Raw genomic sequence first — 230686 nt, forward strand, 5'->3', positions numbered from 1 at the left:
CCAGTCCTGATGGAGATTGCCGAAGAACATCAGGCGCAGCCGGTCGCACAGCGCGCCGACCGTCACGCGCAGCACGCGGTCGCCGGCCTGCACGCACCACGCGTCGAGCGGTTGCGCGACGTCGTGCGCGGGCCGCAGCCGTTCGAGCCATTCGGGCTTGCGCTCGCCGGCATGCGCGGCGAGTGCCGGGAAGATGCGCAGCAGATCGGCCTTGGTCGACAGCGCGAACAGTTCGTCGAGCGTCAGCGCAGGCGCCGGATCGACCCAGCCGAGTGCGACGAGCGGCGCGACCGCGTCGAGCGTGCAGCCGATTTCGTCGTAGACGAGCTTGCTGGCGCGGAAGTCGGACCCGTTGCGCATCAGCATCCGCACGAGCAGCGCGCGCGACGCCTGCGGCAGCGTCGCGAACTGCCGGACGAACGCGTGCTCGTGTGCGTCGAACAGGTCGTCGTAACGCGCGCCGAGCCAGGCCAGCGCGCGTTCGAAATTGGTCAGGTAGTAAAACGCCGGGGGCGTCGGCGATGCAGGCGTCACGGGGATCGATCACTGTACATTTGTACAGGTCGGAATCATATCAAATGTGACGGCAACTGCCGCACGCCCCGTCGGCGATCGGCTCCCCGGCCCCACTCAGAACTGGTAATTCACCGACATGTCGAACACGCCGTTGGTCTTCTGCTGCGTGATCGGGCTGTGCGCGGCGCGGCCGACGAGCTGCTCGAGCGCGCCGTCGATCGTGACGAACCAGTGCTTGTTCACGAACCAGGCCATCGTCACGCCCGCACCGACCGACTTGAGCCCGGCCCCCGATGAATAGGCCGGCAGCCCCGAGCGCGCGGCGGCGCCCTGGCTCACGCCGAACCAGCTGTTCATGTAGCGCGAATCGGCGAACGACACGGTCGGCCCCGCGAACCAGAAGAAATGCTCGTTGCTGCCGGGCATCGGCATGTACGCGGAGAAATCGCCGACCCAACCATTCGAGCCGCCGATGCTGCGCCGGATATCCGCGCGCAGTACGAGCGGAAACTCCTTCGAGATCACGTAATCGGCCGCCAGTTTCATCACCGGTGCCGCGTTGATGTTGTCGAGGCCGTTCAGGTGCTGGAGGTCGTCGGCCGAGCGGCGCCCGAGGTCGTAACCGACGGACAGGCTCACGCGCCAGTTCGGCCCGCGCAGCACGTTCGCGCCGAGCCCTTCGCCGGTCGACAGGAAGAACAGGTCGCGATAGCGGATATCGATCGTCGGGCCGCCCATCACGCGATAGCGGTCAGAGCCCGCATAGCGTGGCTGCAGCGTCATCGCGGCGCCCATGCTGATATCCCAGGTGGAGATGTTCGGCTCGTACAGCTTCTGGAGCGGCACGCCCGCCGAGTATTGCCACTCGCCGAGCGGTGAAGGCGTCTGGGCCGACGCGTCGCGGGCGCCGGCAGCGGCGAGCGCCGCGCAGGCCGACACCCCGGAAACGAACCGGCGTACGCCGGGTGACAACAAAGGGCGAGCAACAGTCATCAAGGTCCCCGTCGGTGGCGCGAAACGAACCTGAATTAAAGAAGCGCATTGCGCCTCTTCGGCTGCAGCGGCTGGCAGCCTGCGGCGCGAACGTAGCGTGCGCTGAATTAACGGACATCCTACGCGACCCACGCGCGGACGCAAAGCGCCCGCTGCGTGCGGGCACTTTGCCGTACGCGGGACAGTCCGGTGAAGCGGAGTGGAATCAGAATCGCTCGACGTGATAGTCGCCGGCCAGCGCGGCCGGGCTGCGCGTCGACATCATCCGCGAGAAGCCGTCGGCGAGCCGACCGAGCGCGAGCTGCTTCTGGCTCGCATCCCAGTGCGTGTAGGTGTCGTACGCGGCATCGTCGAACGACACGGTGACGGCGACCGGGCGGCCGCTGGCGCGAAAGCCGATCTGCAGCACGCCGCCCGGCAATTCCTCGATGTGATAGCGCAACGAGCGCGATTCGAAGTAGCGGCCCAGCACCTGAGCGATCGCGCGCTTGTCTGGCGATTGCACGTGAATGTCCATGAGGATCCTCCTTTTTTGAGTGTTCGCGCGGACGGTTGTGATGCACCGCCTCCCGGCATCCGGATCGGTGGCGGGTGCGACGGCGGGTCGCCCTGCGGCAGCCCGTCTGGCACGGGCGGATCGACGGGATCGTCGTGCCCGGGCGGCGGCGGGTCCGGGTCGACATCGGGCGTCGTCGGCTCGGGGCGGTGCATGGATGGCGTCTTCATGTCTCTCCTGCGCGACGGCGCGCGCATCTCGATGGCGCCGGCATCGCGCGCAAGCGGCGTGCCCGCTCCCGCGCGCCCGGTTGCCCGCTCCGGTCGGACGCTGTCGTGCGCTCAGTCGTCGTAGGCCGCCATCACCAGCCACATCGTGCGGCCTTCTGCGGTCAGCCGGGCCGCGAGCGCGAACCGGTCGGACGGCGTGCATTCCGCGACGAGCGCCCGCTGCGCGCGCTCGGGGCCGTCGTAGACGGTGTCGTTCAGTTCGCGTACCTCGTCCTTGCCGTCGAACATGCGCCGCTCGGGCCGATAGACCCGCGACTCGCGCTTCCACGTGTCGAAACGCTCGCGCAGGTGGGCGAAATCGCCGCCGCATACGTTCGCGTCGTAACGTATTCTTTCCCTGGATGCATTCATCACGATGTCCTCTCAACCACGCCGACGGCGCGCGTGACTGCGCAGCGTGCGGTTTCGCCAACGCGCAACCGTCGTGCCGACGGCCCGCGCAGGCATGGCGCTTGCGCCTCTATCCATGACCAAGGAGGTTCGACCATGACCGTTCACGCCCCCGGCCGCCACGACGCCGTGTCACCGGCTGCCGGACTGCTCTGGCTCGCCACGTCGCGTCCGCCGTCCAAAGACAAGACGGAGGAACGCATCGACGAGGGCCTCGAGGAGACGTTTCCGGCCAGCGACCCGCCCGCCGTGGGCGGCGCGACCCGTATCGATCCTGCCAAGCCATCCGGCAAGCACGAACGCCGCTCGCCGGACGTCCCTTCACCGCCCCGCGATCACGGCTGACGGCGGCAACCGGCCCGCGCTGCGCGGCGGCGCAGCCGCGTGCCGGAGCAATCTGGAGTTGATCTGATGAAACGCCTTGAACGTAGATGGCATGAAATCAGCGGCGCCGCCGGCGTTGCCGCGCTGGCGGCGATCGAAAGCGCGGTGGTGCTCGCGATCGTCGCGATGACGGGCATCGGCCACTGAGGTCCTGCCCCGCCCGCTCGCGGCTGTCGCCGTGGAAGATGTACAAGCGGGCTGGCAAATTTCTCCGTCGCCTGGCCGGCGCGGCCCGTTCACGCTAGTGGCGGGCTTGCGCTGGCCCCAGGCCCGGCGTGTGCGGCCCGTGCGCGGCACGCCATCTGCTCCCCGATAGTCTTGCTCACGAAGGAGACGTTCATGTATCGCGTCACCGAGATCATGTCGCGCGACGTGGTGTGCGTCGCGCCGACCGACACGATTCGCCACGCGGCCGAACTGATGCAGCGCTTCGATATCGGCGTGCTGCCCGTTTGCGACGGCGCCGAACTCGTCGCGATCGTGACCGACCGCGACCTCGCGGTGCGCGGACTGTCGCACGGCCATTCGTCCGATACGCCCGTGCAGGCGGTCGCGTCCCAACCCGTGCAGTGGTGCGTCGAGGACGACGGTGTCGGCGACGTCCAGCAGCGGATGGCCGACGTGCAGTTGCATCGAATGCCGGTGCTCGACCGCAACCGGCGGCTGGTCGGCATCGTGTCGCTCGGCGACATCGCGACGCGCGCCGGCGGCCCCGAGCGCGACGAGCTGGCCAATACGCTCGAGGACGTGTCACTGCCGCGCCGGCGCTGACCGGCGCCCGGGTGCCGCTTCGACCAGGAGGTGTTCGATGACAACGGACAGACCGTCGCGTGACGACACGCGCATCGTCGGCGGCAACCGCCGCACGGCCGGCGGCGGGCCGGGGCCCGACGTGATGGCCGCCCGCACGCTCGAAGGCGATCGCGTGCTGACGATGGACGGCGACGACATCGGCCAGGTCGCCGACATCATGCTCGACGTGCGCTCCGGCCGGATCGCGTATGCGGTCGTGTCGGCGGGCAACCCGCCCGGGAGCGGCGACAAGCTGCTCGCGGTGCCGTGGAACGTGCTCGTGCTCGACGTCGAGCGCCGCTGCTTCGTGTTGCCCGTCGCCACCGAACGCGTGCGCGAAGCCCCCGGCTTCGACCGGAAGCGCTGGCCCGCCATGGCCGATCCAGAATGGGCCGAGGCGCTGCATGCGTACTATGGCAGTTCGCCGTACTGGCTGATCGAGGAAGGTGAAACGGCGCTGGATGCTCCGCCGCATGAGGCGTCGCCGGGCGGCCCCGACGCCCCTGAAAGCCCTGACGGCGGCAAGCGGTAGCGCAATCGGCGCTCAGTGTGCGGCCGCCACCGTCTGCGCGAGTTGCCGGGCGGCGGCCAGGTGCGCCTTCAGCGTCGGCAACGCGTGGGCCGCGAACGCGCGAAGCTGCGGATCGCGGCCGTTCCGCGCCTCTGTTTCGTAGAGCCTGATCGCTTCTTCATGCGCGCGCGGGCCCGCCAGCGCGACATAGGCCGTATCGAACGCATGCCCTTCCTTGGTTCGCAACGCGGTCACGGCCGGATCGACGAGCATCCGCGACTGAACCGGTACGCCCTTGGTCGCGCCAAGCTCCCGCAATTCGCCGGCGAGCCGTCCATGATCGTCGACCATCCGGCGGGCGAACGCCTTCACGTTGGGGTTCGACGAGCGGTCGAGCGCGAGCTGGCCGGCCTGCCGCGCCACCTTGCCGATCATGCCGGCCTTGTCGATGAATTCGACATCGATACCGGTCGGCCGCTGGGTCATGCCGGCCTCGTCGGGCGTCGTGCCGGGGCGGATGACGCCTGGCGCGACCTGGGCCGACGAAGCGGGTAACGCCTGCGCATGGGCGAGTACGGCGATGGAGGCGCCGACGGTCGCGGCCAGCACGATCACCGCTGGCCGATGAAGTCGATTCGTTTTCATCCGGACCTCCGTGTGGCGCGACAGGGCGGCCCGGCCGCGCGGGTTGCCGTTGCGTCCGTCGCGCCGCCTCCCTTCGTCATGACCCGGCGAGCCGCCACGCCGGCTGCTACTGGCCGCGCCCTTTCCGATCGTGCGCGGCGTCCGGCGCGACATCGGCGATCACGCTCGCCAGCGTCGGCATGTCCACCGGCTTGCGCAGGTACGCGTCGAACCCGGCCGCCATCACGCGGTGCCGGTCGGCGTTGCCGGCGTGGGCCGTGACCGCGACGACGGGCAGATGCCCGCTGCTGCCCGGCAAATGACGGATACGGTCGAGCAGCCAGAAGCCGTCACCGTCCGGCATCGCGAGATCCGACAGCACGACGTTCGGCGCCTGCCGTTCCACCGCGTCGAGCGCGTCGTGCCCCGACTGCGCGGTCGACACCTGCGCGCCCATCGTTTCGAGGGCCGCGGCAAGGCTCGCGCGCGATGTCGCGTCGTCGTCGACGACGAGCACGCGCTGGCCGTCGAGCGTCACCGGGTCCGGCGTGTCCGCCGCGTGCAGCAGGTTGTCGGCCGGATCGTCGATGTCCCAGCCAGCCGGCAGCGTGACCGTGACGGTCGTCCCGCGCCCGGGGCCGGCGCTCGTCGCCACGACATCGCCGCCGTGCAGTTGCGCGATGTGGCGCACGATCGACAGGCCGAGCCCGAGGCCGCGCTCCGGCGACGCGAATGCGCGTTCGGGCCGGCTGAACGTCTCGAACAGGTGCGGCAGGTATTCCGGCGCAATGCCCTGCCCCGTATCGGCGACCGACAGCCGCACGCGCTCGCCTGCCCGGGCCAGCGACACGGCGATGCGCCCGCCCGGCGGCGTGAACTTGATCGCATTCGACAGCAGGTTCGACAGGAGCTGGCGCACGCGCTCGCGGTCCGCCGGAATCACGCAGGTCGGCATCGCGTAGTGGGTCGACAGCTCGAGCCCGCTCGCCTGGGCCGTCGCGTCGAGTTCACGCGTGGCATCGCGCACGATCCGCACGAGATCGACCGGCACGCGCTCGAGGCGCAACCGGCCGGTCGCGAGCGACGATGCATCGAGCAGGTCGGCCACCATGTGCGACAGCGACCGCGCGCTGCGATCGATCGCGTCGACGGCCTGTTGCGCGAGCCCCTGGCCGTCGACGTTGCGCAGCACCTCGACCCAGCCGTAGATCACGTTCAGCGGCGTGCGCAGTTCGTGTGACACCGTGGCCAGCAGTTCGTCCTTCAGCCGGTTCGACGTGTCCGCCTGGGCGCGTGCGTCGCGCGCGCCGCGCAGCGAGCGCAGGTTGCGCCGCTCGCCGCGGCGCCGTTCGTGCGCATCGCGCAGCGTCATCGACAGGCCCGTGCAGTTGCCCTGCGCATCGACCATCGGCGAGGCGGCGAAGGTCGCCCGAAAACGGCCGCCGTCGCGTCGCACGCACAGCACGTCGAGCGGACCGACCGGCGCGTGCAGGTTCGCGAACGACGCGGGCAACGGATGGCGCCGCAACCAGCGCGGCGCGATCATCGCGGCGACGTCGCGCCCGGCGGCCTGCGCCGCGTCGATGCCGAAGATCCGCCGCGCGGCCGGATTCCAGCTCGTGATCCGGCGTGCGGCATCGACCCCGACGATCGCGTCGGGCGAAGCGTCGACCACACGGCGCAGCAGGCGGTCGTCGGGTACCGGCACGCGTGCGGCCGGCGCCGGCTCGCGATGCGTCCCGCGGGCATCGGCGTCGCCGTCGTCATCGGGTTCGCGCAGACGATCGTTCGCGAGCAGCGGCTTCACGGCCATCACGAGCACGCACTCGACGAAGCTGATCGCGACGAATGCGCCGGCTTGCGTGAGCAGCTCGGCCAGCGGCGCATCACGCCACCACAGCGTGCCGATCACGGCCACGCTCAACGCGGCCGCGACCAGCCCGCCGCCGAACGACGTCAGCCATGCGGCAGCCGCAACGCCTGCATAAAAGGGCAGCGGCGCAAATGGCGCGTGCTCGCCGACGACGCGAACCGCCCACGCCTGCAGCGCGGACGCCAGCCCGACGGCCAGCACGATCCATGCACCCTGCCGTAACAGCTCACGTGTCAGGGTCCTCATTGCATCCTTGCCTCGCGCCGGCTCCGGTCGCACGGCGTCATGCCGGGGGGCGACCATCCGGCCTGCCGTCGAGCGTGCCGGGCGAGCCTGACGGGATTCGCAAGCTGCATGCCCGGCGCGGATCGCGGAAGGCTGCCTGCCTGACTCCCTGGCTGTCGGGCGTGCCGTATCGGGTTGAGCGCCAGCCGGTGTCGCGCGTCGCATCAACGCACGATGGTCACGACCAGTTTTTTCATCAAAATTCTGTAAAAAAGCACCGATACGACCCTGGATGGCACAGAAATGCCGCGATGCGCGTCAGGAATCGATGGCCTGTCTCTTCCGTCCCCGCCGCGCACATTGGAAATTTCTATTTTGCGGCACCTTCGTGGTCGTTTCGCTGTCGATGAAAATATTGCAATCAACGGAGCGCGTGGTGCCGATTTTCAAAACGGCCCCACCATGCCGATCCATGCCAATGGGAGAAACCGCAAACCGGTCGAAGCAACGTGCGGACGGCCGCCGGTTGTCCGGCGAGTCCACCGCGATGCGCACGCTGCTCGGCCGCATCGAGAAGATCGCCCCGACCCGCGCCAGCGTGATGATTGCCGGCGAAAGCGGGGTCGGCAAGGATATCGTCGCGCGCCGGCTGCACGACCTCAGTGCCCGGTGCGACGGCCCGTTCGTCCCCGTGAACTGCGGCGCGATTCCGCCCGATATCGCGGAATCGCAATTGTTCGGGCACGAGAAAGGCAGCTTCACGGGTGCAATCGCGCAGCGCGAAGGTTTCTTCGAAGCCGCGCGCGGCGGCACGCTGCTGCTCGACGAGATCGCGGAAATGCCCGCGCCATTGCAGGTGAAGTTGTTGCGGGCGATCGAATCGAACGTGATCGTCCGGGTGGGCGGCACCGAGCCGATTCCGCTCGACGTGCGCATCGTGTCGGCCACGCGCCACAACCCGGCCGAAGCCGTGCGCGACGGCCGGCTGCGCGAGGACCTGTTCTACCGTCTCGCCGCGTTTGCGCTGTACGTGCCGCCGCTGCGCCAGCGCGACAGCGACATCGAGACGATCGCACTGGAATTCGTCGACGCGCTCAACGCGCGGCACCATGCGCACAAGCGGCTGACCGACGCGGCGATCGCCGCGCTGCGCGCGTATTCGTGGCCCGGCAACGTCCGCGAGCTGCACAACACGATCGAGCGCGCGTACATCCTGGCGGACGAAGGCATCGACGTCACGCTGCCGAAGCCGGCGATGCCGCCCGAGCGCCTGTCGGAGAACACGATGGCGCTGCCGCTCGGCGCGACCTTGCACCATGCGCAGCAGCGCTTCATCGCGGCAACTTTGCGCCACTTCGACGGCAACAAGCCGCGCGCCGCGAAAGCGCTCGGGATCAGCCTGAAAACGCTCTACAACCGGCTCGCGCTGATGCGCGACAACGGCCACTCCTGAGCGGCGCGGCCGTCTTTCCCACGCGCCGCGTCAAGCGACCTTGAACCGCCCGACCGTGGTCGCCAGCGCGTTCGCCTGCGACTGCAGCGCGGTCGCGGCGGCGGTCGACTGTTCGACGAGCGCCGCGTTCTGCTGCACCATTTCGTCGAGTTGCGTGACCGCGCGATTCACTTCCTGGATGCCGCGCGTCTGCTCGTTCGCCGCGTGCGTGATCTCGGAGATGATCGTCGTCACGTTCGACACGTTGGACACGATCTCGCGCATCGTGTCGCCCGCCTGACGCACCTGCCCGGACCCGGCCGACACGCTCGCGACCGTCGATTCGACCAGCACCTTCACTTCGCGCGCGGCCTGCGCGCTGCGTTGCGCGAGGCTGCGCACTTCCTGCGCGACGACCGCGAAGCCACGGCCCTGCTCGCCCGCGCGCGCCGCTTCGACGGCCGCGTTCAGCGCGAGGATGTTGGTCTGGAACGCGATCCCGTCGATCACGCCGATGATGTCGCCGATGCGGCCCGAGGCTTCCTCGATCTTCTCCATCGTCGCGACGACGTCCGACACGACCACGCCGCCGTGCGACGCGATCCGCGACGCGGCCGCCGCACGTTCGTCGGCCTGGCCGGCGGCGGCGGCCGATTGACCCACCGTCGCGGTGATCTCTTCCATCGACGCAGCCGTTTCCTCGAGGCTCGCCGCCGCCGATTCGGTGCGCGACGACAGGTCCTGGTTGCCCGCCGCGATCTCGTTCGCGGCCGTGCGCACCGATTCGCTCGCGTCGCGGATCTGGCGCATCACGTCGTTCAGCTTGTCGACGAAGCTGTTGAACGAGCGGGCGATGTCGGCCACTTCGTCACGTCCGTCGGCCGGCAGGCGCTGCGTCAGGTCGCCGGCGCCCGAGCCAATCGCGGCCATGGCCTGGCGCACTTGCGACAGGCGACGGAATGCGGTCGCGGTGATCGCGCCGATGATCAGCGACGCCACGCCGACGATCACGAGCAGCGTGATCAGCGACGCGGTCAGCAGCGAGCGCATCCCGGCCGTCGCTTCGTTCTTGTCGAGCAGCACCAGCGCGTACCAGTCCGTGCCCGGCACGGGGCGCGCGCGCACCAGCTTCGCGTCGCCGCCGACCGTCACCTCGACGGGCGCGGCCGCGGCCGCGATCGTCGCGCCGTTCGTCGCGCCGAGTTCGGGCGACACGTCGGCGACCGGCTTCAGCGTGAGCTTCGGGTCCGGGTGGGCAACCACGTGGCCGTTGCTGTCGATCAACATCCCGAAGCTCGCGGGCGTCGGGTGGATCGTCTTCACGTTCGCGATCACGGTGTCCATCGAGACGTCCGCCGCGACGACGCCCTTCACCGCGCCGTCGCGCAGGATCGGCACCGCGAACGTGACGACGAGGTTGCCCGTGCCGGCGTCGACGTACGGCGGCGTGACGACCGGCTTGCCGGCCTGCGCGGCCTGCTTGTACCACGGGCGGCCGGTCGGATCGTAGTCGGGCGGAATGCCGGTCGGGTCGGAGAAGTGGAACGCCTTGTCGGCGTAGCCCGCGTAGACGTTCGTGAAACCGCCGGCCGTGGCCATCTGCTTGAACACCGGCAGCGGGTCGGTCGTCAGCGCGGCATCCTGCAGCGACGCGATCATCCGGCTCCGGGTGGCGACCCAGTCGGCGATCCCGACGACGTGGCCGCTGGCGACGGAGGTCAGGTTGCGGTCGATCGCGTCGTCGTTGTACGAGCGCGCGATGAAATAGTTGATGAGCGTGGTGGCGACCAGCGCGAATACGACGATGGCGACGCACGCGGCAAGGATGCGGGCGCGGATGGACGAGAGCATGGCAACGACTCGGTAAGGGAGCGCGAACGCCCGGTGGACGAATTCACCGGGTAAACGGCAATCGCGCCACTTACTTGAGGCCGCTGTGACAATTCAGTGAAACGTATGACAAAACGCAAGACCGGTTGTCAGCGAATCGTCAGGATGACCGTGCTGCGCGGCGCCGTGCGCCCACCGCCCGCGGACGCGACGACGGCATCGTCGATCCCGGGCACGGCGATCAAGAAGCGCGTTGGAACGGGCCCGGTTTGCTGCCGACCGACTCATGAATGTCGATCAGGATCCGGCCCGGGCCCTGCCCCCGGCCACGGATCATGTCACGTCCGCGGCATCAGCCGCGGCGCTCGCCCGTCACAGGCGATGGCTCGGACGCGGATCGGCGTCCGCGGGCGCATCGGCACGCGTGTCGTCGTGGAGATCGTCCTGCCGGCGCATCCGTTCGCGCAGGTGCCGGATCGCGAATACGTGGATGTAGTCGTGCACCCGCGCGTCGGACGACAGCGCGCGCACTTCGTCGTCGAGCATCGCACGCAACTGATCCGAACCGATTGCGCGCTGTTTGGCGGCTTCCTTGAGTGAATCGAGCAAACTGTCCTTGGACATCGACGGACTCCTGACGGTCGAGGAACGAAAAGAAGAAGGTACCGGAAGCTTAAAGACTGAACGGCGGCGCGGCGTGCGATGCACCGGCGCATGTTTGTGCGCGATCAACGGCACGTTGCGTGCCGCCGTGCCGATCCGTCCCCGAACCGGCCGCGCAAGATTCGCGGCGCAAACTGCCCGCGAACGAGACTGGAAGCCCTGCCACGCCACCCCGGGGCGCGGCACCGACTGACACAGGCCGACGATGGAACGCCGCCCGACGCCGATGCACTGGCCAAGTTAGACCGGCCGAAATCATGCGTCAAGCGATCCCCTCCGCGCGCGCCCCATTCGTCCGAACGAACGCGCCGGCGTGTCAGCGGATTCCTATAGGCGCCGCGCATTACCTGACAGCGACTTCAGCGCGCGCTGCTTGGCAGCGCACGGGCGCGACACGATACTGGTGACATGGACGAAACGTTCATACGGGTCATCGCTCAGCCGGCCGTCGAGCCGGCATGCGGGGCCTGGCGCAGGAGACCAACCATGGCACATCGCAACTTACCGGGCCGGGACGGCCAGCGGCGCGCGTCGGGCAAAGCGCGCGCCCTGCCCGCCCAGGCCGTGTCGGCGGGCAACCTTCCGTCCGACAATATCGACACCTTGCTTGCGCTGGCACGCGAGGCCGGATTGCTCGTCACGCTCGACGGGCAGATCGGCCGCGAAAAGTACCAGAGCGTCGCGGGCTCGGTGCTCGCGTTGCAACGGTTCGCCGCGGCACTCTGCGCGCGGGCCGCACCCGACGCGCCGGCCGATGCCGAGCCACGTCGCAAGGCGCGCCCCGGCTGGCCGCACGCGAACCGCCTGCGCAACCGCACGTGCAGCGCGTGCGCGCCGCTGCATGTCGGGCATCAGCGTCCGCGGGTGCGCCGCGCTCCCGGCCGACGGCACGACCTGCGGTCGATGCTTCGCTTCACCTGAGCATGCTGGCGTGCCGTTGCACGGCACGGGGGCCGTGCAACGGCTGAACATCTCACGACGTCGGCAGCGCCTGCCGCACGCCGCGCCTGTACTACAGCGAGCGGCGCACCTGGCGCGATCCTCACCGATCCGCATCGGCGCCACCGCGCGCCATCACGCGTCATGACGTGCCGCTCGACACGGCCGCAATGACGACGATTCCTGCGGGGAAGGCAATTCAGACGGGGCCAACTACAACACGAACGCGGAAAGCGGACGGGGTGACTTCCACCCCGTCCGTCCTCCAAGGCAACCGTGGCTGCCTACCCTCGTGCCAGAGAGTTCTCTGTCGGATGACGCGCCGTGCATCGCACGTCGCGGCTCCGGAAATTGATGTCACGGCTGTGAATGCACCGTCGATCGCGGCCATCAACACGCGTGTTGCAGCGTGGCTGCGCGGTACATGCACGACAGACCGGCCGTGTTGCCGGTTGTTCCGACAATGTCTCACGCGCGAGGCGCGCCGTTTCTGATGCAGGTCAAGCCAAGCCTGCTTCGATCGCGACACCGCGCGCTTTATTCGGTACCGCGCACGAGCAGCACCGGCACCTGGGCGAGATGCGCAATGCGGCGCGCCACGCTGCCGATCAGCCAGGCGGCGATGCCGCGCCTGCCATGCGTGCCGACCACCAGCAGTTCGGCACGCCAGTGCACGGCGTCGCGCATCAGCGCATGGGCCACGTCGTCGCTGGTCGGGCGGGTTTCGACGACACCGCGCTTGCTCGGGTTCCCGGTCGCATGGAACAGCGGACCGATCTTCGCGAGCGCATCCTCGCCCTCCGCGCGATAGGCATCCTCGAGCGCGCGCACCGGCACGATATCCGTCAGACGAACCGCGCGATCGATCACGTAGGCCGCGTACAGCAACGTCGTCGGCGTCGCGAAGCCGAGTCCGACGCGCACCGCGTGCAGCGACGGCTCGCTGCCGTCGACCGCGAACATCAGCCGCTGCAGGCCGCCGTCCGACGGCCGCACGTAGGCGGCCGGCACGATCAGCAGCGCGCAGCGCACGCGTGTCGTCAACGTGTCCGACATCGCGCCTTCGACGAGCCGCAGCAGCCCGTGATGCGGATTCGCGCCGACCATCAGCACGTCCGCGCGCCATGCCGACGTATCGCCCACCAACGCATCGGCCACCGAGCCGCCCGTCACCGACGTATCGATGATGGCCTGCTCGACCTCGACACCGCTGCCGGCGAACATTGCCGCGATCCGTTCGTTGATGGCGTGCGCCTCGCGCATCATGTCCTCGCGCGCGGACGTCAGCAGTGCGTCGATGCGCGGGATGTCGGGCAACACGAGGCGCGGGTTGTCGATGGCGCAGACGATCCGCAATCGCATGCCGGGGCGCAGCAGCGTGCGCGCATAGCGCGCGGCGGACAGCGATTCGGGCGTCGGATCGACGGCCAGCGCGATCCGCGCAAGCGTCGGGCTGGGCTGGGCAGGCTGCATGGCGAAGGCCTCCGTGCGTGCGCGTCGTCGCGGAACGACGACGGGAGCTTCGCGCGGAAGCGGCGCACGGCGGCCGGGCCACCGCCGCGGTCGCGGCGGTCACGGGGATCGGCGGGTTGCCACGCGAAACGCGGACAATCGATTCGTTCAGCATAGGTCGTCCGGCCCGCGCGTGCATGATCGCGATCAAGGGTCGCGCGGGCCCCTGCCCCTGCTGCTTACGACTTGGTCGGCACCGATGCCGCCGGACGGTTCGCGTAGAACAGCGCATACGTGACGCCGAGCAGCACGATCCATACGGGCCCGATCACGAGCGCGACGCGCGTGTCGGGCGTGAACGCCATCAGCACGACGACCAGCACGAGAAAGCCGAGCGCGACGAACGAACCGAGCGGATAGAACGGCACGCGGATCGGCAGGCGCGCGATCTTGTCGGCCGACAGCGTGCGGCGAAAGCGCATCTGCGCGATCAGGATCACGCACCACGTCCAGATCGCGCCGAACGTCGACACCGACGTGAGCCACGTGAACACGTGCTGCGGCGCGAGATAGTTGAGCAGCACGCCGATCAGCAGCAGCGCGACCGACACGATCACGCCGTACACCGGCACGCCGTTGCGATTGACCTGGCCGAGCTTGCTCGGCGCCTGGCCCTGCTGTGCGAGGTTGTAGAGCATCCGAGCGGTGCTGAACAGGCCGCTGTTGCACGACGACAGCGCCGCGGTCAGCACGACGAAGTTGATGATGCCGGCCGCCGCCGGGATGCCGAGCCGCGAGAACGTCATCACGAACGGGCTGCCCTGGGTGCCGATCTGGTCCCACGGATACAGCGACATGATCACGAACAGCGCACCGATGTAGAAAATCAGCACGCGCCAGAACACCGAGTTCACGGCCTTCGTCAGCGACTTCTCCGGGTTGCGCGCCTCGCCGGCAGTGAGGCCGAGCATCTCGACGCCGAGATACGCGAACATCACGATCGGCAACGCGGCGACCACGCCGTTGAGGCCGTTCGGCATGAAACCGCCGTGCGCCCACAGGTTCGACAGGCCGATCGCGACACCGCCGTTGCCGATGCCGAACGCGATCATCAACCCGCCGCCGATGATCATCAGCACGATCGTGACGATCTTGATCAGCGCGAACCAGAACTCGAATTCCCCGTACAGCTTGACCGCGATGAAGTTCACCGAGCCCATCGCCATGAGCGCCGCGAGCGCCCAGATCCAGTTCGGCACGGCGGGGAACCACATGTGCATGTAGACGCCGACCGCCGTGATTTCCGCCATGCAGGTGACGATCCACACGAACCAGTAGGTCCAGCCGGTCAGATAGCCGGCGAGCGGCCCGAGGTAGTCGCGTGCGTAGCGGCTGAACGCGCCGGCGACGGGATTGGCGATCGCCATCTCGCCGAGCGCGCGCATGATCAGGAAAATCGCGATGCCGCCCAGCAGGTAGGTCAGCAGGATGGCCGGGCCGGCGACGCGGATCGCGCTGGCCGAGCCGAGGAACAGGCCGACGCCGATCGTCGCGCCGAGCGCCATCAGGTTGATGTGCCGCTCTTCCAATCCTCTATGCAACTGGTCTTCTGGTTGTTTCAAGTCCGTCTCCTGGCAGCCGTGAACGAGCCGCCGTCATTGTCGATGTCAATGCGCGACCGTTCATGCCGATCCCGGCATGCCGAAAACGAAATAATCTCCGCTGGCGTTTTCTAAATTAGAAACGACACGGATATTGCGTCAATCCGATGGGAATCGCCGCGGATTATCCGTATGTTCCGGAACAATCCGGAAAACGGATCGGGCCTTTCACGGAATACGCCCGCGCGGCCCGTTCGACGCGGCTGTGCGCGTGACGGACGGCGACGGGATCAATCGCTTTCGGCGCGAACGAACACGCGTCGAAGGTGCGCGATCAGGCGCACGCAATATGCAGGCGGGATTATAGGGAGGATCAGCAGTTTCACGCCAGTCGATTTTCGGGAAAATCGCGGGGCGTGAAACTGGCAGTGGAATTCGAATGCGGGCGACTCCCGCGCTCGGATTTATTTCGACAGCGTCGCGCGCACCGTATATTCGCCTTCGATCGCACCGTGATCCGGCCGCACGAAATACCGCGACGCATCGAGATCGGCCGGCATCGGCTCGACCGGGTAGCCGTGCTTCTCCCACGCATCGAGGCCGCCCTTCAGCGCGCGGATGTTGTGGATCATCTTTTTGCGCTGCATCTTCGCGATCAGGCGCTTCGCGGTGGCCTCGTTCGGGCATACGCAATACACGACGATCGGCCGCTTCAGCATTTCAGGATCGAGCAGGTCCGGCGAATCGAGGTCGACCGGCACCGCGCCGGCGATCCGGTACGGTTCGCGCTCGCGGATCGCTTTCGGCCGCGCGTCGAAGATCAGCGGCGGCTCGTCCGACGTCATCATTTCGACGAGCTGCGGCGGCGAGATGCGCACCTGCGCGAGATAGCGGCGGAACTGCACGCGACGCACCCAGCGGTACAGCAGGAACGTGATGAAGATCGCGAGGAATGCATCGAGGATCGTGCCGCCACTCGCGCGCACCCACAGCACGAACTGGACGATCTGGTCGTGAATGGCCGCGCCGCCGACCAGCCAGAACGCGGCCCACAGCGATGCGCCGGCCAGGTCCCAGAACAGGAACACGCCGACGCCGATCGCGGTCGTGCCGAGCAGCGGTGCCGACACCAGGCCGAGGCCCGGCAGGAATTTGGACAGCACCAGCAGCGGCGCGCCGTATCTTTCGAATACGTTACGTGCGAAACGCAGCGTCGTGTCGAGCGACAGCGAGAAGCGCACGAGGCCGTTCAGCAGGCGCCGGCCGCGGGTGCGGCCCATGAAGAACCACAGCGAATCGGCCAGCATCGTCGCGCCGATCGCCGCCGCGAACATGCTGACCCAGGACGCCTGCCCCATTGCCGCCATCGTGCCGCCGAGAATCAGCATCGGCACGGCCGGCACCGGCACGCCGAGCTGCGTGATCAACACGCTCGCGAACACGGCCCACGGGCCGAGCGACGATGGAATAGCGATGGGAAAGTGCCACACGGCGGCGCTCCTGGAAGGCATGCAGCCGTGCGACGAGGGCCGTCGGCACCGCTGGGCAACGGCCGCCGCGGCACGCCCGCGGCCGACCCGATGCATCACGGCATTCTAAACGGGTTTGGCCGCGACCGCGCGGAACACGCACCATCGGCACGGGCTTCGCGCCCTTCCGTGACAGTCACATGTCCGTGCGCTGGGCAAGCTGCCCGACGTGTTCCGCGTAGTCGGGAAACGCGGCAGCCAGCGCGGCCGCGTCGGCCAGTTCGAATTCCGCGAACTCGAAGCCCGGCGCCACCGTGCAGCCGACGAGCGCGACATGCTCCGGCAACGCGCAGCGCGCGCCGAACCAGCTCCCTGCCCGCACGACCGCCTGGAACACGGTGCCCGGATGCGTGAGCGGGTTGCCGAGGCGGTGGATCGTCAGCCCGTCGCGCGCGTCGAGCACCCATACTTCGATCGGGTCGCCGGCGTAGAAATGCCAGACTTCGTCGGAGCGGATCCGGTGCCACGACGAATACGCGCCGTCGCACAACAGGTAGTAGATCGCAGTCGACGCGGCGCGTGGCGCGCCGTCGGCCGGACGCACGACCGAATCGGCCGCACGGTAGGTTTCGCGGAAATAGCCGCCTTCGGGATGCGGCTGCAGGTCGAACTGGCGAATCAGGTCGGTAGCGGAGATCGGCATGGCGGATGACGTCGGTGAAGTAAGGAACCGGGCACCCGGCGTACGGCCTCGCCTCGCTCATCGCGAACGCGGTCGCATAGCGCCGGATGCTGCTGCGTCGATCGCCGCGGCCATGCGCACGGCGAACAAGCGGACACCGGTCGATGCTGCCAGAACTGCATGTCGGGATGCAACCGCCGGCACGCGATTGCGCGCGTGGGGTACATCGGGTGTGCCGCCCTCGCGCGCCCGATGAGCCGCGACAGCCGCGCTCACACGCCGTGCGGCGGGCGTTTCCGTTTCATCACGCCGTCATCCGACGAATGCGCGAGACGGCCGCCACCCGCGACCGCCCGTGCGTCAACGTCGGTGCATCGCCGCGTGCGTCACGCAGCCGCCGAGGTGCCGGGCTCGCTATGCCGCACCAGCAGCACGGGCCGGTCGGCCGCGCGCAGCAGCGATTCGGCGACGCTGCCGAGCAGCAGCCGGCGCAGGCCATGCCGCCCGCTCGTGCCCATCACGATCAGGTCGGCATCGGCTTCGGCCGCCGTGCGCATCAGCACGGTGGCGACATCCTCGCCGTACGCGTCGAGCGCGCGCACGGTGCCCGATACATGCTGCTGCGCGAGCACTGCCTTCGCATCGTCGAGCACCGGCGTCACGGCATCGGTCGCGGCCGCATCGCCGTCGCGCGCGGCAGCGAAGCCCGCATCGACGTCGACGAGCTGCGGCCGGTGCTCGACGACATACGCGCAGGTCACTTCGCCGCCGGACGCCGCCGCGATCCGGATCGCCTCGTTCAGCGCGAGACGCGCGCTCGGGCTGCCGTCGAGCCCGACGAAAATCCGCTTGTACATGGTCCGTCCCTCCGACCGGGCACGCATCGCGCGTCGCGCGACGGCGGCCCGTTATCGCCACCCGGCCCGGTGCCGGGTGGTCTGCCGAACAGTCTGCCCCACGTGCCGACGCGCCCGTTGATGCGCGTCAAGCGCGGCCGGCGCGCCCGCTGCTTCACGCCGGTTGCCGCAATTTCTAGTGCCCCCATTACATAAAACGTGTAAATCGCGCACAATTTCATCTTGAAAATAGACGTTGCGTGCAGCCGGCGCGAGTTTTGCCCGGTTTTGCTGTGCCGCTCCCGGTGCCAGGGCGCGGCCCCTGACAACAGAATGCCAATCGAATGACCGCAAGTGGAACCCCGACGCGTGACGCCCGAGGGCCCACGCGCCTCCAGATCATGTTACGCCAGCCGCTCGCGGCTGGTGTCGTTGCACTGTGCGCCGGCGCCGTGCTGTCGCTCGGCGTCGCGCTGCTCGTGCGCGAGCAGTGGCAAGGCGCTGTCCATACGCGTTTCGAACGCCGCACGACGCATGTGACGGCCATGCTCCGCCACGAGCTGCAATCCGGCGCGGCCGTGCTCGAAGGCGCGCGCGGCGCGTTCAGCCTCGTCCCGGGCATGACGCCCGAACAATGGCGCCGGTATGCGGAGATGATCGACCTCGACAGCGGCCGCTCGCCGGTGCGCCAGATCGGCTATGCGCCGCTGCCGCCCGCGACGCGCACCGCCCTCGCCGGCGCGAAGCCGATGCCGGCCGGCACGCTCGCGACCGCCGCGCTCAGCGCACCGGCGTCGAATTCACCGGTCGTGCGCTTCGGCGCGTCCGATGCGGCGCCGCTCACGCGCGCGCTGCAGACCGGCGACGTCGCGCTCGGCGTCCACCCGGCCGACGACGACACGTCGCGCGATGCCCGCACCTTCACGCTGTTCCTGCCGGTTGCCGCGTCGCCGCGTGCGGCCGCCGCACTGCCCGGCCTGCGCGAAACCGGCGCCGACGGCGTGCTGTTCGCGGCGTTGAGCCCGCGGCGCCTGGTCGAGCGGGCGCTCGACGCGGAACGCGGGATCGACGTGTGGATCACCGCCGGCGGCGATCGGCGCGCGATCGTCAGCGTCGAAACGACGACCGACGAGGCGTCGGCATCGCCCGACCTGATGCGGCGCACCGACGAGCTGAATTTCGGCGGCACCGTACTGACGCTCGCGTATTCCGCGGACGGCCGCCCGAGCGCCACCGGCGCGCAACGCGCGGCCGGCACCGTGCTTGCCGCGGGGCTGATCGCGTCGATCGCATTCGCGGTGCTGATCCATGCGCTGCTTCGCGGCCGCATCGCGGTCGATTCGGGCGCGAGCAGCCGCGGCATCCTCAACGAGGCGCGGATGATGGGCATCATCCGTTCGTCGATGGAAGCGATCATCACGATCGACGAAAAGCAGACGGTCGTGATCTTCAATCCGATGGCCGAGCAGGTGTTCGGCGTATCCGCGATGGAGGCAATCGGTGCGCCGCTGTCGCGCTTCATCCCCGAGCGGTTCCGCGCCGCGCACGCCAAGCACGTCGACCAGTTCGGCGTGACGGGCGTGTCCGAGCGGCAGATGGGCCGCCAGCGGGTGCTGTTCGGGCTGCGCGCCAACGGCGAGGAATTCCCGATCGAGGCGTCGATCTCGCAGATCCGCGACGCGTCCGGCAAGCTCTATACGGTGATGCTGCGCGACATCACCGAGCGGCAGCGCGCCGAGAACGCGCTGAAGCAGTCGCGCGAGGAATTGCGCGAACTGTCCGCGAACCTGCAGAACGTGCGCGAGGAGGAAAAGACCCGCATCGCGCGCGAACTGCACGACGACCTCGGCCAGCAGCTCACCGCGCTGAAGATGGATCTGTCGGTGGTCGAACAGCAGCTGCGCGTGCCGGGTCGCACACACCCCGACGAAGACGTGCAGACGCACCTGCAGGGCATGCGGCGGCTGATCGACGCGACGGTCGCGTCGGTGCGGCGCATCGCGGCCGACCTGCGGCCCGTGATGCTCGACGATCTCGGCCTCGTGCCGGCGATCGAATGGCTTGCGAACGATTTCACGAACCGCTACGGAATCGATGTCGAACGGCACATCGAAACCGGCGGGCTCACGTTCACCAGCGCGGGCGCGACCACGTTGTTCCGGATCGTCCAGGAAGCGCTGACGAACGTCGCGCGCCACGCGGATGCGACGCGCGTCGCGCTGCGGCTCGACGTCGAGGAAGGCTTCTGCGTGTTGCGTGTCGCGGACAACGGCCGCGGCTCGGCGCCCGGCGGCCCGGCCCATGAAGACAAATCGTTCGGCCTGATCGGCATTCGCGAACGCGCCCACATGCTGGGCGGCAGCGTGACGATCGACACCGCGCTCGCGCGCGGTTTCTCGATCACCGTCGCGCTCCCGCTCAGTACCGTCCAACAGGAAACGCTCATCTCATGATCAAGGTGCTCATCGCCGACGACCATACGCTCGTACGCGACGGTCTGCGGCACATCCTCCAGAACGCCACCGGATTCGAGGTGGCCGGCGAAGCCTGCGACGGCCCGTCGACGATCGCGCTGGTGCGCGCCACGCCCGCGCAGGTGCTCGTGCTCGACCTGTCGATGCCGGGCCGCAACGGCGTCGAACTGATCAAGCAGATCAAGGACGAGAAGCCCGCGCTGCGCGTCCTCGTGCTGACCATGCACGCGGAGCAGCAATACGCTGTGCGCGCGTTCCGCGCCGGCGCGTCCGGGTATCTGACGAAGGAAAGCGCGAGCGCCGAGCTGGTCGGCGCGGTCACGAAGGTGGCGTCAGGCGGCGTCTACGTGAGCCTCGCGATGGCCGAGCAGTTCGCGCAGAGCCTGAACGAGCCGGCCGAGACGCTGCCGCACCAGCGGCTGTCCGACCGCGAATTCGACGTGTTCCGGCGGATCGCCGCCGGCCAGACGCTGACCGAGATCGCCAACGCGCTGTGCGTGAGCGCGAAGACGGTCAGCACGTACAAGACGCGGATCCTGGAAAAGATGCAGATGCCGCACGAAGCGGCGCTGGTGCGGTACGCGATGCGGCACAAGCTGCTCGACGAAACGGACGACGTGTAACGGACGACGTGTAACGGACGACGTCCGGCAGCGGCGGGATGGCAGGTGCCGCCGGCCGGGCGGCGCGCCCTGCTTACCCGCTCACTTCGCCGGCACGGGGCACGCGAGATCGCCTTCCTCGCAGGACAGATAGCCCTTCAGCGTTTCGGTGCGCAATTTCGTCAGATCGTCGAGGCAGGTCGACACGACCATCGGATACACGCTGCCGCCCTCGGCGTTCGCGCTGGAGAAGTTGCATTCGGCATCGCGGTACGCGATCCACGCACGCTGCGCATTCACGAGTTTGTCGGCAAGCGGCCGCGCGTCGCGCAGGCGTGCGGTGACGGCCTGGTACGTCCGGTTCAGCTCCCCGTCGGTTTTCTTGTACGCGCGATCGGCGCACGCCGTCATCGCCGCCTGATCCGTCGCGTCGGCACAATTCGCCTGCGCGTGGGCGAGGTTCGCCGCCAGCGCGAGCAAGCACAGCAGACCGGTCAAGACACGCATGGATGCTCCTTGTTGTTCGTTGAAGTCGTGGAAGCCGGTGCCGGGCTTGACGCGCTGACGCGCATCGGCCGCCGTCTCTCGTGGCGACACCGATCGCGATGCTAGCGTACGCGCGCCGGCTTGTCAGCCGGTGTCGCGGCCTGCGACGGCTTGCATATCGCCCCTGCGCACCTACACTTGAAAATCGATACGCCGCTTCAGGCCCGCGCTATCGCATCCATCCCGTCTCCGCTTCCGCGCATTCCTCAGCGCATTTCGCGTTCGCATCGCCGAGCGGGGTGACGATTCGTCTGCCAGCCTCCTCCCCCCAGCCCAACGTGCCTTCGCCGTCGCCCCCTGGAGGGAATCATGAGTTATCACCTTGAAGGCCGTCTGCTCGAGGTCTGCAACTGTCGCGTACTCTGCCCGTGCTGGATCGGCGAGGACCCCGATTTCGGCGTCTGCGACACGATCGTCGCGTGGCATGTCGACAAGGGCACCGTCGACGGCGTCGACGTGGGCGGCAACACGATCGCCGCCGTGTGCCGCGTGCCCGGCAACATCCTCGAAGGCAACTGGACGGCTGCGATCTACGTCAGCGACACGGCGTCCGAAGCGCAGGAGCAGGCGCTCCTCAAGGTCTACACGGGCCAGGCCGGCGGCCCGATCGCCGAACTCGCGAAACTGATCGGCACGGTCGTGTCGATCGAACGCGCGCCCATCACGTTCAATGTCGAGGGGGCTCGCGGCACGCTGTCGATCGGCACCGATTACCACGCGGAACTCGAGCCGTACCTCGGCCCGAGCGGCGCGCAGACGACGCTGACCGACACCGTGTTCTCGACGGTGCCCGGCGCGCCGGTGTTCGTCGGCAAGGCGCCCGTCTACCGGTCGAAGAATGCGGCGATCGGCATCGACGTCGACCTGAAGAATCACAACGCGCTGCAGAGCACGTTCCGGTTCGACGCGTGACGCGTGATCGCACGCCAACGGTCATGGCCGCGTCGCTGCACCGGCGCCTGTTTCCGCTCGTGCTCGCGAGTCTCGTCGCGTTCGCCTGGCTCACCCTGTGGGCGTGGACGCGCAGTCCTTACGGGCGGTACCTCGACCACGGCGACGGCGTGTTGGCCGAACCGTTCAGCACGCTTTGCCGCGCGCTGCCCGGTGGCGCGCTGTGGCTGCCGGCCGCGTTCACCGCGGCCGGCTGGACGCTGATGATCCTCGCGATGATGCTGCCGACGACGCTGTCGCTGTTCGACGCGTTCGCCCGCGTCGTCGCGAGCCGACCCGACCAGACGCGCCTGCTGGCGCTCGTCGGCATCGGCTACGTCGCCACGTGGAGCGGCTTCGGCCTCGTCGCGCATGGGCTGCACGGGCTGCTGCTGGCCGGTGTCGCGCGGGTGCCGGCGCTCGCGTGGCGCGGCTGGCTGATCGGCGCGGCCGTCTTCGCGCTCGCCGGCGCGTTCCAGTTCAGCGGACTGAAGACGCACTGCCTCGACCGGTGCCGCACGCCGTTCAGTTTCGTGATCAGCCGCTGGCGCGGCCGCACGCCGATGCGTCACGCATTTGCATTGGGCGTCAGCCACGGGCTCTTCTGCGTCGGCTGCTGCTGGGCGCTGATGCTGCTGATGTTCGTCGTCGGCGCCGGCAGTCTCGGCTGGATGCTGGCGCTCGCCGCGTTGATGGCCGTCGAGAAGAACGCGTCGTGGGGGCAGGCGCTCACCGCGCCGCTCGGCGCCGCGTTGTTCGGCGCGGCCGTGCTGATCGTCGCCGGCCACGCGTGAGGCCCACGATGCGACCGCCCGCCTCCGCCGTCGTGCCGCATGTCCGGCCGGGCGTGCGCGTCGTCGCGCTGACGTCGATCGCGATGCTCGCGTTCGCGTCGAATTCGCTGCTGTGCCGGCTCGCGCTGCAGGCCGGGCGGATCGACGCGGCCAGCTTCGGTAGCCTGCGCCTCGTATCGGGCGCGCTGATGCTCGCGATCGTCGCGCGTGCGGGGGCACGACGGCCTGCCCCGCCCGCCGACTGGCCGGCCGCGGCGATGCTGTTCGCGTACGTCACGTGCTTCTCGTTTGCGTATCTGACCGTCAGCGCGGCCACCGGCGCGCTGATCCTGTTCGGCGCGGTGCAACTGACGATGTTCGCGGCGGGATGGCATGCTGGCGAGCGGTTTGCCGCGACCGGCTGGGCCGGGTTCGGCGCGGCGCTCGGCGGGCTGGTCTATCTCGTGTCGCCCGGGCTCGCCGCGCCGACGCCGCGCGGCGCCGCGCTGATGACGGCAGCCGGCATCGCATGGGGTGTCTATTCGATCCGCGGCCGTCGGCCCGTCGATCCGGTCGCGGCCACTGCCGGCAACTTCCTGCGCGCCGCGCCGCTGGCACTCGCGCTGAGCGTCGCGCTCGCCGCCCGCCTGCACGTCACGCCGGCCGGCCTCGCGCTCGCCGCGCTTTCCGGTGCGCTGACGTCGGGCCTCGGCTACGTGGTCTGGTATGCCGCGCTGCGGCACCTCACGGCGATGCGCGCCGCGGCGGTTCAGTTGTCCGTCCCGCCCATCGCCGCGGGCGGCGCCGTGCTGCTCCTGTCCGAACAGCCAACCTGGCGGCTCGCACTCGCATCGGCTGCGATCCTCGGCGGCGTCGCGACCGTGCTCGCGACGCGGGCGCGGCGGGCGGGCAGCACGCGGTGATGTCCGTCAGGCGCGGCACCCCACCCATTCAAGCGGCCAAAATGCAAAACCCGCACACGGATACCGTGCACGGGTTTCGGATGAAACGGCACACCGGGCGCCCCTGCGGGCGCTGCCTGGCTTAGTGGCCGAAGAACACCGACGAACGGTCGGTTGCGGCCGGCACGACCACGCGCTGGCCCGATTGCGACGCAGCGGCGGGGTTCGAACCGTAGCCCGTAGCATCAGCTTGCGCGCCGGGGTTCTGCGCGGCGGCGATCTTTGCCTGTGCGGCCTGGATGTTTTCCGGGTAGTTCATCCAGTCGTTCGGGTTGTAGCCGGCCTTTTCGAGCTGGACCAGCTCGGCGCGCACTTGCGCGCGCGTCAGCGGCTGCTGGTTCGATTGGGCGAAGGAGACGACCGGTGCGGCCACCAGGGCGGCCAGTGCAACTGCCTTGATCAGCGATTTCATGATGCGTTACCTCCAGAATTGTTTTGTCAGGCGCTTCGGACTCGGGGTCGTTGCGCATGAGTAGAAGTCTAGGAGGCCACGCTATCAGGGTAAATACTTAAATCGCGAATTCACTGTTGACGGAAACCATACAATCGCCACGGAATACGCGGAATCGTCAGATGATTATCGGCATTCACGCACTGAATACCGTGGCACGGCGCCCCGTGCGTCCAGCCCTGCATCAGCGCCGCCGGTCGGTATCCGACGACGCCATCAACCGGTCGAACAGCAGCGCCTTGAGGCGGATCAGGTCGTCGGCGCCGGTCTCGCCGAACGCCGCGTGATGCAGCGTCAGCGCGGGCGCGGCCGGGTCGGCATGGACGGCCCGCACCGTGCCGTCGAGCGCCAGCAGCTCGACCCGGTCGCCCGCCGCGTACGGAAGCTGCACGCGCAAGGGTTCGCCGATGGCGGCGATCGGCCGGTCGACGGCAATCGACAGGCCGCTCAAGCTGATGTCGTGCACCATCCCGATGCCTTCCGCCCCCTCCGACCCACCCGTGCAACAGGCGGCGATCCGCACCGGCACGCGCGGCTCCGCGCGCGTGCGCAGCCGGTCGACGAAGCCGGGCGGCGACAGCACCAGGAACCGCGCGGCGCCCGCCGCCTGCACCGACTCGACCGTCGCGCCGAAACGCGACACCGCGGCACGACCGATCGCCACGGCCTCGATATCGTCGCCATGCGCGAAGTCGAGCGCGGCCGACGGCTGCGGCTCGACGAACAGCGCACCCGACGCGGCGCTGCCGATCAACCGGCAGCGCTGCAGCCCGCGGGTCGTGCCGACCCGGCGGCGGATGCCGATCGAAGCGCCGGCCGACAACCCCATCCGCGGCGCGTGAGGCACCGCGTCAGGCACGCGCGGCTCGGCCGCGGCTTCGGCGTCGTCGCGCCGTCGTACCGGCCGGAAATGGTCGAACAGGAAGGCATGCTGCGCGGCATCGCGCAGCGTCGTGCCGGCCGGCAGCAGCGCGGCGCCGTCGGCATCGTAGAGATCGAAGCCGAGCGGGACGCCGGCGGCGAGATCGTCGCGCGCGAGCGGGACGTAGTCGGTAGATAGCCTCATCGGGGAGGCGCGGAGCGACCGCGCGAGCTGTCATGACAACATGATTACGGCAGCATCGCGCGAGTTCTGAACGGCTCCGTTACTGCGACTGCGACTGCGATGCGCCGGTCGCGTCGGGCGCGGCCGGTACCGGCGCCTGGGACGGTGCGGTCGAAGGGGCGGCCGTCGGTGCGGCGCCGAGGCCCGCGCTGCCTCCGCCCGCCGCGCTCGCCCCCGCCGGCGGCTGCGCGGGCGGCGGTTGCGAGGCGCCCGCCGACAGCGCGGCGGCCGACGCGGCCACTTCGGACGCCGGCACCCATTCCTCGACGATGCCCCCGGATGCCGCTTCGGGCGCCGAGGCAGCCGAGGCGGCCGACGCCTCGTCGGTATCCGCCTCGGGCGCCGGCTCCACCCGCTGCGTCCTGACCGGTGCGGGCGCCTTCTTCGCGTCGGGCGGGAACCACGTATCGAACAGGTCCGTCGCGCGTTCGCGCAGCGACGCGAACCAGCCCGGCGACGGCTCGGTGTCGAATTTCGCCTTCGTATCGACGATCCGGGCGCGCTGCGCACGCTGGAAGAAATCGCCGACGATCGGCAGCGCACTGTGCGCGCCCTGCCCCCAGTAGTCGCTGCGCAGCGTCACGCGGCCGTCGTCGAAACCGACCCACGCGCCGGCGACGAGGCCGGGTTGCATCAGGATGAACCAGCCGTCCGCGTTGTCCTGCGTCGTGCCGGTCTTGCCGGCCACGTCGCCACGGATCCCGAAGCGCGTGCGGATGCTGCCGCCCGTGCCGCGCGTCACGACGTCGCGCATCACGCTGAGCAGCGTCTTGTCGGTTTCGGCGTCGAGCGCGCGCTCGGGCGGCGCCGGCGCGTATTCGGCGAGCACGTCGCCCTGGCGGTTCTCGATGCGCGTCACCATCTGCGGCTCGACATACAGCCCGCCGTTCGCGATCGTCGCGTACGACGCGACCATCTCCTTCAGCGTGACCGGGCTCGTGCCGAGCGCCAGCGACGGCACGCGTTCGAGCGGGCTCTCGCGCACGCCCATGTCGCGTGCGAGTCGGGCCACGGACGCCGGCCCGACCTTCTCCATCACCTGCGCGGTGATCCGGTTGCGCGACAGCGCGACCGCGTCGCGCAGCGTCATCGGCTTGCCGGTCGGCGGCACGTCGTCGTTCGGCCGCCAGATCTCGCCACCCTTCAACGGAATCTCGACCGGCTGGTCGATGAAGGTATCGTCCGGCTTCATCCCGTTCGCGAACGCGACGCCATAGACGAACGGCTTGAACGTCGAGCCCGGCTGGCGCCGCGCCTGCGCGACGTGGTCGAACGGCTCGCGGGTGAAGTCGCGGCTGCCGACCCACGCACGGATCTGCCCGTCGCGCGGATCGATCGCGAGGAAGCCGGCCTGCACGTCGGTCTTCGCCTTGCACAGCGCGCGCAGGAAGCCGCGGTCGGCCGCGAGCAGCTTCATCGCGGCCGCGTCGTCCTTGCCGGCGTCCTGCGCGGCCTTGTACTCGGGCGACTCGCGCATGAAGGTGCGGAACACCTCGTTGTCGGTGCCGCAGCCGTCGCGGCCGCTCCACGCGTTGTTCGCAATGCCCTGCAGCTGGTTGCCCTGCAGCGTGAGCGCCTGCGTCGCCATCTGCTGCAGCCGCGCGTCGATCGTCGTGCGCACGATCAGCCCGTCCGAGTAGATGTTGTAGTCGTTGCGGTCGGCCCACGCGATCAGCCATTTGCGCAGCTGCTGCGCGAAGTGCGGCGCCGGCCCCGGCGGCTCCTTCTGGCGCTCGAAGTCGATCCGCAACGGCCGGCGCTGCAGCTGCGCGAACTGCGCGGGCGACAGCTTGCCGTACTTCACCATCTGGCCGAGCACCGTGTTGCGCCGCTGCAGCGCGCGCTCCGGGTTCAGCACCGGGTTGTAGTAACTGTTGCCCTTCAGCATCCCGACCAGCGTCGCGCTGTCGAGCACGTCGAGCTCGTTGGCCGACTTGTCGAAATAGGTGCGCGCGGCCATCTCGACGCCGTACGCGTTGTACAGGAACGGCACCGTGTTCAGGTAGGTCTCGAGGATCTGGTCCTTGCTGTAGATCGCCTCGATCTTCAGCGCGGTGATCGCCTCCTTCACCTTGCGCGTGAGCGTCGGCGCACGGCCGATCTCGTCCGGATACAGGTTGCGCGCGAGCTGCTGCGTGATCGTCGAGCCGCCCTGGCGGCTGCCCGAGAACGTGTGGAGCGCGGCCGACGCCGTGCGCTTCCAGTCGAGGCCGTGGTGCTCGTAGAAGCGGTGATCCTCGGTCGCGATCAGCGCATCGACCATGTGCGGCGAGATCTGCTTGAGCGGCACCCACTCGCGGTTCGACGGCTTGAATTCGGCCAGCAGCTTGCCGTCGGCGGACAGCACCTGCGCGGGCTGGTCGACGCGCGCCTTGCGGATGTCGCCGATGCCCGGCGTGAACGGGATGAGCACGACCACGTACACCACGAACAGCGCCGGCACGGCGGCGCCGGCGAGCAACACGCCGCGGCGCGTCGGGTGACGGACATGGTGCCACGCGGTGGCGGCGAGAGGCTTGACCCGCGCGACGGCGGCAGCCGCGACGGGTTGGGCGCGCGCGACCCATCTGGCACAGAAGGCACGCACTGACGACACGTTTCGGCGATTCACTCGGGTGGAGCTCGGCTGAAAAGGGTGCATCGTACCAAACTCGCGCGGGCCGCCGGACGGCGATGGCCTGGCGGCGACCTACCCGGAGCGCCTGCGCGGGCGGTTCCCACGCAAAAAAGGCGCGCGCCCCGCAACGGGAACGACGCGCCAAGCCTGGTACGACAAACGGGTGGCCGCGCCGGGCGCGGCCGATCGGCGCGGCGACTCAGCGCACGAGAAAACCGTAGGTCAGCGGATCGCGCTCGTCGACGATCCAGTTAGCGAACCCGCAGATATGCGCGCTGCCTTCCACTTCCGGAATCACGGCCGGGATGTCGCCGACCGTCGTTTCGCGCAGCACGCGCCCCTTGAAGACCGTGCCGACGATCGATTCGTTGACGAGTGTGTCGCCGGCCGCGAGCAGCCCGCGCTGGTAGAGCTGCGCGACCCGGCCACCGGTGCCGGAACCCGTCGGCGAACGGTCGACCTCGCGATCCGCGAACACGCAGCAGTTCGCCTGCGTCGAGCCCGGGTGGCGCGGCGCATTCGCGATGATCGTGCCGTAGATGTGGTTGATTTCCGGGATCTCCGGATGCACGACCGGGTACTTCGCGTTCGCGGCGGCCTTCACTTCCGCGCCGAAGCGGATCAGCCGCTCCACCGCCGCTTCGCGCACCGGCAGGTCGAACGGCGCACCGTCGACGTAGAAATAGAACGCGCCGCCGTACGCGATGTCGCCGGTCACGGTGCCGAACGACGGCGTCTCGACCGACACGTCGCGCTGCCAGATGAACGACGGCACGTTGACGAAGCGCACCGGCCCCGCGTGCTCGCCGTCCCATTTGACGAACGCCTCGATGAAGCCGCACGGCGCGTCGATGCCGACCCGCGTTTCCGGCACCGTGCGCTGCACCCAGCCGAGCTCGACCGCCGCGGTCGACAGCGCGATCACGCCGTGCCCGCAATGATCGCTGTAGCCTTCGTTGTGCACGAAGATCACGCCGAAATCCGCGTTCGGCGACACGGGCTCGGTCAGGTAGCCGCCGTACATGTCGGCGTGGCCGCGCGGTTCGAACATCAGCGCGCGACGGATCTCGTCGGCGTTTTCCTTGAGCCACGCGCGGCGCTGGACGATCGTGTCGCCGGGCGCGCGCGGCAGCCCGCTCGTGACGATGCGGAACGCTTCGCCGCCGGTATGGACTTCGACGGTGGAAAGGGATCGGGAAATTTTCATGGGGGAATCGAAAGCGTTGAAACGAAGAACGGCGGCCGCGCCGCCGTCCGATGGCTGGCGGGCCGTTACTTCGCGTACGGTTCCGGCAGGCCGTTGCGGATCACGTAAACGGTGGTCGGCGCGCCCTTCAGGTCGCCGTTCGCGTCGAACGAATAGGTGCCCGCGACGCCCGTGTAGTTCGACTTCGCGAGCTGCGCGATCAGCTTCGCCTTGTCGGTGGTCGTGCCGGCCTTGACCATCGCGTCGGCGAGCAGCTTCATCCCGTCGTAGTAGTTCACGCCGTAGACCTGCGTATCGGTGTGATACGTGTCGTGGTACTTCTTCAGGAATTCGCGCCCGGCCGCCGTCTTCTCGAGCGCGACGCCGCCCTGCGCGCAGTAGACGATCGACGCCGCCTCGCCCGCGACCTTGCCCATGTCGGCCGAGCAGATGCCGTCGCCACCGAGCAGCTTCGCGCGCAGGCCGCGCTGCTTCATCTGCTTGGCCATCGGCGCGCCCTGTGCCGCATAGCCGCCGAGGAAGATCACGTCGGGGTTGCTGGCCTTGATCTTGGTGAGAATGCCGAGGAAATCGGTGGCCGACGAACTTGTGAATTCCTGGTCGACGATCTTGATGCCGTTCGCCTTCGCGACGTTCATGAACTGCTCGGCCACGCCCTGCCCGTACGCGGTGCGATCGTCGATCACGGCGGCGGTCTTCGCATTCAGCGTCTTCGCGGCGAAGGTCGCCATCGTGCCGCCGAGCTGCTCGTCGCTCGCGCCGATCCGGAAGATGTTCTTGAAACCCTGCTTCGTCAGTGCCGGGTTCGACGCGACCGGCAGCATCGGCACGCCGGCGCTCGAGTACACGCGCGAGGCGGGAATCGCGACGCCCGAGTTGTACGGCCCGAGCACCGCGACGACGCCCTTGTCGACGAGGTTCTGCGCAACCTGCACGCCGGCCTTCGGATCGGCCTGGTCGTCGTCGGAGACCAGTTTGAAGGTGACCGTCTTGCCGGCAACCTTGATGCCGGCCTTGTTGAGTTCGTCGACGGCCAGGCGCGCGCCGTTTTCATTGTCCTTGCCGTTCGCGGCCTGCGGGCCAGTCAGCGGCGCCGAATGGCCGATCGTGACGACTTCCTGCGCCTGCGCGGAAGTCAGCGCGCCGGCGGCGATGGCCACCGAGAGCGCGGTAACGAGATGTCGCATGATGTCTCCTGATTGGTTTTGTGTGAAACCAATGTAGGATACGCGTGGTCACCGCGCAAGCAATTTCAAAATAAGAACTGCGATTCTGGTCATTTTTCAGACCAGAACGAACCCGGCGCGGTCACTTCGGTGCGATGTCGCGCCGCACGCGGCGGATGTGCTGCTCGACATAGAACGCCGCCGCATCCGCGTCGCCGGACACGATCGCCTCGTAGATCAGCCGGTGTTCGGACACGTAGAGCCGGATCCGGCCCGCATCGTAGATGCCGTCGTCCTTCAGCCGCTTCCACAGCGGCTGGTCCATCGTCTTCGCGACTTCGTCCGCGATCTTCACGATCAGCGCGTCGCCGGTCATCAGCGCGAGTTGCCGGTGGAACAGCCGGTCGCTCTCGTTCCACAGCGCGCGCTGATGCGGATCGTCGACGTCGGTAATGGTTTCCATCTGGGCCAGATAGCGTTCGGCGCCCGGGTCGGCTCGGCCGTGCGCAGCCGCGAGGCGCGCGATCGCGGGCTCGAGGATCAGCCGCACGTCGAGCGTCGACGTCGGGCTGAAATCGGGCTCGGACGCCCGGTGGCTGTCGCCGCGCTGCGCGAGCACGTCGAGCGGCAACGCGACGACGTAGGTGCCCGAATTGCGCTTCGTGAACACGAGCCCTTCGTTCTGCAGTGCGCCGAGCGCCTCGCGCACGGCCGGCCGGCCGACCTGGAACAGCCCCGCGAGTTCGCGCTCGGACGGCAGCCGCGACTCGGCGGCATAGCGCCCCGCGCGAATTTCGTCGCGGATCTTCTCGGCCACCTGCTCGTAGATCTGCAGCGGCCTGAAACCGCCTTCGAGTGTGTCGGGACGCGCGGACATCATCGTATGGCTCCTGCCCGCTCGCGGGCGTGAATCGGGAATGGGTTCGCACTATACCGGAGCGCGCCGGCATCGAGGCCATGGCGGCCCTTCTGGACAGATATTAGAACCAAAAACGGCGAGGCGCTTTATTTTCTGGGTTGCGGGTGGGCCAGCAAGTGGTATAGATTCGATCCACACTGCCCTGTGTCACGGTATCCGGCAGCTCTTGGCGGGCGCGGCATGCGCCCGTCGTCCACGCTCACCGACGCATGCGACGTACACGATGACCGCTCTTTCCCCGATTCCCGTTTTCGACGCGGCCGACACGGCCGCGCTGCTCGACTACCCGGCGCTGCTCGCCACGCTCAGGCAGGCCGTCGCCGACTATGCGGCGGGCGAGATCGTCAGCCCCGAACGCCTGGTCGTGCCGCTGCAGGCGGGCGGCGTGATGCTGTCGATGCCGTCGAGCGCGCGCGACCTCGCGACCCACAAGCTCGTGAACGTGTGCCCGGGCAACGGCGCGCGCGGGCTGCCGACGATCCTCGGCCAGGTCACCGCCTACGACGCGACCACCGGCGAGATGCGCTTCGCGCTCGACGGCCCGACGGTCACCGGGCGCCGCACGGCGGCCATCACCGCGCTCGGCATCCAGGCGCTGCAGGGCGCCGCGCCGCGCGACATCCTGCTGATCGGCACCGGGAAGCAGGCGGCCAATCACGCGGAAGCGCTCGCCGCGATCTTTCCCGAGGCGCGCCTTCACGTGCGCGGCACAAGCGCCGACAGCACAGCGGCATTCTGTGCCGCGCACCGCGCGCAGGCGCCGCGCCTCGTGCCGCTCGACGGTGACGCGATTCCCGATGCGATCGACGTGGTCGTCACGCTGACGACGAGCCGCACGCCCGTCTATCGCGAAGCCGCGCGCGAAGGCCGGCTCGTGGTCGGCGTCGGCGCGTTTACCGCGGACGCGGCCGAGATCGACGCGAACACGGTGCGCGCCAGCCGGCTGGTCGTCGACGATCCGGCCGGCGCGCGTCACGAAGCCGGCGACCTGATCGTCGCGCAGGTCGACTGGCAGCACGTCGCATCGCTCGCCGACGTGCTGGGCGGCGCATTCGACCGCAACGGGCCGCTGCTGTTCAAGAGCGTCGGATGTGCGGCGTGGGATCTCGCCGCGTGCCGCACGGCGCGCGATGCGCTGGCTGCGCGCCAGGCCGGCTGACCCGCCAACCTCCCCCTTCAGCCGCGCTCGCGGCATCGCCCCCTCGGAGCCGCTCCGGCGATTTCCCGTACGCGTTGTAGGAATCGCCCTACAACGCGTCGCAGCGGCCTACATCAACTTCCAATTCGGCCGATTTCATTTTCGGCGGCGCAACACGATACTGCCGGCATGAATGCCAGCCCGTTACCCGCCGCGCTCCGGGTGTTTCTCGTCGATCACGCCGTCGCCGTCCGGCAGCGGATCGCGCTGCTCGTCGGCGCGATCCGCGGTGTCGCCGTCGTCGGCGAAGCGGAAGACGGCCAGGACGCGTGGACGCATATCCGCAGCAGCCAGGCGGACGTGGTGATCGTCGACCTGCGGCTGGCGGACGGCAGCGGCCTCGAGCTGATCGGGACGCTGTCGAAGGCCGCGCCGCGCATCGTCACCATCGTGCTGACGAATCACTCGGCACCGGCATTCAGAGAGGCATGCGCGTTGGCCGGAGCCGACTACTTCTTCGACAAGACCGTCGAATTCGACGCCGCATGCCAGGTCATCGAATCCCTGGCGCACGCTCGCGTGCACCACCCCTGACGAGCCGGAGTGACTCATGTCCACAGCCACCCCCTGCGCCGCCGACGTATCCATCGCGCCTCGGCCGACGATTCCGCTTCGCGCGGTCACGCGCGCCGACGCCGCCAAGCATCCCGCCGCACGCTGCTCGGTGTGCGCGATGCGCACGATGTGCCTGCCGCCGCACCTGACCGCAGCCGAATACGGCCGCCTCGACTCGATCATCTGCACGACCCGGCAGGTGCGCCAGGGCGACGCGCTGTTCCGCACCGACGATCCGTTCCAGAGCATCTATGCGGTGCGCGCGGGTTCGTTCAAGACGGTGATGATGCATCGCGACGGCCGCGAACACGTGACGGGCTTCCAGATTGCCGGCGAAACGCTCGGGATGGACGGCATCGGCGGCGGCCAGCATTGCTGCGACGCGATCGCGCTCGAGGACAGCGTCGTGTGCATCATCCCGTTCGGTGCGCTCGAAGCGGCGTGCCGCGAGATCAAGCCGATGCAGCACTTCCTCTACCAGATGCTGAGCAGCGAGATCGTCCGCGAATCGAGCCAGATGCTGCTGCTCGGCACGATGTCGGCCGAGCAACGCGTCGCGCATTTCCTGCTGAACCTGTCGTCGCGCTTCGAGGCGCGCGGCTATTCGGCAACGGAATTCAACCTGCGGATGACGCGCGAGGAAATCGGCTGCTATCTCGGGATGAAGCTCGAAACCGTGAGCCGGATGTTCTCGCGGTTCCATCGCGAAGCGCTGGTCGAAACGCGCGGCAAGCGCGTGCGCATCATCGACTCGCAAGCGCTCGCACGGGTCTGACAACCCGGAACCCAGGCTGCGCCTGACGGCACCGCGCGCGATGCATCATCGCACCGCGCGATCGGCCGCCGCGTTGCGCAGCCCCACCCTTGCACCGGCCGCCTGGCACGCGATCAGCGCCTGTTCGGCCTGCATGAACGCGCGGCGCAGCGCGTCGTCCAGGTTGCCGCCGACGCACGGCGGCAGCGGCCAGCGCGCCGTGTCGTGCATCACGAGGTCGAGTCGTACGTCGTACACGCGTGCGCCATCGGCGTCGGCGTCGGCGCTCGCTTCAATGGCGAGGTAACAGCCGCCGATCAGCGTGCGAAACCGTTCGAGCCGCACCAGCTGCGCGCCGGCTTCGGCTTCGACCGCGGCGGTCCCCGTGAATCCCAGGCAGGCGATCTGCATGCCCACGCCCATGTCGTGTCTCCTGACGGGGCCGCCCGCTCGTCGACCGCCTTGCATGTGCCGCCCGCACCGTAAGGCGGCGGCACGTGTTGCCCGTGGCACGGCGCGATTTCTGCGATCGCTGCCCGGCCGATAGTCTGCCCGCGCCGTCGCCGGCGCGGGTCCGTTCATACGTTGAAGGTCTGTGACGTCTTCATCTCGATCCAGGTCATGCCGGCCCGCAACCCTTCGATCATCGCCTCGCGCTCGGTCGGATACGCATGGCTGTGCTCGAACGTATGATGAAAACGCGCGGCGCCGGTGCCGTGCTCGACCGACACGCGGCAGCGGAATTCGCCCGATTCGCACGGGCGCGTCTCGACTTCGACGGACCAGTCGCGTTCGTGAATGTTGCCCTGCAGTGTCATGCGCCCTCCTGCGGTATCAGTCTCCGAGCCGGAAGTGGCCGCTGTGCAGCAGCACCGGCCGGCCGCCGATTTCCTCGAGCATGCGTCGTGCCATCGCCTCGATCGCCGACCGGTGCGCGTCGAATGCGGCCAGCAGGTCGCGTTCGAGCAGCGACGGCGCGCCGAAATGATCCTCCAGCGCCTCGGCCGTGACCGCGCACTGCACGCACCGTCCGTCGACCAGCGCCGAAAACGCCACGACCAGGTCGCGTGCGCAATATTCGGGTGGTTCCGGCGGGAAAACAATCTGCATCTGTCGGCCTGTCATCGTCGTGATGGCTCCATGACAAGAGCATAGTGGCGCGCGCGCCCGCACGCTTGACCCACGTCAACCGGTTCGCTGCACCGCACGATGACGGCGCGGCGGCGTGCCGGCGCGGCTGTGCGATGCAGCTACAAACGGCTTTCAGCCCGCGTCGGGCTCGATCGCCGCGCCGCGCTCCGCGAGCAGTTCGCGCAGCACGCTGCGGTGGCAATGGCGCTCGTCGTCGCAATAGCAGCCGATCGAAAACGCGGTGGTCGCCGACAGCGCCGCCAGCAGGTCGAGCACCTTCGGCGCATCGCCATGCGCCATCTCCGCACGGAAGTGACGCCGGAACGCGTTCCATTCGGCATCGGTTGCGGCGGCCTGCGCCTGCGCGACGAGTTCCGGGCTCGGCGACAGCGTCGGCAGCCATACATCATAGTAGTTGCGCGACGCGAATTCCGCCTTTGGCACGCCGCGCGGCGGCCGCCGCACCGTGCCGATCCGCAGGCCCTCGCCGGCCGCGCGCGGCGTGCCGAGCTGGATGATCCGGATGCCCATGTGCTTCCTTCCAAGTTGCGCTGGATGCCGTGATCGTACCGCCGTGCGTGCCCCCGCGTCAGCCGGGTGGCGCACCTTGCGGCCGCACAATGAAAAACCGGCTGCCCCCTTGCGGAGACAGCCGGTTCGGCCAGCCGCGTGGCGCGCCGCGCTCAGACGCCGCTCTTCAGCACCTTGCCGATGGCATCCGCGACGATGGCGACGTTCGAGTCGTTCAGGCCCGCGACGCACATCCGGCCCGAACGCAGGACGTACACGCCGTGCACTTCGCGCAGCGCGTCGACCTGCGATTCGGTCAGGCCCGTGTACGTGAACATCCCGCGCTGCTTCACGTAGCGCGTCAGTGCCTCGCCGCTGACGTGGTCGCGCAGGCCGTCATGGATCGACTGGCGCATCCGCGCGATGCGGCGGCACATCGCCGCCAGTTCCTCTTCCCACTGCTTGCGCAGCGCGGGCGTGCCGAGCACGGTTGCCACGACCTTCGCGCCGTAGGTTTGCGGGTTGCTGTAGTTCGAGCGCACCGCGCCGGCCAGCTGGCCGAGCACGCGGTCGGCCGCGGCGGCATCCTCGCAGACGACGCTCAGGCCGCCCACCCGCTCGCCGTACAGCGAGAAGTTCTTCGAGAACGAGTTCGCGACCAGCGCCGGCACGCCGCGGCGGGCCAGCTCGCGCACCGCGAACGCGTCCGCGTCGAGGCCCGCGCCGAAGCCCTGGTACGCCATGTCGACGAACGGCAGCAGCCCGCGCGCCTCGATCACGTCGATCAGCTTCTCCCACTGGCCTTCGTCGAGGTCGACACCGGTCGGGTTGTGGCAGCACGCGTGCAGCAGCACGATGCTGCGCGCCGGCAGCGCGTCGATCGCCGCGAGCATCGCGTCGAACTTCAGGCCGCCCGTCGCCTCGTCATAGTACGGATACGTGTTCACCGTGAAGCCGGCGCGCTCGAAGATGAAGCGGTGGTTTTCCCAGCTCGGATCGCTGAGCCACACCTGCGAATTCGGGAAATAACGCTTCAGGAAATCGGCGCCCACCTTCAGTGCGCCGGAGCCGCCGAGCGTCTGCAGCGTGGCGATGCGGCCAGCCGCGCGGGCCGGGTGATCGGCGCCGAACACGAGCGCCTGCACGGCGTCGCGATACGCGGCCAGGCCGACCATCGGCAGGTACGGCTTCGCGCCGCTGTCGCGCTGCAGCGCGGTTTCGGCTTCGCGCACGGCGCCCATCACCGGAATCCGGCCTTCGGCGTCGAAGTAGATGCCGATGCTCAGGTTGACCTTCTGGTCGCGCGGATCTTTCTGGAAGTTCTCGTTGAGCGTCAGGATCGGGTCGCCCGGGTACGCGTCGATGTGTTCGAACATGGCTTGAGTCGGTCTCGTTTGGAAGAATGGTCGGTCGTGGCCTGCGTCAGCGTGCGGATGCGCCGTCGTGCACCGCATAGCCTGCATTCTTCTGACGGAAGCGATACCCGACCGCGAGCACCGCGAGCCATACCGGGATCAGGTACACCGACAGACGGAGATCCGGCGTCAGGTACATCACGACGAGAATGCCGGCCATGAAAGCCAGGCACAGGTAATTCGTGAAAGGATAGCCCAGACTGCGGAAGGAAGTCTCCTCCCCGGCTGCGCGCTTCGCCTGGCGGAACTTCAGGTGGATCAGCGTGATCATCGCCCAGTTGATGATCAGCGCCGACACGACGAGGCCCATCAGCACCTCGAACGCCTTGCCCGGCATGAAGTAGTTGACCAGCACGCACACGCCGGTCGCGAGCGCCGACGCGCCGAGCGCGGCGAGCGGAATGCCGCGCTTGTTCACCGAGCACAGCACCTTCGGCGCATTGCCCTGCTTCGCGAGGCCGAACAGCATCCGGCTGTTGCTGTACACGCCGCTGTTGTAGACCGACAGCGCGGCCGTCAGCACGACCACGTTCAGCACGTTGGCCACCAGGTTGCTGCTCAGCGCGTGGAAGATCAGCACGAACGGGCTGCCGCCGGTGACGACCTTTTCCCATGGGTACAGCGACAGCAGCACGGCGAGCGCGCCGATGTAGAAAATCAGGATGCGATAGATCACCTGGTTCGTCGCGCGCGGAATGCTGCGCTTCGGATCGTCGGCCTCGGCCGCGGTGATGCCGATCAGCTCCAGCCCGCCGAACGAGAACATGATCGCGGCCATCGACATCACGAGCCCCGACACGCCGTTCGGGAAGAAGCCGCCGTGCTGCCACAGGTTCCGGACACTCGCCTCCGGCCCCGCATGGCCGCTCGCGAGCAGCCAGCCGCCGAAGCCGATCATGCCGACGATCGCGGCGACCTTGATGATCGAGAACCAGAATTCCGTCTCGCCGTACGACTTCACGCTGGCCAGGTTCAGCAGGTTGATCGCGACGAAGAAGACCAGCGCCGACACCCAGGTCGGCACGCCCGGCCACCAGTACTGCACGTAGATCCCGACGGCCGACAGCTCGGCCATGCTGACGAGGATGTACAGCACCCAGTAGTTCCAGCCCGACAGGAAACCGGTGAAGTGGCCGACGTACTTGTTGGCGAAGTAGCTGAACGAGCCGGCGACGGGCTCGTCGACGACCATCTCGCCGAGCTGGCGCATGATGAAGAACGCGACGATGCCGGCCACCGCGTAGCCGAGCAGCACCGACGGGCCCGCCATCTTGATCGTCTGCGCGATGCCGAGGAACAGCCCCGTGCCGAGCGCGCCGCCGAGCGCAATCAGCTGGATGTGCCGGTTCTTCAGCCCGCGCTTCAGGCCGTCGCTCTCGTTTCCAGAAACCATGTCTTCTCCACTCTGTCCGCGCCCGCCTGCAGCGGGGTGCGGCGCGCCTCGGTGTGCCGGGCGCTGTTTTGGTGTGCCGGGGCCGTTCGTGGAGCCGCCGGGTTGGGGACTGCAATCTTCGCGTGGCGGCGCCCGATTCGCGTCGGCGTGCCCGCCAGACCGGCCGCCGCCGCGCCCGCTTTGATGCGTTCGCACACGAAAATCCGGCGTCAGTTTAGCGTCGCGACGGCGAAATCGGGTTTCGTAACCCGTTCATGCAAACCCTACATTATGAGATAAGATTGCATCCAGGAGACAGATGAGGAAACAAAAATGCATGAACCGGTTCTGGATCGCCTCGATCGCCACTTGCTCGCGATCCTGCAGGAGAACGGCCGCGCGTCGAACCTCGACCTGGCGAAGGCCGTCGGCCTGTCGCCCGCGCAGACGTTGCGCCGCCACCGGCGGCTGGAGGAAATCGGTGCGATCCGTCGCTACGAAACCCGGCTGTGCCCCGACACGCTCGGTTTCGGCGTGACCGCTTTCGTGCACGTGACGATGGAGCGCGGGCATATCCGCGACCTGTCGAAGTTCCAGAAACTGGTGTCCGATCTAGCGCAGATCCAGGAATGCTTCTCGGTGACGGGCGACATCGACTACGTGTTGAAGGTCGTCGCGCACGATCTGAAAGGCTTGTCGCGGTTCCTGCTCGAGACGCTGATGCGCATTCCCGGCGTGAGCGGCGTGCATTCGAGCGTGTGCCTCGACGAGATCAAGTGCACGAGTGCGATGCCGGTCGAGGCGTAACGCCAGCGCGCCGGTTGCGATCAGCAATTGCGTGGAAAACGTGGTCGCTCCGTCCTTGCCCGATATCACGGATTAACAAGACGCTCATAGTCGCAAATTTCGCGAAAAATCGTACAAGTCCAATAGGCGACTTGTTTCCTATCGGCGATCGTCTTCGACTCCTTAATGCACCGAGGATCGACGATGCAAAAAACAGTAGCAGCGACAAGAGGCAGCGGTCCGGCCACCATCACGAACGGGGCGTAACCGATGCCGAATCCGCCCACGAAAGTCCGCACCAACAGCACGCCGCTCTCTGAAAAAACAGTACAGCTCAAAGCGCTGACGTTTCAACAGTTTTGGAACGCATATCCAAAGGAAGACCCATACGACGACCCGACTGGCGAATATCAAAATCAATGCGCGATCAGGATGAGCGTAACTTTCCACGCAATCGGCAGCAGCATGAAGTCGTTTTCTCAGAAGGTATTGAAACCTATGCCGGGAAAACAGACGCTCGGGCGCCTGGTCCTTAATGGCAAGGCAACTGCGACGCGCGCCTATGAGCTGGCTGAATGGTTAAAGCTTCGCCCATTCCTAGGCGTGGGAAAGCCGGAAAATATCACCGGACAGGATTGGCAGAACAAGATAAAGGGCCGCACCGGCATCATTTACTTCTTCGGCTACTGGCGACAGGAAGGAGATTCTGCTGACGCGTTGAGCGGCGGGCATATCGACCTGTGGAACAAAGACACCCTGACTCCCTCTGCCGTGTCGTTCTGGCGGTTTCGCATCGGTGTACCGAGCATGATCAACCCGCTCGATTATCTTCGGGGGCGACGCGGGAATTGGTATTCAGACCTGGCAGATTCGAAAGAAATTCTTTTCTGGGAAGTTAAATGAAACGACTGGCGATCGCCATTCTGGGACTCGCATGGGGCTTGCTCGTCACCTGGGCATCCCTTTATGCGTTCAGCCATATTCATTGGCCCGCTACACCGTCACGTTCGACTGGCTGTAACGACATGGAACACTGCGCACCTCACACAGTGTTCATCGTGGGTCTGCTTGCCCTGACCTTGTGGCCTTCGTTCGTCTTTGCCACGCTCAACGCCTTTGCTTACCGGCGCTGGTCGTCGCGCACCTGGGTGGTCGCGTTCCTTGCTGCCACGCTATTTGTCGTCCTTTTTCATCTTGCGAGCTACGCGGCACCAGCGCTAGGTTTCTTGCGTTAGGCGGAGACTACCGGGCGGCGCCGGTAACTTATGCACCGCCTCGGTCTCCGTCAACGACGACCTCCGCCAGCGATAGTTCGCTTTGCTACGACTGTCACGGTTCACCTCGCACTCGCTGTAGCCAGTGGCAACTGCGTCACCGCACCGCTTCAAACGCACTGATCAGCAACGCCCCCGCCGCGATTACCGCGCAACCGGCCGCCCGGCGCGGCGTCAGCCGCTCGCCGAGATACACGCGCGCGATCAGCGCCGCGAACACCACGCTCGTTTCGCGCAGCGCCGACACCGGCCCCATCGGCGCGCGATCCATCGCCCAGATCACGATGCCGTACGCGAGCGCCGCGAACACGCCGCCGCACGCGGCCTTCGCCGTTTCGCCGACCTCCTGCGTCAGCCGCAGCGGCCCCGCCCGCAGCCGGTAGTACGCGGCCATCATCGCGCCCGTCAGCACGAACATCCACGCTGTATAGCCGACCGTGTTGCCGCTTTCCCGCACGCCGATCCCGTCGACCACGCTGTAGGCCGCGATCGACACGCCGGTCGCGAACGCGGTCGGCAGCACCTGCATCATCCGGTGCGTGGCGCCGCGCCCGCGCTCCAGCCCGATCGCGAGGATGCCGGCGCAGATCAGCACGAGCCCCGCCTGCGCACCCAGGTTCAGCCGCTCGCCCGCGAACGCCGCTGCGCCGAGCGTGACGAGCAGCGGCGCGGTGCCGCGCGCGACCGGATACGCGACGCTCAGGTCGCCGTGCTCGTACGCGCGCACCAGCAGCAGCGTATAGACGACGTGCAGCACGGCCGACGCGACGACGTACGCCCAGCTCGCAGGCGTGATCAGCGCCGCGGCCGGCAGGAACAGCAGCGCGAACAGCCCGATCGCGATCTGCAGCACCGTGGCCGACCGGAGCCGATCGCCGCTGCTGCGGACGAGCGCATTCCACGACGCGTGCAGGAACGCTGCACATAGAACGGCAAACAGAACGGGGATCGGCACGCTGAATACTCGCTGACGGTCGGCCACGCGAAATCGTCGCCGCAGGGCGTTCATCGTAGGAATACGTCATCCAATTGTCAAAAAACGGGCGCCGCACCGCACCGTGCGTGCCCGCCCCGCGCGGCATCCGCGGCAAGCGGCCCACGCGCCGCGGGATGTGACACGAAGGTGGCATGCGGTCCACCCCTTTCCGTTCACTTTCGCATCGCATTCCGCCGTAATGAAATCGATACCGCAGCGCAATCGCGACGAAACCACTCCGTCCCCATATCTTCATACGGGACTGTTCCAATGCGCGTGCTCGCTCAAGAGCTCCGCGCCGGACCGACACGGCGACGGGGCCGCTCTCCACCATCGAAGACCTTACCTGGAGTTTCCCGATGTTCCGTCAAGCCTTGCTCGTCACCGCCTGCGCAGCCGCGGCGCTGGCGCTGTTCGCCTGCGGCGGCAGCGACGATCCCACGTCGACGCCCGCCGTGTCGTCGCAGGATGCGCTGCAGACCGCCACGCCGATCAAGCACGTCGTCGTGATCTACGGTGAAAACATCTCGTTCGACCACTACTTCGGCACCTACCCGAACGCGACGAACCCGTCGGGCGAACCGGCGTTCACCGCCAAGTCCGGCACGCCGACGCCCAACGGCCTGACGGGCACGCTGCTCACCGCGAACCCGAACTTCACGAACCCGGCCAACGGCACCGACGCGGCGAACCCGTTCCGCCTCGACCGCACGCAGGCCGCGACCGCCGACCAGAACCACGCGTACACGGCCGAGCAGCAGGCCGAGGACAACGGCCTCGCCGACCTGTTCCCGAAATACACCGGCAAGGGCTCGTCCGGCGGCGCCGGCGCGTTCGGCACGAAGGGCCAGGTGATGGGCTACTTCGACGGCAACACCGTGACCGCGCTGTGGAACTACGCGCAACGCTTCGCGATGAGCGACAACACGTTCACGACGGTCTACGGCCCGTCGACGCCGGGCGCGCTGAACGTCGTGTCGGGCCAGACCAACGGGATGCAGATCGTCAAGACGTCGAAGCAGCCGTCGACGCTTGCCGCCAGCTCGTACTACATCAATGACGGCCAGGGCGGCTTCACGATGATCAACGACGTCGACCCGGGCTTCGACGTGTGCTCGAGCACGACCGACCAGGCGATGATGACGGGCAAGAACATCGGCGACCTGCTGAACAGCGCGAAGATCACGTGGGGCGGCTTCATGGGCGGCTTCAACCTGTCGACGACGAACGGCAACGGCACCACGGGCTGCGCGCGCAGCACGGTCGCCACCGCCGTGAACGCCGCGACGGCCGACTACATCCCGCACCACAACTGGTTCCAGTACTACGCGTCGACCGCGAACCCGCAGCACACGCGCCCGAGCTCGGTCGCCGCGATCGGTTCGAGCCTCCAGGCGGACGGCAAGACCGCCGAACCCGCGAACCACCAGTACGACACGGACGACTTCTTCGCCGCCGTGAAGGCCGGCAACTTCCCGTCGGTCAGCTACCTGAAGGCGCCGGCCGCGCAGGACGGGCACGCCGGCTATTCGGATCCGCTCGACGAGCAGGCGTTCGTGACGAAGGTGGTCAACTTCCTGCAACAGCAGCCGGACTGGCAGAACACGGCCGTGATCGTCACCTATGACGACTCGGACGGCTGGTACGACCACGTGTACACGGCGCCGACGCACGCATCGTCGGACGCGGTCGACCAGGTCAACGGCAGCGGCAAGTGCGGCACGGGCGGCACCACCGGCGTGAACGGCGCGACCGTGAACGGCCGTTGCGGCCCGGGCGTGCGCATTCCGCTCGTCGTGATCTCGCCGTACGCGAAGCAGAACTACGTCGACCACACGATGCTCGACCAGGCGTCCGTCGTGCGCTTCATCGAGGACAACTGGCTCGGCGGCCAGCGCATCGGCGGCGGCTCGTTCGATGCGACGGCGGGCGACCTGCGCGCATTGTTCGACTTCACGTCGAAGCCGAACACGACGCCGCTGTACCTCGACCCGACGCTCGGCACCGTATTGAGCTCGGCGCCCGCGATCTGACCGGTACGTCGTGACCGCATGGCCGGCGCAGCACGCGCCGGCCGTTTCCGTTTAACGCGCCGCTTCGTGCGGCGCCCGATTTCCGACCGACAGCATGACTGCCCGCCCCGCGTTCCCGTCTCCCGACACCACCGGCCCCCGCGCGTCGCGCACGCCGTCCCGCCTCCTGCGCCGCACGGCGTTCGTGATCGGCGCCGCCGTGCTCGGCTACGGCGCGTTCGCGATCGCGTTCCCCGCGCAGGTGCCCGCGGCGATCGGCACCGTCGTCGCCGACTGGACGGGCGCGAACCCGCATCCGGTCGTGCTGCAGCGGCCCGCCGCGCAACCGCTGTCGGCGGTCGCGCAGCTCGGCCGCGCGCTGTTCGCCGATCCGTCGCTGTCCGCGTCGGGCAAGCAGTCGTGCGCGTCGTGCCACAGCCCGGATCATGCGTATGGCCCGCCGAATGCGCTCGACGTGCAGCCGGGCGGCCTCGCGATGACGCAGCAGGGCTATCGCCCGCCGCCGTCGCTGATGTACCTGTACCGTCAGCCGAACTTCAGCATCGGCCCCGATGCCGGTGAAAACGACGCCGCGCCGAGCGTCGCGCAACAGGCCGCGTCGGCGGCCGGCGTCGTCAAGGCGCAGAAGGTGGCCGGCACGTCGGCCGCGCCGCAACTCGTGCCGCAGGGCGGAATGTTCTGGGATGGCCGCGCCGATACGCTGCAGCAACAGGCGTTCGGCCCGCTGCTGAATCCGGTCGAGATGGCGAACGCGAGCGTCGACGACGTCGCGCGCAAGCTCAAGCAGTCGTCGCACCGCGCGCAGCTCGAGCAACTGTTCGGCCCGCGCGTGTTCGACAGCCCGCAGCTCGCGGTGTCGGAGGCGATGTTCGCGATCGCGCGCTACCAGGTGGAAGATCCGTCGTTCCATCCGTACAACAGCAAGTACGACCGCTGGCTCGAAGGCCGCGCGCGCCTCACGCAGGCCGAACTGCGCGGGCTGCGCCTGTTCAACGATCCGGACAAGGCGAATTGCGCGGGCTGCCACCTGTCGAAACCCGGCAAGGACGGGTTGCCGCCGATGTTGACCGATTACCAGTACGAGGCGCTCGGCGCGCCGCGCAACAAGGAACTGGCGCAGAACCGCAACCCGGCGTTCTACGATCTCGGCGTGTGCGGGCCGTTCCGCGACGACCTGAAGGATCAGACGCAGTATTGCGGGATGTTCCTGACGCCGACGCTGCGCAACGCGGCGACGCGCCACGTGTTCTTCCACAACGGCGTGTTCCACACGCTCGACCAGGTGATGGCGTTCTACAACGAGCGCAGCATCTCGCCGCAGAAGTTCTATTCGCGCGGTGCGGACGGCAAGGTCGACGAGTACGACGACATCCCGCCGAAGTATCGCGCGAACGTCGACGTGACCGATGCGCCGTTCGATCGCAAGCCGGGCGACAAGCCCGCGATGACAGCGCAGGACATCAAGGATATCGAAGCATTCCTCGGCACGCTGAACGACGAGCCGGTGCGGCATTGAGTGCGGGATGACCGCCGCGCCGCGTCGTGTCAGCAGCGCGCGCGGATGCAGAGGAAGGCCGGGGCCAGCGACAGCTCCGCATGAAGCCGCTCCGAGGCGGCCTTCATCTCGGGCAGCGGCTTCGGCTCGACGAACCGGTCGAGCCGCCAGCCGCTGTCGGCCACGGCGTTCAGGATGTCGGCGAGCGGCCGCCGCCACGCTTCGACATAGGGTTTCGGCTCACCGAAACCCGACCAGTGGAAGCCGAAGCGGGACGTATCGAAATAGGTGCCCTCGCCGCGCGTGCGTTCGTCCATCCAGTCGCGCATCGGATGCGCCATCGAAAACACGAGCGTGGCGCCCGGCCGCGCGACCCGCCGGAATTCGCGCAGCGTCGGCGCAAGGTCGCGCACGTAGTCGAACGCGAGCGAACAGACGATCTTGTCGAATGCTTCGTCGGGCAACCACGTGAGCGGCCCCTCCAGATCGCCCTCCACGAGGTCGACCGCGAGGCCCGCGCAGCGTGTTCTTGCCAGCGCGACCATCTCCGGCGTGACGTCGAACGCATGCACCCTCGCGCCCTGGCGTGCGAGGTGTTCGCTGCCGATGCCGGGCCCGCAGCCGGCATCGAGCACCGTCAGGTCGTCGACGTCGCCCAGCAGCGCCATCGTCGCCGGACGTTCGTAGAGCGCGTTGTGCGCCTTCGTCGGCGCGATGTCGGCGTAGCGTTGCGCGAAGCTCGCGTATGCCTTGCGGCCGGGTGGTTCGTTCGGATCGGTCATGCGGACTCCGTCGATGGAAACTGGGGGAGCCGATTCTGCCTGATCCGCCGGCGGGTGGCGACTCGGCGTCTCGCCTGCGTCACGACAGGCTGTCGAGCAGCCGATACCAGGCCACGCCGGCCGCGATATAGAAGCGCTGCAGCCCGTGAAACGGAATGGGCCGGATCGGCGTGCGCCGGAACGGCAGCGGCAGTTGCGCATCGCCCGACAGGTGCGCGGCCAGATGCTTGCCGAGCGTCGTCGCCATCGCGATGCCGCGCCCGTTGTAGCCGAGCGCGATCGTCACGCCCGGCGCGGGCTCGTGCACGTGCGGCATGAAGTCCGCGGTGATCGCGACGCGCCCGGCCCAGCGGTACTCGAACCGGACTCCCTTCAGTTGCGGATACAGCAGCGTCGTCGCACGCTCGAGATGGCGCCAGTCGCTCGTCGCACGCGGTTCCGCGAACGGGCCGCGGCCGCCCATCAGCAGGCGTCCCGCGGCATCGCGCCGGAAGTACAGCAGCAGGCGCCGTGCATCCGATGCGACCTCGCCGCCGGCGAGGATGTCGCGACCGAGTTCCGGCGCGAGCGGTTGCGTCGCGACGATGAAGCTGTTCGCGGCGATCACCGACTGGCGCAAGCCCGGCCACAGCCCGTCCGTATACCCGTTGGTCGCGATCACGACGCGGTCCGCTGATAGCGTCGCGCCGCCGGCCGTCGCGACCTGCCAGCGGCCGTCGGCACGCGTCAGCCCGACGGCGCGCGTCAGCCCGTGCACGACCGCCCCGCTCGCCTGCGCGGCGCGCACGAGGCCGCGCGTATAGCTGAGCGGCTGCACGCTGCCCGCGCGGCGATCGATCCAGCCGCCCGCGTACGCAGGCGTGCCGAGCCGGCGCGCGACCTCGTCGCGACCGAGCAGTTCGACCGGTGCGCCGCGCGCGGCCCACTGCCGCGCACGCCGGGCGACCGTGTCGAGCATCGCGGCAGTCGGCGCCGGCTGGATCCAGCCGTGGCGTCGCGCATCGCAGTCGATCGCGTGCCGCGCGATCAGGTCGAATACCGTGTCGGCCGCACCGCCGACCACGGCGGCAAGCTGCTCGCCGGCTTCGTCGCCGAACCGGCGGATCAATTCGTCGGGGTCGTATTTCAGGCCGGGGATCACTTGCCCGCCGTTGCGGCCGGACGCGCCCCAGCCCGGCTGCGCGCCGTCGATCACGCGCACGTTCACGCCGCGTTCGGCCAGGTGAAGCGCGGTCGACAGGCCCGTAAAGCCGGCGCCGACGATCGCCACGTCGCACGACGCGGAAGCGTCGAGCGCGGGTGTATCGGGCGCCGGCGCGGCGGTCGCCGCCCACAGCGAATCCGGCCACTGGGCGTCGGGCCATCCGGGTGCCGCGTTCCTTGCACTCATGTTCGATCCGGGTTGGCGGCGTCGTCCGACGCCAGCAGTCGACGCAGGAATTCCTGCGTGCGGGGATGCTTCGGCTGCGTGAGCACGTCGCGCGCGGATCCGCTTTCGCAGATGGTGCCGTCGTGCAGGAAACACACGCGATCGGCCACCTCGCGCGCGAATGCCATTTCGTGCGTGACGACCACCATGGTCATGCCGTCGCGCGCGAGTCCGCGCATCACGCCGAGCACTTCGCCGACGAGTTCGGGGTCGAGCGCCGACGTCGGTTCGTCGAACAGGATCGCCTGCGGCTCCATCGCGAGCGCGCGTGCGATCGCGACGCGCTGCTGCTGCCCGCCCGACAGCTCGGACGGATACGCATTCATCCGGTGCGCGAGCCCGACCTTGTCGAGCAGCGCGCGGGCCTGCTCGCGCGCTTGCGCGGCCGGCGTGCGCCGCACGTGGACCGGCCCTTCCATCACGTTCTCGAGCGCCGTGCGATGCGAGAACAGGTTGAAGCGCTGGAACACCATGCCGACCCGCATCCGCAGCTCGTGGATCCGTTTCGAATGCGCGTCGACCGTCACGCCGTCGATCGTGATCGATCCTTCGTCGTAAGTCTCGAAGCCGTTGATACAGCGCAGCACGGTCGACTTGCCCGAGCCGGACGGCCCGATCAGGCACACGACCTCACCTTGCTGCACGTCGAGGCTGACGCCCTTCAGCACCACGTGTTGCTGAAAGCGCTTGTGTATCGCATCGATCCGGATCATGCGCTTCTCCTCAGCGAGAGTCGCTTGCCGAGCCGGTTCACGCCGAACATCAGCGGCAGGCCGAGCGCGAGATACAGCAACGCGACGAGCGTATAGACGCTCATGTTCTGGAACGTCGACGACGCGATCAGCTGGCCGGCGCGCGTGATCTCCGCGACCGTGATCGTCGACGCGACCGATGAATCCTTCAGCAGCATCACCAGCGTGTTGCCGTAAGGCGGCAGCGCGATGCGGAACGCCTGCGGCAGCACCACGCGCCGCATGATCATCGGCCCGCGCATGCCGATCGCGTGCGCGGCTTCGATCTGGCCACGGTCGATCGCCTCGATGCCCGCGCGGAAGTTTTCCGCCTGGTAGGCCGAATACGCGATGCCGAGACCGAGCACCCCGGCCTGGAATGCCGACAGCTGGATGCCGAGATCGGGCAACACGAAGTACATGTAGAACAGCTGCACGATGATCGGCAGGCCGCGAATCACGTTGACGACCGTGCTCCCGACCGTCGACACGGCACGGTTGGGCGACACCTTCAGCAACGCGAGGATCAGCCCGAGCACCGAGCTGAGCACGAACGCGCATGCCGTGATCTCGATCGTGACCACCGCCCCCTTCAGCAGGATCGGCAGGAAATCGATCGCGTTCTGAAAAAACATGAGGTCTCCTATGCGACGGCCCGGCGGCACGTCGCAGTGGGTGCCCGCGATGCGCGGGCGATACCGCTCGGGAATCCCGGGCGCGCGCTCAGCTCATGTGCCACTTCTGCAGGATCTGCTGCAGCGTGCCGTCGCCCTTCATTTTCCGGATCGCGCCGTTGAGTTGCTCGAGCGTCGCCGTGTCGCCCTTGCGCACGATGAAGCAGACCTGCCCCTTCACGACGCTCTGGTATTCGGGCACGAGCCGGACCTGGCGGTTGACGCCGTGTTCGATCTGATACGCGACGATCGGCTGGTCGGCGAAGCCGGCCTTGATGCGGCCGAGCGCGACGTCGCGCATGATGTCGGCGATCGAATCGTAGGTGCGGACTTCCTTGAAGATGCCCTTCTTGTTGAGTGCGTCGACGAACGCCGTGCCGACCTGCGCGCCGACCACCTGCCCCTTGAAGTCGTCCATCGACGTATAGCGGCCCGGGTCGTCCGCCTTCACGACCAGGCCTTCGCCGAATGTATAGACCGTGTCGGAGAAGTCGACGACCTGCTGGCGCGCCGGCGTTTTCAGCATCGCGGCCGAGATGATGTCGATCTTCTGCGTGGTGAGCGACGGAATCAGCGCCGAGAACACGGTCTGCTGCACGTCGACGCGAAACCCGGCCGACTTCCCGGCCGCGGTGATCGCATCGACCATCATCCCCTGGATCGAATTGCTCTTGACGTCGAGAAACGTGAACGGCACGCCGGTGGCCGTCGCGCCGACCTTCAGCGTGGGCTCGGCCGCGACGGCGCCGGCCGATGCCGTGGAGAAAGCGATGCAGGTGGCGAAACCGGCGGCCAGTGCGCCGAACCGCTTGATGAACGAAACCATGATGTCTCCTTCTCGAATACTTCGGTGCGCCGGCCGGTCGCGGATCGACACTGCGACGATGACCCGATCTTAAAACGAATCAAAAATATCGTAAAAAGATTTTTGTGTATCGATATGCGATACGATATGATGCGATATCGAATCGATTCGGCCCCTTGCTCATGGAAACGTCGCCCGATCAGTCAAACGACCTGCTGTTCAACCAGTCGCTGGAGAAAGGGCTGAACGTGTTGCGCGCGTTCAGCGCGAAGCGGCGCACGATGACGCTGGCGGAAGTGGCCGACGCGGCCGGCATGACGAAAAGCTCGGCGCAGCGGATGGTCTATACGCTCGAGAAGCTCGGTTACATCCGCAAGCATCCGGTTACGCGGCGCTACCAGCTCACGCCGCACGTGATGCGGATCGGCTTCAACTATCTCGCGGCCGATACGTTGATCGACGTCGCGAATCCGTTCCTGTCCGAGCTCACGAACCTGACCGGCGAAACGACCAACCTCACCGAGCCGGACGACGATGAAATGGTGTACGTCGCGCGTTTCGTATCGACCAAGTTCGTGCCGATCCACATGCCGATCGGCAGCCGTATCCCGATGTACTGCACCGGCAGTGGCCGCGCGTTCCTGAGCGCGTTGCCGCCGGAAGAAGCGCGTGTGAGGCTGGACGGCATGGCGCGCACGCCGCATACGCCGCGCACGGTCACGGCGCTCGACGATCTCGTCGCGTTGCTCGATTGCGCGCGGCGCGAAGGCTACGCGGCCAACCAGGAAGAACTGTTCATCGGGGATATGTCGATTGCCGCACCCGTGCTCGGCAGTCAGGGGCAGCCGGTCGCGGCCGTGCACGTGGTCGCACCGACGAGCCGCTGGACGTTCGACGACGCGCGCCGCAAGCTTGCGCCGGCGGTGATCGACTGCGCGCGCGGGATCAGCAATTCGATCCGGACGCTTGAATAGCGTCGGCGAAACGGCATACGGCGCGCCGTTGCATGGCGCACCGGCGTTCGATCGCTACTGCGGCTTCGGCGAATGCTCGGCCCGGTAGGTACCGTTCGGGCGCAATACGAGCTGCTTCGCTGCGGCGTCCAGTTCCTTGCCGTGATACAGATCGATGCATTTCAGGAAGTCGAACTTCACGTCCCCGACTTCCGATTCGACGACCGGATTCCGATAGTCGCGGGCCAGATACTTCGCGACCAGCGCATGAATGACGTCCGGCGCACGCTCCATGTCGTAGTAGGTCCAGTCGCGCAACGCGCTGGTGCTGCTGCCGATGTCCTTGCTCGCGCCGGGCGCCTGCTTGTATGCGGTAGCCAGGCACTCCGCGAGCACCATGTCCTTGAAGTTCCAGAGGTAAGTTCGTGAGCCGGCCTCAGGCGACGTTTGTGCGGCGTCTTTCGCCACGACCATCGCCGGTTGAAACGCGATGCACGCCAACGCGGCAGCGATCCGGACTCCCCTCATGACAGGCTCCAAAAATTTGCGCGATCGGTACGATACCGCGCGCCGGGTTCGTTGAAGTAACAATGGTCGTAACACGTTCGCCCGTTGAACAACGTGGCGTGGCCCTGTGCATCGCGCCACCCCGACACCTCGAACAGGATGACACCCCGCCGACCCGCAAGTGGCCCTCCGTTCGACGGCGGGTATTTGACGCCGTCAGCCTTCCCCCATCGTTGCTCGAGAAAACGAATCAAGTCCCTGACACGAAAAAAGTATTGCCGATTGTCTCCACCCGATACCGTTTGTTCCGGGATTCGCGGTATCACCATACCTGCTTCACCCAGGATATAACTCATCCTCACCGCGCAAGTATTGCTCCATTGCTCTGCCGGGTTCGGATTGTTGACGTTCTTCGCAACGTATCCGCCGATCACTTTCGCGACGCGCTCCCCGGAATTTGCCGGGTCGTAGATTCGCTGGGATGCCGCCCACGCAACGGCAAATGATGGTCGTTTCACTTTGGCTCCTTGTTGTAGTAATGAATTCGACTCGAGGAAGCGCATCGAAGACTCGCGACGGCTCTGTGCTACGAATACCTTCGAATCCATCGAATCAGGGAGTCATGATGCGCGATTGGAAAGTTTTTTGTAAGGATGCCGACTTGCCGGACGCCGATCCTTCTTCTGCTTCGCCCCCTCGTTTTCCCCGATCCCGTTCGCCTTGACTCCACACGCTCCGGCGACCACAATTCGCACATCGCAAGTGTGATCACAGATCGCAGATCAAACCCAGGAGAACCCGCCTTGGCGCCTCGTATCGTCCCGCCCGCCCTCAAAGCCATCGAACAGGAAACGATGGCCGACAAGGTCTACCAGCAACTGCGCGAAGCGCTGATGAGCGGCCGTTTCGCGCCCGGCCAGGCGCTGAGCCTGCGCAGCGTCGCGGAAGCGGTCGGTTCGTCGACGATGCCCGTGCGTGCGGCGCTCACGCGGCTGCGCGCCGAACGCGCACTGGTCGACGGCCCGAACCGCGCACTCGTCGTGCCGCCGATGACGCTCGACATGCTCGACGAACTGCGCGACGTGCGAATCGCGCTCGAAGGCTGCATCGCCGAACGCGCATGCGCCCGGATGACCGACGCGCAGATCGCGGCCGTCCGCAAGACCTGCGAGACGATGCAGGCTCACGCCGAGGCAGGCCGCTCGCGCGCTTACCTGCAAAGCAATTTCGCGTTCCACAGCGCGATCTACGCGCACGGCGCAAGCGAAAGCACGCTCGCGATCGTCGAGAACCTGTGGATGCGCGTCGGCCCCTTCCTCAACATGGTCGCGCTCGACATCCCGCACATGCGGCGCTCGATGGATGCGCACCGCGCCATCGTCGATGCGCTCGAACGGCGCGACGGCGCAGGCGTGCGCGCCGGCATCGCGCTCGACATCGGCGGCGCGGCACACGATCTCGCCGAGACGCTGCGGGCGGAACGGACCCCGCGGACCGTGAACGCGAAGCCGTAGCGGCCGCCTGCCGAGGGCGCCCGGTCGCGAGCGTCCGCGATCCGACTACATCAACGATGGAGACAACCCGGCATGACAGCTTCCGACCTGCTGAAACCCTATGACGGCCTGCGCGTCCTCGTGACGGGCGGCGCATCGGGCATCGGTCTTGAAATCGCGGACGCGTTCGCCGAATGCGGCGCGCACGTGCATGTATGCGACGCGTCGCAAGCCGCGATTGCAGCGCTCGCCGACCGGCCGCCGCGCGCCGGAGCCGGCGCGATCAGCGCGACGCTGGCCGACGTCTCCGATCCGGCTGCCGTCGAACGCGTGTTCGCCAACGTATCGGCCACGCTCGGCGGCCTCGACGTGCTCGTCAACAATGCCGGCATCGCCGGTCCGACCGGCGGCATCGACGAGATCGACCCGGTGCAGTGGGAACAAACCGTCGCGATCAACCTGACCGCGCAATTCCAGTTCGCGCGCCACGCGGTGCCGCTGCTGCGCGACGCGAAGCACGGCGGCGCGATCATCGCGCTGTCGTCGGTCGCAGGCCGGCTCGGTTACGCGTTCCGCACGCCGTATGCGGCAACCAAATGGGCCGTGGTCGGCCTCGTGAAGAGCCTCGCGATCGAACTCGGCCCGCTCGGCATTCGCGTGAACGCCATTCAACCCGGCATCGTGCGCGGCCCGCGGATGCGCCGCGTGATCCAGGCACGGGCGCAGCAGCTCGGCATCGGTTACGACGAAATGGAGACGCGCTATCTCGAGAAGATCTCGCTGCGGCGCATGACCGATCCGGCCGAGATCGCCGCAACCGCACTGTTCCTGTGCTCGCCGGGCGGGCACGGGATCACGGGCCAAGCGATCTCCGTCTGCGGCAACGTCGAAGTGCTCTGACGCACCCTGCATCGTTCACCGAAAGGAATCCATCCATGGCCAACGCTCGCAAAGTCATCATCACCTGTGCGCCGACCGGCGCGATCCATACGCCGTCGATGTCGCCGTACCTGCCCGTCACGCCGCACGAGATCGAAACCGCCGCCGTCGCAGCCGCCGAGGCCGGCGCAGCGATCCTGCATCTCCACGCACGCAATCCGTCCGACGGCAAGCCGACCCAGGATCCGGCCGTGTTCGCCGAATTCCTGCCGCGCATCAAGGCGCAAACCGACGCGGTGATCAACCTCACGTCGGGCGGCAGCCCGCACATGACGGTCGACGAACGCCTCCAGCCCGCCCTGCATTTCCAGCCCGAAGTCGCATCGCTGAACATGGGCTCGATGAACTTCGGGCTGTACCCGATGCTCGAGCGCTTTCGCGAGCTGAAGCATCCGTGGGAACGCGAACATCTCGAGAAGAGCCGCGACCTCGTGTTCAAGAACACGTTCGCCGATATCGAAACGATCCTCACGCGCTGCGGGGCGAACGGCACGCGCTTCGAATTCGAATGCTACGACATCTCGCACCTGTACAACCTTGCGCATTTTGTCGACCGCGGGCTCGCGAAGCCGCCGTTCTTCGTGCAAAGCGTGTTCGGCCTGCTCGGCGGGATCGGCGCACACCCGGAAGACCTGATGCACATGCGCCGCACGGCCGACCGCCTGTTCGGCAGCGATTACGTGTGGTCGATCCTCGGCGCCGGCCGCAACCAGATTCCGCTGGCGACGATCGGGGCGGCCCAAGGCGCGAACGTGCGTGTCGGGCTCGAGGATTCGCTGTGGATCGCGCCGGGCAAGCTCGCGGAATCGAGCGCCGCGCAGGTCCTGAAAATGCGACAGGTGCTCGAGGGCCTGTCGCTCGAGATCGCGACACCGGCCGAGGCGCGCGCGATGCTCGCACTCAAGGGCGGCGACGCGGTGAATTTCTGATCGCCGGGTAACGCCCCAACACCAGAATCCACAAGCGCAGTGACAAGGCGCCGGCCCGAGCCGGCCGGCGCCAGGACGCCCATCATCGCCCCGCTCCGTTCGAGCGCTGCCGGCGCGGCTCCGTCGTCTGCCCATCCGCTGCATGCATCGCAGCGGCATCTGTCGAACGCGGCGCACCGTGCTTGCCGTGCGCGCCGGTTCGCCCTTACCGGAGTCGTCCGCATGTCCACTCATCACGCCCAGGCCCTGTCTTCCGCCGCCGGCGACGCGAGCGCGTCGCTGAACCGGCTGCTGTTCCGCAAACTCCTGCCGCTGCTGATCGCCGCGTATGTGATCAGCTTCCTCGACCGCACCAACATCGCGTTCGCCAAACATTCGATGGGGGTCGATCTCGGCATTTCATCGGCCGCGTACGGACTCGGCGCGGGGCTGTTCTTCCTGACCTATGCGCTCTTCGAAATTCCGAGCAACCTGATCATGCATCGCGTCGGCGCGCGCTTCTGGATCACGCGGATCATGATTACGTGGGGCGCACTATCGGTCGCGATGGCGTTCGTCAGCGGCGAGACGTCGTTCTACGTGATGCGCCTGCTGCTCGGGGCCGCCGAAGCCGGCCTGTTTCCCGGCGTGATGCTGTACCTGACGTACTGGTTCGGCCGCGAGGAGCGTGCGCGCGCAACCGGCTATTTCCTGCTGGGCGTGTGCATCGCAAACATCGTCGGCGGGCCGCTGGCCGGCGCGCTCATCGAGCTCGACGGCACGCTCGGCTTCCACGGCTGGCAATGGCTGTTCGTCGTCGAAGGCATTCCGGCGATCCTGCTCGCATTCGTCGTGTGGACACGGCTGCCGGATCGTCCGAGCACCGCGCCGTGGCTCTCCCCGGAAACCGGGCGCGCGCTCGAACGCACGCTGGCCGCCGAGCAGGATGCGGGCGCCGGCGCGCACGGCGGCCATGCATTCGGCACCGCGCTGCGCGATCCGCAGATCTGGCTCGCGATCTTCGTGTACTTCTGCCACCAGTTGACCATCTACACGGTGATTTTCTTCCTGCCGGGCATCATCGGCGCATCGGGACGCTTCTCGCCGTTCGCGGTCGGGTTGTTGACCGCGCTGCCCTGGCTCGCCGCCGCCTGCGGCGCCGCCACGCTGCCGCGCTTTGCGCGCGAGTCGCGGCATTCGCGCCGGATGCTGTGTGCGGGGCTGGTCGTGATGGCGGCCGGGATGGCCGGCGCCGCGCATGCGTCGCCTGCCGCGGGGCTCCTGTGCGTGTGCGTGGCCGCATTCATGTTCTTCGTCGTTCAGTCGATCGTCTTCACGTTTCCCGCGTCGCGGCTCGCCGGTAACGCTCTGGCCGGCGGACTCGGACTGGTGAATACGTGCGGGTTGCTCGGCGGCTTCGTCGGACCGACCGTCGTCGGTGCGATCGAACAGGCCACCGGCAATGCGAAGAACGGGTTGACGCTGCTGGCGGCCGCGCTCGTCATCGCGGCGTTCGCCAGCCTCGCGTTGCGGCACGGGCACGAGCGGGATGCCATGCTGTCACGCAATTGAGTCCAGACTCGCACACTCGTTCGTTGTACGCGACTTCAATCACCCAAGAAAAACTCACCGGTTACGATCAGGAAATAATGCACCGTTGACAGAAAGCACTCGAACGCTAGAGTGATCAGCATGATTGTTGTCTATCGCTACCGGGTGAAGTCGCTCAATGGCCTGCTTAACAAGCAGAGCCGTGCGGTGAACTACGTCTGGAACTTCTGCAACGACACGCAAAAGCACGCGCTCAAGTGGCGCAAGAAGTGGCCGACGGGTTTCGACCTGAACGTGTTGACGACCGGTGCCAGCAAGGAACTCGGCATCCACTCGGGCACCGTCAACGCAACCTGCGAGCAATACGCGAAGTCGCGCAGCCAACACCGTCGGCCCTACCTGCGCTATCGCGGCAGGAAATCGCTGGGCTGGGTGCCGCTGAAGGGCCGTGACCTGAAGCGTGAGGGTGACGCGTTCCGTTTCGCCGGCAACACCTTTCGCGTGTTCAACAGCCGACCGCTTCCCGAAGGCAAGATCAAGGACGGGACCAACTTTGCGCAGGATGCACGCGGCAACTGGTTTCTGAACATCGTGATCGAGATGCCCGATGTGCAGGCCCGCCCGGTCCGTTCCGGCGTCGGCATCGATCTCGGCCTGAAAGACTTCGCCACACTTTCGACCGGCGAGAAACTGCCTAACGACCGGTTCGGTCGACGAGCGGCGGAAAAGCTGGCGAAAGCGCAACGGGCACGAAAGCACAAGCGGCATATCGCGAAGCTGCACGCCAAGGTGGCGAATGCCCGTGCCGATTTCCAGCATAAGCTCGCGCTCGATCTGGTGCGGCGTTTCGATTACATCGCGGTTGGCAACGTGTCGGCCGCCAAACTCGCCAGAACCAGGATGGCGAAGAGCGTCTACGACGCATCCTGGTCGTCCTTCCGAAACAAGCTCCGCTACAAAGCGATCGCGCACGGGGCCACGTTCGAGGAAGTCGACGAAAGCGGTTCTACCCAGTCCTGTTCGGCGTGCGGATCGAAAGACAGCACGACGCGGCCGAAAGGTATCGCGGGACTGCGAATAAGAGAGTGGGCCTGCAGTGACTGTGGTGTCGAGCATGATCGTGATATCAACGCTGCGCTGAACATTCTCCGATGCGGACGTGCATCGCCAGTTGTGGGAATTCCTCGCTTTTAAAGGAAGAGGAACGTCAATACCATCTGCATCGAGACCGTAAGTTGGATTGGTAAGCGCAGCGATGCAACCGGGAAACGAGGGAGCAAGAAACAGCATGCGGCGCCCCAGGCGCCGCATGCGAAGGATTCGAACGAGTTCGCCGCGCTAACGCGCCGTCACCGATGCGCGCGCGCACGCACCGTCGCGACCGCGTATTCGCGCCGCTCCGCCAGCAGCTGCATGAACCGGTACGCAACGAGCGAGCCGGCCACGGCAAGCAGCATCGGCACGAGGCTGTCGTGATCCGCGCGCGTGAATTCGAGCAGCAGTACGACCGCCGTGATCGGCATCTGCATCGACGCGGCGAGGAACGCGGTCGCGCCGATCAGTGCGCATCCGCCGATCGACGCGCCCGGCCACACGAGGCTCCACAGCCCGCCGAGCACGACGCCGAGCAGCGCGCCGTTCGCAAGGCCCGGCGTCAGCAGGCCGCCTTCCGCACCCGCCCGCAGGCTGCCGGCCTCGATCAGCACCTTCAGCACGAGCAGCGCCGCGGCGAAACCGATGGTCAACGTGCCGTCGAAGCCCAGCGACGCCGGGCCCTTGCCGTTGCCGAGCAAGGGCGGAACCCCCATCGCGAGCACGCCGATCACCGCGAAGTTGATCAGTGCGAGCACCGGCAACCGCCCGTCTTTCGGCGCGTTCGCCCGGGCACGTGTGGTGAGCCGCACGAAGCCGTACGCGGCGAAGCCGAACAGCGGACCGCAGACGATCGACCACGCCACCAGCGGCGTGCTCAGCACGAACGGCGGCACCGTGTACTGGTGTTCGTTGCCGAGGCCGATCCACGCAACGGCCGCGGCGATCGCCGACGTCGCGACCGCCACGACCAGCGCACGCAGTTCGAACGTGCCGAGCAGCACTTCGAGCACGAAGATCGCGCCGCCGAGCGGCACGTTATAGACGGCAGCGAGCCCCGCACCGGCACCGCACGCGACCATCAGCCGGCAGTCGTCGGGCGTGAGCCCCGCCGCATGCGCAAGCCGCCCGGCAAGCAGCGAACCGATCTCGCGCGGCGCGACTTCGCGGCCGAGCGGCGAGCCGAGCGCGACGGTGACGATCTGCAGCAGCGCGTGAACCGTCGTGCTGACGACCGGCATCCGCGGATCGGCTGCACGCACCGCGCGGCGAATGCTGACGAGCGGCCGGCCATACCGGTACAACGCCCACCAGCCGCCGCCGGCAACGATCCCGCAGACGACCAGCACCGCGAGGCGGCGCAGCGGATCGGCGCCGGTCACGCCGATGAGGAAGCTCTCGGTGCCGATCACGTGCGCGACGCTGTAGCCGTACGCGACGTGCTGGATCGCATGCAGCAGCAGCGCGAGCAGCATGCCGCCGAGGCCCGCGCCGATGCCGGTCAGGATCGTGACGACGGCCACGCGCGCGAACGGGCTGGCGGCCGGCGAGGAGGATGCGGGGGCGGACGGGAGATCGGGGCGCATGGTGTCGGCGAATGGAATCGAAAAGACGGCGCGCAACATGCACGCCGCCGTCAGGACCGCATCGTAGGCCGGCGCCCCATCATGAGACAAACGTATTTTTAGAATCGACTGATGCATTTTGCGCATACATGGCATCTGACGGGCCCAAGTCGCCCGCCGTTCACCTCAATCCGGATATATGACGCGCTCAGGTTCGCGCCGCAGATCGCTTTCCCTGGCGGATCGACAGCGTGGCCTTGGCCTGTCGCCGCACCGCTTCGTCGTCGCTGTCCGCATCAAGCACGACGAGATTCGCCGGACGCGCCGATCAACCGCCGTACCGCACGCCGCGCATGTTGCAACGACGCGACAGGCACGCCTCGATGAACGGATGCCAGCCGCACACGACCACGCAATAACCGCCGGCGCCACGCGCGCGCGGCACATCGTGTCAGTTTTGTGAAGGACTCTTGCGGGATCCGGAAAGGTCCGCTCGCCGCCCCGGCGGCCTTGCGCGCGCGATGCGCCCCTACACTTGCGCCGAACTTTCGTTCCCAGTCCCACACGCAGGAGCCCTGACTTGAAAAAAACCCTCATCGCCGGCGCATGCACCGCCGCCCTGTTCGCCCCGCTCGCTCACGCACAGAGTTCGGTCACGCTGTACGGCCTGATCGATGCCGGCATCGTCTACACCAACAACGCGAACGGCGCGTCGCTGTGGCGCCTGAACAGCGGCACCGTCAACGGCAGCCGCGTCGGGTTTCGCGGCACCGAGGATCTCGGCGGCGGCCTGAAGGCGCTGTTCGTGCTCGAGAACGGCTTCAACGTGAACAACGGCGGGCTCGGGCAGGACGGCAAGCTGTTCGGCCGCCACGCGTACGTCGGCCTGAGCCAGAACGGCTTTGGCACGCTGACGCTCGGCCGCCAGTACGACACGATGGTCGACTTCGTCGCGCCGCTGTCGGCCACGGCCGGCGACCTCGGCGACGCGAGCTTCGCGCATCCGTTCGACAACGACAACCTGAACCACTCGCTGCGCATCAACAACGCGGTCAAGTACACGAGCGAGACCTATGCGGGCCTCAAGGTCGGCGCGATGGTCGCGTTCTCGAACGCGACCAACTTCGGCGCGAACCGCGCGTACAGCGTCGCGGCGAGCTACACGAACGGCCCGCTGAAACTGGCCGGCGCGTACCTGCAGATGAACGGCACGAAGGGCTCGACGAGCGCGAGCCCCGGCGCGACCGATGCGGCCGAAGCAAAGAGCCTGAACCAGGGCGGCTGGTCGATCGGCTCGGACCGCATGCGTTCGTACGGCGGCGGCATCAGCTACGGGTTCGGCCCGGCCACCGTCGGCTTCGTCTATACGCGTTCGCAGTACGACAACACGGGTTCGTTCGGCTCGACCGGCCAGGTCGCGTTCAACAACTACGACGTGAACGTGCGCTATGCGGTGACGCCGGCCGTCAGCCTCGGCGCGGCCTACGTGTACACGGACGCCAGCGTGTCGAACCCCGACAGCAAACATGGCACCGATCCGAAGTGGCACCAGGTCGACCTGCAGGCCGTCTACAAGCTGTCGCGCCGCACGGACGTCTACGCGGAAGCGATGTACCAGCACGCAGCAGGCCGCGGCTACCAGGCGTTCATCAACGGCTCGGGCGGCGCATCGAGCACGGCGAACCAGATCGTCGGCACGATCGGCATGCGCACGCGCTTCTGACCGGCACGATGCGTCGTCGCCCGCCGGCCACGAACCTGCGTTCGCACGTGGGTTCGCCGGCCGCGGGCGGCCTCCATCAATGTTGTGTCATCTGGAAAGCAGCCTGCCTGGAATCGGGGTTTTTGCGCGCGCGGGCGCTGCGTAGACTGCCTGCAAAGGTCGCGGTCACGCATCGCGCGTCGAACCGGCCGCCCACCCCGTCCCCAGGAGAACCTCGTGAAATCGCTCGTCGTTACCGCCGCCGCTGCCGTCCTGCTCGCTGCACCGGCCCTGTCTTTCGCCCAGTCGGCCCAGTCGCCCGTCACGCGCGCGCAAGTGCTGCAGGAGCTGATCGATCTCGAGTCGGTCGGCTACAACCCGGCGCGCGGCGAAGTCAACAACTATCCGGACGACATCATGGCGGCGCAGGAACGACTTCACGAAAAGCGTCTCGCGGAACAGAAGGCAGCGCAGGCCGCCTACGGCCACGCCAGCGCACCGACGACGGAATCGGGCGCGGCGGCCAAGCCCGCGCTGTAACGGCATGACGAAGCGCCGCGCCCGCGTGAACGATGTCATGCAGGCGCGGCGCGGTTGCGTTCGCTTGATTGGCTTGAAGAGAAGACGCCGGCAGCGTGGCAATGCGCCGGTGCGCGCCCGCCGCTCAGGCGGCCTGCGGTTCGCGATCGATCGCGTTCAGCATCTCGACGTCGCGCGCGATCATCCCCGGCACCTGGGCCCGCAGCATCTCGACCCAGGTCCGCACCTTCGCATCGACGAAGCGGCGCGACGGATACAGCGCATACACGTTCATCTTCTGCAGGATATGCGCGGGCAGCACGCGGACGAGCGTGCCGTCGCGCAACGCGTCGATCGCCGAGTACAGCGGCAGCATGCCGATCCCGATGCCGTCGCGGATCGCAAGGGCGAGCGATTCGGCCGTATTGGTCTGCACCGGCCCCGCGACGTGGATCTGCTCGACACCTTCCGGCCCTTCGAGCACCCATTCGTGCGTCGGGAACGCCGGCGTGCATAACGTCAGGCATGCGTGCGCAGCGAGATCCTGCGGACGCACCGGTGCGCCGTGGCGTTTCACATAGTCGGGCGACGCGCACAGGATGCTGAAGGTCGAACCGAGCAGGTGCGACACGAGTTCCGAATCGGGCAGCGACGACGCGGTCACGACGGCCATGTCGCTCGTGCCGTCGAACAGGTCGGGCATGCGCTGCGACAGCGACAGTTCGATCGACACGTCCGGGAACTGCGCGTGATAGCGCGTCAGCGCAGGCAATACATAGTGATGGCCGACGCTCGCGAAGCTGTGCATGCGCAGCACGCCGGCCGGCCGTTCGTGCGCGCAGCTGGCCTCTTCTTCCGCGCGGTCGACGTCGGCGAGGATCTGGCGGCAGCGCCGCAGATAGCTTTCGCCGGCCGACGTGAGCGCGAGACGGCGCGTCGAACGATTCATCAGACGGGTGCGCAGGCGCGCCTCGAGCTCCGACACCGCGCGCGACATCGCGCCCGTCGTCGAATTCAGCGATTGCGCGGCGGCGGTGAAACTGCCCGTCTCGACGACGCGCGAAAACACCCGCATGTTTTGTAGGGTATCCATTCCTGTGAGCAACCTGTAGCGGAGCCGCTATTTTCCTCCACGGGATGCGACAGATTGTTACTCCGGCTGCAACTATCGTTTCCCCGCAGCTGCGTTAATGCGCGGGCGCCGCACTCCTACAATCGGCGCCTCAACAGTCGAACGGACCCGTTCGGACGTGCCAGGCACCTCGCCAGGCCCCGTACCGGCCCCCTCTTTTCATGAAGCCACAACCTGTGATCGAGCGTCATTCCATCGAACCGGCACGATGGAGGACCTGGCTCGATCCACTCGGCGACGCGGCACGCGACTGGGCCGCAAGCGACGGGCTGATCTGGCTGCACCTCGCGAAAACCGTGTTCGCGGCGCTCCTCGCGATGGGCATCGCGATGCGCCTGGAGATGTCGCAGCCGCGCACGGCGATGACGACCGTGTTCGTGCTGATGCAGCCGTTGTCGGGGATGGTGTTCGCGAAGAGCTTCTACCGCGTGCTCGGCACGGCGGCCGGCCTCGTCGCCGCACTCGCGCTCGGCGGGCTGTTCGCGCAGCAGCCCGAGCTGTACATGGCCGGCATCACGCTGTGGATCGGCACCTGCATCGCGCTCGCGGTGCGCAACCGCCACTTTCGCTGGTACGGCTTCGTGCTCGCCGGCTATACGGCCGCGCTGATCGGCCTGCCGTCCGTGATGACCCCGCAGACGCTGTTCCAGTCCGCGCTCACCCGCGCCGCGGAGGTCGCGCTCGGCATCGCGTGCTCGGGTGCGGTCAGCGCGCTGATCCTGCCGCTCAGCTCCGCGAAGGCATTGATGCGTTCGCTGGGCACCCGCCACGCGACGTTCGCGGCATTCACGGCCGGCGCGCTCGCCGGCGACGTCGCGCGCGGCGATTTCGAGCGGCGCTTCGCCGATTTCGTCGACGACATCGTCGGCTTCGAGGCCAACCGCGCGTTCGCATCGTTCGAGGATCCGCACATTCGCGCGCGCAGCCGCCGCCTCGCGCGGCTGAACAGCGAGTTCATGAATGCGTGCACGCGGCTGCATGCGCTGCACCAGCTCATCAAGCGATTGCGCGCCAATGGCTCCGACGCGGTGCTCGATGCGCTGGCGCCGCACGTCGATGCGCTCGCGCAGCGCTTCGCCGCACTGCGCGACGAGCGGCAGCGCGGCATCGCGCCGGCCACCGGCGCACTGCTCGAACTGCGCCGCTTCCACAGCGCGTTGCCGAAAGCCGCGCGTGCATCGCGGCGAACCATCGAGGAGCACGCTGCCGGCGGCCTGCTCGACTTCGATACCGCGATCGAGCTGCTGTACCGCTTCATCGGCGAATATCTCGGCTACGCCGACACCTATGCATCGCTCGACCAGGACGATCACGCGTTCGAGCGCTCGGTCACGCACTACGCGGTGAAGACCAATTCGTTCTTCGTCGGGTTCGCGTTCCTGCGCACGATCGTCGCCGTCGGCGCGATGAGCGCGTTCTGGCTCGCGTCCGAATGGCCGAGCGGCCCGCTCGCCGTGATCGCCACCGCGATCGCGTGCGCGCTCAGCTCGACGTCGCCGCGCGCGCCGAAGTTCGTCGCGCAGATGAGCGTCGGCGCGGCGTTCGCGACTGCGGTCGGCTATGTGTTCCTGTGCTACGTGTATCCGAACATCGACGGGTTCCCGCTGCTGTGCGCCGCGCTCGCGCCGGTGCTCGGCCTCGGCGCGTTTCTCGCGATGCGGCCGGGCTTGTCCGGCTACGGGATCGGCTTCGCGGTGTTCTTCTGCCTGCTCGCGGGGCCCGACAACGTGATCGCCTATACACCCGAGGTGCTGATCAACAACGGGCTGGCGATCGTCGTCGCGATGCTCGCGTGCTCGCTCGTGTTCGCGGTCGTCTTTCCTACCCACATGCCGTGGCTCACGGGTCGCATCGCGCACGACCTGCGCCGCCAGGTCACGCTGGCGTGCGAAGGGCCGACGGAGCGCCTCGCGCAGCGCTTCCAGTCAAGCACGCACGACCTGATGGCGCAACTGCGCACGCTGCTCGTGCGGCGCACGCGGCAGCATCGCGATGCGCTGCGCTGGATGCTGTCGACGCTCGAGGTCGGCCACGCGGTGATCGACCTGCGCGACGAACTGAACGCGTTCTGCGCATCGAAACCACCGCAAACGCTGCGCTGGACCGGCTCGATCGACGCGGTGCTGCACGAGTTGCCGCGCTTCTTCGACGACCCGACGCCCGGCCACCACGCGCGCACGCTGAAATCGGTGAACCTGGCGATCCGCGCGGCGCAGCACACGCTGCAGGCGTGGTATGCGGTGCCCAACGAGCGGCACCGGATGCAGCGCATCGTCGGCTGCCTGCACTTCATGCGCAGCGCGCTGCTGGACAAGGATGCGCCATTCAACCGGCACCGCCATTGACGATCGGTGCGCGCGCAACGGGATCCTTGTTCCGGATGGAAATAAGCTCTACAGCCGCGGTGATTAATCTTTAAGCAGTGCGAGCCTATAGTTTCCTCACTGCCAGCGAGACTGGCACCCACCCAGGAGAAACCAAAATGAAGCCGCTGCACCTCGCCCTCGTTGCCCTGTCGCTCACCGCTGCTGTTGCTCACGCACAGCCGGCACCGGCAGACGCCGCACCGCAACAGGCGAACCGCGCCGAAGCCGTGAAGGCCGCCGGCCGCGTCGATCGTTCGCAATCGAAGCAGGAAGACCCGAACGCGTGTGTCGGCCCCGTCAGCTTCTGCAACATCTACTTCGGCAGCTGAGCATGACGCCGCGTCGTCACGGCCAGGCCCGCACCGCCCGCGTTGCATCCATGGGCGAGCGGCGGCCCGGCCGCTCGCCGCATCGCCGCTCCCCTGCGCGCCGCTTCGATTGAAGCGGCGCATGCCGTTTCAGGCGCCGCGCCCCGGCCGCCAGCCCACCTCGCGCAACGCATCCAGCAAGCGCGCCTGCCCCAGCCCTTCGACCCGCGCCCCGCGCGACTCGACGTCGCCGCCCGCGACGAGCGCATTCACGATCGCTTCCTCCACCGCTTCCGCCGCCGCCACGAACAGCGCGGAAATATGGTCGTTGTTGACCATCTTCACGCCCGTGGTCGGCGCGCCCTTGCTGCCGTAGTTCGCCGCCGGCAGACCGTCGTTGCCCGTGGCGAACGCCAGGAAGATGTCGCCGCTCGAATCCTCCGTACCGCCGCCGACGCGCGCCAGCCCGACGCTCGCGCGCTGGGCGAGACGCGTGCACTGGTGCGGGAGCAACGGCGCGTCGGTCGCGATCGTCACGACGATCGAGCCCATCCCGGCCTCGCCCTGCGCGTCCGGCGCGCGGAACGGCGACGGCACGTGCCGCAGCACTTCGCCGACCGGGTAGCCGGCCACGCGCAGCATCTCGCGCACGCCGTAGTTCGCCTGCACGAGCGCGCCGACGGTCCAGCCGCCCGCCTCGGCCGCGAGCACGCGCGACGCGGTGCCGATGCCGCCCTTGAACTCGTGGCAGATCATCCCCGTGCCGCCGCCCACGCCGCCTTCGGCAACCGGCCCCGACTGCGCGGCGGCCAGCGCGCGCTGCACATGCGCGGCGCTCACGTGCTGGCCCCAGATATCGTTCAGCAGCCCGTCGTAGGTTTCCATCACGACCGGCATGCACCAGTACACGCGGCCGGCCGCCGCTTCGCGCTCGTTCGCGACGAGCGCATCGCGCACCGCGCCGACGCTGTGCGTGTTCGTATAGGCGATCGGCGTGGTCAGCAGGCCGGCCTCGCGGATCCATTCGAGCCCCGTCGCGTCGCCGTTGCCGTTCAGCACGTGCACGCCCGCGAAGCACGGCGAATCGTGCGCGGCGCCCGCGCGCGGCTCGATGACGGTGACGCCGGTGCAGATCGACGCGTCGCCGTTCTCGACGTTCAGCGTGCAATGTCCGACCCGCACGCCCGGAACGTCCGTGATCGCGTTGAAGCGGCCCGGCGTGCCGAGTCCGATGCGGATGCCGAGATCCCTCGTGCGCATGATGCAATTCCTCCCGTCTTTCAATGGTTCGGTGTTTCGATGATTCGGTACGGCAAGCTGTCGATCCCGCGTTCAGAGCGTGCGGAAAGCCTCGCTGTGGCGCGCCCAGACCGCATACATCACGAGTGCCGCGACCAGCAGCCCCGCGATGATGATCAGGTCGGTCGGCTTCGTGGCAGTCGCCAGCGTCGTGTAGAGCGTATAGGCCGCGCCGATTACCGCGACGAGCGGCGTCACGGGCCACAACGGCATCCGGTAATGATGTTCGACGTCACGGCGCACGAAGCGGCTCGCGAGCGCGGCCAGCCCGACGACCAGATAGATCAGCAGCAGCAGGTCGACCGTGAACGCGGTCAGCTCGTCGAGGCTCGACACGAACACGAGCCCCGCCGACGGCACCGCGAGCGCGATGGTGGCGAGCCAAGGCGATTCGAAGCGCGGATGGATCGTCGAGAAGGCGCGGTTGCAGGTGCGTGACCAGAGCGCATGCCGGCCGCTGCTGTACAGCAGCCGGCCCATCGTGATCACGATCGCGATGATCGCGTTGAACACCGACAGGAAGATCCCGCCGCTGACCACGCGCGACACGGCCGGGTTGCTCAGCGAGCGCACGACATAGCCGATCGGGTCGGCGCTCTTCGTCAGCTCGGTCAGCGACGGCGCGCCGAGCACGATCGCGGTGAGCGGAATCAGTTCGACGACGAGGATCACGAGCAGCGAGTAGATCACCGCCTTCGCGACATTGCGGTTGCCGCCGCGCAGGTCTTCCGCGAGATAGGCGGCCGAGCCGAAGCCGTTGTAGCAGAAGATCGCCGTGCCGATCGCCGGGACGATCGCGGCCAGCGTCGCCGGCACGAGCGCGTTGCCGCTCGCGACGACCGGCGCGATCAGCGCGTCGGCGCCGCGATGCGGCGAACCGAAGCCGAGGCCCGCGATCAGCATCAGCACGCCGATCTCGACGACGAGAAACGCGCCCGTGATCCACGCGTTCGTCTTGATGTTCAGCATGCCGAGCAGATAGCTGAGCAGCACGATAGTCAGCGCGACCGACTGGTTGCTGAAATGCGTGCCGAGCGCGTTGTTCAGATAGGGCGCGGCGCCGCTCGCGAGCACGGCGGGGATGAACACGCTGACGGACAGCACCGTGATGAAGGTCAGGTAGCCGGGCAGCGTGCCGAACACGCGCTTGGCCATCACGTACTCGCCGCCCGCGCTGCGGTGCGCGGCACTCAGCTCCGCGTAGCAGAGCGCGAACGCCAGCGCGAGCACGCCGCCGAGCAGGAACGACAGCACGGCGCCGCTGCCGGCCTGCTGGATCGCGAACGGCGCGATCACGAAGATCGAGCTCGCGGGCGTCACGCCCGATACGGTGATCATCACCGCATCGCGCACGCTGAGCGTCTGCGACAGCGCGCGCGGCGCGTCTTCCGTTGCAGGCGCCGCTTGCAGCGTGCCCGTCGATTCCGACATCATCGCCATTTCGTTCTCCTGTGCTTGGGCCAATCCTTTGCCACTTTTTTTTGAACGCCCATACTCGGGCCCGATTGATTGCGTGGCAGTCTAGGAAGCCAATTTCAGGACCGCTATTCCCCCTTCGTGTTACGCCCTTCCGGTGGTGGTATGGATCGTCTCTTTTCCGAAATCGCGATGCACCAGGCGCTCGGCCGCGCAATCGATCATCTCGGCCAGCCGCGCTTCTGGCGGTTCCTGGTGCTGCTGCTCAATGAAATGGTGCCGTTCGACAACGCGCTCGCGACCGCGATCGGCCGCGACGGCGTGCCGCTCGTGCTCGACGAATACGACACGGGCGGCACCGACGCCGCATCGCCCGTGCCGCTCTACCTGAACGGCGTGTATCTGCTCGACCCGTTCCTGCAGGCCGCGCACGACGGGCTAGCCGACGGCTGCTACCGGCTCGAGGAAGTCGCGCCCGACCTGTTCCGGCAGAGCGAATATTTCCTGAGCTACTTCCGCGACGCGGTCGGCGACGACGAGATCCAGATCCTCGTGCGGCCGAACGCCGACACGCTGCTCTCGCTGTCGCTCGGTGCGGGCACGCGGTTCGACGTCGAGCCGCTCGGCAAGCTGACGGCCGCGATGCCGTGGGTGCTCGCGGCGATCCGGCAGCACTGGCGGCTGGTGGGCGACGCGGCGCGCGCGACGCCCGATGCCGATCTCGGCGCGCGGGTCGAGCAGGCGCTTGCCCGCTTCGGCGCGGGCGTGCTGACCGATCGAGAGATGTCGATCGCGCGAATGGTGCTGCGCGGCAATTCGTCGAAGGCGATTGCCGAGCGGCTGGCGATATCCCCCGAAACGGTGAAGGTGCACCGGCGGCATTTGTACGCGAAGCTCGGGATTTCGTCGCAGCCCGAGCTGTTTTCGCGCTTCATCCAGGCGCTGGGGGAAGACGCGGCCGGATGACTGCATCGGTGCCGGCGGATGGCAACCGGCGTGGAATCGGGCACACTCCGTGAAGCGCCGCATGCCGGGGTCCTCCGGTAACGCCGATGCGGATGCACCGTCGACAACAGGATTGCCCGACAACAGGAGCCCCGATTCATGTCGCTCATTCCGATCATCGGACTTGGCTGGCTGCTGCTGTGCGCGATCAGTGCCGTATCGATCGTGCTCATCCCGCCGGCGGTGCTGGTCGCTTGCCTGATGGGCAAGAACGTCTGGTCGATCCTGACCCGCGGCCGGCTGCAGTTCGCGTTCCTCGCCTACCTGGGCTCCGCGCCGGTGCCGGCCGTCTTCACGTTCCTGCTGGAAGCCGGCGCCTCGGCCGGGAGTCACGGCGGCGTGGCGTCCGACAGCCTGCGCCAATGGAACGAACAATTCTTTTTCGTGTTCGTCGCGGCCGCGGCACTGAGCGGCCTGCTGTTGCTATTACGGCCGAAAGACAGGCAAACAGCGAACGCCGAACCGTCGCAACCGGCGCGATAGCCGGCACGCGAACGACGGCGCGCCAAGCCGCCTGCACGGGTCTCGAGCAGGGGCATCGTCATGCGCTGATGTCCGCTATGTCTATGTCGACTTCCACTTCGCGCCGATCTGTGCGAGCCCGGCGTTCTTGAGATCGTCCGGCAACATCACCACGCGGAACTCGCAGTCCGCGTTCAGCATCAGGAACCAAGGCTCCGCGAGCGCCGGGATCTGCGATGGATCATTCAGGTCGACGATCACGACCGCCCCGCGCCCGCCGTTCTGCTCCGTGAAATACACGGCCTCCGGCTTGACCGCTTCGAGTATTCGCCCGATCACGTCGCCGACGCTGCCGTCGCGCACCAGCGTGTTGAACGGCTCGTGAGGGATTCGTATGTTGAGAAGCATGCGCATGACCATCCTCCTTGGGCTGCGCCCGGCCTGGGCCCTTCAAGCATAGGTGCTGCGCGATGCCGCGCCAGTGGCGCCGAACGCAGCGGCCGGCACGCGTTTACGTTCCGACGATTCGATTTCGTTGCGTGTCGCGAACAGCAAGCGTTCGCGACACGCGAATCGGCCGAGCCTGCCGTCGCGTTCGATATCTGTCGTCGACTCAGCGGCCCGCTCGCCCGGCCGCGCCGTGCGCATCACGCGGAACACCCATCCGCCGCCGGCGCGATCGCGAGATGCAGCGGCCGGTCCGGCCGCAGCGTCACGTTCAGCACCGGCCGCGGCGGCTTCATGCCGGGCGGCGCCGACAATGCGTAGCGCTGCAGGATCATCGCCGCGACGACCGTCATTTCCGTCATTGCCAGATGCTGCCCGAGACACACGCGCGGGCCTGTGCCGAACGGCATGTAGCTTCCGCGCGGCGCAGCCGGCGCGTCGTCGGCAAAACGCTCGGGGCGAAACACGTCGGGCGCGTCGAACCCTCTCGCATCGCGCTGCATGAGCTGCAGCGGCAGCATGAACAGCGTCCGCGCGGGAAACTGCCACGGCCCCAGCACGATCGGTCGCGACGCGCGGCGGCTGATCAGGATCGGCGCGGACGGATACAGGCGCAGCGTTTCCTCGAGCGTGTGCGTCAGGTAGCGTAACGACGCTCGCGTCTCGGCGGACGGTGCGCAACCGCCCAGCACGCGTGACACTTCATCGCGCGCGGCGGCCTGCGCCGCCGGATTCGTCGCCATGCACCACGCCCACCAGGTCAGTGCCCCGGCCGTCGTTTCGTGGCCGGCGAGGAACGCGGTCATGCATTCGTCGTGCACGGCCTGCAGCGGCCAGCGCCGCGCGTCGTCCCGATGCAGCCGCAGCAAGCGCGACAGCAGATCGTCGGGCCACGCTCGCGCCGGCAGGTCGAGACGCGCATGCAGTTGCCGGTCGATCAGCCCGTTCAGCACGGCCATCGCCCGGGCCTTGCCGCGCTTCCACGGTACCCAGTCCGGCGTGCTCGCGGGCCAGTAGAAATCGGCGTTGGCCGCCGCGCTCACCGCTCGCACGGCTTCCTCGGCCGCACGTGCGTCGTCGCCGATCGCGTCGGAGAACATCGTGCGCATGATCACGTCCATCGCCAGCGACGTCAGCGCGCTTTCGATCGGCCAGTCCGGATCGCGCGCGGGCCACTGCGCAAGCGCATGTCCGGCCGTCGCCGCGATCGACGGCACGAACGTCTGCACCGCCTTCGGCATGAAATTCGGCTGCAACGCCTGCCGCTTGTCGCGCCACGCGTCGCCTTCGGCGATCAGCACGCTATGGCCGTGGACCTCCGCAAACACGCGGACGGCCCGCTCCCAGCGCCCGAGCGCATCGTGATGCGTGACCAGCAGTTCGCGCACGAGCGCGGGATCGGTCACGACCACCGCATGCTCGGGCCACACGCGCACGTGCACGACGTCACCGTATGCGCGCTGCCAGCCGGCCAGCGTGCCGAGCAGGTCGCGCGACATCGCGCGCAGCAGCCCCCAACCCGTCAGGCCGGCACGCGGCCCCGGCGGCCATACGCCGGGCGGGTGAAGCACGGGCGCCGCAGCAGCGCCCGTATGGAATGGACATGAGGATGTGGATCGTGTGTTCATGGGCCGGATTGTCCGCACCGGCATGGCGGCGGTCTTGAACGCAAACGACATCGACACGCGTCGGGCCGCTCCCTATACTCCAGCGTCATGTTCTCCGACCCGTCATCGATCCCGCTGTCGTGCCCCGATCCGCTGGCACGCGCCCCTCGCGCGCCGGGCGACGGGCGGGCGCCGCATGGACGGCTGTACCCTGCGCCGGCTGCCCTGCAGGGCGCGGTGGTCGCGATCGTGTTGCACGATACGCGCGGGATCGCATTGAGCGACGCGCAGCGGCTCTCGCATTTTCCGGCCACGCCGCTCGTGTGCGTGTCGTGGTATCGGGATCTCGACGTGGGCTTCGTCGAACACACGGCCGACGGGCCCCGGTGGCGCCCCTTCGGTGCCGCCGTGACGCTGTCGGGCAGCCATTCGGCCCCTACCGTGGCCTGGGCGCCGACGGGCGGACGGATCGGCATGCTCTGCTTCACCGCCGATGCGGCACGGGCGCTGTTCGGCGTCGCGCTGGCGGACATCCACGATCGCGTGCTCGACGCCCATGCGTGCCTCGGCCACGACTGGCATCCGCTGCTCGACGCGCTGGCCGGCGCGGACCGCGATGCCGATGCGCTGGCGGCGATCGAACGTCATCTTGCACCGCGCTGGCAGGCGTTACGGCCCGCGACGCCGCTGTCGTCGCTACGCAATGCGGGACGCAGTTGGGTCGAGCGCCTCGCACTGCAGGCGCGCGAATGGCGGGATACCCATAGCCCGCGGCAGGTCGAGCGGCGGATCAAGACCTACAGCGGCCGATCGCTGCGCGAATGGCAAACGCTCGTCAAAACTGAAAGCGCGTTCTTCGCGGCGCGCGACCGGTACGAAGCCGGCGCCGCGTTCAATTGGGCCACGCTGGCGCTCGACGAAGGGTTCGCCGACCAGGCGCACCTGAGCCGCGAGGTCAAGCGCATCACGGGGTTCTCGCCGAGCGAATTCACGCAACGTTTCATCGAGGACGAATCGTTCTGGATGTATCGGCTGTGGGTGTAAGGCGCCGCGGACGACACATTGCGCCGGCGTGCAGCATCGCTCGACACGCCGGTACGGCACCACTCGCTTGTCCGGCTAAAGCATTCCAGAAATCAAACCGTCATTCCAGGGAATCCCCGAACGCTCGCGACTCATCGACGACTCGCAGCGCACGCCATGCACGCCGGTTGCCCGATTCGGGACGCGCGGGCATGATGTCGCGAACCCTGGCGGCGGCCCTGTGAACGGTTTCCCGCAACGCGCTGCAAATCGCGCCAGCCGGGATCCGCTTCGCACACGGCTGCTTCTGCCCACCTCCGCCCGCCCATGTCATTACGCGCATTCAGAACGCTGGTCGCCATCGCCCGACACCGCACATTCGCGCGCGCCGGCGAAGCCATCGGCCTCACGCAATCGGCGGTGAGCCTGCAGATCAAGACGCTCGAAAGCGAATACAACGTGCAGTTGTTCGATCGCTCGCGCCGGCAGCCGGTGCTCACCGAGGCCGGCAACATCCTGCTGGCGCAGGCCGAGCAGGTGCTCGCGCTGGTCGACCGGATTCCCGATGCGCTCAGCGACGAGAAGAAGCTGGTCGGCCGCCTGCGGATCGGCGCGATCCAGACCGCGCTGTCCGGCCCGCTGCCCGACGCGCTGCTCGCGCTGCGCGCGGCGCACCCACGGCTGCGCGTGCACGTGTCGGCCGGGATGTCGGCCGAACTCGCGAACCGCGTCGCGGCCGGCGAACTCGATGCGGCGATCACGACGCGCCCCGTGCGCCCGCATCCGGCGGAACTGACGTGGACCACGCTGTACGAGGATCGCTTCTGGCTGCTCGCGCCGCCCGACCAGGCGGAACGCGATGCGGTCACGCTGCTCGATTCACTGCCGTTCATCCGCTTCGATGCGCAGGCATGGGCCGGCCGCATGATCGCCGCCGAGCTGCGCCGCATCGGCGTGCGCGTGCGCGAGGAGATGGTGCTGGACAGCGCGGAAACGATCGCGCGCATGGTCGCGAGAGGGCTCGGCGCGGCGATCGTCGCGCTCCCCGATTCGACGCTCGCGCGGCTGCCGCCCGTCACGCGCTTGCCGTTCGGCCAGCCGCAAATGGGGCGCGCGGTCGTCCTGCTCGAACACCAGTCGCGTCCGGCCGAGCGTTTCGCACGTGCGCTGGCCGCCGAAGTCACTGCGTCATCGATGAGAATTTCTCATTGAACACCCGATAATTCACCATTATTCCTGTTGCTTGCACGTGTTAACTTGGCGGCATCGTCACTCTTTCGATTGCGTGTCGCCATGTTGCCCGCCGGATGGATTCCCGCCTCGTTCCGCCGTTTTGCGTGCCAGCCACTCGCGGCGGCCCGCACCGCCTGCACGGCTCGCGTGAAGGCGTGTCGATGATCGGCCCGATCCTGCTCGCGCTGGCACCGGTTGCGCTGCTGGTCGCGTTCGGCCACGGCCTGCGGCGCACCGGCTTCCTCGGCGACGCGTTCTGGCCGCAGGCCGAGCGGCTGTGCTACTACGTGCTGCTGCCCGCGCTGTTCGCGGACGGCCTCGCGAACGCACGGCTGCAATCACTGCCCGTTTTACCGCTCGCGGCCGCGCTGGTCGGTTCGACCGCACTCACCGCGGCGCTTCTCCTGCTGGTCCGCCGGTTCGTGCGGGTCGACGGCGCCGGCTTCACGTCGGTATTCCAGGGCGCCGTGCGCTTCAACAACTATGTCGGCACCGCGCTCGCCGCCGGCCTGTTCGGCGCAAAAGGCATCGCGCTCGCGGCCGTATGCGTCGCGGCGATCGTCCCGACCGTCAACCTGATGTGCGTGCTGGTGTTCGCACGCTACGGCGACACGCGGCTCGGCGCGGCGGCACTCGTGCGCCAGATCCTGTCGAATCCGCTGGTCGTCGCGTGCGCGCTCGGGATCGCGATGCAGGCCGGCGGCGTCTCGTTCCCGGCGGCCGTCGCGCCGGCCGTGCGCGCGCTCGGCGTCGCGTCGATGCCGCTTGGCCTGCTGTGCGTGGGCGCGGCACTGAGATTCGATGCGGCGCGGGCGTGGCTGCAGCCGGTGTGCGTCGCGTCGGCGTTCAAGTTCATGGCGATGCCGCTCATCACGCTCGCCGCCGGCCGCCTGCTCGGGCTCGGCGATGCGGCGCTGACCGTCGCGCTGCTGTTCCAGGCACTGCCGACGTCGTCGGCGTCCTACATCATGGCGCGCCAGCTCGGCGGCGATGCGCCGCTGATGGCCGGCATCACCGCGTTCCAGACGGTCGCCGCGGCGCTCGCGATGCCGGTCGTGCTGAGCACGCTCGCGTCGGCGCCCGGGTTTCGCTGACGACGCAGCGCCGCCCTCCTTCCCCCTGAATCCAGGCTGCCAGCCGGCCATCGCGCGATCCCGCATCGTCGGCCGCGCGCGGTCGCTCACGCGTGGCCGCAGGCACCCACCGAGAAACCCTTCACATGAACGCGCCCGCCCCACCCGCCGCCCTCGTCGCCACCCGGCCGCACGCGGCCATCTACGTGAAGCTCACGCTCGTCGCGCTGTTCTGGGGCGGCACGTTCATCGCAGGTCGGATCCTGGCCGCGACGATGTCCGCGACCGCCGCGGCCACCGGCCGCTTCGCGATCGCCGCGCTGCTGCTGGTCGTGCTGACGTGGAAGATCGAAGGCGGGCTCCCGAAGCTGAGCGGCCGCCAGGTCGTGACGACCTTCGGGCTCGGCGCGACCGGCATCTTCCTGTACAACGTGTGCTTTTTCGCGGCGCTGGCGCGGATGCCGGCGGGCCGCACCGCGCTGTTCGTCGCGCTGAACCCGGTGGCCACCGCCGTGCTGCTGTCGATCGTCGTGCGCGGGGAGCGCCTGTCGCTGTCGCGCTGGGCTGGCATCGCCGTCGCGCTGTCCGGCGCGCTGGTCGTGATCAGCCGCGGCGACTTGCTGCGGGTGCTGACCGATCTCGGCAACACGTTCGGCTCGGGCGAACGCTTCATGCTGTGCGCGGTGCTGAGCTGGGCCGCCTATACGGTGATCGGCCGACGCGCGCTCGACGGGCTGTCGCCGCTCGCGGCCACGACGTATGCGGCGCTGTGGGGCCTCGCACTGCTGATCGGCGCGCATCTGTTCAGCGCGCCCGCCGGCAGCGGCACGCCGCTGACGTGGCAGGCCGTCGCGTCGATGCTCTACCTCGGCGCGATCGGCACGGTGGTCGCGTTCGTCTGGTATTCGCAGGGCATCCGCGAACTCGGGCCGGCCCGCGCGGCCGTGTTCACCAACCTGGTCCCCGTGTTCGGCGTGCTGCTGTCGGTCGCGTTGCTCGGCGAGCCGTTGTCGCCGTCGATGCTGGCCGGCGGTGCGCTCGTGATCGTGGGCGTCGCGTTGACCAATCGCGCGCGGCGCTGACGTATCGGCATGCGCCCGTCGCGCCTAAGGGGACGGATGTCAAATCCCGGCGCCGGAGCATGACGGCCGTTGTGTCACGCCCACGCGCGGCCGATACGCCCCCGATGTTCTCGCAGCCCCGCCAAAAACCGCCTATCGTGAATGGAGCGCCCCGTTCATCGCCACTCGACCCTGCGTCGCTCGCACCGGCGGTAACGGCACCGCGTTCCGGCACCATTCATCGCGATCCCGGCGCACGCTCGCCCGTGCGCTATCGCGGCCGCCCACCGGATTACAGGAGGCCCTCATGAAAGCCGCGCTGCTCGTCAGTTCCGCCCTGCTCGCCATTGCATCCGCTTCGGCGTCGGCCCAAGGCTCGATCACGAAAGTCGAAAACGGCGCGCTCGTCGCCGCAAACGGGATGACCGTCTACGCATTCGACCAGGACAAGCCCAACGCCGGCACCAGCGCCTGCACCGGCCAATGCGAATCCTTCTGGCCGCCCTACAAGGCCAGCGCGACCGATGTCCCGGTCGGCCCCTACACGATCATCAAGCGCGATGACGGCAGCCCGCAATGGGCGTACAAGGGCAAGCCGCTGTACTTCTTCTCGAAGGACATGAAACAGGGCGACCGCAACGGCGACAACTTCAAGAACATGTGGCACGTGGTGGCGCCATAACCGTCCTTCCGCCCCCTTCCGCGCGCGCCGCGCGGACGTAAAAAAACCCGCGCGGATCGTCGATCCGGGCGGGCCTTGTCGCGGTCACGCCGGCCGCATTGCGTTGCGTTGCCCGCCGTCAGGCAGGCGGACGGGCGACGCATGCAGCCGGGTGGCGCGTCAGCGGTTCGACGGGAAGCTGAACACGGTGCCTTCGCGCACGCCGGCCGACGGCCAGCGCTGCGTGATCGTCTTGCGCTTCGTGTAGAAGCGCACGGCGTCCGGGCCGTACGCGTGCAAATCGCCGAACAGCGAACGCTTCCAGCCGCCGAACGAGTGGTACGCGACCGGCACCGGCAGCGGCACGTTGATGCCGACCATGCCGATCTGGATGTTGTCACCGAAGTAGCGCGCGGCCTCACCGTCGCGCGTGAACAGGCACGTGCCGTTGCCGTACTCGTGCGCGTCGATCAGCGCCATCGCCTCGTCGAGCGACTTCAGGCGGATCACGCCGAGCACGGGCCCGAAGATCTCGTGCTGGTAGATCGGCATGCCGGGCTTCACGTTGTCGAACAGGCACGGGCCGAGGTAGTAACCGCCGTCGTGGCCGTCGACCTTCACGTTGCGGCCGTCGACGACGAGCGTCGCGCCCGCTGCCACACCGGCGTCGACGAAACCCGTCACCTTCTCGAAATGCTGCTGCGTGACGAGCGGACCCATGTCGACGCCCGCGCCGTTGCCCGGGCCGACCTTCATCTTCTCGATCTCGGCTTTCAGGCCCGCGACGACCTGGTCGCCCGTCTCGTCGCCGATCGCGACGACCAGCGGGATCGCCATGCAGCGCTCGCCGCACGAACCGTACGCGGCACCCATCAGCGCGTTCACCGCGTTGCCGATGTCGGCGTCCGGCATCACGACCGCGAAGTTCTTCGCGCCGCCGAGCGCCTGCACGCGCTTGCCGTGCGCGCAGCCGGTCGAATAGATGTACTCGGCGATCGGCGTCGAGCCGACGAAGCTCACCGCCTTCACGCGCGGGTCGGTCAGCAGCGTGTCGACCGCTTCCTTGTCGCCGTTCACGACGTTCAGCACGCCCGGCGGCAGGCCGGCCTCGAGCGCCAGCTCGGCCATGCGCAACGTCGACGACGGCGTACGCTCCGACGGCTTCAGCACGAACGTGTTGCCGCACGCGACGGCCATCGGCCACATCCACAACGGCACCATCACCGGGAAGTTGAACGGCGTGATGCCGGCCGCGACGCCGAGCGCCTGGAACTCGCTCCACGAATCGATCGCGGGGCCGACGTTCTTGCTGTGCTCGCCCTTCAGCAGTTCGGGCACGTAGGTCGCGTATTCGACGTTCTCGATCCCGCGCTGCAGCTCACCCATCGCATCGGCGAGCACCTTGCCGTGCTCGGCGGTGATCAGCGCGCACAGCTCGTCGGCGTGCTCCTCGAGCAGCGTCTTGAAGCGGCTCATCACGCGGGCGCGCTTCAGCGGCGGCGTATTGCGCCAGGCCGGGAATGCGGCCTGCGCGGATGCGATCGCGGCTTCGACGGTCAGCTTGTCGGCGAGCGCGACGCTCTTGTGCGATTCGCCGGTGGCCGGGTCGAACACCGGCTGGACGCGGCTGCCGCCGTCGACGCGCTTGCCGTCGATCAGGTGGCCGACGGTGGAGGTTACGTTGCTGTCGTGTTTCATCGTTGAGGCTCTTTCGTGAATTCGGTTATCGCTCAGGGCAAGCCGCGGCTCAGTCCACTTCGTTCAGTGCATCGGACAGCGCGTTGACCAGGTTGTCGATCTCGCGCTTCTCGGAGATGAACGGGGGCGCCAGCTGGATCGTGTCGCCGCCGTAGCGCACGTAGAAGCCCTTCGCCCAGCAGCGCATCGCGATCTCGTACGGGCGCCGTGCCGGCTCGCCGGGCAGCGCCGCGATCGTCAGGCCGGCTGCCAGCCCGTAGTTGCGGATGTCGGTGATGTGGCGCTGGCCCTTCAGCCCATGCACCGCCGCTTCGAAATGCGGCGCGAGATCGCGCACGCGGGCCACCGCGTCTTCCTTCACCAGCAGGTCGAGCGCCGCGACGCCGGCCGCGCATGCGACCGGGTGCGCCGAATACGTGTAGCCGTGCGGGAACTCGAGCATGTACTCGGGGCCGCCCGCGGCCATGAACGTGTCGTAGATTTCCTTCGTCGCGATCACGCCGCCGAGCGGCTGCACGCCGTTCGTGACCTGCTTCGCGAAGTTCATGATGTCCGGCACCACGCCGAACGCATCGGCGCCCGTCATCGCGCCGGCCCGGCCGAAGCCCGTGATGACTTCGTCGAAAATCAGCAGGATGTCGTGCGCGGTACAGATGTCGCGCAGGCGCTTCAGATAGCCCTTCGGCGGCACGACCACGCCCGCCGAACCGGAGAACGGCTCGACGATCACGGCCGCGATGTTCGATGCATCGTGCAGCGCGATCAGCTCGAGCAGGCGGTCGGCCAGCTCGGCACCGTGCTCGGGCATCCCGCGCGAGAACTTGTTCTCGGCGAGTTGCGTGTGCGGCAGGAAGTCGGCGTCGAGGCCCTGGCCGAACAGCTTGCGGTTCGGCCCGATCCCGCCGACCGAGATGCCGCCGAAGTTCACGCCGTGATAGCCCTTCTCGCGGCCGATCAGGCGCGTCTTCGTGCCCTTGCCCTTCGCGCGCCAGTAAGCGCGGGCCAGCTTCAGCGAGGTATCGGCCGCTTCCGAGCCCGAACCCGTGAAGAACACGTAGTCGAGGCCGGCCGGCGTCAGGTCCTTGATCTTGTTCGCCAACTCGAACGATTTCGGATGGCCGAACTGGAATGCCGGCGCGTAGTCGAGCTGCGCGACCTGGCGGCTCACGGCCTCGACGATTTCCGTGCGGCCGTGACCCAGGCCCGTGCACCAGAGCCCCGACAGGCCGTCGAAGATCTTGCGGCCTTCGGCGTCCGTGTAATACGCGCCCTTGCCCGACACGATCATGCGCGGATCGGCCTTGAACTGGCGGTTGGCAGTGAACGGCATCCAGTGCGCGTCGAGCCACGCGGCGTCGGTGCGGAGGTTGGTTTCGTCGTGCTGGGCGGTGGTGATGTCGGTCATATCGGTCGGCGCGGGGCGCCCCTCCTCCTTATGTTGATATTGCGCATTGTCGGGAGGCCAATTAGTCTTTTGAATATCGCAATATCAATGTTCACTTGCGCATCTATGCAAGCAAAGCAACCGAAGAGTCGCGCGCTGCTCGGGCAGCTCAGCGACATGGATCTCCGCCTGCTGCGGGTCTTCAAGGGCGTCGTGCAGTGCGGCGGGATGGCCGCGGCCGAACTGGAACTGAATATCGGCATCTCGACCATCAGCCGGCACGTGAAGGATCTGGAAACGCGCCTCGGCCTCGTGCTGTGCCGGCGCGGCCGCGCGGGCTTCACGCTGACGCCCGAGGGCCAGACGGTGTACGAGGAGACGTTGCGGCTGCTCGCGTCGATGGAAGCATTTCGCAGCAGGATCGACGGCATTCACGACCGGATGGGCGGCGAACTGCACATCGCGGTATTCGACAAGACGGCCACCAACGCGAACGCACGGCTCGGCGACGCGATCCGCCAGTTCGCCGACGAAGCGCCCGACGTCGCACTGAACCTGCATGTCGCGTCGATCAACGAGGTCGAGCGCGGGATCATCGACGGCAGCTATCAGGTCGGGATCATTCCCGCACACCGCAACTCGGGCAGCCTCGTGTATTCGGAGCTGTTCGACGAACGGATGCTGCTCTATTGCGGCCGGCAGCATCCGCTCTACGATGCGCCGCACGGCAAGCTCACGTGGACGACGATCCGCAACCATGCGTTCGCGGGCCTCGGCTTCCATTCGCCGAACATGGAGCTGAGCCATCGCGCGAAGCTCACGCGCAGCGCGACCGCGTCGGACCAGGAGTCGATCGCGACGCTGATCCTGTCCGGCCGCTATCTCGGCTTCCTGCCCGACCATTACGCGGAAAGCTTCGAAAACAAGGGGCTGATGCAGCCGATCGCGCCGCACCGGTTCAATTACCTGTGCCGGTTCGTGAGCCTGCTACGGCGCTCGCCGCGGCCGTCGCGGGCTGCGTTGCTGTTTCAGTCGTGCCTGGAAGCCGCGCATGCTGCGGCGCGGCCGGTCGCTTAACGGCCGTCGTGGCTGAATGGCTGAATGGCTGAGTGGCTGAACGGCTGAACGGCTGAACGGCTGAACGGCTGAACGGTTGGGCAGCCTACGTCGGTTTCACTGCCGGTCAAGCGCCGTCGCCCGTGCCCGCCTGCGCACGCATCCGCTTCATGAAATGCGTCGCGACGAGCGCCGCGGCAAAACCGGACATCGCGCCGACACCGAGCGCCCAGCGCGGGCCGAGATGATTCGCGACCCAACCGGCCACCGGCGCGCCGATCGGCGTGCCGCCGAGCGCCACCGCGAGACGCAGCGCCATCACACGCCCGCGCATCGCCGGCTCGGTCGATAGCTGCACGAGGCTGTTGGTCGAGTTCATGAAGGTGATCGCGGCGATCCCGGTCAGCACGAGCGCGGCGCCGAACAGCCAGTAACCCGGCGCCAGCGCCGCCAGCGTGCAGCCGAGCCCGAACAGCGCCGCGCCGATCCACAGATGCCGGAAACGCGGCCGGTCGCGGCGCGCCGCGAGCAGCGCACCGGTGATCGTGCCGACGGCCATCATCGACGACAGCACGCCGAAGCCGCGCGCGTCGACGTGAAACACGCTGGCCGCCATCGTCGAGATGAACAGCTGGAAATTGAGCCCGAACGTGCCGATCAGGAACAGCATCACGAGGATCGCCTTCAGGTCCGGGCGCTGCCACACGTAGCGGAACCCGTCGAGCAGGCTCCCGCGCGTGCGGTCGGCTCGCGCATGCGCGCGCAACTCGTCGGCACGCAGCATCGACAGCGACGCCAGCACCGCGACGAAGCTGAGCCCGTTGAGCAGGAACGCCCAGCCGGTGCCGACCGACGCGATGATGAAGCCGGCCGCCGCCGGCCCGATCATCCGCGCCGCGTTGAACGACGTCGAGTTGAGCGCGACGGCGTTCGCCAGTTCCCGATCGGCGACCAGCTCGGCAACGAACGTCTGCCGCACCGGCGCATCGAATGCCGACGCACAGCCGAACAGGAACGCGAACAGATACACGTGCCACAGCTGCGCGACGCCGGTCACCGTCAGCAGCCCCAGCAAGAGCGCGAGCCCGCCCATCAGCGCCTGGGTCGCCATCAGCAGCTTGCGCTGGTCGAAACGGTCGGCCGCGTAGCCCGTCCACGGCAGCAGCAGAAGCTGCGGGCCGAACTGCAGCGACATCACGATGCCGACGGCCGACGCGTCGTGATGCGTGAGCTGCGTGAGGACGAGCCAGTCCTGCGCGGTGCGCTGGATCCACGTGCCGATGTTCGACACCAGCGAGCCGATCGCCCACACGCGATAGTTGAAGCTGCGAAGCGAGCGGAAGACGCCCGCCGCCGGCACGCTCATGGCCGCTCCCGGTCGGGCTCGTTGCCGCCGTGCAGCTCACCGAAGCGCCGCGCGAGGAACAGGCCGAGCGCGAGGACGCCGAGGCCGAACGCCGCCGCGTCTGCCGTGATGCGGAGATCGAAGTCGCCGACCCGGCACACCAGCACGTAGGCAATCACGAGGTTCGCGACACCCCACAAGACATTCACGGTGGACGACGACAACCCGCGCCCGGGCGGATTCGCGAACGGCGTCTGGAACGGCTCGCCGCGCAACCCGCTGACGAGATGCGGCACGACGTTCGCGAGAAACGCGCCGCCGAAGAAATACGACACGAGATGCGGGAGGTTCATGTTCGGGCTTTCCTTGCGGCAAACGGGGCGAGGCGGTTTACGGACGCGCCGGTTCCTGGAATTCGGCGAGCCGCTGCAGCAGTTTCACGGCCGACGCGAGCTCGGCCTGCTCGGCCTCCGACAGTTGCGCATGCAGCGCGCGGAACAGCCAGTCGTCCTTGGCCGCGCGGTTGGCCTGCAGCGCCTTGCGGAAACCGGGCGTGAGCGCGATCAGCGTCTGCCGGCCGTCGGTGGGATCGGGCTCGCCGCTGACGGCGCCGAGCGTCTCGAGCGTCGCGACCGTCACGCGCATCGACTGCGGCCGCACGCTTTCGGCGCGCGCGAGCGCCGACACGGTCGCGGGGCCGTCGCGGTCGAGCCGCAACAGCACCGATTTCTGCGATGACGTGAGGTCGTTCGGGTGGACCTGCTCCCGCATCCGCCGCATCAGCTTGCCGACGGAGATGCGAAGTTCGCCGGCGAGACCGGCCAGTGGGAGCGCTTCGGAAGGAGGCAATGGCGTGTTCATAAATTCAAGATAACAGATATACAGTCAAACTGTACAGTTTGGCTGTATATTTCAAGCTGTAAGGATCGCCTCGTCGCATGTGCTCGAAAGCCAACGCTATACGTCCCGCTCGGCTGCACAAGCCGTGCTCTGCGATAATGCGGGCTCCCCATTTCCGCTCCACCGCCCGCCATGACGCAGCCGTCCGTCCCGCTCTCCACCGACCTGCCGCCGATCTCGTGCCTGCCCGGCGACGCGCTGCCGTGGCTGCCGATGAGCGCCGACCTGCCGGGGCTGGCGATCAAGTACCTGCACATCAATGCGGCCGAGGACACACTCACCGCGCTGCTGAAGATGCCGGCCGGCGGCACGCTGCCGCGCCACCGTCATGAAGGCGAGGTGTTCGTCCATACGTTGCAGGGGGCGTGGCGCTACCGCGAATACGACTGGGTGGCGCACGCCGGCTCGACGGTGCTCGAGCCGGCCGGCTCGGTGCATACGCCGGAAACGCTCGGCGCGCCGGGTGAGGACGTAATCACGCTCAACGTGATGCGCGGCGATCTCGTGCTGCTCGACGACGACGGCCGCGAGACCGCGCGCGAGAACTGCCGCGTCGCGCTGCTGCGCCAGCGCAAGCATGCGCGTACGGCGCCGGACGACGCCGCGCCGTTCGTCACGCGCTAAGGCAGGCGCTAACGCAGGCGCCGCCGTCGCGTCGCGATCCGCCCGCACTCCCTGTCGACCGGATGGCCGCCGGTGCGCTGCGCCGGCCGACCCGATCGTCACCGAAAGCGCCGGAAAAACGTCCGAATATCGTCGGCCAGCCGATCCGGCTCTTCCATCGCCGCGAAATGGCCGCCGCTCGGCATGTCGGTCCATTGCACGACGTCGAACACGCGTTCCAGCCAGCTGCGCGGCGGACGGCTGATTTCCTTCGGAAAGCGCGCGAACGCGACGGGCACCGTCACGCGTTGCCCGGCCGCGAAACGCATGGGCTGCAGCCGGTTTTCCCAATACATCTGCATGGATGAGCCGATGCAGCCGGTGAACCAGTAGAGCGAGATGCCGGTCAGCAGCGCATCGTGCGAAAACCGCCGTGCGACGTCGCCGTCGCAATCGCTCCACGCGCGGAATTTCTCGGCGATCCAGGCGGCCAGTCCGGCCGGCGAATCGTTGAGCGCGACGGCCAGCGTCTGCGGCTTCGTCATGTGCACATGCGCGTAGCCGCCTTCCAGCGCGGCCCACTCGCCGCGCTGCGTCACGAAGGCCCGTTCGTCGTCGGTCAGCGGCACGGCCGCGTCGGCCGGAGGTTCGTAGCTGCCGGGCAGGTAGTTCAGATGGATGCCGTCCACCCGGTCGGCATGCCGCGCGCCGAGCGCGATCGACACGCCTGCGCCGAGATCGCCGCCTTGTGCGCCGAAGCGTCGATAGCCGAGGCCGGACATCAACGCCGCCCAGCAGTCGGCGACCTGCAGTGCCGACATGCCGGGTGCCGTTGGCGCGGGCGAGAACAGGAAGCCGGGCAGCGACGGGACGACGACATCGAACGCGTCGTCAGGATCGCCGCCGAATGCCGCCGGGTCGCACAGGCGCTCGATCAGCGCGGCGAATTCGAACACGGAGCCCGGCCAGCCGTGCGTGATGACGAGCGGATAAGGTTTCGGTCCCGCCCCACGCCGATGGATGAAGTGCACGCGCTGCCCGCCTGCGTCCGCGACGAACTGCGGCAACCGGTTCAGCGCACGTTCCACCGCGCGCCAGTCGAAGCGCTCGGCCCAGTAGTCGGTCAGTTCGCCCAGCCACGCGCCGTCCACACCCTGCTGCCACGGCTCGGCGGGCGTGAGCAACGGCGGGCGGTGGGCGCGCAGGCGCCGACGCAGGTCATCCAGCGCGTGATCGGGTATCGCAATGTCGAACGGCTCGGCGTGCATGGTGTCTCCTCGCGAAACGTGCCGGAGATTCTGCGCGATTTTTCCGACCTTCGCTGGCGTCTCGCGCCCGCGGGCATCAGCCCGCTTCCCGCTCCTCCGCACGCGCGTCGCGCCGCATCGCCTGCGGCGGAACGCCGAACCCGCGCACGAACGCCTCGCGCATGTGGCGGCGGTCGCGAAAGCCGTTTTCCTTCGCGATCACGTCGAGCGAGTGGCGGCTCTGCTCGATCATCAGTCGCGCCCCCTCCAGCCGCAGCCGCTCGATCGCCTTCGCCGGCGACTGCCCCGTTTCGAGCATGAACACGCGGCTGAACTGGCGCGGGCTCAGGTGGACGGCTTCGGCGAGATCCTCGACGGTCAGCGCGCGGCCGAGATTCTGCCGCGCGTAGTTCAGCGCGTTCTGGATCCGGTCGGATTTCGGCGCGAGCTCCAGCATTTCGGAATGCTGCGACTGGCCGCCGGCGCGCCGCTGGTGCATCACGAGCTTGTGCGCGACCGACCGGGCGGCATCGGCGCCGAGATCCTTTTCCACCATCGCGAGTGCGAGGTCGAGGCCGGCCGTCATCCCGGCCGACGTCCAGATCGGGCCGTCGACGATGTAGATCCGGTCGTCCTCGACGCGGATCTCCGGATAGCACCGCTGCATGTCGCGGCCGAACGCCCAGTGCGTCGTCGCGCGGCGCTGTGCCAGCAACCCGGCTTCGGCCAGCACGAACGCGCCCGTGCAGATGCCGGCGATCCGCCGCGCGCGTGCGCTGGTGCGGCGCAGGAACGTGACGACGCCGGCCGGCGCCGGCGAAGCGAGCGGATCGTTGACGCCCGCGACGATCCACGTATCGACGGCGATCCGCCCGCGCAGCGCGTGCGTGGCGACCGGCAGCCCGAGCGACGAGCGCACGTCGCCGCCGTCGACCGAATAGTTGGCCATCCCGTAGAACGGCTCGCTCATGCCCATGTTCGCGTACTCGAACACCGATTGCGCGGCGAGCGCCATGATCTGGAAGCCGTCGCTGATCAGAAAGCCGATGCGGTGCATGTGGAATCTCCCGTCCCGGGCGAATGGGTCGACCCGATGTCCGGAATCATACCCATCTACGTCATTTGTGTCGCACCGATTCGGGACCAGAATGGCTTCACGCCATCCGGCCATTTCCCTCGAAACGGAGCACATCATGACGCAAGCACATCGCGGTACCGCCCTCATTACCGGCGCCTCGTCGGGCATCGGCGCCGTCTACGCGGACCGCCTCGCGCGCCGCGGCTACGACCTGATCCTGGTCGCACGCAACCGCGACCGCCTGGCCGCCCTCGCCGACCGCATCACGAACGACACGCAGCGCAGCGTCGAGATCATCGACGCCGACCTCAACGACCGCACGGCACTCGCCGCCGTCGAGGCGAAGCTGAAGCAGGATGCGAGCATCACGCTGCTCGTGAACAACGCGGGCATCGGCACGCACACGCCGCTGCTCGACAGCGACGTCGATGCGATGACGCGGATGATCGACCTCAACGTGACCGCGCTCACGCGCCTCACGTATGCGGCGGTGCCAGGCTTCGTCGCCCGCGGCAACGGCGCGGTGATCAACATTTCGTCGATCGTCGCGATCTCGCCGGAAACGCTGAACGGCGTGTACGGCGGCAGCAAGGCGTTCGTGCTCGCGTTCAGCCAGTCGCTGCATCACGAACTCGCCGACAAGGGCGTGCAGGTGCAGGCCGTGCTGCCCGGCGCGACCGCCACCGATTTCTGGCAAACGGGCGGCCTGCCGCTCGAGCACCTGCCGAAGGAAATCGTGATGTCGGCGACCGACATGGTCGACGCGGCGCTGGTCGGCTTCGATCGTGGCGAACTCGTGACGATCCCGTCGCTGCACGCGGGTGACGAATGGGCCGCGTACGAGGCCGCGCGCCGCACGATGGCGCCCCACCTGTCGGCCGACACGCCCGCGCCGCGCTATTCGACGGCGGGCTGAGCACGCGACGCTCGCAGGTCGAAAGCAATAGCCGTTTCGAAGCCCGGGAGGTGCTGCGGAACACGGTGATACGTGGCGAATTGCCCGTCATCATCCGAAGTTCGGCGGCACGTTTCCGGGCATCTGCAGATTGATGAGTTCGTCCGCGGGAACGCGCACCGGATTGTTTCCCGATCTGCGTGGCGTCCCGCCGCCCCCGTTGCTCGACATATTCGGGACGGATCGTGTAGGCTGGCGCCCCTGCTCCTACACACCCCGACTCGCCATGGACAATGCCAAACGAACCGCGCGCATCGCGTCAGTTCTTCTCGTCGTCGCGCTCATCGAGCTGCTGGCGCTGCTGTTCGGCTACGGGTTCGCCAGTTCGATGGACGATCCGTACATGGGCCTTCGCGTGCTCATCACCGCGTTCTTCTGGGCGGCAGGCCTGTCGGTCATCGGGGTCATGGCGGCAATCGCGTGCCTGTCGATCGACCAGCAGGCGCGCGGCGGCACGATCTACTGGGCGCTGGCGCTGCACGGCCTGATCGTCCTGCCCGGGCTGTTTATGACCTTCCACTGACCCGCACCGCCACCGCCCGCGTCACGCCGATTCCGCACGCGGCACTGCCCGCACGCCCAGCAGCATCGCGACCGCGCACGCGGCCAGCAGCGCCGCGATCATCAGCATCGCCGGGTCCATGCTGCCGGTTCTCGTGCGGATCAGCCCGACGAGCCACGGCGTGATCATGCCGCTCGACACGCCGATGCTGCTGATCAGCGCGATCCCGCCGGCCGCGCCCGCGCCGGAGAAATACGCGGACGGCACGGCCCAGAACACCGGATGCGCGGCGAAGATCAGCATCGCCGCGACCGACAGCAGCGCCATCATCGCGACGATGCTCGACAGGTGCAGCGTCAACAGCGCGAGCGCCACCGCGCCGCCGAGCGCACATGCCGCGAAGTGCCAGCGCCGTTCGCGCTTGCGATCGGAGCGCCGCGCGATCGCGATCAGGCCGGCCGCGCCGATCGCATTCGGCACCACCGACAACAGGCTGATCTGCACGACGTCGTGAATGCCGAATTCGCGGATCATCAGCGGCATCCAGAACAGCAGCATCAGGAGCGCGGTGGTCAGCGAGAAATAGATGAATGCGAACAGGTACGTGCGCGGTTCGGCCAGCACCTGCCGCAGCGAATGCGGCGCCGGCGTCCCGGCACCGGCGCGGTCGGCGGCGAGGTCGGCCGCGAGCCGCTGGCGGTCGGCGTCGGACAGCCAGCTCGCCTGCTCGGGACGATCGCACAGCCAAAACCAGGCCATCACGCCGAGCAGGATCGCGGGAGCGCCTTCGATCGCGAACATCCACTGCCAGCCGTGCAGCCCGAGCACGCCCGACATCCCGCGCATCAGCCAGCCCGACAGCAGCCCGCCGACCATCCCCGCCACCGCGACGCCCGCGTAGAAGATCGACAGCACCGACGCGCGCCGGCGTGCCGGATACCAGTACGTCAGGTAGAACACCACGCCCGGAAAGAACCCGGCCTCGAACAGCCCGAGCAGGAAACGCAGCACGTAAAAGTGCTTCGCGCTGTCGACGGTGATCATCGCGACCGACACCGCACCCCACAGGAACATGATCCGCGCAAACGTGCGGCGCGCGCCGAAGCGGCGCAGCAGCGCGTTGCTCGGCACCTCGAACAGCACGTAGCCGACGAAGAACAGCACCGCGCCGAGGCTGTACATCGCATCGGTCAGGCCGAGATCCTGCCGCATCTGCAACTGCGCGAAGCCGATGTTGCTGCGATCGAGGATCGAAACGATGTAGCAGATGAACAGGAACGGCACGATTCGCGCACCGATGCGGCGGTACAGCGCGTCGTCGTCCGTTGAAGCGATACCGGACGCGACGGCACGCGCGGCGTCCGCTTGAAGAGGGGCTGACATCGATCGTCTCCTCGCTGGGTTCGGGTACGGGACTCACACGTCGTGCCAGTCGCCGCCGCCCGCGAGCGGCGACCGGCCGTGGCTCGCTCAGTCGCGCGGCGCGGCTTCGCCTTTCACGCCGAGCATCAGCGCGACGCCGCTCGCCACCAGCAGCGCGGCCAGCAGATACACGGCGAGATCCATGCTGCCGGTGCGCGTGCGGATCATCCCGATCACCCACGGGCTGACGATCCCGCTCGTGATCCCGATGCTGCTGATCAGCGCGATTCCGGCCGCGGCGGCGTTGCCCGACAGGTAGCGGGTCGGCACCGCCCAGAAGATCGGCAATGCGGCGAAGATCAGCGTCGCCGCGACCGACAGGCACGCGAGCATCGCCGCGAAGCTGTGCAGGTGCAGCGTCAGCGCCGCGAGCGCGAGCCCGCCGCCGATCGTGCAGCACGCGAAGTGCTTGCGCCGCTCGCCGGTGCGGTCCGAACGACGCGCGATCAGGATCAGCCCCACCGCACCGACCGCGTTCGGCACCACCGTGTACAGGCTCACGGCCACGACGTCGGTCACGCCGAAGTCGCGGATCATCAGCGGCATCCAGAAGTTGAGCGTCAGCGACGCGCAGGTCAGCGAGAAATAGATGAACGCGAACAGGTACACGCGCGGGTTCGCAAGCGCGGCCACGAGGCTGCGCCCGTCGTGCGCGTGGCCGTGGCCGCGGCCGTCGGCGCACAGCGCGGCGACCCGCGCCTTTTCATCGGACGTGAGCCACGTGGCGTCCTGCGGGCGGTCGACCAGCAACGTGAACGCGGCGAACGCGAGCAGGATCGCCGGCGCGCCTTCGATCGCGAACATCCACTGCCAGCCGTGCAGCCCGAGCACGCCGCTCATGTCGCGCATGATCCAGCCCGACATCAGGCCGCCGAGCACGCCGGCCACCGCGACGCCCGCGAAGAACACCGAGATCGCGGCCGCCCGCCGGTTCGCGGGGAACCAGTAGGTCAGGTACAGCACGATGCCGGGAAAGAAGCCCGCTTCGAACACGCCGAGCAGGAAGCGCAGCACGTAGAAATGCGACGGTTGCGACACGAACATCATCCCGGTCGACGCGATGCCCCACAGCAGCATGATCCGCGTGAAGGTGCGGCGTGCGCCGAAACGCGCGAGCAGCAGGTTGCTCGGCACTTCGCAGAACACGTAGCCGACGTAGAACACCGCGGCGCCGAGGCCGTACATCGCGTCGCTGAAGCCGAGATCGTGCTTCATCTGCAACTGCGCGAAGCCGATGTTGATCCGGTCGAGGAACGAGATGACGTAGCAGAGGAACAGGAACGGCACGATCCGCCAGGCGATCTTGCGGAACAGCAGCGCGTCGTCCGTGGCGGCGGAAGCGGAAACCGAAGCGCTCGCGTGCGCGAGCGTCGCTTCGGCGGGAAGCGATTGGGGCATGTCTCTCTCCAAACAGGCTGCGCGATTCGAGCGCGCAAGCCGTCTCCCAGGGCGTACGTGCGCCCTGCTTTCTTGTGAGATCGGATACGGCGGACGGAAAGCCGGCAGGAAGCCGTGGCCCGTCGCCGCGTCAGAAAAAAGGCGGAGCGCCCTGCCGGACACCCCGCCTGTGCAAGCCGCTCAGTCCTGCAGCGCGGCCCACATTTCCTTGTCGCGCTGCGCGGTCCAGATGCGCGGATGCGTGATGCCGCTCGCTTCGTCGAACGCACGCGACACGTCGAACGGCAGACAGTGCTCGTAGATGAACACGTGGCCGAACTTCGGATCCATCGCTTCGCGCGTGAGCGCCATCGACGCCTTCAGGTCGAGCTTCTGCTCGACGGCCTTGCGGCCCTGTGCGAGCAGCGTCGTGACGAAATCCTTCGTGTAGTCGAGGCCCTTGTTCACGTCGGCCGGGTTCAGCAGCGCGGGGCCGCGGCCCGGCACGAGCTTCTCGGCGCCGAGCGCGCGCAGCGCCTCGAGCGTGGCCGGCCATTGTTCGAGCTGCGCGTCGCCGCAGTAGCACGCGGCGTCGTATTCGACGAGGTCGCCCGAGAACAGCACTTTCTGCGACGGAATCCAGACGATCGTGTCGCCCTTCGTGTGGCCCGAGCCGACGTGCATGATCTTCACTTCGAGCTTGCCGAGGAACAGCGTGATCTCGCGCTCGAACACGAGCGTCGGCCAGGTCAGGCCGGGCACCGTCTCGACACCCGCGAACAGGCGCGGGAAACGCTCGATCTCCGACTTCATGTCGGCCTCGCCGCGCTCGACGATCATCTCGTACGTGCCGCGGCTCGCGATCACGTGCTGCGCGCCTTCGTCGAAATACGCGGACGCGCCGAGCACGCGCACCGCGTGGTAATGCGACAGCACCACGTGCTTGATCGGCTTGTCGGTCACGCTGCGGATCTTCGCGATCAGGTCCTGCGCCATCGCGGGCGTCGCGGTCGTGTCGACGATCAGCACGCTGTCGTCGCCGATGATCACGCCCGAGTTCGGGTCGCCTTCGGCGGTGTACGCGTACGCGTTCTCGGACAGCTTCGTCCAGGTGACTTTCTTCTCTTCCAGATCGGCTTGGGAGGCGAATGCTTTGGCCATGTTGCGTTCCGTGGCTGCGAGCCATGTGTTGAGGGGAGTGAGCGGATCATCTTCCTGCGCCGATTATTTGTCAATGACAAAGTCACTTGCTATTGTCTAATGCTGGTAAACCTGCGGGCTGGCGCGATAAATGGCGTCGGATACCATGCGGGGTTTCGTCAACGGAAGAATCATCGCGTGCAGAACCACGAAGTCAGCGCAGACGACGCGCCGCCCAAGGCGCAGCGCGGGATCCAGAGTGTCGAGGTCGGCGGCCGGCTGCTCGACGCGCTCGCGCGCCGGCGCAAGCCGCTCGGCCTGTCCGAGCTGGCCGCGGCGGCCGACCTGTCGACCGCGCAGGCGCACACCTATCTCGTCAGCCTGACGCGGCTCGCACTCGTGAAGCGCGATGCGATCACCGGTAACTACGAGCCGGGCCCGTTGTCGCTGCGGCTCGGGCTGATGTCGATCGAGCGCCAGCCGGCCTATCGCGCGGCGCTGCCGCACGCGGCGCGGCTCGCGGAAGCGGTTGGCCTGAGCGTTGCGCTGTCGGTGCCGGGCGTGCTCGGGCCGACGATCGTGCGAATCGAGCACGGCGGCTATCCGCTGCACGTGAACCTGCACGTCGGCTCGGTGATGTCGCTCGACACGACGGCCACCGGCCGCGTGTTCCGCGCGTTCGGCGACCCCGCCCAACTCGATGCGATGGCGGCCAGCCAGGCCGGCGCGGGCGCCACCCTCGCGGGCGCCGAGCAGCCCGCGCCGGACGCCGGCGTGCCGCAGGCGGAACTCGACGCGATCCGCGCACGCGGTATCGAGCGCGGCGTCGACCTGCCGAGCCCCGGCGTCAGCGCGATGTGCGTGCCGGTGTTCGACGCGCAAGGCACGCTGCAACTCGCGTTGACGGTGATCGGTTCGACGGGCTCGATCGACGTCGACTGGGACGGCCCGATCGCGGCGGCGTTACGCGACGCGGCTCTTCAGGCAACCGCATCGCTCGGCGCGGCGCACGATGCGCCTCCGCCGGCTTCCACCTCGGCGCCGACCGCCCCGCGTGTGCCGCCTGCACTGGCCGACGATGCGAAGGCGCAGCGCGGGATCAATGCGCTCGACAGCACCGGCGAGCTGCTGCTCGCGCTGGTGTCGGCGGGCCGCGCGCTGCCGTTGCGCGATCTCGCGGCAGCCGCCGGCATGCCGGCCGCGAAGGCCTTTCCGCATCTCGTCAGCCTGCAGAAGATCGGCCTGCTGAGCCGCGACGACGCCGGCTGCTTCGGCGGCGGCCCGCTCGGGCAGGCGCTCGGCCTGATCGCGATGCAGCGCGTGTCGCCGACGCGCGACGCGGAAGCCGAGATCGTCGCGCTGGCCGGCGCGACCGACATGAGCGTGGCAGCCGCGACGCTGGGGCCGCTCGGCCCGACCGTGATCCGCCTCGAAGAGTCGGCACGACCGCAGCACGTGAGCCTGCAGGTCGGCACGGTGATGTCGCTCGTCAATACGGCGATCGGACGGATCTTCGCGGCCGGCATGTCCGACGACGTGCTGGCCGACCTGCTCGCCAACGAGCCCGTGCGCCTCGCGGGCCGCGCCGCCGCGCCGGTCGACGCGGCCTTCCGCGCGCGGCTCGCGACGATCCGCGCGGACGAACTCGATTTCGCATTCGACGCGCCGGTGCCGGGCATCGGGACGGTCGCCGCGCCCGTGTTCGATCACACCGGCAGCATCCGGCTCGTGATCGCGATCATCGGCTCGTCGCGCGGCTTCCCGCGCGGGCCCGACAGCGAGCTCGCGCAGGCGCTGCTCGCCGCGACGCGACGGCTGTCGTGGCGGTTCGGGTGGATCGGCGGATAGCCGTCCCCTTTTTTCTCTTCTTCCCTCCGCCAGACCGCGCCGCGAGGCGCAGCCTCGCCACGCCTGCGCGCCAGGCCTTTCCGGGGCGGGATGGCCGTACTAAATGACATCGCTATGAAGCCGTGTGCGACCGCCATTCATGTTGCATCGCGGCAACATAAACTGCCAGGAATTCTCATATAACGAAATCGCATTTCACAAAGCGGAGGTGTTTCGCTATGATTAGGGTTATCCCTAACTCGCCACCTATATGGGGCTTCGTCATGCAAACGTCTAACACCTCCGACCGTTCCACCGAATCCGCTGGCTGGCTCGCACGTATGGGCGAGCTGATTGCAGAAGCTTGGGCACTCCACCTCGAGAACTGCGAAGTCATCGCTGAAGCACACGCACGCCTGCCGCGCTGAGCGCGGAATGGCCGGCCGCCAGCCGGTTGGCCCGACGATACCCTGCCTGATCCGCTTGCCCGGACGCGCGCCATGAGGCCGCCGCGTCGGGCAACGGATTGCAAGGCAAGTCGTCAGAAACAGGCCGGGTGATCCCGTTGGATGCGCGCCGTGTTTCAGGCGCGCGTTGAAGTCGCCTTGAAGTTGCTTTAAAGCCGACGCCGGCGCCGCGATCAACCTCGGCGCGGTTTTGTCTGCCGGTTGCCCGGGCAGGCAGCTGCTATCTCGCCGGCGCGTGAGTCCGCCGGATCATCGCGAGCGGAAGATTCATCCGCGTTGCAGGCCCGGGCGCCGAACCCCGCCTCACGCCTGCCCCCTCTCCCGATTGCCGGCTTGCTCCGCGCAAACGCGCAGCCTCATGCGCCGTCGTTTCAACGACGGCCGCACACGCCTCCCCGCCCCCATCACACCTGAATCGACGGCACGTCCTTCATGCAGCGCAGCGCGAACATCGAGCGGCTGTGACGGATGCTCGAAATCTTGTACAGCTTTTCGCGCAGGAACCGCTCGTAACCGGCCGTGCCATCCACCGCGACCTTGATCCAGTAGTCGTACTCGCCCGACACGAGATACGCCTCGAGCACCTCGGGCAGCGCGGCGAGTTCCTCGCCGAAGCGCGCGAGCGCGTCGTCCTCGTGGCGATCGAGCGTGACTTCGAGGATCACGATGTCCGCATAGCCCAGCTTGCGCTGATTGACGAGCGCGACGTAACCGTCGATGTAGCCGTCCACCTCGAGCTGCCGCGTGCGGTTCCAGCACGCGGTGGTCGACATGCCGATCTGTTCGGCCAGTTCGGCGTTCGACAGACGCGCATTTTTCTGCAGTGCACCGAGGATCTTGCGGTCCTGGCTGTCGAGCGTTTTCGGCGAGCGTTCACGTGTGGCCATGGCAAAAAGAATCTTCTACTGAAAACTGGGATTCTATCTGAACGACATTCCGGATTTGTGTCGGTTTGTGTGGAAAAGCGGAAGCCTTTTAATCCGGCCCCTTGATATATTTTTACCCATGCCTGCTGTCCGGCACGTTCCCCGCGACAACCCCTTCGCACCGGGACGCACAGCCGCAATCACGAGTTGCGGTGCCGGCCGGCAGGCATGCGATTCCCCGCCGTCCGCGCGCCTATCCGGCCGCGCGGCCTCGGCGCCCGTGATCCTGTTCCTGCCCTACCCGTCATGTCGTTCAGGCTTTACCTGTCGTTTCTCGCGGCTTCCGCCGTTCTCGTCTACGCCCCCGGCCCCGTCAACCTCCTCACCATGAACCAGGCGCTACGCGCCGGCTGGCGCCGCGCGCTGCCGTGCGTCTGGGGCGGCACGCTCGCCGTGCTGCTGCAACTCGCGCTGACCGCGCTGTGCCTGAATTCGCTCGTGCATCTCGACGAGCGCGCGCTGACCGTGCTGCGCTGGGCCGGCGCGGCCTACCTCGTCTGGCTCGGCTGCAAGCAATGGCTCAGCCGCACGCCGGCCGGCGCACCCGCCGCCTCGGCCGGCCCGGCCGGACCGGCCACGCCGGACACCGACTCGCACCGCGCGCTGTTCTGGCGCGGCGTGGCAACCTCGGGCCTCAATCCGAAGACGCTGCTGTTCTTCCCGTCATTCTTCCCGCAGTTCATCAGCCCCAACGCCGACTGGAGCCTGAACCAGCAGTACCTGCTGCTCGCGGCGACGTTCGCGGTGCTGTTCGCGGGCGGCGTCGCGTCGATGGCGCTGTTCTCGCACCGGCTGAGCCGCGCGCTGCAGCGGCCCGCGCGGATGCGCGCGATGAACCGCGTGACGGGTGGCCTGCTCGTCGGCATGGGCGCGATCATGGTCGGCTGGAACTGAACGCGGCCGGGCGGCCGGCTTCATCGCGGCCGCCGCAACGCCCCTCGAAAAAGCAGCCGAGCGCCGAATGCTTTAGGGTAGCGGCTGTTTCGTTGGACATGCCCGGCCAGCCGGGCGACTGGATGAAGCTTCTCACTTCCCGCCTGCGGCGCCTGTTCGCGCCGATCGGCCTGCACTGGTATCTCGCTCTCCTCCTCGCGCTCGACGCGCTCATGGTGCTGCGCCCCGTCGTCGAGCATGCCCGGCTCGGCGTGCATCACGCGTGGCTCGCCGATGCGCTGAACCTCGTCGACAACGCCGGGCTCGTCGTGTTGCCGCAAGTGGTCGTCGCGGCCGGCCTCGCGACGATGGCCATCGGCATCGTGCTGCGCGCCCGCGTCGCGTGGGTGCTGTCGATCCTGCTGCTGGTCGCGGCCGCCGCGATCAGCGTGCTCGGCGGCTATCGAAGCCACGCGGTGTTCGTCTACACGGCCGTGCTGGCCGTCGCGCTGCTGTACTACTGGCGGCACTTCGACCGCGCGAGCGTCGCCGCGAGCAGCCTGTTCGCGTTGCTGAGCATCGTGTCGCTGCTGATCTACGCGACCTTCGGCGTGCTGTATCTCGGCGACGAATTCACGCCGCCCGTCCACGATCTCGCCACGGCCGTCTATTTCTCGATCGTGTCGATGTCGACGGTGGGCTACGGCGACATCGTCCCGCACGCGCCGACCGCCCGCCTGTTCACCGCGTCGGTGATCGTGCTCGGCATCACGGTGTTCGCGACGTCGATCAGCGCGGTCGTCGGGCCCGTGATCGGCGGCAATCTGAAACGGATCGTCAAGGGAGGCATTTCGAACGTGATCCGCAAGCATCATTACCTGATCGTCGGCGCGACACCCGTCGCGCATGCCGTGCACGACGGGCTGCGCAAGCGCGGCTACGCGGTGACCGTCGTCGTGCCGGCCGGCGTCGAGCACAACTATCCGGTCGCGACCGACCTGATCGTCGGCGATGCGACCGACCACGCGGTGCTGGAACGCGCCGGCGCGGCGACCGCGCGTGCGGTGCTCGCGCTGCGCTCCGACGATGCCGAGAACGCGTTCATCATCCTCGCGATCCGCGAGATCGCATCGTCGGTGCGCACGGTCGCGCTCGTGAACCAGCAGCGCAACCTCGAACGGCTGCGCCTGCTGAAGCCCGACATGGTGTTTTCGCCGCAGCAGCTGGCGGGCGAACTGCTGGCCAGCACGCTCAACGACGAACCCGTCGACAAGTCGCTGATCTCGCACCTGCTGTTCGGCACGGCCGACGCCGCATGACCGTGTGACCCGGTGCCCCGGATTGGCCGGTGCGTGCCCGGTACAATCGCGCGATGTCCGAATTGCTCACTTACGGCGGCCTGTTCGCCGTGTCGATGGTCGCCGCGACCCTGTTTCCGCTCCAGTCCGAAGCCGTGCTCGCCGGCCTGCTGCTCGCCGGGCGCGAACCCGTGTGGGCGCTGGTGCTCGTCGCGAGCATCGGCAACGTCGCCGGCTCTGTGATCAACTGGGCGCTCGGGCGCGGCATCGAGCACTTCCGCGAACGCCGGTGGTTTCCCGTCAAGCCCGCCGCACTTGCACGCGCCGAGCGCTGGTATGCGCGCTACGGCCGCTGGTCGCTGCTGCTGAGCTGGGCGCCCGTGATCGGCGATCCGCTGACGATGATCGCCGGCGTGCTGCGCGAGCCCCTGCCGTCGTTCCTCGCGATCGTGACCGTCGCGAAAGTCGCGCGGTATCTCGCGATCGCGTGGCTCGTGACGCACTGACACCCGCTTCTCTTCGCCCATCCGCGCAACGTCAGCGCCGGCCGGCGCCGCCATCGACCACGCGCCGCTAAAGATTTCGCCGAAGTTGCCGTATTAACCGGTCGACTAGCGGTGACGCGTGCGTTCCGCCTCCTCTCCCTCCCCACTCAGGATGTTCCATGAGATTGACTCAATTGGGCCGGGTGAGCGTCGGCGCGCGTCTCGCGGCGCTGGCGTGCGCACTCGTCGCCGTGCTGTTTACCGTGTTCGCGTGGACGCTCGCTCATTTCGCCGGCCAGCAGCTGGCTGAAGAAGCCCACATGCGGATCGTCGACAAGGAACAGTCGATCCGCGCGATGGTCGACCTGTTCGACAAGGCGCTGTCGGCCGAAGCCAACCGCTCGATGTCGCTGTTCGCGAGCTTCCTGCCGCCCGATTTCTCGCTCGACCCGGCGCGCACCGTCGACATCGGCGGCGTTGCCGCGCCGACCCTGCTCGCGGGCGGCCAGCCGCTCGACCTCGACTATTCGATTCCCGACCAGTTCCTGAAGAAAAGCGGCGCGATCGCGACGATCTTCGCGCGCGACGGCGACGATTTCGTGCGCATCACGACGTCGCTGAAGAAGCAGGACGGCGCGCGTGCCGTCGGGACGAAACTCGACCGTGCCGGCCCCGCGTACGCACCGCTCGTCGCCGGACGCAGCTACACGGGCCTCGCGAAGCTGTTCGGCCGGCCGTACATCACGCAGTACAAGCCGGTGACCGATGCGACCGGCCGCGTGATCGGCGCGCTGTTCGTCGGCCTCGACATCGGCGCCGAGCTCAAGCTCGTCGAGGACGGCATCCGCTCGCTGAAGATCGGCGACAACGGCTACTACTTCGTGCTCGATGCGTCGCAGGGCCCGTCGCGCGGCACCTTCGTCGTGCATCCGGATGCCGACGGCCAGCGGGCCGACGACACGCGCGCGCCGTACGCGCAGATGCTCGCAACCGGCCAGGGGCGGCTCGCGTACACGTCGACCGACCCGGCCGCGCACGACGGCGGCCCGACCGCGAAATTCGTGTCGTTCACGACGATTCCGCAGTGGCAGTGGCTCGTCGGCGGCATCGCGCTCGACGACGAACTGCTCGCCACCATGCGCGCCACCCGCAACCGCTTCCTGATGATCGGCGCGGTGCTCGTCGCGGCGTTCGCGACGCTGTTCGTCATCGTGGTGCGCCGCGTCGTGAGCCGGCCGCTCGATGCGGCGGCACGGGCGTCCGAACGCTATGCGGCGGGCGATCTCAGCGTGCGCATCCGCGATGGCGCGGCCACCCGCGGCCAGGCCGGCGACGACGAGATCGGCCGGCTCGTGCAGGCGGTCGACGGGATCGGCGACGGCCTCGCGCGGATCGTCGCGCAGGTGCGCAACAGCTCCGCGGACATCGCGCGCGGCACGGTCGACATTGCCGCCGGCAGCAGCGACATCGCCGCGCGGATCGCGACGCAGGCGAGCAGCGTCGAACAGACGGCCGCCAGCATGGAACAGATCACCGCCGCCGTGCAGCAGAGTGCCGAGCACGCGGCGCAAGCCAATGCGCTGGTCGCGGACGCGTCGGCCGCCGCGACGAACGGCGACGCCGCGGTGCAGCGCGTGGTCGCGACGATGGACGACATCGGCCGCGCGACGCGCCGGATCGCCGAGATCACCGGCGCGATCGAAGGCATCGCGTTCCAGACCAACATCCTGGCGCTGAACGCGGCCGTCGAGGCCGCGCGCGCCGGCGAACACGGCAAGGGCTTCGCGGTGGTCGCGGCCGAGGTGCGCGCGCTCGCGCAGCGCAGCGCGGCCGCGGTCAAGGAGATCGACGCGCTGAGCGCCGAATCGTCGACGACCGTCGAACAGGGCTACCGGATCGCGGAGGCCGCACGCGGCACGATGCGCGACATCGTCGCGCGCGTCGACCAGGTCCGCGCGCTGATCGGCGAGATCAGCGCCGCGTCGCGCGAACAGTCGACCGGTATCGAGCAGGTGAACCTGGCCGTCACGCAGATCGGCGACGCGACGCAGCAGAACGCGATGCTGATCTCGGATGCCGAACGCGCGGCCGTCGCGCTGCGCGACCAGGCCGCGCATCTGTCGGACGCGGTCAGCGTGTTCCGGCTCGAACGGAAGGCGTGACGGAGAACGGCTGGCCAGCGACGGCCGGCCCATCGCCTACTTCTTGTCGTCGCCCGCCAGATCGATCGCCTTGTCCGACCCCACCGCATTGCGCAGCTGGAACTTCTGGATCTTGCCGGTCGACGTCTTCGGCAGTTCGCCGAACCGCACGGCCTTCGGCACCTTGAAGCCCGCGAGCAGCGCCTTGCAATGCGCGACGATCTCCGCCTCGGTCACGCTCGCGCCTTCGCGCAGCTCGACGAACGCGCACGGCACCTCGCCCCACTTCGGGTCGGGCATCGCGACGACGGCCGCGACCGCCACCGCGGGATGCCGGTACAGCGCATCCTCGACCTCGATGCTCGAGATGTTCTCGCCGCCCGAGATGATGATGTCCTTCTTGCGATCCTTGATCCGGATATAGCCGTCCGGCATCAGCACCGCGAGATCGCCGGTATGGAACCAGCCGCCGTGGAACGCGTCGTCGGTCGCCTTCGGGTTCTTCAGGTAGCCCTTCATGCAGATGTTGCCGCGGAACATGATCTCGCCGAGCGTCTCGCCGTCGGCCGGCACCGGCGCCATCGTGTCGGGATCGAGCACCGTCGCGCCCGCCTCCAGGTGATAGCGCACGCCCTGGCGCGCGTTGAGCCGCGCGCGCTCGTCGTCGCTCAGTGCCTCCCAGTGCGACTGCTTCGCGCAGACGGTCGCCGGGCCGTAGACCTCGGTCAGTCCGTACACGTGCAGCAGGTCGAAGCCGATCTCCTTCATCTTCGCGATCACGGCCGGCGCGGGCGCCGCGCCCGCGACCATCGCGTGCACCGTGTGGTCGATGCCTTCACGGAATTCGGCCGGTGCGTTCGCGATCGCGCTCTGCACGATCGGCGCGCCGCAATAGTGCGTGATGCGTTCGCGGCGGATCAGGTCGAACACCGTCTTCGCATCGAACTTGCGCAGGCAGACGTTCACGCCCGCGCGCGCCGCGACGGCCCACGGGAAGCACCAGCCGTTGCAGTGGAACATCGGCAGCGTCCACAGGTAGACGGCGTGCTTCGGCATGTCCCATTCGAGGAGGTTGCTGACGGCCGCGAGATACGCGCCGCGATGGTGGTAGACGACGCCCTTCGGGTCGCCGGTCGTGCCGGACGTGTAGTTCAGCGCGATCGCCTCCCATTCGTCGGCGGGCGGCGTCCACGCGTAGTCGGCGTCGCCGCTCGCGACGAGCGCCTCGTAGTCGGTCGCGCCCGCGAAGCGCGCGGGATCGGCCGCCATCGCATCGGCCACGCTGACGATCTTCAGGCCCGGCACCTCGAGCGCCGCGCGATGCGCGAACTCCGCGTATTCGGTGTCGACGATCAGCACCTTCGCCTCGCCATGACGCAGCATGAACAGCACCGACGACACGTCGAGCCGCGTGTTGATCGTGTTCAGCACCGCGCCGGCCATCGGCACGCCGAAGTGCGCCTCGACCATCGCCGGAATGTTCGGCAGCATCGCCGCGACCGTGTCGCCGCGCTCGACGCCGAGCCGCGCGAGCGCGCTCGCCAGTTGCTTCGCGCGCGTGTAGGTCTCGCCCCACGTGCGGCGCACGTCGCCGTGCACGATCGCGAGGCGCTCGCCGTAGACTTCGGCCGTCCTGACCAGGAAGTCGATCGGGGTGAGCGGCACGTAATTCGCGTCGCGGCGGCCGAGCCCGGCCTCGAACATCTGCGTCATGATCCTGTCTCCCGTGTCCTGTCGACCGGGGCGCATCCACCCCGGATCGTTTTGATGTGGTTCAATTGCCGACAGCCTAACGGGCACTATTGTGAGCGGTCTGTCATCGAAACGACAGAGTGCCTTTCACGCGCTGCGCGTTATCCCTATCCTCGCAAACCCGCACCCATGCACGACCCTCTCGTTGCCTCGCCCGACGCGCCCGCCGCCCCGGCCGACACCCTTTCCGAACCGGGCCCGCTGCCAGCGCTGGCCACGCTGTTCGGCCAGTGCGCGTGGTTCCGCACGCTCGCGCCCGAGCACCAGGCGCTCGTGCTCGCGCAGTCGCGCGTCGAGCAGTGCGAGGCAGGCGCTGTGATCGCCCATCGGCTCGCGCCATCCGAATACTGGATCGGCGTGCACCGCGGGCTGCTGAAGCTCGCGATCTTCAATGCGTCCGGGCGCGGCTGCACGTTCTCCGGCGTGCCGTCGGGCGGCTGGTTCGGCGAAGGCAGCGTGATCAAGCGCGAGCTGCGCAAGTACGAGGTCGTCGCGATCCAGCGCTCGACCGTGCTGTTCGTGCCGGTCGACACGTTCCACGCGTTGCTCGACACGAGCCTGCCGTTCACGCGTTTCGTGATCCACCAGTTGAACAACCGGATGGGCGAATTCATCGCGTCGATCCAGAACAGCCGGCTGCTCGACGTCGATGCGCGCGTCGCGCAGGCGCTCGCCCAACTCTTCAACCCAGACCTGTACCCGGACACGGGCCCGTCGCTGTCGATCTCGCAGGAGGAACTGGGGATGCTCGTCGGCGTATCGCGACAGCGCATCAACCAGGCGCTGCAGCAGCTCGAGAAGCTTGGTGCGCTGCGGCTCGCGTACAACCAGATCGACGTCGTCGATCTCGGGGCGCTCGCGCGCGTCGGGATGGAGCAGATCTGAGCGCGGGCCGATGAACGGAATCGCCATCGAAGCAGCGCGCCCATCCGGTATCGCGACCGTTTTCCGGCCGTCGCGCCGCGCGGCGTTTCCTCTGCTGAATCGGCAATCGGCCGCCCCGCCCCGACCTGACAATTCCGCCAGTTTCGCGACAGTAACCCGTTCCACGCCGACGCCTATCATTCGGGTGCCCTTTACCCACGCCTGATCACCGCCCGTCCCGCTGCCTCCATGTGGATCGTCAATCTCGCGCTCAAGCGCCCCTACACGTTCATCGTGATGGCCATCATGATCGTGCTGGCCACCCCGCTTGCGCTGATGCGCACGCCGGTCGACGTGCTGCCCGCGATCAACATTCCCGTGATCAGCGTCATCTGGAATTACAGCGGCTTCTCCGCGACCGAGATGACGAACCGCATCACGTCCGTGCATGAGCGGATCCTGACGACGACCGTCAACAACATCCAGCACGTCGAATCGACGTCGTTGCCCGGCATCGCGGTCGTGAAGGTATTCCTGCAGCCGGGCGCGAACGTGCAGACGGCGATCGCGCAGACGGTCTCGTCCGCGCAGGCGATCGTGCGGCAGATGCCGCAAGGCGCGACGCCGCCGCTCGTGATCACCTATTCGGCGTCGAGCATCCCGGTGATCCAGCTCGGGCTGTCGAGCAAGACGCTCAGCGAACAGTCGCTCGCCGACATCGCGCTCAACTTCCTGCGCCCGCAGCTGATCACGGTGCCGGGCGTGCAGATCCCGTTCCCGTACGGCGGCCGCACGCGCGTGGTCGCGATCGACCTCGATCCGCAGGCGCTGCAGGCGAAGGGGCTCACGCCCGCCGACATCGTCAACGCGGTCAACGCGCAGAACCTCGTGCTGCCGACCGGCACCGCGAAGATGGGCCAGACCGAATACCGGATCGACACGAACGCCTCGGCCGACACCGTCGCCGACATCAGCAGCCTGCCGGTCCAGACCATCAACGGCGCGACGACCTACCTGCGCGAGGTGGCGTCGGTGCGCGACGGCTTCGCGCCGCAGACCAACGTCGTGCGCCAGAACGGCCAGCGCGGCGTGCTCATCTCGATCCTGAAAAGCGGCGATGCGTCGACGCTCAAGGTCGTGTCGGACCTGAAGGCGCTGCTGCCGAAGGTGATCCCGACGCTGCCCGAAGGGCTCACGATCACGCCGCTGTTCGACCAGTCGGTGTTCGTCAACGCGGCCGTCCAGGGCGTGATCCACGAGGCGCTGATCGCCGCCGTGCTGACCGCGATGATGATCCTGCTGTTCCTGGGCAACTGGCGCAGCACGCTGATCATCGCGATCTCGATTCCGCTGTCGATCTTCACGTCGCTGATCGCGCTGTCCGCGCTCGGCGAGACCATCAACATCATGACGCTCGGCGGGCTCGCGCTCGCGGTCGGGATCCTGGTCGACGATGCGACCGTCACCATCGAAAACATCGAGCGGCACCTGCATCTCGGCACGAACCTGCACGACGCGATCCTCGAAGGCGCCGGCGAGATCGCGGTGCCCGCGTTCGTGTCGACGCTGTGCATCTGTATCGTGTTCGTGCCGATGTTCTTCCTGACGGGCGTCGCGCGCTTCCTGTTCGTGCCGCTCGCGGAAGCGGTCGTGTTCGCGATGCTCGCGTCGTACGTGCTGTCGCGCACGCTGGTGCCGACGCTCGCGATGCTGCTGTTCCGCCCGCAGCAGGCGGGCACCGGCGCCGGCCATGCGACGTCGCGCTTCGCGCGCATCCATCATGCGTTCAACGCGGCGTTCGAGCGGCTGCGCGCGTGGTACATCGTGCTGCTCAGCATCCTGCTGGTGCGCCGCCGCTTCTACGCGATGTGCTTCCTCGGCTTCTGCGTGCTGTCGACGGGCCTCGTGTTCGTGCTCGGCCGCGACTTCTTCCCGAATGCGGATTCCGGCAACATCCGGCTGCACATGCGCGCGCCGACCGGCTACCGGATCGAGGAAACCGCGCGCCTCGCCGACCAGGTCGAGCGCGTGATCCGCCAAACCGTGCCGCCTGACGAACTCGGCGCGATCGTCGACAACCTCGGCCTGCCGGTGAGCGGCATCAACCTGTCGTACAGCAACGCGGGCACGATCGGCACGCTCGACGGCGAGCTGCTGATCGCGCTGAAGCCCGGCCACCGCGCGACCCAGCACTACGTGCAGACGCTGCGCCAAGTGCTGCCCGAGCGCTTCCCGGGCGTCGAGTTCTTCTTCCAGCCGTCGGACATCATCACGCAGATCCTCAACTTCGGCCAACCGGCCGCGATCGACCTGCAGGTGCTCGGCAACGATCTCGCGAGTAACATGACTATCGCGAGCAGCCTGATGAAAAAGATCAGGCAAATCCCCGGCGCCGTCGACGTGCACGTGCTGCAACGTAACGACGAACCGACCCTGCTGGCCGACATGGACCGTACGCGCATGCAGCAGCTCAATCTCTCCGCGCAGAACGTCGCGCAGAACATGCTGATCTCGCTGTCCGGCAGTTCTCAGACCACGCCGTCGTTCTGGATCAACCCGCGCACCGGGGTCCAGTACCCGCTGCAGATCCAGACCCCGCAATACAACATTTCGTCGGTCGACGACCTGCTCGGCACGCCGATCTCGGCGAGCGGCCGCACGGGCATGCCGCTGCAACTGCTCGGCAACCTCGTGCAGGTGCGCAGCACCGCGAACCCGGCCGTGATCACGCACTACAACATCCGCCCGGCGATCGACGTGTACGTGAGCGTCGAAGGCCGCGACCTCGGCGCGGTGGCCGGCGAGATCGACCGCATCGTGTCCGGTGCGCGCGCGACGCTGCCGCGCGGCACCGAGCTGACGATGCGCGGCCAGATCGAGACGATGCGCACGTCGTATATCGGCCTCGGCGCGGGCGTCGCGATGGCGATCGTGCTGGTCTACCTGCTGATCGTCGTCAATTTCCAGTCGTGGCTCGACCCGCTGATCATCATCAGCGCGATGCCGGCCGCGCTCGCCGGCATCGTCTGGATGCTGTTCATCACCGGCACCCACCTGAGCGTGCCCGCGCTGACGGGCGCGATCATGACGGTGGGCGTCGCGACCGCGAACAGCATCCTGGTCGTGTCGTTCGCGCGCCAGCGCCTCGCCGACGGCGCGCCGCCGCTCACGGCCGCGCTGGAAGCCGGCGCGACACGGATCCGGCCGGTGCTGATGACGGCGCTCGCGATGATCATCGGGATGGTGCCGATGGCGCTCGGCCTCGGCGAAGGCGCCGAGCAGAATGCGCCGCTCGGCCGCGCGGTGATCGGCGGGCTGTTGTTCGCGACCGTGTCGACCCTGCTGTTCGTGCCGCTGGTGTTCGGCGGCGTGCATGCGCGGCTGGCCCGCCGGCGTGCGCGCCAGGCCGGCCACTGACTTTCGTCCCACTACCCGGTTGATTTGGTTGAATTCATGGAAGAGAAACATCACAGCGCGGTCGGCATCCAGGTGGACGAACACGGCATGCACCTGCCGACACGGTCGTCGGTGTCGCGACGCGGGAAAATCGTCCTGATCGTGATCGGCGTGCTGCTGGCCGCCGGCGCGGCGCGCACGGTCGTCGTCAACGTGCTGAACCACAACCGGCTCGACGCGGTCGCCGAGCAGAACACGCGCCAGTACGTGACCGTCGCGCATCCGGTCGATGCGGCCACCGGCGGCAAGCTGACGCTGCCCGGCACGCTGCGCGGTTTCGTCGAGGCGCCGATCTACGCCCGCGCGAGCGGCTACGTGCTGCGCTGGCAGGCCGACATCGGCGCGCACGTGAAGCAGGGCCAGACGCTCGCCGAACTCGACACGCCCGAGCTGAACCAGGAACTCGCGCAGGCCACCGCGCAGCGCCAGCAGGCGCAAGCCGCGCTCGCGCTCGCGAAGACGTCGTTCGACCGCGCGCAGCAGTTGCGCCAGCGCGATGCCGTCTCGCAGCAGGAACTCGACGACCGGCAAGGCGCGTTCAACCAGGGCACCGCGAACCTCGCGGCGGCCGATGCCAACATGCGCCGCCTCACCGAGCTGAAAGGCTTCCAGCGGATCGCCGCGCCGATCGACGGGATCGTCACGCAGCGCAACGTCGACGTGGGCGATCTCGTCAGCTCCGGCAACGCGGGCCGCTCGCTGTTCACGGTCGTGCAGGCCGACCGGCTGCGCCTCTACGTGCAGGTGCCGCAGGCGTACGCGCAGCAGGTGAAGGTCGGCCAGCACGTGAGCGTCGCGCAGGCCGAGCTGCCGGGCCGGACCTTCGACGGGACGGTCACGCGCACGTCCGAGGCGATCGACGTCGCGACGCGCTCGCTGCAGATCGAGATCACGCTGCCGAACCCGGACGGCAAGCTGCTGCCCGGCGCGTACGTGCAGGCGACGCTGCCGATGACGCCGGTCGGCCGCCTGCAGGTGCCGGCCAATACATTGCTGTTCCGCGCCGAGGGCCCGACGGTCGCCACCGTCGACGCGAACGGCCGGGTGCGCCTGAAGCAGGTGACGGTCGTGCGCACGATCGGGCAAACGCTCGAAGTCGACGGCCTGCTCACGCCGAACGACCGCCTCGTCACGAACCCGAGCGACGCGCTCGCGAACGGCGACCCGGTGATCGTCACGGCGCCGGCCGCGAAGCCGGCCTCCGGCGCCGCGGAGGCGAAGTCGTGATCGCGCTGCGCGTCCGCCGGCGGCCTGCCGCCGTCTCCATCACGTCGGTTGCGCTCGCCGCCGCGCTCGCCGGCTGCACGGTCGGCCCCGATTACAGGCGGCCCGCTGTCGACACGCCGGCCGCGTGGCGGCTCGACCCGGCGGATGCGTACTGGCATCCGGCCGCGCCGGCCCGCGCGCCGCTCGACCCGGCATGGTGGACCGCGTTCGGCGATCCGCAGCTCGATGCGCTGGAAGCCGACGCGCTGCGCAACAACCAGAACCTGAAAGCCGTCGCCGCGCGCTACGACCAAGCGAAGGCGACCCTCGCGTCGGTCGCGTCGGCGCAGTATCCGGCCGTCGGCCTGAACGCGAGCGGCCAGCGCTTCAAGATCTCCGCCGACCGGCCGCAGACCAACTACGCGACGAAAAGCATGTCGACCGTGCAGAACGAGATCCAGGTCGGCGCGGCCGTCAGCTACGAACTCGACCTGTTCGGCCGCGTGCGGCGCAGCGTCGAATCGGCGCAGGCGACCACCGAGCAGGCCGGCGACGATTTCGCGAACGCGCGCCTGGTGTTGACCGCCAATCTCGCGTCGAGCTATTTCGCGCTGCGCGAATTCGACACCGAGATCGACGTCGTCAAGCGCTCGATCGACCTCCAGCAGAAGGCGCTCGACTACGTGAGCGCGCGCCACGACCTCGGTGCGGTGTCGGGCCTCGACCTGCTGCAGCAGCGCGCGCAGCTCGACGCAACGCGCACGCAGGCGCAGTTGCTGCTCCAGCAGCGCGTGCAGGTCGAGACCGCGATCGCGACGCTGGTCGGCACGCCGGCCCCCGCCTTCTCGATCGCGCCGCGCGTCGTGCCGATCAACGCGCCGGCGCTGCCGACCGGCCTGCCGAGCGACGTGCTGCAGCGGCGCCCCGACGTCGCGTCGGCCGAGCGCGCGATGGCCGCCGCGAATGCGCAGATCGGCGTCGCGCGCGCCGCGTATTTCCCGCGCATCACGCTGTCGCCCGATATCGGCTGGGACGCGACGCGCTTCGCCGGCCTGTTCACCGTGCCGGCGTTGCTGTGGTCGGTCGGCGGGTCGCTCAGCCAGCCGCTGTTCGAAGGCGGCAAGCTGAAGGCCGGCGTCGATTTCGCGCAGGCCGGCTATGTCGCCGCGCAGGCCAGCTACCGGCAGACCGTACTCACCGCGTTCCAGGAGGTGCAGAATGCGGTCACGGGACTGTCGGTGCTCGCCGACGCCGCGCAGCAGGCCGCCGCGGCCGTCGACGACGCGCGCAAGCTCGTGTCGCTCGCGCAGGATCGCTACGCGGGCGGCCTGACGCCGTTCATCGACGTGCTGACGGCCCAGCAGCAATTGCTGACGAGCGAGCGGCAGGCCGTGCAGATCCAGGGCCAGCGCGCGGCGCTCGTCGTGTTTCTCGCGAAGGCGCTGGGCGGCGGCTGGGATGGCCAAGCCGCGGGCGACCCCGCGCCGGCCGAGGTCGCCACGGCAGCGCCGGTGCCAGCCCCGGCCGCGGCGCGCCCCAGCCCTTAACCGGATTACCCGGACAACGGATTCGAACATGAAAGTCCTGATCGTCGAAGACGAACCGAAAGTCGTTGAATACCTGAAGAGCGGCCTGACCGAGGAAGGCTGGGTCGTCGACACCGCGCTCGACGGCGAGGACGGCGCGTGGAAAGCCGTCGAATTCGACTACGACGTGGTCGTGCTCGACGTGATGCTGCCGAAGCTGGACGGCTTCGGCGTGCTGCGTGCACTGCGCGCGCAGAAGCAGACGCCCGTCATCATGCTGACCGCGCGCGACCGCGTCGACGACCGCGTGCGGGGCTTGCGCGGCGGCGCCGACGACTACCTGACCAAGCCGTTTTCGTTCCTCGAGCTGATCGAGCGGCTGCGCGCGCTGACGCGCCGCGCCCGCGTGCAGGAATCGACGCTGATCTCGATCGGCGACCTGCGCGTCGACCTGATCGGCCGCCGTGCCACGCGCGACGGCACGCGCCTTGACCTGACCGCGCAGGAATTCCAGCTGCTCGGCGTGCTCGCGCGGCGCAGCGGCGAGGTGCTGTCGAAGACGACCATCGCCGAACTCGTGTGGGACGTGAACTTCGACAGCAACGCGAACGTCGTCGAAACGGCGATCAAGCGCCTGCGCGCGAAACTCGACGGCCCGTTCACGGACAAGCTGCTGCACACGATCCGCGGCATGGGCTACGTGCTCGAGGCGCGCGAGGACGGCGACACCGAGAGGCCGGCATGAAACGCTCGATCGTCCTGCGGCTGTCGGCGATGTTCGGCATCGTGTCGCTGCTCGTGTTCACGCTGGTGGGCTGCGGGCTGTTCGTGATGATGGAGCGCCAGCTGTTCGCCGAGCTGCGCGCGACGCTCGATACGCGCACCAAGGTCGCCGAGATGATCGTGTCGCATGCGACCACGGCCATGCGCGGGCGTCTCATGCAGGAAAAGCTCGCCGACCTCGAACCGCCCGACGGCTCGACGCACTACCAGGTCGACAGCCCGAATCCGGATTTCCGCTTCGGCACGCCCGTCGACGGCGTGCCCGTCGGCGCACCGTTCGGCGCGTTCCAGCGTTATGCGTTGAACCACAGCACCTACGACGTGATGACGAAGACCGTCATGGTGGCCGGCAACGGCGAGCGGCCGGTGCTGAAGCTGACCGTCGCCAGCTCGTGCGAGCGCACGCAGCGGATGCTGCGCCGCTTCGGCTGGACGCTCGCCGGGCTGATCACGATCGCCACGATCATCACGCTGCTGCTGAGCCGCGCGGTGGCCCGCTTCGGGCTCGCGCCGCTCGACCGGCTGTCGCAGGACGCCTCGGCGATCAGCCTCGCGAATCGCCGCCAGCGGCTGCAGACCGACGCGCTGCCGCCCGAGCTGCGCGACCTCGCCACGTCATTCAACGGAGCGCTCGACCGCATCCAGCAAACCTACGCGCGGCTCGAGGCGTTCAACGCGGACGTCGCGCACGAGCTGCGCACGCCGGTCAGCATCCTGATCGGCCAGACCCAGGTCGCGCTGACCAGCCGCGACCGCACGGTCGAGCGGATGGAGCGGACGCTGCAGTCGAACCTCGAGGAATTCGAGCGGCTGCGCGTGATCATCAACGACATGCTGTTCCTGTCGCGCAGCGACCGCGGCGAACGCGCGACCGACCTGAAGGACGTGTCGCTCGCCGACGAAGTGCGGCGCATGCTCGACTTCCTCGAAATCCCGCTCGACGAAGCGCAGTTGCGCGCCGAGCTGCACGGCGATGCGCGCGCAGCCGTCGATCCGTCGCTGTTCCGCCGTGCGATGACGAACCTGCTGATCAACGCGATCCAGCATTCGGCGCCCGGCGCGACTGTCAGCGTGACGATCGTGCGTCGCGACACGCTCGTCGAAATGTCCGTCGCGAACCCCGGCGAGCCGATCGACCCGGCGCGGCGTTCGCACGTGTTCGAGCGCTTCTACCGGCTCGAGGAAGCCCGCGCGAACAGCAAGGAGAACCACGGGCTCGGGCTGTCGATCGTCAAGGCCGTCGCCGAGATGCACGGCGGCAGCGTATTCGTCGCGTGCTCGGGCGGCATCAATACGTTCGGCTTCTCGGTCTCGACGAAACCCTGCGCCGGGGGCCCGCTGCCCCCGGCCGACCGGCACGAGACCCGGCCGGCGCACGCGCCGAGCGCGCTGCACTGACGGCGGCCGCGCGGCCGCCCGACGAGGGCAGTTTTCTTCAATACGGGCCCGCGCGGCGCCCGTAGTCTCGATGCGACTTTCGACCTTTCGCATGGAGACACCCAATGAGCATGCTGGTTTCGATGGCCGCGTTCGCGCTCGCCTCGTCGATCACCCCCGGCCCCGTCAACATCGTCGCGCTCAGTGCCGGCGCCCGCCACGGCCTCGGCGCGAGCCTGCGCTATGCGGCCGGCGCGACGCTCGGCTTCGTCGCGCTGTTCCTGCTGATCGGCCTCGGGCTGCACGCGGCGCTCGCGCGCTGGCCGGTGCTGACCACTGTCACGCAATGGTCGGGGATCGCGTTCCTGCTGTATATGGCGCTGCGGCTCGCGCTCGACGACGGCCGGCTGTCGGCCGACCCGGACGTGGCCGGCCCGTCGGCGGCGGCCGGTGCGGCGATGCAATGGCTGAATCCGAAGGCGTGGCTCGCGTGCGTGGCCGCGATGGGCGCTTATGCGGCCGATGGCGACCGCACGCAGGTCTGGCAGTTCGCCGCGCTGTATCTGGTGATCTGTTTCGCGTCGATCGCGTGCTGGTCGTATGCGGGCGCGTCGCTGCGGCACCGGCTCGCGAACACGCGGCACATGCGCGTGTTCAACCGGCTGATGGCGCTGCTGCTCGCGGGCAGCGCACTCTTCCTGCTCGACGTGTAGCGCTTGCCGTTCAGCTCGTCGCGCTGCGGTACTGACCAGGCGTCGCCGCCGCGATCCGCCGGAACGCGCGCTGGAAATGCGCCTGGTCGGCGAAGCCCGCGTCCAGCGCGACGTCGGCGATCGGCCGGCCGCGGCGCAGCTCCGTGCGGCCGTACTGCACGCGGCGATCGATCAGGAACGCATGCGGCGTCATCCCGTAGCGGGCGTTGAACGCGCGGATCAGGTATGACGGCGACAGATCGGCCGCCGCGCAGATCGCATCGAGCGTGACGCCCTCGCGGCAATGCGCGGCGATGTAGTCGGCCGCGCGCGCGAGCCGGGCGTTGTCGTCCCCGGCGCGCGGGCCGGGCAGGTCGCGATCGAGCGCGCCGTGCAGCGCCGTGAAGAACTCGACCGCCGCGCTCTCCTTGCCGAGCGGATCGACGCCGGGTGCGACGAGCGTGCGGTAGAAGCCGCCAAATTGCGCGAACAGGTCGTGCCGCTCCGTCAACTTCTGCGAAAAGCCGTGAAAATCGCTGTTCGGATCGCGGCCCAGTGAATGCTGAAGCCGCGCGAGCCACGGCACGTCGACATAGACCATCCGGTACGCCCATGCGTCGGGGCCGTACGGATTGCACGCATGCACCTGTTCCGGATCGATGATCACGAGCACGCCGCGCCCGACGTGCGCGTTCGTCGGGCCGTTCACGTACGTGCTCGTGCCGCCGACGATCGCGCCCACCGAAAACGTGTCGTGCGTGTGCTTCGCGTAACAGATCGCGCGGCCGTCGTCGACGGTGCGCGCCTCGATGAACGGCAGCGCGGCGTCACGCCAGAACGGCGACGGGACGACGGATCGGTTGGCGGTACGGCTCACGCGGCGGGCTCCCGGTTCGGATGGCGAACGCTCACCGTACAAGACTGTGCGGCGCCGCGCAACCGGATCGGCGGATTGCAGCTTCAATACCGGATCGCGCCGTTTCGCCTAAGCTTTGAATTCCGTCCGCCGCGGCACTCGCAGCGATTCCGTTCATTCCTCTCCCGTCACGCACATGCATATCGATCTGAAAGGCAAGACCGCGGTCGTCACCGCCTCCACCGCCGGCATCGGGCTCGCGATCGCCGAAGGGCTCGCACGCGCCGGCGCGCGCGTCGTCGTCAATGGCCGCAGTGATGCATCGGTGCAGTCCGCGCTCAAACACCTGCGCGCCGCCCTCCCCGATGCAGACTTCGACGGCGTCGCGGCCGACCTGTCCGATGCCGCCGGCGTTGCGCGCGTCACGCAGCACACGAGCGCGGCCGACATCCTCGTCAACAATGCGGGCATCTACGGCCTGAAGGCGTTCTTCGACATCGACGACGCCGAATGGGAACATTACTTCCAGATGAACGTGATGTCCGGCGTGCGCCTCGCGCGGCATTACCTGAAGGGGATGATCGAACGCAATGCCGGGCGCATCGTGTTCATTTCGTCGGAATCCGGCCTGAACATCCCGGTCGACATGATTCACTACGGTTTCACGAAAACCGCGCAGCTGTCGATCGCCCGCGGCCTCGCGAAGCTCGCGGCCGGCACGAACGTGACGGTCAACTCGGTGCTGCCGGGGCCGACGATGTCGGACGGCGTGCGGGCGCTGCTGAAGGAAACGGCCGACGAAACCGGCCGCAGTGTCGAGGACGTGGCCGTGGATTTCGTGCGCAACCACCGCTCGAGCTCGATCATCCAGCGGCCGGCGACGCCGGAGGAAGTCGCGAATCTGGTCGTCTACGTGTGCTCGCCGCTCGCGTCGGCAACGACGGGCGCCGCGTTGCGGGTGGACGGCGGCGTGGTCGACACGATCGCCTGACGGCAGGCGGGCACGGCCGCCGCCGCGCTAGCGCGACGCGGCCTTGCCCGGCTGGAGCGTGCCCTTGCGGTCGGCGTTCATGCAGGAATCGAAGCCGTATTGCGTGACGACGCCGGCCCGGTCGAACACGACGAAATACTCGCGGTGATCGTTGCCGTGCTCGATGAAGTAGTTGTAGCAGACACCGTTGCCGCTGCGGACCATCCAGACACTGCGCGGATTGCCGGCGGCCCGGACGACATCGGCGCGCGTCGCGCCGTGCCGCGACGCGGCCCTCGCGAGCGGCGTGCGCGAATACGAGAATGGCAGCCACGCGTCGAACCACGCGCAACCGTGCAACATCAGGCAGCTGGCGGCCAGCGACAGCGTCGCTGCGGGACGGGACATCGAAATCAATCGCATGCTTGGTGAAATCTGCTGCGCCATGCCGGCGTGATCGAAAGCGCCATGCTACTCGACCTTTGGGTCCGGATCGAAAAGAAATGTAGAGATCTTTATCCGAATCCTTGCATTGCATGCTCCAGCACCCGCCTGATCGGCGCCCGTCGTGGCGGCCGATGCGCGCGTGAACACGCATCGGTACCGCCGCTTCATGCCGCCGCCCCGGCGCGCAGCGTCATGCAATCCACTCGGCCCACAGCATCGTCAGCACCGTCATCAGCGCGGGGCCGACGAACAGCCCGATCAGGCCGAACGTCTCGGCGCCGCCGAGGATGCCGAACAGCACGAGCAGGAACGGCAGCCGCGCGGAACTGCCGATCAGCACCGGCCGCACGAAGTGCTCGGCGACGAACACGACGACGAACCCGAGCACGGCCACGACGATGGCCCACATGGTCGCGCCCTGCACGAACAGCCAGAGCGCGGCGCCGCAGAACACGACGGGCGCGCAGAACGGCAGCATCGCGGCAATGGCCGTGACGAGGCCGAGCAGCGCCGCATGCGGGACGCCGGCCAGCGCATACGCGATACCGAGCAGCGCGCCCTCGCCGAGCCCGACGACGACGAGCCCCGTCACCGTGCCGAACACGGCCGCGACCATCCGCTCGATCAGCTCCGCGCCGCTGCGCCCGAACGCGCGCCGTGCGCCCTGCAGCAGCGCCCCCGACAGCTTGTGGCCGGCGCGCAGGATCACGAACAGCGTGACGAGCATGAAGCCGAATTCGAGCAGCGCGTGCGCGAGCTTGGTGCCGAACTGCCGGCCGAACGCGAGGAATTTCTCGCTGTTGACGCTGTGCATCGCGGTGGCCGCATGCAGCGGATGGGCGAGGTTGGCCTGCCACCATTCGGTGATCTGCGCCGCGCCGTAAGGCACCCGGGCGACCACGTCCGGCACAGGGATGCCGTTGTCCTGGATCGTGCGCAGCCACTCGCGCAGGTCATGCACCTGGCCGATCGCCTGGGTCGCCGCGACGGCCACCGGCAGCACGACCAGCAACGAGATCGCCGCCGTGATGACGAGCGCGATGAGTGTCGGGCGGTTGCGGAACAGCCGGTGCGATTCGAAGCGCTTCAGCATCGGCCACATCGCGATGGCGATCACGCAGGCCCACGCGATGGCGGGAATGAAATCGCGGATCACCCACAGCGCGATCACCAGCAGCGCCGCAACCAGCACGGCGCGGGAAACCTGCTGCGTGCGCGGCCGTGCGGCGGGCTCGGGAGACGACGGGACATGTGCGCCCATGGCACCTCTGTCGAAATGAAAAAAATGGCGGTTCGCGCAGGCAACCGGCCTGCGCGAACCGCCATTCTATCCATCGGCGCCGGATCGGCGGCGCATGGGATGCGCGCGCCGCCCCGGTGCCCCGCCCGCTCAGGCCACCTTGTCGGCGCTCCGGTAACGCTCGAGCCAGTGCGCGTACGGTGCGGGCAGCGTCCACGACGGACGCTCGACGCCGAGTTGCTTGGCCGCGTAGTACGGCCAGTGCGGGTCGGCCAGATGCGCGCGGCCGACCATCACGAGATCGAGCTGCTCCTCAGCCACCACGCGGTTCGCGAGTTGCGGCGTGTCGATCCCCCACGCGGACGACACCGGCAGCCCGGCCTCGCGGCGCACGCGTTCGGCGATCGGCGCGAGGAACGCCGGGCCCCACGGGATCTGCGCGTCGGGCGTCGAGAAACCGATCGACACGCTCAGCATGTCGAGCCCTTCCCGCTTCAGCCGCTGCGTGAGCGCGATCGACTCGGCGAGCGTCTCCTCGTCGCGGCCGTCGTACTCGATCACGCCGAAGCGCGCGGTCAACGGCAGATGCTCCGGCCACACCTTGCGCACGGCCGCCAGCGTCTCGACGAGGAAGCGGCCGCGGTTCTCGGCCGAGCCGCCGTATTCGTCGTCGCGCTGGTTCGCATGCACCGAGAAGAAGCTCTGGCCGAGATAGCCGTGCGCGAAGTGCAGTTCGAGCCATTCGAAGCCCAGGTCGCGCGCGCGCTTCGCCGCCGCAACGAAGTCGGCCTGCACGCGTGCGATGTCGTCGCGCGTCATCGCGCGCGGCGTCTTCGGCAGGTGCGCGCCGAACGGCACGGCCGACGGCGCGATGGTTTGCCAGCCGCGCGGATCGCCGTCGGCGATATGGTCGTCGCCTTCCCACGGACGGTTCGCGCTCGCCTTGCGGCCCGCGTGCGCGATCTGGATGCCGGGCACCGCGCCGGCCGCCTTGATCGCCGCGACCGACGGCGCGAACGCTTCGGCCTGCGCATCGTTCCACAGCCCCGCGCAGCCCGGCGTGATGCGCCCTTCCGGCGACACCGCCGTCGCCTCGGCGATCACGAGGCCCGCACCGCCACGCGCGATGCCGGCCAGATGCACGTGATGCCAGTCGTTGACGACGCCGTCCTCGGCGACGTACTGGCACATCGGCGGCACCGCGATGCGGTTGCGCAGCGTGACATCCTTGAGTTTGAACGGTTCGAACAGGGCAGACATCCACGGCTCCTTTGCTTGGTTCTGCAAAACGACGGGAAACGCGTCGTGCAACCTGCACGACGGATCGATTCAGGCCGTCGACGGGCCGGCCTGCGCCCGGCGACGGATACGGGGATGGCGCCGGCCCGGCCGGCGCCCTGGGCTCAACGGCGGCCGAGCTGCGCGAGCAGCGCCTCGGCGGCAGGCTCCGACGACGCGGGGTTCTGCCCCGTGATCAGCAGCCCGTCGGTGACGACATGCGGCGCCCAGTCGGCGCTGCGCTCGAACTCCGCGCCGTTGGTCTTCAGCATGTCCTCGACGAGGAACGGCACGACTTCCGTCAGTTCGACAGCCGCTTCCTCGCTGTTGGTGAAGCCCGTCACACGCTTGCCGCGCACGACCGATTCGCCGGTCTGCGGATTCTTCACGTGACGCAGCACGCCCGGCGCGTGGCACACCGCCGCGACCGGCTTGCCGGCCGCCAGCGCGCGCTCGATCAGGCCGATCGAATGCAGATCCTCGGCGAGATCCCACAGCGGGCCATGGCCGCCCGGGTAGAACACGGCGTCGTAGTCGTCCACGGACACGTCGGCCAGCTTGCGCGTCGAAGCCAGTTCGGCCTTGGCCTCCGCATCGGCGTCGAAGCGGCGCGTCGCGTCGGTCTGGGCCGTCGGGTCATTGCTCTTCGGGTCGAGCGGCGGCTGGCCGCCCTTCGGCGACGCGAGCGTCAGCTCGACGCCCGCGTCCTTGAACGTGTAGTACGGCGCGGCCAGTTCCTCGAGCCAGAAGCCGGTCTTCTTGCCGGTGTCGCCGAGCGTGTCGTGCGAGGTCAGGACAACCAGAATCTTCATGATCGGACACTCCTTCGAAAAATGGATGACGGGAACGGGGCCGCTCGGCCGGCAAATCCGGCCGGTGGGCGCGGCACGCCTGTGGGTTAGTCAGCTGTGACGCGTCAACGTGCGACCCGTGTATCCGAATGCGGCTTGCGCCTATTAGACCAGTCGTCTAGAACAATTCGAAATGAAACGACGGCGTCTTGCTGCACCACCAGCATCGCAGCGCGAAATGGCATTCAAATGGCATTTTCGCGTCTTCGTTGCCTGCGCCGCGGACGTCGTCGCATTCATGGGAACGGATGATAGCCCTGGATTAGACCGGTCGTCTAGTAACCCCTGCCTTCGTCATGGCCTTTTCGGCGGCGCGCGATCCGCCGGCACCTGCCGTCGCTCGCGCCCCTCACCCGCGCCGCCGCGGCTAGCCGCGCAATGGACCGTCCGTGTCACCCGCCTCGATCGCCGGTGCTTCGAGCCGCTGCTCGCGAACCCCGTCGCCCAGCAGCCGCAGCATCAGTTCCGCCAGTGCGCGCCCCGACGCGTGGCCGGTCGGCTGCACGACCGCCGTCACGCGATACGGATGCGCGAGGTTCGGCGGCACGCCGTCGTAGACGATCAGCGACATGTCCTCGCCCAGGCGCAGCCCGCTGTCCACGAGCGCCCGAAACGCGCCGCCGCCCGCGATATTGTTGTCGACCAGCAGCGCCGTCGGCCGCTCGGTGCGCGCGAGCAGCGCCCGCGCCGCCTGCCACCCGCCGTCGTGCGTAAATGGACACTCGACCATCAGCGCCGGATCCGGCTCGACACCGGCTTCGCGCAGGGCCGACAGATAGCCTGCACGGCGCTGCGCGGCGAAATTCAGCGCCAGCGGCGCGCTGATCATCGCAATGCGCCGGTGCCCGAACGCCGTCAGTCGACGCACCGCGTCCCGCGCGCCGCCCTCGTTGTCGAAATCGAACCACGCATACGGCTCGGCCACCTGCGTCCGGCCGTAGGCCACGTACGGAAACGCGCTCGCCTGCAGGTACGCGATGCGCGGATCGTCGACCCGTGTGCGCGCGACGATCAGCCCGTCGACGAGCTTGCCGTCGACGATGCGCCGATAGGTGTCCAGTTCCGCGTTCGGTCGCGCCGACGCGATGATGAAATCGAGATTGCGTTCCGCGAGCCGCTCGGTGATGCCCGCGACAACCTCGCCGAAACGCGGATCGCCGAGATCGCCCGCGCCGAACGGATAGACGATCCCGATCACGTCCGCCCGCCCGGTCGCGAGCCGGCGCGCGGTCGGATCCGCCACATAGCCCATTTCCCGCGCGGCCCGCGCCACGCGCTCGCGCGTCGCCTCGCTGACGTCGTCGTAACCGTTCAGCGCGCGGCTGACCGTCGTCCGCGACAGCCCGAGCGCGTCCGAGAGCGCCTTCAGATTCACCTTCACCGTCGTTCCTCGCATTCGCCGATCCGCCCGGCCGCCCGACGTGCGGGACGCGCCGACCGGGTAATTATTTCCAATTGGTAACGATTACCGTCAAATAAATATCTTTTGCGTTCCAAACCGGTTTGAAATAGTATCCAAACCGGTTTGGACATCGATGCCCACTCAGCCGTTCACTTTCACCTAGCCAGGAAACAACGACGAGATGACATACTTTCCCCTTTTCCGCCCGATCGCGACCAAACGTTTGCTGCTCGCTGGCGGCGCACTCGCCGCCTTCGCGTCCGTCGCGCATGCGCAGTCCAGCGGCACGGGCGCGCCCCTGCCCACGCCCCATACGCAGCAGGCCTACGATCCCGAGGGCAACTTCACGATGCGCTGGACGCGAGCGGACATCCGCCAGATCGTCGCGCAGTCGCATACCGCCGGTGCCGACAAGAACTCGCTGCCGCAAGCGCTGACGATGCCGGACATCCCGCAGGATTTCCCGCTGATCAACTCGAACGTATGGGTGTGGGACACATGGCCGCTGGCCGACCTGCGCGCGAACCAGCTCAGCTACAAGGGCTGGGAGGTGATCTTCTCGCTCACCGCCGATCCGCATGCGGGCTACACGTTCGACGACCGTCACGTCCATGCGCGCATCGGCTTCTTCTACCGTCGCGCGGGCATCCCCGCGTCGCAGCGCCCCGCGAACGGCGGCTGGACCTGGGGCGGCCACCTGTTCCCCGACGGCGCAAGCGCCAAGGTGTTCGGCACCGCGCCGATGACCAACAACGCCGAATGGTCGGGATCCGCCCGGCTCACGCACGGCGACAACGTCAGCCTCTACTACACCGCGACGTCGTTCAACCGCTCGGCGCCCGGCGGCGCCGACATCACGCCGCCGCAGGCGATCATCACGCGCGCCGACGGCCACATCCACGCCGACGCCACGCACGTCTGGTTCTCCGGCTTCGACGATCACAAGGCGCTGCTGCAACCGGACGGCAACTACTACCAGTCCGGCCAGCAGAACACCTACTTCTCGTTCCGTGACCCGTTCGTGTTCACCGATCCCGCGCACCCGGGCAAGACCTACATGGTCTTCGAGGGCAACACGGGCGGCCCGCGCGGCGCACGCACCTGCACCAACGCGGATCTCGGCTACGCGCCGAACGATCCGTACAAGGAAGATCTCAACGCGGTGATGAATTCGGGCGCAGTGTATCAAAAGGCCAATGTCGGCCTGGCGATCGCGACGAACCCGCAATTGACCGAGTGGAAGTTCCTGCCGCCGATCCTGTCGGCGAACTGCGTCGACGACCAGACCGAGCGCCCGCAGATCTACCTGAAGGACGGCAAGTACTACCTGTTCACGATCAGCCACCGCACGACGATGGCGGCCGGCGTCGACGGGCCGGACGGCGTGTACGGCTTCGTCGGCAACGGCATCCGCAGCGACTTCCTGCCGCTGAACGGCGGCAGCGGCCTCGTGCTCGGCAACCCGACGGACTTCTCCGCGCCGGCCGGCGCGCCGTATTCGCAGGATCCGAACCAGAATCCGCGTGAATTCCAGTCGTATTCGCACTACGTGATGCCGGGCGGGCTCGTCGAGTCGTTCATCGATGCGATCGGCCCACGCCGCGGCGGCACGCTCGCGCCGACAGTGAAGGTCAACATCAACGGCACGTCGACGGCGGTCGATCGCGCCTATGGACGCGGCGGGCTCGGCGGCTACGGCGACATTCCCGCGAACCTGCCCGCGACCGGTGGCAGCAACAGCCAGGGCAATCAGGATAACCAACAATAACGCACGCTGGTAGAGGCACGGGGTTAAGGAGGCGCGTATCGCGCGTGTCGCGTGTGCGCCTCCTCTTTTTTCTTCCATCCATCGCGCACACCGCCGTTGAAAGCGGTTGTGCCCTCCTTTCCCGCTTTGCACGGCGGAGCACGGGACCCCGCATGATATCGACGTCTTTCCGCTTTTCCGTCCGGGTCGCCCGGTTGCTGCTCGCCTGCGTGGCCTGCGCCCAGGTCGCTGCCGCGCCTTGCCACGCACCGGCCGAACATGACACGCCGCAATGGCGGCCCGCGCTCCACTACACGCCGCAGCGCAACTGGATGAACGACCCGAACGGGCTCGTCTACGACAACGGCCGCTATCACCTGTTCTATCAATACAATCCGCTCGGCCGCGACTGGGGCAACATGTCGTGGGGCCACGCGACGAGCACCGACCTCGTCCACTGGCGCGAGCAGCCGGTCGCGATGCGCGCGAACGCGACGGAGGAAATCTTCTCCGGCTCGATCGTCGCCGACACGCTCAACACGTCCGGCCTCGGCAAGCCGGGCCACACGCCGCTCGTCGCGCTTTATACGAGCGTGTACAAGGCAGGCTCCGGTCACGCGCCGGGCGTCCAGGCGCAGTCGCTGGCGTACAGCCTCGATCAAGGCGCGACCTGGCAGCCGTACGCACGCAATCCGGTGCTGACGCTCGATCCGGAATCGAAGCAATTTCGCGATCCGAAAGTGTCGTGGTATGCGCCGGGCGGCTACTGGCTGATGACGACGGTCGTCGCCGATGCGCACGTCGTGAAGCTCTATCGCTCGGACGATCTGATCCACTGGAATTTCCTGAGCGACTTCACGCGGCCGGGCGTGCCGCACGACGGCGCGCTGTGGGAAATGCCCGACCTCGTGCCGCTGCCGCTCGATGGCGACCCCGCCCGCATCCGGTGGGTCATGATCGTCAACGTCAATCCGTGGTCGATCGCCGGCGGCTCCGGCGCGATGTACTTCGTCGGCGACTTCGACGGCCGCACGTTTACACCGGACCGCATTGCGCCCGCCGGCTCCGATCCCGCGCAATTCCGCTGGGTCGACCATGGCGCGGACTTCTACGCAGCCGGCACCTTCTCGGGCGCGCCCGGCTCACGGCCGGTCGCGATCGCGTGGATGAGCAACTGGGATTACGCGGCGAAAGCGCCGACCGCGCCGTGGCGCGGCGCGACGACCCTGCCGCGCGAACTGTCGCTGAAAACGATCGACGGCGAACCGACGCTCGTGGTCGCGCCGGCCGCCGCATTCGACGCCTGGGCGGACGGCAGGCCCGCCGTGCATGAAGGCGATCTCGCGGTCGATTCCACGACACGTGCGCTGTCGGCCGCGACGCGCGGCGTCATCCAGCGCATCACGGTCACGCTCGCGCCGCAGCACGCGGCGCGTGCCGGCCTGATCGTCCGGCGCTCGGCGGATGGCTCGGTCGGCACCCGGATCGTGTACGACACGGCAAAGCGCACGCTGACGCTCGACCGCTCGCAGTCCGGCGAAACCAATTTCGCCGACACGTTCAGCAAAGAGCACATCGTGGACCTGCCGCTCGAGCACGGGCAGTTGCGGCTCGAGATCGTCGTCGATCACGGTTCGGTGGAAGTGTTCGCGAACGGCGGCCGTGTCGCGCTCACCGACCTGATCTTCCCGCCGCTCGATGCGGACCGCGTCGCCGTATTTGCCGAACACGGCCGCGCGACGTTCTCCGGGCTCACGGTGACGCAGCTCGAAGCTGGTGGTGACAGCCACAACGCCTGTGCGGCGCGATAGATGCGATGGGCGGGCGGCCATCGGTCCTGCATGTGACGGGGGCTGTCCGCCCGGCATCACGCCGGCCGGTTGCAGCCCCCGCCTGAGCCCCACCGATCAGAGCAAGCCCATCCCGCCCGACGCGATGATCTCGGCGCCGACGATGAACGCGGATTCCGGCGCGCTGAGGTGCAGCACCGTCGACGCGATCTCGTCCGGCGTGCCGAACCGGCCGACCGGGACGAGGCCCTTGATCTTCTCTGCCGTTTCGTCGAGCGTGGCCGCGTCAAATCCGAGCTTGCCGTAGAGCGGCGTCTGCACGGGCCCGGGGCTCACGACGTTCACGCGCACGCCGTGCGGCAGCAACTCCGCCGACAGCGTCTTCGCGAACGAATTGACGGCCGCCTTGCTCGCCGCATACACCGACGAGCCGGGCATCCCGATGTGCGCGTTGATCGAGCCGTTGATCACGATCGACGCGCCGCGGTTCAGCAGCGGCACCAGCGACTGGATCTGGAAATACGCGCCCTTCACGTTGGTGTTGAACACGAGATCCCACATGGCCTCGTCGCTGTCGGCGAACGGCGCGAGCTTCGCGACGCCCGCGTTGATGAACACGGCGTCGAGCCGCGCCCCCGCCGACGCGATCGCATCGGCCAGCGCGCGGGCCGACGCGACGCTGCCGGCCTCGTTGCGGATCGCGAGCGCGCCTTCACCGAGCGTTTGCCGCGCGGCCTCGAGCGTCTGCGCATCGCGCCCGGTGATGATGACGCGCGCGCCTTCTGCCGCGAATGCCTTGGCGGCTGCCAGGCCGATACCGCTGTTGCCACCCGTGACGAGGACCGTCTTTCCTTCGAAGCGTTGCATGATGTTCTCCTGTGAACCGGTGAGTTGACCGTGAACACAGGATGCGCGCCGCGCCCGGTCATGCCGTACGACGGGCGTGACGAACATGTTCGAAAATATCGAACATGTTTGGGCGGATGGGATACGAACGCTCTGTTCCGTGCCGTGCTGTTCCGCGCCGCGTCAGCCGGCCACGTCGATGCCGTCGAGCAGGCGCTGCGCGAGCCGCGGTTCGCGCAATTGCTCGAGCCACCATTGCAGCGCGCGGCCGTCCCGGTCGCCGTGCCATGCGACATACAGCAGGTTCGGTTCGCGCGGATCGGCCGTCTGTTTTTCCACGAGTTCGCCGCGCGCGAGCAGCGACGCCACGCGCCGGCGCGGCACCCAGCCGACGCCGAGCCCGTCGCGCTGCGCGAGGATCTTCGCGCGCATCGACGGCACCGCCAGCACGGCCTGCCCGCCGAGCAGGCCATACGCGCGGCCGGCCGCGCGCCGCGACGAATCGGCGACGACGACGGCCCGGTGCGCGCCGATCGCGTCCCGCGTCAGCGCGCCGCTCACGGTGGCCAGCGGATGGCGCGGCGATACCGCGAACACCCACTCCATCGCGCCCAGCTCGAACCACTTGAAACCGGGAATCGCCGGCGGCTCGTTGGTCGCGCCGATCACCAGGTCCGCGCGCCCGTCGCGCAGCGCTTCCCACGTCCCGCCGAGCACTTCGTGCGTGAAACGCAGCGACACGCCCGAGTCGAGCGCATCGAACGCGCGGACGACCGGCAGCAGCGTGTCGAACTCCAGCACTTCGTCGCTGACGATCCACAGCCGGTCTTCCCAGCCGCTCGCGACCTGCCGCACGCGCTGCGTCAGCCGCGCGACGTCCAGCGCCAGCCGCGCCGCTTCGTCGGTCAGCAACTGGCCGGCCGGCGTGAGCTGCAGCCGGTAGCCGCGGCGGTCGAACAGCAGCGCGTCGAAGCGCGTTTCGAGCTGGCGCGCCGCGTGCGACACCGTCGACGGCGCCTTGCCGAGCCGCGCGGCCGCGCGCGACAGGCTGCCGGTGGCGCGGATCGCGTCGAGCAGCGCAAGTTCGTCTTCGGACAGCATGGGCACGCTCCGGTGTGGGGTTGTCGTGGATCTGTCGTGGATCGTAAGGCAGCGGCGGGCCGAGGTCCAATCGCGCGACCGGGCTGCGTCGTCTGACGATGCCCGCCCCCTGACGAATGCCGCCGGGCCAGCGTTGCACGATGCACGGGTTCGTCGGCCGCCCGCGTCGCCCTGCCGGGATGCCTTGCACCGTGCGGCCGGTTCGAGCATCGAGCGAAACCCGCGAAGCCGTCACGCCGCGCAGAACCGCCCATTCTTTCGTCGCCTCCGGTATGCTGATCGGCACAAAATTCCAGAAATCGAGGTAACCACTGCGATGGACATCGCGATCCGCATCGAAGGCCGTCACGACCTGACGGGGCAGATCTTCCGGCAACTGCGCACCGCGATCGTCGACGGGCGGCTCGCCGGCGGCGCGCGGCTGCCGTCGACGCGCGACCTCGCGAAACAGCTCGGCGTATCGCGCAAGACGACGCTCGACGCGTTCGAGCGTCTCGTCGCCGAGGGCTACCTGAATACGCGCGCGGGTGACGGCACGTTCGTCGCCGACGGCCTCGCGCGCGTGCCGCACGCCGCGGCCATGTCGGCACCCTCCCTCGTCGAATACACGCCGCGCATCGACGCGGTCGACGCGCGTGCGCTGTGGGACGACCTGCCCGACGCGCTCGCGATGCCCACGCCGCAGGACACACCGGGCTTCGACTTCCGCGGCGGCGTGACCGACAAGGCGCTGTTCCCGTTCGACGCGTGGCGGCGCTGCCTGCATCACGCGCTGCGCCAGCAGATGCGCGGCTCCGCCGGGTACCACGACCCGGCCGGCGATCCGCAGTTGCGCGGCGCGATCGCGCGCTACGTCGCGTTCAGCCGCGCGGTCGCGTGCGGCTGGGACGACGTGCTCGTCACGCAAGGCGCGCAACAGGCGCTCGACCTGATCGCCCGCGTCGTCGTGCGGCCGGGCGATGTGGTGGCGGTCGAGGATCCCGGCTATCCGCCCGCCCGCGCCGCGTTCGCGTCGCTCGGCGCGACGGTGATCGGCGTGCCGGTCGACGCGCAGGGGCTGGTGACGGAACGGCTGCCCGACGACGCGCGCCTCGTCTACGTGACGCCGTCGCATCAGTTCCCGCTCGGGATGCCGATGACGCTGGACCGGCGCGTCGCGCTGCTCGAGTGGGCGCAGCGCCGCCGCGCGGTGATCATCGAGGACGACTACGACGGCGAGTTCCGCTTCGAGGGCCGGCCGGTGGAATCGCTGAAGAGCCTCGACCGCACGGGCCTCGTCGCGTATGTCGGCACGTTTTCGAAGACGATCTTTCCGGAGCTGCGGATCGGCTACGCGATTCCGCCGCGTGCGCTGCGCGGCGCGCTGACCAAGGCGAAGCAGATCGTCGACTGGCACACCTGCACGCTGACGCAGGCGGCGCTCGCGCGCTTCATGCTCGAAGGCGATTTCGCGCGGCACCTGAAGCGCGTGCAGAAGCACTACGACGCGCGCCGCAAGATGCTGATCGCGCATCTGCGCGGCGAACTCGCGCCGTGGTTCGACGCGATCGTGCCGACCGCCGGCATCCACCTGGCGGCCTACCTGAAGCCGGGGCTCGACGAAGCGGCGCTGGTCCGCGCGGCCCGCGCGCAGGACATCGGCCTGTACGGCATCTCGGCGTTCCACGTCGGCGTGCCGGTCCGCGCGGGGCTGCTGTTCGGCTATGGCGGGATCGACACGCCGCGCATCGACACGGCGCTCGCGACGCTGGCCGGCCTGCTGGGTTCGGACGCCATTGGCGGCTCGGCACTGGTTACCTGAATTTACCGGAAATTGGCCATTCAAGCAGGCCAGCATACGTCCTAAAGTAGGTCCTGTCGCGCCACCGTGCGCTCCCACCGAAAAGGACCTGCCATGCAACCGCGCCTGAACTTCTACGCCGCCAGCCCGAATGCGATCAAGGTGATGCGCAACGCCGAGGAATTCCTCGCGAAGAGCTCGATCGAAAAGCCGCTCGCCGAACTCGTCCGCCTGCGTGCCTCGCAGATCAACGGCTGCGCGTTCTGCGTCGACATGCACACGACCGACGCGCGCAACGGCGGCGAAACCGACCGCCGCCTGGCCACCGTCGTCACGTGGCGCGAGACGCCGTTCTTCACCGAGCGCGAACGCGCGGCGCTGGAATGGACCGAGGCGCTGACGCTGGTCGCCAGCAACCACGTGCCCGACGCCGTCTGGGAAGCCGTGAAGCCGCACTTCACCGACGAGGAGCTGTTCGACCTGTCGATGCTGATCGCGACGATCAACTCGTGGAACCGCTTCGCGATCGCGTTCCGCAAGATGCCCGAGTAAGGAGACGACGATGAGGGATGCCACGCTCCGTCGCGCCGCCCTGTGCGCCTCGCTCGCGGCCGGCGTCGCGCTGCTGCCGGCCGCTGCCCGGGCGCACGACACCGGCGACAACGTGCACACGATCCTGCAGCAGGCCGTGCCCGAAGCGCCCGGCAAGCTCGCGGTCGTCGCGACCGTCGACTACGCGCCCGGCCAGGCGTCCGAAGCCCATCGGCACCTCGGCTCGGTGTTCGCGGTCGTGTCGAAAGGCGAAGTGCTGTCGCAGGTGAACGGCGGCCCGCTGCACCGCTACCGCGCCGGCGAAGGCTGGTACGAGGCGCCCGGCTCGCGCCACCCGGTGTCGCGCAACGCGAGCGCGACCGAGCCCGCTCAGCTCGTCGTATTCGGGTTGACCGGCGAACACGTGCCGCTGACGTCGCCGATCGATCAGTAACCGCTCACCGGGGGCGTGCGATCGTCCAGGCGCGCGCCCCGCTTCGCGACCGGTTTTCCATACCGTGGGGCCGCCACGCCTCCCGTTTCTCCATTAGCTGCTCCCTACACTCCGCCACCGGCTTGCCGTACCGCGCCGCGTCACGTCGCCTCCTCGCTCGCCCGCGTCCCCCTTCGACGCTCGCCTGATCGCGATCATCTCGGGCGGAAACCCTTCCTTGAAATTAACTAACTCATCAATTAGCGTCGATTTCATGAACGCGAAATCCACCGTCGCCAGGCCGCGCGGGCGCCGCCCGTCGGTCGACGATTTCGACCTGCGCGACCACATGCTCGACGTCGCGATGCAGCTGTTCGCCGAACGCGGGATCGCCGCGACGACCGTCGCGCAGATCGCCGCCGCCGCCGGCGTCACGTCGGCGATGGTTCACTACTACTTCACGAATCGCGAGCAGTTGCTCGACGCGATCGTCGAGGAACGGCTCGCGCAGGTCATCGCGTTCGTGTGGCGACCGACCGAGCCGCAGATCGAAAACGATCCGTTCGCGCTCGTCGCCGAACTCGTCGACCGCTTCTTCGACGTCACGCACCGCATGCCATGGCTGCCGTCGATCTGGCTGCGCGAGATCGTCCATGAGGGCGGGCTACTGCGCGAACGGATGGTCCGGCGCATTCCGCTCGAACATGTCGGGCGCTTCGCCGAACGCATCCACGGCGCGCAGCAGGCCGGCACGCTGAACCCGGCGCTCGAACCGGCGTTCCTGTTCCATTCGATCATCGCACTGGTGATGCTGCCGCTCGCGACCGCAAAGCTGTGGCAAAGCGCGCGCGGCGGCCTGCCGCCGATCGACCGCGACGTGCTGCACCGGCACGTCCGCGCGCTGCTCGGGTCGGGCATGCAGCCGCCGGCCGCCGCGCCGCGCGCACGGGCCCGCTCGCCCTCGCCGCGGAGGCCGTCATGAACGCGCCCCGCGCGCGGTCGCTCGCGCTGGCCGCCGCCGTCGCCGCCGTCGCGCTGCTCGCCGGTTGCGAACGCCGGGAGAACAACGGCACGACCTACCAGGGCTACGTCGAAGGCGAATTCGTGTACCTGTCGTCGTCGCAATCGGGCACGCTGACGCAGTTGTCGGTCGCGCGCGGCCAGACCCTCGCCGCCGGCACGCCGGCCTTCTCGCTCGAAGCCGTCAGCGAAACGGCCGCGCTGCTGCAGGCGCAGCACCAGCTCGCGGCCGCCCGCGCGCAGCTCGCCGACCTGCAGACGGGCAAGCGCCCGCCGGAAATCGCGGTCACGCAGGCGCAGCTCGCGCAGTCCACCGCGCAGGCCGCGCGGGCCGCCGCGCAACTCGCGCGCGACGAAAGCCAGTACGCCGCCGGCGGCCTGTCGAAACAGCAGCTCGACGATTCGCGCACGTCCGCGCAAACGACCGCCGCGCAAATGCGCGAACTGCGGAAACAGGTCGACGTCGCGCGCCTGCCGGGCCGCGCGCAGCAGGTCGCCGCGCAGGCCGCGCAGGTCGACGCCGCGCAGGCGGCGGTCGCCGAGGCGCAATGGAAGCTCGACCAGAAGCGCGTCGCCGCGCCCGCCGCCGGACGCGTGTACGACACGCTGTACCGCGTCGGCGAATGGGTGCAGGCCGGCAATCCGGTCGTGCAGATGCTGCCGCCGCAAAACCTGAAGGTGCGCTTCTTCGTGCCGGAGGCCGCGATCGCCTCGCTCGCGCCGGGGCGCACGGTCGCGATTCACTGCGACGGCTGTGCGGCGGACGTGCCCGCACGCATCACCTACGTGTCGAACGAGGCCGAATACACGCCGCCCGTGATCTACAGCAACGAAAGCCGGACCAAGCTCGTGTTCATGATCGAGGCGCGCCCGGCCGTCGGCGACGCGCCGAAGCTCCATCCGGGCCAGCCCGTCGCCGTGAGGGTGCCATGAGCGCGCCGCCCGCACCGTACGCGATCGACGTCGATCGCCTGAACAAGCATTTCGGCGACAAGCACGTCGTGAAGGACGTGTCGCTGCGCGTCGCGCGCGGCGAGATCTTCGGCTTTCTCGGGCCGAACGGCAGCGGCAAGACCACGTCGATCCGGATGATGTGCGGGCTGCTCACGCCCGACTCGGGCAGCGGCACCTGCCTCGGCTACGACATCGTGCGCGACAGCGCGCAGATCAAGCGGCGCGTCGGCTACATGACGCAGCGCTTCTCGTACTGGGAGGACCTGTCGATTCGCGAGAACCTCGACTTCGTCGCGCGCGTGTACGGGATGCCCGACCGCAAGGCGGCCGTCGCGCGCGCCCTCGACGGGCTCGGCCTCGCGAGCCGCGCGGACCAGCTCACGGGCGCGCTGTCGGGCGGCTGGAAGCAGCGCCTCGCGCTGGCCGCCTGCATGCTGCACGAGCCGGCGCTATTGCTGCTCGATGAACCGACGGCCGGCGTCGATCCGGCCGCACGCCGCGACTTCTGGGAAGAACTGCACCGGCTGGCCGCGCAAGGGATCTCGGTGCTCGTCAGCACGCACTACATGGACGAGGCCGAGCGCTGCCACAAGCTGGCGTACATCGCATACGGCGAGCTGCTCGCGCAGGGGACGTCGGCGGAGATCGTCGCGTCGCAGGGGCTCGTGACCCGCGCGATCACCGGTGCGCATCTGAGCGAACTGTCCGCGCGGCTGCGCACGATGCCGGGCGTCGACCAGACGGTCGTGTTCGGCTCGGCGCTGCACGTGAGCGGCCGCGATCAGGCGCGGCTCGACGCGACGCTCGCGCAGGTCGCGGCGCAAGCCGACGGGTCTGCCGCGCTGCAGGTCGCACCGATCGACACCGCGCTCGAGGACGTCTTCATCTACATGATGGGCCGCGCATCCGGGCCGCCCGGCGGAGCGTCGTCATGAACGCGTGGGCGCGCCTGCGCGACGCGTTTTCGGTCGCCCGCTGGTGGAGCATCGTGCTGAAGGAATTCCTGCAGCTGCGGCGCGACCGCGTGACGTTCGCGATGATCGTCGGCGTGCCGATCATCCAGCTCACGCTGTTCGGCTTCGCGATCAACACCGATCCGAAGCACCTGCCCACCGCGGTGATCGTCGCGGATGCGAGCCCGTTCGCGCGCAGCTTCATCGCCGCGATGCGCAATTCTGCGTACTTCGACATCGTCGAGACGCTGCCCGACGAGGCGGCCGGCCGGCATGCGCTCGCCCGCGGCGACGTGCAGTTCGTGCTGAGCGTGCCGGCCGATTTCTCGCGGCGGCTGCTGCGCGGCGAGCGTCCGTCGCTGCTCGTCGAGGCGGACGCGACCGATCCCGTCGCGACCGCGTCGGCGATCGGCGCGCTGCCGGGCCTCGTGCAGCCCGTCGCCGACAAGGACCTGACGGGCCCGCTCGCACACCTGAACGGCCGCCCGGCCGCGTTCGACGTCGTGCTGCACCGGCTGTACAACCCCGAGGGCATCACGCAGTACAACGTCGTGCCGGGGCTGATGGGCGTGATCCTGACGATGACGATGGTAATGATGACGGGCCTCGCGATCACGCGCGAACGCGAGCGCGGCACGATGGAGAACCTGCTCGCGACGCCCGTGCGGCCGCTCGAGGTGATGACGGGCAAGATCATCCCGTACGTGCTGATCGGGCTGATCCAGGTGTCGATCATCGTCGCCGCAGCGCGCTTCGTGTTCGACGTGCCGTTCGTCGGCGGCGTGTTCGCGATCTACCTGTCCGCGCTGCTGTTCATCGCGGCGAACCTGACGGTCGGCATCACGCTGTCGTCGCTCGCGCAGAACCAGTTGCAGGCGATGCAGCTCGCGGTGTTCTACTTCCTGCCGAACATCCTGCTGTCGGGCTTCATGTTCCCGTTCGCCGGGATGCCGAAGTGGGCGCAGTTCATCGGCAACCTGCTGCCGCTCACCTACTTCAACCGCCTCGTGCGCGGCATCCTGCTGAAAGGCAACGGCTGGAGCGACCTGTGGCCGTCGGTGTGGCCGGTCGCGCTGTTCACCGTCGTCGTGATGGGCGTCGCGCTGCGCTTCTACCGACGTACGCTCGACTAGGCGCCGCACGATGAAACCGGCTTCGCGTCGCTCCTTCCACGTCGACCCTGCTGCTCGCGGCTGTGCGCTGGCTGCCGCGCTGCTCGTCGCGGGATGCGCGGTCGGGCCGGATTTCCACGCGCCGGATGCGCCGGCCACGCAACACTACACGCGCGGCGAGCCGCCCGCGACGACGGTCGCCACCGCCGGCCCGACTGGCGACGCGCAGATGTTCGCATCGGCCGCGCATACGCCGCGGCACTGGTGGACGCAGTTCGGCTCCGAACCGCTGAACCGGCTCGTCGATACCGCGTGGCACAATAGCCCGACGCTTGCCGAGGCCCGCGCACGACTCGACGAAGCGCGGCAGAACCATGCGGCCGAAGCCGGCGCGACGATGTTGCCGAAAGTCGATGCGAGCCTGTCGGCCACGCGCGAGCAGGTCAATACAACCGCGTTCGGCCTGCCCGCCAACGTGCCCAGCCCGGGGCCGTTCACGCTGTATGACGCGTCGGTGAGCGTGTCGTATGTACTCGACGTGTTCGGCGGCAACCGGCGCGCGCTCGAAGCGTTGCGCGCACAGGTCGACTACCAGTCGTACACGCTCGACGCGGCGCGCCTGACGCTCGCGGGAAATATCGTCGCGACCACGATCCTGCGCGCGTCGCTCGCGCAACAGGTCGCGCTCACGCGGCAACTGATCGATGCGCAGGCGCGGCAGTTGCGCATCGTCGAAATGCGTTTCGCGGCGGGCGGCGTTTCGCAGGCCGACGTGCATGCGCAACGCGCACTGCTCGCGCAGACGCGGGCGTCGCTGCCAGCGCTCGAGGCCCGCCTCGCGCAGGCCGGCCACCGGCTCGCGATCCTGCTCGGCGTGCCGCCGTCTGATGCCGTGTTGCCCGACCTCTCCCTCGATGCGCTCGCGCTGCCGCGCACGCTGCCCATCGCGCTGCCATCGACGCTCGCGCGCGAACGCCCCGACATCCGCGCGGCCGAAGCCATGCTGCACCAGGCGAGCGCGAACGTCGGCGTGGCCACCGCGAACCTGTATCCGCGCTTGTCGATTTCGGCGGGAATCGGCTCGGAGCGCACGCGCATCGCGGATCTCTTGAGCGGGCTCAACGTGTGGAATGTCGGCCTCGGGCTGACGCAACCGCTCTTTCATGGCGGTGAACTGCGCGCGAAGAAACGTGCGGCCGAAGCGGCGTATGAAGCGGCCTTCGCAAGTTATCGGGAAACCGTGCTCGAGGCGCTGCAGCAGGTGGCCGACGCAATGCGCGCGGTCGAGCACGACGCGGTGACATTGCAGGCGAGAGACATCGCCGCGCAGGAAGCGGCGGCCAGCAACCGGATTGCCGGCGACCGTTACGCGGCGGGCGGGATCAGCACGTTCGACCTGCTCGACGCGCAGCGGCAGGCGCTGCAGACGGCGCTCGACCGTACCCGCGCGCAGGCCGACCGGCTCGCCGATACGGCGGCGCTGTTTCAGGCGCTGGCGGGAAGCTGGACGGATGACGCGGCGGAGTGATCGGATGGACGACATTGGCACGGGCAGGACGCCGCCGTGTGCACGCCGGGCACCGCATGAGCGGTGCGCTTGTCTGGCGCGGCTTTCGTCGCCGTCCTCATCCCGTCGATGCCGGCCGGCGACGGCACCGGAATACACTTAATACGTACCGCAAACAAAAAACCGGCCCGAAGGCCGGTTCTTCAACCGCATACCGTAAGCGGCGCTCACGCGCCGCGCGGCATTTAGAAGCGGTGGATCAGGCCGACGCCGAGGCCGATCTGGTTCTGCTTCGAACCTGCGCCCACGCCGTCGCCGATGGACGTCGTTGCAGCGATGATGCCGCTCTTGCCGAGCGTGTTGCCGCTGGCGTGCTGGTAAGCCTCAACTGCGTACAGGCCCGTGCGCTTCGACAGGCTGTAGTACTGCGACAGCGTGACCTGGTGGTACTTGGCCGAGCTGGTGATGCCGTTCGACTGCGTTGCCGCCGTGTACGAGTAGCCCGCTGCGAAGTCCCACTGAGCGGCTGCCTTCCAGTGCAGCACGGCGCCAGCCGTGTTGAAGATGGCGGTGTTGCGGAACGCCGAACCCGTGCCCGGCGTGTACTGGACGTTCGAGTACGATGCCGAAATGTCCCATGCCGGCGTGAACTGGTAGCCCGCCGTCACGGCGATACGCTGTTGCGATTGCGCCGTGGCATAGCCGTTGTTGATCGACGAGACAGCCGGCTGGTTGCCGTCGCCCGTTGCCGTCAGGCCGTTCTGGACCGTCGAGTTCGCGCCCCACACGCCGCCGCCGAGCGTCGCGTTGTTGACCTTTTGGTAGCCGACCGCGATGCCTGCCGGGCCGTTCAGGTACTGGATCGCCGCGCTCCACGTCGAGCCGCGGTTCGTCGCGCCTGCGACGCCGCCGAACGAGTACGAACCGCCGACCGTGAAGCCGTAGAACTTCGGCGACATGTAGACGAGCGAGTTGTTCGCACGGTAGCTCGTATCCAGCGAGTCGATATCGCCCGGGTGCGCGCCGTAGTAGCCGGTCAGCCAGGTCGTCGGGCTGTACGGCGACAGCAGCGTGTAGTACGCGGTGTACTGGCGGCCGGCCGTCAGCGTACCGTACGTGCTGTTGGTCAGGCCAACCCACGCCTGACGCGTGAAGATGCCGTTGGTCCACTGCGACGAGCCGTTAGCCGTGTTGACGCCGGCTTCCAACTGGAAAATCGCCTTCGTGCCGCCGCCGAGATCTTCGCTGCCCTTCAGGCCGAAGCGGCTGCCTGCCCACACGCCGGTGGACATTTGCACCTTCGAGTGACCACCCGTGGTCGCGCCGACGGCCGACGAGTTGTTCTGCCAAGCCAGACCGTTGTCGACGATACCGTACAGGGTCACGCTGCTCTGGGCGTGGGCGGCGGTAGCGGCTGCGAGACCGACTGCCGTCATGGCGAAAGCGACGCGCTTTTTCATTGATTCTCCGTCCTCAAAGAATGATTTCTTTTCTGGTGTGGTTTTATGACTGACACATGTGCGAGTACATGCCGACGGGATTCTGACGGATTACCGATTATTTCCCAACACGCGCAGTCGGTCATCGTATGATCGACGCAACGCAGGGGTTCACCAAGCGGTTACATAACACCTGAAAACGCTTACGCGGCGGGCTTTTCCGGCATTTCCCGGTGAAAACCCTAGCTTTACATTTTTACGGGTGCAACACGACCGTCGGATGTCGTCAGATGCCTTCGGCAACATACGTCTTACCAATGCGCGACCGTGGCTGACACCACGATTCACGCCGCCGCGAAGGATCGCTGACGTTCATGACACCCACGTTTCGCGACACGAAATAATGAAAACGTTTTTAGCCGAGGCGTGAAGCGGCGGACGGTGATGGCCCGGCGAACGCGGGCCGAGGGGCGATGCCGGCACCTGTCGCGCCGGCATCGTTCACTGCGAATCAGCGCGTGGCCGGCTGCGCGAGATGCGCGCTCACGGCATCGGCGAGCGCGGTCAGGCGCGCGCGAATCGCGGCGTTCGAGCCGACCAGCGCGAGCGACGACGCCATGATCCGGTAGACGCGCTTTCTCGGCACCTTGGCCGGCTTTGCCGGATCGAGCCACGCATCGTTGCCGGCCAGCAACTCGAGTGTTTCGAGGCCGATCATGATCGGCCACAGGCACGCGAGCCGCAGCCGCACGAAGCGGCGCGGGATCGCGAGCGTATACAGGCACGCGTCGCGATACTGGTCGAGCGTCACGCGCAGCAGGTCGACGAGCACGCCGCGCGCGCGCGCCGACGCGTCGGGCGCCATCAGGTCGGCAACGCCGAGCCCGTGCGCACCCAGCACGTCGTCGGGCAGGTAACACCGGCCGATGCGCAGGTCCTTCCCGCAGTCGCGCAGGATGTTGGTCATCTGCAGCGCCTTGCCGAAACGGATGCCCTTCTCGCACATGTCCGGCAGGTTCCAGCGGCGCGCGGCCGGCGTGTGCATGCCCGTCATGTCGGTCCAGAACTCGCCCACGCAGCCGGCCACGAGATACGTGTAGCGGTCGAGTTCGCCGCGCGTCGGCAGCGACACGACGCGCCCCGACTGCTCGTCGGGGAACGTGCGCAGGTCGAATACCATCCCCGCCGTCAGCGTCGCGACGACCTTGCGGATCGAGGCGCGGTCGGCGTCCGGCTGCGTGCGCAGCAGCGCGAGCATCGGCTCGATCGAGCCGAGCAGCACGTGCTCGTGCGAATCGGTCTGCATCCGCGTCACGTCCTCGAGCGCCCGCGACAGCGCGACGCCGTCGCCGAGCCGCTCGACCTCGTCGCGCAGGTCGGTCAGCAACGCGGCCCGGCGATCGGGTGCGACGAGCGCCGTATCGGCAATCGTGTCGGCCGCGCGCGCAAGCAGGTACGCGAGGCCGACCGGGTCGCGCATGCCGTCGGGCAGCACGCGCAGCGTCAGGTAGAAGGAGCGGGAAACGTTCTTCAGCAGGTCGCCGAGCAGGAAAGCGGAATCGGTTCGAGTCGTCATGGGTCGGGAAAAATCGGCCGGCGCGGGCCCCGGACGCACACGGGCGCCGGGCGCCCGCGCCGGCCCGCGAGTCGCCGCATCGTCGCGCCAGGCGGGCGTCGGCCCCGGCGCGTCGATGCAAAATTCCCGCAAGTTTAGTGCATCCGGCGCGCAGCCTGCCCGAGACGGCCGGAATGCGCGTCACGCTAGGTCGCAGTCAACCGCCCTGCCGCGGGTATCGCACCCTAAAAATAGATAATGGAAAGGCGAAAGTAATACATATGTAATTATTCGGTGCGACGATCGCGTCCCATTCGACTCCGTGCGACACGCCGCGACGGCCTCACCGCCGGATCGATCGCCCCTTTCCGACTCTCGTTTCGAAGGTTCATCGACATGCTCTTCAAGCGCCCGACCTCCCTGCGCTACGTCCCGTTCGCCTGTGCCGCCGCGTTCCTGCTCGCCGCGTGCGGTGGTGACGACGACGTCGCGTCCGATCCCACCCAGCCGATTTCCGCGAAGGTCCAGGTGGTCGGCCATCGCGGCGCGAGCGCGCTGCGCCCCGAACACACGCTCGCGTCGTACCGCAAGGCGGTCGAGGACGGCGCGGACGTGATCGAGCCCGACCTCGTGTCGACCCGCGACGGCGTGCTCGTCGCACGACACGAGAACGAGATCTCGGGCACGACGAACGTGTCGACGCTGCCGCAGTTCGCGAGCCGCAAGGCGACCAAGACGATCGACGGCGCGGAACTGACGGGCTGGTTCACCGAGGATTTCACGCTCGCCGAGCTGAAGACGCTGCGCGCCCGCGAGCGCATTCCGCAAGTGCGCCCCGCGAACACCGCGTACAACGACCAGTTCGAGATCCCGACCTTTGACGAGATCGTCGCGCTCGCGAAGCAGATGTCCGCGCAGACCGGCCGCACGATCCACCTGTATCCGGAAACCAAGCATCCGACCTACTTCCAGTCGATCGGCCTGCCGCTCGAGGACCGTCTCGTCGATGCACTGCTGAAGGATTCGTACACGGCACGCACGGCGACCGTCTACATCCAGTCGTTCGAGGTCGCGAACCTGAAGACGATCCGCAACCGGATCAAGTCGAGCCAGCCGAACTGGAAGCTCGTGCAGCTGATGGACGAAGCCGGCCAGCGCCCGTACGACTTCGTGAAGGCGAACGACAAGCGCACCTACGGCGACCTGTCGACGCGCGACGGCATGCGCGAGATCGCGACCTATGCGAACGGCGTCGGCCCGTACAAGACGTCGATCATCGCGGTCGCCGCGGACGGCACGCTGCAGCAGCCGACGCCGTACGTGCGCTACGCGCACGAGGCCGGCCTCGTCGTGCATCCGTACACGTTCCGCCCGGAGAACAACTTCCTGCCCGCGTCGCTGAAGGATGGCGGCACGCCGGCCACGCGCAACCCGGCCGGCTCGGTGCGCGAGATCCAGGCGTACCTGCGCGCGGGCATCGACGGTTTCTTCACCGACGATCCGGCCGTCGGCCGCACGGCCGTCGATACGTTCAAGCGCTGACCTGCGCGCTGACCGGGCGCGATGCATGACGCACGACGCGCCGCGCCCGGTCGCGCCGCATCGGTCAGATCACGTTGAAGTGATGCGTGCCGTCCCGCTTCAACTGATCGACCAGTCCGTACTCCCAGTCGAGATACGCCTGCATCGCGGCCGCCGCGTTGTCGGTGCCTTCGTACGGGCGCCGGTAGCGGTCGACGCGCGGTGAGGCCAGATGCGTCTCCCCGCTTTCGAGCGGCAGCCCGGCGTCGATCCATGCGGCCGTGCCGCCGGCGAGCACCGAGATGTCGGCCGAAGCCGGCAGCAGCGCGCGGGCGTCGTCCGCCGCGAACCGCGCCAGCAGGCTCGCCCCGCACGTGAACACATAGCGCTTCGCGGGCGGAATCGCCGCGAGCGCATCGCGCAACTGCGCACGCACCGCGAACCACGCACCCGGGATATGCCGCTTCACGTAGTTCGCGCTGGCCGTCACGTCGACGATCGCCAGCTCGCCCGGCGCGGCCTCCTTCAGCCAGCCCGCGAGCGTCGCGGGCGACACTTCCGCCACGCTCGGCGTCGCCGGCACGTCGCGCGGCGGCTGGCCGCGCTCGCCGAACTTCGCCGTGCCGTCCTCCGGTTCGACCACCCGCACGTCCCAGCCCATCTGCGCGAGCCACGACGCGGTCATGTCGGCGCGCACGCCGTCATCGTCGGCGAGCACGATCCGCGCGCCGCGCACGGCCGCGTGATGGTCGGTCTCCTGCACGAGCTGGCCGCCCGGCGTACTGAGGAAGCCCGGCAGATGGCCGGCTTCATATTCCTCCGGCGTGCGTACGTCGAAGCGGTACAGCGTGCGGCCCGGCGCGTCGAGCGCGGCGACATCCGCGAGCGCGATGCGCGGCACGCCCGCGCGTTCGGCCACCGCGCGCGCCGCCCGGCGTGCGTCGGCACGCTGCGTCGCGTCGATGTCGTCCGGAAAGCGTCGCGCGGCGCCGCGTTCGAGCGTCTGGCCCGCGAGCGTCCAGCCGATCGTGCCGTTGCGCAGCGCGGCGACCGGATTCGGCAGCCCCGCGTTGACGAGCGACTGCGTGCCGATGATGCTGCGCGTGCGGCCCGCGCAGTTGACGATCACCTGCGTCGCCGGGTTCGGCGCGAGCGCGCGCACGCGCAGCACGAGCTCCGCGCCCGGCACGCTCGTCGACGTCGGGATGTTCATCGTCTGGTATTCGTCGAAACGGCGCGCGTCGACGATCACGACATCGGCCTTCGCGTCGATCAGCGCCTGCACCTCCTGCGCGGACAGCGACGGCGTATGCCGCTCGGCCTCGACCCATTCGCCGAACGACTTGCTCGGCACGTTCACGTCGATGAACAGTTCGCCGCCCGCGGCGAGCCAGCCCGCGAGGCCGCCGTCAAGCAGCCGCACGTCGGTGTAGCCGAGCTGCGCGAGCTTGGCGGCCGCGCGCGGCGCGAGATCCTCGCCGCCCGCTTCGCCGAACACGACGATCGGCGTATCGCGGCGCGGAACCCGCGTCCACGCGTCGAGTTCGAGTTTCGACAGCGGAAAGTTGGCCGCCCACAGCGGGTGGCCCTGCGCGTACGGATCTTCCTCGCGTACGTCGATCAGCGCGATCTCGTCGCGGGCCAGCAGGCGGGCGCGCACGTCCTGGTACGACGCGACGGGAAAGCGGGAGGTGGAGTCGGCGGATTGCGTCACGGTGTCTCTGTCTTGATTGAATGCGTTGAAGTCGGTGAAAAAAGCGGAACGGATGAATCTCGGGCCTGCCGGCGCGTGCCGGCAACCGGCCGCGCGTGCGGGCGTTGCGTCAGGCATCAGGCATTCGAATAACCCGACACGAAAGGCTTCACGGTACCGTCGTCGAGGAACACCGCGCGCTCGACCTTGCCGATGTTCGCGCCGTACACATGGATGCTGATCGATACCTGATCGTCGAACGCGTTGGTCACGCGATGGACGTCGCCGATGCGCGGCGACACGGCCTCGATTTCGCCCGGCCGCAGCCGCACGGCGTCGCCCGCCGGCTCGGGCCGGCCCGCCGCGTCGAACCGGTACGGCTGCGAGAACTCGCCGCCGCGCAGCATCCCGATCAGCCCCCACACCGTGTGGTTGTGAATCGGCGTCGTCTGGCCCGGCCCCCACACGAAGCTGACGACCGAGAACCGCTCGTCCGGGTCGAGATACAGCAGGTACTGCCGATAGCGCGCGGGGTCGGGCTGCGCGAATGCGTCGGGCAACCAGTCGTCGTGTTCGACGAGCGCGGCGAGCAGCGCGCCGCCTTCGTCGAGGATGCGCGCCTCGTTCGCGCCGGACGCGAGCAACGCGCCCAGACCGTCGACGAACGGCCGCAGCGGCGTCTGATGCAACGAAAGCGTACTCATCGGCTGACTCCTCGAATATGATGCCGAATATGATGGATCGTCATGATGCACCCGAAAGACCATGCAGAACAAACATGAAAATTAGCGATATCGACGCTTTTGCAGCGGTCGTCCGCTGCCAGACCCTGAGCCAGGCCGCGGCCGAGCTCGGGATGACGCAGCCCGCGATCACGCGGCGCGTCCAGAATCTCGAGGAAGCGCTCGGCGTGATCCTGCTCGATCGCAACACCAAGCCGCCGCGCCCGACCGACATCGGCCGACGGGTGTTCGAGCAGTGTCGCGCGATCCTGCGTGAAGTCGATGCGCTGCGCGAGCTGACGGCCGGCGAGCAGCCGCCTGCCGGCGAATTCCGGATCGGGCTCACGCAGGGCCTCGGCGAGCTGATGCTGCCCGCGCTGATCGCCGAACTCGCCGCGCAGTGGCCCGCGCTCGCGACGCAGGTCACGACCGCCTGGGGCGGCATGCTCGTCGAGCGCGTCGCCCGGCGTGAACTCGATGCGGCGCTCGTGTTCCTCGCGCGCGAAATGGTGCTGCCGGCGCAGGTCGAAGGCGAACGGCTGCTGGCCACGCGGCTCGTCGCGGTCGGCCGCAAGGGCGACTGGCCGCGCCGCAGCTACCGGCTCGCCGATTGCCACGCGCGCGGCTGGGTGCTCAATCCGGACGGCTGCGGTTTTCGTGCGGGCTTGCGGCGCGCGCTCGACGCGCAGGGCCTGCCGATGCCGGTCACGCTCGACACCTACGGCCGCGACCTGCAGCTGCAGAGCGTCGCGAACGGCTTCGGCATCGGGCTGATGCCGCTGCCGCTCGTCGAAGGCAGCCCGCTGCGCGATGCGCTCGACATCGTGCCGCTCGCCGATTTCAAGCCGCAGATCGATCTGTGGCTGCTGCGCCGGCACGATGCGGCCCGCTTCGACGCGCCGCTCGCCGCCGTTGCCGCGCATGCGCGCACCGCGTTCGCGTTGCCGGAGCAGGCGCACGGCAAGGCTGCCTGACCGGATCGGGCGGCGAAGGCGTCGCGCCGCCCGATTGGCGCCCGCGCCCGCCCGGCTCCCATCACGCATCGTTGCGGCCGCGTTCGGTCTCGTTGACCGACGCCCCGCTCGTCTCCGTTTCGCCTTTCGTTTCGCCCTTCGCTGCGCGCTTCGTCTCACTCCGGCTCGCCGCTTCGAGCGCCGCACGCCCCGCTGCCACTGCGATCGCATCGTCCTGCGGCGTATGCACGCGGCTGCACAGCACGTCGCGATAGTGGCGTTCGAGCGGATTGGCGCGGCTCAGCCCGTGATTGCCCGACAGCTTCAATGCCTGCTCGACCACGCGGATCGCGTGCTCGGTCACGGTTCGCTTGACGAGGCCGCTCGTCGTGACCGCCGGTGCCGTACCCGCATCGGTGCGCGCGATGTGATCGTCGAGCAGCACACGGTTCGCATGCAGCCAGCCCTCGATTTCGCCGACCGCTTCCTGCACGCGCGGCAGCGTCGCCAGCGGCGCGCCCAGCCCGCTCGGCGCACGCGTCGTCGCGAACCCGACCAGCCAGTCGCGCGACGCACGCGCCACCGCGTCGTACAGGCTGCCGAGCAACGCGACCATCCACGCCTGCTGGTCGGCCTGCGCATCGGCATCCGCATGGGTCGCCGCCGACACGGCCCATGCGTCCGGTGCGCGTACGTCGACCGCGTAATCGGCCGGCAGCCGCACGTCGTCGAACACGACCTCATGGCTGCCTGACGCACGCAGGCCGAGGTGATTCCAGCTTTCGATCACGCGGATGCGATCGCCGTCCGCATCGCGGTCACGCGGCACCAGAAACACGCCGACCCGCGGCACCGGCTCGTCGGTGCGCGCCCACACGGCCAGCCAGCGCAGCGCCGGAATCCCGGTGCTGTACAGCTTGTGGCCGGACAATCGCCAGCCGTCGCCGTCGCGCCGTGCAATGGTTTCCGGCAGGCCGCCGCGCGACGGCGAACCGAGCGCGGGCTCGACGCGCAGCGCGTTGATCAATGCCCCTTCGGTGACCGCGCTGTCGAATACCGCCCGCCGGACCTGCGCCGGCCAGCGGTTGTCGGCGCGGCCGAGCGCGCGATGCTGCAGGTAGGTCATCGTCAGCACCAGCGCGGTCGCCGGGTCGGCGCTCGCGACGGCAGCCACGATCCGGCTCGCCTGCGCGAGCGTCGCACCGGCGCCGCCATGCTCGCGCGGCACGACCTGCGCGATCAGCCCCGCGCGATGCAGCCGCGCGAAGTTCTCGTGCGGAAAGCGGCCGTCAGCGTCGTTGCGGGCCGCGTCGGCGGCCAGCTCCGGCGCGAGGCGGTCGAGCAGCGCGGCGACGCGGGCGCCGTCGGCGTCGGCGTCGGCGTCGGCATCGTCGGTGGACAGCAGGCGCAGCGAACGCGGCTGCGGCGCTGGCGAGGAAGCGGCAAGGCTGGCGGACATCGAGACGGATTCCCTGGGCAATACGCAAAGTAATACGGACCGGCGGCAATAGCGGCAATCGATCGCCACGCGGCGCGGTTTCTGATGAAGCCGGCGATCCGGAACGCGCGGCGCCGGATGCGCTGGCGCCCGCGCGCCCGATCTTTCGTGAGCCCACAGCGTATGCGCAGCGCGCCCCCGCCCAAACCATGCAAATCTGATATTCAATTCGGGATTGATTATTTCCGTTTCGCATGATCCCGGCGTTAACCTGCGCTCCATTCCTGCCCGGCCGTGCGCCGGGACGTCCCTGCACCGGAGACCCAGATGAGCGTCGAATTCATCGGCATGATCCAGAGCCAGAAGCAGTCGGAAATCCATCCGCCGTCCGGCCCCGTCGTCGATCCCGATTACGTGCGCGATTTTGCGCGCGCCCACGAGACGGCCGGCTTCGACCGGATTCTCGTGCCGCACCACTCGACCGGCCCGTCGGCGACGCTGACGATCGCGTTCGCCGCGGCCGCGACCGAGCGCATTCACTTCATGCTCGCGCATCGCCCGGGTTTCACCGCGCCGACGCTCGCCGCGCGGCAGATCGCGACGCTCGACCAGTTCAGCCGCGGCCGGCTCGCCGTGCACTTCATTTCCGGCGGCTCGGACAGCGAACAACAGCGCGACGGCGATTTCCTCGATCACGACGCGCGCTATGCGCGCACCGACGAATACCTCGGCATCCTCCGACGAATCTGGACCGAAGCGCAGCCGTTCGATCACGACGGTGCGCACTACCGATTCAAGCAGGGCTTTTCAGAAGTGAAGCCGTTCCAGCAGCCGCATGTGCCGATCTATTTCGGCGGCGCATCGGAAGCGGCGCTCGAAGTGGCCGGCAAGCACGCGGACGTCTACGCGCTGTGGGGCGAATCGCTCGACCAGGTGCGCGACCTGACCACACGCGTGCGCGCCGAAGCCGCGAAGCACGGCCGCCAGGTGCGCTTCTCCGTGTCGTTCCGCCCGATCCTCGCCGCGACCGAGGACGAAGCATGGGCGCGCGCGCATCGCATCCTCGACGAAACGCGCCGGCTGCGCGAAGCGGCCGGCCTCGGCGCCGGCGGCCCGCAGCAGAGCGAAGGCGCGCGCCGCCTGCTCGCCGCGGCCGAACGCGGCTCGCGCGTCGACAAGCGGCTGTGGACCGAGATCGCGAAGCTCACCGGCGCACGCTCGAATTCGACGGCGCTCGTCGGCACGCCCGAACAGGTCGCCGACGCCCTGCTCGACTACTACGACCTCGGCGTCACGACGTTCCTGATCCGCGGCTTCGATCCGCTGGAAGACGCGATCGACTACGGCCGCGAACTGATTCCGCGCGTGCGCAGCGCCGTCGCCGCCCGCGACGCGGCACGCCGCGCAGCCTGAGCCCAACGAAGCCTATTGGAGCCATCCGCCATCATGTCCGCCGTCCTTGCCTCGCCCGTCCGCACCGCATCGGGTCTCGAACTCGCCGAAGCGCCGCGCCAGCATTTCTGGTTCGATCCGCCGGCACCGCGCATCGACGTCGCCGCCGAGCGCCGTCACCGCCAGGAACGGCTCGCGGGCGCATTCCGCCTGTTCGCCCGCTTCGGCTTCGCGCAGGGGCTCGCCGGCCACATCACCGCACGCGACCCCGAGCTGCCCGACCACTTCTGGGTGAATCCGCTCGGCGTGCATTTCTCGCAGATCAAGGTGTCCGACCTGCTGCTCGTCAACGCACGCGGCGAAACCGCGATCGGCACGCGGCCGCTGAACAAGGCCGCGTTCGCGATCCATGCGGCGATCCACGAAGCGCATCCGCACATCGTCGCCGCCGCGCATACGCACTCGACATACGGCAAGGCGTGGTCGACGCTCGGCCGCCTGCTCGATCCGCTCACGCAGGATGCCTGCGTGTTCTACGAAGACCACGCGCTGTTCGACGACTTCACGGGGATGGTCGTCGACACGAGCGAAGGCGCGCGGATCGCGGACGTGCTCGCGAAGCCGGACGGCACCACGCACAAGGGCGCGATCCTGAAGAACCACGGGATCCTGAGCGCCGGCCCGACGGTCGAGGCCGCTGCGTGGTGGTACATCGCGCTCGACAACGCCGCGCACACGCAGTTGCTGGCCGAGGCGGCCGGCACGCCGCAGCCGATCGATCGCGCGACCGCGCGCCACACGCACGGCCAGATCGGCGGCCCCGAGGGTGCGCTGCATGCATTCGACAGCCTGTTCGCGCGCGTCGTCGCCGAAGAACCCGACCTGCTCGACTGAGCAACATTCCGCACGACCGGAGACCAGCCCTCATGACCCGAACCACCGCACCCGCACCCGTGCCCGACGACGCGCACGACGACAAGCGCCGCAAGCTGCTGCGCGCCGCCGGCGCCGTCGCGCTCACCGCGCCCGCGATCACGCTGGGCCGCAAGGCCTGGTCCGCGCCGCCGCTGAAGAAGCTCACGTTCGCGTGGAACCAGAACGCGTTCTGCCTGACGCCGATCGTCGTCGCGCAGGAGCGCGGCTTCTTCGAGAAGAACGGCCTGAAGGTCGATCTGATCAACTACAGCGGCTCGACCGATCAGTTGCTCGAATCGATCGCGACCGGCAAGGCCGATGCGGCGGTCGGGATGATTCACCGCTGGCTGAAGCCGCTCGAAGCCGGTTTCGACGTGAAGATCATCGGCAGCTCGCACGGCGGCTGCGTGCGGCTCGTCGGCGCGAAGGCGGCCGGCGTGACGACGCTGCAGGCGCTGAAGGGCAAGACGGTCGGCGTCAGCGACCTGGCTGCGCCCGGCAAGCATTTCTTCTCGATCCTGCTCGCGAAGAACGGGATCGATCCCGAACGCGACATCACGTGGCGGCAGTATCCGGCCGACCTGCTCGGCGTGGCGGTCGACAAGGGCGAGATCCACGCGATCGCCGACGGCGACCCGAATCTCTATCTGCTCGAGAAGCGCAGCAACGGCGCATACACCGAGCTGGCGACGAATCTGTCCGGCGAATACGCGCGCAAGGTGTGCTGCGTGATCGGCGCGCGCGGTGACCTCGTGCGCAACGACCGTCCGTCGGCCGCCGCGCTCGCGCGCTCGATCGTGCAGGCCACCGAATTCACGCACGACAACCCGAACGAAGCCGCGAAGGTGTTCGCGAAGTATTCGCCGAAGATCAACCCCGAGGACTTGCGCAAGCTCTACGCGACGCTCACCTACAATCACCACCCGACCAACGTCGACCTGCAGCAGGAAATCGCGTTCTACGCGGACGACTTCCGCCGCATCAGCGTGCTGAAGAAGAGCACCGACCCGCAGCGCTTCGCGCAGCAGGTCTATGCGAACGTGCTGGGGTGACGCGATGTCGACGATCGAACACGCTGCTCCCGCACGCTCCGCTTCAGGCGCTTCCGGCGCCAGTACCACCGCATCGTCGGCACGTGTCGCCTGCACGGCCTGCGAAGCGACGCTGGCCGCCGAAGCCCGTCGCTCGCGTACCTGGCCGACCGGCATCGCCGCCGCGCTCGCATGGGGCGTGCTCGGCGCCCTCACGCGACTGTGGCCGAACCGCGTCGTCGGTTTCAGCGACTGGGCGTACACCGACGAATTCGCCGTCGGCGCGTGGACGATCGCCGCGCTGTTGCTCGCCGCCGCGACGCTCGGCCATCTCGTCCCCGCGACACGCAAGCGGCTCGCGCGCGTGCGCCCGGCCGGCCCGTGGCTCGTCGCGCTGCCGCTCGTGCTCGCCGCGTGGGAAATCGTCACAGCTAAAACCGGCTGGCTGCCGACGCCGTTCTTCGCGCCGCCGCAGGCGCTGATCGAGGTCTACGTCGACGACTGGCCACGCCTGCTGGGTAGCGCCGGCAACACGCTGAAGCTGCTCGCGCTCGGCTTTGCGTATGGCGTCGCGGTCGGTTTCGCGGTCGGCGTGTCGATCGGCTGGTCGCGCCGGATCGGCTACTGGGTGCATCCGGTGTTGCGCGTGCTCGGCCCCGTGCCGGCCACCGCGCTGCTGCCGCTCACGTTCTACTTCTTCCCGTCGAGCTATTCCGCGGCCGCGTTCCTGATCGCGCTCGCAACCGGCTTCCCGGTCGCCGTGCTCACGTGGTCGGGCGTCGCGAGCGTCAACAAGCAGTATTACGACGTCGCGCGCACGCTCGGCGCGAACGCGCGCTTCCTCGTGCTGCGCGTCGCGATTCCGGCCGCGCTGCCGCACGTGTTCGTCGGCATCTTCATGGGGCTGAGCGCGTCGTTTACGGTGCTGGTCGTCGCCGAGATGATGGGCGTCAAGTCAGGGCTCGGCTGGTACCTGAGCTGGGCGCAGGGCTGGGCATCGTACGTGAACATGTATGCGGCGCTGATCGTGATGGCGCTGCTGTTTTCCGGGCTGATCGCGCTGCTGTTCGCGGTGCGCGACCGCGTGCTCGCCTGGCAGAAAGGAACCGTCAAATGGTGAGCGCCGCCGTACTCGAATCGTCCGTTGCCGCTGCGCCCGCCGTCACGGCGGCGCGCGGCGCGCGCATCGACATCCGCCGCGTGAGCCATGCGTTCGACGCCCCCGGCGGCGCGCTGCCGGTGCTCGACGACGTCACGCTGTCGGTCGCGGCCGGTGAATTCGTCGCGCTGCTCGGCCCGAGCGGTTGCGGAAAATCGACGCTGCTGCGCCTCGTCGCGGGCCTCGACGCCGCGCGGCAAGGCACGATCGCGCAGGACGGCGTGCCGATCGAGCAACCCGATCCGTCGCGCATCGTCGTGTTCCAGGATCCGACGCTGTACCCGTGGCGGCGCGTGCGCGCGAACGTCGCGCTCGGCCTCGAGGCGCGCGGCGTGGCACGCACCGCGCAGCATCGCGTCGACGATGCGCTCGCGCGCGTCGGGCTGCAGGAATTCGCGAACGTGTTCCCGCATCAGTTGTCCGGCGGGATGGCGCAGCGGGTCGCGCTGGCCCGTGCACTCGTCAACGATCCGCACCTGCTGATTCTCGACGAGCCGCTCGGCAAGCTCGATTCCCTGACGCGGCTGACGATGCAGGCCGAGCTCACCGCGCTGTGGCAACGCGACGGCTTCTCCGCGCTGCTCGTCACGCACGATGTCGAGGAAGCGCTGTTCCTCGCGCAGCGCGTGATCGTGTTCGGGCCACGCCCCGCGCGGATCGTCGCCGAGTTGCACGTCGACCTGCCCTATCCGCGCCATCGCGGCGACCCGCGCCTCGCCGAACTGCGTCACGACGCGCTGCGGCATCTCGGGCTCGATGCGAGCTGGTAGATGCGCGGTACCGTTCGACGAAGGGCCGCCGCGCGGCGCGGCCGTAGCCGATGAACGCGCCGACGTTCGCCGACTGGGCGCTCCTGTTTCTGCAAGGGCTGTATCGCGCGCAAATCGCGCTGGCGCGCGTGCTGCATGCGATCGGGCTGACGGGCGACGCCGATGGTCAAGCCGCGTGGCCATGGGCCCATCGCATCGCGCTCGAAACGCTGCGCATCGACGCGGGACTCACGCGGCAGCTTGCGTTCGCCGTGGCGGCGACGGCGCTGGCGGTCGTGCTCGCGGGCATCGCGCTGGCGTCGCGCAAGTGGCGTGTCGTATCGGCAGTCGCCGCGCTGGCCGTTGCGTGGTTCGCGCCGTGGCCGCCGTCGTCGCTGTGGCTCTCGCCTGCCGTACCGACGAGTTTCCAGCGCGATCCCGCGCCGTTTTCCGTATCGAACGTGATGCACGGCGCGCATCTGTATGCGCAGCATTGCGCGGCGTGCCACGGCGCGGACGGACGCGGCGAAGGGCCGCTCGCGGCCACGCTCCCGCACTGGCCGCCGACCTTCGCCGGCGCGCTGCTCGCCCGACGTCTCGACGGCGAGCTGTTCTGGCGCGTGCGCCACGGCACGCGCGACGAACACGGCGCGTCGACGATGCCCGGCTTCGCCGCGACGCTCGGCCCCCAGGACACCTGGGCCGTGCTCGACTACCTGAAAGCGCTCGCCGCGGGCAGCGGCGCGCAGGCGGAAGGCGCGTGGCCCGTGCCCGTTCCGCTGCCGGCGCTCGACGTGCGCTGCGGCGCCGCTGCACCCCAGCCGCTCGAGCGCTGGCGCGACGGCCAGCGCGTGCGCATCGTCGCGCTCGCGCCGGGCGCGACGCCGCCGCCGGAAGACGCGCGCTGGCAAACCTTGCTCGTCACGGCACGCGGCGCGCCCGTGGCGCAGGCAACCGGCGCCGCACGGGCCGATTGCGTCGCGTCGACGCCCGATGCGTGGCACGCATTCGCGACGATCGCCGGCGTGGCGCCCGATGCGCTCGGTGGCACGCAGCTCCTCGCCGATCGGCGCGGCTGGCTGCGGGCGCGCGCGTTGCCGGGCAGCGCCGGCTGGTCGGATGCCGACCTGCTGTGCCGCTCGGACGCCACCGCACGACCGGCCGTGCCGGCAGCGACCGGCGATCCGCTGACTGCGCTGCTGCTGCGCGTCGACACGGAGCCCGTACGCGATGTGCAGGCCGGGCTTCCGCATTGATTGAAACTTTGAACCTCTCTTCCGACCGAGCTTCACGATGAATCCAACCCGACGCCATTTCCTCGCACAAGCGAGCGCCCTCGCCACGATCGCCGCAGCCCCGGCCGCCCTGCGCGCGCAATCGGGTACGCGGCCGCTGCTGCGTGCCGGCGACCAGAAAGGCGGGCTACGCGCGCTGCTCGAAGCGGCCGGCGAACTGAATGGCCTGGCGTACGACATCGCGTGGACCGAGTTCCCGGCCGCCGCGCCGCTCGCCGAAGCGCTGAACGCGGCCGCCGTCGACTGTGGCCCGATCGGCGATGCGCCGGTGATCTTCGCGCTCGCGTCGGGCGCACGCATCAAGGTGATCGGCGCGAACCGCTCCGACCCATACGGCACGGCCGTGCTCGTGCAGCCCGATGCGACGCTGAAAGGCGCGGCCGACCTGAAGGGCAAGCGCATCGGCACCACGCGCGGCTCGATCGGCCATTTCGTCACGCTGAAGGCGCTCGATGCGGCCGGCCTGCCGCCCGACACCGTGTCGTTCCGCTTCCTGCCGCCGGCCGACACGATGCTTGCGCTCGCAACCGGTTCGATCGACGCGTGGGCGACCTGGGAGCCCTATACCGCGCTCGCCGAAACGAGCGGCCGCGCGCGCGTGCTCGTCAATGGCCGCGGACTGTGGTCGGGCCTCAGCTACCTCGCGGCGACCGACGCGGCGATCGCGTCGAAGCGCGACGTGCTGCACGATTTCCTGCGGCGCGTCGTCCGCGCGCAGGCCTGGTCGTACCGGCACGTCGACGCGTATTCCGCCGCACTCGCGCGCATCATCGGCATTCCGCCGGCGGCCGCGAAGCTGCAGTTCGAGCGCCGCCACACGCGCTGGCTGCCGATCGACGCGACGGTCGTCGCGGAGCAACAACGCACGGCCGACTTCTACCTGAAAGCCGGACTGCTGCGCCAGCCGCTCGACGTGCGCACGACGTTCGATCCGGGCTTCCCGCTCGCCTGACCGGCCGCGCGACGGCGCGCAGCCGCCCGAACGGCTTCGGCATGATCTGGCACAATCGCAGTCTCGCCATTCGCCTTCAGCCAGCGTCATGCCAGCCATCGCCGAACTCTTCGTCTACCCGATCAAATCCTGCGCCGGCATCGCGTTGTCGCGCGCGCAACTGCTCGAAACGGGCCTGGCGTACGACCGCCACTGGCTGATCACCGACCCGGCCGGGCAGATGATCACGCAGCGCACGCACCCGCGCCTCGCGCTGATCCGCACCGCGCTCGACAGCGATGCGCTCGTGCTGAACGCGCCGGGCATGCGCGAGATCCGCACGCCGCTCGACGGCGACGTATCGCCCGCCACGCCGAAAATGGCCGCGACCGTATGGCGCGACACCGTCGACGCGATCGACACGGGCACCGAAACGGCCGCGTGGCTCACCGAATTCCTCGGCACGCCCACGAAGCTCGCGCGCTTCGGGCCCGACGCGCGTCGCGGCTGCAACCGCACATGGACCGGCGAGATCGATACGCACACGCAGTTCGCGGACGGTTACCCGCTGCTCGTGATCGGCCAGTCGTCGCTCGACGACCTGAATGCGCGGCTCGCCGCGAAGGGCGCGCCGGCGATCCCGATGAATCGCTTCCGCCCGAATATCGTCGTGTCGGATCTCGACGCGTTCGAAGAGGATTTCGTCGAACATCTCGACACGGAAGGCGCGACGCCCGTGCGGCTGCGCCTCGTGAAGCCGTGCACGCGCTGCCCGATGCCGACGATCGACCAGGCCACCGGCGCGCCCGATCCGGCGTGGCCGCACGAACCGACCGACACGATGCAGACCTATCGCGCGAACCCGAACTTCAACGGCGAGCTGACGTTCGGCATCAATGCGATCGTCGTCGAAGGCGCGGGTGCGTGGCTCGAAGTCGGCCAGTCGCTGGAAGCGGAGATCGGGTTCGGCGATTGAGCCGGGCAGGCGGAACCGCTCGCCCCTTTCACCGCCGGGAAGCCGCGGCTCACAGCCACCGCTTCCCGCATCGCCGATCGCCATCACGCAGCGCGCGGCGCTGCGTCGTTCGCCGCCGGCAGCCAGATCGTCACGACCAACCCGCCACCGGCCGCATCGGCCAGCGTCACGCTGCCCTGGTGCACGCGCGCGATCTCGCGCACGATCGACAGCCCGAGCCCCGTCCCTTCGACCGTCTGCGTCTTGCTGCCGCGATGGAAGCGCTCGAACACCGCGTCGCGTTCGACCGCCGGAATGCCCGGCCCGTTGTCGATGACGTCGAGCCGCGCGTGCTCGCCGTCGCGCGATACGCGCACCGTGATCACCGCGCGATCGCCCGCATAACGGATCGCGTTGTCGATCAGGTTGCCGATCATCTCGCCGAGCAGGTCGGACTGCCCGTGCACGTCAAGGTCGGCCTCGTGCTCGAAACCGAGATCGATGTCGCGCGCGCGGGCGACCGGCGACCAGTCGAGCGTCACGCTGCGCGCGAGCCGGTGCAGCGCGACCGGCTTGTGCGCGACCGCATGGCCGCTGTCCGAATCGAGCCGTGACAGCGACAGCAGTTGCTGCACGATCTTCGCGGCCTGCCGCACCGCACCGTTCGCACGCCGCAGGTGCCCGTTCGCGCGCGGCTGCTCGTCGGGCCGCAACGCAAGTTCGACGCCCGCCTGCACGGCCGCGAGCGGCGTCTTCAGTTGATGGGCCGCGTCCGCGAAGAAGCGGCGCCGCGCGACCTGCATCCGCTGCGTGCGGCCGATGTACTGGTTGATCGACTCGACGAGCGGCGCGAGTTCGCTCGGCACCGCACCGGTATCGAGCGGCGTCGTATCGTCCTCGCTGCGCGCGGCGACCGTCGCCGACAGCCGGTTCAGCGGCCGCAGCCCGCGCCCGACGCCGAGCCACACGATGCCGAGCGCCAGCACGACGAGCAATCCTTCCTGCAGCAGCGACCCCACCAGGATCTCGCGCGCGAGCGCTTGTCGCGCCTCGATCGTCTCGCCGACCATCACCCACACGATGCGCGACTGCGCGGTCGGCACGTCGTGCACCGGGATGCGCAGCGCGGCCATCCGCAACTGCTCGCCGCGATACACGACGTCGTAGTAACGCGTGACGAACAGCGCGCCGTCGCCCGCGTCGCGCCCTCGCGGCAGCGGCAGGTCCGGGTAGCCGGTGATCGTGTGGCCGTTGTCCTCGCGGATCAGGTAGTAGACCTTGCCGCCGTCGCTCGACTCGAGCATTTCGAGCGCGAGATACGGCAGGTCGACCTCGATCTCGCCGTCGTTGAGCCGCACGCCTTCGCGGATCGACTTCAGCGACGACGACAGCGTGCGGTCGAACGCGACGTGCGCGGCGCTCATCGCGCGCTGGTACGTGAGCCACGAGTCGAGCGCGAGCAGGCCGAGCAGCGGCAGCAGCAACCACAGCGCGACCTGCGCGCGCAGGTTCGGGCGGGTCACTCGGCCCCCCGCCAGGCCGCCCATAGGGACACGGCGGCGCATGCACGGCGCACCGCTCCGCGCCCGCACGGTCGGCCGTGAATGGCGTGCGTGTCGTTGGCGCGCCGTGAGCGTGTCGATCCGGCATGGCGCGTCAACGCGCCCACCCGTTCCGCGCAAAGATCGTGAGCCCGGCGGCGGTTCATTCAGCCGTCTCCGCCTTCGCTTCCAGCAGATAACCGAGCCCGCGCAGCGTGACGATCGCGACTCCTGCGTTCTCGAGCTTCTTGCGCAGCCGGTACACGTAGATCTCGATCGCATCGGCATTGACCGACTCGTCGAGCCCGAAGATCTTCTCCGACAGCGTTTCCTTGTTGATCGCGCGGCCGTTGCGCAGGATCAGCACCTCGAGCACCGAGCGCTCGCGCGGCGTGAGCGACAGCGGCTCCCCCGCGAGCTGGAAGCTGCGGTCGATACTGTCGTACGAAAGCGGCCCGCATTCGACCCGCGAATGCTCGTGGCCGAGGCTGCGGCGGATCAGCGCGCGGGCGCGCGCCTCCAGTTCGGTCAGTTCGAATGGCTTCGCGAGGTAGTCGTCGGCGCCGAGATCGAGCCCCTTCACGCGATCCTCAACCGACCCGTGCGCGGTCAGGATCAGCACCGGGACCGGATTGCGGCGCGCGCGCAGCCGCCGCAGCACTTCCAGCCCGTCGAGCTTCGGCAGCCCGAGATCGAGAATCACCAGCGCGTAATCCTGCGTGCGCAGCACGTGGTCGGCGGCCTCGCCGTCCGCCATGTGGTCGACCGCGAAGCGCGCCGCGCTTAGCGCATCGTTCAGCGACTGGGCGAGGTTCGGATTGTCTTCGACGAGCAGCACACGCATGGGGATTCCGGTAAGGTCAGCGACAGGCCGCTACATTACATGATCCTTTCCATCGCGACGCCTCGCGGAAACACGGGTTGCGCCGTCGGCTCGGGCGCACGTCGGCCGGCCCGGCCGACCGTCGCTCAGCGCTCGGCGGCGGGCCGGTTGCGCGTCGCGAAGCGCGAACTTTCGCCTGCCCGGCGCCGCTCGCGCAGGCCGACCGCCACCGCCAGGAACGCGACGCTCGCACCGGCCGTGACGACGATCATCGGGCGCGCGGTGCCGTCCGACAGCCACGCCAGCACGCCGCCGCACGCGGCGGTGATCGCCATCTGGATAAAGAAGAACAGCCCGGACGCCGTCCCCGCGATCGTCGTGTACGGCTGCATCACCGCGAACTGGCAGGCCGGAATCGCGATCCCGACGGTGATCATCACGAAGAACATCGGGACGACCAGCGCCGCGACCGCCGTCGGCGCGATCACACCGCCGATCCACAACACGGCGGCGCCCGCCAGATTGACGGCCGCCGCCGCCGCGATGACCGAATCGGCCTTCCAGCGGGCGCCGGTCCGCGCGAACACGTTCGAGCCGATCAGGTAGCCGAGCACCGTCAGGCCGAAGATTGCCGCATACACCGGGCCCGATACGCCGCGTTGCCGCTGGAACAACGTCGACGATTCCGCGATGAACGGGTAGTACGTGCAGTACGCGAAACTGATGGCGAGCGAGTAGCGCAGGAACCTGCGCTCGCGCAGCAGGCCCGCGTACGTCCGCAGAAGCCCCGCGCCCGGCGCCGGCCGCGCGTTGCGTTCGCGCGTCTCCGGCAGGTAGCGCAGCACCATCGCCGTTGCGACCAGCCCGCCCGCTGCCAGCAGCCCGAACACGCCGCGCCAGCCGAGCCATTCGGCCACCGCACTGCCGGCCAGCGGCGCAATCACCGGCGACAGCGCCATGCCGGCCGAGATGCGGCCCAGCATCGTGGCCTGCATCGCGGTCGGGAAGCGCTCGCGCACGATCACCCGCCCGATCACCGTTCCGCTGCAGCCGCCCAACGCCTGGAAGATGCGCGCGGCGACGATCGCCGTGACGCTGGTCGACCACGCGCAGGCAACGCTCGCGACCACGTAGAGGCACAGGCCGCCGAGCAGGACAGGACGGCGGCCATAACGGTCGGACAATGGCCCCGACGCCAGCATCGACAGCGCGTAGCCGACCATGTACAGGGTGAGCGTGAGCTGCAACTGGGCATCGGTGCCGTGCAGCGCGTCCGCCATCGCCGGCAGCGACGGCAGGTACGCATCGATCGTGACCCGCGGCAGGCACACGACGAGCATCAACAGGAGCAGCCAGCCCCACTGGGGTAATGAACGCGTTTTCATGCGGTGAGCTCGTCTCCGGTCGGATTGATGGGGTCGACAGCAATCTAAGGTCAAAGTGATATAAGCTGAAGGGCCATTAAATCCTTGACTGAATAGACCACTATGCCGCGAGGCAAAGCCGCGATTCCGCTTGATCTGCCGTGCCCGGCCGGGCTGTCCGCGGGCAGTCCGCAGTCGAAGCAGGAGTGCATCGCCGACGCGCTGCGCGACGCGATCCTGAAGCGCCTGCTGCCCGGCGGCAGCCCGCTGCCGTCGAGCCGCACCCTCGCCGCGCGCTGGGGCGTCGCCCGGGGAACCGTCGAAGCGGCGTACGACCGGCTGTGCTCCGAGGGCTACATCGCCCGCACGCAAGGGTCGGGGTCGCGGGTATGCGCGGTGGTGCCCGACAGCTATCTGCGCGCGGCGGCGCAATCGCGCGACACCCACCTTCCCCCATCCGGCGCACACCCCGCACCGGCACGCACGACCGAAGCCCCCGCGCCGGAACAAGGCGTGCGCCCGGGCGTGCCGTTCGTCGCGCGGCTTGCCGATCCCGGCCTGCTGCCGATGCAGCAATGGAAGAAGGCGCTCGGGGCGAGCCTGCTTGCCGCGACCGCGCACGACCTCGGGGCCACGCCGGCGCAAGGCGTCGAAAGCCTGCGCGACGAAATCGCCGCGTACCTGCGGGAATACCGCGGCATCCCGTGCGACGCCGGCGACATCTTCATCACGACCGGCATCCGCCATTCGATCGATCTCGTCGCGCGCACGCTGCTCGCGCCCGGCGCGACGGTGCTGATGGAGGATCCCGGCTATGCGTCGGCGTGGCAGATCTTCACGATCGCGGGCGCGACCGTGATCGACGTGCCGGTCGATCGGGAAGGCATCGACACGGCGTCGCTGGATCGCTATCCCGATGCGCGCGCGGCCTACGTGACGCCCGCCCATCAGGCGCCGCTCGGCGTGACGATGTCGGTGTCGCGCCGGCTCGAACTGCTCGACTGGGCGCAGCGCACCCGCGCATGGATCATCGAGGACGACTACGACGGCGAATTCAGCTACCAGACCGCCCCGCTGCCTGCGCTGAAATCACTCGACGCGTGCGATCGCGTGATCTACTGCGGGTCGTTCAACAAGACGCTGTTCTCGGGGCTGCGCATCGGCTTCATGGTCGTGCCCGCGGAACTGCGGCCGGCTCTGTCGGCCGTGTGGCATGCGACCGCGCGCTCGGTCGGCGTGGCGCCGCAGCTGGCGCTGGCCCGCTTCATCGCGCACGGCGATTTTGCGAAGCACCTGCGCGCCGCGCGTCACGCGTACCGCCAGCGGCGCGACCTCGTGCTCGACCAGTTGGCGAAACACGCGGGCGGGCGGTACACGGTGTCCGGCGAGCACGCGGGCTTTCATTTCGTGCTGTGGCTGCCGCCCGGGATGGACGACGCGACGTATGTCGCGCAAGCCCAGGCGGACGGCGTCGAATTGCAGCCGATCCGCGGATTCTGTCGAAGCGCCCGGTGCGAAGCGGGCGTCGTCGTCGGGTATTCCGCGCTGACGGCCGCGCACGCGCGGCATGGCGGCCGGCTGCTCGGCAAGCTGCTCGCGCAACCCGCCTAACCGCGCCCGTCATCGGTGCCGCGCCCCGCGGCAACCCGCCGCTCCCGCTTACCCGACCGTGCCGCACGCTGCAAAACGCGCGGCCGCCGCCGCTTCGACCTCGGGAAATCCATGACATGAACGACACGATTGTGAACAGAAATGAAAGCGGGCTGAAAGTGCGCCGCAATTAACATCCGCTCCACTCGAACAACACCTAGACGTAACTGGAGGAAGACATGCCGTTTGCACCGAAGCACCTCGCCGCCGCGCTGGCGGTCGTTCTGGGCACTGCCGCCGGCAGCGCCGCCGCGCAGGTTCCGGCCGGGTATCCGGGGAGCTACCAGGGCGTCATCGACGCCGCGAAGAAGGAAGGCAAGCTGATCGTCTACTCGACGACCGACACGGGCCTCGTGCGTCCGCTGATCAAGGACTTCGAAAGCCTGTACGGCGTGAAGGTCGAGTACAACGACATGAACAGCACCGAGCTGTACAACCGCTACATCAGCGAGAACGCGGCGAGCAGCACCAGCGCCGACGTGCTGTGGAGCTCGGCGATGGACCTGCAGGTCAAGCTCGTCAACGACGGCCTGATGGCGTCGTACGACTCCCCCGAAAGCGCGAACCTGCCGCAATGGGCGCAGTACCAGAAGCAGGCCTACGGCACGACGTTCGAGCCGCTCGCGATCGTCTACAACAAGCGCCTGATCCCCGAGAACGAAGTGCCGAAGACGCGCGCCGAGCTGATCAAGCTGCTCGCGTCGCAACCGGACAAGTTCAAGGGCAAGCTCACGACGTACGACGTCGAGAAATCCGGCGTCGGCTTCAACGCGCTGACGCAGGACGCGCACCTGAACGAGAAGGTCACGTGGGAACTCGTGAAGGCGATCGGCGCGACCGGCCCGAAGCTGCAGTCGAGCACCGGCGCGATGATGGAGCGCATCTCGTCGGGCGAGAACCTGATCGGCTACAACATCTTCGGATCGTACGCGTACGCGAAGGCAAAGAAGGACAAGTCGATCGGCTACGTGTTTCCGAAGGACTACACACAGATCGTGAGCCGCCTCACCACCATCTCGAAGAAAGCGAAGAATCCGAACGCCGCGAAGCTGTGGGTCGACTACCTGCTGTCGAAACGCGGCCAGACGCTGATCGCGAACCAGGCCAACCTGTACGCGATCCGTACGGACGTGACCGGCGAAACGTCGGCCGCGGGCCTCACGAAGGAGCTCGGCGATTCGCTGAAGCCGATCCAGATCGGCACCGGCCTGCTCGTCTATCTGGACCAGTCGAAGCGGCTCGCGTTCCTGAAGCAATGGCAGCAGGCGATCAAGGGCTGATCCGCTGATCCACTGACCGGCTTCGGCCGGCCAATGGCCGCCCGCCACGTCGCGCGGGCGGCCCCTTCCCCATACCGACTTCCTAGAGGCGGCCATCCGGATGGCCGCAGGGGTGAACTCATGCTTTCAACCAGCACACGCGGATCGGTGCCTGCCGTTCCGCCCGCCACCGGCCCGCGCGATGCGATTCCCGCGCTGCCGGTCAGCAGCCTGCAGCCGCTCGCCGGCATGCTGCGCTGGATCGTCGTCGCGGTACTGACCATCGCGGTCGCGCTGCCGCTCGGCTTCATCCTGTTCCAGAGCCTGCTGTCCGCGCCGTTCTTCGATGCGAACAAGACGCTCGGCATCGAGGGCTTCCGTTTCGTCTTCAGCGATCCCGATTTCTGGTCGGCCGTGAAGAACTCGTTCATCATCGCCGGCGGGATGCTGTTCATCTCGATCCCGCTCGGCGGCATCCTCGCGTTCCTGATGGTGCGCACCGACCTGCCCGGCCGCCGCTGGCTCGAACCGCTGCTGCTCACGCCCGTGTTCGTGTCGCCGATGGTGCTCGCATTCGGCTACGTGGTCGCGGCCGGCCCGGTCGGCTTCTATTCGGTGTGGTTCAAGGCACTGTTCGGGGTGCAAAGCGTGCCCTGGAACGTGTACTCGGTCTTCGCGATCACGGTGATCGTCGGCCTCACGCACGTGCCGCACGTGTACCTGTACTCGTCGGCCGCGCTGCGCAACCTCGGCTCGGATGTCGAGGAAGCCGCGCGCGTGACGGGCGCCCGCCCGTTCCGCGTCGCGCTCGACGTGAGCCTGCCGATGACGATGCCCGCGCTGCTGTTCGCCGGCGTGCTGGTGTTCTTCCTCGGCTTCGAGGTGTTCGGGCTGCCGCTCGTGCTCGGCGATCCGGAAGGCCACCTCGTGCTCGCGACCTACCTGTACAAGCTGACCAACAAGCTCGGCGTGCCGTCGTATCACCTGATGGCCGCGGTCGCGGTGTGCATCGTCGCGATCACGTTCCCGCTCGTGCTGCTGCAGCGCCGCCTGCTGAAGACCGCGAACCGCTTCGTCACCGTGAAGGGCAAGGCCGGCCGCGCGACGGTGCTGCCGCTCGGCGTATGGCGCTGGGTCGCGCTCGCGATCGTCGCGCTGTGGCTGATGCTGACCGTGATCGTGCCGATCTCGGGCATCGTGCTGCGCGCGTTCGTGACCAACTGGGGCGAAGGCGTCGCGCTCGCCGACGTGCTCACGCTGTCGAACTTCATCGAACTGTTCGAGCAGGACAACCTGGTGCGCGCGATCGTCAATACGCTCGGCGTCGGCGTGATCGGCGGCGCGCTCGCGATTGGCTTCTACTCGCTCGTCGCGTTCGCCGGCCACCGCCGCCCCGACTGGGCCACCAAGCTGCTCGACTACCTCGTGCTGCTGCCGCGCGCGGTGCCCGGCCTGCTCGCCGGTCTCGCGTTCCTGTGGATCTTCCTGTTCGTCCCCGGCCTGCGCGAGCTGAAGAACTCGATGTGGAGCATCTGGATCGCGTACACGGTCGTGTGGCTCGCGTACGGGATGCGGCTCATCCAGAGCGCGCTGCTGCAGGTCGGCCCCGAGCTCGAGGAAGCCGGCCGCAGCGTCGGCGCGACGCGCAGCCGCGTGTCGCTCGACGTGACGCTGCCGCTCGTGCGTTTCGGCCTGCTCGCCGCGTGGCTCCTGATCTTCATGATCTTCGAGCGCGAATACTCGACGGCCGTCTACCTGCTGTCGCCCGGCACCGAAGTGATCGGCGCGCTGCTCGTGTCGCTGTGGGCGACCGGCGCCGTCGACCAGGTCGCCGCGCTTTCTGTCATCAACATTGCGATGGTCGGCGCCGGTCTCGGCGTGGCCCTGCGTTTCGGAGTGAAACTTCATGGATAAGCTCATCGTCGACAACCTGCACCTCAGCTACGGCACCCATCCGATCCTCAAGGGCGTGTCGTTCGAACTGAAGGCCGGCGAAGTCGTGTGCCTGCTCGGCGCGTCGGGCAGCGGCAAGACCACGCTGCTGCGCGCGGTGGCCGGCCTCGAACAGCCGTCCGACGGCCGCATCCAGCTCGACGACCGCGTGTTCTTCGACGGCGCGCAGCGCGTCGACCTGCCCGTCGAGCAGCGCTCGCTCGGGCTCGTGTTCCAGTCGTACGCGCTGTGGCCGCACCGTACCGTCGCCGACAACGTCGGCTACGGGCTGAAGCTGCGCCGCGTCGCACCGGCCGAACAGAAGCGCCGCGTGCAGTCCGCGCTCGACCAGCTCGGCCTCGGCCATCTCGCGGAACGCTTCCCGCATCAGCTGTCGGGCGGCCAGCAGCAGCGCGTCGCGATTGCGCGCGCGCTCGTCTACAACCCGCCGGTGATCCTGCTCGACGAACCGCTGTCGAACCTCGACGCCAAGCTGCGCGAGGAAGCGCGCGCATGGCTGCGCGAGCTGATCGTGTCGCTCGGGCTGTCGGCCCTGTGCGTGACGCACGACCAGACCGAAGCAATGGCGATGTCCGACCGCATCCTGCTGCTGCGCAACGGCCGCATCGAGCAGGAAGGCACGCCGGCCGAGCTGTACGGCGCGCCGCGCTCGCTGTACACGGCCGAGTTCATGGGCAGCAACAACCGGATCGACGCGCGCGTCGCGGCCATTGACGGCGAACGCGTGACGCTCGCCGGCGACGGCTGGGAACTGCAGGCGCTCGCCCGCGACACCTTCGCGCCGGGCCAGGACGCGCAGGCCGTGATCCGCCTCGAGCGTGTGCAGGTCGCCGACGGCCCGGGCGCGAACCGGCTGCAGGCCGACCTCGTCACGTCGATGTATCTCGGCGACCGCTGGGAATACCTGTTCCATTGCGGCGAGATGCGCCTGCGCGCATTCGGCCACGTGCCGCGCGCAGCGGGCAAGCACTGGATCGAATTCCCGGCCAACGACTGCTGGGCGTTCGCGAAAGCGGGCTGACCCCGTCGCGGCGGCCCACGCGCCGCCGCGCATGCATTCGCGCACACCTCCCTTCGCGCTCCGCATCGGCGCGACGCGTACCCGCTTTCTGTTTCAACCCGCCCACAAAAACCAAGGAGACACCGTCAAAATGAAGTCACGCGCAGAACGTTCCATTCGAACAGTAGTCCTCACCAGTTCGGCCGCGGCAGCCTGTATCGCCGTGCCGGCCGCGCACGCGCAGTCGTCGGTCACGATCTACGGGATCATGGACGCCGGCATCGAGTTCGCGAACCACGCGGCGCCGGAAGGCGGCAATTCCGTCAAGCTCAAGTCGGGCAACAAGAACACGTCGCGGTGGGGCTTGCGCGGCGTCGAGGATCTCGGCGGCGGGCTGAAGGCGGTGTTCCGGCTGGAAAGCGGGATCGACCTCGCGAACGGCGCGTCCGACGACGGCCCCGACTCGATCTTCGCGCGCCGCGCAACGGTCGGCCTGAAAAGCAAATGGGGCGAACTGACGCTCGGCCGCAACTTCACCGTCACGTATGACTACATGATGCCGTTCGACCCGATGGGTTACTCGCAGAACTATTCATGGGCCTCGTCGTCGATGGCGACCGGCGGGCGCAAGGATGGCATGTTCACGCGCTCGTCGAATGCGGTGCGCTACGACGGTGAATTCAGCGGCTTCAAGTTCGGCGCGTTGTACGGCTTCGGCAACGTGCCGGGCAGCATCAAGACCAGCTCGAAATACGACTTCGCGGCCGGCTACGAAACAGGCCCGTTCGCCGCGGTGGTCGCGTTCGACCGGCAGAACGGCGCGGCCGACAGCGTCACGCCGGCCGATGCGGTCAACTATATCCAGGGCATCCATGCCGGCCTGAGCTACGACTTCGGCAACCTGAAGACGATGGCCGGCTACCGCAACTACAAGCGCACGTATCGCACGAGCGCCGCGAACCAGTTGAGCGACATGTACTGGGTCGGCGGCTCGTATCAGTTCACGCCGACGTTCTCGCTGATCGGCGCCGTGTATCACCAGAACATCAAGGGCGGCACGGATGCCGATCCGACGCTCGTGTCGATGCGCGCGCAATACGCGCTGTCGAAGCGCACGGTGCTGTACGCAGCCGGTGCATTCGCGATCGGGCAGCATGGGCAGAAGGTCGGTGTATCGCGCGATGTCAACGGGTACGGCACCACGCAGGTCGGGGTGACGGCCGGGATTCAGCAGCGGTTCTGAGTCTGATGCGGCGGATGGCGGCGCGCGCGTTGCGTCGCTGCGCCGCGTCGCCCGTTCACTCGCGACGGGCCACCGTACCCTTGTTTGTTGCACGAAGCGTGCTCGCCGTACCCATCGGTATCGTGAAGAGATCACGTGCGTGAACGGTGCCCGCCGTGCGTTCGGCCACGCGGTGCACCGCCGCTTCTTCATCTGCCCTCGTCCATCGTGAACACCGATCGCACGAGGCTGCTCGTATCGCCCCAATGCACGCCGACGTCCGCCAGCGGCACTACCCGCGTCTCGATTGCCAGCCCCGCCGGCCCGGCCGCGTCGAATACGCCGCGCACCGAGGCCAGCAGGCGCGGCAACGGCACACTGCCGAGGCCGCTGCCCATCAGCTCGATGGCGGTCGCCCGCAGCACCGCGCCCGGCAGCAGCACATCCGCGCCGCCGATCGAACCGATCTGCACGAAGCGCAGCCGGCGGCCTTCGGGCGTCGCCTTCGCCGCAGCAACCAGCAGCGTCTGCGCGCTGGCACCCCACAAATAGTCGAGCACAACGTCTACGCCTGCGCGAAAGTGTGGCTCGAGCGCACGCGCCAGATGCGCGTCGTCCTGCTGCAGCGACACGACGGCATCCGCGCCCGCGTTCAGCAATGCCTGCGGCGCAGCCGCGTTGCGGCCGGTCGCGATCACCTTCGCCGCGCCGAGATGCTTCGCGATCCGCACCGCCAGCCGCCCCGACGTACCGGTCGCGCCGTTGACGAGCACCGTCTCGCCCGCGACGAGCCGGGCGCGCTCGGTCAGCGCGGCCCACGACGACATCCCGGGAATCGCGATCGCCGCGGCCGTGATGTCGTCGAGCGCGTCGGGCAACGGCACGCACCGCGTATCGGGCACGATCGTGCACTCGGCCATCGCGCCGAACGGTGCGGGCGCGCCGAAGAAATAGACGCGCTGCCCGTCATCGAGGCGGCCCACGCCGTCGACGCCGACGACGAACGGATAACGCCATTCCGACGAGTAATGCGTACCGGACGCCCGCCCCTGCGCGATCCGGCTCAGCGCGGACGCCGTCACGTCGATCAGGCGATGGCCCGGCATCGCGCGCGGTGCTTCGAAATCCATATGGACGGGACGCTCGCCGGCGCCCGTCACGACTGCTGCTTTCATGGTGACTCCTTGAATCGGGATACTCGATCGACAGTTCCCGCGCGTGTCAATGCGCTTCGAGCCACGCGCGCAGCGTGGGATCGCGTACGTCCAGCACGTCGAACAGGCCAAGTGCGCGCAACGCGGGCAACGCGTCGATCGTGTCGGCCTCCGCGCGCGCCCGGTCGGCAGGCGCAGCGTTCGGGTCGGTCAGCACTCGCGCGTTGACCAGGAACGCGCCGACGGTGCCCTTGCGGATCGTCGTTCCGCCGGCCTCGATCCGGTCGGCATGGTCGGGAAGCATCTGTTCGGCTCGCATCGTGTCGTACTCCGGTTGTCATCGATGGATGCAGTGTAGGCGTGCGAATCCGGCCGATCTCCGGTATAACGGCCATTCGATACCGCTATCCGGCCATGTCCGATCCACTCCTGCCCGCCCGATTCGTCACGTCCGACGACGGCCCGTTCGTCGTCGCGGCCGTCCTGTCGCAACGCGATCCGCGCGTGACGCCATCCCACTCGCACGCGCGCGGCCAGCTCGTCGGCGCGCTGAGCGGGCTGCTGACGATCGGTCTCGACGATCAGGACTGGGTCGTGCCGGCGATCCATGCGATCTGGATTCCGCCGCATTGCCGGCATTCGCTGCGCTCGTTCGGGCCGATTTCCGGCTGGTCGGCGTTCGTTGCCGAAGCACGCTGCGCGGCGCTGCCGGATACGCCGCGCGCGATCCGCACGACGCCGCTGCTGCGCGAGGCCGTGCAGCGGGCGGCGAGTTGGGAGGGTTCGGCGCTGGATGCCGCTCAAACGCGGATCGCCGACGTGATCCTCGATGAAATCGCATCGTCGGAAGTCGAGGCGCTGGGGCTGGTGCGGCCGCAAGATCCGCGGCTGATGAAGATCACCGATGCGCTTGCCGCCGATCTAGCGGACAACCGGCGGCTGGAGGAATGGGCCGAATGGGCCGGCATCAGTGCGCGGACGATGAGCCGCCGCTTCGTCGCGGAGACGGGGCTGACGTTCGCGCAGTGGCGTCAGCAGGCCAGGCTGCTGCGGGCGCTGGAGCGCATTGCCGACGGCGTGCCGGTGACGACGATCGCGCTCGACCTCGGGTACGACAACGTGAGCGCGTTCATCGACATGTTCCGGCGCGCGTTGGGAACGACGCCGGGGAGGTATATGGCGCTTACGACGCGTGACACCAGGGATGGCAGAATTCAGTCATAGCCCATGCAGCTCATCTTCGGATCAAAGACTTTGGCACGCCCCTCGCTCCACACCTGCTTCGCTTCGCCAGGACGACCGGCCTTCGGCATGCATGTCGGCTATTGGATCAGGCTCATTTGCCCGCCTCCTGATTCAACGCCTTCTCCACCTTTTCGTGCAGTTGCCGGTCGTATGCCTCGGCCGCTTTGTCGCGCTCGCGCAGCGCCTGCATCTGCGCGTTCGCCGTGGCGTCGAGCACACCCTGAACGACATACGGATCGTTGCTGGCCGGCTTGTCCAACGAACTGCCGTCGTCGACGCGGACGCGAATCCGATCGTCCTCGAGGAACTGCACCACGAAGTTGTACTGCGTGGGTCCATACGGCGGCACTTTTGCCACGGCTTCGAGCCATTGGTCGCCGCTACGGTCGTTGGCGTCGTATGGGTGCGAGTCACGCTCCCAACGCACGTGCACCGTCATACCGTCGCGCCACTTCTCCGGCACATAGACGCAGCACGATTCGGAGCCACCACCACTCGGTTCCCCGGTCTTGCCAACCGGTGCGATATTCGGACCTCCCCCGCTTCGACCTTCGGCATCCGTGATGGAGAAACTTCCAACCCCATACGATGCGTAATTCAATCCGCTGACCGACGCCGGATTCTCGACCGCGCTGGCGGCAGGCGCCACCGGCGCGGCCACGCCTGCCTGCGACGTCCTAATGGCAACCGGCCACCAGCACGCCCAACGAGAGCGCAGCCAGAAGCCGCACCGGCATGGCTGAAGGTCGCGCCCTGCGGCGCATCGGAACATTTTTCATTGGGCGAATCAACTTGCTTCCTCGAACTGCTTTCTGATCGGCATAGACCCGATGGGACTTGTCGCGCGTTCGAACCCTCATCGTGTGCGCGGCGCTGCTCTTGGCCGCCTCGTCGGCTAAGTGACCGCCTTCGCGGTATTGATCAGCGTTTGTATATCGCCGTTCCATTTGGGGAGCGGCGCTGGCGGCAAGGGCAATATCTTGTCCAGGTTGGGAAGCTTCAATCGCCCATCGTAAAGTTTCAAGATATCGACGAATTTGCCATAGCGTCGAGCACGTACTTTGTCGACATGGCCGACCAGGTTGGTGCCATTGTCGAGGTCCATCCCGTCAAATTCCGCAGCAAGGCTATCGGCACATTTGGCGCTTCCCAGCTTGACGCCTTCATGCAAGACGTTCAGTGCACGGCGTTTTGCCTCGAGCGTATTGGGACGGGCGTAGATCAACCCCAGTTTCTCTGCCGCATCGCCATACCCCTGTGCCAGCGCACATTCGAGCATCCTGGTTCCCACCGCCTGGTTGGCCCAAAAACCCTCGCCGGGATTGTCGTAAGACGCGGCCAGCTTGTAGCCAAGGAAAGCCATCGCGGCCGGACTCCCCATATCGGCTGCTCGCTGGAAAAATGCGTACGCCGTCCTGGCACCGCCGCCCTTGACCACTCCGTCGAGGTGATATATGCCCATCCGGTCGTATGCATCGGGAATATCGAGCCTCATGGCCCTCTCGACCCACTGAATCGCAGCTTCAGGATCGTGTTCCGGTACGCCGGAACGATTGCTCAAAATCAGCGACGCCAGGTTGAGCATCGCCTTCCAGTGGTTTCTTCCGGCCGCCTGTAGATAGAGCTGATACACCTTGGCATAGTCGATGTTGTCGGCGGGTATGGCCGGATCGTCCAATGTCAACGCTTGCTGAAACCATATTTCCGCCTGCGGATCAACTGGAGACACCCGTTGTGCCTCAACTACGCAGGTGAAGTCTTTTCGATGTGGATCGAAGAGCGGCAGTTTTTCGTCACGTGGGAGATCAGACGTCGCAGTGGTCCACTGATGATCGACGGAAGTCAGGATGCCTGCATGCGCCGCCGAGACGAGCAGTAAAGCGGCGAGCGAGAAGCGCAACGCATCAATCAAAAATTTCATGTGCGGCCCGACTCGTCAGTGCCACCGATACCGTCACCATTTGACACGGAGACCGAACGGGACGACATCGTGGTCGACGAACAGCGCTCGGTGCTCAAGTCGGGACGGTTGCGCAAGAGGTTACGCTTCCACTCGTTATGAATATGCGCGCTCCAGCGAGCCCGGAAGCATCCACTCAACGCCAGCCGCATCAGAAAATCGCGAAGCGGCGCGGGATAAAGCACACAGGCATCGTAGACGGCCGTGAATGGCGAACTCGTCATTCGTAACCCATCCGCAGCTCCTGAGCCTGCCTGCTCAACTCATCCATTGCGTCGGCACTCGCTTGATCGCGCTCTGCCTTGTAGTGCATCAGATCGGAAAAACGCACACGCCGATGCTTGCCCGTCCGGTGATACGGCAGTGCATTCGATTCAAGCAGCTTGATCAAGTGCGGGCGAGAAACATTGAGCAAATCCGCCGCTTCCTGAGTAGTCAATTCCGCGTGAACCGGTACGACCTTGACCGCGTTGCCGTCGGCCAGCTCCTCGAGAATATCCACCAACAGCCGAAGTGCGGACGTCGGGAGTTCAACCTGATGCGCGCGATTCTCGTCGTCAAAGATCTGAATGCGCTGCGTATCGGTTCGCGTCGCGAGATACGCAGCCAATATGCGCTGCCCTTCGACAGCCGCCTGCATCTCGCGCTCGACAGGCAAGATCACGTCGGGTGTCGTGGGATGGGGCATCGCGCTGTCCAATCGAGGGTTGCAGAAGTGCATCATCTTATTCGAAATAAACGGAAATCGTAATATTCGAAACACGATATCGCCCCAATTACGCGAATGAAACCCCACTTGACTTAATACGTCCCATTCCCCTTCTTCACGGCCTGCTCCCCCTTCCCCTTGAACTGCACAGCCAACCGCTCCGCCCCCCTCGCCAGCAGCGTCGTATCGACACCGACCGCGACGAACAACGCCCCCGCCTCCAGATAGCGCCGCGCGGCCGCCTCATCGGCGCTCAGAATGCCCGGCGCCTTGCCAGCGGCCTTGATCGTCCGGATCGCACCATCGATTGCCGCCTGCACATCCGGATGTCCCGGATTGCCGAGATGCCCGAGATCAGCCGCGAGATCCGCCGGCCCGATGAACACACCGTCCACACCTTCGACCCGCGCAATCGTCTCGATCGCGTCGAGCCCCGCCCGCGTCTCGACCTGCACGAGCACGGCCATCTCGTCGTTCGCGCGATGCAGGTAGTCACCGACGCGATTCCACCGCGACGCACGCGCCAGCGCACTGCCCACGCCACGAATCCCGTGCGGCGGATAACGCGTCGCCGCCACCGCCGCGCGCGCCTCGTCGGCGCTCTGCACCATCGGCACGAGCAATGTCTGCGCCCCAAGGTCGAGCACCTGCTTGACGATCACCGGATCGTTCCACGGCACGCGCACGACCGGATGCGACGGATACGGCGCGATCGCCTGCAGTTGCGCGAGGATCGTCGGCACCGTGTTCGGCGCATGCTCGCCGTCGATCAGCAGCCAGTCGAAACCGGCGCCCGCGACCACTTCGGCGCTGTACGGATTCGCGAGCCCGAGCCACAGCCCGATCTGCGCATCGCCGCGTGCCAGCGCGGCCTTGAAGACATTCGAAGGAATCTGCATCGCTCGCTCACCTCACTCGAAGTAGCACTGGATCGTCCCGAGCGGGCCGTAGTCGACGCTGAACGTATCGCCCGGCCGCGCCGCGCACGGCCGCGTGAACGAGCCGCCGAGCACGATCTGCCCCGGCTCCAGCGCGACATCGAAGCGCGCCAGCCGGTTCGCGAGCCACGCGACGCCGTTCGCCGGATGGTTCAGCACGCCGGCCGCGACGCCCGTTTCCTCGACCACGCCATTACGCGACATGATCGCCGCGACCCAGCGCAGGTCGACGTCCTGCGGTTTCACCGGCCGCCCGCCGATCACGACGCCCGCGTTCGCCGCGTTGTCGGCGATCGTGTCGAACACCTTGCGCGGCCGCTTCGTGTCGGGGTCGATCGACTGGCTGCGCGCGTCGATGATCTCGAGCGCCGGCACCACATAGTCGACCGCGTCGTACACGTCGAAGATCGTGCAGTCCGGGCCGGTGAGCCGCTTGCCGAGCACGAACGCGAGCTCGACCTCGACGCGCGGCACGATGAAGCGGCCGGTGGGAATCGTGCCGCCGTCGGCGAAGAACATGTCGTCGAGCAGCGCGCCGTAGTCGGGCTCGTCGATCTGCGACGTGTTCTGCATCGCCTTCGACGTCAGGCCGATCTTGTGGCCCTTCAGCGTGCGGCCTTCCGCGAGCTTGAGGGCGACCCACGTGCGCTGGATCGCATACGCGTCGTCGATCGTGATGTCGGGATGGTCGAGCGAGATCTGGCGGATCTGCTTGCGCTCGCGCTCGGCGTCGTGCAGGCGCTGCGCGAGCTGGTCGATGATGGCGGGTTCGAGCATGGTCGGATCGGGAATGGGGTTCAGCCGGCCCGCTTGTAGCGGGCGTGAATGTTGTTGTGCTTGTACGAGCCGCTTTCGCTGAACTCGGTCAGTTCCATCGACAGCGCCAGGTAGCGTTTCGCGTATAACTCCGCGAAATGCGCGTTGATCGCGTCGAACAGTGCGTCGCACGCGGCCTTTTTCTGCTCGTCGGTACGGCCCGAGCCGATCTTGAGCGTCACGTGGACGAACGCGTCGTCCTCCGTGCCGTCGGCCACGCAATAGTCCTGCAGCTCGATCGCGCGCGAGCGGATGCCGCCCGTCGGGAACACGCCGCCCTGTGCGATCAGCGTGGCGTTGATCGTGCGCAGCAGCGCGGGAATGCGCGCGTCGTCGCGAATGTTCGCGGTGTATTCGACGACGATGTGTGGCATGGCGGGTCTCCTGTCGAAGGCGTGGCGCAGCGCTCAGGCGAGCGGAAAGATCGCATTGATCTGCCCGGTGCCCGAACTCGCGAAATAGTCGGTGACGATCTCGACGGGCTTGTCGTAGCGATCCCAGCCGAGCAAGCCGAGCAGCATCGCGGTGTCGTGCATCCCGCCTTCGCCGTGGCAATGCGTGTTGTACTCGGGCAGCATCGCGCAGAAGGTCTTGAAGTCCCCCTGCTTCCACAGCTCGACCACCCGCAGGTCGACCTGCCGGAAGAATTCGCGGCTGATCTCGTGGATCGACTCCTCGGGGCTGCCGTTGTCGTTGAAGCGGTGCGACAGCGACCCGCTCGCGAGAAACGCGACGTTCGAATCGCTCTTCTCGATCGCTTGGAGCAGCGCCTCGCCGAAGCGCCGGCTTTCGTCGAGCTGATGCCACATGCACCAGCCGGCGATCGACACGACCTTGAAGTGCTGGTCGGCGTTCATGTAGCGCATCGGCACCAGCGTGCCGTATTCGAGTTCGAGGCTGTCGATCTCGTGCGCGCGGGTCGCGATCCCGCGCTCGGTGGCCGTCTCGGCGATCAGCCGGCCGAGCGCCGGGTTGCCTGGATACGCGTACTGCATGTCGCGGATGAAATGCGGCAGCTCGTTGCTCGTGTACGTGCCCGAGAACTGCGCATTGCAGTTCACGTGATAGCCGGCGTTGACGAGCCAGTGCACGTCCGACACGACGATCGTGTCGACGCCGAGCGCGCGGCAGCGCTCGCCGATCAGTTGATGGCCGCGGATCGCCGCTTCGCGGCAGCCGTGATGCCTGCCGGGCAGTTCCGACAGGTACATCGACGGCACGTGCGTGATTTTCGCGGCGAGGGACAGTTTGCCCATCGTTCAAGTCTCCTGTCGGCCGGAGTTAGCGCTTTAGCGCTTACTCCGGCCCCATGCTCGGCCGGCGTGCCGGCCAAGGAATCATTTGTGCTGCCGACGACCGTCGCCCGTTACACGCCCCAGCGCGGAATGTGGTGCGAACCCATCGAGATGCACACGTTCTTGATCTCCGCGAACACCTCGAAACTGTATTCGCCGCCCTCTCGTCCGGTGCCCGACTCCTTCACGCCGCCGAACGGCTGGCGCAGGTCGCGCACGTTCTGGCTGTTCACGAACACCATCCCGGCCTCGATGCCGCGTGCGAGGCGATGCACCTTGCCGACATCCTGCGTCCAGATGTACGAGGCGAGCCCGTAGGACGTGTCGTTCGCGAGCCGCAGCCCTTCTTCCTCGTCCTCGAACGGGATCAGGCACGCGACCGGCCCGAAGATCTCTTCTTGCGCGACGCGCATCCGGTTGTCGACGTCGGCCAGCACGGTCGGCCGCACGAAGTTGCCGTTGCGCAGATGGTCGGGCAGGCCCGCCGGCTTGTCCGCGCCGCCCGCGACCACGCGCGCGCCTTCCTGCTCGCCGATGCGGATATAGCCCGTCACCTTCTCCCAGTGCTGGCGCGTGATCATCGCGCCGAGATTCGTGGCCGGATCGGACGGATCGCCAACGATCAGGTTGTTCGCGCGGCGCGCGAATTCCTGCACGAAGCGGTCGTAGATCGTGCGCTGCACGAAGATCCGCGAGCCGGCCGTGCAGCGTTCGCCGTTGATCGAGAAAATCGTGAACAGCGACGCATCGAGCGCGCGATCGAAATCGGCATCGTCGAAGATCAGCACCGGCGACTTGCCGCCAAGCTCCATCGAATACTTCTTGAGACCCGCACGCTCCATGATCCGCTTGCCGGTGACCGTGCCGCCGGTGAACGACACCGCGCGCACGTCCGGGTGGCGCACGAGTGCATCGCCAGCCGTCGCGCCATAGCCCTGCACGACGTTCAGGACGCCCGGCGGAATGCCGGCTTCGAGCGCGAGGCGGCCGAGCTGGTCCGCCGTCAGCGGCGACAGTTCCGACATCTTCAGCACGGCCGTGTTGCCGAGCGCGAGACACGGCGCCGTCTTCCACGTCGCGGTCATGAACGGCACGTTCCACGGCGACACCAGCGCACACACGCCGACCGGCTGGTACAGCGTGTAGTTCAGCATCTGGTCGTCGACCGGATAGGTGCGGCCGTTCATCTGCACGCACACTTCCGCGAAGAAGTTGAAGTTCTCCGACGCGCGCGGAATCAGCTGCTTGCTCGTCTGCGCGATCGGCAGGCCGGTGTCCTGCGTCTCCAGCGCCGCGAGCATCGGCACGTTCTTCTCGATCAGCTCGCCGAGCTTGCGCATCAGCTTCGCGCGCTCCTTGGCGGGCGTGTTCGCCCATTTCGGGAACGCTTCCTTCGCGGCGCGCACGGCCGCGTCGACTTCGGCCTCGCCGCCCGATGCGACGTCGGTGATGACCTCGCCGGTCGCGGGATTCAGCGTCGTGAACGTCTCGCGGCTCTCGACTTCGCGGCCGTCGATCCAGTGCTTGATGGTCATGCTCTCTCCTTGGGCGACGGGCTCAGCCGGCGCGATAGTAGTCTGCTTCGCCGACGATCGTGTTCACGAGCCGGCCAATCCCTTCGATCTCGGTCACGACCTCGTCGCCCGGCTTCGTGTCCGCCAGCCCCTCGGGCGTGCCGGTCAGGATCAGGTCGCCCGGCGAGAGCGTCATGAAGCCGCTGATGTGCTCGATCAGCGCGGGCACGTCGAAGATCATGTCGCGCGTGCTGCCGCGCTGCGTCTCCTGGCCGTTCACCGTCGTGCGCAGCGTCAGGTCGCCCGCATCGCCGATCTCGTCGCGGCTGACGAACCACGGCCCGAGCGGCGTGCAGGTGTCGCGGTTCTTCACGCGCAGGTTCGGGCGGTAGTAGTTCTCGAGATAGTCGCGGATCGCGTAGTCGTTCGCGACCGTGTAGCCGGCCACGTAGTCGAGCGCCTGCGCGCGACTCACGTTGCGCGCGGGCCGGCCGATCACGACGGCCAGCTCGCACTCGTAATGCATGTGGGTGGCATCCGCCGGGCGCACGGTGCGCGACCGGTGGCCGATGAACGTGTTCGGCCCCTTCAGGAAGATCAGCGGCTCGCTCGGCGCGTTGAACGCGAGTTCCTTCGCGTGGTCGGCGTAGTTGAGGCCGAGCGCGAACGTCGTGCGCGGCGCGACGGGTGGCAGCCATTCGACCGCCTCTTCCGCGACGACGCGCCCCGTATCGAGGCGGATCGCACCGTCGCCGGCCGGTTCGGCCGCATGCAGTGCGCCGTTGTAGATGACGCGTGCGGTTTTCATCGTGCTTCCTCCGCGATCAGCGTGTGTCGCAACGTGCCGATGCCGGCGGCCGAAATCTCGATCGTGCTGCCCGCGCGGGCGCGCGGTGCGCCGCCGGCAACGCCGAGCAGCAGGACATCGCCCGCGTCGAAGGACATGAAGGCCGTCACGTCGGCGATCAGCTCGCGCACGGGCCGAATCAGCGTGGCCGTCGAGGCAGACACGGCTACCTCGCCATCGATCCGCACGGTCAGGCCGATCGCGTCGACCTCGCCTAGCGCAGAGGCCGGCACGATCGCCGGGCCCAGCGGGCAGAAACCATCGCGGCACTTGAAGCGCACGGCCGGACGGTAGTAATCGGGATGCGGCACCGACACATCGCTTGCGAGCGTGAAGCCGTGCACATAGTCGAGCGCCCGTTCGGCCGGCACGCGCGTCGCGCGGCGAGCAAACACGACGGCCACCGATGCGCCTATCTCCAGCGCGTCGACACCGGCCGGCACGATGACGGCCGCGCCGTCGCTCGCATGCGTGTTGGCGGGCTTGATGTACAGGATCGGCGCCTGCGGCGGGCGGCCGTAAGGCGGTGCGTTCACGGCATCGCCGAGCGCGTCGAGCGCCGCGCACTCGTTGAGCAGCGCACCGTAGACGGTACCGATGGCGACCGGCAACGGCGGCGCCGCGGCGGTCGTGCAAGACAGCTCCATGCGTCATTCCCCTGCCGCGCGTCGCGGCGCATCGTCAATAGTTAATATCTTAAGTAAACAATCGAACGCTGGCAACCTCGATTACCCTGATAGGCGAAATTCACTACCCGCGGCTGTTAAGATTGATGCGTCCCCGTCCTCTGCTCTCCCCGATGAACCGTACGCTCGACCACCGCAACCTGGCCATGCTGCTGCTCGAGGCCCGCGAAACGCTGATGGGTCTGTTTCGCCCCATTCTCAAGGAATTCGCGCTGACCGAACAGCAATGGCGGATCATCCGCGTGCTCGACGGCGAACCGGCGCAGGCGCTCGAAGCGGGACAGATCGCGCGGCGCTGCTGCATCCTGAGCCCGAGCCTGACCGGCGTGCTGGAACGGATGGAGCGCGACGGCCTGATCACGCGCACGCGCGCGCAGGAAGATCAGCGCCGGCTGCTGGTCAGCCTGACACCGCAAAGCAGGAAGCTGGTCACGGAAATCGGTCCGCGGATCGACGAGCAGTACCGGCAGCTCGAATCGCGGTTCGGCCAGGACGGCCTCGAAGACATCTACCGCGCGCTCGACCGGCTCATCGAGCTCGGCGGCAACACGTGAAAACGGCGCCCGTTCCCGCCCACCGCGGGAACGGGCGCCGGTGCGGCGCGGGTGATCAGTGCACCGTGCCGCGGATCAGCTCGGTCACGGCCACGCCGCGCGACGTGCGCATGCATTCTTCGACGTAGTCGATGAACGGCAGCGGCTCGAAATCGATTTCGTCGCGCACGCGGCGGTTGTCGAACACGCGATCGACCGTCGCGAATTCCCCGCAGCGCTGCAGTGCCCGGCCGATCACGCGTTCGAGTGCCGGATCGGTCCGCCCCAGCACATCGCGCACCACGAGCGGCAACTCGGCCGGCGCACACGCCGCGTAGCGCGGCGCGCCCGTCATCCCCGCCGCCTCGTCCATCGCACGCACGATCTGCGCGACCTGCGGCGCCTCGTCGCCGGCCGACACGTGATACAGGTCGTGCGCGAGCGTCGGCTTGACGGCCAGCAGCATCGTCGCGCGCGCCACGTCGTCCACCGACACGATGTCGATGCGCGTCATCGGCCGCGCGGTGAAGCGGCGCGCGGCATGCGCGAGCCGGAACATCCAGAACGAATTCGGCGCGGGCCGCGTACCGAGCACCGTGTGGCCGACCACATGCGACGGCCGCACCACGACGAGCGGCAGCCCGAGCGCCCGCAGCCGCTGCTCGGTCTCGGCCTTCGCATGCAGGTAGTCCGCCGCGAGCACCGCACCCGGCAGGCCTTCTTCGTCGCGCGCGACGTCGTTCGCCGCAGCGGCCGCGGCTTCTTCCTGCACGATCCCGCCGCGGCCCGCATGCGCATAGGCCGTGCCGACGTACACGAAGCGCTGCAGGCGCGGCGCCCGGGCGAAGCGCTCGGCGAAGCGCACCGCATCGGCGATGTCGGCGCGCAGGTGCGCGCCGTCGGCCGGCGACGCATGGCCCGCGCAATGAATCACGTGCGTCGCGGCGGCGAGGCGCGGCGCGTCGGCGCCCTGCCACACGTCGCCGAGCGCACCGACGATCACGTTCGCATCGGTCAGGCGCGACGCCCAGTACGGCGCCAACCCCGCGCGCAGCGCCGCTTCGCGCAGCCGCGCGACGGCGTGGCCGCGATCCTGCGCACGCACGACGCAGACGATGCGGTCGAGCAGCCCCGCATTGACGAGCGCCGTCAGTACGGTACTGCCGATGAAGCCGGTTGCGCCGGTCAGCACCAGCCGCCCGACGTTCGCCGCCGCGACCGGTGCGCTGGCCGGCGACACGAGGCTCGTCCGCCAGTTGAGCGACAACGCGGTTTTCCAGATCAGCACGATAGTCTCCTTCGAAGAGTCGGCCGGGCGGCGCGACGCCCGCGGTTGCGGGCTGCGCACGGCTCACCGGCCGGGCCGGGGCCTGACGCGCGCCCCGGCAGTCCCGATCGGGCGTGCGGCCCGCGATCGCGTCGATCGCGTCTCTGGCACGAGGCGGCGGCAGCCGCCGAGGACGGGCGTCCGCGGCACTGGATCAGGAAGATCTCAGTGTGGGGCCCGACCGCAGGCAAGTCTGTCCCGAAAGTTTCGTGAAAGTGTGCCGATTTGTATGGGATTGTCGGAGTGTGTCGTACCGGGCGCGCCGTCAACCTGCCGTAACATCCGATCAGCCCGCGTTCCGACGGTGCGGCGCCCCGGTCGGCCCGGTTTCCCCGGCGGGTCGTGCGCGACAGATCGACGCGCCTCGCGGCCATGTCATCCCATGTCTCGATGATCGGCCGCCCCCCATCGGCACCGCGATCGCCGGTACGCGTGTGTTTGCGCGTGCTGGGCCGGAATTACCATGAATCGTCAGACGTCGTTCCATCTGAAATCGCAATGGACTCAATATGAATTTATTGCGGATTATCACTTGCGTTTCACGCCAGTCTATCTAGACTGGTCAAGTCAAAACGGTCGAATGTGTCATTTTTTTAGGAGACGATCACAATGCGCCTCACCATTCGGATTAATGGCAGCGAATCGGCAACCCGGCATGCCTTCGCGGTACTGTGGGTCGATACCGACGAGGGCCTGTGGTCGCGCGAGGCACATCAGGGCATGGATCTTCCGACCTGGGGCAAGGTCCGCGACGTCGAGGGCGCAATGGCGCTCTGCGCGGCCGACAGCGGGAATGCCGTGTGCCAGTTGAAGGGACTGTCGTTCGGTGCGACGCAGCGCGAACAGGGCCCCGCGGTGCTCGCCGGCAATCATCCCGGCGCGTGGCGACTGCAGGCTGTCGATCGTTGCACGAGCGAGCCGGAATACCGGGAATTCATTTCCGTCGCCCGATAGAAATAATCGATGTAATTCGTCTGCGGTTTTCGGGTTTATTCCGGTTTCAGCGATATTCATTTCGATATTCAGCATTAACGGCGCCCCACTTCGGGGCGTTTTCATTTTCCGGCTTAAAGAAATAACCACGGGCCGGTCAATTGATCGCACACCGGGGAGGATCGGCCTCGATCCGTACCGGAAATCCCCCAACCGCCCGTTCTGCACGTCGCAAGTCACCCGAGTTTCATCGTCACCTGCTTCGGGAAAATGTCGCTCCCTCCCCCTTTTCCACCCGGTGTCAGCGCGCCGATACCCGCTTTTTCTCGGGGCCGGAACATACTTTCCCCACACGGCGTTTACTCATTTATTACAATCGCATTATTCAGACTGACTCGCCGCCCTCGGGCGGCCCGACCCGGCCCTTGCATGAGCGTGAAAAAGAAGACCCACCCCGCCGATCCGTACGCGGCCGCGACCAAGCATCCGATGCTTGCGTCGCGCCTGCCGATGTGGCGCTCGAAGCTGATCGTGATCATCGTGTTCCTCGCGTTCGCCGCGCTGATCGGCCGCGCCTTCTGGGTGCAGGTCGCGAACAAGGAGTTCTACGTCGGCCAGGGTCAGAAACGCTACCAGCGCACGATCGAGCTCGACGCGACGCGCGGGCGCATCGTCGACCGCAACGGCGCGATGCTTGCCGTCAGCCTGTCGACCTATGAAATCTGGGCGAACCCGAAACAGGTCGCCGACACCGATTACCCGCAGATCTCGAAGCTGCTCGACATGCCGCTCGTCGAGGTCAAGCGGCGTCTCGGCAACGACAAGACGTTCGTGCTGCTCAAGCGGCAGGTCGACGCGGACACCGCGGGCAAGCTCGACAAGCTCGCGATCGACGGCGTCACGCAGATCGCCGATTCGAAGCGTTTCTACCCGGAAGGCGAATCGGCCGCGCACGTGGTCGGCTTCACGAACGTCGAGGACAAGGGGCAGGAAGGCGTCGAGCTCGCGGCGAATGCGCGCCTGGTGGGCACGTCCGGGCAGCGCGAGGTGATCCGCGACCGGCTCGGCCGCATCGTGTCGGATACGCGCCCGCTCGTCCCGGCGCAGCACGGCGCGACGATCGAACTGACGATCGACCGCCGCATCCAGCAGCTCGCGTTCAGCCAGCTCAAGGCGGCCGTGGTCGAGAACAACGCGGTGGCCGGCAGCGTCGTGGTGCTCGACGCGCAGAACGGCGAGATTCTCGCGCTCGCGAACTATCCGACCTTCGACCCGAACGATCGCGCGCGCCTCACCGGCCAGCAGTTGCGCAACCGCGCGGTGATCGACACGTTCGAGCCGGGCTCGACGATCAAGCCGCTCGTCGTCGCGCTGTCGATCGACGAGCGCAAGGTCACGCCGAACACGATCATCAACACGTCGCCGGGCACCTACAAGATCGGCCCGGCCGTGATCCACGACACGTCGAACCACGGGTCGCTGACGGTGTCGCAGGCGCTGCAGAAGTCGAGCAACGTCGCGCTCGCGAAGCTCGCGCTGAACCTGCCTGCCGAAACGATCTGGAACAAATACCAGGAATACGGAATCGGCCGCGCACCGGAACTCACGTTCCCGGGCGTCGCGTCGGGCCGGCTGCGCGGCTACAAGCGCTGGCGGCCGATCGAGCAGGCGACGATGGCGTACGGCTACGGCCTGTCGATGTCGCTGCTGCAGATCGCGCAGACCTACACGGCCTATGCAGGCGACGGCACGCTGCACCCGGTGTCGCTGCTGAAGAACGGCACCGACCAGCAGACGATCGACGCGCATCGCGGCCACCGCGTGACGTCGCCGCAAACGGCCGCGGCGATCCGCTCGATGCTCGAGATGGCGGTCGGCGAAGGCGGCACGGGGCGCCGCGCGCGCGTCGACGGCTACCGGATCGGCGGCAAGACGGGTACCGCGCGCAAGCAGGTCGGCGCGACCTATGCGAAGGGCAAGTACCGCGCGCTGTTCGCCGGGATGGCGCCGATGAGCAACCCGCGCCTGATCGTCGCGGTGATGATCGACGAGCCGCGCGGCAAGGGCTACTACGGCGGCACGGTGGCCGGCCCGGTGTTCGCGTCGGTCACGAGCGGCTCGCTGCAGTTGCTCGGCGTGCCGCCCGACGCGCCGGTCGAGCCCGAGAAGGCGCCGCCGGCGAAGGCCGTTGCGCCGCAAAAGACGGTGGCTGCACCGAAAGCGGCGGCAACCCAGGCCAAGACAGCCGCGGCGCCGAAAGCCGCCGCATCCCTGAAGACTGCCTCGCCATCGAGCGCGCCGGCGCAGGCAAACACGGCGGCGGGTTGATCGGCGCTGCCCGCGCGACGCGCCGCCGTCCCGGCGCGCGCGTCACGCCCCGACAGCCTCGTCGCCGCCTCAGACCTACCCGTCATCGGGCACCGTCCCACTTTCCAGGAACGCCGCGCATCATTTGAGCGTTCCCGCCGCTACTCCCTACCAATTTTTCACGCCTCGGCCCACCCGGGCCGCCGCGCCCTGCCCGGTACGCGGCACGATGCCGCGTGCCGTCAATGTGCAGCGGCCGCGGCCGGCTTCGTCATCCTGCCGAGCACGTGCTCGGTCATCCCGCGCGCGAGTTCGGTCTCGCCCATGAACACCGTGCCGATCCCCTCGCTCGACAGCAGCGCGGCCTCGTCGCCGCTGTTCGTGCACAGCACGACCTCGAGCGCCGGATTCAAGGTGCGCGAGATCTCGACGATCTGCCGCACGTCGAACACGTCGGGCAGCGTGACGACCAGCATCCCGGCGCGCGCGATGTGCGCCTGCACGAGCACGATCGGCTCGATCGCGTCGCCCGACACGGCGGCGACGCCGTCCTCACGCAGTTTCTCGACGAGCTCGCGATTCTGTTCGACGACGACATACGCGATGCCGCGCTCGTCCAGCGCGTGCGCGATTCGGGTACCGACCTTGCCGTAGCCGACGATCACGACCTGCCCGGTCAGGTGCGTCTGCGGCGTCGACATCGGCAGCGCGGCGAGCGGATCGTCGCGCGCCTCGAGCTTGCGCGCGAACGCCGAATGCTTGCGAATCCACGCGAGCGCCGGATCGATCATCGCGAACAGCAGCGTGTTCATCGCGATCGAGATCAGCGCGACGGCCAGAATCAGGCTCTGCCCCTCGGCCGACAGCAGCCCCAGCGCACGGCCGAGCCCGGCGAGGATGAACGAGAACTCGCCGATCTGCGCGAGCCCCGCACCGACCGTCAGCGCGGTATTCAGCGGATAGCGGAACGCGATCACGAGCGCGACTGCCGCGAGCGTCTTGCCGATCACCACGATCGCGGCGACCTCGATCACGTGCAGCGGCTCCGCGAGCAGGATCTTCGGGTCGAACAGCATCCCGACCGAAATGAAGAACAGCACCGAGAACGCATCGCGCAGCGGCAGCGTCTCGTCGGCCGCGCGCCGGCTGAATTCCGACTCGCGCATCATCATCCCGGCGAAGAACGCGCCGAGCGCGAACGACACGTCGAACAGCTTCGCCGCGCCGAATGCGATGCCGACCGCGGCCGCGATCATGCACAGCGTGAACAGCTCGCGCGAGCCGGTGCGCGCGACGAGCCACAGAATGCGCGGAAACACGCGCTTGCCGACCACCAGCATCAATGCGATGAACGCCGCGACCTTCAGCATCGTGACGCCGAGCGTGCCCCACACGCTGCCGCCGGCCGCCTGCGCGTCGCCGGGCGGCGTGCCGCCGAGCAGCCCCGCGACGGGTGGCAGCAGCACCAGCACGAGCACCATCACGAGATCCTCGACGACGAGCCAGCCGACCGCGATGCGCCCGTTGACCGTCTCGACCAGCCCGCGCCCTTCGAGCGCTCGCAGCAGCACCACCGTGCTCGCGACCGACAGCGCGAGCCCGAACACGAGCGCCGCGCCGACGCTCCAGCCCCAGGTGAGCGCGAGCCCGCCGCCGAGCAGCGTGGCCACCGTAATCTGGACGATCGCGCCGGGCAGCGCGATCTTGCGCACCGCGAGCAGATCGCCGAGCGAGAAATGCAGGCCGACGCCGAACATCAGCAGCATCACGCCGACTTCGGCGAGCTGCTGCGCGAGCGACAGGTCGCCGACGAAGCCGGGCGTGCCGGGGCCGATCACGATCCCGGCGAGCAAATAGCCGACGAGCGGCGGCATTTTCAACAGCGACGCGAAATAACCGAAGACCATCGCGAGACCGAAACCGGCCGCGAGCAACGCAATCAGGCTGACGTCATGAGGCATCCCCCCTCCCGAAGTTCTTGTAACTATTTAGTAAGGTTCAAGAACGAAAGGATAAGGGATGAGGCGGAAAAATGGCGCGCCGCCGCGAAAAATTCACGCGGTGGCGCGCCTTTGCGGGGTGCAACCCCGGCGAAACAAAAGGCGCCGCGCGGAGACGGCGGCGCCTTGCAGCACATCCGATACGCGGGGCCGGCGCCCCGCCGCCCCGTCAGCGCGACGCTTGCGGGAACCGCGCGCCCGGCGGCGGTTCGGGCCGGGTCGACGGCACGCTCTTGCGCACCTTCGCGACCTGCGCGGCCGTCACGGCAGCCCCCGTGTTGCCCCAGCTCGTGCGCACGAAGTTGGACACGTCCGCGACTTCCTGGTCCGACAGGCGCCAGCCGAACGGCGGCATCGTGAACGTCGACGGCGCGGTGCGCGTGCCCTGCAGTGCGCTGCCTTCCAGCACGACGTGGATCAGCGAGGTCGGATCGTCGCCCTGCACGACCGGGTTGCCGGCGAGCGCCGGGAACACGCGCGTGTAGCCATGGCCGTCGCTGCGGTGGCACGCCATGCAGTTGTCGCGATAAACGGCCGCGCCCGGCTTGCTCGCGTCGCCGGTCTGCAGCGCCTTCGCGGCCGCCGCGTCGTACACGTGCGGCTGTTCGCCCTGCACGCGCGGCGGCAGCGTCTTCAGGTAGCGCGCGATCGCGTTCAGGTCGTCGTCGGTCATGTGCTGCATGCTGTGGCCGACCACGTCCGTCATCCCGCCGAACGCGGCCGTGCGCAGCGTGCGGCCCGTCTTCAGGAACTGCACGATCTCGGTTTCCGTCCACGTGCCGAGGCCCGTGCGCGGCTCGCCGCGCAGGCTCGTCGGCACCCAGCCGTCGATCGCCGCGCCGCCGGCCAGGAAGTCCGGGCCGTCCGCGTCGGTCAGCCCGCGCTCCTGCATGGTCGGCGCGCGCGGCGTATGGCATGCGCCGCAGTGGCCGAGACCCTGCACGAGATACGCACCGCGCGCGACCACCGGATCGGTGTACGGCGCCGCGTCGAACGGCTTCGGGGTCGGCGCGAACATCTTGCGCCAGATCCCGAGCGGCCAGCGCATCGACAGCGGCCACACGATGTCGACCGCGCGGTTCTCGTGCTCGACGGGCGCGACGCCGTGCATGAAGTACGCGTACAGCGCCTTCATGTCGTCGTCGGTCAGGCGCGCGTAGGACGGGAACGGCATGGCCGGATACATCGTGTCGCCGTTCTTGCGCACGCCTTCGCGCACGGCGCGCGTGAAGTCCTCGACGGTCCAGCCGCCCAGGCCCGTTTTCGGATCCGGCGTGATGTTCGTCGAGTAGATCCCGCCGATCGGCGTGTCGAATTTCAGCCCGCCCGCAAACGGCTTGCCGCCGCTCGCGGTGTGGCACGCGATGCAGTCGCCTGCCCGCGCGAGATATTCGCCGCGCTTGATCAAGGCCGCGTCGGCGGATTGGGCCGCGGGTGCGGCCGCCGGGCCGGAAGCCGCCGCGGGAGTTGCCGGCTGCGCGAACGCCGCCGTGCCCGCGAGGCCGAACGCGGCCCAGGCCGCACCGGCCGCCAGCGCGCGCGACATCCGGCGCGCGACGTTGTGGTTCATCGTCCTCTTCATGCGGTCACCAGCGGGGCGGGATTTTTCAGGTATTGCTCGCGGATCGCACGTGCCGACCAGTAGGCCAGCGCCGCGATGATCCCGGTCGGGTTGTAGCCGATGCCCTGCGGCAGCGCCGATGCGCCCATCACGAACACGTTGTGCACGTCCCAGCACTGCAGGTAGCGGTTCAGCACGCTCGTCTTCGGGTCGGTACCCATGATCGCGCCGCCGACGAGGTGGGTCGTCTGGTACGCGCGCGAATCGAAGTGCTTGCCGAACTCGCGCGTCGACACGCTGATCGCCTTCGGCCCCATCGCCTCCGCGATCTTCTTCATCTGCCCGGTCACGTACTGCGCCATCTTGATGTCGTTGTCCTTCCAGTCGAACGTCATCCGCAGCAGCGGCTGGCCGTACGAATCGCGATAGGTCGGATCGAGGTCGAGATACACGTCGCGGTACGACATGTTGGTGCCGTGCGCGTCCATCGAGATCGTGTGCGCGTAGTTGTCCTTCACCGCCTTCTTCCACGCCGAGCCCCACTGCGGCGTACCGGGCGGCGTCGCGATGCCGCTGATCGGCTTCACGCCGGCCTGGTTTACCCACAGCGGCGAGCCGCCGACGAAGCCGAGCGGGCCGTGGTCGAAGTTGTCCGCGTTGAAATCGTCCACCGCGACGCCGTTGCCGCCCGCGCCGATGAACGGATTCGTGTAGGTGTCCTTGTCGAAGAACGCCTTGATCGTCGACAGGTTCTGGTACGCGAAATTGCGGCCCACGACGCCTTCGCCCGAGATCGGGTCGTACGGCTTGCCGATGCCCGACAGCAGCAGCAGGTGCACGTTGTGGTACTGGAACGCGGCCACGATCACGAGATCCGCCGGCTGGTGCACTTCACGCCCGGCCGGATCGACGTAGGTCACGCCCGTCGCGCGCTTCTTCGTATCGTCGAGGTCGACGCGCAGCACGTGGCACTTCGAGCGCAGCTCGAAGTTAGGCGCCTGCTTCAGCGCGGGCAGGATGTTCAGGTTCGGCGACGCCTTCGAGTACATGTAGCACGCGTAGCCGCTGCAGTAGCCGCAGAAGTTGCACGGGCCCATCTGCACGCCGTACGGGTTCGTGTACGGCCCCGACGTGTTCGCCGACGGCAGCCGATACGGATGCAGGCCGAGCGACTTCGCCGCGTCGGAGAAGCGCTGCGCCGAATAGGTATTGAGCTGCGCGGGCAGCGGGAAGTTGTCGCTGCGGTTCGCCTCGAACACGTTGCCGTCGCCGACCACCTTGCCGCCGACCTTGTACGCCTGCCCCGACGTGCCGAACACCTTCTCCGCGAAGTCGAAATGCGGCTCGAGCTCCTCGTAGGTCACGCCCGTGTCCTGGATCGTCATCCCTTCGGGGATGAACTTCTTGCCGTAGCGCTCTTCATAGTGGCTGCGCAGGCGCAGCTCTTCCGGCGTGATCCGGAAATGCACGCCCGACCAGTGCAGCCCCGCGCCGCCCACGCCTTCGCCCGGCAGGAACGCGGCGAGCTGCCGGTACGGCAGCGCGGTGTCCTGCAGGCCGTGGCGGATCGACACGGTCGTCTTCGACAGGTCGAGGAACAGCTTCTTGCGGATGTTGTAGGTCAGCTCGTCGATCGTGTTCGGATACGCGCCGTCCGGATAGGTGTCGCGATACTCGCCACGCTCGAGCGCGACGACGTTCAGGCCCGCTTCGGTCAGTTCCTTCGCGAGAATCGCGCCGGTCCAGCCGAAGCCGACGATCACCGCATCGACATGCGGTTTTTTCTCTGCGGCCATCAGCTGCGCTCCCCGTTGATCGAGACGGGGCCGTACGGATACGACTTGCCGTTCTGGTTGACGAAATCCATGAAGTCCGCGCGCGCGCCCGGAAAGCCGATCATCTTCCACGCGGCCATGTCGTGATTGCCGCCATGCACCGGATCACAGAAGTAACCTTCACGCGTGTTCTGCAGCAACTGGCCGAAGAACACGCCGGGCGGCACGTCGTCGATCTGCGCGCCGCCCTTCTCCAGCGCGCCGAGCACGGTGTCGCGCGTCGGCGCGTCGAGATCCGCGAATGCCTTGCCGTGGGTCTTCTCGCAATAGCGGTTGACCGCCGCGATACCGAGCCGGTAGATGTCGCGCGGCACCAGCTTCAGCTGGTAGCCGAGCTCGGGCACGCCTTGCTGGAACGGCCCCTGCATGTACCAGGTGGCGCCGTGCGCATACGGCGTCTCCATCTGGCGGTCGATGAATTCGGGCACGCCCGATTCGAGCGCACCGGGCCCTTCGGCGTCGGCCGGAATCAGCCGGTCGACGGCGGCCTGGACGAACGCCCATTCCTTCGCATCGAAGAAGGTCGGCTTGTACGGCGCGCGTTCGGCACTGGCCGATGCACCGGGCGCGTTGCCGGTCGTCGCGGAAGGCGACGACGAACGCAGGTCGCAGCCGGCGACCGACGCGATCGGCACGAGCGCGACCGACGTGCGCAGGAAACGGCGGCGCGAGTTGGGTTTGTCAGGTGGCGTGGACATGGTCGGATGTTGATCGTTGGGGATCGGGACCCGGACGCGCGCACTCCGCATGCGGCATGTCCGGCATGGCAGCCATGCCGCATGCGGCTGGCCGTCCTGTTCTTTCGTCTGTTGCGAACAACCTCGCTGCAGGCGCCGCCCGTGCCATGCACGGCAGCGCCTTCAAGCAGCCGCGCATCGCGCCAATTCAGGTTGCGCTGCACGGATCGGCTTCTTCGCGAGCCTTATCGTCTGACAAATAACGGCAATTGCCCGCATCTGCCCCTCATCGCTCATGACCCTCATTCAACTTAGACGCCGCGTTTGCCGACAGCAAGCGCAACGTGCACGACCCTCTTTCGGGCCCGGCGACAAGTGCCGCGAATTATAAATGGAACCGGTTCCATTGAGTGTCGTATCAATGCAATTCAATGCATCGAAAATCGCAACAATTGAAAAATCCGGGAGTCGGAATCGACAAGGATCGCGGGAATACCGACTGACGCGGGCGTCAGGTAGACGATTGTTGTGTGGCGCGCTGCGCCGAAGGCTGTCTCTTTCCTGCTACGCGGGGTACCCGGGCGTACTTTTTTGCGCGGTGCTCTGGTAGCCTCCGCGTCTCATGAAACCACACAAGAAGAATGAACTGCCGGCGACCGACGCGACCGGCATCAGCCAATATCTCAGCTACCTGCTGCGCCACGCGCCGCAGTCGATCGGGCTGCAACTCGACCCCGAAGGCTGGGCCGACATCGACGCACTGATGACCGGCGCTGCCCGCCAGGGGCACCACCTCGATCGTGCGACGCTCGAAACCGTCTGCGCGATTAACGACAAGCAACGCTTCGCCCTCTCCGACGACGGCCGTCGCATCCGTGCGGTGCAAGGCCATTCGACGCCCGTCGTGCAGCGCCGCTATCCTACCGCGCAGCCGCCCGAGCGCCTGTATCACGGCACGGCGACGCGCTTCCTGGATTCGATTCGGGAGCAAGGGCTGAAACCCGGCGCCCGTCATCACGTGCATCTGTCGCCGGACATCCGGACGGCGCTGGCCGTCGGCACGCGCTACGGCGTGCCCGTGATACTCGAGGTCGATGCGCAGCGCATGCATCGGCAAGGCCACACGTTCTTCGTCGCGGAAAACGGCGTATGGCTGACCGACACCGTGCCGGCGGCATTCCTCATAGAGATGGACGGGCCGGCGCGCTGAGGCGCGCGCTCACCACGGCCAGAACATCGACGCGATGGACAGCGCCAGCGCCGCGCAAAGCGGCGAGTAATACAGCGTGTCCATGCGTGCGAAACGCGAGCCGCGAATCCGCTTGAAGAAGCCGACGTAACGGAAATCGCCGACGGCCCGCACCGCGAAGATCAGTGCGAACGCAACGACCGCGAACGAGATCGTGCCGGGATACGCGTTCGGCCCCAGCCAGCCGGCACGCGCGGCAACCATGCACGCGCCGCCCAGCAACGCCACCGCGACCGCAAGCGTGCCGATGGCAGTCGGCCGCAATAGCGGCTCGCCGTCCTGCTCCGGAATGGCCGCCCCCTTGCCGCGCCGCCCGCCCAACGCCCAGTAGACGTGAACGAGCGCGATTGCGCAAAGCGTCGGCACGCTGAAATACGCTCCGGTCATGTTGGTCAGTGCCCTCGTGTCGTTGTCTCGTTATCGCGATGTGTTGCCGGCAACGTTCCGGCGCGCGGCCTCGGTCCGAGCCACACGTGACGATACCGAAACCCGGCACCACGTGCATTGCGACCTCCGGTCGCAACCTGCCACCCGCCACCCGCGACAGCGCATGTTGCGATGCAGTGCGCGCGCCGGTGAACGCGGTCCGGCCGCTTGACTTCCCTCCCCGCACTACTACCCTGATATTCCAGTACTGCGGTCGATACGCTCCTGCATGATCGGCCGCACGGGCAACGTTCGCCGCATGGCGCACCTGCACGACAACGATAACGAAGGCCATGGAGGCGACTCATGCTGATCGGTGTGCCGAAAGAGATCAAGAACCACGAATATCGCGTGGGCCTCACGCCGGCCGGCGCGCGCGAACTGACGCGGCACGGCCATCGCGTATTGGTGCAGCGCGGCGCGGGCACGGCGATCGGCCTGCTCGACAACGACTACACGGCCGCGGGCGCAGCGCTCTGCGACGGCGCCGACGAAGTCTTCGCGCGCGTCGACATGATCATCAAGGTCAAGGAGCCGCAGCCGGCGGAATGCGCGATGCTGCGGCGCGGCCAGATCCTCTACACGTACCTGCATCTCGCACCCGATCCCGACCAGGCGGCCGCGCTCGTGAAGTCCGGCGCCGTCTGCATCGCGTACGAAACCGTGACGGGCCCCGGTGGCGGCCTGCCGCTGCTCGCGCCGATGAGCGAGGTGGCCGGGCGCATGTCGATCCAGGTCGCGGCGACTCATCTCGAAAGCCCGCGCGGCGGGCGTGGCCTGCTGATGGCCGGGGTGCCCGGCGTGCCGGCCGCGCACGTCGTCGTGCTCGGCGCGGGCGTGGTGGGCACCGGCGCCCTGCAGATGGCGGTCGGCCTCGGCGCACGCGTCACCGTGCTCGATACCAACGTGAACCGGCTGCGCCAGCTCGACCTCGTCTTCGCCAACCGGATCGCGACCGTCTGCTCGAATGCACACACGATCGACGAAGCCGTGCGCGACGCCGACGTCGTGATCGGCGCCGTGCTGGTGCCGGGCGCATCGGCGCCGCGGCTCGTCACGCGCGACATGATCGCGACGATGCGCACGGGAGCGGTCGTCGTCGACGTCGCGATCGACCAGGGCGGCTGCTTCGAGACTTCGCATGCGACGACGCACGCGGACCCGACCTTCGTCGTCGACGGCGTCGTGCACTACTGCGTCGCGAACATGCCCGGCGCAGTCGCGCGCACGTCGACCTTCGCGCTCAACAACGCGACGCTCACCCATGCGCTCGCGCTCGCCGACAAGGGCTGGAAGCAGGCGATGACCGACGATCCGCATCTGCGCGCGGGCCTGAACGTATGCGACGGACACATCACGTACGAAGCCGTCGCGCTCGCGCTCGGCCTACCCTATGTGCCGGCGGCCGGCGTACTGGCATGACGTGACCACATTCATGACCGGCCAGCCGCTGACGGCACGCGCCGCCGGCTGCGTTCACGCGCCCTTCGCGCCGCCGCTGCGCTTCGACGCGCCGCCCGCTCCCATCGTGCGTGCAAGCAGCGGCCGCAATTGCGCGAGCGTGCGCGTGTTCAGCACGTCGGGCCGCGTGAGCCAGCCCCGTCGCGCCTGATCGACGCCGTACGCAAGATTGTCGAGTTCGTCCGCACTGCACGCATCCGAGCCGATCGCCACCGGCACGCCGGCCTTCGCGGCCTCGCGGCACCAGACGTCCGGCAGGTCGAGCCGCCGCGGCTGCGCATCGAGTTCGACGAAGCAACCGCGCGCCGCGGCGTGCGCGATCACGCGCGTCACATCGAGTTCGCAAGCATCGCGCTCGCCGAGCACGCGGCCCGTCGGGTGCGCGAGAATCGTGAAATGCGGATGATCCATCGCGCGCAGCATGCGCGCGGTCTGTGCGTCGCGCGACAGCTCGAAGCCGTCGCGTACCACGCCGACCACGAGATCGAGCCGGCCGAGCATCGCATCGGGCACATCGAGGCTGCCGTCCTCTCGAATGCCGGCCTCCACGCCCTTGAGCAGCACCAAATCGTCGAACGACGCGTTGAGACGATCGATCTCGTCGAGCTGCCGGGCAAGCCAGTCGAAGTCGCTGCGGCTGCCGCCGGCATGCGGCGCCCGGTCGGTGATGGCCAGGTACGCGAACCCGCGTGCGCGTGCCGCATCGGCCATCGCACGCAGGCTGTCGCGGCCGGCAGACGCGTCGGTATGCGCGTGCAGGTCGCCGCGCACGTGCTTGCGCTCGACCAGTGCCGGCAGCGTGCCCGCGCGCGCGGCCTCGATCTCGCCGCGATCCTCGCGCAACTCGGGCGGCACGTCGTGCAACCCGATCGCTGCATAGACCGACGCCTCGGTCGCGCCGGCAATCCGTTCGTCGCCGCGAAACACGCCGTACTCGTTGATCTTCAGTCCGCCGGCCTGCGCGATCCTGCGCAACGCGATGTTGTGCGCTTTCGATCCGGTGAAATAGACGAGCGCCGCGCCGAACGCGTCGGCATCGACGACGCGCAGGTCGACCTGCAACCCGCTGGCGAGCACGACGCTCGACTTCGTCTTGCCGTGCGCGAGCACGCGCGCGACCTCGCCGTGGCCGACGAACGCGTCGGCGACAGCCACCGGATCACGTGCGGTAACGAGGATGTCGAGATCGCCGACCGTCTCGCGGCGGCGGCGAAAGCTGCCGGCCGGCACGGCGTTGCCGACGCCCGCGATCGCGCGCAGGCGTTCGAGCAGCGGCTGCAGCGCGTGCATCGCATCCGGCAGCAGGAAGCGTTGAGGTTCGCGCTTCAGCCGGTCGTCGATCGCTTCGAGCAGATGCGCTTCGGTTTTCGCGCCGAAGCCCGGCAACTCGCGCACGTGCCCGCTCTTCGCTTCCGCGCGAAGCTGCTCGAGCGAATCGACGTGCAGTGCGTCATGGAGCGCCTTCACACGCTTCGCGCCGAGCCCCGGCACGTCAAGCAGCTCGACGATCGCGCCCGGCAACGCGTGACGCAGCGTTTGCTGCAGTTCGCAGGTGCCGGTCGCGGCAATCTCGCGCAGCTTCGACGCGAGATCGGGCCCGATCGACGGAATCTTCCCGAGATCGTCGCCGTTCGCGATCATCGTCGGGATATCGCGCCCGTAGTCGGCAATCGTCCGTGCTGCGTTGCGATAGGCACGCACCCGGAACGGATTGGCGCCCTGGATCTCGAGCATGTCGGCGATCTCGGCGAACACCGCCGCACACTCGGCATTGTGGATCGGCATGATCGGCGTGGCTCCCTTCCACGTGGATGGCGCCGCGCGCGTGCGCGACAGCGTCTGCCCGCCCGGCGCCGCATGCTGACGCCGCCGGGTGCCCGTTCATCATCGTACGCCGGCCGCGCCGCGCGTGCAGCGCCGTGATGGCGACGATGACAGCGTCAGAGGGAGGCGCGCGGTGTCGTGGCGTAGTGCCGCTCGTAGATCGACTGGCAATGCGTGCAGCGTTCGGCGGCCGGGCGCGCCAGCAGGCGCTCGTAGCCGACCGAGCCGTCGCAGTCGATGCACTCGCCGTAGCTGCCGTCGCGCATTCGCTGCTGGGCACGGCCGATCGCGCGCAGCTCGGTCAGTTTCATGCCGATCAACGCATGATCGACGTCGACGAACAGATCCGCATTGGCCTCGTCGCCCTCGTCCGGCGCCGCGCCGGCGAGGTCTGCGTAGGACTCCGACGCGCGCTGGTCTTCGCTCGCGCGGATCTCCGCACGCAACGTCTGCTCGCTCTCGTTCAGCCGCTGTTTCAGCGTCTGCCGTTGTTGTGGGTCGAGCGACATGGCCGTCTCTCCTGTTCCGGGTTCCGCGCGGAGCATGGCGGCGCGCGGTGTCGCGCCGGTGCGCGGCGGCCCGGCGTCACCGCCAGCCACCGTGTCCGGATGGGCGCGCGGCGACACGAAGAGCGCCGGACGCATTCGACGCAGGATAAACCCATTGAACACGCGTGTGTTGACCGGAATCAGCGTGTCGGTCAGGCAGCGGCAGCCGTGCGGAAACTGGGGCCGGACGCGTAATCCGGACCCGCGGTGCGCGCTCGGACACTCGGCGGCACGACCGCAGCGCAGCAATTTTCCGCACGGCCACAACGCTTCGTCCGCGCGCACGAACCGGCATTACGCCGTCGGGACGATCGCTCGCGCGGCGCCGCCTCGATCTTTCGTGATCCTCAGAATGCATTGCGCCCGATGAAGCCGCGCACGACCGTCAACAGGATGATCTTCATGTCGAACCAGAAGCTCCAGTTCTGCATGTAGAACAGATCGAACTTCACGCGTGCTGCCATCGCCTCGACCTTGCGCGTTTCACCGCGATAGCCGTTCACCTGCGCCCATCCGGTGATGCCGGGCCGCACGCGGTAGCGGTACATGTAGCAGTCGATCAATTGCCGATAGAGGTCGTCGTGTTCGATCGCGTGCGGGCGCGGCCCGACCACCGACATCTGCCCGAACAGCACGTTGAAGAACTGCGGCAGTTCGTCGAGCGACGTACGCCGCAGGAACGCGCCGACGCGCGTGATGCGCGAATCGTTGCGCGACGCCTGCTGCAGCACGCCCGGCTGGGCGCGATGCACGCGCATGGTCCGGAACTTGAGAATGTCGAACTCCCGGCCGTCGACACCCTTGCGGCGCTGCCTGAACAGCACGGGCCCCGGTGACGACAGCTTGACCGCGATCGCCAGCATCGACAGCAGCGGCAGCAACGGAATCAGCACGCCGAATGCGAACAGCCGGTCGAACGCGAACTTCGCCCACAGCTCCGGCGCCGAACGCGGCGTGGTCGCGAGGTTGATGGCGGGCATGCCGAGCACGTCGGTCGCCGAGCGATCGACCACCGCCATCTGCCGCACGTCGGGCAACAGCCGCAGTTCCACGAACTCGTCGCGCAACTCGCGCACGATGCGCTGGATCCGCCACTCGTGCGACATCGGCAGCGTGAGCCAGACCTCGTCGATGTCGCCGCCGCGAATCAGGTCACGCAATACGCTCCAGTCGTCGATTACCGGCACGCCGCCGATGCCGCCGGTGCCGCCGGTAGCAGCCGGTGCGTCGTCGTCGAATACGCATGCGGCCACGAACGGGCCGTTCGGCGCGAGCTGCATCCGCTCGACCGCGACACGCCCATATGCCGTTGCGCCCACCACCGCGACGCGGCGCTGCCGCGCGCGCGGGTCGTCACGCGTCAGCGCGAGCGCCAGCAGCGCGGCACGGCCGAGCAGCAACGCAGCATCGCCGGCCAGCACCGTCCGCACGATCCAGCGTGTCGTGATCGTGCCGCCGCGATTCATGATCCACATCGCGGCGGTGACCGTCAGCACGCTCGCGCAGACGAGCGCCACCATCGTCTGCGTCAGTGCATGCGTGCCGCCTTGCGGCGCCACGCTGCCGCGCACGGTGCGCAGGTAGCGCGGCAGCAAGGCCACGGTCAGCACGCACAGCAGCGCGATCGCGCCGCGCTGCGCGTCGGACAGCGCGTGCCACGCGAGGCCCGACGCCGCCTGCGCCGCGAGCGCGCCTGCCAGCACGAGCGTGGCGTCGATAACTGCGATCACAGAACGCCGCATCGAATTCGTCCCACCGGACTTCGATTGCATCGTCATGCACCATGTGCCGGGAACCCGCGATGCACGTCCGGCATGCGCGGCCGAACCGGTGTCGGCCTCGCCGTCTCGCGCGTGCCGAGCAGCCTGCGATAGTCCTCGCGGATCAGGTTGTAGCATTCACACGCGTGATGTTCGAGGCCGTCGCGGTCGAGCACCGTGATACGGCCGCGGCGCTGCCGGATCAGCCCGGCTTCCTGCAGGTTGCCCGCCGCTTCCGTCACGCCTTCGCGGCGCACGCCGAGCATGTTCGCGATCGTCTGCTGCGTGACGGCCAGTTCGTCGCCGTCGATGCGGTCATGCGCAAGCAGCAGCCAGCGACTGAGCTGCTCGCTGACCGAGTGATGCCGGTTGCACAGCGCGCTGCGCGAGATCTGCGCCATCACCGCCTGGCAGTAGTTGAGCAGCAGCCGGTAGGTTTCCGGCGAGCGCTCGAATTCGGCGCGCATCACGCAGCTCGGCACGCGATAAGCCATCCCGCCGATGCGGACCTCGACCCGTTGCGACGCCGCGGCGCCGCCGACCATCGTCGCGAGGCCGACCACCCCCTCGCGGCCGACCTGCGCCACCTCGACCATCGCACCGTCCTCCATCAGATGCTGCACCGACATCATCGACGTCGTCGGGAAATGCACGTGGCGCATCGGCTCGCCGACCCGGTCGAGCATCCCGGCCTTGATCCTGACCAGTTCGAGATGCGGTGCGATGGTGCGGATGCTGTCCTCCGGGAGGGCATCGAGGATGGCGTTCGCCGAGTAGCTCGAGTGAAGATGAAGCATGTCTGTATCCCTTTTATTGTCCGCGCCGCCTGCAGCCGCGTGCACGGAACTCGTTATCGCGATGCGCGCCCGGGACTGACCGTGGTTGCGGCCCACAACCCTGATTCCGACTGACCGTCGGCTTATCGCCGCCGGATCGAGTCGGCCGTCCCGTTTCGACACGCCAGCCCGAATAAGCGATTTACGTGCCAATACATGCCCATCCTTAATATATGAATCACGCCTGATTTAGATCGACCGAATAACCGGCCAAGAAACAAAAAAAGCGTCTCATTTCCGGACACTCTTCCTGATGGTGGACACTGCGGGCAATTTGACTGATCATTCATCTGCCTCGAGCCGAGGCAGCCGCACCGGTGCTGCACGGCTTGTCGCTCATATACTTACAGTCTATTTTCAATTGTTTCCATGACGTGCCCGGATAGCACTCCGGTATGGCATCGCGCCTCACACGGTTGTTTGAAACTGTCTCAAATCTGAATCGGCACACTAATTTTCGCCTCTGTCATCCACCGCACAATTCTCACGCAACCGCCTGATTTATATAGACATTATTGAAATAGCAATTTATTTGTCAAAAAATGTTCAATGCCCATCTGGCACTTTTCCCGTGCGATGCGCCCCTCCCGGCAGATTGATTCACGGTCGACATGGAATGAATGCCCGAGGTCGCATTCAACTTCCGGATGATTAATTTCACGGAAATGAGTCATTAAATCCGGATCACGTTTGCATGCGCCAAAATCGTCAAACTTTGTGAAATGACGTAATATGCAATTGATCGATTTCAATGGCGTGCTAGCCTTTTCGCCAGTATCGTCACTCCATTTTTGACGAACACAAGTCCGCACGATCGTGCGAATTCCCAATTCCCGGGATATCGCCGCGACGACGCGTGACCGCCACCCTACGAGGATGCGCCGTGACTCACCAGGCCCCGGATACCGTCGCGTACGCGAACGGCATGATCGAGCTTTCCCACAGCTTCGACGCGAACCGCTTTCTCGCGGCCATCGACCGCGACGAGCGCGCGACGCTGGCCCCCCACCTTCAACTCGTCCACCTGAAATCCGGGCAAGTGCTCTGCGAGCCCGGTGAAATGCTCGCGGCGGTCTACCTGCCCGTCACGACCGCGATTTCGCTGCAGTACGTGTCGTCCGGCGGCATGACGCTGGAAGTCGCGGAGATCGGCAGCGAGAGCGTGGTGTGCGACGACGTGATCGGCGGCAGCGGCCGGATGCCCTGCCGCGCCGTGGCCTGCCGCGACGGCTTCGTCTACCGGCTCGACCGGCGCGTGTTCGCCGCCGCGTTCGACGCATCGCCGGTGATCCGCCATCTCGTGTTCGTCTGCGTGCGGCTGCTGATGGCGCAGGTCTCGCAGATCACGTTCTGCAGCCGTCATCACGTGCTCAAACATCAGTTATGCAGATGGTTCCTGCTCGCGTACGACCGGACCCGCAGCATCGAGATCCAGGTGACGCACAGCATGCTGGCGCAGATGCTCGGCGTGCGGCGCGAAACGGTCACCGATGCCGCCGGCGAAATCCAGAAGCTGGGCCTGATCCGCCAGTACCGGAGCTCGATCGAGCTCGCCGACCTCGACGGCCTCGAAAAAATGTCGTGCGGCTGCCGCGCGATCGTGCGCGACGAGATGAAGCGCATCCTGTCGGCCGATTCGGGCGTGCCGGCCGCGTCGCGCGCCTGATCGGCGTGCCGCATCAGGACGGGACGCAGCGTCGCGTGCCGTCCGGTGCCTGCCGGGTCAGCTGTTTGTAGGGTGGCGAACAGAACACCGTGTCTGCCAATGGTCTACTGATGCCGGACTGCCGGGGGGACGTCAGCGCGTGTCGCGCGTCTGCCCGAGCGGACGACACCACGCACGCCGGAGCAGCACGTGAAAAACGAAATCAGAACCATCCTGAAACACGTCGCCCATCTCGAAGCCGCGATCGATTCGATCGGCGACGGGGACGACCTCTACGACGCGGGCCTTTCGTCACTCGACACGATCCAGCTGATGCTCGCGATCGAGAAGCAATTCAACATCGAGATTCCCGACGAGATGCTGAACCGCAACCTGTTCCGCAGCATCGACGCGCTCGCGGACACGATCACCACGCTGCAACGCACCGAGCATTCAGCATGAGCGCGCCGCTTCCCGAACTCGCGGCCGACAGCGATGCGCGTCGGCTCGACGAGGCCGCGCATGCCGTCGCACAGATCGCCGCGCAGCACGCGGACGCGGTCGACCGCGACGCGCGCTGCCCCGTCGAGGCGATCGAGGCGATGCGCGCGCGCCGCCTGCTCGGCGCGATGGTGCCGACCCATCTCGGCGGCGCGGGCGCGTCGCTGGAAGACATCGCGTCGGCCTGCTCGATCCTCGGCCAGGCCTGTGCGTCGTCGGCGATGGTGTTCGCGATGCACCAGATCCAGGTCGCCTGCATCGTCGATCACGCCGCCGGCCAGGGCTGGCACAAGCTGTTCCTGCAACAGCTCGTGCGCCACCAGTGGTTGCTCGCATCAGCCACGTCGGAAGACGGCGTGGGCGGCAACCTGCGCGCGAGCCAGTGCGCACTCGAAATCGACGGTGGCGGCTTCCGTTTGCACAAATCCGCGCCGACGATCTCGTACGGCGACTACGCGGACGGCATTCTCGCCACCGCGCGACGCGATGCGGATGCGCCGGCTTCCGAGCAGGTGCTCGTCACGCTGCTGCGCGACGGCTACACGCTCACGCGCCGCGGCGAATGGGACACGCTCGGCATGCGCGGCACGTGCAGCAACGGCTTCGTGCTGGATGCGCAGGGCGCCGCCGTGCAATGCCTGCCGGTGCCGTTCGCGACGATCGCCGAGGAAACGATGGTGCCGGTCTCGCACATCCTGTGGGCCGCGGTGTGGATCGGCGTGGCCGGCGACGCATTCCATCGCGCGCACCAGTTCTTCCGCGCGCAGGCACGCCAGACCGACGGCGCACCTTCGCCCGCCGCGCGGCGCATCGCCGAATCGCTTGCACTGATGCAGGCGATGCAGGCCCGCGTCGACAACGTGCTGCGCCTTCACGCGAATGCGTCGGCCCGTTCGTGGTCGGCCGGCATGGCCTGGGCCGCCGAAATCAATACGCTGAAGACCTACGTGTCGGAGACGGCCCTCGAAGTCGCGCACCAGGCGATGATGATCTGCGGGATGGCCGGCTACAAGCAAGGCACGCCCTTCAGTATCGGCCGCCATATTCGCGACCTGCACGCGGCGCCGCTGATGATCAGCAACGACCGCATTGCCGCCAACACTGCGAGCCTGTTGCTCGCGCTGCGTCCTGCGACGCTGGAGAAACATACGTGAACGATCGCCTCGCCGTGCCCGCCGCCTCCCCCGCCGACGCCCCGCTCGACCGCGCGGGCGTCAACCCGCTGCGCGACGAACTGATCGACGCGGGCCTGCTGGTCTCGACCGGCATCCAGGGCCTGTTCGGCCGCAGCGAGCGATTCGAGCGCGTGGTCGAAGCGCTCGACGCGTTCGTCACGCGCATCGGTGCCGACCAGCAGGCCGAAGTGCTGCGCTTCCCGCCGGCCATGAGCCGCACCGAGTTCGAGCGCAGCGAATACATGAAGAGCTTCCCGCAGCTGGCGGGCAGCGTGCATGCGTTCTGCGGCGACGAACGCCAGCATCAGCGCGTGCTGCAATGCCTCGATCGCGGCGACGACTGGACCGAGAACCAGAAGCCGACCTACGTCGTGATGACACCGGCCGCGTGCTACCCCGTCTATCCGGTCGTCGCACGCGCGGGCGCGCTGCCCGCCGACGGCCGGATCGTCGACGTGTTCTCGTACTGCTTCCGTCACGAACCGTCGCTCGACCCGACCCGCATGCAGTTGTTCCGGATGCGCGAGTACGTGCGGATCGGCACGCCCGAGCAGATCGTCTCGTTCCGCGAGACGTGGATCGAACGCGGCACGAAGATGATCGACGCGCTGCGCCTGCCGAATGCGATCGATCTCGCGAACGACCCGTTCTTCGGGCGCGGCGGCAAGATCGTCGCGGACAGCCAGCGCGAGCAGAACCTGAAGTTCGAGCTGCTGATCCCGATCGAGCACGACGATCGCCAGACGGCGTGCCTGAGCTTCAACTACCACATGGACCATTTCGGGCTGCTGTGGGACATCCGCACCGCGACGGGCGACGTCGCGCACACGGGCTGCGTCGGCTTCGGCCTCGAACGGCTCACGCTCGCGCTGTTCCGCCACCACGGCTTCGATATCGACGCGTGGCCGCAAGCGGTCCGCGACGTGCTGTGGGGGACGCGATGAGGTTCGTGTCCCGCGACGGCGAAGACGCGTCGTTCGAGAGCGTGCGCCACCGCGCCCGCCACTACCGGCCGCACCCGCTGCACAGCCAGGCGATGGTCTGGAAGCAGACCAACTGCTATGTCGACATGTGGCTCGAGGTGCTCCGGTGGTGGGGTCTCAATCCGTACGCGGCGCTGCCGTTTACGATCGCGCTCGACTTCGAGGGCGATCAGTTCACGTTCTTCAAGTTTCCGCTCGACGAGCTGGAGCGGCTCTACGGGATCGTCGTGCAGGAACATTCGATCTACGAGCCGCTCGACCAACACATCGAGACGCAGGTCGCGCGCGGCCACCTGATGATCGTCGAGGTCGACGCGTGGTTCCTGCCCGATACGCGCGGCAGCAGCTACCGCACGCAGCATACGAAGACGACGATCGGCATCGACGCGATCGACCGCGCGAACCGCCAGATCGGCTACTTCCACAACAGCGGCTATTACGTGGCCGAGGATTTCGACTACAACGGGCTCGTCGGCGGCAACTCGCCGATGACGCTGCCGCCGTACGTCGAATGCGCGAAACGACGCTTTACGCCGCTTGACGAACGCGCGCTCTGCGAGGCCTCGCTCGCCGCGTTGCAGCGCCACCTGCGGCGCCTGCCGACCGTCGATCCGATCGCGGCGTTCCGCCGGCAGTTGCAGACCGACGCACAACGCCTCGCGCAGGCGCCGCTCGAACATTTCCATGCATACTCGTTCAATTCGGTGCGGCAGCTCGGCGCGAATTTCGAACTGTTCGGCCACTATGCGCGCTGGCTGCAGGCGAGCGGCTGCATCGGCCCGTTCGCCGAGATTCGCGCCGCGTGCGAGCGCATCGCGTCCGAAGCGATGGTGCTGGAATTCCGGCTCGCGCGCGCATGCGCACGCGGCAAGGAGGAGCGCGGCGACTCGACGCTCGAGGCGATCGAGGCCGCGTATGTCGACGTCGTCGCGTGCGCGCGGCAGATCTGCGCGCCGTTGCGGCACGTGACGCCCGCACGCTACGACACGGCGCCCGTGTCGGTCATGCGGTGACGCGCGCGCGCGCCCTGCCCGCGTGGTCGATGCTGGCGACGGCCGCAGGCGCCGTTCGGGAACCGCGCGACCTCCCGGCCGGCCACGGCGGCTGGATCGCGGCGCCGGTGCCCGGCACGGTCGCGCAGGCGCTCGCGCTGGCCGGCCGGCTCGACGAAGCCGCATCGCTCGACGAGCGCGACCACTGGTACCGCGTCGAGCTGCGTGGGCGCGGGCCGCGCATCCTGCGCTTTCACGGCCTCGCGACGCTCGCACAGGCCTGGCTCGACGACACGCCGATTCACGGCTCGGACAGCATGTTCGTCGCGCACGACGTGCCGGTATCGCTCGACGGCATGCACCGGCTGACCCTCTGTTTCCGCGCGCTCGCGCCGCACCTGCGCGACGCGCGCGCACCGCGCCGCGCGCGCTGGCGCACGCGGCTCGCCGAGCCGGCCGGGCTGCGCACGATCCGCACGTCGCTGTTCGGGCACATGCCCGGCTGGTTTCCGCCGTATGTGCCCACCGGCCCGTGGCGGCCCGTCGACGTGCTCGATCCGGCCGACGGGCCCGTTCTGGCCAACTGCAAACTGCAGGCGCGTGTCGAAGGCGACACGGGCTGGCTCGACGCGGAACTGACGTTCGCCGCGCCGCTGCCGGATACGTTCGCAGCGCGGCTGTCGTGCGGCGAACATCATGCGAAGCTCGAACGTGACGGCGCCGACCGGCTGCGTGCGCACGTCGCGATACCGAACGTGCGTCGCTGGTGGCCGCATACGCACGGCGAACCGTCGCTCTACGACGTTGTGCTGCATATCGGCGATGCGCGCCGGCCGCTCGGCTCGACCGGTTTCCGCACGATCGAGATCGATTCCGGCGCCGACGGCAAGGGTTTCGGACTGCGCATCAACGGCGTGCCCGTGTTCGCGCGCGGCGCATGCTGGAGCAGCGCCGCGCCGCTCGCGCTCCACGCGGGCGACGCGACCTACGGCCGCCTGCTCGGGCTCGCACGCGACGCCGGCTTCAACATGATCCGCGTCGGCGGCACCATGACCTACGAGGCCGATGCCTTTCACGCGTGGTGCGACCGGCTCGGGCTGCTGGTCTGGCAGGACTTCGGTTTCGCGAACTTCGATTACGCGCTCGACGATCCCACGTTCGCGGCCAACGTCGATCGCGAAGCGACCCAGTTCCTCTCGCGTCACGGCGCTTCGCCGTCGCTTGCGGTGCTGTGCGGCGGCAGCGAGATCGCGCAACAGGCCGCGATGTCGGGGCTCGGGCCGAAGCAGCGCTTCCTCGAACTGACGGCCGACCGGCTGGCCGGCCACGCGGCCGCGCTCCGTCCCGATGTCCCGTACGTGCCCGATTCGCCCGACGGCGGCGTACTGCCGTTCACGCCGCGCGAACGCGTGTCGCACTACTACGGCGTCGGTGCGTACCTGCGTCCGCTCGACGACGCGCGCCGCGCGGACGTGCGCTTTGCGAGCGAATGCCTCGCGTTCGCGAACGTCCCGTGCGACGCGACACTCGCCGAACTCGGCTGGCCCGGCGTGCACGAGCCGCGCTGGAAGGCGGCCGTGCCGCGCGACCCCGGCACGTCGTGGGATTTCGACGATATCCGCGATCACTATTTGCAGACGCTGTACGACGTTGTGCCGGACCGGCTGCGGCGCGAGGATCCGGCGCGCTATGTCGAGCTGTCGCGTGCGGTGGTCGCGGACGTGATGCGCGAGACGTTTTCCGAATGGCGCCGCACCGGCTCGCGTTGCGCCGGCGCGCTCGTGTGGCAGTTCCAGGACGTGATGCCGGGCGCCGGATGGGGCGTGATCGACGCCGCCCACCGGCCGAAATCGGCATGGTATGCGCTGCGCCAGGTGCTGCAGCCGATCCAGGTGCTCCTCGTCGACGAAGGGCTGAACGGGCTCGACGTGCACGTCGTCAACGAGCGCCCGGCGCCGCTGTCGGCGTCAATCGAGCTGGTCGCGCTGCGCGACGGCCGTACGCCGGTCGCGCGGGCCGGCTGCCCGGTGCGGATCGCCGCGCACGACACGGTGCGGCTCGGCTCGGCCGAGTTGCTCGGCCGCTTCTTCGACTGGACCTATGCATACCGTTTCGGCCCGTGCGAACACGATACGGTCGTCGCGACCCTGCGTGCCGACGACGGCACGCTGCTGTCGCAGGCGTTCCATTTTGTGTCGCGCACGCATCCGGCCGTGCTGGCGCGTCGCGAACTCGGGATCGAGGCATGCGTGTCGCGCACCGGCGAGACCTGGCACGTCGACGTCGACACGCGACATGTCGCGCGCCATGTGCAGATCGACGCGCCGGGATTCATGCCAGGCGACGACTGGTTCCATCTCGCGCCCGGCACGCCGGCGCGCATCGCGCTCGTTCCATTGCGCATCGACGGGAAGCCTGTGGCGGCCGACGACAACGCCCCGCCCGCGGTGGAAATCCGTGCCGTGAACGCCGCGCGCGCGGTGCGAGCCACGCAGGCCGGCTGACCCGACGCTCGCGGCCGCCGCGAGCGTCGGGTCGCCCTGTATCAATCGGACGAGCCCGTCCCGCGCGGCCGCTCGATACCGTACGCCTCCATCCAGCGATACAGCGTCGCGCGCGACACGCCGAGTTCGCGCGCCGAAGCGGCAACGCGCCCGCGCGTTCGCAGCAACGCGGTTTCGATCGCCTCGCGCTCGATCGACTTGCGGATGTCGGCCACCGACGGCGACGCCGCATCGAGACAGTATTCGAGCTCGAGGTCACGCGCGGTGATCAGGCGCCCCTCCGTCATCACGACCGCACGGCGCACGCGGTTGATCAGCTCGCGGACATTGCCCGGCCAGTCGTGCTTGTAGAGCGCGGTAATCGCATCCGTCGAGAACCCGCGCACGCGATGGCGCGCATCGCCGCGGAAGCGTTCGAGCATGTGGTGCGCGAGCAGTTCGATGTCCTTGCCGCGCGCGCGCAGCGGCGGCTGGTCGATGCGCATCACGCACAGACGGTGGAACAGGTCGGCGCGAAAGCGTCCTTCTTCCATCGCATCGCGCAGGTCGACGTGCGTCGCCGACACGATCCGGACATCGACCGGCACCGGTTCGCTGCCGCCAAGTCGGTGAATCGAGCGTTCCTGCAGAAACCGCAGCAGGCTCGCCTGGCTCTCGTGCGGCAGGTCGCCGATCTCGTCGAGCAGCAGCGTGCCGCCGTTCGCGGCTTCGACGTAGCCGATCTTGCGCGCGTTCGCGCCGGTAAACGCGCCGCGCTCATAGCCGAACAGTTCCGATTGCAGCAGATGCGGCGGAATCGCACCGCAGTTGACCGCGACGAACGGGCCGTTGCGCCGCGCCGAATGGCGATGGATCGCGACGGCCGTAAGTTCCTTGCCGGTTCCCGTTTCGCCGAACACGAACACCGGTGCGTCGGTGCGTGCGAAACGCCGCACCGTATCGAACAGCCGCAGCATCGCGCTGCAGGTGCCGACGATGCCCTTTTCCTCCGATTCGAGCTGTTCGCGATCGCGCGCGAACAGGCATTCCATGCCGTAGGCATGGCCGACCGTATCGGCAATCCGCTGATGCGACGCCGGTAACGTCACGTAGTCGAAGCAGTAGTCGCGCAACAGCGCGCGCACGTTGGGCGAGGTGGTCTGGCCGACATCCACGAGCGCCACCCACACGACATCGCGCATCGACGCGCAGGTCGACGCGATGTTGCCGATCGCATCGGCATGACCGCCGCTCAGGTCGAGAATGCCGCAGGTAATTTCGCCGGACGTGTCGCGCAGCTCGCTCGCATGCGCGACGACCGACACCTTCCAGTCGCGGCGCGACAATTCCTTTCGCAGCATCACGGACGGCGATTGCGTCCAGTAAATCAGCGGACGCTGCCCGTTACCGCTCCCCACGCCGGCGCTCTTATCGCGCGTTATTGGCATATTCATAACGAACCATCATTTTCTGCACTCCGCGAACCGTTCGCGTGCGCGGCGGCAGGCGGCGCATGGCCGCCTTTCCGCGCTGCGTTTCCGCAGCCTTGGCGAAGATCGAAACTGCACACGGCGAGAACCCCCGGAGATCGAGCCGGATATCATCCGGTCCCGTTGTCATCGAACTCGAACGGAACGCGCGGCTACGGGAGCCACGACATTCCGGCTTTGAAGCAACCCGCCGCCAGGCGGGGCACGTCGGCAAACCAAAACCCGTCCGCATGGGCATGGCGTCGTACACGGCAAGCGCGCCGATGCTGAACCGGCGGGCCGCCAAACCGCGCCCGGATTGACTGCCCCATTTCAACCGCACCTGAATTTACACCCCGTTTCGGGCCGGTTTTGTTAGCAAAAGATAAACCTGAATCAAGCGGTTACGGGGCCGGCCGTTCCGCACCGCCCCCTTTTTGAACACTGAGATTTGATTATCTATGACCTTTCCCGTCAATCAGTGGCAAATACTACTTTTCCGCAAGATTGATACCGTCGATTACCCGCAACTTCCGTCGAAATCTCCTTAAAGTGGCGGCACCGTATCCGTCGCACCACATAATCGCGCCCGCCCCCGGATAGCCCGATCCCATTGCGCCGGCGCGAGAGCCATCCGGCCGTTACACGTCGTAATCACGCCGTAATCAACGGCATCGCGCCACGCTGGCGCTTTTCGCGCGAATCGCCGCCGGCGAGCTCGAACTTCAGGGGGCCGGCACGCGCGTCTCGCGGCGCAGCATGATGGCCATTCCCGCGCGACCGGACAACCCCGTGGTTCGACCGGATGCAGGCCCGCGACAGGTCACGACGGTCGTGCATGCACGCGGGCGGCCGCGTGCCGACGATGCGGTACGCGAGCGGTCCGTCGTCGGCCGCGCGCAATCCTCGGTCCCGCGCCCCGCTGCCTCGTTCGCGTGCGATGCGGACCAGTCGCGCTTCATTGCAGCGAGCCACGATGAATCAATTATGAAAAGCCAGCGGCACGGACGATGTGTGCTGTCGCACATTGCGACGCTCGCCCGTCGCGCACACCGCCCCGCAGCCCGCGCCGGACCGGCGAATCCGGAGCGTGAGTACGCTGTCGAACAGACCGCAGGACCGCGCATCCGGATGATGAAGATCGCCACGTCGCACGGAACGATCGCGTCCGTGCAGCGCGGCGTGCCGAAGGCATCACGCGAGGACAGCATCATGGAATGGCATTGTTGTGAATTCGAACATCTGAGCGCCGTCGATCTCTATGCAATCCTGCGCGCGCGCAACGCCGTGCTGGTGGTCGAGGACGCCCACACGCATCTCGACATCGACGGCAAGGACGCAGGCGCGCTGCACGTCTATGCGAGCGTGAGCGACGGCGACACGACGGAAGTCGCCGCCTACGCGCGCATCCTGCCCGGCGACGACATCGATCCGGACGTCGTGATCGACAAGGTGCTGACGAGCGAAAGCTGCCGCGATGACGAGACGCTCGAGCGTTTGATCGGGCGCGCACTCACCGCCGCGCAGGCTGCATGGCCGGACACCGCGGTGCGCATGCACGTCCCCGCGCCGCGTCAGGCGTTCTACAAACGGTTCGGATTCCGCAAAGCCTACGGCCCGTATCTCGAACAAGGGGCGCCGTTCGTCGGCCTGGTCCGGCCGGCCGACCGTACGGCCGGTGCGCTGCGTCACCTGCTGTCGCGCGCAGTTTCGTTCTCGCGCGACGACGATACGCGCGCCGACGGCCGCCCTCACGCCCGGCTGCCCGCCGATACCGGAGCGAACCGATGACCCGCGCCCTTCACCCGGTTCCCGAACCCGATCTGCCGAGCATCCTGCCGGTGATTCTCGCCGGCGGTTCCGGCACGCGGCTGTGGCCGTTGTCGCGCGAGCAGTATCCGAAGCAGCTGATCGAGCTGGTCTCGAACGAGTCGCCGCTGTCGGCGACGGCGCGCCGCCTGAACGGCATCGCGAACGCGTCGCTCGGCGACACGCTGCTACTCGTATGCGGCGAACAACATCGCTTCATGAGCGCCGAGCAGGTACACGGCCGCTCGGTGCCTGCCCGCATCCTGCTGGAGCCCGCGGCGCGCAACACGGCGCCCGCGCTGACGCTGGCCGCGCTCGACGCGAACGCGCTCGCGAACGATCCTGTCCTCGCCGTGATGCCGGCCGATCACGTGATCGCGGATGTCGCCGCGTTCCAGGACGCGGTCGCGCGCGCGGCGCGTTATGCGCAGGAAGGCGCGATCGTCACGCTCGGCGTGCTGCCGCGCCGCGCGGAGACGGGCTACGGCTACATCCAGGTCGGCGAGCCGCGCTCGGGCCGCCACGGCAGCCACGGCGGCTACGCGATCGGACGCTTCGTCGAAAAACCCGATGCGACGCTCGCCGAGCGTTACCTGCAATCGGGCGATTACTGGTGGAACAGCGGGATCTTCGTCACGCGCGCATCGGTCTGGCTGAAGGCGATCGGCGCGCTCGCACCGGACATCCATGCTGCCTGCGACAGCGCGTGGCGCGCGGGCGTCGCCGACGATCCGTTCTTCCGGGTCGATGCGGCCGCCTTCGACGCGTGCCCATCGGATTCGATCGACTATGCGGTGATGGAGCGCCTCGCGGAACACGCCGAACTCGGCATCGAAGGCATTGTGGTGCCGCTCGCGGCCGGCTGGTCGGACGTCGGCACGTGGGACGCGATCTGGGAAATCATGCCGAAGGACGATCACGGCAACGTCGCGCGCGGCCCGATCGTCTTCGAGGATACGCAGGACAGCCTCGTGCGTTCGGAAGGCCGCCTCGTCGCGTGCGTCGGGATGAAGGACGTCGTCGTGATCGAGACGGCCGATGCGGTGCTGGTCGCGAACAAGCACGACGTGCAGCGCGTGAAGAACATCGTCGCGCGCCTGAAGAGCGACCAGCGCCCGCAGGTGAGCGAGCACCGCAAGGTGCAGCGGCCGTGGGGCCATTACGATTCGATTGACCTCGGCGAGCGCTTCCAGGTGAAGCGGATCGTGGTCGAACCCGGCAAGCAGCTGTCGCTGCAGATGCACTATCACCGCGCCGAGCACTGGATCGTCGTGCGCGGCACCGCGAAGGTGACGCGCGGCGCCGAGACGTTCCTGCTGTGCGAGAACGAATCGACATACATCGCCGTCGGCGAAGTGCATCGACTCGAGAATCCCGGCCGGATTCCGCTCGAAATCATCGAGGTTCAATCGGGCAACTATCTCGGCGAGGACGATATCGTGCGGTTCGAGGATCAGTACGGGCGGGCAGTCGTCGGGACCGCGCAGCAGCCCCCGTCGCTCGCCTCGCGCGAACCGCACGAGGAAGCCGCGGAACGCGACGTCATCCGGTAAGGGCATGCGGGTTGCGACGGCGTGTGCGACGCCAACACCCGCCGCCGCGCGAACAACCGGCGGCCCACGCAACACCTGATCAGTGGGGGCCGCCTTGCGGCCAGCGCGGCCGCCTGACGGACTCGCGCACGCGCGGCAACAACGACGTATCCGCGCCGATCGCATCGCCTGCCGCCGACAGCGGCTGAAGCGCGGCGCCGGCACACGGCGTGCCCTTCGCCTGCTGTCCCGATGCCCCCACCTGCCGGCCGGCCGCGCAAGCATGCGCAGGGTCGATCCGGACCGGCATTCCGCCGATCCCCGACAGTTGATTGTCCGCGAGACGCACGCCCGACACGTTTCCCCACAGGCGAATGCCGTCGAATCGCGCATGCGACACGCGATTACCGATCACGGTCACGCGCGACACCGAACCCGACCACGTGCTGACCTCGATCGCCGCCTGCTGCGTGACCGGGCGAGCATCGGCCCGATCCGTCGCCGTCTGGATATCCGCGATCGAATTACCCTCGATGCGGATATCGGACGAGCCGGCAGTGCGATTGCTGTCTTCCTGAGCGACGAGAATGCCGGAGCTCACCTGCACGTTGCGCACGACGTTGTTCGAGATGGTGACCTCCGCACCGCCGACCACCGTGATGCCCCGCCCCCACGGATTGCCCTCCAGCGAGTTGCCGGTAATCAGCACGTTGCGCGTCAGCACGCCTTCCGCCTGATAACTCACCACGGCGATCATGTCGTCGCCGGTGCCGCGAACGACATTGCCCTGCACCAGCACGTTGCGCGTGCCGTGCGTCATGTGAATGCCATCCGCCAGCGTCGACAGCACCTCGTTGCCGACGATCGCGACGTCCGCGCCGCCGAACACGAAGATCCCGCCGCCCGCGCCACCGTCGATGACGTTGTCGAGCACCTGCACACCGCGCCCCGTCACCTCGACCTTCGACGACTCCGGCGTCGTGAGGCGTGTCGTACCGGCTCCGGTGAGCCGGAAGCCGACGAGCGTCGTACCGTCGCCGCTCATCTCGATCGTCTGGTCGCCGGGTGTGGTCGCGATCAGCGTCGCGCCGTAACCCGACAACACCACATGCCGCTGCCGCACGACCAGCGACCGGCCGACCACATACCGGCCCGGCGCGAACACCAGCCGCTGGCCCGGCTGCAACGCGTCCAGCGCATGTTGCAGCATGTCGGCCTGATCGGCCGCGTCCGCAGCGGGACGAACGACCGCATCCGGTACAGTCGCATTAAGCGCCCCAGGCACGGACGTGCCGGATGCCGCCGCGGCACTGCCCGGCCAAGCCAGCCCGCCTGCCGCGCACATGGCGGCGAGCGCTGCGCGCGCGAGAAACGTGCCATGTGATCTACGCATATCGAGTCGACTCCCTGGAATGACTTCGAACGTGCCGGCACGCGCATCCGAATCGCTGCATGCCGACCGAGTTGCCCACCGACGATACCGTCGACGCGACGGCATGCTACGGTCGATTGGATCATTCGAACCCGCCGCGTTTCAGTGCGTCAACAGACCAATACACCCTGCCTGCGCGGTGTATCCGGCTTGCGGTTGACGCGTCATCGCGCTTTCGACGAAGCGAATCGCGCAACGGTAGGCTCGCGAACCGAATGCCGATCGACGACGCGTATCATGGCCGCCATGCGACGCGACCGTGCTCCGGGGCCCGAACCCTGCGCGCCGGGCACCCGGATCGTCCGCACTTCGCTCGTCCGGAATCCGTTCATGACCACCCTGACCATCGCAATCTGCAACTACAACCACGGCGCGTACCTGCGCGATGCGATCGATTCGGCGCTCGCACAAAGCGCGCACGGCGTCCCCGTGCTGGTCGTCGACGACGGTTCCACCGACGATTCGCGCGACATCATTCGCTCGTACGGCGAGCGCGTGACGGCGGTGTTCCAGGAGAATCGCGGCCAGGTCGCCGCATACAACCGCGCGATCGAGCATGTCACGACGCGCTACGTGATCCTGCTCGACGCCGACGACCTGCTCTATGCCGACGCCGCGGCCCGCGTGCTGGCCGCATTCGCTTCCGGCGACTTCGTGAAGGTGCATTTCCGGCTCGACGTGATCGCACGGGACGGTGCGGTGACCGGGGCCAGCGTACCGCAGTCGGCCGTCGACACCGATTGCGGCCGCCTGTTGCGCGCGGGCTGGCTGTACCCGTCGCCGCCCGCATCGGGCAACGCGTATCGGGTCGACGCGCTCAAGCGCATCTTTCCGGTGCCGGTCACCCCGGACAATCTGCACGGTGCGGATTTCTACGCGATCTACGGTATCGCGTTGCTCGGCGCCGTGCACATGATCGATGCAACGCTCGGCGGCTATCGCGTCCACCAGCAGCCGGGGATGCGCCTGCCCGCCGACACGCCGGCGCTTGCGCTCACCAACTCCGAAGACGCCGCGACGGGCGCGCTGAAAGCCGAACGCCGGTGGGCGACGCTGCGCATGCTCGCCGCCACGCGGCTGCACGAAGCATTGCCGATCGCGCCGCTCGACTTCGCGATCGAGAAGGCCCGCTTCGCCAGCACGCTCTATCACGCCCCACTCGTGCGGCGCTGGCGCTGGTTCCTGTGCGAATCCGGACGCTACTGGCAAACCGTGCTGCGCAACCCGTTCTGGGGCGTTGCCAAGAAAGCGGCCGTAGCCGGGCTGTCGCTCGCATGCTTGCTGCCGTCGGCAACGCTCAGCAACCGCGCGATTCGCTATATCTCCAATCCGCTCGCGCGCGTGCGCAAATCGTCGGGCCATCACGCCGACGCGCGATAGCGTCGCCGAATCGCGCATTCGGTAAGCCATCGCACCCAGTGGGTCGCGCATGCGCTGCACAATGATCCGGACCAGTGGATTCACGCGCACTGACCGGACTTCGTCGTTGTCTCGGCTCCAGTCGTCGTAGTCGAACGCCGGTTTCGATGTTCGGAGGAATCGCGCCTGCACGTATGTCGCGGCATGGATTCCTCACGCTGCATCGTGTCCGGCGCCCTGCGGCAACGTCGACTCGGCATTTCATCGGCGGAAACCATCACGCTGCAACGTCGGCGCAAACCAGCGACTGTGACAGCAGGATCCAATGGCCGCGACTGCCATGCATTTATCAATCAGGAATGCATAGTTTCACGAACCGGATATCGAGACCGCGAGATTCGCAGGCGACTCATCGTCACGACGTGCGATGAGTGTGCGAGCGAATCGCTGGACCCACAGATGACCCAACAAAAGATCGTTCATATCGCCGAAGCATTCGGTGGCGGCGTGCTTTCGATGCTGACCCATCTCGCCAACCATGCCGCAGCGTCCGGCGTCGACGTGACGGTTCTGCACTCGATCCGATCGGAAACCCCGACCGATTTTTCGACGCTGTTCCTGCCCCGCGTGAAGCTCGTGTACGTCGACATGGCGCGCGAGGTGAGCGTCAGACAGGATCTGCAGAGCGTGCGTGCGCTGGTCCTGAACCTGCGCGACTGCAGGCCGACCGCGATTCACCTGCACTCGTCGAAGGCCGGCGTACTGGGGCGAATCGCCGCCCGGATCGCCGCCCCGAACGCGAAGGTGCTCTACTCGCCGCACGGACTCTCGTTCCTGCGTCGCGACGTGTCGCGCATGAAGCAGTACGCCTATCTGAGCTTCGAACGCATCGCGGCGCACATCGGCGGCACCATCGTCGCGTGCTCGGGCAGCGAGCTCGCCGAGATCAGGGCAAAGGTCCGGGCTAAATCGACGGTCCTGGTGGAAAACGGTGTCGATGTAGCGGAGATCCCGCCGCGTCGAATGCGCGACGATCGCAAAGTCGTCATCGGGATGAGCGGTCGGGCGTCGTACCAGAAGAATCATCAAGCCTTCGTGCGACTCGCCGACCTGCTGCACGACGCGGACGTCGAGTTTCTCTGGATCGGCGGCAACGCGGCCGAGATTCCGGATTCCGCCCAGCACGGAGCCGTCGTCTGCAGCGGCTGGATACCCCGCGCACGTGCGCTCGCGCTGACGTCGGAACTGGACATCTACGTCCAGACTTCCCGCTGGGAAGGCATGCCGGTCGCGCTGATCGAAGCGCAAGTCGCCGGCATACCGGCCGTGGTGACGGACGTCGTGGGCAATCGCGACGTGGTGATTCACGGCGTGACCGGCTACGTCGCGTCGAACGCCGCCGAGATGGCCGCGTATCTGACGACGCTGCGCGACGACCGGCAGCTTCGCGAGCAAATGGGCGCGGCAGCCCGAAAACGGGCGATTCAGCGGTTTTCGATGAACGCGATTTTCCGGCAGTGGAATGCGCTCTACGGACTCGATACCGAGGAGCTGCGGGTCGACACGCGCGACTTCAAGCCGGTCGCACCGGATCACGTCAAAGCCTGATTCCGATTTCGATATCTTCTTGTTGACATGATCACTTTCAATAAACCGAAGCAACTCGTCTATAACGGCCGCTTCACCACGCAGAAGACGACCGGCGTGCAGCGCGTCGCGCGCGAGCTGATCGCCGCATTGATCAAGTTTCAGCCGCAGGATCCGGTGACCGTGCTGGTGCCTCCGCAGCCCGGCGTCGAGGTCAGCGGCGCCAGGACGGTCAAGGTCGGCTTTTACAAGGGCGTGGTCTGGGAGCAGTTGGTGCTCCCGTTATTCGCTCGCCGAGGCCGCATCGTCAATCTCAGCAATTCGGCATCCGTTTTCATCGGCAACCAGATCATCTACATGCACGATGCGGCAGTGTTCGACACGCCTGCGCACTTCTCACGCCCGTTTCGCGTGTGGTACCGGATCATGTTCTGGATCCTCGCGCGAACCTCCGTATGCGTGCTGACCAACTCCTATTTCTCACGGGATCGCCTCGCGCATCACTGCGGCGTGTCCGCGGAGAAGATCAGCGTCGTGCCGCTCGGTGCGGATCATCTCGATGCGCTGGAAGCGGACACGAGCGTGCTCGACAAGCATGCGCTGACGCCCGGCCGCTTCGTGCTCGCGGTCAGCAGCATGAATCCGACCAAGAACTTCGGGCGGCTGATCGCGGCTTTCCGGCAGATCGACGATCCTTCGGTCGATCTCGTCATCGTCGGCATGCAGAACACCACCGTATTCGGCAAGCAGGATCCTCTGTCGGCCGCCGAACCGAACATCAAGTACGTCGGCTACATCAGCGACGAGCAATTGAAGGCGCTGTATCAGAACGCGGCGTGCTTCCTGTATCCGTCGATCTACGAAGGGTTCGGCATACCGCCTCTCGAGGCGATGCGCTGCGGCTGTCCGGCGGTCGTCGGCAAATCGGCCGCGCTGCCGGAAGTCTGTGCCGATGCGGCCCTGTACTGCGATCCGTATTCCCAGGACGACATCGCACGGAAATTGCGGACCCTGCTCGATTCGGCCGAACTCAGGGCCGAGCTCAAGCGCAAGGGCAGCCTGCACGCGGAGAAATATCGCTGGCGCCGAAGCGCCGAGATGATGACGGAGATCTTCGACGGGCTGTAAGCGCGACTCCCGCCATCCCGCATTCCCGCATTCCCGCACGCCGGCGCCGCAACGACGCCGGCGTGCGCCGCGCGCGGCGCCCGTTACCCGGCGTTGACCGGGTTGCCGGTCGCGGCCCGGTGATTTCCGAACATGCGCTTGCCCAGATACGACCTGATCGGTTCTTCGACGAATTTCGCCAGGATGGCGGCGGACACGATCGAAAGAAACGCAGCTAGCATCGCAGTTCGGACAATGTGGATGTCGGCCTGTGGTGCATACGCGAACACCAGCCTGCCGATCGGATAGTGCACGCAATAAAGCGGATACGAGATCCAGCCGAGGAACGCGCTGAGCCTTGCAGTCGCCTTGCCGCTAGGCGCGAGCATGGCCCCCCGGTAAACCATTGCGGGGGCGACGAACAGCAGGATCGCAACCGAATACATCCCCTTGATCGACGACGGAAACGCGACGACCACCAGGAAAACGACAAACAGCATGTAGTCGTTCTTCACCAGCCCGCCGATGAACCAATGCGGCTTCGCCGGAAGATTCGCGTCGTACATCTTGCCGATCGCGATTCCCAACAAGAACCCGTAGCCCACCCTGAAGAAGCCGCCGAAGAAGTTATCCGCCGCCCAGCCCTGGCTCATCAGGATCGCCAGCTTGTCGTTATCGAGGCTGGCGAGGAAACCGTATACGAGGAATGCGACGAGACAGGCGTAGGCCCATCTCGACAGATTGCGCGCGCTCATCCTGATTGCCACGATCAGGATGACGCTCGCGAACATCTCGAAGAACAGCGACCAGGCAGGCGGGTTCAGCGGGAATACGCCGGGATCGTTGACGGACGGCAAGCTGTGATTCGCCGCGCCGACGAAACCCGACACCGAAAAGCGACCGAGGTACGGAACGAGAAAAAGATTCTGGCCGGTGGCGGCCACCAGGTTGCCCGACGAGAACCGGGCCGACGAATTGGCCTGCATGACGATGAGGCTGGCGAAGCCGATCGCGAACCCGATGAAAATCATCGGGTACAGGCGTATCAACCTGCGCTTCAGATACTCGCCACGCCATGCGTCCTGGCGCAGCCTTTCACCGTAGGAATACGCAAGAATGAACCCGCTCAACATGAAAAACATGTCGACGGAAAGATAGGCGCCCTGCAGGATCGTGCTCGATAGTTCCTGCAGGAAATGCATGAACATCACGCTGATGGCAGCGATGCCCCGCAAGCCGTCCAGGATTTCGAACTTCTGCTTGTGACTGGCCATGAAAGTGAGTGGCTCCGGGAAATATCGATCTTGCAGGTTCGGCACGCGTCGGCGCGCACTTGCACGGGTCCGGCAACCCGGCACCCTGCGATCGCCGTACCGCCGACGCGGATCAGAAAGTCTTGTAGACGATGTCCGGCGCGGGCGAATCGGAAATGACCAGCACCAGCACGGTCACGACCGCCAATACCGTGCACCACGAGGTCCGGGCGTAACGCGACAGGAACAGTCCGGCCATGCCGCCTTGCGTCATACGCGTATATACCGCGTTGAGCACGGCAAGCGTCACCGTCGCGCCGACGAATACCATCAGCCACACGAGCGCGACGAGTACCGGGCCGAGCGTGGTCGCGATGGTCTGGATTTCGCTCCAGGTCGACCAGAACCACAACAGGCTGAATGCGAAGAACGTAAACGTCAGCCCACGCGCGCAATGGGTGTAGAGCGGCGTGTTGCACAGCGCGACGTACCGTTTCTTGCCAAGCCATTTGGTCATGCGGATCTGATACAGCTTGTTGATGCTGACGCCCCCGCCCTGCAGGACACCGAAGAACAGGAACATCGACGTCTGCCCGTGCCAGGCGCCGACCAGGAAGAACGTCACGAAGAACGCGACGACACCCAGATACGGCTCCAGTGAGCGCGACGGAAAGCGACGCATGAGCGCCATCAGCAGCGGGTTGTAGACGTAGGTCTTGAGCCAGCCGGAGAGCGTGATGTGCCAGCGGCTCCAGAATCCGATGAAGTTGGTCGACGAGAACGGCCGGTCGAAATTCTCCGGCAGCGAGATCCCGAAGAAGCGCGCGACACCGACGACCGTGTCCGTGTAGCCGGAGAAGTTGAAATACAGATAGACCGGGTAGATCGCAGCGATCGTCAGCCCGGTCAGAATGCGCTCGCCGAGCGGTTGCGCCGGCGACAGCTGCGCAAGCGCCTGATGATGGACGTGCGACAACGCCACCGACACGATCGCCACCTTGAAGAATCCCACGATGATGCGCTCGAGCGCGACGCCGTAATCGATGGCATCCGGCCCCGGCCGCTCGTTCGTCTGCGTCACGCTGTAATCCTGAAAGCGTTGAATCGGCCCCGACACGATCGACGTGAAGTTGAGCACGTAATTCAGATACACCACCGGCGTCACGCGAACCGGCAGGCCCGGACTGCGAGCGTCGATGATGAGGTGGAGCATCCGGAAAAAGATGTACGACACGCCGATCGTCGCGTAAGGGTGCGACAGCAGCAACGCGGACGGCACGAACGTATAGCGTTTGAGCCAGAAGAACAGCGCGATCACGATCGCGAGGATCGGTGCGAACGCCGCCAGCCACTGCTTCGTCTGCATGCCCCGGACGCTCAGATAGCCGACGAGCAGGAAAGCGGCGAACGGAATCCACGCGACCGGATCGCGGGAAAACGTGGCCAGGAACAGCAGGTTGACGACGAGAAACACCGCGTTTTGCCAGGTCAGCGAGCGAGACAGGTTGAAGATCAGCGCGGCGACGGCTGCAAAGGCGAAGAACTGGAAGGATGGAATATTCATCGGGCGGCCTGGATACGGTTCGAAACGATGGCGGCGGCATGCGCCGCCAGATTCAATGTGATCCGCATGCCGACAACGCGGGCGACCCGCCGGCGGTAAGCGCCGTCACCATGCTTTGCGCGACGACGCGCGCGCCGGCGGCGTTCAGATGGTTGTCGACCGGATAGTAGTAATCGGCCGGGTTCGCCGACTGCTTCAGGCTCGAGGCCAGGTCGATGTAGCGCATGCCGTGCTTCGCGGCGATTTCGGCCATCGCGCGATCGAGCGCCCACGGATCGATCCCGCTCGGCAGCGATTTCGCGGCCAGCAGCCCCGCCTGCGTGCGCTGTGGAATCAGCATCAGCGCCACCGGCACGCCTGTCGCGCGAAACCTGTCCGCGACCGTGGCGGCCACCTTGTCGAACGTCTCGAGCCGCTCGCGCCAGGCGGTCGAAAATGGCGGGCGAAGGAAATCGGCCTTGTCGCCGTATTTCAGATACATCGGCACCTGAATGTCCGGATTTTCGAACATGTAGTGCTGCGCGACGGCAATGGCACGGCTCCCGCTCAGCCAGCCCTTGGCACGCGCCATCAGGTCGCTGCGCGGTTCCGGCGCCGCGGTGGCCGCGGGCGCATCCGCGACGTCGGGCAGGTTGATCTTTTCCAGATCGAACGGCGCGACCGTGAGCACCGCTGCATCCGGCTGCAAGGCGAGCGCCGGCCCGATCCGGTTCAGCACCTTGCGGAACGGCAGTTCGTAGACACCGAGATTCTGGACCTCGACCGGCGCGCCGCACATCCTGCTCAAATCCTGTTCCGCCAGCGCCGCGAACGATTGGTCATACGGGAGGCTCGTGCCTTCGGCAAACGACGTGCCGAGCAACGCCACGCGGCGCGTTCCGGCCGGCTTCGGCCCGCAACCCTCGGTCGAGCGGAAACCGCACGCGTTGTAGTGATAAGCGATCCACGGCGTTTCCGGGGTCTTGACCGTCATCGTGCAATTCGGAACGTTTCGCATGCCCTCCGCCGCATCGGCTACATGACATTCGCCCCCGCGCGTCCCCGCGCTCCAGATCGCCCTCGTCACGCATTCGGCGGCGACGAACAGGCAGATCACCGTCGCCACGACGATCAACGGCAGCAATACATAGTCCCGGCGCGGCAGCCGGCGAGAAACCGCGACGTCATCCGTCTCGCGAAATGACGTGAGTGGTACGGTGTTTTTCATGGTTCAGGCGGCAGCCATCGTATCGAAACCCGCCCGCGTCACGGCGAAGTGACCGGGCGCGATCTCGCGGTCGCTGGCCATTTCCCAGACCGTCGTGCCGTCCGGCTCTTCGCTCACGGCTTCGAAACCGAGCTTCGCATAATGATCCCTGACCAGCGCATTGCGGTCGGTCGGGACATAACGCCCGATCACGCGCGTGACATCGCGCTGGCGCGCATGCTGCAGCACTTCGCGCAACACCATCTGCTCGACCTGGCGCCCGAGCACGCGGCAGCTCATCAACCACGAATCGATCTGCCAGGTACTCGGCGCCTGTTCGTCGGGCCGGCAAATCACGACCGAGATCATGCCGTTGTCGCCGAACGTATCCGTCAGGCGAACCTGCAGCGTAAAAACCCGCCCGTCGCCTTCGAGCGCCTGGATCTCCGCGTCGGTATAGCGGCGCGTCGTCAAATTGAACTGGTTCGACTTGTTGATCAACTGAACGATGCGGGCCCGTCCGGTATCGTCGAACGGTGCGAAATCGATCTTCATGTCGAGGGATCGCAAGTACGCATCCATGTCGCCGGCCTGACTGCGTAGCGCCACGCGGCGCGCATTGTCCTGGTACATGTCCGCGCGCTTCCGATCTTCCGGCAAGAATGCGAGGGACTCGAAATAGCCCGCGGCGGCCAGGGTTCGCGCGTACAGCGACGGATCATCGGGCAACTCGGGAACGGCGACTTCGGGCAACGTCGTACGGACCAGATTGCGCTCGACCGGATTGTCGTCGAGGAACACCATCGCATCGATACCGAGCGACAGTTCGTCGGCAATCGCGCGAATATTGGTCGCCTTGTCGTTCCAGTTGGCCTGGAACACCGCGAAGTGTTGCTCGCGCAACAGCATTTCAGGGTGTTTTTGAAACGGCAGACGCGCCGTATCGTCATTGTTCTTCGACGACACCGCGAGCACGATGCCGCGTGCTCTCAGCGAAAGCGCGAGCTGCTGCACCGCGAGATGGGCTTCACCGACCGCATCGCCCTGCGCCACCTTGATGCCTTCGAGCAAGTCGTCGCCGATCACCCCGCCCCACAGGGTATTGTCGAGATCGAGTACCAGCACGCGCCGGCTCTTGCCGCGCGCCGCGCCGAGCAGCCGGCCCACGTGATCCGCATACAGCGGCACATAGTCGCCGGCAAACGGATACTTGGCCAGATTCCATTGCGCGGGCGAATGCCAGTTCGCGACGCCGACCGTCCCCGCGACATGTGCAACGTCGAACAGGATGTCATTCGATTCCGCCACACGCTGCGCAAGTGCTCGATTGAAACGTTCGACGAGATTGAGCGGCGTGCCGGCAATCAGTGCATCCCGGTTGCCGAACAGCGTGTCGGACGGCGGCGCGAGCGTCTGGACGATCGACAGCGCGTTGCCGTGCTGCCTGAAGCCGGCGCGCAGTGCATCGATCTGATCCAGCGCCGCAGCCACGCCGTGCTGCGCCGCTTCCTCGTCGCCCGGTTGTGCGTTCAGCGGCAGCCCGCGGTAGTCCAGGGCCACCAGCACGGCATCGACTTGCGCGCGATTGATCGTCGAATCCGGCGCCAGGGCTTCCTGCATGACCTGCCCGTAGTGTCCCGACACGATCTCCAGCGCAACGCCATGACGCGCGGCGCTGGCCACGAGCGGCAACACGAGATGATCGAGCGTGCCGTTGCCGACCAGCCCGAGCCGGAACGGCGTAAGCGGCGCAAGCGTGCGCCCCGCGCGCTGCAAGGCGACGATCGCGCGCCCCAGCTTGATCAACTGATTTTCGCCGAGCGCGCAGCTGGCCAGTTGGCGTACGCGACTGCCCAATCCGGCACCCGGATCGTCGTGGATCGTTTCGCCGAGCTCGCGGCAGCGCGCGGAGAAATCGTCAGGCGGGCGCGGCAACCAGGCCAGCGCGGTGTACAAATCATCTTTCATCGGACGGCGCTCTCGGCGAAGCGGGTTCTGGACGGGAAATGCGGGCCGACGCGCGTCATGCGGCGTGGCGCTTGCTGATCAGGTCTGCAAATTCACCGACGTTCTTCAGGCCTGAAATATCGGCGGCGGCAAGCTTGATTCCGAACGCACGCTCGACGCTCAGAACCAGACGGATATGCGACAGGCTGTCCCAGCCGTCGACGTCGGCGGCGGTCAGTTGAGGCGTTGCCACCAGCTCGTCGTCGTCGAATACGTCCCGCAACACATCGGTCAACTTGGCATAGACGGCAGATTGGCTCACGGCGAAGGCATCCTTTGACGTAGGGAAAAATGAACGATGCGATGTGCGCGGTCGAAGTCGTTCTCGCGCACGTCATCGCATTGCATCGGTCAGCGGTCCGTGGCAGCACGACAACCTCGACCATCGTACAAATGCTAGCCCGGCGATCGAATCATTAACGTGCGAAAAGCTACTTTTCCGGGAGACTGCACGGCTCGAATGCGGGTTTCGAATCCCGGGCGGAATGTCGAGCGGGTGCGCAGCCGCCCCGCCGCTTCGCGCGCGGCAGGCGCCGCGACGCGGGACCGAACGTCAACGGGGTATCAGCCGCGTTCGCGCTGCGATACGCCGCGAACCCGGCCGTCGTTCCACACGTCGGCGCGACCGCGTGCGCCTCACGGCGCGGCAGGACGGGTGAGCGGCGCGACCGATGCCGGTCGCTTGACGAAATAGCGGAACACGACGATCAGCAAGACGATCGGCACGAAATTCCGTCCGCTGAACAAATTCGGAATTCGAAGAATTTCCATGATCGAAACGAAGAGCACGGCATGCGCGCAACACCAGAACCCCGCTCCGCTCCGCCAGCCTGCGTAGCTCCGTCCGAACACCCAGCCGAGGACAACCGCATCGAGCAGCCCGAACCAGCCCCATTCGTAAAAGTGAACGAAGATCCCCGACGGATTATTGAATTCCGGGTCGGCGTAGCTGTTCAGGAACACGGTGATGCTGTCGGTCGAATCGAGCCACGGCTCCAACGGCGCACCGATGATCGGAAAATGCAGCAGCCAGTCGAAGGTGAACATCGGATGACCGCTGTCCCACCCGAGCACGCTCAGTATCCCCGCACCGTTGTTCAGCGCCGTCGAGTAATACAAGCCGAGACGTTCGATCGCGAAATCGAAAATGTTGTCGTAGACGGTGACGTAATAGGCCTCCCACGACCGGTTGTACTCGTTCGCGATGAAGAGCCCGAACAGCAACGGAATCGCGGCGTACGGCCCGAGCGTCAGCAGCCGCGAGAACCGGCCGCGAAGCCGGAACCGCACGATCATGAGCACGCACGGCAGCGCCACCTCGATCAACGCGAGCCGCTCGGCAAAGATGAAGCTGCGCAGCAGCGTCAGCACCGCGAGCACGCCGAGGTAAGCCTTGTAGCGGTTCATGCCCTTGACCGGTGTCTTGAACACGTAGAAATACAGCACGACGTACGGCGCGGCTGCCTGGGTGAACGAGCTCAGGCCCGTGAAGTGCCCTTTCTGCTCGAGCATGACATACGCGTTCGCTTCGCCGTGCAGGAACGCCAGCACCAACGCCGGACGCGCGAGAATCCCGCCCAGCAGCATCAGATTGCCGAACATCGCGAGCACGAACACGAAATCGAGTACGCCGGGGAGCAACTCGGCGGGGGCGGCCGGCGGCCCCCGGCGCGACTGCGCCTCGGTCGTCGCCAGCCACGCCGTCGCCACGACCACCAGCAGGAACAATGCGCCGACCCAGGCGTAATAGCCGTCGAAGTAGAGCCGCGCAATCGATTTCTGATTGACCAGCAGACTCAATGACAACATCCCGTACAACGGCAGGATGAAGATCAGCACGAGCCGGGCGGGGTCTTCCCACCAGTAACCCGTGTAAGCACCTGCCTCGCGACGGACACGCGCCGCCTTGCGTGCCGTCGCCCCGCTCTGTCGCGGACGGGGCCTGCCTTCGCCCACGCCACGCGGTCTCATGAAGCACGTTCCATCTGTTGTCGCGACACCGCCATTCCATTGGCGGTCGCCGCGGCCTGATGCGTATTCGTATCCGTATAGCCGTAGTCGTACCGACCCGGCGCGCCCTGGTAATCGTTCAGGATCACGCCGCGCACATCGATATGCGCGTGCTCGAGCCGTCGCGCGCTTTCGTCGAGCTCCGTCAGCGTCGTCACGCCGCTACGCGCGACGAGGAACACCGTGCCCGCCAGACGCCCCAGCACCAGCGCATCGGCGACCGGCAGCAACGGCGGGCCGTCGAGCACCACCATGTCGTAGCGCGACGCGAGCTGCCCGATCAATTCGGCGAACGCGGGCTGCAGCAGCAGTTCGCCCGGATCGGGAACGACGCTGCCCATCGCGATGAAATCGAGGCCCGGTGTGACGCCGCGCTTGATTGCCTCGTCGAGCGCATGGGTGCCCGCCACCACGTCCGACAACCCCGGCGCGCGGCTATAGCGGAACCGGTCGTGCAGCGAACCCTTGCGCAGATCGGCGTCGATCAGCAGGACCCGCCGTTTCGCGGCACCGGCGAGCGACGCGATATTCGCAGCGACGAACGACTTGCCGACGCCCGTCGTCGGCCCGGAGATCAGCACGACCGGATTCGATGCGGCCGGCATCTCCAATTGCAGCGACGCGCGCAGACCGCGCAGGCTTTCGAGCGCGGCGTCCTGCGCGCCGACCGGCGCAATCGATGCGCGCGGACCGGGCCGGCCGGCCTTTGTCCGCAGTTCCGCGGCCGCAGCGATCGCGCTGTGCGGGACGGTCGCGAACACCGGCAGCCCCGTCGCCCATTCGATTTCCTCCGCGTCGCCGATCGTGCCGACGACGCGCTGCCGGGCGATCACGATCGCCGCGCCAGCCAGCAGGCCCACCACCAGGAGACCGACCACCGCAACCCCGCGATGCGGACCGATCGGCTGCTCGGCGATCTTCGCCGTATCGACGATCCGCACGGTGCCGGTCTTGCTGGCACGTGCGAGGACCATCTGCTGGCGCGTATTGAGCAGGTTCGTGTACAGCGCGGTATCCACGGCCACGTCGCGCTGCAGTTGCAGCACGCCCTGCTCCACGGTCGGCAACTGCTGGATCTGCTTGCGCGTCGTGTCGAGCGTACGCTGCGCATCGGCGAGCTGCGCATCAACGGCCGCAACCGCCGGATGCTTCGGCATGAAGCGCGTCATCAGTTCCTCACGCCGCTGCTGCAGCGTCTGCACGCGCGTCTCGATGTCGACCGCCTGTTGACGCAATGCCAGCGCTTCGTCGCTCGTATTGACCGTCCCGTGCGATGCGCGGAATGCGTTGAAGCGGTTTTCCGCCGCCTCCAGCTGGGCCTTCAACTGCGGCAACTGGCCGTCCATATAGCGGATCAGCTTGTCGGCCGCCTCGGACTTGCGTTGCGTGTTCTGCGCCAGATACGCGTCGCCGATCGCGTTCAGCACGCGGCTGTCCTGCACGGGATCGGTGCCGTCGAGCGTCACGCCAACCATGTTCGACTGCTTGCCGCGCTCCGAGATCAGCGCGTTCTTCTGCAGCCACGTGGACGCCTCCTCGTCGCTGTAACGCGTCAGGTCGAAGCGTGCGCCGGGCTTGCCGGCCACGCCGCGCACGAACACGTCGATCGCGCCCTCCGGTGTCTCGACGTGCAACGGCTGGCCGATACGGCCCTGCCACATCGGCCCTTTCCGGCCGAAGATGCCGGTGCGCTGCAGCGTATAGGCGCCGTCATCGCCGACGGTCAACGCGAAGCGCTTGCCGAGCAGTCGTTTCGGCACGTCGAAGGTCGGCACGTCGATGCGTTCGGTGCCGTACACGTATCCGCCCGGCAACGGCGACGACAACCCGTCGGCGGCATTCACGAACCGCCAGCCGATCAGCGGCAGGTAATGCGGTCGAACGTCGAGCGCGAGGTTGGTACTGTCGATCGCGCGATCGAGCACCGCGCGGGATTTCAGCACCTCGATCTCCGTCGATGCATCCGTCTTCAGATCGAACACCGACGATGGATCGCCAGGCGGCGACGTCTGCTTCGAGTCGGTCTGGCTTTGCTCGACCTGGAACAGGATGTCGGAGCGGTAGACGGGGGCCGCGCACAGCGCATACAGGCCTCCGGCAATCGCGCCCGCAAGCGCGGTGCAAAGGATCAGGCGCCGGCCGCCATACAGCACGCTCCAGTAGCGGCGTACCGAATGGGACGGCCGCGGAATGCGCCCGCTGTGCGAGTCAGGCAGGGTCGAAGTATTCATACAGCCTCAGTCCTGTATGGCGCGACGCACCGTCGCGGTCACAAAATCCGCCGCGAGCATCACGGCGAAATGGCCTTCGCCGTCAGCGCACCTTGCGCGGACGATGGAATCAGCAGGTTCACGACGCGGCTCCAGCGCACGAGCGACGACGCATCGACGAACACGACGTCGCGCCGCTCGAGCGGAAACTGGTCGGCGAGCGCGAACGACGCGGGCGAGCTGCCGTCGAGGTGGTACACCCGCGGACGGTTGTCCGGGCCACGGCGCACGACGAACACCTGGCGCGCGTCGGACGTGTACTGACTTACGCCGCCCGTGTCGCCGAGCGCCTCGCCGAGGCTCATCCGGCCGTCGGTCAATGTCAGCGTCGCGGGTCGCGACACCTCGCCGAGCACGAACACCTTCGCGTCGCTCGCCGCGCGCACGCGCACGAGATCGCCGTCGCGCAACAGGATGTTCGACGGATTCACGCCCGCCGAGATCAATGCGGGCAGGCTCACGTTTACGGTCTTGTCGCCGCGCGTCACCGAAACCTGCGAGCGGTCTGCCGTCGGGGTGAAACCGCCCGCACGGTCGATCGCCTCGGGCAGCGTCATCGGCATGTCGTTGACGATCTGCAGACCCGGCGTGCGCACCTCGCCGTCGAGATAGACGCGCTTGCTGCGGTAGCTCTGCACGCGTAGCGAGAGCTGCGGCTTGCGCACGTATTCGCCGAGCCGCTTCATCAGCAGCGCGCCTGCCTGTGCCTCGGTCAACCCGGCCACGTGAACGAGGCCCGCGTAAGCGAACTGCACGTTGCCGTTCGCGTCGACCGTATAGCCCGTCGCGACCGAGCTGGCGCCGACCCCGTCGCCGCCACCGACCGTCTGCGTCGTCGGCAGGTTCAACTCCGGGTGGTCCCATACGACGATGCCCAGCACATCGCCAGGGCCGATCGTGTACGGCATCGGCTTGCCGAACAGCTGGCGGATTTCCGCGTCGACGTTGGCCGGCCGCCCCGCATGGTGTTGCGCGACGAAGGCCGGCGTGATCTCGATCAGATCCTCGCTCGACACGTTCTGCACGCCGTCGAGGCCGCCCGATCCCGATGCGTCGGCGCTCACGCGCGCATTCGAGTCGCGCTCGGCCGGCGGGTGATAAGTCATGCCGGGCGACAGCGCGCATGCGCTCAGTGCGCACGCGGCGGCCGCGATCGCCAGGCGCGACTGCCACGGTGCGCGACGGGCGTCGGCCCGACGGGGCCTCGGCGTGCCGAGCGTCGATTCCGGTTGCGTGGTGATTGACATGATGTCCTTCCAAAACTGTGCGGTAACCCGCCGAACGCGGCGAATTCCGGCATTACGCTTGCCCAGCGCGGCTCGCATTGCATCGCCGCACCGCCCTCTTCACCGCACGTCACTCCATACGATTCGTCATGAACTTCTCTTCATCGCTTTCGTCGTTCGTCTGCATCGTGTCGGCCGGGTTCGTCTGTGCCGCCGGTGCGCAGACGCTGTCCAGCAGCCCCGCCGACACTCCGTCCCTTGCGTCGTCGACGCTACCGGGCCTGGTGCCGCCACAACGTTCGGCGCAAGCGGCGGTCGCACGCGCGGCCGCGGCTGCCGCACCCGCGCTCACGCGTTCCGCCGCGAGCGCCGCCGTCCAGCCCGACCCGCGCGCCCACAGCACGTTGCGCCGGCCGCTCGTCCCGGCGCGCCCGCACCGCGCGCAGGTGGCCAGTACACCGGCCGACGACGTATGGGGCAGCAACACGTTGTACGCATCGCCCTACGCGAAATCACCCTATGACGCGCCAGCCGAGCCGGACTGAAGCACCCGCCGGTCATGCCTCGGCATGACCGCGCATGCATCGATAAGGGATTGGACACCACGGCAAACGGCGCGTCTGTGAGCAACCTCACCGAACGCCCATCTTCATACGCGGGCGCGATCGCACCCCAACGCGCCGCTGCATGCAACGCATGCGGCACAGCGCACGTCACGGCCTGCCGACCGACACGCTCCCGTACGACCCTGCGGCCGCGTCGAGCGTGGCAGGATCGGCAACGCGCACGACCGACCTCGCCGAATCACGGCCGAGTGCCTGCATGCACAGCCCGATCACGATGTCCGTGCCGACCGCGCCGTACACCGCGTGATCGACCTGCGGCTCGAGATGCAGTCGCACGTGACGCGAGTGCCTGAACGCGCGCTCGATCGCACCGAAGTGGCGCCGCACGTCGTCGATGCCGGGATCGAGCGCGCCGTACACCAGCGTCGTCCGGACATTGCGTTGTGCCAGCACGTGCATCACGCCGCGTGGTGTGCCGGCGCGCGGCTTCCAGCCGAAGCGCGCGGCGGCCTCTTTCAACGGCACGCTGACCCGCGCGATCGCATTGGCGGCGACGGCCGCCACGATCGGCCGCAAATCGCGCCGTTCGCGCACGAGGCCCTTCCACTTTTTCCAGTCGCGCACCGATAGCCAGTAGCCGCGCACCGAATTGTTCCGCTGCTTCTGCACCGCCTCCAGCGAGAGCCCGGCCGGCCACACGAAACGCGCCAGGTTGATCGCGATCACGCCGCCGAGCGACGGCGTCTTCACGGCCGCATGCAATGCCGCATAGGCGCCCGAACAGATGCCGGTTGCGATCACCTCCGGGTAGCCGAGTGCACGCAGCCAGTCGGCGGCGGCTGCCACGTCGTCGCTCGACTGCGGTGAATACACGACCGGCGCCTGGTCGTCGGGCGCGGCAACCCCGCTGTCGCCCACGCCATGCACGTCGATCCTCAGCGTCGTCACGCCGGCGCGTGCGAGCGTCCGCGCGAGGCGCACGCTGAAGCGCCCTTCTCCGCTGCGCGGATTCGTCGACGTGTTCGCGATCACGAGTGCCGGCGCGACGGGATTTGCCGGCCCCGTATCGGCGGGACGGCACAGCACGCCGACCACCCGGTCCGGCCCTACCGCGACGACCTGCTCGGTCATGTCCGTCATGTCGAGCGCGACAGCCGACTCGCCATTCCATGACGGATCCAGCGGCCGCGCGGGGTCGATGCGAGTCGCCACGTGCGGTGCCCGTTCGGCGATCCAGTTGACGAGCGTGTCGATCGCGTCGAGCGGCAAGCGCGAGCGCGTGCCGTCCAGCATCGTCGTCGACCATTCGCGGAACGAGTCGGTCGCCACGTCGACGCCGCGAGCGAGCAGTGCATCGCGCAACGCAGGACCGTCCCCCTGATCGGGATCGATCAGCAGCATCGCGCCGGGCAACGTCGCTGCATCGCGCACGACGTCGCACAAATCGACCGCCTTCAGCGCATCGACGAAATCGTCGGGAAAGCGGTGCCCGAGCACGTTCATGCACGGTTCGTCGCGATGTGCGGCACGAATGGCCGGCGACGTGATGTCGAGCCACTGCCGATGCACGAACGACATCTCGCGGAGGTACGCACGCCCACGCACGACGGGCGCGAACGCCGCCAATGCGTCGACGCGCGGCGACGGGCGCTGGCCGTTGCCTGCGGCGGCCAGCATCGCGAACAGCGCGCCCGCACGGATTCCGACGAGCGTTAGCGACGCGACACCGACCTGGTCGCGCAGCATGCCGATCGCATCGTGAATGCTGTCGATGCACGCGGCATACCGACCGGCATCGAGATCGTCGCCCGCGGAGTCACCGCTGCACGGATAGTTGAATCGCAACACCGTGACACCGTTACTGGCAAGGCGCTCGGCGATCGCCCGCATGAACTTGTGCGTCCACGATGCCTCGTGGCCCAATGCTTCGCACAGGACCACCCCTTGTGTCGTCTGTCCCTCGTGCAGCCACCCCACGCAGCTGCCGAACGTAATCGGCTTCAATCGGTACTCCTCGGATCGGTATTTTTATCGGACGCGGACGCGTGTTCCGGCGGCTCCACCGAAATGAGCGATTCCACGATCGTGCGACTGCTCGGCGAACACACGACGGCGCCCCCGTCCGCGCCCCTGCGCGGCCCGCCCTGTTTCGTCCGTTGCCCTGCCCGCATGCCCGCGGGAGGTGATGTTGTGTGCCTGGCACGCCGTCACGGTCTGCGCCGGGAACCCGTGCGCCGTGAACCAAAACTGTGCACTCGATTAAAGCACCCGGTTCGAGCGTCCTTCGGTGCGCCAGCTTACAAATGGATTCGTCACTGTCGCGATCCGACGACGCGCGACGGCGTGCGCGGTGTCGGGATCCACGCATGCCGCGCGCACGGCATCCGCGAACGGTAGGCTCGCGAACACAGTCGTCTCGTGCCGCCGGTATCATGGCCGCCATACGATGATGTGGCCGTGCCCGGCGACGCCGGACGCGCCACCCACCCATGCATCCGGGTCAGCGCCGACCGGCTGCACACGCGCACCGCGGCCCCATGCCGCCGCACCGCGACACCCACGGCGCCGACCGAGCGAATGTCTAACCTCAAGAAGAACTTCCTGCTGCTGCTGACGTTGCAGATTTCGATGTACGCGGTGCCGCTGCTGATCGCACCGCTGCTGACGCACGCACTGGGGCCTGAAGGCTACGGCCAACTCGCGTTCTCGCTCGCGGTCATCGCCTACCTGACCAACTGCACGAGCTACAGCTTCGACCTGACCGCCACGCCGCGCATCGCGCTCGCCCGCGACGACCGCGCGGAGCGCTCCCGTATCTTCTGGGCGACGTTGTACGCACAGATCGGCATCGCCATGATCTGCTTCATCGTGCTGGTCGCGCTGACTTTCCTGTTCAAGCGCTTCGGCGAGGACCGCGATCTGCTACTGATCGGTTTCGGCATGGTGGCCGGCGTGGCGTTCACGCCAGGCTGGTATTTCCAGGGCATGGAGAAACTGCGCGCGCTGAGCGTGATCCTGTTCATCGGCCGCATCCTGAGCCTGCCCGCGATGTTCGCGCTCGTGCACAGCCCGGCAGACATCGACCGCGCGATGATCGTCAACGCAGCCGTCCCGACGCTGTCCGCGATCGTGCTGGCCATCTACCTGTATGCGCAGCGCGAAATCGACTTCATTCGCGTGGAGTTCTCCGACGTCGCGGAATCGCTGAAAGGCGGCTGGCAGGTGTTCCTCGCGTCGACGTCCATCGCGTTCTATGCGTCGACCAACACCGTACTGCTCGGCTTCGTATCGGGCAACGTCGCGGCAGGCTACTTCGCCGCCGGCGACAAGCTGATCCGTGCGGCGCTCAGCATGCTGCAACCGCTGAAGGCCGCCACCTATCCGCGCATCAACTACCTGATGCGGCACGCGCGCAACGATGCGTTCTCGTTCCTGCGCAAGCTGTTCGTCGTGCAGGTTGCGATGGTGCTCGGCATCTCGCTCGTGATCTTCTTCGGCGCGCCGCTCGCCGTGCGCATCCTGTATGGCCCTTCGTACGAACCGACGGTCCAGGTGCTGCGCTGGATGGCCTTCATTCCGTTCATGGCCGGCATGACCGACCTGTTCGGCGTGCAGACGATGCTGCCGCTCGGGATGAAGTCCGCATTCACGCGCATCCTGATGTCATCGGGCGTTCTGAACATCGTGCTGGTACCCGTGCTCGCAAAGTACTTCGCCGAGCTGGGCGCAGCCGCCGCCGTGCTGACGGCCGAGGCGGCGGTCGCCGCGGCACTCGCCACCGTCGTCTATCGCGCCGGGATTCCGCTTCCCGGTAGTCCGCTCGCACGACGCGGCTAGCGCGAGGCGGCCGGCATCCGACGGTGCTCCGTTCGATGCGCGCGCAACGAACCGTCCCGCGCGACCACACGCCTCCTCATTGCCCGCCGCCTCCGTACGCTCGCACACGGGTACTTCTTACTCCTCCGCGCACGCTCGATCGGGAACGATGACCGTCTTTCCGCCCCGCTACGCGCCCCTACGAAATAAAGATCACACGTATCGGTAGAAACACCGATGCTGTAGTCAAACTACATTTGTACGATTGGTCGCTGCAGAGAATCGCTACATCCGATTCGGCAGCGTCGGGCGGTCCGCGTCGCCGTCCTCGATGTTCGATCGGGCCCAACCGGCCGTAACGATTCCCCGCCTGGCCCGGCATGCCGACGCGCAACCACCCAGCATCGCCAGCCAATTGCGTCCGGTGCGAATCCACCGGACGTGCGCAGCTCCAGACATCATCCGAACAACCGGCAATACGATCATGGAGAGCAACATGCGGGACACACTCTGGCCGGCCGTCGTGCTGGCAGCGACCCTCTGCACCACCGCCTATGCGGGCGACGCCGATTTCAACGCGCAGGGCGACGCGACCGATGCATTCGCGTCGGCTGCGGCGGTTCGGCGCGCTGACCTGCTCGTGCGCAAGATGACGCTCGACGAAAAACTTCAATTCATTCATTCGCAATACGAAATGTCAAAGGTGCCGGGCGGCGGCGCCGGCTACATCCAGGGTGTGCCGCGCCTCGGCATTCCCGACCTGAACATGGTCGATTCGGCGACGGGTTCCGGCAGCACGTCGCAGGCCAGCACGACGTTCCCCGCGACGATCGCCGTCGCCGCGAGCTGGGATCGCCGCCTGTCGTACGACTACGGCAAGCAGGTCGCGATCCAGTTGCGCGCGCAAGGATTCGGCATGGGCCTCGCCGGCGGCACCAACCTCGCGCGCGAACCGCGCGGCGGCCGCCTGTTCGAGTATCTCGGCGAGGATCCGCTGCTGGCCGGCGACCTGCTCGCCGAACGCACGCTGGCCACGCAACGGCAGAAAGTCATCGCGACCATCAAGCACTACGCCGGCAACGAGCAGGAGCACGGCCGGATGGGCGGCAACACGCAGATCGACGAACGCACGCTGCGCGAGCTGTACCTGCTGCCGTTCGAGATCGCCGCGAAGCGCGGCCGGCCCGGCAGCGTGATGTGCAGCTACAACCGCCTGAACGGCACCTATGCGTGCGAGAACCCCCATCTGCTGAACGACGTGCTGAAGAACGAATGGGGCTTCCAGGGCCAGGTGCAGTCCGACTGGGGCGCCACGCACAGCACCGCCGCCGCGATCAACGCCGGGCTCGACGAGGAAGAAGACGTCGGGCCGAGCGTGTACCTGACGCCGGCGGCGGTCAAGCAGGCGATCGCGAACGGCTCGGTGTCGACCGCGCGCCTCGACGACATGGTGCGCCGTAAGCTCGCGGTGATGATCCGCGTCGGCGTGATGGACGATCCGGCCAAGGGCGGCGGCACGATCGATTTCGCGGCCGGCAACCGATTCGCGCAGGCCGCTTCCGAGCAGTCGATCGTGCTGCTGAAGAACGACGGCAACCAGTTGCCGCTCGCCGCGTCGGCGCTGTCGCGTATCGCCGTGATCGGCGGCCATGCCGATGCGGCCGTGCTGTCGGGCGGCGGCTCGGGCAACACGCGCGACCCCGTATCGGGATCGTTCGCGGGTTGCGGCGGCCTGACGTTCGGGTCATCGACGGGATGCAGCTGGTGGCGCAATCCGTGGCTGAAGGTGGACGTGCCGATCGTCGCGGCGATCCGTGCGCTCGCGCCGGCCGCGCAGGTCACGTATGCCGGCAACAGCGATCAGCAGTCGCCGTTCCGCGCGTACACGCAGCAGGAGATCGACCAGGCCGCGGCACTCGCGGGCCGCTCGGACGTCGCGATCGTCGTGGTCGCGCAGCCGGCCGGCGAGGATTTCGGTGATCTCCAGAGCCTGAGCCTCGCGAACCCGTCGAACCAGGATGCGCTCGTCGAAGCCGTCGCGCGCGCGAATCCGCACACGATCGTCGTCGTCCAGAGCGGCAACCCGGTGCTGATGCCGTGGAAGGACCAGGTCTCCGCGATCGTCGAGGCGTGGTATCCGGGCGAAGCCGGCGGCAAGGCGATCGCGAACGTGTTGTTCGGCGCGGTCAATCCGTCCGGCAAGCTGCCCGTCACGTTCCCCGCGCGCGATCAGGATTCGCCGGCCTGGGGGCAAAACGGTGCGTTCGACAACGATCCCGTCTATGCGGAAAAGCTGAACATGGGCTATCGCTGGTATGACGCGCACAACATCAAGCCGATGTTCGAGTTCGGCTACGGGCTGTCGTACACGCACTTCGCGTATTCGGGGCTGTCGGTGTCGAAGCAATGGGACGGATCGCTGAGCGTCGCGTTCACGGTGCGTAACGACGGGCGCGTTGCCGGCGCGGAAACGCCGCAGGTCTATCTCGGCGTGCCGTACAAGGACGAGCCGCCGAAGCGGCTGGTCGGCTGGGAGAAGATCCGGCTGAATCCGGGCGAGGCGCGGCGTGTGCACGTGACCGTGTCGCCGCGGATGCAGAGTGTGTGGGATACGTCGCGTAACGGCTGGCGCGTGGTGCCGGGCGGGACGGTGTACGTCGGTGCGTCGTCGCGGGATATCCGGTTGCAGGGGCACTGAGCGGTAGAGGAAGAACGGAAGCGCCGCGTGCGTCGTGCGCGGCGCTTCCGTATTCACTCATCCGCAAACGCGCACCTCACCGGAACAACAGCGCCAGCACCGTCGCGAGCGCGGCAATCGCGGCGATCCCCGCCGCCATCCCGGCCAGATGCGCGGCGATCACCAGGCCGGCCGGCAATCGCGCGGATGCCGGGCCGCAGGCCCCACCCGCCGGCCCGGCCCGCGATCGGAACGCAGCGCCGGCCATCACACCCCGCTCCCTTCAAGCGTATCGAGCAACGGCCGGGCCAGATGCAAAACCTGGTACACCGTGCCCGCGCCGCCGCCATCCCGCTCCTGCTCCTGCTCCGATACGAGCACGCGCGTCAGCCGCCAGCGCAGCGGATCGAGGCTGACGGCGGCCGCAACCGTACCCTGCCGCGCCGCCACGTCGCGATTGCGCTCGACCTCCTGTGCCAGCGTCGCATCGAGGTCGGCGTCCGCCGGAATGTCGATGGCTTCCAGCCGCACGAAGCGTCCCGCCGACGCACTGCCCTTGCGCGCATCGAGCGCGACCTGCACATCGATCGGCGCGCGTCCGAAACTGTCCGTCACGACCCGATAGCGGCCGTCCGTGACGAACCCCGCGAACGCCTGTTCATTGCGCCACAGATAAAGCGACGCATAGCCGTTTTCCGTCGCACCGTAGCGGCCCGCCTCGCGCAGCAGAAACCCCTTGAACACGAGATCCGGCGTGTCGTCCCAGAGCCTGCCGCGCTCGCGCACGCGATTGCGGATGATATCGAGGTCGTAGTCCGCCGGCAGGCGGTGCACGTAGTACGCGGTCAGCATGATCGACTCCTGGGATTGACAAGGGAGATTCCGAACGGCTCGAGAACAGCGTAGAAGACCTTGAATCATTTGAAAAGACGATGGCAGAATATTTCAATGATTCGTTTTATTAATGGATGAGTGCGTGATGAAAACGCTCGACATCGAAGCCGTGCAGGCGTTCGTGCTGACCGCCGACCTCAAGAGCTTCACGCGGGCCGCCGAGGCGATGGACACGACGCAGTCCGCCGTGAGCCTGAAGATCAAGCGACTTGAAGACGGCCTCGGCCGCCGTTTGCTGGAACGCACGCCGCGGCAGGTTCGCCTGTCGGCCGACGGCACCGCGTTCCTGGAACCCGCGCGCGAGCTCGTAGCGGCTCACCAGGGTGCGGTCGGCGCGTTCGGCGCCGGCCAGCGGCGGCTGGTGATCGGCGTGAGCCATCATGCCGTCGGCGCCGATCTGCCGATGCTGCTTCGGCGCATGAGCGAAGCGGAACCCGGGCTCGTGCTGGAGATCCGGGTCGCCGCGTCGCGCGACGTGCTCGATGCGTTCGATCGCGGCCAGCTCGATGCCGCCGTCGCGCTACAGCACGACAGCCGGCGGCTCGATGGGGAAACCCTGCTGTCGGCGTCGTTCGGCTGGATGGCCGCGACCGATTTCGAATACCATCCGCCGCAACCGCTGCGGCTCGCGACGCAGGCCGAGCCGTGCAGCGTGCGCCACATGGCGATCGGCGCGCTGGACGAAGCCGGTGTCGCGTGGACTGAAGTGTTCGTCGGCGGCGGCGTGGCGACGATCGGCGCGGCGGTGTCCGCGGGGCTGGCCGTCGCCGCGCTCGGGCATCGCGTGGCGCCCGTCGGGACGGTCGACGTGGGCGCGCGATACGGGCTGCCGCCCTTGCCGGCGCGCGACGTGGTGCTCTACTCGAACCTGACCGATGCGCGGGCCCGGCAAGCGCTGCGCACGCTGGGCGCGGCGCTGCGGTCGTCGGTCGGCGCGCGGTGATAGCGCGCTTGAACCATCGGAGAAAAAATTGGAACGGCCGCTGCCGCGCCATGCACAGTGGCACTTCGCCATTCCGCATCCGGCACCTCACCCGGATCGGGCCCTGACGGCATCGAAAGGCTTCGACGCGCGCCACGGTAATATTCAGTCTTCAGGCTGGCCACTGCCTGCGCGGCCAGCACCCAAAGAACCGACACCCATCATCACCTTGATTTCCCTACACTTTCCCCGTCGCGACGCATGATGTACTCGCTCGCCACCACCTACATCCGGGAACTCGAGATCCGCAAGAGCCGCTTCATCGCCTACGCGATTCCCGTCGAAGACCGCGACGCCGCGATGCAGGCACTGCAACGCCTGCGTGACGAACATCCAGCCGCCACGCACGTGTGCTGGGCATTGCTGGCGGGCGGCCAGTCGGGGATGTCGGACGACGGCGAGCCGTCCGGCACGGCGGGCCGGCCGATCCTGGAAGTGCTGCGCCATCACGATCTCGACGGTGTGCTCGGCGCGGTCGTCCGTTACTACGGCGGCGTGAAGCTCGGCGCGGGCGGGCTGGTGCGCGCGTACACCGATGCAATCGCGTCAGCGCTGCTCGATGCCGAGCACGTCGAGCGCATCCGCTACACGCGGCTCGCCATCGAGATCGGCTATCCCGAGGAGGCGCGCGTGCGCCGCTGGATCGAACAGGCCGGTTATGAACTGGTGGACAGCGCGTACGGGATGACGGTCAAGCTCGTGATCAAGCTGCCCGAGACCGCCGACGCGAACGCGCGGACCGAGTTGTTCGACCTGACGCAGGGGCGATCAGGCTTTCCCGATCTGTGACGAACGGCAACCGGCCGCCCCGTCGTTCCTGCTGCCGACAAATTCCGCCGAAAAATCAGATACGTCCGATAGAAAAACCGCACGCTGCCACTTAATCTCACCGGGTTCCCGGCGACTCGCGCCGCATACGTTTTATCCGCAGGCCGGCACAGGCAGCACGCAACCGCCACCGGCCGAGTCGGCACGCCAAGGCCGGGTGTGCCGACGTGCGATTCGTCACGCGTCGCCAATAATCAAAATTCAGCTACGGGATAACGGACGCATGCATCAAGTGCAGACACTGCAAGCCCAGCTTGCGGAACTCGATCGGCGCATCAAGGCGGCGCGGAGCCGCGAACGCAATGCGGTGCTGGCGCAGGTACGCGAACTCGTCACGAGCTACGCGCTGACCGCGCGGGAAATCTTCGGGCAGGGTTACAGCGATCGCGCGAAGCTGTTCACCGTCGGCGTGAAGTATCGCGACCCGGCAACCGGCGCGACATGGAGCGGCCGCGGCCGTGCACCCGCATGGATCGTCGGGCGCGACCGCACCGCGTTCCTGATCCGGGAGTAACGCGCGCCGCGTTGCGCGGCGCGCCCGGTCATGGCATCGAATCCGTGCCGGCCGTTCAGTAAGTGTCCGGCACGATCATGTTGTCCGGCACCGGTCGACGGATGTAATCCTCGTGATGCTCACGCGGCGGCAGGTCGATCGGTGCGTGCGGCACCTCGTGATACGGCACCTGCTGCAGAAGGTGGTGAATGCAGTTCAGCCGCGCGCGCTTCTTGTCGACGGCCTGCACGACCCACCACGGCGCTTCCGGAATGTGCGTGCGCTGCAGCATCTCTTCCTTCGCGGCGGTGTAGGCTTCCCAGCGGCGGCGGCTCTCGAGGTCCATCGGGCTCAGCTTCCACTGCTTGAGCGGATCCTCGATCCGGCTCTGGAAGCGCACTTCCTGCTCGTGATCGGTGATCGAGAACCAGTACTTGACGATCTGGATCCCGCTACGCACCAGCATCTTTTCGAACTCGGGCACCGAACGGAAAAACTCCTCGTATTCCTCGTCGGTACAGAAGTTCATCACGCGCTCGACGCCCGCGCGGTTGTACCAGCTGCGGTCGAACAGCACGATCTCGCCGCCGGCCGGCAGATGCGCGACATAGCGCTGGAAATACCATTGCGTGCGTTCGCGGTTGTTCGG

At 67.8% G+C, this 230686-nt stretch carries 204 protein-coding genes and 3 pseudogenes (2 of these 207 only partly in view); 100 read left to right on the forward strand and 107 right to left on the reverse strand.

Annotation, left to right across the window (positions count from 1 at the left end):
- The 4 genes from CFB45_RS22865 to CFB45_RS22880 all read right to left on the reverse strand — a co-directional run.
- Positions 1-534 carry the beginning of a VRR-NUC domain-containing protein gene (locus tag CFB45_RS22865; RefSeq protein WP_089427506.1) on the reverse strand. Its footprint begins 1161 nt before the window's first position, so 534 of the gene's 1695 nt are visible here — the first part of the coding sequence; the start codon lies at positions 532-534; the stop codon falls past the left edge of the window.
- Positions 535-630: 96 nt separating this feature from the next.
- Positions 631-1509, reverse strand: a complete 879-nt coding sequence (locus tag CFB45_RS22870) for a MipA/OmpV family protein (protein ID WP_089427507.1) — start codon at positions 1507-1509, stop codon at positions 631-633.
- Between the two features lie 205 nt (positions 1510-1714).
- Complete coding sequence (locus CFB45_RS22875; protein ID WP_041492268.1) at positions 1715-2026, reverse strand: hypothetical protein; 312 nt, start codon at positions 2024-2026, stop codon at positions 1715-1717.
- A 320-nt stretch (positions 2027-2346) separates the two neighbouring features.
- Positions 2347-2646 carry a hypothetical protein gene (locus CFB45_RS22880; protein ID WP_089427508.1) on the reverse strand — a complete coding sequence of 100 codons (300 nt, stop codon included), beginning with the start codon at positions 2644-2646 and terminating at the stop codon, positions 2347-2349.
- A 135-nt stretch (positions 2647-2781) separates the two neighbouring features.
- Here CFB45_RS22880 and CFB45_RS22885 point away from each other — a divergent pair, with 135 nt between their 5' ends.
- The 3 genes from CFB45_RS22885 (at position 2782) to CFB45_RS22895 (ending at position 4393) form a co-directional block, all read left to right on the forward strand.
- Entirely contained in the window at positions 2782-3030 is a 249-nt protein-coding gene (locus tag CFB45_RS22885) for a hypothetical protein (RefSeq protein WP_089427509.1), read from the forward strand.
- A gap of 378 nt (positions 3031-3408) precedes the next feature.
- Positions 3409-3840, forward strand: a complete 432-nt coding sequence (locus CFB45_RS22890) for a CBS domain-containing protein (RefSeq protein ID WP_089429099.1) — start codon at positions 3409-3411, stop codon at positions 3838-3840.
- A 37-nt stretch (positions 3841-3877) separates the two neighbouring features.
- Entirely contained in the window at positions 3878-4393 is a 516-nt protein-coding gene (locus tag CFB45_RS22895) for a PRC-barrel domain-containing protein (protein WP_089427510.1), read from the forward strand.
- Between the two features lie 12 nt (positions 4394-4405).
- Here the strand turns inward: CFB45_RS22895 and CFB45_RS22900 are convergent, their stop codons facing one another.
- Positions 4406-5017, reverse strand: a complete 612-nt coding sequence (locus CFB45_RS22900; protein ID WP_089429100.1) for a DUF4142 domain-containing protein — start codon at positions 5015-5017, stop codon at positions 4406-4408.
- Between the two features lie 106 nt (positions 5018-5123).
- Positions 5124-7115: a hybrid sensor histidine kinase/response regulator gene (locus tag CFB45_RS22905; protein WP_089427511.1), complete on the reverse strand. Its 1992-nt coding sequence runs from the start codon at positions 7113-7115 to the stop codon at positions 5124-5126.
- Between the two features lie 385 nt (positions 7116-7500).
- Between CFB45_RS22905 and CFB45_RS22910 the strand changes: the two are divergent.
- A pseudogene (locus CFB45_RS22910) lies at positions 7501-8547 on the forward strand (sigma-54 interaction domain-containing protein).
- A 30-nt stretch (positions 8548-8577) separates the two neighbouring features.
- On the opposite strand, the gene CFB45_RS22915 reads toward CFB45_RS22910, so the two are convergent.
- Both CFB45_RS22915 and CFB45_RS22920 read right to left on the reverse strand, forming a co-directional pair.
- Entirely contained in the window at positions 8578-10377 is a 1800-nt protein-coding gene (locus CFB45_RS22915) for a methyl-accepting chemotaxis protein (RefSeq protein WP_089427513.1), read from the reverse strand.
- Positions 10378-10728: 351 nt separating this feature from the next.
- Positions 10729-10980 (reverse strand): DUF3562 domain-containing protein, encoded by a 252-nt coding sequence (locus tag CFB45_RS22920; RefSeq protein ID WP_089427514.1) that lies wholly within the window; start codon positions 10978-10980, stop codon positions 10729-10731.
- 525 nt (positions 10981-11505) lie between these two features.
- Here CFB45_RS22920 and CFB45_RS22925 point away from each other — a divergent pair.
- Positions 11506-11940, forward strand: a complete 435-nt coding sequence (locus CFB45_RS22925; RefSeq protein WP_089427515.1) for a hypothetical protein — start codon at positions 11506-11508, stop codon at positions 11938-11940.
- A 555-nt stretch (positions 11941-12495) separates the two neighbouring features.
- Here the strand turns inward: CFB45_RS22925 and CFB45_RS22930 are convergent.
- The 5 genes from CFB45_RS22930 to CFB45_RS22955 all read right to left on the reverse strand — a co-directional run bounded on the left by CFB45_RS22930 (position 12496) and on the right by CFB45_RS22955 (position 18019).
- Positions 12496-13431 carry a universal stress protein gene (locus CFB45_RS22930; protein ID WP_089427516.1) on the reverse strand — a complete coding sequence of 312 codons (936 nt, stop codon included), beginning with the start codon at positions 13429-13431 and terminating at the stop codon, positions 12496-12498.
- A 218-nt stretch (positions 13432-13649) separates the two neighbouring features.
- Positions 13650-15032 (reverse strand): amino acid permease, encoded by a 1383-nt coding sequence (locus tag CFB45_RS22935; RefSeq protein WP_089427517.1) that lies wholly within the window; start codon positions 15030-15032, stop codon positions 13650-13652.
- 443 nt (positions 15033-15475) lie between these two features.
- Entirely contained in the window at positions 15476-16501 is a 1026-nt protein-coding gene (locus tag CFB45_RS22945) for a DedA family protein/thiosulfate sulfurtransferase GlpE (RefSeq protein WP_041493311.1), read from the reverse strand.
- 175 nt (positions 16502-16676) lie between these two features.
- Positions 16677-17183, reverse strand: a complete 507-nt coding sequence (locus CFB45_RS22950) for a cupin domain-containing protein (protein WP_089427518.1) — start codon at positions 17181-17183, stop codon at positions 16677-16679.
- A gap of 365 nt (positions 17184-17548) precedes the next feature.
- Complete coding sequence (locus CFB45_RS22955) at positions 17549-18019, reverse strand: universal stress protein (protein ID WP_089427519.1); 471 nt, start codon at positions 18017-18019, stop codon at positions 17549-17551.
- A gap of 323 nt (positions 18020-18342) precedes the next feature.
- On the opposite strand from CFB45_RS22955, the gene CFB45_RS22960 reads away from it, so the two are divergent.
- Both CFB45_RS22960 and CFB45_RS22965 read left to right on the forward strand, forming a co-directional pair.
- The gene (locus CFB45_RS22960; protein ID WP_089427520.1) at positions 18343-20451 is read left to right on the forward strand and encodes a PAS domain-containing sensor histidine kinase; all 2109 of its coding nucleotides are present in this window, start codon (positions 18343-18345) and stop codon (positions 20449-20451) included.
- Positions 20448-21095, forward strand: coding sequence for a response regulator (locus CFB45_RS22965; protein WP_006483707.1), 648 nt, complete (start codon positions 20448-20450; stop codon positions 21093-21095). Before CFB45_RS22960 ends, CFB45_RS22965 begins: the two co-directional genes overlap by 4 nt.
- Positions 21096-21176: 81 nt before the next feature.
- Here the strand turns inward: CFB45_RS22965 and CFB45_RS22970 are convergent, their stop codons facing one another.
- Positions 21177-21581, reverse strand: a complete 405-nt coding sequence (locus CFB45_RS22970; protein ID WP_089427521.1) for a lysozyme inhibitor LprI family protein — start codon at positions 21579-21581, stop codon at positions 21177-21179.
- A 348-nt stretch (positions 21582-21929) separates the two neighbouring features.
- Between CFB45_RS22970 and CFB45_RS22975 the strand changes: the two genes are divergently transcribed.
- From CFB45_RS22975 to CFB45_RS22985, 3 genes are read left to right on the forward strand one after another with little or no spacing between them, the layout of a single operon-like run.
- Positions 21930-22532 carry a DUF1326 domain-containing protein gene (locus CFB45_RS22975; protein WP_089427522.1) on the forward strand — a complete coding sequence of 201 codons (603 nt, stop codon included), beginning with the start codon at positions 21930-21932 and terminating at the stop codon, positions 22530-22532.
- 23 nt (positions 22533-22555) lie between these two features.
- Positions 22556-23344 (forward strand): DUF2182 domain-containing protein, encoded by a 789-nt coding sequence (locus CFB45_RS22980; RefSeq protein WP_089427523.1) that lies wholly within the window; start codon positions 22556-22558, stop codon positions 23342-23344.
- Positions 23345-23352: 8 nt separating this feature from the next.
- Positions 23353-24246 carry a DMT family transporter gene (locus tag CFB45_RS22985; protein ID WP_089427524.1) on the forward strand — a complete coding sequence of 298 codons (894 nt, stop codon included), beginning with the start codon at positions 23353-23355 and terminating at the stop codon, positions 24244-24246.
- A gap of 121 nt (positions 24247-24367) precedes the next feature.
- Here CFB45_RS22985 and CFB45_RS22990 read toward each other — a convergent pair whose 3' ends face one another.
- The 6 genes from CFB45_RS22990 to CFB45_RS23015 all read right to left on the reverse strand — a co-directional run bounded on the left by CFB45_RS22990 (position 24368) and on the right by CFB45_RS23015 (position 31711).
- Positions 24368-24697, reverse strand: coding sequence for a DUF4148 domain-containing protein (locus tag CFB45_RS22990; RefSeq protein WP_089427525.1), 330 nt, complete (start codon positions 24695-24697; stop codon positions 24368-24370).
- Between the two features lie 223 nt (positions 24698-24920).
- Complete coding sequence (locus tag CFB45_RS22995; protein WP_089427526.1) at positions 24921-25802, reverse strand: PilZ domain-containing protein; 882 nt, start codon at positions 25800-25802, stop codon at positions 24921-24923.
- 79 nt (positions 25803-25881) lie between these two features.
- Positions 25882-28482: a penicillin-binding protein 1A gene (locus CFB45_RS23000; RefSeq protein WP_089427527.1), complete on the reverse strand. Its 2601-nt coding sequence runs from the start codon at positions 28480-28482 to the stop codon at positions 25882-25884.
- Positions 28483-28657: 175 nt separating this feature from the next.
- Positions 28658-29665, reverse strand: coding sequence for a trans-3-hydroxy-L-proline dehydratase (gene lhpH, locus CFB45_RS23005; protein ID WP_089427528.1), 1008 nt, complete (start codon positions 29663-29665; stop codon positions 28658-28660).
- Between the two features lie 65 nt (positions 29666-29730).
- Complete coding sequence (locus CFB45_RS23010) at positions 29731-30852, reverse strand: branched-chain amino acid ABC transporter substrate-binding protein (protein WP_089427529.1); 1122 nt, start codon at positions 30850-30852, stop codon at positions 29731-29733.
- A gap of 121 nt (positions 30853-30973) precedes the next feature.
- Positions 30974-31711: a FadR/GntR family transcriptional regulator gene (locus tag CFB45_RS23015; protein ID WP_089427530.1), complete on the reverse strand. Its 738-nt coding sequence runs from the start codon at positions 31709-31711 to the stop codon at positions 30974-30976.
- A gap of 262 nt (positions 31712-31973) precedes the next feature.
- On the opposite strand from CFB45_RS23015, the gene lhpI reads away from it, so the two are divergent.
- The 3 genes from lhpI to CFB45_RS23030 all read left to right on the forward strand — a co-directional run bounded on the left by lhpI (position 31974) and on the right by CFB45_RS23030 (position 34278).
- Entirely contained in the window at positions 31974-32909 is a 936-nt protein-coding gene (lhpI, locus tag CFB45_RS23020) for a bifunctional Delta(1)-pyrroline-2-carboxylate/Delta(1)-piperideine-2-carboxylate reductase (RefSeq protein WP_089427531.1), read from the forward strand.
- 168 nt (positions 32910-33077) lie between these two features.
- The gene (locus CFB45_RS23025) at positions 33078-33482 is read left to right on the forward strand and encodes a response regulator transcription factor (protein WP_089427532.1); all 405 of its coding nucleotides are present in this window, start codon (positions 33078-33080) and stop codon (positions 33480-33482) included.
- A gap of 16 nt (positions 33483-33498) precedes the next feature.
- Positions 33499-34278: a helix-turn-helix domain-containing protein gene (locus CFB45_RS23030; protein ID WP_089427533.1), complete on the forward strand. Its 780-nt coding sequence runs from the start codon at positions 33499-33501 to the stop codon at positions 34276-34278.
- A gap of 45 nt (positions 34279-34323) precedes the next feature.
- On the opposite strand, the gene CFB45_RS23035 is transcribed toward CFB45_RS23030, so the two are convergent.
- From CFB45_RS23035 to CFB45_RS23060, 6 genes are all read right to left on the reverse strand, one after another.
- Positions 34324-34680 carry a metal ABC transporter ATPase gene (locus tag CFB45_RS23035; RefSeq protein WP_089427534.1) on the reverse strand — a complete coding sequence of 119 codons (357 nt, stop codon included), beginning with the start codon at positions 34678-34680 and terminating at the stop codon, positions 34324-34326.
- Between the two features lie 155 nt (positions 34681-34835).
- Positions 34836-35075: a hypothetical protein gene (locus tag CFB45_RS23040; RefSeq protein WP_039367346.1), complete on the reverse strand. Its 240-nt coding sequence runs from the start codon at positions 35073-35075 to the stop codon at positions 34836-34838.
- Positions 35076-35091: 16 nt separating this feature from the next.
- Entirely contained in the window at positions 35092-35382 is a 291-nt protein-coding gene (locus CFB45_RS23045) for a DUF1488 domain-containing protein (RefSeq protein ID WP_089427535.1), read from the reverse strand.
- Between the two features lie 138 nt (positions 35383-35520).
- Positions 35521-35919 (reverse strand): DUF488 domain-containing protein, encoded by a 399-nt coding sequence (locus CFB45_RS23050; protein ID WP_089427536.1) that lies wholly within the window; start codon positions 35917-35919, stop codon positions 35521-35523.
- Between the two features lie 152 nt (positions 35920-36071).
- Positions 36072-37274 (reverse strand): amino acid aminotransferase, encoded by a 1203-nt coding sequence (locus CFB45_RS23055; protein WP_089427537.1) that lies wholly within the window; start codon positions 37272-37274, stop codon positions 36072-36074.
- 46 nt (positions 37275-37320) lie between these two features.
- A complete protein-coding gene (locus tag CFB45_RS23060) occupies positions 37321-38706 on the reverse strand; it encodes an amino acid permease (protein WP_069251526.1) in 1386 nt (461 codons plus the stop codon).
- Positions 38707-39018: 312 nt separating this feature from the next.
- On the opposite strand from CFB45_RS23060, the gene CFB45_RS23065 reads away from it, so the two are divergent.
- From CFB45_RS23065 to CFB45_RS23075, 3 genes are all read left to right on the forward strand, one after another.
- Positions 39019-39492, forward strand: a complete 474-nt coding sequence (locus CFB45_RS23065; protein ID WP_039367332.1) for an Lrp/AsnC family transcriptional regulator — start codon at positions 39019-39021, stop codon at positions 39490-39492.
- Between the two features lie 249 nt (positions 39493-39741).
- Positions 39742-40374 (forward strand): type VI secretion system amidase effector protein Tae4, encoded by a 633-nt coding sequence (locus CFB45_RS23070; protein ID WP_089427538.1) that lies wholly within the window; start codon positions 39742-39744, stop codon positions 40372-40374.
- Complete coding sequence (locus CFB45_RS23075) at positions 40371-40706, forward strand: hypothetical protein (RefSeq protein ID WP_089427539.1); 336 nt, start codon at positions 40371-40373, stop codon at positions 40704-40706. The genes CFB45_RS23070 and CFB45_RS23075 overlap by 4 nt, the downstream gene beginning before the upstream one ends.
- Positions 40707-40842: 136 nt before the next feature.
- On the opposite strand, the gene CFB45_RS23080 is transcribed toward CFB45_RS23075, so the two are convergent.
- Positions 40843-41754 carry an EamA family transporter gene (locus CFB45_RS23080; RefSeq protein WP_089427540.1) on the reverse strand — a complete coding sequence of 304 codons (912 nt, stop codon included), beginning with the start codon at positions 41752-41754 and terminating at the stop codon, positions 40843-40845.
- Between the two features lie 326 nt (positions 41755-42080).
- Here CFB45_RS23080 and CFB45_RS23085 point away from each other — a divergent pair, with 326 nt between their 5' ends.
- Both CFB45_RS23085 and CFB45_RS23090 read left to right on the forward strand, forming a co-directional pair.
- A complete protein-coding gene (locus CFB45_RS23085; protein ID WP_089427541.1) occupies positions 42081-43754 on the forward strand; it encodes a phospholipase C in 1674 nt (557 codons plus the stop codon).
- Between the two features lie 94 nt (positions 43755-43848).
- Positions 43849-45270, forward strand: coding sequence for a cytochrome-c peroxidase (locus CFB45_RS23090; RefSeq protein ID WP_089427542.1), 1422 nt, complete (start codon positions 43849-43851; stop codon positions 45268-45270).
- 29 nt (positions 45271-45299) lie between these two features.
- Here CFB45_RS23090 and CFB45_RS23095 read toward each other — a convergent pair whose 3' ends face one another.
- The 5 genes from CFB45_RS23095 to CFB45_RS23115 all read right to left on the reverse strand — a co-directional run bounded on the left by CFB45_RS23095 (position 45300) and on the right by CFB45_RS23115 (position 49691).
- Positions 45300-46031: a class I SAM-dependent methyltransferase gene (locus CFB45_RS23095; protein WP_089427543.1), complete on the reverse strand. Its 732-nt coding sequence runs from the start codon at positions 46029-46031 to the stop codon at positions 45300-45302.
- A 79-nt stretch (positions 46032-46110) separates the two neighbouring features.
- Positions 46111-47421 carry an NAD(P)/FAD-dependent oxidoreductase gene (locus tag CFB45_RS23100; RefSeq protein ID WP_089427544.1) on the reverse strand — a complete coding sequence of 437 codons (1311 nt, stop codon included), beginning with the start codon at positions 47419-47421 and terminating at the stop codon, positions 46111-46113.
- Positions 47418-48173 (reverse strand): amino acid ABC transporter ATP-binding protein, encoded by a 756-nt coding sequence (locus CFB45_RS23105; RefSeq protein WP_089427545.1) that lies wholly within the window; start codon positions 48171-48173, stop codon positions 47418-47420. The genes CFB45_RS23100 and CFB45_RS23105 overlap by 4 nt, the downstream gene beginning before the upstream one ends.
- Positions 48170-48826, reverse strand: a complete 657-nt coding sequence (locus tag CFB45_RS23110; RefSeq protein WP_046547751.1) for an amino acid ABC transporter permease — start codon at positions 48824-48826, stop codon at positions 48170-48172. The genes CFB45_RS23105 and CFB45_RS23110 overlap by 4 nt, the downstream gene beginning before the upstream one ends.
- Positions 48827-48914: 88 nt before the next feature.
- On the reverse strand, positions 48915-49691 hold the full coding sequence (locus tag CFB45_RS23115) for an ABC transporter substrate-binding protein (RefSeq protein WP_089427546.1): 777 nt from the start codon (positions 49689-49691) through the stop codon (positions 48915-48917).
- A 161-nt stretch (positions 49692-49852) separates the two neighbouring features.
- On the opposite strand from CFB45_RS23115, the gene CFB45_RS23120 reads away from it, so the two are divergent.
- Entirely contained in the window at positions 49853-50644 is a 792-nt protein-coding gene (locus CFB45_RS23120; protein ID WP_089427547.1) for an IclR family transcriptional regulator, read from the forward strand.
- A 54-nt stretch (positions 50645-50698) separates the two neighbouring features.
- Here CFB45_RS23120 and CFB45_RS23125 read toward each other — a convergent pair whose 3' ends face one another.
- Positions 50699-51151 (reverse strand): type VI secretion system amidase immunity protein Tai4, encoded by a 453-nt coding sequence (locus CFB45_RS23125; protein ID WP_089427548.1) that lies wholly within the window; start codon positions 51149-51151, stop codon positions 50699-50701.
- The gene (locus CFB45_RS23130; protein ID WP_254600235.1) at positions 51148-51693 is read right to left on the reverse strand and encodes a type VI secretion system amidase effector protein Tae4; all 546 of its coding nucleotides are present in this window, start codon (positions 51691-51693) and stop codon (positions 51148-51150) included. Before CFB45_RS23130 ends, CFB45_RS23125 begins: the two co-directional genes overlap by 4 nt.
- A gap of 240 nt (positions 51694-51933) precedes the next feature.
- Here CFB45_RS23130 and CFB45_RS23135 point away from each other — a divergent pair, with 240 nt between their 5' ends.
- The 5 genes from CFB45_RS23135 to CFB45_RS23155 all read left to right on the forward strand — a co-directional run bounded on the left by CFB45_RS23135 (position 51934) and on the right by CFB45_RS23155 (position 57215).
- On the forward strand, positions 51934-52644 hold the full coding sequence (locus CFB45_RS23135; protein ID WP_089427549.1) for a GntR family transcriptional regulator: 711 nt from the start codon (positions 51934-51936) through the stop codon (positions 52642-52644).
- Between the two features lie 72 nt (positions 52645-52716).
- Positions 52717-53523, forward strand: coding sequence for an SDR family oxidoreductase (locus CFB45_RS23140; protein ID WP_089427550.1), 807 nt, complete (start codon positions 52717-52719; stop codon positions 53521-53523).
- Between the two features lie 35 nt (positions 53524-53558).
- Positions 53559-54491, forward strand: a complete 933-nt coding sequence (locus CFB45_RS23145; protein WP_039367298.1) for a 3-keto-5-aminohexanoate cleavage protein — start codon at positions 53559-53561, stop codon at positions 54489-54491.
- 222 nt (positions 54492-54713) lie between these two features.
- Positions 54714-56042 (forward strand): MFS transporter, encoded by a 1329-nt coding sequence (locus tag CFB45_RS23150; RefSeq protein ID WP_089427551.1) that lies wholly within the window; start codon positions 54714-54716, stop codon positions 56040-56042.
- Positions 56043-56162: 120 nt separating this feature from the next.
- On the forward strand, positions 56163-57215 hold the full coding sequence (locus CFB45_RS23155) for an RNA-guided endonuclease InsQ/TnpB family protein (RefSeq protein WP_089427552.1): 1053 nt from the start codon (positions 56163-56165) through the stop codon (positions 57213-57215).
- A 155-nt stretch (positions 57216-57370) separates the two neighbouring features.
- Here CFB45_RS23155 and CFB45_RS23160 read toward each other — a convergent pair whose 3' ends face one another.
- Entirely contained in the window at positions 57371-58699 is a 1329-nt protein-coding gene (locus tag CFB45_RS23160; protein WP_089429102.1) for a chloride channel protein, read from the reverse strand.
- A gap of 165 nt (positions 58700-58864) precedes the next feature.
- A pseudogene (locus CFB45_RS39550) lies at positions 58865-59000 on the reverse strand (cytosine deaminase); the annotation flags it as partial.
- A gap of 258 nt (positions 59001-59258) precedes the next feature.
- Between CFB45_RS39550 and CFB45_RS23165 the strand changes: the two are divergent.
- Both CFB45_RS23165 and CFB45_RS23170 read left to right on the forward strand, forming a co-directional pair.
- A complete protein-coding gene (locus CFB45_RS23165; protein ID WP_089427553.1) occupies positions 59259-60401 on the forward strand; it encodes a porin in 1143 nt (380 codons plus the stop codon).
- A 216-nt stretch (positions 60402-60617) separates the two neighbouring features.
- Positions 60618-60920 carry a DUF4148 domain-containing protein gene (locus tag CFB45_RS23170; RefSeq protein WP_089427554.1) on the forward strand — a complete coding sequence of 101 codons (303 nt, stop codon included), beginning with the start codon at positions 60618-60620 and terminating at the stop codon, positions 60918-60920.
- 124 nt (positions 60921-61044) lie between these two features.
- On the opposite strand, the gene CFB45_RS23175 is transcribed toward CFB45_RS23170, so the two are convergent.
- Positions 61045-61992, reverse strand: a complete 948-nt coding sequence (locus CFB45_RS23175; RefSeq protein WP_089427555.1) for a LysR family transcriptional regulator — start codon at positions 61990-61992, stop codon at positions 61045-61047.
- Between the two features lie 200 nt (positions 61993-62192).
- On the opposite strand from CFB45_RS23175, the gene CFB45_RS23180 reads away from it, so the two are divergent.
- On the forward strand, positions 62193-64376 hold the full coding sequence (locus CFB45_RS23180; RefSeq protein ID WP_089427556.1) for an FUSC family protein: 2184 nt from the start codon (positions 62193-62195) through the stop codon (positions 64374-64376).
- Positions 64377-64513: 137 nt separating this feature from the next.
- The gene (locus CFB45_RS23185; protein ID WP_034191451.1) at positions 64514-64726 is read left to right on the forward strand and encodes a hypothetical protein; all 213 of its coding nucleotides are present in this window, start codon (positions 64514-64516) and stop codon (positions 64724-64726) included.
- A gap of 129 nt (positions 64727-64855) precedes the next feature.
- Here the strand turns inward: CFB45_RS23185 and CFB45_RS23190 are convergent, their stop codons facing one another.
- Together CFB45_RS23190 and CFB45_RS23195 are read right to left on the reverse strand one after the other, a co-directional pair.
- Entirely contained in the window at positions 64856-65965 is a 1110-nt protein-coding gene (locus tag CFB45_RS23190; RefSeq protein ID WP_089427557.1) for a P1 family peptidase, read from the reverse strand.
- A gap of 72 nt (positions 65966-66037) precedes the next feature.
- Positions 66038-67444, reverse strand: a complete 1407-nt coding sequence (locus tag CFB45_RS23195; RefSeq protein ID WP_089427558.1) for an APC family permease — start codon at positions 67442-67444, stop codon at positions 66038-66040.
- A gap of 141 nt (positions 67445-67585) precedes the next feature.
- On the opposite strand from CFB45_RS23195, the gene CFB45_RS23200 reads away from it, so the two are divergent.
- Together CFB45_RS23200 and CFB45_RS23205 are read left to right on the forward strand one after the other, a co-directional pair.
- Positions 67586-68386 (forward strand): helix-turn-helix transcriptional regulator, encoded by an 801-nt coding sequence (locus CFB45_RS23200; RefSeq protein WP_089427559.1) that lies wholly within the window; start codon positions 67586-67588, stop codon positions 68384-68386.
- A 138-nt stretch (positions 68387-68524) separates the two neighbouring features.
- Positions 68525-68908, forward strand: coding sequence for a hypothetical protein (locus tag CFB45_RS23205; protein ID WP_089427560.1), 384 nt, complete (start codon positions 68525-68527; stop codon positions 68906-68908).
- 81 nt (positions 68909-68989) lie between these two features.
- Here CFB45_RS23205 and CFB45_RS23210 read toward each other — a convergent pair whose 3' ends face one another.
- The 3 genes from CFB45_RS23210 to CFB45_RS23220 are packed head-to-tail and all read right to left on the reverse strand — an operon-like array spanning position 68990 to position 70962.
- On the reverse strand, positions 68990-69301 hold the full coding sequence (locus tag CFB45_RS23210) for a panthothenate synthetase (RefSeq protein WP_089429103.1): 312 nt from the start codon (positions 69299-69301) through the stop codon (positions 68990-68992).
- Between the two features lie 36 nt (positions 69302-69337).
- Positions 69338-69547, reverse strand: a complete 210-nt coding sequence (locus CFB45_RS23215) for a hypothetical protein (RefSeq protein ID WP_089427561.1) — start codon at positions 69545-69547, stop codon at positions 69338-69340.
- Positions 69535-70962 (reverse strand): cytochrome P450, encoded by a 1428-nt coding sequence (locus tag CFB45_RS23220; protein WP_089427562.1) that lies wholly within the window; start codon positions 70960-70962, stop codon positions 69535-69537. Before CFB45_RS23220 ends, CFB45_RS23215 begins: the two co-directional genes overlap by 13 nt.
- An 87-nt stretch (positions 70963-71049) precedes the next feature.
- Between CFB45_RS23220 and CFB45_RS23225 the strand changes: the two genes are divergently transcribed.
- From CFB45_RS23225 to CFB45_RS23245, 5 genes are all read left to right on the forward strand, one after another.
- Entirely contained in the window at positions 71050-71985 is a 936-nt protein-coding gene (locus tag CFB45_RS23225; protein ID WP_089427563.1) for a helix-turn-helix transcriptional regulator, read from the forward strand.
- Positions 71986-72291: 306 nt separating this feature from the next.
- Positions 72292-73176: a LysR substrate-binding domain-containing protein gene (locus tag CFB45_RS23230; RefSeq protein WP_089427564.1), complete on the forward strand. Its 885-nt coding sequence runs from the start codon at positions 72292-72294 to the stop codon at positions 73174-73176.
- A gap of 182 nt (positions 73177-73358) precedes the next feature.
- Positions 73359-74291 carry an AEC family transporter gene (locus CFB45_RS23235; RefSeq protein WP_218828883.1) on the forward strand — a complete coding sequence of 311 codons (933 nt, stop codon included), beginning with the start codon at positions 73359-73361 and terminating at the stop codon, positions 74289-74291.
- Between the two features lie 125 nt (positions 74292-74416).
- Complete coding sequence (locus CFB45_RS23240) at positions 74417-75352, forward strand: DMT family transporter (protein WP_089427566.1); 936 nt, start codon at positions 74417-74419, stop codon at positions 75350-75352.
- A 286-nt stretch (positions 75353-75638) separates the two neighbouring features.
- Positions 75639-76013 carry a COG4315 family predicted lipoprotein gene (locus CFB45_RS23245; RefSeq protein WP_089427567.1) on the forward strand — a complete coding sequence of 125 codons (375 nt, stop codon included), beginning with the start codon at positions 75639-75641 and terminating at the stop codon, positions 76011-76013.
- Positions 76014-76172: 159 nt separating this feature from the next.
- Here CFB45_RS23245 and CFB45_RS23250 read toward each other — a convergent pair whose 3' ends face one another.
- Both CFB45_RS23250 and CFB45_RS23255 read right to left on the reverse strand, forming a co-directional pair.
- A complete protein-coding gene (locus tag CFB45_RS23250) occupies positions 76173-77690 on the reverse strand; it encodes a CoA-acylating methylmalonate-semialdehyde dehydrogenase (protein WP_089427568.1) in 1518 nt (505 codons plus the stop codon).
- Between the two features lie 49 nt (positions 77691-77739).
- Entirely contained in the window at positions 77740-79095 is a 1356-nt protein-coding gene (locus CFB45_RS23255) for an aspartate aminotransferase family protein (protein ID WP_089427569.1), read from the reverse strand.
- Positions 79096-79200: 105 nt separating this feature from the next.
- On the opposite strand from CFB45_RS23255, the gene CFB45_RS23260 reads away from it, so the two are divergent.
- Positions 79201-80151 (forward strand): LysR family transcriptional regulator, encoded by a 951-nt coding sequence (locus CFB45_RS23260; RefSeq protein WP_089427570.1) that lies wholly within the window; start codon positions 79201-79203, stop codon positions 80149-80151.
- A 106-nt stretch (positions 80152-80257) separates the two neighbouring features.
- On the opposite strand, the gene CFB45_RS23265 is transcribed toward CFB45_RS23260, so the two are convergent.
- Genes CFB45_RS23265 through CFB45_RS23275 form a run of 3 tightly spaced genes read right to left on the reverse strand, consistent with a single transcriptional unit; the run spans position 80258 to position 82336 of the window.
- Positions 80258-81496 carry an MFS transporter gene (locus CFB45_RS23265; protein WP_089427571.1) on the reverse strand — a complete coding sequence of 413 codons (1239 nt, stop codon included), beginning with the start codon at positions 81494-81496 and terminating at the stop codon, positions 80258-80260.
- Positions 81493-81828 (reverse strand): hypothetical protein, encoded by a 336-nt coding sequence (locus tag CFB45_RS23270; RefSeq protein ID WP_089427572.1) that lies wholly within the window; start codon positions 81826-81828, stop codon positions 81493-81495. Before CFB45_RS23270 ends, CFB45_RS23265 begins: the two co-directional genes overlap by 4 nt.
- Before the next feature lie 37 nt (positions 81829-81865).
- A complete protein-coding gene (locus CFB45_RS23275) occupies positions 81866-82336 on the reverse strand; it encodes a MarR family winged helix-turn-helix transcriptional regulator (RefSeq protein WP_089427573.1) in 471 nt (156 codons plus the stop codon).
- Positions 82337-82507: 171 nt separating this feature from the next.
- Here CFB45_RS23275 and CFB45_RS23280 point away from each other — a divergent pair, with 171 nt between their 5' ends.
- Positions 82508-82999: a 2,4'-dihydroxyacetophenone dioxygenase family protein gene (locus CFB45_RS23280; RefSeq protein ID WP_089427574.1), complete on the forward strand. Its 492-nt coding sequence runs from the start codon at positions 82508-82510 to the stop codon at positions 82997-82999.
- A 98-nt stretch (positions 83000-83097) separates the two neighbouring features.
- Here the strand turns inward: CFB45_RS23280 and CFB45_RS23285 are convergent, their stop codons facing one another.
- Both CFB45_RS23285 and CFB45_RS23290 read right to left on the reverse strand, forming a co-directional pair.
- Positions 83098-84246, reverse strand: coding sequence for an epoxide hydrolase family protein (locus tag CFB45_RS23285; RefSeq protein WP_089427575.1), 1149 nt, complete (start codon positions 84244-84246; stop codon positions 83098-83100).
- 76 nt (positions 84247-84322) lie between these two features.
- A complete protein-coding gene (locus CFB45_RS23290) occupies positions 84323-85282 on the reverse strand; it encodes a GlxA family transcriptional regulator (protein ID WP_089427577.1) in 960 nt (319 codons plus the stop codon).
- Positions 85283-85418: 136 nt separating this feature from the next.
- Between CFB45_RS23290 and CFB45_RS23295 the strand changes: the two genes are divergently transcribed.
- Together CFB45_RS23295 and CFB45_RS23300 are read left to right on the forward strand one after the other, a co-directional pair.
- Positions 85419-86219 (forward strand): SDR family NAD(P)-dependent oxidoreductase, encoded by an 801-nt coding sequence (locus CFB45_RS23295; RefSeq protein WP_089427578.1) that lies wholly within the window; start codon positions 85419-85421, stop codon positions 86217-86219.
- A gap of 265 nt (positions 86220-86484) precedes the next feature.
- On the forward strand, positions 86485-86781 hold the full coding sequence (locus CFB45_RS23300) for a hypothetical protein (RefSeq protein ID WP_089427580.1): 297 nt from the start codon (positions 86485-86487) through the stop codon (positions 86779-86781).
- A gap of 21 nt (positions 86782-86802) precedes the next feature.
- Here the strand turns inward: CFB45_RS23300 and CFB45_RS23305 are convergent, their stop codons facing one another.
- From CFB45_RS23305 to CFB45_RS23315, 3 genes are all read right to left on the reverse strand, one after another.
- Positions 86803-88143: an MFS transporter gene (locus CFB45_RS23305; protein ID WP_089427581.1), complete on the reverse strand. Its 1341-nt coding sequence runs from the start codon at positions 88141-88143 to the stop codon at positions 86803-86805.
- Positions 88144-88230: 87 nt separating this feature from the next.
- A complete protein-coding gene (locus CFB45_RS23310) occupies positions 88231-89580 on the reverse strand; it encodes an MFS transporter (RefSeq protein ID WP_089427582.1) in 1350 nt (449 codons plus the stop codon).
- Positions 89581-89760: 180 nt separating this feature from the next.
- A complete protein-coding gene (locus tag CFB45_RS23315) occupies positions 89761-90720 on the reverse strand; it encodes an MBL fold metallo-hydrolase (RefSeq protein WP_089427583.1) in 960 nt (319 codons plus the stop codon).
- Between the two features lie 177 nt (positions 90721-90897).
- Here CFB45_RS23315 and CFB45_RS23320 point away from each other — a divergent pair, with 177 nt between their 5' ends.
- On the forward strand, positions 90898-92547 hold the full coding sequence (locus tag CFB45_RS23320; RefSeq protein ID WP_089427584.1) for an IclR family transcriptional regulator: 1650 nt from the start codon (positions 90898-90900) through the stop codon (positions 92545-92547).
- An 850-nt stretch (positions 92548-93397) separates the two neighbouring features.
- Here the strand turns inward: CFB45_RS23320 and CFB45_RS23330 are convergent.
- Positions 93398-93880: an Lrp/AsnC family transcriptional regulator gene (locus CFB45_RS23330; RefSeq protein WP_021159229.1), complete on the reverse strand. Its 483-nt coding sequence runs from the start codon at positions 93878-93880 to the stop codon at positions 93398-93400.
- A 285-nt stretch (positions 93881-94165) separates the two neighbouring features.
- Between CFB45_RS23330 and CFB45_RS23335 the strand changes: the two genes are divergently transcribed.
- The 4 genes from CFB45_RS23335 (at position 94166) to CFB45_RS23350 (ending at position 98737) form a co-directional block, all read left to right on the forward strand.
- The gene (locus tag CFB45_RS23335) at positions 94166-94813 is read left to right on the forward strand and encodes a LysE family translocator (protein ID WP_089427585.1); all 648 of its coding nucleotides are present in this window, start codon (positions 94166-94168) and stop codon (positions 94811-94813) included.
- Positions 94814-94935: 122 nt separating this feature from the next.
- Positions 94936-96111 carry a voltage-gated potassium channel protein gene (kch, locus tag CFB45_RS23340; protein ID WP_089429104.1) on the forward strand — a complete coding sequence of 392 codons (1176 nt, stop codon included), beginning with the start codon at positions 94936-94938 and terminating at the stop codon, positions 96109-96111.
- A gap of 53 nt (positions 96112-96164) precedes the next feature.
- Complete coding sequence (locus CFB45_RS23345; protein ID WP_089427586.1) at positions 96165-96596, forward strand: YqaA family protein; 432 nt, start codon at positions 96165-96167, stop codon at positions 96594-96596.
- Positions 96597-96754: 158 nt separating this feature from the next.
- Positions 96755-98737 (forward strand): methyl-accepting chemotaxis protein, encoded by a 1983-nt coding sequence (locus tag CFB45_RS23350; RefSeq protein WP_089427587.1) that lies wholly within the window; start codon positions 96755-96757, stop codon positions 98735-98737.
- 36 nt (positions 98738-98773) lie between these two features.
- On the opposite strand, the gene CFB45_RS23355 is transcribed toward CFB45_RS23350, so the two are convergent.
- On the reverse strand, positions 98774-100429 hold the full coding sequence (locus tag CFB45_RS23355; protein WP_089427588.1) for an acyl-CoA synthetase: 1656 nt from the start codon (positions 100427-100429) through the stop codon (positions 98774-98776).
- A 168-nt stretch (positions 100430-100597) separates the two neighbouring features.
- On the opposite strand from CFB45_RS23355, the gene CFB45_RS23360 reads away from it, so the two are divergent.
- The 7 genes from CFB45_RS23360 (at position 100598) to CFB45_RS23390 (ending at position 110393) form a co-directional block, all read left to right on the forward strand.
- Positions 100598-101353: a Crp/Fnr family transcriptional regulator gene (locus tag CFB45_RS23360; protein WP_179255093.1), complete on the forward strand. Its 756-nt coding sequence runs from the start codon at positions 100598-100600 to the stop codon at positions 101351-101353.
- Between the two features lie 228 nt (positions 101354-101581).
- A complete protein-coding gene (locus CFB45_RS23365; protein WP_089427589.1) occupies positions 101582-104749 on the forward strand; it encodes an efflux RND transporter permease subunit in 3168 nt (1055 codons plus the stop codon).
- A gap of 36 nt (positions 104750-104785) precedes the next feature.
- Positions 104786-106015, forward strand: a complete 1230-nt coding sequence (locus CFB45_RS23370) for an efflux RND transporter periplasmic adaptor subunit (RefSeq protein ID WP_089427590.1) — start codon at positions 104786-104788, stop codon at positions 106013-106015.
- A gap of 5 nt (positions 106016-106020) precedes the next feature.
- Positions 106021-107541: an efflux transporter outer membrane subunit gene (locus CFB45_RS23375; protein ID WP_089429106.1), complete on the forward strand. Its 1521-nt coding sequence runs from the start codon at positions 106021-106023 to the stop codon at positions 107539-107541.
- 28 nt (positions 107542-107569) lie between these two features.
- Positions 107570-108265: a heavy metal response regulator transcription factor gene (locus tag CFB45_RS23380; protein WP_011355331.1), complete on the forward strand. Its 696-nt coding sequence runs from the start codon at positions 107570-107572 to the stop codon at positions 108263-108265.
- Positions 108262-109701 carry a heavy metal sensor histidine kinase gene (locus CFB45_RS23385; protein WP_089427591.1) on the forward strand — a complete coding sequence of 480 codons (1440 nt, stop codon included), beginning with the start codon at positions 108262-108264 and terminating at the stop codon, positions 109699-109701. The genes CFB45_RS23380 and CFB45_RS23385 overlap by 4 nt, the downstream gene beginning before the upstream one ends.
- A 104-nt stretch (positions 109702-109805) precedes the next feature.
- Positions 109806-110393, forward strand: coding sequence for a LysE family translocator (locus CFB45_RS23390; protein ID WP_089427592.1), 588 nt, complete (start codon positions 109806-109808; stop codon positions 110391-110393).
- Positions 110394-110403: 10 nt separating this feature from the next.
- Here the strand turns inward: CFB45_RS23390 and CFB45_RS23395 are convergent, their stop codons facing one another.
- Positions 110404-111249, reverse strand: coding sequence for a helix-turn-helix transcriptional regulator (locus tag CFB45_RS23395; protein ID WP_089427593.1), 846 nt, complete (start codon positions 111247-111249; stop codon positions 110404-110406).
- Positions 111250-111424: 175 nt separating this feature from the next.
- On the opposite strand from CFB45_RS23395, the gene CFB45_RS23400 reads away from it, so the two are divergent.
- On the forward strand, positions 111425-112219 hold the full coding sequence (locus CFB45_RS23400) for an SDR family NAD(P)-dependent oxidoreductase (protein ID WP_089427594.1): 795 nt from the start codon (positions 111425-111427) through the stop codon (positions 112217-112219).
- Positions 112220-112246: 27 nt separating this feature from the next.
- Here the strand turns inward: CFB45_RS23400 and CFB45_RS23405 are convergent, their stop codons facing one another.
- The 5 genes from CFB45_RS23405 to CFB45_RS23425 all read right to left on the reverse strand — a co-directional run bounded on the left by CFB45_RS23405 (position 112247) and on the right by CFB45_RS23425 (position 117410).
- Positions 112247-112621: a hypothetical protein gene (locus CFB45_RS23405; RefSeq protein WP_089427595.1), complete on the reverse strand. Its 375-nt coding sequence runs from the start codon at positions 112619-112621 to the stop codon at positions 112247-112249.
- 214 nt (positions 112622-112835) lie between these two features.
- Positions 112836-113906 (reverse strand): AI-2E family transporter, encoded by a 1071-nt coding sequence (locus CFB45_RS23410; protein ID WP_089427596.1) that lies wholly within the window; start codon positions 113904-113906, stop codon positions 112836-112838.
- 129 nt (positions 113907-114035) lie between these two features.
- Positions 114036-115145: an NADH:flavin oxidoreductase/NADH oxidase gene (locus CFB45_RS23415; RefSeq protein WP_089429107.1), complete on the reverse strand. Its 1110-nt coding sequence runs from the start codon at positions 115143-115145 to the stop codon at positions 114036-114038.
- Positions 115146-115288: 143 nt separating this feature from the next.
- Positions 115289-115975: a type 1 glutamine amidotransferase domain-containing protein gene (locus tag CFB45_RS23420; RefSeq protein WP_089427598.1), complete on the reverse strand. Its 687-nt coding sequence runs from the start codon at positions 115973-115975 to the stop codon at positions 115289-115291.
- A gap of 406 nt (positions 115976-116381) precedes the next feature.
- On the reverse strand, positions 116382-117410 hold the full coding sequence (locus tag CFB45_RS23425) for a substrate-binding domain-containing protein (protein WP_089427599.1): 1029 nt from the start codon (positions 117408-117410) through the stop codon (positions 116382-116384).
- Between the two features lie 187 nt (positions 117411-117597).
- On the opposite strand from CFB45_RS23425, the gene CFB45_RS23430 reads away from it, so the two are divergent.
- Together CFB45_RS23430 and CFB45_RS23435 are read left to right on the forward strand one after the other, a co-directional pair.
- Positions 117598-119184 carry a glycoside hydrolase family 68 protein gene (locus tag CFB45_RS23430; RefSeq protein WP_089427600.1) on the forward strand — a complete coding sequence of 529 codons (1587 nt, stop codon included), beginning with the start codon at positions 117598-117600 and terminating at the stop codon, positions 119182-119184.
- 152 nt (positions 119185-119336) lie between these two features.
- The gene (locus tag CFB45_RS23435) at positions 119337-120974 is read left to right on the forward strand and encodes a glycoside hydrolase family 32 protein (protein ID WP_089427601.1); all 1638 of its coding nucleotides are present in this window, start codon (positions 119337-119339) and stop codon (positions 120972-120974) included.
- A 96-nt stretch (positions 120975-121070) separates the two neighbouring features.
- Here CFB45_RS23435 and CFB45_RS23440 read toward each other — a convergent pair whose 3' ends face one another.
- Both CFB45_RS23440 and CFB45_RS23445 read right to left on the reverse strand, forming a co-directional pair.
- Positions 121071-121820 carry an SDR family oxidoreductase gene (locus tag CFB45_RS23440; protein ID WP_089427602.1) on the reverse strand — a complete coding sequence of 250 codons (750 nt, stop codon included), beginning with the start codon at positions 121818-121820 and terminating at the stop codon, positions 121071-121073.
- 162 nt (positions 121821-121982) lie between these two features.
- Positions 121983-122900 (reverse strand): LysR family transcriptional regulator, encoded by a 918-nt coding sequence (locus tag CFB45_RS23445; protein ID WP_089427603.1) that lies wholly within the window; start codon positions 122898-122900, stop codon positions 121983-121985.
- 316 nt (positions 122901-123216) lie between these two features.
- On the opposite strand from CFB45_RS23445, the gene pdxR (CFB45_RS23450) reads away from it, so the two are divergent.
- From pdxR (CFB45_RS23450) to CFB45_RS23485, 8 genes are all read left to right on the forward strand, one after another.
- Entirely contained in the window at positions 123217-124701 is a 1485-nt protein-coding gene (gene pdxR / locus CFB45_RS23450) for a MocR-like pyridoxine biosynthesis transcription factor PdxR (RefSeq protein ID WP_089427604.1), read from the forward strand.
- A 93-nt stretch (positions 124702-124794) separates the two neighbouring features.
- Entirely contained in the window at positions 124795-125232 is a 438-nt protein-coding gene (locus CFB45_RS23455; protein ID WP_089427605.1) for a carboxymuconolactone decarboxylase family protein, read from the forward strand.
- Between the two features lie 10 nt (positions 125233-125242).
- Entirely contained in the window at positions 125243-125665 is a 423-nt protein-coding gene (locus tag CFB45_RS23460; protein ID WP_089427606.1) for a cupin domain-containing protein, read from the forward strand.
- A gap of 253 nt (positions 125666-125918) precedes the next feature.
- On the forward strand, positions 125919-126626 hold the full coding sequence (locus CFB45_RS23465; RefSeq protein WP_089427607.1) for a TetR/AcrR family transcriptional regulator: 708 nt from the start codon (positions 125919-125921) through the stop codon (positions 126624-126626).
- Positions 126623-127597 (forward strand): HlyD family secretion protein, encoded by a 975-nt coding sequence (locus CFB45_RS23470; RefSeq protein ID WP_089427608.1) that lies wholly within the window; start codon positions 126623-126625, stop codon positions 127595-127597. The genes CFB45_RS23465 and CFB45_RS23470 overlap by 4 nt, the downstream gene beginning before the upstream one ends.
- Positions 127594-128553, forward strand: a complete 960-nt coding sequence (locus CFB45_RS23475; protein WP_089427609.1) for an ABC transporter ATP-binding protein — start codon at positions 127594-127596, stop codon at positions 128551-128553. The genes CFB45_RS23470 and CFB45_RS23475 overlap by 4 nt, the downstream gene beginning before the upstream one ends.
- Positions 128550-129704, forward strand: a complete 1155-nt coding sequence (locus CFB45_RS23480) for an ABC transporter permease (protein ID WP_089427610.1) — start codon at positions 128550-128552, stop codon at positions 129702-129704. Before CFB45_RS23475 ends, CFB45_RS23480 begins: the two co-directional genes overlap by 4 nt.
- Positions 129705-129714: 10 nt before the next feature.
- On the forward strand, positions 129715-131211 hold the full coding sequence (locus CFB45_RS23485; RefSeq protein ID WP_089427611.1) for an efflux transporter outer membrane subunit: 1497 nt from the start codon (positions 129715-129717) through the stop codon (positions 131209-131211).
- 224 nt (positions 131212-131435) lie between these two features.
- Here CFB45_RS23485 and CFB45_RS23490 read toward each other — a convergent pair whose 3' ends face one another.
- Both CFB45_RS23490 and CFB45_RS23495 read right to left on the reverse strand, forming a co-directional pair.
- Entirely contained in the window at positions 131436-132650 is a 1215-nt protein-coding gene (locus CFB45_RS23490) for a porin (RefSeq protein WP_089427612.1), read from the reverse strand.
- A gap of 490 nt (positions 132651-133140) precedes the next feature.
- Positions 133141-134205 carry a phytoene/squalene synthase family protein gene (locus CFB45_RS23495; protein WP_089427613.1) on the reverse strand — a complete coding sequence of 355 codons (1065 nt, stop codon included), beginning with the start codon at positions 134203-134205 and terminating at the stop codon, positions 133141-133143.
- A gap of 375 nt (positions 134206-134580) precedes the next feature.
- Between CFB45_RS23495 and CFB45_RS23500 the strand changes: the two genes are divergently transcribed.
- Positions 134581-135726, forward strand: a complete 1146-nt coding sequence (locus CFB45_RS23500; protein ID WP_089427614.1) for a glycerophosphodiester phosphodiesterase — start codon at positions 134581-134583, stop codon at positions 135724-135726.
- Between the two features lie 64 nt (positions 135727-135790).
- On the opposite strand, the gene CFB45_RS23505 is transcribed toward CFB45_RS23500, so the two are convergent.
- Complete coding sequence (locus tag CFB45_RS23505) at positions 135791-137419, reverse strand: rhodanese-related sulfurtransferase (RefSeq protein ID WP_089427615.1); 1629 nt, start codon at positions 137417-137419, stop codon at positions 135791-135793.
- Positions 137420-137535: 116 nt separating this feature from the next.
- Positions 137536-138102 carry a cysteine dioxygenase gene (locus CFB45_RS23510; protein ID WP_089427616.1) on the reverse strand — a complete coding sequence of 189 codons (567 nt, stop codon included), beginning with the start codon at positions 138100-138102 and terminating at the stop codon, positions 137536-137538.
- Positions 138103-138119: 17 nt separating this feature from the next.
- Here CFB45_RS23510 and CFB45_RS23515 point away from each other — a divergent pair, with 17 nt between their 5' ends.
- Positions 138120-139094, forward strand: coding sequence for a LysR family transcriptional regulator (locus tag CFB45_RS23515; protein WP_174971555.1), 975 nt, complete (start codon positions 138120-138122; stop codon positions 139092-139094).
- Positions 139095-139155: 61 nt separating this feature from the next.
- Here CFB45_RS23515 and CFB45_RS23520 read toward each other — a convergent pair whose 3' ends face one another.
- Positions 139156-140532, reverse strand: a complete 1377-nt coding sequence (locus CFB45_RS23520) for an acyl-CoA dehydrogenase family protein (RefSeq protein WP_089427617.1) — start codon at positions 140530-140532, stop codon at positions 139156-139158.
- 306 nt (positions 140533-140838) lie between these two features.
- Here CFB45_RS23520 and CFB45_RS23525 point away from each other — a divergent pair, with 306 nt between their 5' ends.
- The 8 genes from CFB45_RS23525 to CFB45_RS23560 all read left to right on the forward strand — a co-directional run bounded on the left by CFB45_RS23525 (position 140839) and on the right by CFB45_RS23560 (position 148959).
- A complete protein-coding gene (locus tag CFB45_RS23525) occupies positions 140839-141924 on the forward strand; it encodes an LLM class flavin-dependent oxidoreductase (RefSeq protein ID WP_089427618.1) in 1086 nt (361 codons plus the stop codon).
- Positions 141925-141957: 33 nt separating this feature from the next.
- Positions 141958-142797, forward strand: a complete 840-nt coding sequence (locus CFB45_RS23530; protein WP_089427619.1) for a class II aldolase/adducin family protein — start codon at positions 141958-141960, stop codon at positions 142795-142797.
- 32 nt (positions 142798-142829) lie between these two features.
- Entirely contained in the window at positions 142830-143870 is a 1041-nt protein-coding gene (locus CFB45_RS23535; protein WP_089427620.1) for an ABC transporter substrate-binding protein, read from the forward strand.
- A gap of 4 nt (positions 143871-143874) precedes the next feature.
- The gene (locus tag CFB45_RS23540; RefSeq protein ID WP_089427621.1) at positions 143875-144969 is read left to right on the forward strand and encodes an ABC transporter permease; all 1095 of its coding nucleotides are present in this window, start codon (positions 143875-143877) and stop codon (positions 144967-144969) included.
- A complete protein-coding gene (locus tag CFB45_RS23545; protein WP_089427622.1) occupies positions 144963-145778 on the forward strand; it encodes an ABC transporter ATP-binding protein in 816 nt (271 codons plus the stop codon). Before CFB45_RS23540 ends, CFB45_RS23545 begins: the two co-directional genes overlap by 7 nt.
- Before the next feature lie 50 nt (positions 145779-145828).
- Entirely contained in the window at positions 145829-147013 is a 1185-nt protein-coding gene (locus CFB45_RS23550; RefSeq protein WP_089427623.1) for a c-type cytochrome, read from the forward strand.
- 37 nt (positions 147014-147050) lie between these two features.
- Entirely contained in the window at positions 147051-148004 is a 954-nt protein-coding gene (locus tag CFB45_RS23555; protein ID WP_089427624.1) for an ABC transporter substrate-binding protein, read from the forward strand.
- A gap of 88 nt (positions 148005-148092) precedes the next feature.
- Entirely contained in the window at positions 148093-148959 is an 867-nt protein-coding gene (locus tag CFB45_RS23560; RefSeq protein ID WP_089427625.1) for an MOSC domain-containing protein, read from the forward strand.
- Positions 148960-149042: 83 nt separating this feature from the next.
- Here CFB45_RS23560 and CFB45_RS23565 read toward each other — a convergent pair whose 3' ends face one another.
- The 3 genes from CFB45_RS23565 to CFB45_RS23575 form a co-directional block, all read right to left on the reverse strand.
- On the reverse strand, positions 149043-150461 hold the full coding sequence (locus CFB45_RS23565) for a sensor histidine kinase (RefSeq protein ID WP_089427626.1): 1419 nt from the start codon (positions 150459-150461) through the stop codon (positions 149043-149045).
- Positions 150462-150642: 181 nt separating this feature from the next.
- Positions 150643-151323, reverse strand: a complete 681-nt coding sequence (locus CFB45_RS23570; protein ID WP_089427627.1) for a response regulator — start codon at positions 151321-151323, stop codon at positions 150643-150645.
- A gap of 125 nt (positions 151324-151448) precedes the next feature.
- Positions 151449-152687 (reverse strand): multidrug effflux MFS transporter, encoded by a 1239-nt coding sequence (locus tag CFB45_RS23575; protein ID WP_089427628.1) that lies wholly within the window; start codon positions 152685-152687, stop codon positions 151449-151451.
- Between the two features lie 102 nt (positions 152688-152789).
- On the opposite strand from CFB45_RS23575, the gene pdxR (CFB45_RS23580) reads away from it, so the two are divergent.
- The 5 genes from pdxR (CFB45_RS23580) (at position 152790) to CFB45_RS23600 (ending at position 159771) form a co-directional block, all read left to right on the forward strand.
- Positions 152790-154277, forward strand: a complete 1488-nt coding sequence (gene pdxR / locus CFB45_RS23580) for a MocR-like pyridoxine biosynthesis transcription factor PdxR (RefSeq protein WP_089427629.1) — start codon at positions 152790-152792, stop codon at positions 154275-154277.
- Positions 154278-154495: 218 nt separating this feature from the next.
- Positions 154496-155596 (forward strand): ABC transporter substrate-binding protein, encoded by a 1101-nt coding sequence (locus CFB45_RS23585; RefSeq protein ID WP_089427630.1) that lies wholly within the window; start codon positions 154496-154498, stop codon positions 155594-155596.
- Between the two features lie 120 nt (positions 155597-155716).
- Complete coding sequence (locus CFB45_RS23590; RefSeq protein WP_089427631.1) at positions 155717-157489, forward strand: ABC transporter permease; 1773 nt, start codon at positions 155717-155719, stop codon at positions 157487-157489.
- Entirely contained in the window at positions 157482-158549 is a 1068-nt protein-coding gene (locus CFB45_RS23595; protein ID WP_089427632.1) for an ABC transporter ATP-binding protein, read from the forward strand. Before CFB45_RS23590 ends, CFB45_RS23595 begins: the two co-directional genes overlap by 8 nt.
- 130 nt (positions 158550-158679) lie before the next feature.
- Positions 158680-159771 carry a porin gene (locus tag CFB45_RS23600; protein ID WP_089427633.1) on the forward strand — a complete coding sequence of 364 codons (1092 nt, stop codon included), beginning with the start codon at positions 158680-158682 and terminating at the stop codon, positions 159769-159771.
- Between the two features lie 188 nt (positions 159772-159959).
- Here CFB45_RS23600 and CFB45_RS23605 read toward each other — a convergent pair whose 3' ends face one another.
- Complete coding sequence (locus tag CFB45_RS23605; protein WP_089427634.1) at positions 159960-160925, reverse strand: quinone oxidoreductase family protein; 966 nt, start codon at positions 160923-160925, stop codon at positions 159960-159962.
- Positions 160926-160971: 46 nt separating this feature from the next.
- Complete coding sequence (locus tag CFB45_RS23610) at positions 160972-161223, reverse strand: hypothetical protein (protein ID WP_089427635.1); 252 nt, start codon at positions 161221-161223, stop codon at positions 160972-160974.
- Between the two features lie 95 nt (positions 161224-161318).
- Here CFB45_RS23610 and CFB45_RS23615 point away from each other — a divergent pair, with 95 nt between their 5' ends.
- Entirely contained in the window at positions 161319-162128 is an 810-nt protein-coding gene (locus CFB45_RS23615; RefSeq protein WP_089427636.1) for an AraC family transcriptional regulator, read from the forward strand.
- A gap of 112 nt (positions 162129-162240) precedes the next feature.
- On the opposite strand, the gene CFB45_RS23620 is transcribed toward CFB45_RS23615, so the two are convergent.
- From CFB45_RS23620 to CFB45_RS23670, 11 genes and pseudogenes are all read right to left on the reverse strand, one after another.
- A complete protein-coding gene (locus CFB45_RS23620) occupies positions 162241-162810 on the reverse strand; it encodes a DUF3304 domain-containing protein (RefSeq protein ID WP_179255094.1) in 570 nt (189 codons plus the stop codon).
- Positions 162811-163044: 234 nt separating this feature from the next.
- Positions 163045-164070 (reverse strand): SEL1-like repeat protein, encoded by a 1026-nt coding sequence (locus CFB45_RS23625; RefSeq protein WP_144025224.1) that lies wholly within the window; start codon positions 164068-164070, stop codon positions 163045-163047.
- A gap of 68 nt (positions 164071-164138) precedes the next feature.
- A pseudogene (locus tag CFB45_RS39555) lies at positions 164139-164333 on the reverse strand (PIN domain-containing protein); the annotation flags it as partial.
- Positions 164330-164797 (reverse strand): helix-turn-helix domain-containing protein, encoded by a 468-nt coding sequence (locus tag CFB45_RS23635; RefSeq protein WP_089429109.1) that lies wholly within the window; start codon positions 164795-164797, stop codon positions 164330-164332. The gene CFB45_RS23635 and the pseudogene CFB45_RS39555, both read right to left, overlap by 4 nt.
- Positions 164798-164910: 113 nt before the next feature.
- Complete coding sequence (gene hpaI / locus CFB45_RS23640) at positions 164911-165717, reverse strand: 4-hydroxy-2-oxoheptanedioate aldolase (protein WP_089427638.1); 807 nt, start codon at positions 165715-165717, stop codon at positions 164911-164913.
- 12 nt (positions 165718-165729) lie between these two features.
- A complete protein-coding gene (gene hpaH / locus CFB45_RS23645) occupies positions 165730-166533 on the reverse strand; it encodes a 2-oxo-hept-4-ene-1,7-dioate hydratase (protein WP_089427639.1) in 804 nt (267 codons plus the stop codon).
- 20 nt (positions 166534-166553) lie between these two features.
- Positions 166554-166946, reverse strand: a complete 393-nt coding sequence (locus tag CFB45_RS23650; RefSeq protein WP_089427640.1) for a 5-carboxymethyl-2-hydroxymuconate Delta-isomerase — start codon at positions 166944-166946, stop codon at positions 166554-166556.
- Between the two features lie 33 nt (positions 166947-166979).
- The gene (gene hpaD / locus CFB45_RS23655) at positions 166980-167828 is read right to left on the reverse strand and encodes a 3,4-dihydroxyphenylacetate 2,3-dioxygenase (protein WP_089427641.1); all 849 of its coding nucleotides are present in this window, start codon (positions 167826-167828) and stop codon (positions 166980-166982) included.
- Positions 167829-167938: 110 nt separating this feature from the next.
- Positions 167939-169402, reverse strand: coding sequence for a 5-carboxymethyl-2-hydroxymuconate semialdehyde dehydrogenase (hpaE, locus tag CFB45_RS23660; protein WP_089427642.1), 1464 nt, complete (start codon positions 169400-169402; stop codon positions 167939-167941).
- Between the two features lie 22 nt (positions 169403-169424).
- Positions 169425-170189 (reverse strand): fumarylacetoacetate hydrolase family protein, encoded by a 765-nt coding sequence (locus CFB45_RS23665; RefSeq protein WP_089427643.1) that lies wholly within the window; start codon positions 170187-170189, stop codon positions 169425-169427.
- Positions 170186-170875: a fumarylacetoacetate hydrolase family protein gene (locus CFB45_RS23670; RefSeq protein ID WP_089427644.1), complete on the reverse strand. Its 690-nt coding sequence runs from the start codon at positions 170873-170875 to the stop codon at positions 170186-170188. The genes CFB45_RS23665 and CFB45_RS23670 overlap by 4 nt, the downstream gene beginning before the upstream one ends.
- Positions 170876-171027: 152 nt before the next feature.
- Here CFB45_RS23670 and hpaR point away from each other — a divergent pair, with 152 nt between their 5' ends.
- Positions 171028-171468, forward strand: coding sequence for a homoprotocatechuate degradation operon regulator HpaR (gene hpaR / locus CFB45_RS23675; protein WP_039356885.1), 441 nt, complete (start codon positions 171028-171030; stop codon positions 171466-171468).
- A 55-nt stretch (positions 171469-171523) separates the two neighbouring features.
- Here hpaR and CFB45_RS23680 read toward each other — a convergent pair whose 3' ends face one another.
- Positions 171524-172735, reverse strand: a complete 1212-nt coding sequence (locus CFB45_RS23680) for an SDR family oxidoreductase (protein WP_089427645.1) — start codon at positions 172733-172735, stop codon at positions 171524-171526.
- A gap of 648 nt (positions 172736-173383) precedes the next feature.
- On the opposite strand from CFB45_RS23680, the gene CFB45_RS23685 reads away from it, so the two are divergent.
- Together CFB45_RS23685 and CFB45_RS23690 are read left to right on the forward strand one after the other, a co-directional pair.
- Complete coding sequence (locus tag CFB45_RS23685) at positions 173384-173728, forward strand: DUF3564 family protein (protein ID WP_089427646.1); 345 nt, start codon at positions 173384-173386, stop codon at positions 173726-173728.
- A gap of 408 nt (positions 173729-174136) precedes the next feature.
- Positions 174137-176035: a peptidoglycan D,D-transpeptidase FtsI family protein gene (locus CFB45_RS23690; protein WP_089427647.1), complete on the forward strand. Its 1899-nt coding sequence runs from the start codon at positions 174137-174139 to the stop codon at positions 176033-176035.
- Between the two features lie 221 nt (positions 176036-176256).
- Here the strand turns inward: CFB45_RS23690 and CFB45_RS23695 are convergent, their stop codons facing one another.
- From CFB45_RS23695 to CFB45_RS23710, 4 genes are all read right to left on the reverse strand, one after another.
- Positions 176257-177975 (reverse strand): cation:proton antiporter domain-containing protein, encoded by a 1719-nt coding sequence (locus CFB45_RS23695; protein ID WP_089427648.1) that lies wholly within the window; start codon positions 177973-177975, stop codon positions 176257-176259.
- 208 nt (positions 177976-178183) lie between these two features.
- Complete coding sequence (locus CFB45_RS23700) at positions 178184-179596, reverse strand: c-type cytochrome (RefSeq protein WP_089427649.1); 1413 nt, start codon at positions 179594-179596, stop codon at positions 178184-178186.
- Complete coding sequence (locus CFB45_RS23705) at positions 179593-181371, reverse strand: GMC family oxidoreductase (protein WP_089427650.1); 1779 nt, start codon at positions 181369-181371, stop codon at positions 179593-179595. Before CFB45_RS23705 ends, CFB45_RS23700 begins: the two co-directional genes overlap by 4 nt.
- Entirely contained in the window at positions 181371-182108 is a 738-nt protein-coding gene (locus CFB45_RS23710; protein ID WP_089427651.1) for a gluconate 2-dehydrogenase subunit 3 family protein, read from the reverse strand. Before CFB45_RS23710 ends, CFB45_RS23705 begins: the two co-directional genes overlap by 1 nt.
- A gap of 601 nt (positions 182109-182709) precedes the next feature.
- On the opposite strand from CFB45_RS23710, the gene CFB45_RS23720 reads away from it, so the two are divergent.
- A complete protein-coding gene (locus CFB45_RS23720; RefSeq protein ID WP_089427652.1) occupies positions 182710-183297 on the forward strand; it encodes an RNA 2'-phosphotransferase in 588 nt (195 codons plus the stop codon).
- A 9-nt stretch (positions 183298-183306) separates the two neighbouring features.
- Here CFB45_RS23720 and CFB45_RS23725 read toward each other — a convergent pair whose 3' ends face one another.
- Positions 183307-183723, reverse strand: a complete 417-nt coding sequence (locus CFB45_RS23725; RefSeq protein ID WP_089427653.1) for a DUF3995 domain-containing protein — start codon at positions 183721-183723, stop codon at positions 183307-183309.
- A 345-nt stretch (positions 183724-184068) separates the two neighbouring features.
- Between CFB45_RS23725 and ald the strand changes: the two genes are divergently transcribed.
- A complete protein-coding gene (gene ald / locus CFB45_RS23730) occupies positions 184069-185184 on the forward strand; it encodes an alanine dehydrogenase (protein WP_089427654.1) in 1116 nt (371 codons plus the stop codon).
- A gap of 54 nt (positions 185185-185238) precedes the next feature.
- Here the strand turns inward: ald and polX are convergent, their stop codons facing one another.
- From polX to CFB45_RS23750, 4 genes are all read right to left on the reverse strand, one after another.
- Entirely contained in the window at positions 185239-187008 is a 1770-nt protein-coding gene (polX, locus tag CFB45_RS23735) for a DNA polymerase/3'-5' exonuclease PolX (protein ID WP_089427655.1), read from the reverse strand.
- 155 nt (positions 187009-187163) lie between these two features.
- Positions 187164-187556, reverse strand: coding sequence for a TraR/DksA family transcriptional regulator (locus CFB45_RS39760; RefSeq protein WP_089429110.1), 393 nt, complete (start codon positions 187554-187556; stop codon positions 187164-187166).
- 386 nt (positions 187557-187942) lie between these two features.
- Positions 187943-189337: an undecaprenyl-phosphate glucose phosphotransferase gene (locus tag CFB45_RS23745; RefSeq protein ID WP_089429111.1), complete on the reverse strand. Its 1395-nt coding sequence runs from the start codon at positions 189335-189337 to the stop codon at positions 187943-187945.
- 32 nt (positions 189338-189369) lie between these two features.
- Positions 189370-190152, reverse strand: coding sequence for a Crp/Fnr family transcriptional regulator (locus tag CFB45_RS23750; RefSeq protein ID WP_089427656.1), 783 nt, complete (start codon positions 190150-190152; stop codon positions 189370-189372).
- Positions 190153-191074: 922 nt separating this feature from the next.
- Between CFB45_RS23750 and CFB45_RS23755 the strand changes: the two genes are divergently transcribed.
- From CFB45_RS23755 to CFB45_RS23780, 6 genes are all read left to right on the forward strand, one after another.
- Positions 191075-191857: a Crp/Fnr family transcriptional regulator gene (locus tag CFB45_RS23755; protein WP_174971612.1), complete on the forward strand. Its 783-nt coding sequence runs from the start codon at positions 191075-191077 to the stop codon at positions 191855-191857.
- 189 nt (positions 191858-192046) lie between these two features.
- Positions 192047-192298 (forward strand): acyl carrier protein, encoded by a 252-nt coding sequence (locus CFB45_RS23760; RefSeq protein ID WP_089427658.1) that lies wholly within the window; start codon positions 192047-192049, stop codon positions 192296-192298.
- Complete coding sequence (locus CFB45_RS23765; RefSeq protein ID WP_089427659.1) at positions 192295-193491, forward strand: acyl-CoA dehydrogenase family protein; 1197 nt, start codon at positions 192295-192297, stop codon at positions 193489-193491. The genes CFB45_RS23760 and CFB45_RS23765 overlap by 4 nt, the downstream gene beginning before the upstream one ends.
- Positions 193488-194456 (forward strand): amino acid--[acyl-carrier-protein] ligase, encoded by a 969-nt coding sequence (locus CFB45_RS23770; protein ID WP_089427660.1) that lies wholly within the window; start codon positions 193488-193490, stop codon positions 194454-194456. Before CFB45_RS23765 ends, CFB45_RS23770 begins: the two co-directional genes overlap by 4 nt.
- On the forward strand, positions 194453-195508 hold the full coding sequence (locus CFB45_RS23775; protein ID WP_089429112.1) for a DUF1839 family protein: 1056 nt from the start codon (positions 194453-194455) through the stop codon (positions 195506-195508). The genes CFB45_RS23770 and CFB45_RS23775 overlap by 4 nt, the downstream gene beginning before the upstream one ends.
- The gene (locus CFB45_RS23780) at positions 195505-197991 is read left to right on the forward strand and encodes a glycoside hydrolase family 2 protein (protein ID WP_089427661.1); all 2487 of its coding nucleotides are present in this window, start codon (positions 195505-195507) and stop codon (positions 197989-197991) included. Before CFB45_RS23775 ends, CFB45_RS23780 begins: the two co-directional genes overlap by 4 nt.
- 41 nt (positions 197992-198032) lie before the next feature.
- Here CFB45_RS23780 and CFB45_RS23785 read toward each other — a convergent pair whose 3' ends face one another.
- The gene (locus CFB45_RS23785; RefSeq protein WP_174971616.1) at positions 198033-199424 is read right to left on the reverse strand and encodes a sigma-54 dependent transcriptional regulator; all 1392 of its coding nucleotides are present in this window, start codon (positions 199422-199424) and stop codon (positions 198033-198035) included.
- 1227 nt (positions 199425-200651) lie between these two features.
- Here CFB45_RS23785 and CFB45_RS23795 point away from each other — a divergent pair.
- Both CFB45_RS23795 and CFB45_RS23800 read left to right on the forward strand, forming a co-directional pair.
- A complete protein-coding gene (locus tag CFB45_RS23795; protein ID WP_089429114.1) occupies positions 200652-201230 on the forward strand; it encodes a drug:proton antiporter in 579 nt (192 codons plus the stop codon).
- A complete protein-coding gene (locus CFB45_RS23800; protein WP_089427663.1) occupies positions 201227-202801 on the forward strand; it encodes a mannose-1-phosphate guanylyltransferase/mannose-6-phosphate isomerase in 1575 nt (524 codons plus the stop codon). The genes CFB45_RS23795 and CFB45_RS23800 overlap by 4 nt, the downstream gene beginning before the upstream one ends.
- Positions 202802-202880: 79 nt before the next feature.
- Here CFB45_RS23800 and CFB45_RS23805 read toward each other — a convergent pair whose 3' ends face one another.
- Positions 202881-204173: a right-handed parallel beta-helix repeat-containing protein gene (locus CFB45_RS23805; RefSeq protein ID WP_089427664.1), complete on the reverse strand. Its 1293-nt coding sequence runs from the start codon at positions 204171-204173 to the stop codon at positions 202881-202883.
- Between the two features lie 369 nt (positions 204174-204542).
- Here CFB45_RS23805 and CFB45_RS23810 point away from each other — a divergent pair, with 369 nt between their 5' ends.
- The 3 genes from CFB45_RS23810 (at position 204543) to CFB45_RS23820 (ending at position 208286) form a co-directional block, all read left to right on the forward strand.
- Entirely contained in the window at positions 204543-205592 is a 1050-nt protein-coding gene (locus CFB45_RS23810) for a glycosyltransferase family 2 protein (protein WP_089429115.1), read from the forward strand.
- 438 nt (positions 205593-206030) lie between these two features.
- Positions 206031-207179 carry a glycosyltransferase gene (locus CFB45_RS23815; RefSeq protein WP_089427665.1) on the forward strand — a complete coding sequence of 383 codons (1149 nt, stop codon included), beginning with the start codon at positions 206031-206033 and terminating at the stop codon, positions 207177-207179.
- Positions 207180-207206: 27 nt separating this feature from the next.
- A complete protein-coding gene (locus CFB45_RS23820) occupies positions 207207-208286 on the forward strand; it encodes a glycosyltransferase family 4 protein (RefSeq protein ID WP_089427666.1) in 1080 nt (359 codons plus the stop codon).
- Positions 208287-208369: 83 nt separating this feature from the next.
- On the opposite strand, the gene CFB45_RS23825 is transcribed toward CFB45_RS23820, so the two are convergent.
- The 8 genes from CFB45_RS23825 to CFB45_RS23860 form a co-directional block, all read right to left on the reverse strand.
- Positions 208370-209539, reverse strand: coding sequence for an acyltransferase family protein (locus CFB45_RS23825; RefSeq protein WP_089427667.1), 1170 nt, complete (start codon positions 209537-209539; stop codon positions 208370-208372).
- 112 nt (positions 209540-209651) lie between these two features.
- Positions 209652-211082, reverse strand: coding sequence for an MBOAT family O-acyltransferase (locus CFB45_RS23830; RefSeq protein WP_089427668.1), 1431 nt, complete (start codon positions 211080-211082; stop codon positions 209652-209654).
- 52 nt (positions 211083-211134) lie between these two features.
- Positions 211135-212055, reverse strand: a complete 921-nt coding sequence (locus CFB45_RS23835) for an SGNH/GDSL hydrolase family protein (protein ID WP_179255095.1) — start codon at positions 212053-212055, stop codon at positions 211135-211137.
- A gap of 237 nt (positions 212056-212292) precedes the next feature.
- Positions 212293-214236, reverse strand: a complete 1944-nt coding sequence (locus CFB45_RS23840; protein ID WP_089427670.1) for an HAD-IIIC family phosphatase — start codon at positions 214234-214236, stop codon at positions 212293-212295.
- A gap of 55 nt (positions 214237-214291) precedes the next feature.
- A complete protein-coding gene (locus CFB45_RS23845; RefSeq protein ID WP_059666713.1) occupies positions 214292-214537 on the reverse strand; it encodes an acyl carrier protein in 246 nt (81 codons plus the stop codon).
- A gap of 374 nt (positions 214538-214911) precedes the next feature.
- The gene (locus CFB45_RS23850) at positions 214912-216246 is read right to left on the reverse strand and encodes an oligosaccharide repeat unit polymerase (RefSeq protein WP_089427671.1); all 1335 of its coding nucleotides are present in this window, start codon (positions 216244-216246) and stop codon (positions 214912-214914) included.
- Positions 216243-218516 carry a polysaccharide biosynthesis tyrosine autokinase gene (locus CFB45_RS23855; protein WP_089427672.1) on the reverse strand — a complete coding sequence of 758 codons (2274 nt, stop codon included), beginning with the start codon at positions 218514-218516 and terminating at the stop codon, positions 216243-216245. The genes CFB45_RS23850 and CFB45_RS23855 overlap by 4 nt, the downstream gene beginning before the upstream one ends.
- 59 nt (positions 218517-218575) lie before the next feature.
- Positions 218576-219802, reverse strand: coding sequence for a polysaccharide biosynthesis/export family protein (locus tag CFB45_RS23860; protein WP_089427673.1), 1227 nt, complete (start codon positions 219800-219802; stop codon positions 218576-218578).
- 128 nt (positions 219803-219930) lie between these two features.
- Here CFB45_RS23860 and CFB45_RS23865 point away from each other — a divergent pair, with 128 nt between their 5' ends.
- On the forward strand, positions 219931-220326 hold the full coding sequence (locus CFB45_RS23865; RefSeq protein ID WP_089427674.1) for a hypothetical protein: 396 nt from the start codon (positions 219931-219933) through the stop codon (positions 220324-220326).
- Between the two features lie 168 nt (positions 220327-220494).
- Here the strand turns inward: CFB45_RS23865 and CFB45_RS23870 are convergent, their stop codons facing one another.
- A complete protein-coding gene (locus CFB45_RS23870) occupies positions 220495-222351 on the reverse strand; it encodes an alpha/beta hydrolase family protein (protein ID WP_089427675.1) in 1857 nt (618 codons plus the stop codon).
- Positions 222352-222924: 573 nt separating this feature from the next.
- Between CFB45_RS23870 and CFB45_RS23875 the strand changes: the two genes are divergently transcribed.
- Together CFB45_RS23875 and CFB45_RS23880 are read left to right on the forward strand one after the other, a co-directional pair.
- Entirely contained in the window at positions 222925-224184 is a 1260-nt protein-coding gene (locus CFB45_RS23875; RefSeq protein ID WP_089427676.1) for an oligosaccharide flippase family protein, read from the forward strand.
- A gap of 475 nt (positions 224185-224659) precedes the next feature.
- A complete protein-coding gene (locus tag CFB45_RS23880) occupies positions 224660-226861 on the forward strand; it encodes a glycoside hydrolase family 3 C-terminal domain-containing protein (protein ID WP_089429116.1) in 2202 nt (733 codons plus the stop codon).
- A gap of 76 nt (positions 226862-226937) precedes the next feature.
- Here the strand turns inward: CFB45_RS23880 and CFB45_RS39085 are convergent, their stop codons facing one another.
- Together CFB45_RS39085 and CFB45_RS23885 are read right to left on the reverse strand one after the other, a co-directional pair.
- Positions 226938-227108, reverse strand: a complete 171-nt coding sequence (locus CFB45_RS39085; RefSeq protein ID WP_174971639.1) for a hypothetical protein — start codon at positions 227106-227108, stop codon at positions 226938-226940.
- Complete coding sequence (locus CFB45_RS23885) at positions 227108-227692, reverse strand: DUF4865 family protein (protein ID WP_179255096.1); 585 nt, start codon at positions 227690-227692, stop codon at positions 227108-227110. The genes CFB45_RS39085 and CFB45_RS23885 overlap by 1 nt, the downstream gene beginning before the upstream one ends.
- 127 nt (positions 227693-227819) lie before the next feature.
- Here CFB45_RS23885 and CFB45_RS23890 point away from each other — a divergent pair, with 127 nt between their 5' ends.
- The 3 genes from CFB45_RS23890 (at position 227820) to CFB45_RS23900 (ending at position 230058) form a co-directional block, all read left to right on the forward strand.
- A complete protein-coding gene (locus CFB45_RS23890) occupies positions 227820-228677 on the forward strand; it encodes a LysR family transcriptional regulator (RefSeq protein ID WP_089429117.1) in 858 nt (285 codons plus the stop codon).
- A 240-nt stretch (positions 228678-228917) separates the two neighbouring features.
- Complete coding sequence (locus tag CFB45_RS23895; protein ID WP_089427678.1) at positions 228918-229505, forward strand: IMPACT family protein; 588 nt, start codon at positions 228918-228920, stop codon at positions 229503-229505.
- Positions 229506-229767: 262 nt separating this feature from the next.
- Positions 229768-230058, forward strand: a complete 291-nt coding sequence (locus tag CFB45_RS23900; RefSeq protein WP_089427679.1) for an H-NS histone family protein — start codon at positions 229768-229770, stop codon at positions 230056-230058.
- Between the two features lie 55 nt (positions 230059-230113).
- Here the strand turns inward: CFB45_RS23900 and ppk2 are convergent, their stop codons facing one another.
- Positions 230114-230686: the 3' portion of a polyphosphate kinase 2 gene (ppk2, locus tag CFB45_RS23905; protein WP_089427680.1), read on the reverse strand. The gene runs 378 nt beyond the window's last position; only the last 573 of its 951 coding nucleotides appear in the window; its start codon lies beyond the right edge, outside the window; its stop codon occupies positions 230114-230116.

It is taken from the genome of Burkholderia sp. HI2500, from assembly GCF_002223055.1.
Lineage (GTDB): Bacteria > Pseudomonadota > Gammaproteobacteria > Burkholderiales > Burkholderiaceae > Burkholderia.

Bases quoted from the DNA above. Each gene is read 5' to 3' on its own strand.
- CFB45_RS22870 (WP_089427507.1), bottom strand. From the start codon at position 1,509: ATGACTGTTGCTCGCCCTTTGTTGTCACCCGGCGTACGCCGGTTCGTT.
- CFB45_RS22875 (WP_041492268.1), bottom strand. From the start codon at position 2,026: ATGGACATTCACGTGCAATCGCCAGACAAGCGCGCGATCGCTCAGGTG.
- CFB45_RS22880 (WP_089427508.1), bottom strand. From the start codon at position 2,646: ATGAATGCATCCAGGGAAAGAATACGTTACGACGCGAACGTATGCGGC.
- CFB45_RS22885 (WP_089427509.1), top strand. From the start codon at position 2,782: ATGACCGTTCACGCCCCCGGCCGCCACGACGCCGTGTCACCGGCTGCC.
- CFB45_RS22890 (WP_089429099.1), top strand. From the start codon at position 3,409: ATGTATCGCGTCACCGAGATCATGTCGCGCGACGTGGTGTGCGTCGCG.
- CFB45_RS22895 (WP_089427510.1), top strand. From the start codon at position 3,878: ATGACAACGGACAGACCGTCGCGTGACGACACGCGCATCGTCGGCGGC.
- CFB45_RS22900 (WP_089429100.1), bottom strand. From the start codon at position 5,017: ATGAAAACGAATCGACTTCATCGGCCAGCGGTGATCGTGCTGGCCGCG.
- CFB45_RS22905 (WP_089427511.1), bottom strand. From the start codon at position 7,115: ATGAGGACCCTGACACGTGAGCTGTTACGGCAGGGTGCATGGATCGTG.
- CFB45_RS22915 (WP_089427513.1), bottom strand. From the start codon at position 10,377: ATGCTCTCGTCCATCCGCGCCCGCATCCTTGCCGCGTGCGTCGCCATC.
- CFB45_RS22920 (WP_089427514.1), bottom strand. From the start codon at position 10,980: ATGTCCAAGGACAGTTTGCTCGATTCACTCAAGGAAGCCGCCAAACAG.
- CFB45_RS22925 (WP_089427515.1), top strand. From the start codon at position 11,506: ATGGCACATCGCAACTTACCGGGCCGGGACGGCCAGCGGCGCGCGTCG.
- CFB45_RS22930 (WP_089427516.1), bottom strand. From the start codon at position 13,431: ATGCAGCCTGCCCAGCCCAGCCCGACGCTTGCGCGGATCGCGCTGGCC.
- CFB45_RS22950 (WP_089427518.1), bottom strand. From the start codon at position 17,183: ATGCCGATCTCCGCTACCGACCTGATTCGCCAGTTCGACCTGCAGCCG.
- CFB45_RS22955 (WP_089427519.1), bottom strand. From the start codon at position 18,019: ATGTACAAGCGGATTTTCGTCGGGCTCGACGGCAGCCCGAGCGCGCGT.
- CFB45_RS22960 (WP_089427520.1), top strand. From the start codon at position 18,343: ATGACCGCAAGTGGAACCCCGACGCGTGACGCCCGAGGGCCCACGCGC.
- CFB45_RS22965 (WP_006483707.1), top strand. From the start codon at position 20,448: ATGATCAAGGTGCTCATCGCCGACGACCATACGCTCGTACGCGACGGT.
- CFB45_RS22970 (WP_089427521.1), bottom strand. From the start codon at position 21,581: ATGCGTGTCTTGACCGGTCTGCTGTGCTTGCTCGCGCTGGCGGCGAAC.
- CFB45_RS22975 (WP_089427522.1), top strand. From the start codon at position 21,930: ATGAGTTATCACCTTGAAGGCCGTCTGCTCGAGGTCTGCAACTGTCGC.
- CFB45_RS22980 (WP_089427523.1), top strand. From the start codon at position 22,556: ATGGCCGCGTCGCTGCACCGGCGCCTGTTTCCGCTCGTGCTCGCGAGT.
- CFB45_RS22985 (WP_089427524.1), top strand. From the start codon at position 23,353: ATGCGACCGCCCGCCTCCGCCGTCGTGCCGCATGTCCGGCCGGGCGTG.
- CFB45_RS22990 (WP_089427525.1), bottom strand. From the start codon at position 24,697: ATGAAATCGCTGATCAAGGCAGTTGCACTGGCCGCCCTGGTGGCCGCA.
- CFB45_RS22995 (WP_089427526.1), bottom strand. From the start codon at position 25,802: ATGAGGCTATCTACCGACTACGTCCCGCTCGCGCGCGACGATCTCGCC.
- CFB45_RS23000 (WP_089427527.1), bottom strand. From the start codon at position 28,482: ATGCACCCTTTTCAGCCGAGCTCCACCCGAGTGAATCGCCGAAACGTG.
- lhpH (WP_089427528.1), bottom strand. From the start codon at position 29,665: ATGAAAATTTCCCGATCCCTTTCCACCGTCGAAGTCCATACCGGCGGC.
- CFB45_RS23010 (WP_089427529.1), bottom strand. From the start codon at position 30,852: ATGCGACATCTCGTTACCGCGCTCTCGGTGGCCATCGCCGCCGGCGCG.
- CFB45_RS23015 (WP_089427530.1), bottom strand. From the start codon at position 31,711: ATGATGTCCGCGCGTCCCGACACACTCGAAGGCGGTTTCAGGCCGCTG.
- lhpI (WP_089427531.1), top strand. From the start codon at position 31,974: ATGACCGCTCTTTCCCCGATTCCCGTTTTCGACGCGGCCGACACGGCC.
- CFB45_RS23025 (WP_089427532.1), top strand. From the start codon at position 33,078: ATGAATGCCAGCCCGTTACCCGCCGCGCTCCGGGTGTTTCTCGTCGAT.
- CFB45_RS23030 (WP_089427533.1), top strand. From the start codon at position 33,499: ATGTCCACAGCCACCCCCTGCGCCGCCGACGTATCCATCGCGCCTCGG.
- CFB45_RS23035 (WP_089427534.1), bottom strand. From the start codon at position 34,680: ATGGGCGTGGGCATGCAGATCGCCTGCCTGGGATTCACGGGGACCGCC.
- CFB45_RS23040 (WP_039367346.1), bottom strand. From the start codon at position 35,075: ATGACACTGCAGGGCAACATTCACGAACGCGACTGGTCCGTCGAAGTC.
- CFB45_RS23045 (WP_089427535.1), bottom strand. From the start codon at position 35,382: ATGACAGGCCGACAGATGCAGATTGTTTTCCCGCCGGAACCACCCGAA.
- CFB45_RS23050 (WP_089427536.1), bottom strand. From the start codon at position 35,919: ATGGGCATCCGGATCATCCAGCTCGGCACGCCGCGCGCGGCCGGCGAG.
- CFB45_RS23055 (WP_089427537.1), bottom strand. From the start codon at position 37,274: ATGTTCGAACACATCGACGCGTACCCGGGCGACCCGATCCTGACGCTC.
- CFB45_RS23060 (WP_069251526.1), bottom strand. From the start codon at position 38,706: ATGGTTTCTGGAAACGAGAGCGACGGCCTGAAGCGCGGGCTGAAGAAC.
- CFB45_RS23065 (WP_039367332.1), top strand. From the start codon at position 39,019: ATGCATGAACCGGTTCTGGATCGCCTCGATCGCCACTTGCTCGCGATC.
- CFB45_RS23070 (WP_089427538.1), top strand. From the start codon at position 39,742: ATGCCGAATCCGCCCACGAAAGTCCGCACCAACAGCACGCCGCTCTCT.
- CFB45_RS23075 (WP_089427539.1), top strand. From the start codon at position 40,371: ATGAAACGACTGGCGATCGCCATTCTGGGACTCGCATGGGGCTTGCTC.
- CFB45_RS23080 (WP_089427540.1), bottom strand. From the start codon at position 41,754: ATGAACGCCCTGCGGCGACGATTTCGCGTGGCCGACCGTCAGCGAGTA.
- CFB45_RS23085 (WP_089427541.1), top strand. From the start codon at position 42,081: ATGTTCCGTCAAGCCTTGCTCGTCACCGCCTGCGCAGCCGCGGCGCTG.
- CFB45_RS23090 (WP_089427542.1), top strand. From the start codon at position 43,849: ATGACTGCCCGCCCCGCGTTCCCGTCTCCCGACACCACCGGCCCCCGC.
- CFB45_RS23095 (WP_089427543.1), bottom strand. From the start codon at position 46,031: ATGACCGATCCGAACGAACCACCCGGCCGCAAGGCATACGCGAGCTTC.
- CFB45_RS23100 (WP_089427544.1), bottom strand. From the start codon at position 47,421: ATGAGTGCAAGGAACGCGGCACCCGGATGGCCCGACGCCCAGTGGCCG.
- CFB45_RS23105 (WP_089427545.1), bottom strand. From the start codon at position 48,173: ATGATCCGGATCGATGCGATACACAAGCGCTTTCAGCAACACGTGGTG.
- CFB45_RS23110 (WP_046547751.1), bottom strand. From the start codon at position 48,826: ATGTTTTTTCAGAACGCGATCGATTTCCTGCCGATCCTGCTGAAGGGG.
- CFB45_RS23115 (WP_089427546.1), bottom strand. From the start codon at position 49,691: ATGGTTTCGTTCATCAAGCGGTTCGGCGCACTGGCCGCCGGTTTCGCC.
- CFB45_RS23120 (WP_089427547.1), top strand. From the start codon at position 49,853: ATGGAAACGTCGCCCGATCAGTCAAACGACCTGCTGTTCAACCAGTCG.
- CFB45_RS23125 (WP_089427548.1), bottom strand. From the start codon at position 51,151: ATGAGGGGAGTCCGGATCGCTGCCGCGTTGGCGTGCATCGCGTTTCAA.
- CFB45_RS23130 (WP_254600235.1), bottom strand. From the start codon at position 51,693: ATGCGCTTCCTCGAGTCGAATTCATTACTACAACAAGGAGCCAAAGTG.
- CFB45_RS23140 (WP_089427550.1), top strand. From the start codon at position 52,717: ATGACAGCTTCCGACCTGCTGAAACCCTATGACGGCCTGCGCGTCCTC.
- CFB45_RS23145 (WP_039367298.1), top strand. From the start codon at position 53,559: ATGGCCAACGCTCGCAAAGTCATCATCACCTGTGCGCCGACCGGCGCG.
- CFB45_RS23150 (WP_089427551.1), top strand. From the start codon at position 54,714: ATGTCCACTCATCACGCCCAGGCCCTGTCTTCCGCCGCCGGCGACGCG.
- CFB45_RS23155 (WP_089427552.1), top strand. From the start codon at position 56,163: ATGATTGTTGTCTATCGCTACCGGGTGAAGTCGCTCAATGGCCTGCTT.
- CFB45_RS23160 (WP_089429102.1), bottom strand. From the start codon at position 58,699: ATGCGCCCCGATCTCCCGTCCGCCCCCGCATCCTCCTCGCCGGCCGCC.
- CFB45_RS23175 (WP_089427555.1), bottom strand. From the start codon at position 61,992: ATGGATACCCTACAAAACATGCGGGTGTTTTCGCGCGTCGTCGAGACG.
- CFB45_RS23180 (WP_089427556.1), top strand. From the start codon at position 62,193: ATGAAGCCACAACCTGTGATCGAGCGTCATTCCATCGAACCGGCACGA.
- CFB45_RS23185 (WP_034191451.1), top strand. From the start codon at position 64,514: ATGAAGCCGCTGCACCTCGCCCTCGTTGCCCTGTCGCTCACCGCTGCT.
- CFB45_RS23190 (WP_089427557.1), bottom strand. From the start codon at position 65,965: ATGCGCACGAGGGATCTCGGCATCCGCATCGGACTCGGCACGCCGGGC.
- CFB45_RS23195 (WP_089427558.1), bottom strand. From the start codon at position 67,444: ATGGCGATGATGTCGGAATCGACGGGCACGCTGCAAGCGGCGCCTGCA.
- CFB45_RS23200 (WP_089427559.1), top strand. From the start codon at position 67,586: ATGGATCGTCTCTTTTCCGAAATCGCGATGCACCAGGCGCTCGGCCGC.
- CFB45_RS23205 (WP_089427560.1), top strand. From the start codon at position 68,525: ATGTCGCTCATTCCGATCATCGGACTTGGCTGGCTGCTGCTGTGCGCG.
- CFB45_RS23210 (WP_089429103.1), bottom strand. From the start codon at position 69,301: ATGCGCATGCTTCTCAACATACGAATCCCTCACGAGCCGTTCAACACG.
- CFB45_RS23220 (WP_089427562.1), bottom strand. From the start codon at position 70,962: ATGAACACACGATCCACATCCTCATGTCCATTCCATACGGGCGCTGCT.
- CFB45_RS23225 (WP_089427563.1), top strand. From the start codon at position 71,050: ATGTTCTCCGACCCGTCATCGATCCCGCTGTCGTGCCCCGATCCGCTG.
- CFB45_RS23230 (WP_089427564.1), top strand. From the start codon at position 72,292: ATGTCATTACGCGCATTCAGAACGCTGGTCGCCATCGCCCGACACCGC.
- CFB45_RS23235 (WP_218828883.1), top strand. From the start codon at position 73,359: ATGATCGGCCCGATCCTGCTCGCGCTGGCACCGGTTGCGCTGCTGGTC.
- CFB45_RS23240 (WP_089427566.1), top strand. From the start codon at position 74,417: ATGAACGCGCCCGCCCCACCCGCCGCCCTCGTCGCCACCCGGCCGCAC.
- CFB45_RS23245 (WP_089427567.1), top strand. From the start codon at position 75,639: ATGAAAGCCGCGCTGCTCGTCAGTTCCGCCCTGCTCGCCATTGCATCC.
- CFB45_RS23250 (WP_089427568.1), bottom strand. From the start codon at position 77,690: ATGAAACACGACAGCAACGTAACCTCCACCGTCGGCCACCTGATCGAC.
- CFB45_RS23255 (WP_089427569.1), bottom strand. From the start codon at position 79,095: ATGACCGACATCACCACCGCCCAGCACGACGAAACCAACCTCCGCACC.
- CFB45_RS23260 (WP_089427570.1), top strand. From the start codon at position 79,201: ATGCAAGCAAAGCAACCGAAGAGTCGCGCGCTGCTCGGGCAGCTCAGC.
- CFB45_RS23265 (WP_089427571.1), bottom strand. From the start codon at position 81,496: ATGAGCGTGCCGGCGGCGGGCGTCTTCCGCTCGCTTCGCAGCTTCAAC.
- CFB45_RS23270 (WP_089427572.1), bottom strand. From the start codon at position 81,828: ATGAACCTCCCGCATCTCGTGTCGTATTTCTTCGGCGGCGCGTTTCTC.
- CFB45_RS23275 (WP_089427573.1), bottom strand. From the start codon at position 82,336: ATGAACACGCCATTGCCTCCTTCCGAAGCGCTCCCACTGGCCGGTCTC.
- CFB45_RS23280 (WP_089427574.1), top strand. From the start codon at position 82,508: ATGACGCAGCCGTCCGTCCCGCTCTCCACCGACCTGCCGCCGATCTCG.
- CFB45_RS23285 (WP_089427575.1), bottom strand. From the start codon at position 84,246: ATGCACGCCGAGCCGTTCGACATTGCGATACCCGATCACGCGCTGGAT.
- CFB45_RS23290 (WP_089427577.1), bottom strand. From the start codon at position 85,282: ATGCACCGCATCGGCTTTCTGATCAGCGACGGCTTCCAGATCATGGCG.
- CFB45_RS23295 (WP_089427578.1), top strand. From the start codon at position 85,419: ATGACGCAAGCACATCGCGGTACCGCCCTCATTACCGGCGCCTCGTCG.
- CFB45_RS23300 (WP_089427580.1), top strand. From the start codon at position 86,485: ATGGACAATGCCAAACGAACCGCGCGCATCGCGTCAGTTCTTCTCGTC.
- CFB45_RS23305 (WP_089427581.1), bottom strand. From the start codon at position 88,143: ATGTCAGCCCCTCTTCAAGCGGACGCCGCGCGTGCCGTCGCGTCCGGT.
- CFB45_RS23310 (WP_089427582.1), bottom strand. From the start codon at position 89,580: ATGCCCCAATCGCTTCCCGCCGAAGCGACGCTCGCGCACGCGAGCGCT.
- CFB45_RS23315 (WP_089427583.1), bottom strand. From the start codon at position 90,720: ATGGCCAAAGCATTCGCCTCCCAAGCCGATCTGGAAGAGAAGAAAGTC.
- CFB45_RS23330 (WP_021159229.1), bottom strand. From the start codon at position 93,880: ATGGCCACACGTGAACGCTCGCCGAAAACGCTCGACAGCCAGGACCGC.
- CFB45_RS23335 (WP_089427585.1), top strand. From the start codon at position 94,166: ATGTCGTTCAGGCTTTACCTGTCGTTTCTCGCGGCTTCCGCCGTTCTC.
- kch (WP_089429104.1), top strand. From the start codon at position 94,936: ATGAAGCTTCTCACTTCCCGCCTGCGGCGCCTGTTCGCGCCGATCGGC.
- CFB45_RS23345 (WP_089427586.1), top strand. From the start codon at position 96,165: ATGTCCGAATTGCTCACTTACGGCGGCCTGTTCGCCGTGTCGATGGTC.
- CFB45_RS23350 (WP_089427587.1), top strand. From the start codon at position 96,755: ATGAGATTGACTCAATTGGGCCGGGTGAGCGTCGGCGCGCGTCTCGCG.
- CFB45_RS23355 (WP_089427588.1), bottom strand. From the start codon at position 100,429: ATGACGCAGATGTTCGAGGCCGGGCTCGGCCGCCGCGACGCGAATTAC.
- CFB45_RS23360 (WP_179255093.1), top strand. From the start codon at position 100,598: ATGCACGACCCTCTCGTTGCCTCGCCCGACGCGCCCGCCGCCCCGGCC.
- CFB45_RS23365 (WP_089427589.1), top strand. From the start codon at position 101,582: ATGTGGATCGTCAATCTCGCGCTCAAGCGCCCCTACACGTTCATCGTG.
- CFB45_RS23370 (WP_089427590.1), top strand. From the start codon at position 104,786: ATGGAAGAGAAACATCACAGCGCGGTCGGCATCCAGGTGGACGAACAC.
- CFB45_RS23380 (WP_011355331.1), top strand. From the start codon at position 107,570: ATGAAAGTCCTGATCGTCGAAGACGAACCGAAAGTCGTTGAATACCTG.
- CFB45_RS23385 (WP_089427591.1), top strand. From the start codon at position 108,262: ATGAAACGCTCGATCGTCCTGCGGCTGTCGGCGATGTTCGGCATCGTG.
- CFB45_RS23390 (WP_089427592.1), top strand. From the start codon at position 109,806: ATGAGCATGCTGGTTTCGATGGCCGCGTTCGCGCTCGCCTCGTCGATC.
- CFB45_RS23400 (WP_089427594.1), top strand. From the start codon at position 111,425: ATGCATATCGATCTGAAAGGCAAGACCGCGGTCGTCACCGCCTCCACC.
- CFB45_RS23405 (WP_089427595.1), bottom strand. From the start codon at position 112,621: ATGCGATTGATTTCGATGTCCCGTCCCGCAGCGACGCTGTCGCTGGCC.
- CFB45_RS23410 (WP_089427596.1), bottom strand. From the start codon at position 113,906: ATGGGCGCACATGTCCCGTCGTCTCCCGAGCCCGCCGCACGGCCGCGC.
- CFB45_RS23415 (WP_089429107.1), bottom strand. From the start codon at position 115,145: ATGTCTGCCCTGTTCGAACCGTTCAAACTCAAGGATGTCACGCTGCGC.
- CFB45_RS23420 (WP_089427598.1), bottom strand. From the start codon at position 115,975: ATGAAGATTCTGGTTGTCCTGACCTCGCACGACACGCTCGGCGACACC.
- CFB45_RS23425 (WP_089427599.1), bottom strand. From the start codon at position 117,410: ATGCGAGGAACGACGGTGAAGGTGAATCTGAAGGCGCTCTCGGACGCG.
- CFB45_RS23430 (WP_089427600.1), top strand. From the start codon at position 117,598: ATGACATACTTTCCCCTTTTCCGCCCGATCGCGACCAAACGTTTGCTG.
- CFB45_RS23435 (WP_089427601.1), top strand. From the start codon at position 119,337: ATGATATCGACGTCTTTCCGCTTTTCCGTCCGGGTCGCCCGGTTGCTG.
- CFB45_RS23440 (WP_089427602.1), bottom strand. From the start codon at position 121,820: ATGCAACGCTTCGAAGGAAAGACGGTCCTCGTCACGGGTGGCAACAGC.
- CFB45_RS23445 (WP_089427603.1), bottom strand. From the start codon at position 122,900: ATGCTGTCCGAAGACGAACTTGCGCTGCTCGACGCGATCCGCGCCACC.
- pdxR (WP_089427604.1), top strand. From the start codon at position 123,217: ATGGACATCGCGATCCGCATCGAAGGCCGTCACGACCTGACGGGGCAG.
- CFB45_RS23455 (WP_089427605.1), top strand. From the start codon at position 124,795: ATGCAACCGCGCCTGAACTTCTACGCCGCCAGCCCGAATGCGATCAAG.
- CFB45_RS23460 (WP_089427606.1), top strand. From the start codon at position 125,243: ATGAGGGATGCCACGCTCCGTCGCGCCGCCCTGTGCGCCTCGCTCGCG.
- CFB45_RS23465 (WP_089427607.1), top strand. From the start codon at position 125,919: ATGAACGCGAAATCCACCGTCGCCAGGCCGCGCGGGCGCCGCCCGTCG.
- CFB45_RS23470 (WP_089427608.1), top strand. From the start codon at position 126,623: ATGAACGCGCCCCGCGCGCGGTCGCTCGCGCTGGCCGCCGCCGTCGCC.
- CFB45_RS23475 (WP_089427609.1), top strand. From the start codon at position 127,594: ATGAGCGCGCCGCCCGCACCGTACGCGATCGACGTCGATCGCCTGAAC.
- CFB45_RS23480 (WP_089427610.1), top strand. From the start codon at position 128,550: ATGAACGCGTGGGCGCGCCTGCGCGACGCGTTTTCGGTCGCCCGCTGG.
- CFB45_RS23485 (WP_089427611.1), top strand. From the start codon at position 129,715: ATGAAACCGGCTTCGCGTCGCTCCTTCCACGTCGACCCTGCTGCTCGC.
- CFB45_RS23490 (WP_089427612.1), bottom strand. From the start codon at position 132,650: ATGAAAAAGCGCGTCGCTTTCGCCATGACGGCAGTCGGTCTCGCAGCC.
- CFB45_RS23495 (WP_089427613.1), bottom strand. From the start codon at position 134,205: ATGACGACTCGAACCGATTCCGCTTTCCTGCTCGGCGACCTGCTGAAG.
- CFB45_RS23500 (WP_089427614.1), top strand. From the start codon at position 134,581: ATGCTCTTCAAGCGCCCGACCTCCCTGCGCTACGTCCCGTTCGCCTGT.
- CFB45_RS23510 (WP_089427616.1), bottom strand. From the start codon at position 138,102: ATGAGTACGCTTTCGTTGCATCAGACGCCGCTGCGGCCGTTCGTCGAC.
- CFB45_RS23515 (WP_174971555.1), top strand. From the start codon at position 138,120: ATGATGCCGAATATGATGGATCGTCATGATGCACCCGAAAGACCATGC.
- CFB45_RS23520 (WP_089427617.1), bottom strand. From the start codon at position 140,532: ATGTCCGCCAGCCTTGCCGCTTCCTCGCCAGCGCCGCAGCCGCGTTCG.
- CFB45_RS23525 (WP_089427618.1), top strand. From the start codon at position 140,839: ATGAGCGTCGAATTCATCGGCATGATCCAGAGCCAGAAGCAGTCGGAA.
- CFB45_RS23530 (WP_089427619.1), top strand. From the start codon at position 141,958: ATGTCCGCCGTCCTTGCCTCGCCCGTCCGCACCGCATCGGGTCTCGAA.
- CFB45_RS23535 (WP_089427620.1), top strand. From the start codon at position 142,830: ATGACCCGAACCACCGCACCCGCACCCGTGCCCGACGACGCGCACGAC.
- CFB45_RS23540 (WP_089427621.1), top strand. From the start codon at position 143,875: ATGTCGACGATCGAACACGCTGCTCCCGCACGCTCCGCTTCAGGCGCT.
- CFB45_RS23545 (WP_089427622.1), top strand. From the start codon at position 144,963: ATGGTGAGCGCCGCCGTACTCGAATCGTCCGTTGCCGCTGCGCCCGCC.
- CFB45_RS23550 (WP_089427623.1), top strand. From the start codon at position 145,829: ATGAACGCGCCGACGTTCGCCGACTGGGCGCTCCTGTTTCTGCAAGGG.
- CFB45_RS23555 (WP_089427624.1), top strand. From the start codon at position 147,051: ATGAATCCAACCCGACGCCATTTCCTCGCACAAGCGAGCGCCCTCGCC.
- CFB45_RS23560 (WP_089427625.1), top strand. From the start codon at position 148,093: ATGCCAGCCATCGCCGAACTCTTCGTCTACCCGATCAAATCCTGCGCC.
- CFB45_RS23570 (WP_089427627.1), bottom strand. From the start codon at position 151,323: ATGCGTGTGCTGCTCGTCGAAGACAATCCGAACCTCGCCCAGTCGCTG.
- CFB45_RS23575 (WP_089427628.1), bottom strand. From the start codon at position 152,687: ATGAAAACGCGTTCATTACCCCAGTGGGGCTGGCTGCTCCTGTTGATG.
- pdxR (WP_089427629.1), top strand. From the start codon at position 152,790: ATGCCGCGAGGCAAAGCCGCGATTCCGCTTGATCTGCCGTGCCCGGCC.
- CFB45_RS23585 (WP_089427630.1), top strand. From the start codon at position 154,496: ATGCCGTTTGCACCGAAGCACCTCGCCGCCGCGCTGGCGGTCGTTCTG.
- CFB45_RS23590 (WP_089427631.1), top strand. From the start codon at position 155,717: ATGCTTTCAACCAGCACACGCGGATCGGTGCCTGCCGTTCCGCCCGCC.
- CFB45_RS23595 (WP_089427632.1), top strand. From the start codon at position 157,482: ATGGATAAGCTCATCGTCGACAACCTGCACCTCAGCTACGGCACCCAT.
- CFB45_RS23600 (WP_089427633.1), top strand. From the start codon at position 158,680: ATGAAGTCACGCGCAGAACGTTCCATTCGAACAGTAGTCCTCACCAGT.
- CFB45_RS23605 (WP_089427634.1), bottom strand. From the start codon at position 160,925: ATGAAAGCAGCAGTCGTGACGGGCGCCGGCGAGCGTCCCGTCCATATG.
- CFB45_RS23610 (WP_089427635.1), bottom strand. From the start codon at position 161,223: ATGCGAGCCGAACAGATGCTTCCCGACCATGCCGACCGGATCGAGGCC.
- CFB45_RS23615 (WP_089427636.1), top strand. From the start codon at position 161,319: ATGTCCGATCCACTCCTGCCCGCCCGATTCGTCACGTCCGACGACGGC.
- CFB45_RS23625 (WP_144025224.1), bottom strand. From the start codon at position 164,070: ATGAAATTTTTGATTGATGCGTTGCGCTTCTCGCTCGCCGCTTTACTG.
- CFB45_RS23635 (WP_089429109.1), bottom strand. From the start codon at position 164,797: ATGCCCCATCCCACGACACCCGACGTGATCTTGCCTGTCGAGCGCGAG.
- hpaI (WP_089427638.1), bottom strand. From the start codon at position 165,717: ATGCAGATTCCTTCGAATGTCTTCAAGGCCGCGCTGGCACGCGGCGAT.
- hpaH (WP_089427639.1), bottom strand. From the start codon at position 166,533: ATGCTCGAACCCGCCATCATCGACCAGCTCGCGCAGCGCCTGCACGAC.
- CFB45_RS23650 (WP_089427640.1), bottom strand. From the start codon at position 166,946: ATGCCACACATCGTCGTCGAATACACCGCGAACATTCGCGACGACGCG.
- hpaD (WP_089427641.1), bottom strand. From the start codon at position 167,828: ATGGGCAAACTGTCCCTCGCCGCGAAAATCACGCACGTGCCGTCGATG.
- hpaE (WP_089427642.1), bottom strand. From the start codon at position 169,402: ATGACCATCAAGCACTGGATCGACGGCCGCGAAGTCGAGAGCCGCGAG.
- CFB45_RS23665 (WP_089427643.1), bottom strand. From the start codon at position 170,189: ATGAAAACCGCACGCGTCATCTACAACGGCGCACTGCATGCGGCCGAA.
- CFB45_RS23670 (WP_089427644.1), bottom strand. From the start codon at position 170,875: ATGGAGCTGTCTTGCACGACCGCCGCGGCGCCGCCGTTGCCGGTCGCC.
- hpaR (WP_039356885.1), top strand. From the start codon at position 171,028: ATGAACCGTACGCTCGACCACCGCAACCTGGCCATGCTGCTGCTCGAG.
- CFB45_RS23685 (WP_089427646.1), top strand. From the start codon at position 173,384: ATGCGCCTCACCATTCGGATTAATGGCAGCGAATCGGCAACCCGGCAT.
- CFB45_RS23690 (WP_089427647.1), top strand. From the start codon at position 174,137: ATGAGCGTGAAAAAGAAGACCCACCCCGCCGATCCGTACGCGGCCGCG.
- CFB45_RS23695 (WP_089427648.1), bottom strand. From the start codon at position 177,975: ATGCCTCATGACGTCAGCCTGATTGCGTTGCTCGCGGCCGGTTTCGGT.
- CFB45_RS23700 (WP_089427649.1), bottom strand. From the start codon at position 179,596: ATGAAGAGGACGATGAACCACAACGTCGCGCGCCGGATGTCGCGCGCG.
- CFB45_RS23705 (WP_089427650.1), bottom strand. From the start codon at position 181,371: ATGGCCGCAGAGAAAAAACCGCATGTCGATGCGGTGATCGTCGGCTTC.
- CFB45_RS23710 (WP_089427651.1), bottom strand. From the start codon at position 182,108: ATGTCCACGCCACCTGACAAACCCAACTCGCGCCGCCGTTTCCTGCGC.
- CFB45_RS23720 (WP_089427652.1), top strand. From the start codon at position 182,710: ATGAAACCACACAAGAAGAATGAACTGCCGGCGACCGACGCGACCGGC.
- CFB45_RS23725 (WP_089427653.1), bottom strand. From the start codon at position 183,723: ATGACCGGAGCGTATTTCAGCGTGCCGACGCTTTGCGCAATCGCGCTC.
- ald (WP_089427654.1), top strand. From the start codon at position 184,069: ATGCTGATCGGTGTGCCGAAAGAGATCAAGAACCACGAATATCGCGTG.
- polX (WP_089427655.1), bottom strand. From the start codon at position 187,008: ATGCCGATCCACAATGCCGAGTGTGCGGCGGTGTTCGCCGAGATCGCC.
- CFB45_RS39760 (WP_089429110.1), bottom strand. From the start codon at position 187,556: ATGTCGCTCGACCCACAACAACGGCAGACGCTGAAACAGCGGCTGAAC.
- CFB45_RS23745 (WP_089429111.1), bottom strand. From the start codon at position 189,337: ATGCGGCGTTCTGTGATCGCAGTTATCGACGCCACGCTCGTGCTGGCA.
- CFB45_RS23750 (WP_089427656.1), bottom strand. From the start codon at position 190,152: ATGCTTCATCTTCACTCGAGCTACTCGGCGAACGCCATCCTCGATGCC.
- CFB45_RS23765 (WP_089427659.1), top strand. From the start codon at position 192,295: ATGAGCGCGCCGCTTCCCGAACTCGCGGCCGACAGCGATGCGCGTCGG.
- CFB45_RS23775 (WP_089429112.1), top strand. From the start codon at position 194,453: ATGAGGTTCGTGTCCCGCGACGGCGAAGACGCGTCGTTCGAGAGCGTG.
- CFB45_RS23785 (WP_174971616.1), bottom strand. From the start codon at position 199,424: ATGAATATGCCAATAACGCGCGATAAGAGCGCCGGCGTGGGGAGCGGT.
- CFB45_RS23795 (WP_089429114.1), top strand. From the start codon at position 200,652: ATGGAATGGCATTGTTGTGAATTCGAACATCTGAGCGCCGTCGATCTC.
- CFB45_RS23800 (WP_089427663.1), top strand. From the start codon at position 201,227: ATGACCCGCGCCCTTCACCCGGTTCCCGAACCCGATCTGCCGAGCATC.
- CFB45_RS23805 (WP_089427664.1), bottom strand. From the start codon at position 204,173: ATGCGTAGATCACATGGCACGTTTCTCGCGCGCGCAGCGCTCGCCGCC.
- CFB45_RS23810 (WP_089429115.1), top strand. From the start codon at position 204,543: ATGACCACCCTGACCATCGCAATCTGCAACTACAACCACGGCGCGTAC.
- CFB45_RS23815 (WP_089427665.1), top strand. From the start codon at position 206,031: ATGACCCAACAAAAGATCGTTCATATCGCCGAAGCATTCGGTGGCGGC.
- CFB45_RS23820 (WP_089427666.1), top strand. From the start codon at position 207,207: ATGATCACTTTCAATAAACCGAAGCAACTCGTCTATAACGGCCGCTTC.
- CFB45_RS23825 (WP_089427667.1), bottom strand. From the start codon at position 209,539: ATGGCCAGTCACAAGCAGAAGTTCGAAATCCTGGACGGCTTGCGGGGC.
- CFB45_RS23830 (WP_089427668.1), bottom strand. From the start codon at position 211,082: ATGAATATTCCATCCTTCCAGTTCTTCGCCTTTGCAGCCGTCGCCGCG.
- CFB45_RS23835 (WP_179255095.1), bottom strand. From the start codon at position 212,055: ATGACGGTCAAGACCCCGGAAACGCCGTGGATCGCTTATCACTACAAC.
- CFB45_RS23840 (WP_089427670.1), bottom strand. From the start codon at position 214,236: ATGAAAGATGATTTGTACACCGCGCTGGCCTGGTTGCCGCGCCCGCCT.
- CFB45_RS23850 (WP_089427671.1), bottom strand. From the start codon at position 216,246: ATGAGACCGCGTGGCGTGGGCGAAGGCAGGCCCCGTCCGCGACAGAGC.
- CFB45_RS23855 (WP_089427672.1), bottom strand. From the start codon at position 218,516: ATGAATACTTCGACCCTGCCTGACTCGCACAGCGGGCGCATTCCGCGG.
- CFB45_RS23860 (WP_089427673.1), bottom strand. From the start codon at position 219,802: ATGTCAATCACCACGCAACCGGAATCGACGCTCGGCACGCCGAGGCCC.
- CFB45_RS23865 (WP_089427674.1), top strand. From the start codon at position 219,931: ATGAACTTCTCTTCATCGCTTTCGTCGTTCGTCTGCATCGTGTCGGCC.
- CFB45_RS23875 (WP_089427676.1), top strand. From the start codon at position 222,925: ATGTCTAACCTCAAGAAGAACTTCCTGCTGCTGCTGACGTTGCAGATT.
- CFB45_RS23880 (WP_089429116.1), top strand. From the start codon at position 224,660: ATGCGGGACACACTCTGGCCGGCCGTCGTGCTGGCAGCGACCCTCTGC.
- CFB45_RS39085 (WP_174971639.1), bottom strand. From the start codon at position 227,108: ATGGCCGGCGCTGCGTTCCGATCGCGGGCCGGGCCGGCGGGTGGGGCC.
- CFB45_RS23885 (WP_179255096.1), bottom strand. From the start codon at position 227,692: ATGCTGACCGCGTACTACGTGCACCGCCTGCCGGCGGACTACGACCTC.
- CFB45_RS23890 (WP_089429117.1), top strand. From the start codon at position 227,820: ATGAAAACGCTCGACATCGAAGCCGTGCAGGCGTTCGTGCTGACCGCC.
- CFB45_RS23895 (WP_089427678.1), top strand. From the start codon at position 228,918: ATGATGTACTCGCTCGCCACCACCTACATCCGGGAACTCGAGATCCGC.
- CFB45_RS23900 (WP_089427679.1), top strand. From the start codon at position 229,768: ATGCATCAAGTGCAGACACTGCAAGCCCAGCTTGCGGAACTCGATCGG.